The sequence below is a fragment of the Pseudomonas sp. CP-1 genome (assembly GCF_021213715.1).
Classification (GTDB): domain Bacteria; phylum Pseudomonadota; class Gammaproteobacteria; order Pseudomonadales; family Pseudomonadaceae; genus Pseudomonas; species Pseudomonas aeruginosa.
The window spans coordinates 281,601-507,569 of record NZ_JAJQKY010000002.1 but is presented as its reverse complement, the minus strand read 5'-3'; the positions used below and the strand labels follow the sequence as shown (position 1 = coordinate 507,569).

Sequence of the window (225,969 nt, the reverse complement as noted above, 5' to 3'; positions counted from 1 at the left end):
CTTCGGGCGATGCGGTCATGCCCTTGTCGCCCTTCTTCCAGTTGGCCGGGCAGACTTCGCCGTGCTCCTCATGGAACTGCAGGGCATCGACCAGACGCAGCAGCTCGTCCATGTTGCGGCCCAGCGGCAGGTCGTTGACGATCTGCGAGCGCACAACGCCTTCCTTGTCGATCAGGAACGCGCCACGGAAGGCCACGCCGCCGTCGGACTCGACGTCATAGGCCTTGGCGATCTCGTGCTTGGTGTCGGCCGCCAGGGTGTACTTGACGGCGCCGATGCCGCCCTTGTCCACCGGGGTGTTGCGCCAGGCGTTGTGGGTGAAGTGGGAGTCGATGGAAACGCCGATCACCTCGACGTTGCGCGCCTGGAATTCCGGGATGCGGTGGTCCAGGGCGATCAGCTCGGACGGGCAGACGAAGGTGAAGTCCAGCGGATAGAAGAACACCAGGCCGTACTTGCCCTTGATGGCCTCGGACAGGGTGAAGCTCTCGACGATCTCGCCATTGCCCAGTACCGCGGCAACGTTGAAGTCAGGCGCTTTCTTACCTACGAGTACGCTCATTCCATGTCTCCTTTAAGCGGAAGGTTGAAGGACGGCACCGCAGCCTGCCGGCTCCTCGCGAAGCCTCGATGGCACGGGCGCCGTTCCCCAGGAAACAACCATCATACACCCCGCCCCAGCCGGCGCTAAGTCTTTGTCCGACAAAGCCATTTGTCGGGGGGCGAAAAAAACCCGACTAAAACGCTCCAGGGAACTTTGACAATCATTCTCATTATTATTAGTATCTTTTCCAACTCAACTTCCCAGTAGCCAGATCGCCATGTACGTCTGCCTCTGCCAAGGTGTTACCGACAACCAGATCCGCGATGCCATCTACGAAGGCTGCTGCAGCTATCGTGAGGTTCGCGAAGCCACCGGCGTCGGTACCCAGTGCGGCAAGTGCGCATGCCTGGCCAAGCAGGTGGTACGCGAAACCCTCAACGACCTGCAGAGTGCCCAGCCGGTACCGGCGTTCGGGACTACGGCGTTCGTCGCTGCCTGAAAAATATTTTTTATCCCTCTTTCAGAAGAACCGGGCCTGGCGCCCGGTTTTTTTATGCCTTCAATTCAATGACTTAGCGGCAGAACGCGGAAAGAAAACATTCGTATTCATATTCTTTTTCCCTTATATTTCAATAACTTAGGTTTGACACCCTGCTTCGTCGCGGCCAAACTTGGCGAATCACACCCACTACGACGGCAGGATTCGGCATGAAAGGCGACAAGAAAGTCATCCAGCACCTCAACAAGATCCTCGGCAACGAGCTGATCGCGATCAACCAGTACTTCCTCCACTCGCGCATGTGGAACGACTGGGGCCTGAAGCGCCTCGGCGCCCACGAGTACCACGAGTCGATCGACGAGATGAAGCATGCCGACAAGCTCATCGAGCGCATCCTCTTCCTCGAAGGCCTGCCCAACCTGCAGGACCTCGGCAAGCTGCTGATCGGCGAGAACACCCAGGAAATGCTGCAGTGCGACCTGAACCTGGAGCTGAAGGCGACCAAGGACCTGCGCGAAGCCATCGTGCATTGCGAGCAGGTGCACGACTACGTCAGCCGCGACCTGCTGAAGGACATCCTGGAGTCGGAAGAAGAGCACATCGACTACCTGGAGACCCAACTGGGCCTGATCCAGAAAGTCGGCCTGGAGAACTACCTGCAGTCGCACATGCACGAAGACGACTGATCGGGAACCACGACGAAGCGCCGGCGGCCTGCCCCGTCGGCGCTTTTTTCTTGCCCGCCAGAAAGCCTCAGGCGCTGCGCGGCCTGCGCCGGACCAGATCGGCGCGCAGGGCCAGCAACAGGCAAAGACCGACCAGTACCAGCAATGCCCAGCGCAGGCCGATCTCGTGGGCCAGCAGGCCGATCAGCGGCGGTCCCATCAGCAGTCCGCCATACCCCACGGTAGAGACGGCGGCGACCCCGATCACCGGATCGATGCCCGGCTGGTTGCCAGCAGCGCTGATCACGATCGGCACCATCACCGACAGCCCCAGGCCAACCACCCCGAAACCGGCGATGCTCAGCGCCGGCCAGGGGCTGAACAGCGCTACCAGCATGCCCAGCGTGGCCAGCGAGCCCAGGCCGCGCAGCAATGGCGCATCGTCGATGCGTCCGCGCAGGCGGTCGCCGAACAGGCGCCCCACCACCATCGCCGCGGAAAACGCCGCGAAGCCCAGCGCCGCCACCCGCTCGGAAGCATCCAGAACGCTGTGCAGGAACAGCGCGCTCCAGTCAGCCACGCCGCCCTCGGAAACGAACGCGCAGAGAATCAGCAGGCCCAGGCCGAGCAAGGCCCGCGGCGGCAAGGTGAAGCCGCCGCCCTTGCGCGCGCCCGCCTTGCTCGGGTCCGGCGGAAGCAACGCGCGTACGAAGAATGGCAGGCTCAGCAGGCCGAGTGCGGTGAGAATGAGGAAATGCCAGAACGGCGTCAGTCCGGCCAGGGCCGCGGCGCTCAACGCACCGACCAGGCAGCCGAGGCTGTACATGCCATGCAGCATGGACATGCAGGGCTTGCCGAGCAGGCGCTCGACATCCACCGCCTGGATGTTCATCGCCACGTCCATCCCGGCGAAGCTCACGCCCAGCACGTAGAAGGCCAGGGCCAGTTGCCACCAGCCCTGGCTCAGGCCGAGCAGCGGAAACACCAGCAGCATGATCAGGCAACCGCCGATCACTACGCTGCGGCTGCCGATGCGCTGGACCAGGAAACCGCTCAACGGGAACGCCGTGAGCGCGCCGACCCCGACGCCGAGCAGGGCCTGGCCGAGCGCGCGCTCGTCCAGCTGGGTCTGCTCCTTGAGCGCCGGGATGCGTCCCATCAGGTTGCCGATGACCAGCCCGGCCATGGCGAAGAAATAGATGCAAGCCAGGCGACCCTGGCGAGGATTGACTTCCGACATGGAGGCTCCCGGTTTCCTTGCTGGTTTCTCCGGACAAAAAAGAAACCCCGCACAAGGCGGGGCTCTTCGTCGGATGCGCGGATCAGGCGTTGGCTTTGGCCGCCGCGTCCTTGACCAGGGTCTGCAGTTCGCCCTTCTCGAACATCTCGGCGAGGATGTCGCTGCCGCCGACCAGTTCGCCATTGACCCACAGCTGCGGGAAGGTCGGCCAGTTCGCGTACTTCGGCAGGTTGGCGCGGATTTCCGGGTTCTGCAGGATGTCGACGTAGGCGAACTTCTCGCCACAGGCCATCAGCACCTGGGCCGCGCGCGAGGAGAAACCGCACTGCGGGGCGTTCGGCGAACCCTTCATGTACAGCAGGATGGGGTTGTTGGCGATCTGCTCTTTAATGGTTTCGATGATGTCCATGGCTTACCTCAACAGGAACGTTTCGACACGGTAACTCGGCAAATAATGACCGGTATTGTATCGGAAAGCCTAGCGCGACGCTCGGCTTTACTCTCGCGTTCCGTCGACCCGCTCAGGCCGCTTCCACCTCCACCGGCAGGCCGTTGAGCGCGGCGTTGCCCGACAGCAGGTCGAGATGACGCTCGTCGGTCAGGTCGTTGGCGCTGGCGCCGGCCTGGGCGCGGGCGATCGCCAGTTGCACGCCGGGCCGCGCGTGGCCCCAGCCGTGCGGCAGGCTGACCACCCCGGGCATCATCTCGCTGCTCGCCGCCACCTCCACCTCGACGCTGCCGACCCGCGAGCGCACCCGCACCCGCTGCCCGTCGACCAGGCCGCGACCCTCCAGGTCGCGCGGGTGCATCAGCAACTGGTGACGCGGCTTGCCCTTCACCAGGCGATGGTAGTTGTGCATCCAGGAATTGTTGCTGCGCACGTGGCGTCGTCCGATCAGCAGCAACTGGTCGGACGCAGGCAGTGGCTGTGCGGCGAAGCGTTGCAGGTCGTCGACGAACAGCGGCGGCGCGGCCTGGATGCGCTGGCCGACGGTCTTCAGGCGCGGCGCCAGGTTCGGCCGCAGCGGCCCGAGGTCGATGCCGTGGGGATGTTCGCGCAGAGTGGCCAGGCTCAGCCTGTGCTCGGAACGGTCGCCGTAGGCACCAGCGCGCAGGCCCAGGTCGATCATCTGCTGCGGTTCCAGGGTCGGTTTCAGCTCCAGGCCGTTGCGCGCGGCGAAGGCCCGCGCCAGGCCGACGAAGATCTCCCAGTCGTGCAGCGCACCCTCGGGACGCGGCAGCACAGCCTCGTTGAAACGGGTCACGTTACGCACGGCGAAGACGTTGAAGGTGGTGTCGTAGTGATCGTGCTCCAGCGGCGCGGTGGGCGGCAGGATGAGATCGGCGTAGCGGGTCGTCTCGTTGATGTAGAGGTCGATGCTGAGCATGAACTCCAGGCCGTCCAGGGCCTGTTCGAGCCGCCTCCCGTTGGGCGTGGACAGCACCGGGTTGCCGGCTACCGTGACCAGCGCGCGCACCTGCCCCTCGCCTTCGCCGAGGATTTCTTCCGCCAATGCCGCCACCGGCAGTTCGCCGCCATATTCCGGCAGCCCCGAGACGCGGCTGCGCCAACGGTCGAAGTGGCCACCCGAGGTACTCGCCACCAGGTCCAGGGCCGGCGAGGTGCACAGCGCGCCACCGACCCGGTCGAGGTTGCCAGTGACCAGGTTGATCAGTTGCACCAGCCACTGGCAGAGCGTGCCGAAGGCCTGGGTGGAAACGCCCATCCGGCCATAGCAGACCGCCCGTTCGGCGGCGGCGAAATCCCGCGCCAGTTGGCGAATGCTTTCGGCCGGCACGCCACAGCGCACGCTCATGGACTCGGCGTCGAAGACCGCGACCGCCTCGCGCACCCGCTCCAGCCCGTCGACCGGCAGCGGCGTGGGGCGACCGAGGTGCTCCTCGAACAGGGTGTTGAGTATCCCGAGCAACAGCGCCGCATCCTGGCCGGGACGAATGAACAGGTGCCGGTCGGCGATAGCCGCGGTCTCGCTGCGCCGGGGATCGACCACCACCAGCCGGCCGCCGCGGGCCTTCAGCACCTTCAGGCGCTTCTCCACGTCCGGCACGGTCATGATGCTGCCGTTGGACGCCAGCGGGTTGCCGCCGAGCACCAGCATGAAGTCGGTGTGGTCGATGTCGGGGATCGGGATCAACAAACCATGGCCGTACATCTGCTGGCTGACCAGGTGATGCGGCAACTGGTCGACGGAAGTCGCGGAGAAGCGGTTGCGCGTTTTCAGCAGGCCGAGGAAGTAGTTGCTATGGGTCATCAGGCCGTAGTTGTGCACGCTCGGATTGCCCTGGTAGACCGCCACCGCATCGTTGCCATGGCGCTCGCGGATCTCGCCGAGGCGGCTGGCCACCAGCGCGAAGGCCTCGTCCCAGCCGATCGGCTGCCACTCGCTGCCGACCCGGCGCAACGGCTGGCGCAGGCGGTCGGGGTCGTCCTGGATGTCCTGCAGGGCCACCGCCTTGGGACAGACATGGCCGCGGCTGAAGCTGTCCTGCGGGTCGCCCTTGATCGAGCGGATCCGCGGCACGCCGCCCTCGTCGCTCTCGGTCTCGATGGCGAGACCGCAGATGGCCTCGCAGAGATGGCACGCACGGTAGTGGAGGGTCTTGCTCATGGCTCGCCTCTTCATTGTCGTCGCCGGCCGCCGCGGCCCGGCGCGTACGCGAGGACCAGACGACCGGTCTAGTCGTCGAATCGGCACTATGCGGCGCCTTCCGCCGCCGCGCCAGCAGCGTCAGTCGGCTGAATCGCCAGGCATCAGGCTGGCCGATGGGCGCGGTAGAGGGGAGGCGTGCCGTTTGTCCGGCTGTCAACTATCCACCTGGGAATTCCGGCGCGGCGAAAGCCGGTGCTAAACCTTGTCTCTTCGAGTCCGCCCCTGTCCGACAAGACCAATAAAGCGTGGAGACCGCATGACCGACGCCCGCCCCTTCCGCCCTCGCCCCACCTCGTTGTCAGCCGCCCTGCTGCTGGGCGCCTGGATCGCCCAGCCGGCCACGGCCGCCTATGTCGAAACCGGTCGGCCCGGCGATCCGGCCAGTTGGCGCTCCGCCGAATACCAGCAGGACTGGGGCCTGGAACGGATGCGGGCCGACCAGGCCTATGCCGCCGGCATCGACGGCCAGGGCGTGAAGATCGGCGAGATGGACTCCGGTTTCGACCCGAGCCATCCGGATACCCCCGCCTCGCGCTACCAGCCGGTGACGGCCAGCGGCACCTATGTCGACGGCACGCCGTTCAGCGTCAGCGGCGCGATGAACGGCAACAACGACTCCCACGGCACCCACGTCGGCGGCACCCTCGGTGCCTCGCGCGACGGCGTCGGCATGCACGGGGTGGCCTACGCGGCACAGGTGTACGTCGCCAACACCAACCAGAACGACAGCTTCCTGTTCGGCCCGACGCCCGACCCGAACTATTTCAAGGCCGCCTACCAGGCGCTGGCCGACGCCGGGGTGCGGGCGATCAACAACAGTTGGGGCAGCCAGCCCAAGGACGTCAGCTACGAGACCCTCGACGGCCTGCACGCCGCCTATGCCCAGCACTACGGGCGCTCCACCTGGCTGGACGCCGCCGCCGGCGTCTCCCGCCAGGGCGTGATCAACGTCTTCAGCGCCGGCAACAGCGGCTACGCCAACGCCAGCGTGCGCTCCGCCCTGCCCTACTTCCAGCCGGACCTGGAAGGCCACTGGCTGGCCGTGTCCGGCCTCGACCAGCAGAACGGCCAGCGCTACAACCGCTGCGGCATCGCCAAGTACTGGTGCATCACCACGCCCGGCCGCCTGATCAACAGCACCATGCCCGGCGGCGGCTATGCCAACAAGTCCGGTACCTCGATGGCCGCGCCCCACGCCACCGGCGCGCTGGCCCTGGTCATGCAGCGCTATCCGTACCTGAACAACGAGCAGGCGCTGCAGGTTCTGCTGACCACCGCCACCCAGCTCGACGGCACGCCGACCGGCGCCCCCACCGACACCGTCGGCTGGGGCGTGCCGGATCTCGGTCGGGCGATGCATGGGCCTGGACAATTGCTCGGCAGCTTCGAGGCCAACCTCCCGGCCGGCCTGCGCGACGAATGGAGCAACCCGATTTCCGATAGCGCCCTGCTCCAGCGCCAGGCCGAGGACGCCGCCGAGCACGCGGCCTGGCAGCGGACGCTGAAGGACAAGGGCTGGGAAAACGGCCTGCCGGCCGGCGCCAGCCAGCAGGAACGCACCGACTATGCCATCGGCATGGCCCGCGACCAGGCCGCCGCCCAGCGCCAGTACCAGGGCAGCCTGGTCAAGGCCGGTGCCGGCAGCCTGGTCCTGAGCGGCGACAGCACCTATCGCGGGCCGACCCTGGTCGATGGCGGGCTGCTCAGCGTCGACGGTTCGCTGCTGTCCGCCGTCGAAGTCAATGCCGGCGGCACCCTCGGCGGCAGCGGCAGGATCGGCGGCCTGCTGGCGCGCTCCGGCGGCACGGTGGCCGCGGGCAACTCCATCGGCACCCTGGAGGTCGCCGGGGACCTGCGCTTCGAATCCGGCTCGACCTACGCGGTGGAGCTTTCGGAAAGCGCCAGCGACCGGATCGTCGCCAGCGGCAAGGCGAGCATCGCGGGCGGCAATGTCACCCTGGCCATGGAAAACAACCCCGACCTGCTCAGCCAGTCCCAGGTCGAGAGCCTGGTCGGCCGCCGCTACGACATCCTCGACGCCGCCGGCGGCATCGACGGGCGCTTCGACGCGGTATTGCCGAACTACCTGTTCCTCGGCGGCACCCTGGACTACGCGGCCAACGCCATCCGCCTGGATATCGGACGCAACGGCACGGCCCTCGCCAGCGTCGCGCAGACGCCCAACCAGGCGGCGGTCGCTGGTGCCGTGGAAGCGCTCGGCGCCGGCAACCCGGTCTACGAAAGCCTGCTCCTGTCGGAAAACGCCGCAACCGCCCAACGGGCCTTCCAGCAATTGTCCGGGGAAATCTACCCGGCGCTCGCCGGCCTGTTGCTCAACGACAGCCGCTATCTGCGCGACAGCGTCGGCGAACGCCTGCGCCAGGCCAGCGACGGCGAGGCCGGCGGGGAGGCTCCCGAAGGCTGGTTCAAGGCGCTCGGCTCCTGGGGCAAGAGCGCCGATGGCAGCCACGGCAGCGAAGGCTACCGGCATTCGGTCGGCGGCTTCCTGCTCGGCGTCGACAGCCAGGTCGCCAGCGACACGCGCCTCGGCCTGGTGGCCGGCTACAGCAACAGCTCGCTGAACATGGACAGTAGCCTGCAATCCTCCGCCAGCATCGACAGCTACCACCTCGGCGCCTACCTCGGCCGGCAATTGCAGCAATGGCGCCTGAGCCTCGGCGCGGCGCACGCCTGGCACCGCGCCGAGGTCAAGCGCGACCTGCAATACGGCGCCGTGGCCGGCAAGCAGAAGGCCAAGCTCGACGCACAGAGCAGCCAGTTGTTCGCCGAGGCCGCCTACGCGTTGGGCTGGCGCAGCCTGGAGCTGGAACCCTTCGCCGGGCTGGCCTACGTGCACGTCGCCAGCGATGACTTCCGCGAACGCGGTAGTGCCGCGGCCCTGGAGGGTGGCGACGACAACCTGGACGCCGCCTTCACCACCCTGGGCCTGCGCGCGAAACGGCATTTCGAGCTGGATGCCGAACGCCGCCTGGCGCTCTCCGGCACCCTCGGCTGGCGCCACAACCTGAGCGACACCACCCCGCAACGCCACCTGGCGTTCGCCAGCGGCAGCCAGCCATTCAGCGTGGAAAGCGTGGCCCTGTCCCGCGACGCCGCGCTGCTCGGCGTCGACGCCAGCCTCGCGGTGAATCGCGAAGTGAGCGTGCGGCTGGGCTACAACGGCCTGCTGGGCAGCCGCGAGAAGGACCATGGCGTCGGACTGGTCGTCGACTGGCGTTTCTGACTTCGGTTACGAGGGCATGCCGTCCGTTGGATGGGTTCCGGCGGGCGGCAAGGGGAAAAAGCCACTTCATTGCCCTCGGTCACGAAACCGCTGCAAATATGAGAAAAAGACCTAACTAAAGGATTCATGCGAAATGCATAGCGCTATACTGTCCATCCAGCGCTGTACTATCCCTTCCAGCGCTGATCGCGACCCGGTGCCCGCACCACCGTGCCGCACGAGCCCCGGAGATCCGCACCTCCGGGGCTCACCTTTTGCTCCTCTCGCGCCCTCCTTCCCCGGCTGAGCCCCTGCCCCTGCAAATCCGCGACGAATGGCCGCAATCCGGCAATCCGATGAACGAGCGGCCGAACGGCGGGCGCCCAGGCTGCCTGCGCACAGTCGCGGAACGGGTCAGGCCTGGCGGAAGAAGATCATGCCGAACAGCACCGCCAGGGCGCTGAGGAACGACAACCCGGTTTGCCCCAGGACCACCAGGATCGCGGCCGCCGCCGTGCTCAGCGCATGCCAGCCCCAGAGCAGGCACGACAGGTTGAGGACGATGCCGGCCAGGGCCAGGTGACGCTTGCGGCTGCGCCTGAGCAGGCCGGCCAGGCCCAGCACCAGGCCGCAGGTCGATACCGCGAAGACCGCCAGCAAGGCGGCGAACAGGCCGAGCAGATGGTTCTCGTCGCTGAGGTCGATCCGCTCGCCGAGCGCCAGCGCCATCACCGCCAGCGCGATGGCGACCCCGGCCAGGGCGAGGAACAGCGACAGGCCGCCCAGCCGCGATTGGCGCAATGGCCGTGCCGGCGGCGCGGCGGCGAGTGTTTCTCCCGTGTGCATGTTCGACCTCCCTGGTCCGAAACCCGCCTCCTCCATGAAGGCATCCGGGCGCGCACAGCATAAAGCGTCGCCCCGCCCAACCGATAGATCGACGAGGCGGGACTTTGGCGGCGGGACAACCGCGAAGACCCGGAAAAACCCGTAACCCGCGCCTTCCAAGCCCCTCCTTGTGTTTCCGCGACATTTCCTTATAAGATCGCGCCTTCCCCTATTTTCCCGCACGTTGCGGTCCCGCCGCAGGTCCAGTCCCGTTTTCTCTCGCGAAAGCCGGCCAGTGCCTCGGCCAGCAGTAAAAATAAAAGGTAGTCAGCGATGAGCGTACGGCACTTTCTCTCGTTTATGGATTACAGCCCCGAAGAGCTGATCGGTCTGATCCGCCGCGGCAGCGAGCTGAAGGACCTGCGCAACCGAGGCGTGCTCTACGAGCCGCTGAAGAGCCGGGTCCTGGGCATGGTCTTCGAGAAGGCTTCGACCCGTACCCGCCTGTCCTTCGAAGCCGGGATGATCCAGCTCGGCGGCCAGGCGATCTTCCTCTCCCCGCGCGACACCCAGCTCGGCCGCGGCGAGCCGATCGGCGACAGCGCCCGGGTCATGTCGCGGATGCTCGACGGCGTGATGATCCGCACCTTCGCCCACGCCACCCTGACGGAATTCGCCGCGCACTCGAAGGTGCCGGTGATCAACGGCCTGTCCGACGACCTGCACCCCTGCCAGTTGCTCGCCGACATGCAGACCTTCCACGAGCACCGCGGCAGCATCCAGGGCAAGACCGTGGCCTGGATCGGCGACGGCAACAACATGTGCAACAGCTATATAGAAGCGGCGCTGAAGTTCGACTTCCAGCTGCGCGTGGCCTGCCCCGAGGGCTACGAGCCGAAGGCCGAGTTCGTCGCCCTTGCCGGCGACCGCCTGCGCGTCGTCCGCGACCCGCGCGAGGCGGTGGCCGGCGCGCACCTGGTGAGCACCGACGTGTGGGCCTCGATGGGCCAGGAAGACGAAGCCGCCGCGCGCATCGCCCTGTTCCGTCCCTACCAGGTGAACGCCGCGTTGCTCGATGGGGCCGTCGACGATGTACTATTCATGCACTGCCTGCCGGCCCACCGCGGCGAGGAAATCAGCGAAGAGTTGCTGGACGACCCGCGCTCGGTAGCCTGGGACCAGGCAGAGAACCGTCTGCACGCGCAGAAGGCCCTCCTCGAATTGCTGATCGAACACGCCCATTACGCCTGAGCCCATGAGCCACGACCTGCTGCTGAACCTGAAAGATCTCGCCTGCGGCTACGCCTCGCAGAAAGTGGTGCAGGACCTCGACCTGCACCTCAATGCCGGAGACATCGGCTGCCTGCTGGGTCCTTCGGGATGCGGCAAGACCACCACCCTGCGCGCCATCGCCGGCTTCGAGCCGGTGCTGGCCGGGCAGATCGAGCTGGGCGGCGAAGTCATCTCGCGTCCCGGCTTCACCCTGGCGCCGGAGAAACGCCGGATCGGCATGGTGTTCCAGGACTACGCGCTGTTCCCGCATCTCAGCGTGGCCGACAATGTCGGCTTCGGCATCCGCAAGCATCCACAACGCGAGCGCCTGGTGCGCGAGCTTCTGGAGCTGGTCAAGCTCGACCACCTCGCCGCGCGCCACCCCCACGAACTCTCCGGCGGCCAGCAACAACGGGTGGCCCTGGCCCGCGCGCTGGCGCCCGAACCGCTGTTGCTGCTGCTCGACGAACCCTTCTCCAACCTCGACGTGGAACTGCGCCGCAGCCTCAGCCAGGAGGTTCGCGAGATCCTCAAGGCACGCGGCACCAGCGCGATCCTGGTGACCCACGACCAGGAAGAAGCCTTCGCCGTCTGCGACCACATCGGCGTGTTCAAGGAAGGTCACCTGGAACAGTGGGACACCCCCTACAACCTCTACCACGAGCCGCTGACGCCCTTCGTCGCCAGCTTCGTCGGCCAGGGCTACTTCATTCGCGGCCAGTTGCTCAGCCCCGATACGGTGCAGACCGAACTCGGCGTGATCCGCGGCAATCGCGCCTACAGCCTGCCTTCCGGCAGCGCGGTAGACGTCCTGCTGCGCCCGGACGACCTGGTGCACGCGCCGCAGGGCGAGCTGAAGGCGCGGATCGTCGGCAAGACCTTCCTCGGCGCCGCCACCCTGTACCGCCTGCAATTACCCACCGGTACCCAGCTGGAATCGATCTTCCCCAGCCATGCCGACCACCAGCCGGGCGATGACGTCGGTATCCGCGTCGCCGCCGACCACCTGGTGGTGTTCGCCGCCCGGGGCAGCGTCGCCGCGCACCTCGCTCCCGTCCAGGCCTGATACCTCGGCGCCGCTCGGTCGGCGGCGCCTTTCCCTATCGACCGCATAGGTGGAGCCGGACGTCTCCAGCCCCTACAATCGCCCGACGATTCGAGGAGCCTGAACGATGCTGATGGTGATTTCCCCCGCCAAGACCCTGGACTACGAGACCCCGCCGGTCACCCACCGCTTCACCCAGCCGCAATACCTGGACCACGCCCAGGAACTGATCCAGCAACTGCGCCAGCTCACCCCGCTGCAGATCAGCGAACTGATGAAGCTTTCCGACAAGCTCGCCGGCCTGAATGCCGCTCGCTACGCCAGCTGGCATCCGGAGTTCACCCCGGAGAACGCCAAGCAGGCGTTGCTCGCCTTCAAGGGCGATGTCTACACCGGCCTCAACGCGGAAGACTTCGGCGAGGACGATTTCGCCTTCGCCCAGGATCACCTGCGCATGCTCTCCGGTCTCTACGGCGTGCTGCGCCCGCTCGACCTCATGCAGCCCTATCGACTGGAAATGGGCACCCGCCTGGCCAACGCCCGTGGCAAGGATCTCTACGCCTTCTGGGGCGAGCGTATCACCCAGTGGCTGAACGAAGCGCTGGCCGCCCAGGGCGACGATGTGCTGCTCAACCTGGCTTCCAACGAGTACTTCGGCGCGGTGAAGCGCAAGGCGCTGCAAGCGCGGGTCATCGACACCGAGTTCAAGGACCTGAAGAACGGCCAGTACAAGATCATCAGCTTCTACGCCAAGAAGGCTCGCGGCATGATGGCTCGCTACGTGATCCGCGAGCGCCTGCGCGACCCGGCCGGGCTGAAGGACTTCAACGCCCACGGCTATTACTTCAGCGCCGAGCAGTCCGGCCCGGATCAGCTGGTATTCCTCAGGGACGCCCCGCAAGACTGACCTCCCCCGGCCCGCCGCCCTGGCGGGCCGCTCCTCTTTCGGCACGCCGACGCCTCCTGGCGCTGGAGCGTTCGTCCCTCCGAGGCTCTGCTGCGCCGTCTTTCTCCCCGGAAAAGCCCTTGTGGCGAATAGGCCTACTCAACCGTTCGTCTGCAAGTCATGCGGAACTGCATCACATTTTTTCACACCCAGCCCACCTGCTTTTTCCCAATTCGAGGCGGAAATGCCATCTCCGGCGTAATCCATTGGCCATTACCAGCCTCCCGCCATCACATGCAAATTACGATTGCAAAGTGCATGGGTCGAAGATTAAGGAATCCTTAAGGTTTGCTTAAGGCGGTAAAAGCGGCTTCTGTTTCATTCCGGTGACGCGGAACTTTCAGGCGCCATGCATTCTGCAACTAGTGGCCATTGGCAGGCATTTAACGGAAAGGCCATCAAGTTGGTATCAAGTGATATCAAACGGATATTTCCAAATATTTCGCGAGCGGGACAAACGGCCGGAACTTCCCTCGCAGAGAAAACATCCTATCACCGCGATGCCTATCGATAGTTATGGGCAGAGCAACTTGAAACCGTCTCGAATAATCGGACCCCGCTCCGAGGGACAAACTCAACCTGTTGAAATTAAAGGCCTTTAGAAACTTGAATTCTATGGACCGAACTAAAACGAAGCATCCAAGGTCGGGTTATGCACCGTTATTGAAACCCACCTGAAACATTAAAGGGCATGAACTTATAACTTGCCCTATTAGAGTGCCGAATAACTAAGCACTCTTTTCGAAACTGCCTGAAGGCGGATCAAGGGCTCTGGATCGGGGCTCGTAGTAACGGCTCGCCAGATAGGGAAGTGGCCATACGGCCACCTCATTAACGGCGCGACAAACAATCGAGGTGAATGCGATGCGAATCAGCATCTTTGGTTTGGGCTATGTCGGTGCAGTATGTGCTGGCTGCCTGTCGGCACGCGGTCATGAAGTCATTGGTGTGGATGTCTCCAGCACCAAGATCGACCTGATCAACCAGGGCAAGTCGCCCATCGTCGAACCGGGCCTGGAAGCGTTGTTGCAGCAAGGCCGGCAGACCGGACGGCTGTCGGGCACCACCGACTTCAAGAAGGCCGTGCTGGACTCCGACGTATCGTTCATCTGCGTCGGCACGCCGAGCAAGAAGAACGGCGACCTGGACCTGGGCTATATCGAGACCGTCTGCCGCGAGATCGGCTTCGCCATCCGCGAGAAGTCCGAACGCCACACCGTGGTGGTGCGCAGCACCGTGCTGCCGGGCACCGTCAACAACGTGGTGATCCCGCTGATCGAGGACTGCTCGGGCAAGAAGGCCGGGGTCGACTTCGGCGTCGGCACCAACCCCGAGTTCCTCCGCGAGAGCACCGCGATCAAGGACTACGACTTCCCGCCGATGACCGTGATCGGCGAACTGGACAAGCAGACCGGCGACCTTCTCGAGGAAATCTACCGCGAGCTGGACGCGCCGATCATCCGCAAGACCGTCGAGGTCGCCGAGATGATCAAGTACACCTGCAACGTCTGGCACGCCGCCAAGGTCACCTTCGCCAACGAGATCGGCAACATCGCCAAGGCGGTCGGCGTCGACGGCCGCGAGGTGATGGACGTGATCTGCCAGGACCACAAGCTCAACCTGTCGCGCTACTACATGCGTCCCGGCTTCGCCTTCGGCGGCTCCTGCCTGCCCAAGGATGTACGCGCCCTCACCTATCGCGCCAGCCAGCTGGACGTCGAGCACCCGATGCTCGGTTCGCTGATGCGCAGCAACTCCAACCAGGTGCAGAAGGCCTTCGACCTCATCACCAGCCACGACACCCGCAAGGTCGGCCTGCTCGGCCTGTCGTTCAAGGCCGGCACCGACGACCTGCGCGAAAGCCCGCTGGTGGAGCTGGCCGAGATGCTCATCGGCAAGGGCTACGAGCTGCGCATCTTCGACCGCAATGTCGAATACGCGCGTGTCCACGGGGCCAACAAGGAATACATCGAGTCGAAGATCCCGCACGTCTCCTCGCTGCTGGTCTCCGACCTCGACGAAGTGGTGGCGAGTTCCGACGTGCTGGTGCTGGGCAATGGCGACGAGCTGTTCGTCGACCTGGTGAACAAGACCCCGAGCGGCAAGAAGCTGGTCGACCTGGTGGGCTTCATGCCGCACACCACCACTGCCCAGGCCGAGGGCATCTGCTGGTAGCGGGCCGCCCCCTGGCCCCGTGAGCCGGTAAAGAACCTCTTTATCGCCCTCGGACCGAAGGCCGTCTCCGCGGCGTGCGCCATAACAACAACAAGCGCACGCCGGCGTCGAGGCCAAGGTCCCCAGCCCGATGGAACTGATGATGGAAACTTACAAACGTGGCCTCGCCGAAGCCACCGGCTGGCTGGTGTTCCTCAGCCTGCTGATGGTGCTCGCGCTGGCAGTGCCGAAGACCGTGTTCGACGCCGACTCCAAGGATTTCATCCTGCTTATCGGCGCCGTCGGCATCTGGCGCTACTCCATGGGCGGCGTGCACTTCCTGCGCGGCATGCTGTTCCTCCACGTGGTCTACCCGTACTACCGCCGGCGCGTGCGCCAGTTGGGCAGCGCGGCCGACCCGTCGCACGTGTTCCTGATGGTCACCAGTTTCCGCATCGACGCCCTGACCACCGCCATGGTCTATCGCTCGGTGATCCGCGAAGCCATCGACAGCGGCTACCCGACCACCGTGGTCTGCTCCATCGTCGAGATGTCCGACGAGGTCCTGGTCCGTTCTCTGTGGGAGAAGATGAACCCGCCGGACCGGGTCAGCCTCGACTTCGTGCGGATTCCCGGCACCGGCAAGCGCGACGGCCTGGCCTATGGCTTCCGCGCGATTTCCCGGCACCTGCCGGACGACGACGCGGTGGTCGCGGTGATCGACGGCGACACCGTGCTCGACCACGGCGTGGTGAAGAAGACCGTGCCCTGGTTCAAGCTCTTCCCCAACGTCGGCGGCCTCACCACCAACGAATTCTGCGAAGTGCAGGGCGGCTACGTGATGAGCGAGTGGCACAAGCTGCGCTTCGCCCAGCGCCACATCAACATGTGCTCGATGGCCCTGTCCAAGCGCGTGCTGACCATGACCGGACGGATGTCGGTGTTCCGCGCCCGGGTGGTGACCAACCCCGAGTTCATCACCGACGTCGAGAACGACCACCTGGAGCACTGGCGCCTGGGTCGCTTCAAGTTCCTCACCGGCGACGACAAGTCCAGCTGGTTCAGCCTGATGCGCCTGGGCTACGACACCTTCTACGTGCCCGACGCGGCGATCAACACGGTCGAGCACCCGCCGGAGAAGAGCTTCATCAAGGCCAGCCGCAAGCTGATGTACCGCTGGTACGGCAACAACCTGCGGCAGAACTCGCGCGCGCTCAAGCTCGGCGCGCGGCGCCTGGGCTGGTTCACCATGCTGGTGCTGTTCGACCAGCGCGTCTCGATGTGGACCAGCCTGCTCGGCCTGGTGGTGGCGATCCTCGCCAGCCTCAAGTACAGCATCGCCTTCCTGCTGGTGTACCTGCTCTGGATCGGCCTCACCCGCCTGGTGCTGACCCTGCTCCTCTCGCTCTCCGGGCACCGCATCGGCCCGGCCTATCCGCTGATCCTCTATTACAACCAGATCGTCGGCGCGCTGGTGAAGATCTACGTGTTCTTCCGCCTCGACCGGCAGTCCTGGACCCGCCAGCCGACCAAGCTGGAGCGCGGCCTGGCCAGCTTCCAGCGCTGGTTCAACGCCTGGTCGTCGCGGGCCATGACCTTCTCTGCCGCCAGCATCTTCGTCGCCGTGCTGCTGACCATCGTATGACCACCGAATCGACTACGGACAACGCCAGGGCCGCGGCCCGCGCGCAAATCGACCCAGATTGGACCGAACAGGACCCGACACCATGAATACAGCCGTCAACGTCAACGTCGTGCACGAATCCGAAGCCCAGCGCCAGTTCGCCCGGGTCAAGCTGCCGGCGCGCATCCGCTACATCGGCGCCAACCGCGAAGGCGTCGACGCACGCCTGCTGGATCTCTCCGCCGGCGGCTTCGCCTTCACCGCGAGCGGCGCGCCGATCCAGCCCGGTGACCTGTACAAGGGCAAGCTGCTGTTCCAGGTCGACAGCATCAGCTTTTCCCTCGAAGTGGAGTTCCAGGTGCGCTCGGTGGACCCCGCCAGCCGCCGGGTCGGCTGCGAGTTCCAGAACCTCAAGCCGCGCGAGGTGGCGGCCCTGCGCTACCTGATCACCTCCTACCTGGCCGGCGAGGTGATCGGCGTCGGCGACATGCTCAATACCCTCCAGCGCGAGAACTTCACCAAGGCCCGCAAGCAGGGCGGCGGCAACGGCGGGATGGGTTTCTTCGGCCGGGTCCGGGCGGTGACCCTGAGCACCGCGATCTTCGTCGTCGGAGTCGGCGCCTTCGCCTTCATCCTCAACCAGATGTACAACCTGTACTTCGTCACCCATGCCGATTCCGGCGTGGTCAGCGTCCCCAACCAGCAGATCACCATGCCCCGCGAGGGCACCGTGCAGAGCCTTCTCGGGCCCAACGCGGAAGTCGCCAAAGGCGCGCCGATCGCCACCTTCTCGGCCAACCTGCTGGACATGCTCAAGGGCAACCTGACCGAGGAGCAGCTCAACCCGGGCAACATCGAGAAGCTCTTCGGCCACCAGATGAAAGGGACCCTGACCAGCCCCTGCGACTGCCGCGTGGTCCAGCAACTGGTAGCCGACGGGCAATACGCCAACAAGGGCCAGGTGATCTTCACCCTCGCGCCGCGCGACAGCGTGGCCAGCATCGAGGCGCGCTTCCCCTACCGCAACGCCGCCGAGCTGGCGCCGGGCACCCGGGTGAACTTCCAGGTCGCCGGCGACGGCGTCAACCGCAGCGGCCGCATCGTCAACACCGCGCCGGTGGACGGCGACCTGTCCTCGGAAATCCGCGTGCAGATCCAGCCCGACCAGCCGCTCGACGCCCAGTACGCCGGCCGCCCGGCCGAGGTCAGCATCGGCGGCCTGCCCGGCCGCACCCTGCTGAACAAGGCCGTGACCCTGGCCACCGCTCGCTGACCGGTACCCGACCATGAAGATGCCCATCCTCCCTCCCCTGCCCCTGGCGTCCCGGCACCTGCTGCTGGCCTCGGCCATCGCCCTGGCCGCCGGCTGCGCCGGGCTGCCCGACCAGCGCCTGGCCCAGGAGGCCCTGGAGCGCGGCGACCTCGCCACCGCCCAGAGCAACTACCAGGCCCTGGCCGCGATGGGTTACGCAGACGCCCAGGTCGGCCTCGCCGACATGCAGGTCGCCAGCGGCGACAGCGCCCAGCAGGCCAAGGCCGAAAAGCTCTACCGCGAGGCCGCGCAGACCTCGCCGCGGGCCCGCGCGCGCCTTGGCAAGTGGCTGGCGGCCAAGCCCGGCGCCAGCGACGCCGAGCACCGCGAGGCCGAGCGCCTGCTCAGCCAGGCCTTCGAACAGGGCGAGGACAGTGCCCTGGTGCCGCTCATCGTGCTCTACCTGCAATACCCGCAGTCCTGGCCGGAAATCGACCCGCAGCAGCGCATCGACCAGTGGCGCGCGCGCGGACTGCCACAGGCCGACCTGGCGCAGATCATCCTCTACCGCACCCAGGGCACCTACGCCCAGCACCTGGGCGAGATCGAGCAGGTCTGCCAGCGCTGGCTGCGGCGCATGGACGTGTGCTGGTACGAACTGGCCACGGTCTACCAGATGCAGGGCAACGCGGCAAAGCAGAAGGCCCTGCTCGAACAGCTGCGCGCCGCCTACAAGGGCGGCGGGGTGCCCGGCGAGCGAGTCGACTCGGTGGCCGGGGTGCTCGCCGACGGCGAACTCGGCCAACCCGACCCGCAGACCGCCCAGGCGCTGCTGGAAGAGATCGCGCCGAGCTACCCCGCGGCCTGGGTCAGCCTGGCCAAGCTGCTCTACGACTATCCCGACCAGGGCGACCTGGAAAAGATGCTCGGCTACCTGAAGAACGCCCAGGACGCCGCCCAGCCACGCGCCGAATTGCTCCTCGGGCGCCTCTACTACGACGGCAAGTGGGCGCCGCAGGACCCGCGCAAGGCCGAGCGGCACCTGCTCAAGGCCGCCGCCAGCGAACCCCAGGCCAACTACTACCTGGGGCAGATCTACCGCCGCGGCTTCCTCGGCAAGGTCTATCCGCAGAAGGCCGTCGACCACCTGATCCTCGCCGCCCGCGCCGGCCAGGCCAGCGCCGACATGGCCCTGGCCCAGCTCTGGTCGCAGGGCCGCGGCATCCAGCCGAACCGGGTCAACGCCTACGTCTTCGGCCAGCTCGCCGTGCAGCAGCAGGTACCGCAGGCCAGCGACCTGCTCGGGCAGATCGAAGCGCAACTGCCGCCGGCCGAACGCAGCCAGGCGCAGCAATTGCTCAAGCGCGAACAACAGAGCCGCGGCAACAACTGGCAGGCCACCGTCAGCCTGCTGCAGAGCCAGGACTCGCCGATCAACGAAGAAGAGCCAGAAAGCCTATGAACAGCTCCCGTTCCGTCAACCCGCGGCCGTCCTTCGCGCCGCGCGCCCTGTCCCTGGCCATCGCCCTGCTGCTCGGCGCGCCGGCGTTCGCCGCCAACAGCGGCGAGGCGCCGAAGAACTTCGGCCTGGACGTGAAGATCACCGGCGAATCGGAAAACGATCGCGACCTCGGCACCGCTCCCGGCGGCACCCTCAACGACATCGGTATCGACCTGCGGCCCTGGGCCTTCGGCCAGTGGGGCGACTGGAGCGCCTACTTCATGGGCCAGGCGGTGGCCGCCACCGACACCATCGAGACCGACACCCTGCAATCGGACACCGACGACGGCAACAACAGCCGCAACGACGGTCGCGAGCCGGACAAGAGCTACCTCGCCGCACGCGAATTCTGGGTCGACTACGCCGGCCTCACCGCCTACCCCGGCGAGCACCTGCGCTTCGGCCGCCAGCGCCTGCGGGAAGACAGCGGCCAGTGGCAGGACACCAACATCGAGGCGCTGAACTGGAGCTTCGAGACCACCCTGCTCAACGCCCATGCCGGGGTCGCCCAGCGTTTCAGCGAATACCGCACCGACCTCGACGAACTGGCCCCGGAGGACAAGGACCGCACCCATGTGTTCGGCGACATCTCCACCCAGTGGGCGCCGCACCACCGCATCGGCGTGCGCATCCACCACGCCGACGACAGCGGCCACCTGCGCCGCCCCGGCGAGGAAGTCGACAACCTCGACAAGACCTATACCGGCCAGCTCACCTGGCTCGGCATCGAGGCTACCGGCGATGCCTACAACTATCGTTCGAGCATGCCGCTGAACTACTGGGCCAGCGCCACCTGGCTGACCGGCGACCGCGACAACCTGACCACCACCACGGTCGACGACCGGCGCATCGCCACCGGCAAGCAGAGCGGCGACGTCAATGCCTTCGGCGTCGACCTCGGCCTGCGCTGGAACATCGACGAGCAATGGAAGGCCGGCGTCGGCTACGCCCGCGGCAGCGGCGGTGGCAAGGACGGCGAGGAGCAGTTCCAGCAGACCGGGCTGGAGAGCAATCGCTCCAACTTCACCGGCACCCGCTCGCGCGTGCACCGCTTCGGCGAAGCCTTCCGCGGCGAACTGAGCAACCTCCAGGCAGCCACCCTGTTCGGCTCCTGGCAACTGCGCGAGGACTACGACGCGAGCCTGGTCTACCACAAGTTCTGGCGCGTCGACGACGACTCCGACATCGGCACCAGCGGCATCAACGCCGCCCTGCAACCGGGCGAGAAGGACATCGGCCAGGAACTCGACCTGGTGGTGACCAAGTACTTCAAGCAAGGCCTGCTGCCGGCCTCGATGAGCCAGTACGTCGACGAGCCCTCGGCGCTGATCCGCTTCCGCGGCGGCCTGTTCAAGCCGGGCGACGCCTACGGGCCGGGCACCGACTCGACCATGCACCGCGCCTTCGTCGACTTCATCTGGCGCTTCTGAGCCCCGCGAGGAAACCGGACATGCCCGACATTTCCCTTTCGATCCCCCGCCGCCGGCTCCCGCGCCTGCGCCCGCTGGCCGCGGCAGTGCTCGGCGCGGTGCTGCTGCACGGCCAGGCGTGGGCGGCGCAGCCGGTGGAGAAACCGCAGCCGGTCCCGGCGCAGGCCGGCAACGAGCCGGGCCTGACCCAGGGCCTGAAGGAAACCGGCAACTACACGGTGACCACCGCGCCGGCCGAACCGTTGCACCTGGACCCGCCGAAACTGCCCGACCTCTCCGGCTACACCGCCGCCGCGGTGGAAGCCAAGATCGTGCGCAAGCCGGGTGGCCGCGCCAGCGTGCAGCGCATGGTCCAGCAGCAGCCGCTGAAGGAGTTCACCGGTGGCAGCAACCGCCTCGCCGAATGGGTCAAGCGCCAGCGCCAGATGCCCCAGGCGATCTTCATCGAAGGCGGCTACGTGAACCTCGCCCAGCTCGCCGGCAAGCTTCCCGCCAGCGCGCTGGAACAGGTCGAGCCGGGGGTGTTCGTCGCCCGCCTGCCTATCGTGGTCAGCCAGGGCGCGACCCTCGACATCGACAAGCAGGTCAAGGAACTGCGCCTGTCCCAGGAGCGCGGCGCGTTCCTGGTCAACGACGGCATGCTGTTCGTCCGCGACAGCAAGGTCACCGGCTGGAGCGAATCGAAGAAGGAGCCGGCCTGGTTCAAGACGCCCAACGAGTTCCGTCCGTTCCTGATCTCCTGGGGCGGCGCCGAGGTGTACCTGAGCAACAGCACCTTCACCAGCTTCGGCTACAACGCCTCCAAGGCCTACGGCATCTCCATCTCGCAGTACAGCCCGGGCATGGACAAGCAGATGAAGCGCCCGCGCCCCAAGGGCTGGGTGATCGACTCGACCATCGTCGACAGCTGGTACGGCTTCTATTGCTACGAGGCCGACGACCTGGTGGTGAAGGGCAACACCTACCGCGACAACATCGTCTACGGCATCGACCCGCACGACCGTTCGCACCGCCTGATCATCGCCGACAACACCGTCCACGGGACCAGGAAGAAGCACGGCATCATCGTCTCGCGGGAAGTCAACGACAGCTTCATCTTCAACAACCGCAGCTACGAGAACAAGCTTTCCGGGATCGTCCTCGACCGTAACAGCGAGGGCAACCTGGTGGCCTACAACGAGGTCTACCGCAACCATTCCGACGGCATCACCCTCTACGAGAGCGGCGACAACCTGCTCTGGGGCAACCAGGTCCTGGCCAACCGCCGCCACGGCATCCGCGTGCGCAACAGCGTGAACATCCGCCTCTACGAGAACCTCGCGGCGGGCAACCAGCTGATCGGCGTGTACGGCCACATCAAGGACCTCACCAACACCGACCGCAACATCGCCCTCGACCCGTTCGACACCAAGGTCTCGCTGATCGTGGTCGGCGGCAAGCTCGCCGGCAACGGCTCCGGCCCGCTCTCGGTGGATTCGCCGCTGAGCCTCGAACTGTACCGGGTGGCGATGCTCGCCCCGACCAAATCCTCCGGCATCAGCCTGCCCGGCGTTCTCGGCGAGAAGCAGGACCAGATCCTCGACCTGCTGGTGCGCCAGGACAAGGCGGTGCTGATCGACCCCGTGGAAAGCCAGGCCGAACTCCAGGACTGAGGACCCAGACGCATGAAAACCCGCACTTCCCGACTGTTCCGCCTGAGCGCCCTGGCCGCCGGCCTCTGCCTGGCCCAGGCAGCCCTCGCCGCCGACCCCGGCGCGGCGCCGAGCTACCAGGCGCTGCCGGCCGGCAACCTGTGCCCGGCCGCCGCCGACGACTCGCGCTACAACACCAAGTACCTGGGCTTCTTCACCCACCTGGTGCAGGCCCAGGACGACTGGCTGTTCCGCACCACCTACGACCTGCGTACCGACTTCGGCACCAGCGCCGAAGGCTGGCGCGAACTCCGCGCACTGCGCGACGAACTCAAGCGCAAGGGCATCGAGCTGGTGGTGGTCTACCAGCCGACCCGCGGCCTGGTGAACCGCGAGAAGCTCAGTCCGGCGGAAAAGGCCGGCTTCGACTACGAGCTGGCGAAGAAGAACTACCTGGCGACCATCGCCCGCTTCCGCCAGGCCGGCATCTGGACCCCGGACTTCTCGCCGCTGTTCGACGAGAAGGAGGAGCACGCCTACTACTTCAAGGGCGACCACCACTGGACTCCCCATGGCGCCCGGCGCAGCGCGAAGATCGTGGCCGAGACGCTGAAGCAGGTGCCCGGCTTCGAGGCGATCCCCAAGAAGCAGTTCGAAAGCAAGCGCGTCGGTCTGCTGTCCAAGCTCGGCACCTTCCACAAGGCCGCCGCGCAGCTCTGCGGCAACAGCTACGCCACCCAGTACGTCGACCGTTTCGAGACCGAGCCGGTGGGCGCCAGCGACAGCGGCGACCTGTTCGGCGACGGCGGCAACCCGCAGATCGCCCTGGTCGGCACCTCCAACAGCGGCCCGGCCTACAACTTCGCCGGCTTCCTGGAGGAGTTCAGCGGCGCCGACATCCTCAACAACGCGGTGTCCGGCGGCGGCTTCGACAGTTCGCTGCTGGCGTACATGACCAGCGAGGAATTCCACAAGAACCCGCCGAAGATCCTCATCTGGGAATTCGCCACCCACTACGACATGGCGCAGAAGAGCTTCTACCGCCAGGCCATGCCGCTGGTGGACAACGGCTGCTCCGGCCGGAAGACCGTGCTCAGCCGCAAGGTCAAGCTGCGCCAGGGCCGCAACGAGGTGCTGCTGAACAGCGCCGCGCTACCGATCCGCAGCGGCAGCTACGTCGCCGACGTGACCTACAGCGACCCTTCGGTACACGAGTTGAAGAACACCATCTGGTACATGAACGGCCGCCGCGAGCAGTTGAAGATCGAGCAGTCGAAAGCCGTCGATACCGGCGGCCGCTACGTCTTCCAGCTGCGCAACGACAGCGACTGGGCCGACCAGCAGTTCCTTTCCCTGGAAATCGAAGCGCCGGAGGACATGCCCCAGGGCCTGGAGGTCCAGGCCAGCATCTGCCAGGCGGCGCCCGCCAAGGCCAGCCAGTCGGTGGCCGGGAGGTAAACGATGAAAACGTCCCACCTGATCCGTATCGCCCTGCCCGGCGCCCTCGCCGCGGCATTGCTCGCCAGCCAGGTCAGCCAGGCCGCCGACCTGGTACCCCCGCCCGGCTACTACGCGGCGGTCGGCGAGCGCAAGGGCAGCGCCGGCAGTTGCCCCGCGGTGCCGCCGCCGTATACCGGCAGCCTGGTCTTCACCAGCAAGTACGAAGGCTCCGATTCGGCGCGGGCGACCCTCAACGTCAAGGCGGAGAAGACCTTCCGCTCGCAGATCAAGGACATCACCGACATGGAGCGCGGCGCCACCAAGCTGGTCACCCAGTACATGCGCAGCGGCCGCGACGGCGACCTGGCCTGCGCACTGAACTGGATGAGCGCCTGGGCCCGCGCCGGCGCCCTGCAGAGCGACGACTTCAACCACACCGGCAAGTCCATGCGCAAATGGGCGCTGGGCAGCCTCTCCGGCGCCTACATGCGCCTGAAGTTCTCCAGCTCGCGGCCGCTCGCGGCCCACGCCGAGCAGAGCCGGGAAATCGAGGACTGGTTCGCCCGGCTCGGCACCCAGGTAGTCCGCGACTGGAGCGGCCTGCCGCTGAAGAAGATCAACAACCATTCCTACTGGGCGGCCTGGTCGGTGATGTCCACCGCGGTGGTGACCAACCGCCGCGACCTCTTCGACTGGGCGGTGAGCGAGTTCAAGGTCGCCGCCAACCAGGTCGACGAGCAGGGCTTCCTGCCCAACGAACTCAAGCGCCGCCAGCGCGCCCTCGCCTACCACAACTATGCGCTGCCGCCGCTGGCGATGATCGCCGCGTTCGCCCAGGTCAACGGCGTCGACCTGCGCCAGGAGAACCACGGCGCCCTGCAGCGCCTGGCCGAGCGGGTGATGAAGGGAGTCGACGACGAGGAAACCTTCGAGGAGAAGACCGGCGAGGACCAGGACATGACCGACCTCAAGGTCGACAACAAGTACGCCTGGCTGGAGCCCTACTGCGCCCTCTACCGCTGCGAGCCGAAGATGCTCGAGGCGAAGAAGGACCGCGAGCCGTTCAACAGTTTCCGCCTCGGCGGCGAAGTGACGCGGGTGTTCAGCCGCGAAGGGGGAAGTTGAGGGCGTGGCGGGAAGCGGGCGCACAGGCCGGGGGCCACGCGCCCCTCTACCCCGCTCGCCGACCAGGCGTCCCAACAGGCGCCACACCCCGACCCATGCGCGACAGACGCGGGCGGGCGCAACACCTTAGGCAACACCACGGGGAGGAAAACGGCGGGTCGTCCCGCCTTTCCTCGAGCGCTCCAGGGCGCGGAAAGGCAGGGCCGACCTGAATGGTTGACGCTCTAGAGAGAGAGACGGCATGGTCTTTTCTTCAAACGTGTTCCTGTTCCTGTTCCTGCCGGTCTTTCTCGGCCTGTACTACCTGAGCGGCGAACGTTACCGGAACCTGCTGCTGCTGATCGCCAGCTACCTGTTCTACGCCTGGTGGCGGGTGGACTTCCTCCTGCTGTTCGCCGGGGTCACCGTCTTCAACTACTGGATCGGCCTGCGCATCGGCGCCGCCGGCGTACGCACCAGGGCCGCGCAACGCTGGCTGATCCTCGGCGTGGTGGTCGACCTCTGCGTGCTCGGGTACTTCAAGTACGCCAACTTCGGCGTCGACAGCCTCAACGAGATCATCACCTCGTTCGGCATGCAGCCGTTCGTGCTGACCCACATCCTGCTGCCGATCGGCATCTCCTTCTACACCTTCGAGTCGATCAGCTACATCATCGACGTCTACCGCGGCGATACCCCGGCGACCCACAACCTGATCGACTTCGCCGCCTTCGTCGCGATCTTCCCGCACCTGATCGCCGGCCCGGTGCTGCGCTTCAAGGACCTGGTCGACCAGTTCAACCACCGCACCCACACTGTCGACAAGTTCGCCGAAGGCTGCACCCGCTTCATGCAGGGCTTCGTCAAGAAGGTGTTCATCGCCGACACCCTGGCCGCCCTCGCCGACCACTGCTTCGCCCTGCAGAACCCGACCACCGGCGACGCCTGGCTCGGCGCCCTGGCCTACACCGCGCAGCTCTACTTCGACTTCTCCGGCTACAGCGACATGGCCATCGGCCTCGGCCTGATGATGGGCTTCCGCTTCATGGAGAACTTCAACCAGCCCTACATCAGCCAGTCGATCACCGAGTTCTGGCGGCGCTGGCACATCAGCCTGTCGACCTGGCTGCGCGACTACCTCTACATCAGCCTGGGCGGCAACCGCGGCAGCACCTTCCAGACCTACCGCAACCTGTTCCTGACCATGCTCCTCGGCGGCCTGTGGCACGGCGCCAACTTCACCTACATCATCTGGGGCGCCTGGCACGGCATGTGGCTGGCGATCGAGCGGGCCCTCGGAGTGAACGCCGCGCCGCGCGTGCTCAACCCGTTGAAGTGGGCGTTCACCTTCCTCCTGGTGGTGATCGGCTGGGTGATCTTCCGCGCCGAGAACCTGCAGGTCGCCTGGCGCATGTACGAAGCCATGTTCAGCTTCGGCACCTGGCAGCTCTCCGAACTGAACCGCGCCAGCCTCACCGGCCTGCAGGTCGGCACCCTGGTCCTGGCCTACCTGGTGCTGGCGTTCTTCGGCCTGCGCCAGTTCTACAACCAGCCATTGCAGACCAAGGCGCCCAAAGCCGCGGCGAACAGCGACGAAGTGGCCGCCGACGGCCCGGCCAGTGCCCAGCCGCGCGCCCCGCGCGAGGCCGCCGGCGACCCGGCGGCGATCGCCTACTCGCCGAGCGGCGCGCTGGTCTACCAGCCGAGCTGGCTCAGCCAGTTGCCCGTCCTGGCCACCCGCCTGGCGCTGCTCCTGCTGTTCGCCGCCTCGGTGCTGAAGCTCTCCGCGCAGAGCTACTCGCCATTCCTCTACTTCCAGTTCTGAGCGAGGCCCACGCCATGACACAGAGCATTTCCCGCCCCCTGCAATACGCCTATATCGCCGCCTTCGGCGGGCTGCTGCTGGGGCTCGCCGGATGGTCGCTGAAGAGCGTGCCGGGCTTCTCCGCCGCGGCCGATACGCCACTGCTCAACGGCAAGCTGGCGCACGCCTTCGAAGCCCACTACGACAAGGAATTCCCGATCAAGCGCCTGGGCACCAACCTCTGGGCCGCACTCGACTACACGCTGTTCCACGAAGGCCGCCCCGGCGTGGTGATCGGCAAGGACGGCTGGCTGTTCACCGACGAAGAGTTCAAGCCGGCACCGAGCGGTCAGCAACTGGAAGACAACTGGGCACTGGTACGCGGCGTGCAGCGGGAGCTGAACCGGCGCGGCGTCAAGCTGGTGCTCGCGGTGATCCCGGCCAAGGCCCGCCTGTATCCCGAGCACATCGGCCGCGAGCAGCCGGCCGCGCTGCACGACAGTCTCTACCAGGACTTCCTGGCCCGCGCCCGCGCCGCCGGCATCGACAGTCCCGACCTGCTCGGCAGCCTGCGCCAGGCCAAGGACAACGGCGCGGTATTCCTGCGCACCGACACCCACTGGTCGCCGCTCGGCGCGGAAACCGTGGCCCAGCGCCTCGGCGCGGAGATCCGCGAGACGCACCTGCTGGATGTGCCGGCGCAGAACTTCGTCACCCGCGTCGGCGAAGAACGCACGCACAAGGGCGACCTGCTCAGCTTCCTGCCGCTCGACCCGCTGTTCGACGAACTGCTGCCACGTCCGGAGCAGTTGCAGCAACGCACCACCGAAGCCGCGCCGGCACTGCCGGGCGACCAGCAGTCCGGCGCGGGCGACGACCTCTTCGGCGATAGCCAGCAACCGCGCCTGGCGCTGGTCGGCACCAGCTACAGCGCCAACCCCAGGTGGAACTTCGAGGGCGCGCTGAAACAGGCGCTGTCCGCCGACCTGATCAATTACGCGAAGGAAGGCAAGGGCCCCCTCGAACCGATGCTGGAACTGCTGCAGGACGAAGGCTTCCGCAAGGACCCGCCGCAACTGCTGGTCTGGGAGTTTCCCGAGCGCTACCTGCCGATGGCCAGCGACCTCAGCCAGTTCGACGCCGACTGGGTCGCCCAGCTGAAGGCCAGCGGCGGCCGCGACGAGCGCCTGGCCGCCAGCCGCAACGATTGAACGAACACAGCCAAGGCTGTTTACCCACGGGGCCGAACGCCCCGCTGAAGAAGAAGCAACGGAGGAATACCCATGAACCCGATGACCCGCCGCCACACCTGGACCCGCCTGGCCTGCGCACTTTCCCTCGGCGTCGCCGCATTCGCCGCGCAGGCCGACGAGGGCGCCCTGTACGGGCCCCAGGCACCCAAGGGCTCGGCCTTCGTCCGCGCCTACAACGCCGGCAACAGCGAACTCGACGTGTCGGTCGGCAGCACCAGCCTGAACGACGTCGCGCCGCTCGGCTCCAGCGACTTCAAGTTCCTCCCCCCCGGCAGCTACACCGCCCAGGTCGGCCAGCAGAGCCTACCGGTCAAGCTCGACCCGGACAGCTACTACACCCTGGTCAGCCAGCCCGGCGGCAATCCGCAGCTGGTGGCCGAGCCGCCGTTCAAGAACAAGCAGAAGGCGCTGGTGCGGGTGCAGAACCTCAGCGGCTCGAAGCTGACCCTGAAGACCGCCGACGGCAAGACCGACGTGGTCAAGGACGTCGGCCCGCAAAGCCACGGCGACCGCGAGATCAACCCGGTGAAGGTGAACCTGGCGCTGTTCGACGGCAGCAAGAAGGTCAGCGACCTGAAGCCGGTCACCCTGGCCCGCGGCGAGGTGGTCTGCCTGTACGTCACCGGCAGCGGCGGCAAGCTCGCGCCGGTCTGGGTCAAGCGCCCGGTGAAGGCGGACTGAGACCGACCGGGAGGGGCTCGCCCCTCCCGGCATTCCACACAACAAGACCGGCCCGACACCGGCGCACCAACCGTCAGCGCTCCCGCAGAAGGAGCGCACTGGAGAGGTCACCCGGGGCTCCGTGGAGCCCGGTAACGAGATATCCCGCCGCGCGGCGGGATCCCTAGACAGACGCATCGCTTCAAGGAGAAACAACATGATCCCAGTAATCCTTTCCGGTGGCAGCGGCTCGCGACTCTGGCCTCTTTCCCGCAAGCAGTACCCCAAGCAGTTCCTCGCCCTTACCGGCGACGACACCCTGTTCCAGCAGACCATCAAGCGCCTGGCCTTCGACGGCATGCAGGCGCCGCTGCTGGTGTGCAACAAGGAGCACCGCTTCATCGTCCAGGAACAGCTGGAGGCGCAGAACCTGGCGAGCCAGGCGATCCTCCTCGAACCCTTCGGCCGCAACACGGCGCCGGCGGTGGCCATCGCCGCGATGAAACTGGTCGCCGAAGGCCGCGACGAACTGCTGCTGATCCTTCCCGCCGACCACGTGATCGAGGACCAGCGCGCCTTCCAGCAGGCCCTGGCGCTGGCCACCAACGCCGCCGAAAAGGGCGAGATGGTGCTCTTCGGCATTCCCGCCAGCCGCCCCGAGACCGGCTACGGCTACATCCGCGCGAGCGCCGATGCGCAACTGCCGGAAGGCGTCAGCCGGGTGCAGAGCTTCGTCGAGAAGCCCGACGAAGCCCGCGCCCGCGAGTTCGTCGCCGCCGGCGGCTACTACTGGAACAGCGGCATGTTCCTGTTCCGCGCCAGCCGCTACCTGGAAGAACTGAAGAAGCACGACGCCGACATCTACGACACCTGCCTGCTGGCCCTGGAGCGCAGCCAGCACGACGGCGACCTGGTGAACATCGACGCCGCCACCTTCGAATGCTGCCCGGACAACTCCATCGACTACGCGGTGATGGAGAAGACCTCGCGCGCCTGCGTGGTGCCGCTGTCCGCCGGCTGGAACGATGTCGGCAGCTGGTCGTCGATCTGGGACGTGCACGCCAAGGACGCCAACGGCAACGTCACCAAGGGCGACGTGCTGGTCCACGACAGCCACAACTGCCTGGTGCACGGCAACGGCAAGCTGGTCTCGGTGATCGGCCTGGAGGACATCGTGGTGGTGGAAACCAAGGACGCCATGATGATCGCCCACAAGGACCGGGTGCAGGACGTCAAGCACGTGGTCAAGGACCTCGACGCCCAGGGCCGTAGCGAGACCCAGAACCACTGCGAGGTCTACCGCCCGTGGGGCTCCTACGACTCGGTGGACATGGGCGGCCGCTTCCAGGTCAAGCACATCACCGTGAAGCCCGGCGCGCGCCTCTCGCTGCAGATGCACCACCACCGCGCCGAGCACTGGATCGTGGTTTCCGGGACCGCCCAGGTGACCTGCGACGACAAGACCTTCCTGCTCACCGAGAACCAGTCGACCTACATCCCGATCGCCTCCGTGCACCGCCTGGCCAACCCCGGCAAGATCCCGCTGGAGATCATCGAGGTGCAGTCCGGCAGCTACCTCGGCGAGGACGACATCGAGCGCCTGGAAGACGTCTACGGGCGCACCGCAGAACCGGCCCTGCACGTGGTCGCCGGCAGCCGCTGAAGCGTCGACCCGGCCCCCTGGCGGAGCGATCCGCCAGGGGGTTGTTTTTTTCCGACAACCTACGGGATTGACTTTCCCTGGCCCTCCCCATGTTTCCATGAAGTTTCCGGAATATTCACGGGGAGCGGACATCAAGTATTAATGAACCCTTAAAGAAACAGGACTCGGGTTATTAATAAAGGCCACTCAGAAAACACCCGAGATCCATTCCAACCAACCCTGCAAGCCCCTGAAAACGAGGCTTCCGGCTTTATCCTCCAGTTTCTTCGAGTTCGTTCAGTCTTCATTCAGCCGTTGTTAAGCGAGTCTTAACAAACGTTCAGGCAGCATTCAGCGACATATAAATAACCTCTTCGTACCGCCCTCCCAGTACCGAGGCTTCATTACATGTCACTGGACTTTCTGCCATTCTCCCGGCCAAGCATCGGCGAGGACGAAATCGCCGCCGTGGAGCAGGTCCTGCGTTCCGGCTGGATCACCACCGGGCCGAAGAACCAGGAGCTCGAACAGCGCTTCGCCGAACGCCTCGGCTGCCGCCACGCGGTGGCGCTATCCTCGGCCACCGGCGCCCTGCACGTCACCCTGCTGGCGCTGGGCATCGGCCCCGGCGACGAAGTGATCACGCCGTCGCTGACCTGGGTCTCCACCGCCAACGTCATCACCCTGCTCGGCGCCACCCCGGTGTTCGTCGACGTCGACCGCGACACCCTGATGTGTTCGGCGCAGGCAGTGGAAGCCGCCATCGGCCCGCGCACCCGCGCCATCGTGCCGGTGCACTACGCCGGCTCCACCCTGGAACTCGAAGGCCTGCGCACGGTCGCCGGGCGCCACGGCATCGCCCTGGTCGAGGACGCCGCCCACGCGGTCGGCAGCGAATACCGCGGGCGCCCGGTAGGCTCCCGCGGCACGGCGATCTTTTCCTTCCACGCGATCAAGAACCTGACCTGCGCCGAAGGCGCGATGTTCGTCAGCGACGACAGCGCCCTCGCCGAACGGGTCCGCCGCCTCAAGTTCCACGGCCTCGGGGTCGATGCCTACGACCGCCTGAGCCATGGACGCAAGCCGCAGGCGGAAGTGATCGAGCCCGGTTTCAAATACAACCTGGCCGACCTCAACGCCGCCCTCGCGCTGGTCCAGCTCAAGCGCCTGGACGCGCTCAACGCGCGCCGCCAGGCCCTCGCCGAACGCTACCTGGAGCGCCTCGCCGGGCTACCGCTGGCGCCGCTCGGCCTGCCCGCGCACGAGCAGCGCCACGCCTGGCACCTGTTCATCCTGCGCATCGACGCCGAGGCCTGCGGCCTGGGCCGCGACGCCTTCATGGAAGCCCTGAAGGCGCGCGGCATCGGTAGCGGCATCCATTTCATCGCCAGTCACCTGCACCACTACTACCGCCAGCGCCAGCCGCGCCTGAGCCTGCCCAACAGCGAGTGGAACTCGGCCCGCCTGTGCTCCATCCCGCTGTTCCCCGACATGCGCGACGACGACATCGAGCGCGTCGCGCGCGCCATCGAGGATATCCTGGAGAAACGTCGATGAAGCCCTATCCGATCGACCTGGTCTCGGTGGTCATCCCGGTCTACAACGAGGAAGCCAGCCTGCCCGAACTGCTGCGCCGCACCGAGGCCGCCTGCCTGGAGCTGGGCCGCGCCTTCGAGATCGTGCTGGTCGACGACGGCAGCCGCGACCGCTCCGCGGAACTCTTGCAGGCCGCCGCCGAACGCGACGGCAGCGCAGTGGTGGCGGTGATCCTCAACCGCAACTACGGCCAGCACGCGGCGATCCTCGCCGGCTTCGAACAGTCCCGTGGCGACCTGGTGATCACCCTCGATGCCGACCTGCAGAACCCGCCGGAGGAAATCCCGCGCCTGGTGGAGCGCGCCGCGCAGGGCTACGACGTGGTCGGCAGCATCCGCGCCGAGCGCCAGGACTCGGCCTGGCGGCGCTGGCCTTCGCGCCTGGTGAACCTGGCGGTGCAGCGCTCCACCGGGGTCGCCATGCACGACTACGGCTGCATGCTGCGCGCCTACCGGCGCAGCATCGTCGAAGCGATGCTGGCCTGCCGCGAACGCAGTACCTTCATCCCGATCCTGGCCAACGGCTTCGCCCGGCATACCTGCGAGATCCGCGTCGCCCACGCCGAGCGCGCCCACGGCGAATCGAAATACAGCGCGATGCGCCTGCTCAACCTGATGTTCGACCTGGTCACCTGCATGACCACCACGCCGCTGCGCCTGCTCAGCCTGGTCGGCGGCGGCATGGCCCTGGCCGGCTTCCTCTTCGCCCTGTTTCTCCTCGTGCTGCGCCTGGCCTTCGGCGCCGCCTGGGCCGGCAACGGCCTGTTCGTGCTGTTCGCCGTGCTGTTCATGTTCAGCGGCGTGCAGTTGCTCGGCATGGGCCTGCTCGGCGAGTACCTCGGGCGCATGTACAGCGACGTGCGCGCGCGGCCGCGCTTCTTCATCGAGCGCGTGGTCCGCGCCACGCCCTCCGCGCTTCCCTCGGCCCTGCAGCGGGCCGGTTTCACCTCTTCATCCAGCGAGCCTTCCACGCCATGACCTCGAAAGCCGTCGTCTTCGCCTACCACGACATCGGTTGCACCGGTATCGAAGCCCTGCTCAATGCCGGCTACGAGATCGCCGCCGTCTTCACCCATGCCGACGACCCACGGGAAAACACCTTCTACGCCTCGGTCGCGCGCCTCTGCGCCGAGCGCGGCATTCCGCTGCACGCGCCCGAGGACGTGAACCATCCGCTGTGGCTGGAGCGCATCCGCCAACTGCGCCCGGACTTCCTGTTCTCCTTCTACTACCGCCGCCTGCTCGGCGCCGAGCTGCTCGCCTGCGCCGCCCGCGGCGCCTACAACCTGCACGGTTCGCTGCTGCCGCGCTACCGCGGACGCGCCCCGGCGAACTGGGTGCTGGTCAACGGCGAAACGCAGACCGGGGTGACCCTGCATCGCATGATCGAGCGCGCCGACGCCGGGCCGATCCTTGCCCAGCAGGCCGTCGCCATCGACCCCGAGGACACCGCCCTGAGCCTGCACGGCAAGCTGCGCAAGGCCGCCGGCGCCCTGCTGCGCGACAGCCTGCCGCTGCTCGCCCTCGGCGTGCTGCCGGAAGTCGAGCAGGACGAGAGCCAGGCCAGCCACTTCGGCCGGCGCACCCCGGCGGACGGCCTGCTCGACTGGCACAGGCCGGCACGGCAGTTGTACGACCTGGTGCGCGCGGTGACCCAGCCCTACCCCGGCGCCTTCTGCCAGGTCGGCGAACAGAAGCTGATCGTCTGGAGCGCCGAGGTGGTCGCCGGCAATCACGGCCGCGAGCCGGGCAGCGTACTGTCCTGCGACCCGCTGCGGATCGCCTGCGGCGAGGACTCGCTGGTGCTGCGCTTCGGCCAGCGCGGCGAGCGTGGCCTGTACCTGGCCGGCACGCAACTGGCCACCGAGCTGGGCCTGGTCGAGGGCGCGCGCCTGCGTGGCGCGGCGTCCGGCCCGCAGCGCCGCACGCGGGTGCTGATCCTCGGGGTCAACGGCTTCATCGGCAACCACCTGTCCGAACGCCTGCTGCGCGACGGACGCTACGAGGTCCACGGCATGGACATCGGCTCCGACGCCATCGAACGGCTCAAGGCCGACCCGCATTTCCACTTCGTCGAAGGCGACATCGGCATCCATTCGGAGTGGCTCGAATACCATGTGAAGAAATGCGACGTGGTCCTGCCGCTGGTGGCCATCGCCACGCCCATCGAGTACACGCGCAACCCGCTGCGGGTGTTCGAACTGGACTTCGAGGAAAACCTGCGGATCGTCCGCTACTGCGTGAAATACGGCAAACGCGTGGTGTTCCCTTCCACCTCCGAGGTCTACGGCATGTGCCAGGACCCGGACTTCGACGAAGACCGCTCGAACCTGGTGGTCGGGCCGATCAACAAGCAGCGCTGGATCTACTCGGTGTCCAAGCAGTTGCTCGACCGGGTGATCTGGGCCTACGGCCAGCAGGGCCTGCGCTTCACCCTGTTCCGTCCGTTCAACTGGATGGGCCCGCGCCTGGACCGCCTGGATTCGGCGCGGATCGGCAGCTCGCGGGCGATCACCCAGCTTATCCTGCACCTGGTCGAAGGCACGCCGATCCGCCTGGTCGACGGCGGCGCGCAGAAGCGCTGCTTCACCGACGTCGACGACGGCATCGAGGCCCTCGCGCGGATCATCGACAACCGCGACGGCCGCTGCGACGGGCAGATCGTCAACATCGGCAACCCGGACAACGAGGCGAGCATCCGCCAGCTCGGCGAGGAACTGCTGCGCCAGTTCGAGGCCCACCCGCTGCGCGCGCAGTTCCCGCCCTTCGCCGGCTTCCGCGAGGTGGAGAGCCGCAGCTTCTACGGCGACGGCTACCAGGACGTGGCCCACCGCAAGCCGAGCATCGACAACGCCCGGCGCCTGCTCGACTGGCAGCCCACCATCGAACTGCGCGAGACCATCGGCAAGACCCTCGACTTCTTCCTCCACGAAGCGCTCCGCGAGCGCGAGGCACAGGCGTGATCCAGGCCGGCCTGCGCATCGACGTCGACACCTTCCGCGGCACCCGCGACGGGGTGCCGCGGCTGCTCGAGCTGCTCGACGAAGCCGGGCTGAAGGCGACCTTCTTCTTCAGCGTCGGCCCGGACAACATGGGCCGCCACCTCTGGCGCCTGGCGCGCCCGGCGTTCTTCTGGAAGATGCTCCGCTCGCGCGCCGCCAGCCTGTATGGCTGGGACATCCTGCTGGCCGGCACCGCCTGGCCGGGCAAGCCGATCGGCCGCGAACTCGGCCCGCTGATGCGGCGGACCCAGGCCGCCGGCCACGAGGTCGGCCTGCACGCCTGGGACCACCATGCCTGGCAGACCCACGCCGGCGTCTGGAGCGTGCAGCAGCTCGGCGAGCAGATCCGCCGCGGCAGCGATTGCCTGGCGGACATCCTCGGCCAGCCGGTGCGTTGTTCCGCCGCCGCCGGCTGGCGCGCCGACGGCCGGGTGGTCGAGGCCAAGCAGCCCTTCGGCTTCCGCTACAACAGCGACTGCCGCGGACGCGGCGCGTTCCGCCCGCGCCTGGCCGACGGCAGCCCCGGCATCCCGCAGGTGCCGGTGAACCTGCCGACCTTCGACGAGGTGGTCGGTCCCGGCCTGCCGCGCGAGGCCTACAACGACTTCATCCTGGAACGCTTCGCCGCTGGCCGCGACAACGTCTACACCATCCACGCCGAGGTCGAGGGGCTGCTCCTCGCCCCGGCGTTCCGCGAACTGCTGCGGCGCGCCGAACGGCGTGGCATCCGCTTCCGCCCGTTGGGCGAACTGCTGCCGGACGATCCGCGCAGCCTGCCGCTGGCCGAACTGGTGCGCGGCCGCCTGGCCGGCCGCGAGGGCTGGCTGGGAGTGCGCCAGCCATGAGCCGCCGCCAGACCTGGTCGCTGCTGCTGATCGCCTTCGGCCTGTTCTACCTGGTTCCATTGAGCAACCATGGCCTGTGGATTCCCGACGAGACCCGCTACGCGCAGATCAGCCAGGCGATGCTGCTGGGCGGCGACTGGGTGTCGCCGCACTTCCTCGGCCTGCGCTACTTCGAGAAGCCGGTCGCCGGCTACTGGATGATCGCCCTCGGCCAGGCGGTCTTCGGCGAAAACCTGTTCGGCGTGCGCATCGCCTCGGTCGTCGCCACCGCCCTCAGCGTCCTGCTCGCCTACCTGCTGGCCCGCCGCCTGTGGCGCGACCCGCGCACCAGCCTGGCGTGCGCGCTGCTCTACGCCAGCTTCGGCTTGATCGCCGGGCAGTCCGGCTATGCCAACCTCGACCCGCAATTCACCTTCTGGGTCAACCTGAGCCTGGTGGCGCTGTGGCATGCCCTCGACGCGGGGAGCCGCCGCGCGCGCCTGCTCGGCTGGATCCTGCTCGGCCTCGCCTGCGGCATGGGCTTCCTGACCAAGGGCTTCCTCGCCTGGCTGCTGCCGGTGCTGGTCGCCCTGCCCTACATGCTCTGGCAGCGGCGCTGGCGCGAGCTGCTTGGCTACGGCGCGCTGGCGGTGCTGGCGGCGCTGCTCGTCTGCCTGCCCTGGGCGCTCGCCGTGCATGCGCGGGAAGCGGACTACTGGCGGTTCTTCTTCTGGCACGAACACATCCGCCGCTTCGCCGGCGAAGACGCCCAGCACTCTCGCCCGTGGTGGTTCTACCTGCCGTTGCTGGCGGTCGCCTGCCTGCCCTGGAGCGGCCTGCTGCCGAGCGCGCTGCGCCAGGCCTGGCACGAGCGGCGCCAGGCGCCGGTGGTCTTCCTGGCGCTATGGCTGCTGTTGCCGCTGGCGTTCTTCAGCCTGAGCCGGGGCAAGCTGCCGACCTACATCATGCCCTGCCTGCTGCCGCTGGCGCTGCTCATGGGCCACGCCCTGGTGCAGCGGCTGCGCCAGGGGAACAGCGTCGCGCTGCGCGGCAACGGGCTGCTCAACCTGGGCCTGGCGCTCCTCGCGCTGGCGGCCCTGGCCTACCTGCAACTGCGCAAGCCGGTGTACCAGGAAGAACCCTTCGAGCTGTTCCTGGTCCTGCTGGTGATCGGCGCCTGGGCCGCCGCCGGCCTCGCCCAGTGGCGCTACCCGCTACGCGCCTGGGCCGCGCCGCTGCTGGCGAGCTGGGTACTGATCGCACTGCTGCCGGCGGCGATGCCCAACCATGTGGTGCAGAACAAGACCCCCGACCTGTTCGTCGCCGAACACCTCGACGAACTGACCGGCGCCCGCCATCTGCTGAGCAACGACCTCGGCGCCGCCTCGGCCCTCGCCTGGCGCCTGCGTCGTAGCGACGTGACGCTCTACGACACGCGCGGCGAGCTGAAGTACGGCCTCTCCTACCCCGAGCACAGCCAGCGCAGCGTGCCCTTGGCAGACATCCGCCAGTGGCTCTGGCGGGCACGCCAGGACGGCTCGGTTGCCGTGCTGCTGCGGATCAACAGCGCCAGCGACCGCTACCAGCTGGCGCTGTTGCCGGGCGACGGCGAACGCTACCGGAACGGCAACCTGGTCCTGGCGATCCTGCCGCAGGTGCGCCCATGAGTGCCGCGCTGCTGCTCGCCACCCTGCTCATGACCGGCCTCGGCCAGGTTGCGCAGAAGCTCACCGTGGAGCACTGGCGCCTGGTCGCCGCCGACGGCTGGACGGCGCGCCTGCGCAGTCCGTGGCCGTGGCTGGCGCTGCTCGCCCTCGGGCTCGGCCTGCTCTGCTGGCTGCTGCTCCTGCAACGGGTGGAAGTCGGCAGCGCCTATCCGATGCTGGCGCTGAACTTCGTCCTGGTCACCCTGGCGGCACGCTTCGTCTTCGATGAGCCGGTGGATCGCCGCCACCTCGCCGGCCTGTTGCTGATCGTCGCCGGCGTGGCCCTGCTCGGGAGGAGCGCATGAACGCGCTACGCGGCTGGCTGGCGGCCCTGGGCAGCGTGCTGCTGGCCAGCGCCGCCCAGCTCGGCATGCGCTGGGGCATGAGCCGCCTGCCGCTGCCGGAAGCCTGGGCCGGGCAAACGCCGGAGCGCGCCGCGCTGCTCGCGGTAGCCCTGGCGGTGGCGGCCTACGCCGCCTCCCTGCTGTGCTGGCTGGCCGCCCTGCGCCACCTGCCGCTGGGCCGCGCCTACAGCCTGTTGAGCGCCAGCTACGCGCTGGTCTACCTGCTGGCGGCGAGCCTGCCGGCGTTCGATGAAACCTTCAGTACCAGCAAGACCCTGGGCGTAGGCCTGGTGGTGCTCGGCGTGTTGACCGTCAACGCCCGCCGCACCGCTGCCGCGCCCGCGCATCATCCGTCGAGGAAAGCACCATGAAGATCAGCGTATTCGGCAGTGGCTATGTAGGACTGGTGCAGGCCGCCGTCCTCGCCGAAGTGGGCCACGATGTACTGTGCATGGACATCGACCGGAACAAGGTCGAACGCCTCGCGCAGGGCCTCGCCAGCATCTACGAACCCGGGCTCGACGCCTTGCTGCGCGAAGGCCTGGACAGCGGCCGCCTGCGTTTCAGCAGCGATGCGCGCCTCGCCGTGGAACACGGCCGGGTGCAGTTCATCGCGGTCGGCACCCCGCCTGGCGAGGACGGCGCGGCCGATCTCGGCGCGGTCTTCGCGGTGGCCGATGCCATCGCCGAGCATCGCCGCAAGCCCGTCATCGTGGTGGAGAAATCGACCGTCCCGGTAGGCACCGGCGACCGCCTGCGCGCGCACATCGAGCGGCGCCTGGAAGCCGACGGACGCGAACTGGAATTCGAGATCGTCTCCAACCCGGAATTCCTCAAGGAAGGCTCCGCCGTCGCCGACTGCCGACGCCCGGACCGCATCGTGGTCGGCTGCGACAACGAAGAGGTGCGCCAGGTGATGCGCGAACTCTACGAGCCGTTCAACCGCAACCACGACCGCATGCTGTTCATGGGCCTGCGCAGCGCCGAACTGACCAAGTACGCGGCGAACGGCATGCTGGCGACCAAGATCAGCTTCATCAACCAGATCGCCGAACTGGCCGAACACCTCGGCGCCGACATCGAGGCGGTGCGCCAGGGCATCGGCGCCGACCCGCGGATCGGCTACCACTTCATCTACCCCGGCTGCGGCTACGGCGGCTCCTGCTTCCCCAAGGACATGCGCGCGCTGATCCACAGCGCCGAGCAGGCGCATTGCTCCAGCGACCTGTTGCAGGCGGTGGAAGCGATCAACCGGCGGCAGAAGCACAAGCTGTTCGAACGCATCCGGGTGTTCTACGACGGCGACCTGCGCGGCAAGACCTTCGCCCTCTGGGGCCTGGCCTTCAAGCCGAACACCGACGACATGCGCGACGCGCCCAGCCGCGAACTGATGGAAGCGCTCTGGCGCCACGGCGCGCAGGTGCGCGCCTACGATCCCGAAGCCATGCAGGAAACCCAGCGGCTCTATGGCCACGACGAACGCCTGAGCCTGATGGGCACCCCCGAGGCGACCCTGGGAGGCGCCGATGCGCTGGTCATCTGCACCGAGTGGCAGCAATTCAAGGCACCGGATTTCGAGCTGCTCAAGGAGCGCCTGAAGGCCCCGGTGATCTTCGACGGGCGCAACCTCTACGACCCCGAGCGCATGGCCCGCCACGGCTTCCACTACTACCCGATGGGACGCGGGCAGTCCTGCTCGTTGCCGATCAACGAGGCCAGCCTCGCACAGGAAGATGGCCTGCGCCTGTTGCGCCAGGCCTGAGGCCGCCCCAGGTCGGATCGACCGCTGGGGCGAATAACCGCTGCGGTTATCCGCTGGTTCGCCGGAGTATCGGCGGATAACGCCTGCGGCGTTATTCGCCCTACCCCCTGCCACGTCGCTCAGGTGGCGTAGGGCGCATGGCCGCCTCGCGGCTATCCGCCAGCCGCCGGTTCCCGCGAGGACGAGGTCCCCAGCGCCAGCCCCGGCTCGGCGCCGCGCTTGAGCACGGCGTAGAGCAGCCCGGTAAGCAGGCTGCCGGCGACGATCGCCAGCAGGTACGCCAGGGCGTGGTTGATCGCGTTGGGCACCAGCATCACGAACAACCCGCCGTGAGGCGCCTGCAACTTGCAGCCGAAATACATCGACAGGGCGCCGGTCAGCGCGCCGCCGGCGATGCTCGCCGGGATCACCCGCAGCGGGTCCTTGGCGGCGAACGGGATGGCGCCTTCGGAGATGAAGCACAGCCCCAGCACCGAGGCTGCCTTGCCGGCCTGCCGCTCGCTCTCGGCGAACTTGCGCCGCGCCAGCAGGGTCGCCAGGCCCATGCCGATCGGCGGCACCATGCCCGCCGCCATCACCGCCGCCATCGGCGCGTAGCTGTGCGACGAGAGCAGGCCGACGGAAAAGGCGTAGGCGGCCTTGTTGACCGGTCCGCCGAGGTCGACGCACATCATCCCGCCGAGCAGCAGGCCGAGGAGGATGGCATTGGAGGTGCCCATGCCGTCGAGGAACCCGGTCAGGGCCGCGAGCATCCCGGCCACCGGCTTGCCGACCACGTAGAGCATCAGCAGGCCGGTGACCAGGCTGGCCAGCAACGGGATGACCAGGATCGGCTTCAGCGCTTCCAGGCTCGCCGGCAGCCTCAGCCCGTGGCTGATGGCCCGCGCCGCATAGCCGGCGATGAAGCCGGCGACTATCCCGCCGATGAACCCGGCGCCGAGGGTCCCGGCGAGCAGGCCGCCGAGCATGCCCGGCGCCAGGCCCGGGCGGTCGGCGATGGAATAGGCGATGTAGCCGGCGAGCATCGGCACCATCAGGACGAAAGCCGTGTCGCCGACCGTCCTCAGCACCGCCGCCAGGCTGCCCGGCTGCTTGTAGGCATCGATGCCGAAGGCCAGCGACAGGGCGATCAGCAGGCCGCCCGCGACCACCATCGGCAACATGAACGACACCCCGGTCAGCAGGTGCTTGTACACCCCGCGCTTCTCGTCCCTGGCAACCACCGCGCTGGCTGCGCCCGCGCTCTCGACCTGCCCTTCCGCCAGCGCCCGCTCGAGCGTCGCGCGGGCCTGCTTGAGGGCCACGCCGGTGCCGCAACGGTAGATCTTCTTGCCGGCGAAACGGGCCGTGTCCACGTCGATGTCGGCGGCCAGCAGGACCACGTCGGCGGCGGCGATGTCCGCCGGGTCGAGCGGGTTGCGCGCGCCGACCGAGCCCTGGGTCTCGACCTGCAACGCGAAGCCCAGTTGCCCCGCCGCGAGCTGCAACGCCTCGGCGGCCATGAAGGTGTGCGCCACGCCGGTCGGACAGGCGGTCACCGCGACGATCCGCGGTGCCGCTCCGGCCTCCGGCGCAACCAGGCCGGCCTCGTCCCCGGCGACCTCCACGCTCGCCAGGGCGGCGGCCCGCTGGAGGAAGGCGCGCGGATCGGCCAGCGCCTCGGCGGGACGCGCGCGATACACCGGCTTGCCGACGAAACGCGCCGCCGCCAGCGGCTCGACGCCGACCAGCAGGACCCAGTCGGCTTCGGCGATCTGTTCGGCGCTCAGTTCGCCCTCGGGCCTCGACCCGGCATTCGCCTCGACGCAGGTTTCCCAGCCCAGGCGCTCGGCGGCGCCCCGCAGCAGGCGCGCGGCGAGCACGCTGGTGACCTGTCCGCCAGGGCAGGCGGTGACGATCGCTAGTTTCATCTCAGGCCTCCTCGACCAATGGCTGCACCACGACGCCCGCTTCGATCCGCGCCAGGCGCTGCGGATCGCCGATGCCGAACTCGAACTGGGTCACCGCCAGGCTGGCGATGGCGGTGGCCTGACGCAGCACCCGCTCGGCCGGCCAGCCGCTGGCCAGGCCGTGCAGCATGCCGGCCAGCAGGGAATCGCCGGCGCCCACCGTGCTGGCCACTTCCACCGCCGGCGGCCGCGCCTGCCAGGCACCCTCGGCGGCGAACCAGTTGACCCCCGCGGCGCCCTGGGAAATCACCACCTGGCCTACCCCGTCATGGCGCAGGCGTTCGGCCGCCTGGCGCTGTGCGACCAGGTCATCCATCGGCGCCGAGCAGAGATCGGCCAGTTCCTCGACGTTCGGCTTGATCATCCACGGCGCAGCCTTCACACCTTCGCGCAGGGCCGCGCCACTGCTGTCGAAGGCGACCTTCAGGCCGAGGCGCCGCAAGCGCCGCAGCAGTTCGCCCAGCCATTCCGGCTCGACCCCGCGCGGCAGGCTGCCGGCGACCACCGCCAGCTCGTGCTCCCCGGCAAGCCGGTCGAGGCGTTCGAGCAACGCCGCCTGGGCTCGCTCGTCGGCCTCCGGGCCCGGCCCGTTGAGGTCGCTGACGCGCCCGCCGCGCTCGGCCAGCTTGATGTTGCTGCGGGTTTCGCCCGGCACCCGGACGAACGCATCGGCGAAGCCACGACGCTGGAACATGGCGGTGAACGGCGGCTGGTTGTCTTCGCCGAGGAAGCCGCTGACCGTCAACCGATGGCCGAGGTCGGCAAGCACCTGGGCGACGTTCAGGCCCTTGCCGGCGGCCTGGGTCAGCACCGCCTCGCTGCGGTTAACCGCCCCCAGTTCCAGCTGGCGCAGGCGCACGGTGAGGTCCAGCGCCGGGTTCAGGGTAATCGTCAGGATCCGCGCCATTACTGCACCTCCGCTTCCACCAGGGCCCGGACCTCGGCGGCGCTCGCCAGGCCCAGGGCTTTGCGGGCCAGGCCGCGCGCAGCGACCAGCTGCAGTTCGCGCACGCCGGCCTTGACCAGGGCGATGCTGCGCGCCGAGACGCTCAGCTCGTCCACTCCCAGGCCGACCAGCAGCGGCAACGCCAGCGGGTCGGCCGCCAGTTCGCCGCAGACGCCGACCCACTTGCCCTCGGCGTGGGCGGCGCGGACGGTCATGTCGATCAGTTGCAGCACCGCCGGATGCAGGCCGTCGGCCTGGGCCGAAAGACTCGGGTGGCCGCGATCGATAGCCAGGGTGTACTGGGTCAGGTCGTTGGTGCCGACGCTGAAGAAGTCCACCTCGCGGGCCAGCACCGGCGCGAGCAACGCCGCCGAGGGCACCTCGACCATGATCCCCAGTTGCAGGTCGGCCAGCGGGATTTCCTCGCGCAGGCGCAGCGCCAAGTCACGCGCCTGGCGCCATTCGTCGAGGCTGCCGACCATCGGGAACATCACCCGCAGCGGCCGCTCCCCGGCAGCGCGGAACAGCGCGCGCAACTGGGTCTCGAGGATCTGCGGTCGCTGCAGGGTCAAGCGGATACCGCGCAGGCCCAGATAGGGATTCTCTTCGTGGGGAATCGGCCAGTACGGCAGCGGCTTGTCCCCGCCGACATCCAGGGTCCGCGCCACCAGCGGACGTCCGTCGAGGGCGTCGAGCACCCGACGGTATTCCGCTTCCTGGGTCGCCAGGTCCGGCGCGCGGGCGTTGTTCATGAAGACGAACTCGGTGCGCAGCAGGCCGACGCCCTCGGCGCCCAGCTCCACCGCGCGCGCCGCGCCGGCGGTGTCGCCAAGGTTGGCGCAGACTTCCACCGCGTGGCCGTCGCGGGTCCGCGCAGGCTCCAGCCGCTGCGCGTCGGCGCGGGCCTGGCGCTGCTGGCGGGCGTCGCGCTCGGCGGCGGCCTGCTGCAACTGTTCGGTGCTCGGCACCACCTGCAGCCAGCCGTGCTCGCCATCCAGCAGCAGCGCCGTACCCGGCTCCAGGCCGAGCACCGCCGCGCCGGCGCCGACCAATGCCGGAATGCCGAGGGCGCGGGCGATGATCGCGCTGTGCGAGGTGGCGCCGCCGCGCGCCGTGAGGATGCCGGCGACCCGCTGGGCGTCGAGGCGGGCGACATCGGAGGGGCCGACCTCGTCCATCACCAGGATGTACGGCTGCTCCGGCTCGCGCGGCGCCTCCACCCCGCAGAGCCTGGCCAGCACCCGCCGGCCGAGGTCGCGGAGGTCGGCGGCGCGCTCGGCGAGCAGCGCGTCGTGCAGCGCCTCCTGCTGCGCCGCGCTGTCTTCCACCACCCGACTCCAGGCCGCTTCGGCGCTTTCGCCGCGATTCAGGCGCAGTTGCACCTGCTCGGCCAGTTCCGGATCGTCGAGCATCTCGCGGTGGGTGACGAAAATCTCGCGGATCGCCTTCACCGTGCTGCGTTCGACCAGGCCGACGATCTCCTCGTCCACCGCCCGCTTGGCCCGCAGCAGGCGCTCGCGCTCATGGGCCGGCGACTCGCCACGCGGCTGGAACTCGAAGCGCTGCGCCACCTGGACATGCGCCGGACCACTGGCGATGCCCGGCGACGCGGCGATCGCCTGCAGGCGCTCGCCGGCGCGCAGCGGCGCCGGCCGGGCAACCTCTTCCGCCTCGCCGACGGCATCGGGCAAGGCCTCCTCCGCCAGCGCTTCGACCTCCTCGCCGAGCCCCTCGCGCACCGCGGCCAGCAAGGCTGGCAGCGCGTCCTCGGCGATCGCCGGCTCGGCGCTGAACTCCAGCGTCTGGCCGCGTCGCGCGCCGAGGGCGAGCAGCTTGCTCAGGCTCTTCGCCGAGACGGGGGCCGCCTCGCTGTCGGCCAGGCGCACCCGGATCTCGCCGGCGAAGCCCTTGGCCAGCTGCGCCAGCGCCTGCGCCGGGCGGGCATGCAGGCCATGCGGGTTGGCCAGGACCACTCGCGCGCTGGGCCAGTCCGGCGGCAGCTCGCCACCGAGCGCCGCGAGTACGCTGCGGCTGCTGGTGGCGCGCACCAGTTCGGCGCCACGCCCTTCCAGCAACAGGTCGCACAGGCGTTCGAGGAGCGCCTGGTGCGCTTCGCCCAGGCTGGCCAGGCAGAACAGCCCGGTGACCGGTTGCCCCTGGTGCTGCAACGGTTGCGCCGGAGTGACGAAGGCCAGCCCGGGGCGCTTCACCAATTGTTCGCTGTGCAACCAGCACAGCCCGTCGCCCAGCGGCAACGGTTCGGTCTGCTGGAGCACGGCGGCGAAGCCGTTCTCCACGCAGCCGGCCTTCTTCAACAGGCGCGCGCCGAGCCAGGCCAGTTCGTCGAGGTCCTCGGCGTTCTGGCCGAGGCCGACCAGTTGTGCGTCGAGCGCCAGTTCCTGCGGCGCGCCCTGCAACAGGCCGAGGACTTCCTCGGCGCTGGCGGCCGCGCTCAGCGCCGGTCCCAGGTCGGCCTCGCCGAGGGCGCGGGTGAGCAATTGCAGGAGTTGCAGGTGTTCGTCGGACTTCGCTGCGATGCCGATGGCCAGGTAGACCTGCTGGCCATCGCCCCAGTCCACTCCCTCGGGGAATTGCAGCAGGCGCACACCGGTGCTGAAGACCAGCTCGCGGGTATCCGGGGTCCCATGGGGTATGGCGATGCCCTGGCCGAGGTAGGTGGAGCCTTGTGCCTCGCGCGCCTTCAGGCCCTCGGCATAGCCGGGCGCGGCCAGGCCGTCGGCGACCAGCGCCGCGCCGAGCAGGCGCAGGGCTTCGGCCTTGTCCGCGGCGCGCTGGCCCATGCGGATCTGCCGGGTATCGAGTTCGAGCATGGAAACCTCCTCAGGAGCGAACGGCTCCCCGTCTCACGTCCGGATCGTCCCGCCGCGCCGAGGCGCGGGCGCGGGATGTGCCGGCGGTAGCGGAAAGCGGCTCGCGGGAGCCTTCCGTACAGCCTGGGGCGGTGATCCGCTTGTTGTCATTGACCTGCCATAGCGTAGGCGGCGCCGCGTTCGGGCTGCGCGAGGCAGCCTGGGGCAGGGGGCGCCGGCTTCGCCGGAATCTTTTGCTGAATCGATTCACTTAATTAAATTGGCACGTTACCCGATAATGATTGATCCTTGAAGCCCAACTTGTCGTCGCCTCCAGTAGAGATCGGTTTGAAACTCAGTGATATCGCCCGCCTGGCCGGGGTCTCGGTGACCACCGCCAGCTACGTCATCAATGGCAAGGCCGCCCAGCGGCGCATCAGCGCCGCCACCGTCGAGCGCGTGCTTGCCGTGGTCGAGGAACACGGCTACCAGCCGGACCAGCAGGCCGCCGGCCTGCGCCGCGGGCAGACCCGCACCCTCGGCTTCATCCTCCCGGACCTGGAAAACCCCAGCTACGCCCGCCTCGCCAAGCAACTCGAACAAGGCGCCCGGGCGCGCGGCTACCAGTTGCTGATCGCCTGCTCCGACGACGAGCCGGAGACCGAGCGCCAGGTGGTCAACCTGTTCCGCGCGCGCCGCTGCGACGCGCTGATCGTCGCCAGTTGCCTGCCGGCCGGGGATGATACCCATGCCCGGCTGGTCGCCGAAGGCCTGCCGGTGGTGGCCATCGACCGCCAGCTCGACCCGCAGCGCTTCGCCTCGGTGATCAGCGACGACCAGGACGCCGCGCGCCGCCTCACCGAAACCCTGTTGCAACCGGCGCCGCGCCATATCGCCCTGCTCGGCGCGCGGGCGGACCTGATCATCAGCCACGACCGCGCCGCCGGCTTCCGCCAGGCGCTGAAGGACTTCCGCGGCGAGGTCATCGTCGAGCATGCCGAGGTGTTCAGCCGCGAGTGCGGACGCCGCCTGATGGAGCAATTGCTCGAGCGCCTGGGCTACCTGCCCGACGCCCTGGTGACCACTGCCTATGTACTCCTCGAAGGCGTCTTCGATGTGTTCCAGGCGCGCGCCGACGGTTGGCCCGAAGGCTTGCGGGTGGCGACCTTCGGCGACACCCAGTTGCTCGACTTCGTGCCGCTGAAGGTCAACTCGATCTACCAGCAGCACGCGCTGATCGCCGCCAACGCCCTCGAACTGGCGCTCCGCGCGGTCGAGGAGAACGACTACCGGCCGGGCCTGCACGCCGTCCCCCGGCAACTCAAGCTGCGCGACTGAGCCGGCCGCCATGCGCCTGGTCGACACCCACAACCACCTCGACTTCCCGGACTTCGACGCCGACCGCGCCGCGCTGCTGCAACGCAGCCGCGCGCTGGGGGTCGAGCGCCAGGTGGTGCTCGGCGTCTACCGCGAGAACTGGCAACGGGTCTGGGACCTGGCGCAGGCCGAGGATGGCCTGTACGCGGCGCTCGGCCTGCACCCCGTCTACCTGGCGCGGCACCGCCCGCAGCACCTGGACGACCTGCGCCAGTGGCTGCAACGCCTGCGCGGCGAGACGAAGCTCTGCGCGGTCGGCGAGATCGGCCTGGACTACTACCTGGAACACCTCGACCGCGACGCCCAGCAGGCGCTGTTCGAGGCCCAACTGCGGCTGGCCGCGGAATTCCGCCTGCCGGCGCTGATCCACGTGCGCCGCGCCCACGCGGCGACCATCGCCACCCTCAAGCGCATCCGACTGGAGCGCCGTGGCATCATCCATGCCTTCGCCGGCAGCCGCGAGGAAGCCCGCGAGTACCTCAAGCTCGGCTTCCGCCTCGGCCTCGGCGGCGCGCCGACCTGGCCGCAGGCCAACCGCCTGCGCAAGGTGGCGGCGGAGCTGCCGGCCGACGCCATCGTGCTGGAAACCGATGCGCCGGACATGGCGCCCTCGATGTATCCCGGCCAGCGCAACAGTCCGGAGCACCTGCCGGACATCTGCCGCGCCCTCGCCGAGCTGCGCGGGGTCGACGCCGAGGAACTGGCGGCGAGCAGCAGCCGCAACGCCGCCGAGCTGTTCGGCTGGGACTGATCAAGCGTCGCGCAGGACTTCCGGCGCCAGTTGCGGGTACGTCTCGCGCAACGCCTCCAGGCAGGCCGAAAGCTGCGCCGCTTCCTCCGGCAGGCGCCGGGCGAAGTCGCTCCAGCCTTGCAGACGCAATCGCCGGGGCATCGGCACCAGGCCGCTGATGGCGTCCCAGAAGGCATCCCAGTTGCATCCGTACCACGGCGGCAACGCCAGGGCCTCGCGCAGGCGTTCGTGCAAGCGCGCGGCGCTGTCCACGTCCGCCAGCTCGATGGCCAGGCTCGCCGCCCGGTTCAGTTCCTCGTCCATGGAGCCTCCGCCAGCAATGCGTCGCAACGCTCGCGCACGAACGCGCGCAAGAGGGTCACCGGGCGGGTCAACTGGGCGCGGTGGGTACACAAGAGGTTCATCGGCGTCGCCTCGCCCTGCCACTCCGGCAGCAGCAGGCGCAGGCGCCCGGCGCGCACGTCCTCGGCCACGTCCAGCCAGGACTTGTAGACCAGCCCCTTGCCGGCCAGGGCCCAGCGCCGCACCACGTCGGCGTCGTCGCAGACCCGGTCGCCGGCGACCGTCAGGCTCAGGCTGCGGCGGCCCCGCTGGAACGCCCAGCGGTCGTGTACCCGGCCGCCGAGTTGGTAGAGCAGGCAATTGTGCTCGCGCAGGTCGTCCGGCTGGCGCGGCTCGCCGCGCTCCGCCAGGTAGCCCGGCGCGGCGCAGAGCACTCGCCGGTTGTCCGGCGCCAGCGGCAGGGCGACCAGGCTGGAGTCGGCCGGTGCGCCGTAGCGGATCGCCACGTCCACCGGTTGCCGGTAGAGATCGGTCACCCGGTCGCCGAGCAGCAGGCGCAGGCTCAGTTGCGGATAGCGCGCCTGGAACTCGTCGAGCCAGGGCAGCAGCAGGTTGCGGCCGAAGTCGGAGGGCGCGGAAAGCTGCAGTACCCCGGCGATCTGGTCCTTGCCGCCCTGCAGCAACCGGCGCCCCTCCTCCAGGCTGCGCAACGAGGCGCGGGCATGCAGGAGGAACGCGTCGCCCTCGGGAGTCAGGCGCAGGCTGCGGGTGGAGCGGGCGAACAGGCGTACCTCCAGCTCGCTTTCCAGGCGCTTCAGCGCCGCGCTGGCCACCGCCGGGGAAATCTCCAACTGGCGCGCGGCGGCGGACAACGAGCCGCTGTCGCTGGTGTGGACGAACACCTGGAGGTCGTCGTAACGCAGCATTTTCAAGATTCCTTTGAAAGAGTCTTCCCTGATAGCCTGTTTTTCAGCGATTTGAAATAGCCCATCCTGACTCCGCCCCATCGAAGGAACCCACCATGAGCACACCCCTCACCCTGATCGCCACCATCACCGCCGCCCCCGGCCACGCCGAGGCCCTGGAACGCGAATTGCGCGCCCTGGTCGCCCCGTCGCGCGCCGAGGCTGGTTGCCTGCAGTACGACCTGCACCAGGACCGCCACGACTCCCACCTGTTCTACATGATCGAGCAGTGGCGCGACGACGCCGCCCTGGAGCGCCACCAGAACACCGAACACTTCCTGCGCTTCAGCCGCGGCAACGAAGCCCTGCTGCAGAACGTGAAGATCGACCAACTCTATCGCCTCGCCTGAGGCCCGTTTCCCGGAGCCCCCATGAAAGCTGTCGGTTACTACCAGTCCCTGCCCATCGACCATCCCGATGCCCTGCTCGACCTCGAACTGCCCGAGCCCACGCCGGGCCCACGCGACCTGCTGGTGGAGGTCCGCGCCATCTCGGTCAACCCGGTGGATACCAAGGTCCGCCAGCGCGCCCAGCCGGAAGCCGGCCAGGCCAAGGTGCTGGGCTGGGATGCGGCGGGCGTGGTGCGCGCGGTCGGCAGCGAGGTCAGCCTGTTCCGTCCTGGCGACCGGGTCTGGTACGCCGGGGACATCACCCGCCCCGGCAGCAACAGCGAGCGGCATCGGGTCGACGAGCGCATTGCCGGGCACCTGCCGAAAAGCCTCGACTTCGCCCAGGCCGCGGCCCTGCCGCTGACCACCATCACCGCCTGGGAACTGCTCTTCGAGCGCTTGCAGATCGCCGAAGGCAAGGCCGACCAGGGCCAGAGCCTGCTGGTGGTCGGCGCCGCCGGCGGGGTCGGTTCGATCCTGGTCCAACTGGCCCGGCAACTGACCGGCCTGAACGTGATCGGCACCGCTTCGCGCGCAGAGACCCAGGCCTGGGTCCGCGACCTCGGCGCGCACCATGTGATCGACCACGGCAAGCCGCTGGCCGAAGAGCTGAAGCGGATCGGTGTCGCCGAGGTCAGCCACGTCGCCAGCCTGACCCACACCGACCAGCACCTCGAACAGATCGTCGCCGCGCTGCGCCCGCAAGGCCGCCTGGCGCTGATCGACGACCCGGCGTCGCTGGACATCGGCAAGCTGAAGCAGAAGAGCCTGTCGCTGCACTGGGAGTTCATGTACACCCGCTCGATGTTCCAGACCGACGACATGATCGAGCAGCACCGGCTGCTGGAGCGGGTCGCCGGGCTGATCGACGAAGGCGTGTTGAAGACCACCGTCGGCGAGCATTTCGGCCGCATCGACGCGGCCAACCTGCGCCGCGCCCACGCGCTGCTGGAGAGCGGCCGGGCCAAGGGCAAGATCGTTCTCGAAGGGTTCTGAACGGCAGGACCACGGGGCGCGGCGTTTTCCACCCTACCGCCGTGCCCCTGGCCTTTGCTATCCCGCCTTGCGCACCCTCAGCGCAGTCTCGATCTCGCCAAGGATCGTCGGGTCGTCGATGGTCGATGGCGCCGCGTAGTCCTCGCCATCGGCGATCTTGCGCAGCACCGCGCGGAGGATCTTCCCGGAGCGGGTCTTCGGCAGCCGCTTGACCACCACCACCCGCTGGAAGCAGGCCAGCGCGCCGATCTGTTCGCGGACCAGCGCCACCAGCTCGCGCTGCAGTTGCTCGGCGGCGATCCCGGCATCGTCCTTGAGCACCACCAGGCCCAGCGGCACGTGGCCCTTGAGTTCGTCCCGCACGCCGATCACCGCGCACTCGGCAACCGCCTGGTGCTGCGCCACGCGTTCCTCCATCTCGCCGGTGGAGAGGCGATGCCCGGAAACGTTTATCACGTCGTCGGTGCGCCCCATGATGTAGACGAAGCCGTCCTCGTCGAGATAACCGCCGTCGCCGGTGTGGTAGTAGCCGGGATAGTTGCCCAGGTAGGCCTGCAGGTAGCGCGGGTGGTCGCCCCAGAGGGTCTGCGCGCAGCCCGGCGGCAACGGCAGGGCGATGACGATTGCGCCCTGGCGGTTCGCTCCCAGCGGCCGGCCTTCGTCGTCCAGCACCTGCACGTGGTAGCCGGGCACCGCGCGGTTGGTCGAACCGGCCCGCAGGTCGTGGCCGGCGATCCCGATGCAGGGCGCGGTCACCGGCCAGCCGGTCTCGGTCTGCCACCAATGGTCGTGGACCGGCCGCCCGGTGTGCTCCTCCAGCCAGTGCTGGGTGCTGCTGTCGAGCTTCTCGCCGGCCAGGAACAGGTGGCGCAGCGAACTTAGGTCGTAGCGCTTCACCCGTTCGCCATGCGGGTCTTCCTTGCGGATCGCGCGGATCGCCGTCGGCGCGCAGAACAGGCTGTTCACCCTGTGCTCTTCGATCACCCGCCAGTAGGCGCCGGCGTCCGGCGTACGCACCGGCTTGCCTTCGTAGAACACTGTGGTACAGCCGCACATCAGCGGGCCGTAGACGATCAGCGAGTGGCCGACCACCCAGCCGACGTCGGAGATCCCCCACCAGACGTCGCCGGCCTGCATGCCGTAGATAGTGCGGACCGCGTAGCGCACCGCCACCGCGTGGCCACCGTTGTCGCGGACGATGCCCTTGGGCTTACCGGTGGTGCCCGAGGTGTACATGATGTACAGCGGATCGCCGCTGGCCACCGGCAGCGGATCGGCCGGCTCGGCGGCGGCGAGGCAGTCCTGCCAGTCCAGGTCGCGGCCCGGGTGCAGGCGCGCGAGCGCCTGCGGGCGTTGCCAGACCATGACGTGGGCAGGCTGGTGGATCGCCAGTTCGAGGGCCTTGTCCACCAGCGGCTTGTATTCGATCACCCGGTCGAACTCCAGCCCGCAGGAAGCGGTGAGCACCAGCTTCGGCGTGGCGTCGTCGATGCGCAGGGCCAGTTCGTAGGGAGCGAAGCCACCGAACACCACCGAATGCACCGCGCCCAGGCGCGCGCAAGCGAGCATCGCCATGGCCGCCTGCGGCACCATCGGCATGTAGATGATCACCCGGTCGCCCTTGCCGACCCCGAGGGCCCGCAGGGCGCCGGCCAGGCGCGCCACTTCGTCGCGCAGCCGCAGGTAGCTGTAGCGGTCCTGGGTGCCGGTCACCGGCGAGTCGTAGATCAGCGCGGTCTGTTCGCCGCGCCCCTCCTCGATCTGCCGGTCGAGGGCCAGGTAGGCGCTGTTCAGGCGGCCATCGGCGAACCAGCGATGGGTGCCGTCGGGCAGGCTTTCGAGGATATTCGCGGGCGCCTGGTACCAGGCCAGGGAACGGGCCTGTTCGGCCCAGAACGCGGCCGGCTCGGCGATCGAGCGGGCGTGCTGCTGCAGGTACGTCATGTTCCAGCCCTCTGATTGTTCTTATTAGGGATGAAGCAGTGAGTGAGCCTTGGAGTATGGGCGGGCGCCGGGCACCCGCCATCAACCTTTGGTCGTAGGGGTCAGTCCTTGCCGCGGTAGAGCTTCTGGATGCTGGAGAAGTCCAGCCCGTCGTGCTCGGCATCGGCCTGGGCGTGCAGGCTGAACAGGTTGCGCGCCAGCGCGCCGAGTGGCGTCGAGGCCTGCACCGCCTGGGCGTTGGCCAGCGCCAGGCCGAGGTCCTTGTTCATCAGGCGCACCTGGAAACCGCCGGCATAGCCGTTGCTCGCCGGCGCCTGCGGCATCACCCCGGGCCAGGGGTTGTAGAGGTTCAGCGCCCAGTTGCCGCCGGAACTCTGCTTCATCACCTCGGACAGCACCGCCGGATCGAGGCCGTTCTTCACCCCCAGCGCCAGGGCCTCGGCGGTGCCGGCCATGAGGATGCCGAGGAGCATGTTGTTGCAGATCTTCGCCACCTGGCCGGCGCCGTGATCGCCGGCGTGGAAGATGTTCCGGCCCATGTTCTCGAGGATCGGCCGGGCCCGCGCGAAGCCTTCGGCGGGGCCGCCGACGATGAAGCTCAGGGTGCCGGCGCGGGCGCCGCCGACGCCGCCGGAAACCGGCGCGTCGAGCAGGGTCAGGCCCTTCGCCGCGGCGGCCTCGGCGACCTTGCGCGCGGTCTCCGGGGCGATGGTCGAGCAGTCGATCAGCAGGGGCTTGCCGGCGACCCGCGCGAGCAGGCCGTCGTCGCCGAGATACAGGCTTTCCACGTGCTGCCCGGCCGGCAGCATGCTGATCACCACTTCGGCGCCTTCGCAGCACTGCAAGGCGCTATCGGCGCCCTGCGCGCCCTGCTCGACCAGGCTCAGCACGGCCTTGGGCTGCAAGTCGAAGACATTCACCCGGTGGCCGGCCTTGAGCAGGTTGGCGGCCATCGGCCCACCCATGTTGCCCAGGCCGAGGAATGCGATGTCGGTCATCGGTCCGTCTCCCTTTCAGCGCATCTGGATCGAGAAGTTGGTCCCGGCCACGCTATCGCTGTCGAACCAGCGCGCGGTCACGGTCTTGGTCTCGGTGTAGAAGCGCACGCCCTGCTTGCCGTAGGCGTGCAGGTCGCCGTAGAACGAGCCCTTCCAACCGGTGAAGGAGAAGAACGGCAGCGGTACCGGAATCGGGATGTTGATGCCGACCTGGCCGACCTCGATGTGGTGCTGGAAGGTCCGCGCCGCGGCGCCGGAGCTGGTGAAGATCGAGGTGCCGTTGCCGTAGGGGCTTTCGTTGATCAGGCGGATCGCCTGCTCCAGGCTGTCGACCTCGGCCAGGCAGAGCACCGGGCCGAACACCTCTTCGCGGTAGATCGCCATGTCCGGGCGCACCCCGGCGAACAGCGTCGGGCCGACCCAGTTGCCGTCCGGGTATCCCTCGACCTTGTAGCCGCGGCCATCCAGCAGCAGTTGCGCGCCCTCCTCCACGCCCTGGCCGATCAGGCGCTCGATGCGCGCCTTGGCCTGCGGGTTGATCACCGGGCCGTAGCTGGCGCCGCTGTCGTCCCATGGGCCGGGGCGGACCTTGGCCAGCGCGTCGCGGATTTCCGGAATCCACTCGCGGGCGGCCCCCACCAGCACCGCCACCGAGATCGCCATGCAGCGCTGCCCGGCCGCGCCCACCGAGGCACCGACCAGGTTGCTGATGACCTGTGCCTTGTCCGCGTCGGGCATGATCACCATGTGGTTCTTCGCCCCGGCGAAGCTCTGCACGCGCTTATTGTGCGCGGTGCCGGTGTGGTAGACGTACTGGCCGACGGCGACCGAGCCGACGAAGGACACCGCCTTCACCTGCGGGTGCTTGAGCAACTGGTCGACCTGTTCCTTGCCGCCATGCACCACCTGCAGCACGCCCTTCGGCGCACCGGCCTCGAGGAACAGCTCGGCGAGCCGCACGCTGGTCAGCGGCACCTGCTCGGAAGGCTTGAGGATGAAGGCGTTGCCGCAGGCGATGGCCAGCGGGAACATCCACAGCGGGATCATCGCCGGGAAGTTGAACGGGGTGATGCCAACGCACACGCCCAGCGGCTGGGTGATGCTGTAGGTGTCGATGTTGCGGGCGACGTTCTCCACCGTCTCGCCCATCAGCAGCGAGGGCACGTTGCAGGCGTGCTCGACCACCTCGATACCGCGCCAGACGTCGCCCTTGGCGTCCTCGAAAGTCTTGCCCAGCTCGCTGGAGACGATCTTCGCCAGTTCGTCGTGGTGTTCCTTGAGCAGCGCCTGGTAACGCAGCATCACCCGCGCACGCTCGGAAACCGGGGTTTCCTTCCAGCTGGCGAAGGTTTCGCGGGCACTGGCCACCGCCTGCTCGACCTGCTCCGCGCTGGCGCAGGCGATCTCCGCCAGGGTGCTGTTGTCGAGGGGATTGCTGACCGGGATGCGCTGGGCGCCGAGACCTTCGACGAAGGCTCCCGCGATGAGGTGGCGGACTGGGACTGACATGAACCCTCCTGCACCGGCCAGGCCGGCTTTTATTGTTGTGGCGGACTGGTACGAGGTCGATTCGGACCTCGCTTTGGCCAAGAAGCTATCACTGGGCGGAAGGTCGCGAGATCGACTAAATTGTGTTGTTGATGGACTATATTGCGGAGCCGGCTACCGACATGTCGCACACCTCCGACTGGCCCCTGCCGGCCGACAGCCTGCGCTTGCCGATCCCGGCGGCGCTGCTGGAGAAACTGGCGGTCCACCCGCTCAGCCGCGACCTCTACCCCACCTCCCTGGGCCACTACCGGCGCGCCCGCGACCACCGCATGAGCCGCGAGCGCCATGACGAGCACCTGCTGATCTATTGCAGCGAAGGCCAGGGCCTGTTGCGCGTGCGCGAGGGCGAGGCCTGGCGCGAATACCGGGTCGGCAGCGGCGACCTGCTCTGGCTGCCGCCGGGCATGGCCCACGACTACGCCGCCGACGACCGCCAACCCTGGACCATCTTTTGGACCCACCTGCGCGGCGACAGCGCCACCTGGCTGCAACACAGCGCCGGCTACCGCGACACCCCGCTGCGCCATTGGGGCCTGCAACACGCCCTGCTCGGCGGCTTCGAGCAACTGCTGGAGGTGCGCCACAGCGGCTACCGCTTCCAGCACTTCCTGCTCGCCGCCAGCCGCCTGCGCAGCCTGCTCTGCCAGCTACCGCTGCTGCGCCCGCTGCGCGAGGGCAGCCTGGACCTCGACGGGCTGCACGCCTACATGCGTGAACACCTGCATGCGCGCCTCGAACTGGAACGCCTGGCGGCCTTCTGCAACCTGTCGAAGTTCCATTTCGTCAGTCGCTACAAGGCGATCACCGGCCGTACGCCTATCCAGCACTTCCTGCACCTGAAGATCGAGTACGCCTGCCAGTTGCTGGACAGCAGCGACCAGAGCGTGGCCCGGGTCGGCCAGGCGGTCGGCTACGACGACAGCTACTACTTCTCGCGCCTGTTCAGCAAGGTCATGGGTTTGTCGCCGAGCGCCTACCGACAGCGGGTAAGGCAGGGCGAGGGAGGAGCCTGAAGCGCTCTGCGGCGGGGCTGTAAACGAAGCGGCGACCAGTTGTCGGCAAACTGATCCCGGTCAGTGTTTTCCGGGCCGACAGGACTAGACTGAAGCTCCCTTTCCAGCCCCGATGGATGAATCGCCATGAACATCCTCGTCCGCCCGTCGCAAACCCCGAAAGGCCAATGCTGGCAAGTCTGCCTCGACCAGCAGGCCGTCAACTTCCGTAGCGAAAGCGAGGCCCGGCGTTTCGTCGACCGCCTCGAGGCGCGCCTGCGCGCGCCCCATGTGCTGCCCGAACTGAAACAGCGAACGGCCTGATCCGCGCTCAGGCGGCCTGGCGCTCCAGGCGCCCGGTCTGCCAGGCGAGCAGGGTCGCGACCGCGCCGCAGACGGCGATCACCAGAGTCATGGGGATCGCCGTGCCGTCGTGGAGCACGCCGACCAGCGCCGAAGCGCCCGCCGCCACGCTGAACTGCAGGCTGCCCATCAGCGCCGAGGCGCTGCCGGCGTGCTGTCCCTGTCCGGCCATGGCGCAGGCGGAAGCGTTGGGAATGATGCAGCCGAGGCTGGCCACGCATCCGAACAGCGGAACCAGCAGCGGCCACAGCGTGGCCGGTTGCAGCGAAGCGATGCCCAGCAGGGCCAGGCCGCACGCCAGGTAGCCCCAGATGATCCGCCGCAGCCAGAACGCCGGCCCGCGATAGCGCAGCAGCCGCGCGTTGACCTGTGCCATGACGATGAAGCCCGCGGCATTGCTGCCGAACAGCCAGCCATAGTGCTCGGCGGGAATCCCGTAGAGCTGGATGAACACGTAGGGCGAACCGGCGATGTAGGCGAACATCCCGGCCATCGCCACCCCGCCGGAAAGGCCATAGGCGAGGAACAGGCGGTCGGCGAACAGCCGCCGGTACTGCCCCAGCGCGCCGGACAGCGGCGGTCGCTCGCCGTCGGCCGGGATGGTTTCCGGCAGCCACAACGCCACGCCGAGGCCGGCTAGGGCGGCGAACAGGGTCAGGCAGACGAAGATCGATTGCCAGCCCTGCCAGTCCAGCAGCAGGCCGCCGGCCACGGGGGCGAGGATCGGCGCCAGGCCCATCACCAGCATCAACTGGGAAAACGCCTTGGCGGCGCCGATCGGATCGCACAGGTCGCGCACCACTGCCCGCGAGATGACCATCCCGGCGCAGCCGCCGAGAGCCTGGACGAAGCGCGCGGCGATCAGCCACTCCAGGGTCGGCGCCAGGGCGCAGGCGGCCGAGGCCAGGGTGAAGATACTCACCCCCACCAGCAGCGGCAGGCGCCGGCCATAGCGGTCGGCCACCGGGCCGTAGAGCAACTGGCCGATGGACAGGCCGGCGAAGTAGGCGGCCAGGCTCAGCTGGACGTGCTCGACGTCGGTGGCGAAGGCCTTGGCCAGGGTCGGGAAGCTCGGCAGGTAGAAGTCGATGGCCAGTGGCCCGAAGGCGCTCAGGGCTCCCAGTATCAGCAGGATGCGCAGGTTCATGGATCGCTCGGCACGGGGCGCGTCGGTGGCAGGCAAGGCACTTCCCTGCGGCTCCCGGCAAGCGGGACGACGACGCCTATCATTGAATCGTCTGTGAGGGCGGGCGGCTCCAGGCCTGAAGGCCGGTACTGGCGGGAAGATGCTACGGACAGCCGGGGAGTCGCCGAAAAAGCAGCGCGCAGCATAACACCGAAGACGCCCGCCGATCATGGCCGGAGACCGTGGAACCGCGGAATCCACGGCTCATGAATGAGCAGCATTAGACAAAGGTGGTGTCGAAATACTTCGAGTCCGCCCGAGCGCGGCTAAAATCGGTACACTCCCCGCCCCGTTGCCGAGACCGATTCGACTACCCAGCACAGCATGCGACGCACAAAGGAAGATTCTGAAAAAACCCGTACGGCCATCCTCCTGGCCGCCGAGGAACTGTTCCTGGAAAAGGGCGTGTCCCATACCAGCCTGGAACAGATCGCCAGGGCCGCCGGGGTGACCCGTGGAGCCGTCTACTGGCACTTCCAGAACAAGGCCCACCTGTTCAACGAGATGCTCAACCAGGTACGCCTGCCGCCGGAGCAACTCACCGAGCGCCTGTCCGGCTGCGATGGCAGCGACCCGCTGCGCTCGCTCTACGACCTCTGCCTGGAGGCCGTGCAATCGTTGCTGACGCAGGAGAAGAAGCGCCGCATCCTGACCATCCTGATGCAACGTTGCGAATTCACCGAGGAACTGCGCGAGGCGCAGGAACGCAACAACGCCTTCGTGCAGATGTTCATCGAACTCTGCGAGCAGTTGTTCGCCCGCGACGAATGCCGTGTGCGGCTGCATCCGGGCATGACCCCGAGGATCGCCTCGCGCGCCTTGCACGCGCTGATCCTGGGCCTGTTCAACGACTGGTTGCGCGACCCGCGCCTGTTCGATCCGGATACGGACGCGGAACACCTGCTGGAGCCGATGTTCCGTGGCCTGGTGCGCGACTGGGGTCAGGCCAGCTCGGCGCCGTAGCCCTCCTCACGGATCGCCTCGAGTACCTGGGCGCTGTCGAGCCGGCTGGCGACCCGGACTTCGCCGGCGCCAAGATCCACCTGGACGTCCGCCGCCGAATCCTTCGCCTGCACCGCATGGGTGATCGCCCGTACGCAGTGGCCGCAGGTCATGCCCTGAACCTTGAAGACTTGCATGGTATTGCCTCCTGTTGGTCATCGATGGGGCGATTTTCAACCTTGACATGGTGTCAAGGTCAATCCTCGAAATATCCGGTAACCGACAAAGCGTCAAGAACGGGTAAAGGCGGAGTAAAGAGGCTTAAACCCTACAAAGCACATGGTTAACATGTTCACCTTGTTCTTCACGAGGTAGAACCATGTCCATCCGCCGCTATTCCCCGTCACAGATCGCCCTGCACTGGCTCAGCGCCGTCGCGGTCCTGCTGATCATCGCCCTGCCCTACGGCGCCGACTTCTTCGCCGGCCTGCTCGGCGGCAAGGGCAACGTCTTCACCCTGCACAAGTCGCTGGGCGTGGCGGTACTCCTGCTGACCCTGACACGCCTGGCGCTGCGCCGCGTCCAGGGTGTCCCGGATACCCTGGAGGGGAACCCGGACTGGCAGCGCGCGGCCGCCAAGGCCGGGCATTTCCTGCTGTACGCGGTGCTGATCGTCATGCCGCTCTCCGGCATGCTCGCCGGCAAGCGTCCGCTGGACCTGTTCTGGCTGGTGCAGATCGGCCCGTTCGACCTGCCGGAAGCCTTCAAGGCGTTCGCCGGCGGCACCCACGTCACCGTCCAGTACCTGCTTTTCGCGCTGATCCTCGGCCACGCCGCCGCAGCCATCTGGCACCACCGCGTGCAGAAGGACGACGTACTGCGCGCCATGCTGCCGCAACGCGGCGCCTGACCCCAGCGACGGACGGGCACGCGGATGCCCGTCCCGACTTGTCCCGGGCCCCGGCTTCGGCCAAGCTTTTCCTTACGCCCCCCGCCGCCGAGGCCCGCCATGTTCCCCATCCTTCGCCCGCTGCTCCATACCGCTGCCCTGGCCTGCGCCCTCCCGGCGCTCGCCGCGGACCCGCAACCGGCCAGCGGCGGCTGGGCGCAACCCGACCCGGCGCCGATCGGCTATGCGGTGCTGAACGTTTCCCGCGAGCGGGTCGAGTCCGGCACTGCCTGCGATGTCGGCCTGTACGTCCACGACGAACTGGTCGGCAACCTGCAACCGGGCGCCAGCCTGGCCCTGAACCTGCAACCCGGCGCGGTGGACGTGCGTCTTGCGCCGAACGGTCCTGGCGACGCCTGCCGGAACGGCATGACCATCCTCGCCGGACAGACCCTGACCCTGCGCCCCGGGGAGATCCGCAACCTGCGCATTACCCTCGGTGCGGGCGGGCTCTACCTGGCGCCGGTGGCGGATGGGTACTGAGGGGTAGCGACTTGCCGTGGAGCATTGGCCATGACTCAGGGCACGAAGGTGGCGTTTCGGCACCGGGTGCACGGGGACTGCCTGGCGGGCCGTGAATGCGTGACTGGCCCCCAGCTCCCGTCGCTGCCTGCACGGCACTAAGGGGGGAAGCTGTTGCTTAGCGCTTGAGCGGGCGTCGTGCTTGCCTTGGCATCTTGTTTCGCCTTTCCAGGCGAGTTCCTTCTGCAAGCGTCCAAAAGACTCGCCCACCACTCGGAGGGCAAGCCAGGAGCCCGATCCGTAGGGCGAATAACCGCTTGCGGTTATCCGCCGGCTCTCCGGGGCATCGGCGGATACCGCCTGTGGCGGTATTCGCCCTACGGGACGTTCGAGCGGGCTTCATGTTTGCTGCTCAAGCTGCTTGTCGTGCTTGCCTTGGCCTCTTGTTTCGCCTTTCCAGGCGAGTTCCTTCTGCAAGCGTCCAAAAGACTCGCCCACCACTCGGAGGGCAAGCCAGGAGCCCAATCCGTAGGGCGAATGACCGCTTGCGGTTATCCGCCGGCTCTCCGGGGCATCGGCGGATACCGCCTGTGGCGGTATTCGCCCTACGGGACGTTCGAGCGGGCTTCATGTTTGCTGCTCAAGCTGCTTGTCGTGCTTGCCTTGGCCTCTTGTTTCGCCTTTCCAGGCGAGTTCCTTCTGCAAGCGTCCACAAGACTCGCCCTGCCACTCGGAGGGCATGCCAGGAGCCCAATCCGTAGGGCGAATGACCGCTTGCGGTTATCCGCCGGCTCTCCGGGGCATCGGCGGATACCGCCTGTGGCGGTATTCGCCCTACGGGACGTTCGAGCGGGCTTCATGTTTGCTGCTCAAGCTGCTTGTCGTGCTTGCCTTGGCCTCTTGTTTCGCCTTTCCAGGCGAGTTCCTTCTGCAAGCGTCCACAAGACTCGCCCTGCCACTCGGAGGGCATGCCAGGAGCCCGATCCGTAGGGCGAATAACCGCTTGCGGTTATCCGCCGGCTCTCCGGGGCATCGGCGGATACCGCCTGTGGCGGTATTCGCCCTACGGGACTATATCGCTCGCGATTTCTTAGCTACACGGCAGTGAGGGGGGGCGCTGTTGCTTAGCGCTTGAGCGGGCGTCATGTTTGGTGGTCAAGCTGTTTTCTGTGCCTGCCTTGGCCTCTTGTTTCGCCTTCCCAGGCGAGTTCCTTTTGCAAGCGTCCAAAAGGAACCAAAAGACTCGCCCCGGCATCCGGCCCCAGCCGCTTCTCGGCTGGGGTGCCCTCGCTGCATCGTTGCTTCCGGCGGCACGCCGCCACGGTCCTTCGTGGACCGAGGCGGCTCTCGCGGCATCCTGCCACTCGTCCCCCTCCGCAACGATTCCGCTCGGCCTCCTGACGGGGCGGGTTTGCCGCCCCACCACTTGGAGGGCAAGCCTCACTTCGTGCATGCCAGGAACCCGATCCGTAGGGCGGATAACCGCAAGCGGTTATTCACTCTACGGATCAGGGCTTCGGTATGTGGAAGTCTGGCATGCACGAGGTCATCCCCCCTCCTGAAGCGCCCTCAGCCCAATCGAATCCTTCCGCTCGCCACCAGCACCGCATGCCCGGCGATACTCACCCGCTCGCCCTCCAACCGGCACCACAGCTCGCCGCCGCGCGCCGAGCACTGCTGGGCGGTCAGCGACAGTTTGTTCAAGCGCTGGGCCCAGTAGGGAATCAGGCTGCAATGCGCGGAGCCGGTGACCGGGTCTTCGTCGACGCCCATCGCCGGAGCGAAGAAGCGCGAGACGAAATCCTTCTGCATGCCCCGCGCGGTGACGATCACTCCACGCCAGGGCAGCCGCGCCAGGGCCGCGAAGTCGGGACGACAGGCGCGCACCGCCTCTTCGGACTCGAGCAGTACCAGCAGCTTGTCGGTGGAGCCCAGCACGTCCACCGGCGGCAGGCCCAGGGCCTGCTCCAGCTCGACGGTGCTACCGACCTCGCTCGGATACTGCGCGGGGAAATCCAGGACCAGCCGCTCGTCCTCGCGGTTGACCCGCAGCGCACCGGAGCGCGAGATGAATTCCAGGCGCTCGCCCGGCTCGTCATAGACCTCGAACAGTACGTGGGCCGCAGCCAGTGTGGCGTGGCCGCAGAGCGCCACCTCGACGCTCGGGGTGAACCAGCGGATCCGCCAGGCCTCTCCTTCACGAACGACGAAGGCGGTCTCGGAGAGGTTGTGCTCGGTCGCGATCATCTGCATCAGCTCGTCCGCCAGCCAGGCGCCGAGGCGATAGACCACGGCGGGATTGCCGCTGAACGGGCGGGAAGAAAACGCGTCGACCTGGTGGAACTCGAGCTGCATGGCAGACCTCCTGGGAACGATCGCCACAGCATGCCGCCGCAGGCTCCGGGATGGGCGATACAGTGCGATCTTTTCCGATCGTAACAGTGGGACTTCGCCCTGCCTTCGACCCATTGCCCGAGCGGGCGTTTGCGGCGACCTGCCGGCGTTGTGAAGCCGCCGGCAAAAACGCCGCCTTTTTCCGCGAAACGCCGCTCAGGCCTCGCTGCGCACCCGTCGCACCGCGTTCTGCCAGCCGGCGTAGAGTTCGCCGCGGCGCTCCTCGGCCATGTGCGCGGCGAAGCGGCGCTGCAGGTGCCAGTGGCTGGCGATGTCGTCCAGGTCGCGATAGAAGCCTGCCTTCAGCCCGGCCATGTAGGCCACGCCGAGGGCGGTGGTCTCGGTGACTTCCGGGCGCTCCACGGTGACACCAAGGATGTCGGTGAGGAATTGCATCACCCAGTTGTTCACCACCATCCCGCCGTCCACCCGCAGCGCGCTGGGCGGCGTGCCGTCCTGGCGCATCGCTTCGAGCAGGTCGCGGGTCTGGTAGCAGACCGATTGCAGACCGGCGGTGACGATCTCCTTGATTCCGGTGTCGCGGGTCAGGCCGAAGATCGCGCCGCGCGCCTTCGGGTCCCAGTAGGGCGCGCCGAGGCCGGTAAAGGCCGGCACCAGGTAGACGCCGTTGGAGTCGCCGGCCTGGATCGCCAGGGCTTCGCTCTCGTGGGCGTGGTCGATCAGCTTGATGCCGTCGCGCAGCCATTGCACCGCGGCGCCGGCGACGAAGATGCTGCCCTCCACCGCGTAGCTGACCTTGCCGTCCAGACGGTAGCCAACCGTGGTGAGCAGGCGGTTCTTCGAGGTCACCGGCTGCTCGCCAGTGTTCTGGATCATGAAGCAGCCGGTGCCGTAGGTGCTCTTCACCATGCCCGGCTGGAAGCAGGCCTGGCCGATCAGCGCGGCCTGCTGGTCGCCGGCCATGCCCAGCACCGGGATCGCCGCGCCAAGCAGCGACGGCTCGCTGACGCCGAACTCCGCCGCGCAGTCGAGTACCTCCGGCAGCAGGCTGCGCGGGATCTCGAACAGCGCCAGCAATTCCTCGTCCCAGTCCTGGCTGTGGATGTTGAACAGCAGGGTGCGCGAAGCGTTGGTCGCGTCGGTGCGATGGGAGCGGCCGCCGGTCAGGCGCCAGAGCAGGAAGCAGTCGACGGTGCCGAAGCGCAGCTCGCCGCGTTCGGCGCGCTGGCGGGCGCCGGGCACGTTGTCGAGGATCCAGCGCAGCTTGGTGGCGGAGAAATACGGATCGATCAGCAGCCCGGTGCGCGCGCTGACGTTCGCCTCGTGGCCGGCGGCCTTGAGTTCGGCACAGTAGTCGGCGGTACGACGATCCTGCCAGACGATGGCCGGGTGGATCAGGTCGCCGCTGGCGGCGTCCCAGACCAGCGTGGTCTCGCGCTGGTTGGTGATGCCGATGGCGGCGATGTCGCCCGCGCGCAAGCCCTTGCGAGCGAGCGCGTCGCGACAGACCTGGAGGGTGGTCAGCCAGATTTCCTCGCCGTCGTGCTCCACCCAGCCGTCCTTCGGGAAGTACTGCTTGAATTCCTGCTGGCAGCTCGCCACCGGCAAGCCCTGGGCACTGAACACGATGGCGCGGGAGCTGGTGGTGCCCTGGTCGATGGCGAGGAGATAGTGGGACATGGAAAACCTGACAGATTGAAAAGTAAGACGAATGCCGACCGCTAGGCCGGCGGGAGATTAGCGGCTCATTCGCGGCCGATGGCGGCGAACGAACCCTGGGTCAACTGGGCCAGCACCTCGGCCGCCAGCTCCACTTCCAGCCCGCGCCGTCCTGCGCTGACATGGATGCTCGGGTACTGCCGCGCGCTTTCATCGATGAAGGTACGCAGGCGCTTCTTCTGCCCCAGCGGGCTGATCCCGCCCACCAGGTAGCCGGTAGCCCGCTGCGCCGCCTGCGGATCGGCCATGTCGGCCTTCTTCGCCCCCGCCGCATGGGCCAGGGCCTTCAGGTCGAGACTGCCGATCACCGGCACCACCGCCACCAGCAACTCGCCCTTCTCCGTGGCGGCGAGCAGCGTCTTGAACACCCGCTGCGGGTCCAGGCCGAGCTTTTCCGCGGCCTCCAGGCCATAGGAAGGTGCCTTGGGGTCGTGGCTGTAGCTGAGCACCTTGTGCGCGGCGCGGGCCTTTTTCAGCAGGTCGATGGCAGGGGTCATGGTCACTCCCGGAGAAGAACGTTGGCTGAAAATCGGCGCCTACCTTAAGCCATCGCCGCCCCTGCTGCACGGGCGCCGATGCCGCGGCCCGCGTGCCTCGGTAGCGATATTCGATTGGCCGCGAAAACGAAACCGGAGGGTCGTTTTTCGGACAAACGTTCATCTTCGCGCTTTGACAGCATTCCTTTGTGAATATATTTTTTCGAAACTGAACAATTTTCACGGCTGCCCGCCATAATTACAAGAACAGACAAGAGAGGCCCCATGACCACCGCCGCCCCGACCCCGTCCCTGTTCGGCCAATGCCTGGCCGAGTTCCTCGGCACCGCCCTCCTCATCTTCTTCGGCACCGGTTGCGTCGCGGCCCTGAAGGTCGCCGGCGCCAGCTTCGGCCTGTGGGAGATCAGCATCATCTGGGGGATCGGCGTGAGCATGGCGATCTACCTCAGCGCCGGCGTCTCCGGCGCCCACCTGAACCCGGCGGTGAGCATCGCGCTGTGGCTGTTCGCCGGCTTCGAGGGGCGCAAGCTGCCGTTCTACATCACCGCCCAGGTGGCCGGTGCGTTCTGCGCCGCAGCGCTGGTCTACACCCTCTACAGCAGCCTGTTCATCGAGTTCGAACAGGCGCAGAACATCGTCCGCGGCAGCCAGGACAGCCTGGCCCTGGCCTCGGTGTTCTCCACCTATCCGCACCCGGCGCTGTCGGTCGGCCAGGCGTTCCTCGTCGAAGTGGTGATCACGGCCATCCTCATGGCGGTGATCATGGCCCTTACCGACGACGGCAACGGCCTGCCGCGCGGTCCGTTGGCGCCGCTGCTGATCGGCCTGCTGATCGCCGTGATCGGTAGCGCCATGGGCCCGCTGACCGGTTTCGCGATGAACCCGGCGCGCGACTTCGGCCCCAAGCTGATGACCTACCTGGCCGGCTGGGGGCCCATCGCCTTCACCGGCGGCCGCGAGATTCCCTATTTCCTGGTACCGATCTTCGCCCCGATCCTCGGTGCCTGCCTCGGCGCCGGCGGCTATCGTGTACTGATCGCGCGCCATCTGCCGAGCGCCGCGGCGCCCGCCGAAGCCGAGCCAGAGAAGGTTCGCGCTTCCTGACCGCCCGCTCTTTCCTGCCATAGCCACAAGGCCACAGCCATGACCGACAAGCACAACAAGAAATACGTCGTCGCCCTGGACCAGGGCACCACCAGCTCCCGCGCCATCGTCTTCGACCGCGATGCCAACGTGGTCAGCCAGGCCCAGCGCGAGTTCGCCCAGTTCTATCCGCAGGCCGGCTGGGTCGAGCACGACCCGATGGAAATCTGGGCCACGCAGAGTTCGACCCTGGTCGAGGCCCTCGCCCAGGCCAGCATCGAGCACGACCAGGTGGCCGCCATCGGTATCACCAACCAGCGCGAGACCACGGTGGTCTGGGACCGTCACAGCGGTCGGCCGATCCACAACGCCATCGTCTGGCAGTGCCGGCGCAGCGCGGCGATCTGCGCGCAGCTCAAGCGCGACGGGCTGGAAGACTACATCCGCGAAACCACCGGGCTGGTCACCGATCCGTACTTCTCCGGGACCAAGCTGAAGTGGATCCTCGACAACGTCGAAGGCGCCCGCGAACGCGCGCGCAACGGCGACCTGTTGTTCGGCACCATCGACACCTGGCTGATCTGGAAGCTCACCGAAGGCAAGGTCCACGTCACCGACTACACCAATGCCTCGCGGACCATGCTGTTCAACATCCACAGCCTCGACTGGGACGCACGGATGCTCGAGGTGCTCGACATTCCCCGCTCGATGCTGCCCGAGGTGCGCAACTCTTCGGAGGTCTACGGCAACGCCCGGATCGGCGGGGTCGGCGGCGGCGAGCTGCCGATCGCCGGGATCGCCGGCGACCAGCAGGCCGCCCTGTTCGGCCAGATGTGCGTGGAACCGGGCCAGGCGAAGAACACCTACGGCACCGGCTGCTTCCTGCTGATGCACACCGGCGACAAGGCGGTGAAGTCCACCCATGGCCTGCTCACCACCATCGCCTGCGGCCCGCGCGGCGAGGTCGGCTACGCCCTGGAGGGCGCGGTGTTCAACGGCGGCTCCACGGTGCAGTGGTTGCGCGACGAACTGAAGGTGATCAACGACTCCTTCGATTCCGAATACTTCGCCACCAAGGTCAAGGACAGCAACGGCGTCTACCTGGTACCGGCCTTCACCGGACTCGGCGCGCCCTATTGGGACCCCTATGCGCGCGGCGCGGTGTTCGGCCTGACCCGTGGAGTCAAGGCCGACCACCTGATCCGCGCTACCCTGGAATCCATCGCCTACCAGACCCGCGACGTGCTCGACGCCATGCAGCGCGATGCCGGCGAACGCCTGCGCGCCCTGCGCGTCGACGGCGGGGCGGTGGCCAACAACTTCCTCATGCAGTTCCAGGCCGACATCCTCGGCACCCGCGTGGAACGTCCGGTGATGCGCGAGACCACCGCCCTCGGCGCCGCCTACCTGGCCGGCCTGGCTTGCGGCTTCTGGAGCAGCCTCGACGAGCTGAAGAGCAAGGCGGTGATCGAGCGGGTGTTCGAGCCGGAGTGCGACGAGCCCCGGCGCGAAAAGCTCTATGCCGGCTGGAAGAAAGCGGTGGAGCGCACTCGCGGCTGGGACGACGGCGAACTGTGACGAGCTGGCGCCATTCGTACGCCGCGATGCGGCGAATGGCGTGTTCCCGCGCGCCGCTCTGGCATGCCCTGGGTAACGTTTGCGCGCGGCGGCCGGGTGCCGCCGCGGCGCCCTCTACGACTCATGCACGGCTGACAACGGCCCCCCGCGTGCGGCATTCTTGGCGACTTTCCAGGGTCCCGGCCCGGCAGCACGAGAACAACCCATGAACCTGCCCCCCCGACAGCAAAGCATCATCGAGGAGGTCCGCGAGCGCGGTTACCTGAGCATCGAGGAGATGGCGCAGATGTTCGCGGTCACCCCGCAGACCATCCGCCGCGACATCAACCAGCTCGCCGAACAGGGACTGCTGCGCCGCTACCACGGCGGTGCGGCCTACGATTCGAGCATCGAGAACACCGCCTACACCATGCGCGCCGACCAGATGCGCGACGAGAAGCAGCGCATCGCCGAAGCCGTGGCCAGCCTGGTGCCGGACAACGCCTCGCTGTTCATCAACATCGGCACCACCACCGAGGCCATCGCCCGCGCCCTGCTCAACCACCGCAATCTGAAGATCATCACCAACAACCTGCACGTGGCCGCCACCCTCAGCGCCAAGGAAGACTTCGAAGTGCTGGTCGCCGGCGGCACCGTACGCAGCGACGGCGGCATCGTCGGCCAGGCCGCGGTGGATTTCATCCAGCAGTTCCGCGTCGACTTCGCCCTGGTCGGCATCAGCGGCATCGACGAGGATGGCAGCCTGCTCGACTTCGACTACCAGGAAGTGCGCGTATCCCAGGCGATCATCGACAACGCGCGGCAAGTGTTCCTGGCCGCCGACTCGAGCAAGTTCGGGCGCAACGCGGTGGTCCGCCTGGGACCGATCTCGCTGGTCAACCGGGTCATCAGCGACAGCCCGCCGCCCGCCGCCATCGCCCGCCTGATGGCACAGCACAAGGTTCACCTGGACCTGGTCTGAGGCATTTCCCTGCCACGGCGCCGTTCGGCGCCGTGAATGTTCGTTTCAGAAAAGCCACCTGCCGCCCCCTGCCCATGCGCCACGACCCTCGGCGGCCGCTTTCCCGCACGCGGAAGAGGGGCTGTTCCAGCGCGGACGGGCAAACCGGTAGCGCCCGGGCAACCCTTCGAAATTGAAAAAGCCTGATGCATCGGGCTGGTCAATAACTGCGCAATCGACTAAGCTATTTTCGAATTCGAACAAAACTACGTTCACTTTCGACTTCAGGGCCTTTCACATGAGTCAAGCGCACACCCCCTCCGCTCCACTCGCCGAAGTCTACGATGTCGCCGTGGTCGGCGGTGGCATCAACGGTGTAGGGATCGCCGCCGACGCAGCCGGGCGCGGCCTGTCCGTGTTCCTTTGCGAACAGCACGACCTGGCCCAGCACACCTCCTCGGCCAGCAGCAAGCTGATCCACGGCGGCCTGCGCTACCTCGAACACTACGAATTCCGCCTGGTCCGCGAAGCCCTGGCCGAGCGCGAGGTCCTGCTGGCCAAGGCGCCGCACATCGTCAAGCCGCTGCGCTTCGTCCTGCCGCACCGTCCGCACCTGCGCCCGGCCTGGATGATCCGCGCCGGCCTGTTCCTCTACGATCACCTCGGCAAGCGCGAGAAGCTGCCCGCCTCGCGCGGCCTGCGCTTCACCGGCAGCAGCCCGCTGAAGGCCGAGATCCGCCGTGGCTTCGAGTACTCCGACTGCGCGGTGGACGATGCGCGCCTGGTGGTGCTCAACGCAATCTCCGCCCGCGAGCACGGCGCCCACGTCCATACCCGCACCCGCTGCGTCAGCGCCCGTCGCAGCAAGGGACTCTGGCACCTGCACCTGGAGCGCAGCGACGGCAGCCTGTATTCGATCCGCGCCCGCGCCCTGGTGAACGCCGCCGGCCCCTGGGTGGCGCGCTTCATCCAGGACGACCTGAAACAGAAGTCGCCCTACGGTATCCGCCTGATCCAGGGCAGCCACATCATCGTGCCGAAGCTGTACGAAGGCGAGCACGCCTACATCCTGCAGAACGAAGACCGCCGCATCGTCTTCGCCATCCCCTATCTGGACCGTTTCACCATGATCGGCACCACCGATCGCGAGTACCAGGGCGACCCGGCCAAGGTGGCGATCAGCGAAGAGGAAACCGCCTACCTGCTGCAAGTGGTGAACGCCCACTTCAAGCAGCAACTCGCGGCCGCCGACATCCTGCACAGCTTCGCCGGCGTGCGTCCGCTGTGCGACGACGAGTCCGACGAGCCTTCGGCGATCACCCGCGACTACACCCTGTCGCTCTCCGCCGGCAACGGCGAGCCGCCGCTGCTCTCGGTGTTCGGCGGCAAGCTGACCACCTACCGCAAGCTGGCCGAATCGGCGCTGGCGCAGCTCCAGCCGTTCTTCGCCAATCTCGGCCCGGCCTGGACCGCCAAGGCACCGCTGCCGGGCGGCGAGCAGATGCAGAGCGTCGAGGCGCTCACCGAGCAACTGGCCAACCGCTACGCCTGGCTCGACCGCGAACTGGCGCTGCGCTGGGCGCGCACCTACGGCACCCGGGTGTGGCGCCTGCTGGACGGGGTCAATGGCGAAGCCGATCTTGGCGAGCACCTGGGCGGCGGCCTGTATGCCCGCGAAGTGGACTACCTGTGCAAGCACGAGTGGGCCCAGGACGCCGAGGACATCCTCTGGCGCCGCAGCAAGCTCGGTCTGTTCCTCTCGCCGAGCCAGCAGGTGCGCCTCGGCCAGTACCTGCAGAGCGAGCATCCGCATCGCCCGCGGGTGCATGCGGCCTGATCGCCAGCCAGAAACGTCGAGGCCCGCTTTTGCGGGCCTCGTTCGTTATGGAAGGGTACGGGACGATCCGGGCATAATGCGCGACGCCACCAAGCCGGTGGCGCCGCCGCAGTCGAGAATCCCGTGGACCTGATGTTCAAGGCGCTGATCGGCGCCGCCGTGGTCGTGCTCCTCGCCGTCCTGTCGAAGACCCGCAACTACTACATCGCCGGCCTGGTGCCGCTGTTTCCCACCTTCGCCCTGATTGCCCACTACATCGTCGGCAAGGGCCGTTCGCTGGACGACCTGAAGACCACCATCGTCTTCGGCATGTGGTCGATCATCCCCTACTTCGTCTATCTCGCCGCGCTCTACCTGCTGGTCGAGCGCTTCCGCCTGGAGACCTCGCTGGCCCTGGCGGCGCTGGCCTGGCTGGTGGCGGCAAGCGTGCTGGTGGGCCTCTGGGTACGCCTGCACGCCTGAGACCGCGAGCGCGGCTTCAGAGCTGGACGACGCTGGCCTGCCGATGGGCCTTCAGGTAAGGCACCACCGCCGCCAGCAACGGCTCCTTGAAGGCTTCCTGGAAGCGATGGGCGAGACCGGGGATCAGCTTCAGCTCCGAGCCACGGATATGCGCCGCCACGTGCACGCCGTGCATCACCGGCAGCAGCGGATCGGCGGTGCCATGGATCACCAGGGTCGGCACCTGCAGACGGTTCAGCAGCGGCACCCGGCTGGGTTCGGCGAGGATCGCCAGCAATTGCCGCTGCACGCCTTCCGGGTTGAACGCGCGGTCGTAGGAACGTGCGGCCTGCAACAGGAGCTGCTGGCGATCGTCGCGCACTTCCGGACTGCCCAGCGCCGCCAGCAGGTCGGCCTGCTGCTCGACCGCCTGCTCGCGGCTGGCCGCCTCGCGCCGCGCCAGCAGGCGCAGCAGCGACTCGCTGGGTGCCGGCAGGCCTTCGGCGCCGGAGCTGGTCATCACCAGGGTCAGGCTGAGCAGGCGCTGCGGCGCCATGTCGGCGATGTGCTGGGCGATCATCCCGCCCATGCTGGCGCCGAGCACATGGGCCTGGGGGATATCCAGCGCATCGAGCAGATGCAGGGCATCGCCGGCCATGTCGGTGAGGGTATAGGGCGCGCTGACCGGCAGGCCGAGGCGATAACGCACCACTTCGTAGGTCAGCCGCGAGCTGGGCACCGGCACGTTCCAGGCCGACAGGCCGACGTCGCGGTTGTCGTAGCGGATCACCCGGAAGCCTTGCTCGCACAGGGCGCTGACCACCTCGTCCGGCCAGTGGATCAGTTGCCCACCCAGGCCCATCACCAGCAGCAGGGCCGGATCGCTGTCGCGGCCGATGCTCTGGTAGGCCAGGCGCACGTCGCCCAGTTCGACCGTCTCGGTAGGTACGCGTGCGTCGCAACGCGCCGCCGCAAAGGAGGAGAGGCTGCACAACAAGGCGGCCAGGAAGATGAAAGCACGCATGAAGAAAACCCAGAACGCAAAACCCCAGTGGAGCGCGATTCTGATTAAATTTCGTCCAGCGCGCTGCCACAGTAGCGTGACAGTTTGATGAATGCCGCCAGGCGGTCGTGGCGTTGTGGCTCTGCGGCGTTGCGCCGCTGCTCCGGGCCGCCGTCCCGTGTGCCGGGCTATTCTCCCCGTCGCTCCACGATCGCGCGCTCTGCGGGATCGAGGCCATCGCTTGTCGACAGCCCCTGGCGTATGAGACAAACTCAACGAATCCGCACCGCTATCAAGTTTTGCTCATACAGAGGCCGCCATGCTCGAACTTCGCCACCTCAAGACCCTGCACGCGCTGCGCGAAGCCGACAGCCTGGTGGAAGCCGCCGAGCGCCTGCACCTTACCCAGTCGGCGCTGTCGCACCAGTTCAAGGAACTGGAAGAGCGCCTGGGCATGCAGTTGTTCGTGCGCAAGACCAAGCCGGTACGCTTCACCAGCGCCGGGCTGCGCCTGCTGCAACTGGCCGACTCGCTGCTGCCCCAACTGCGCACCGCCGAGCGCGACCTGGCGCGGCTCGCCGGCGGTACCGCCGGACGCCTGCACATGGCCATCGAATGCCACAGTTGCTTCCAGTGGCTGATGCCGACCATCGACCAGTTCCGCGACGCCTGGCCGGAAGTCGAACTGGACCTGGCCTCGGGCTTCTCCTTCGCGCCGCTGCCGGCCCTGGCCCGCGGCGACCTCGACCTGGTGGTGACCGCCGACCCGGTCGAGTTGCCCGGCATCACCTACGTGCCACTGTTCACCTACGAAGCGCTGCTGGCGGTGGCCAACCAGCATGCCCTGGCTGGTCGACCGTACGTCGTCCCGGAGGACCTGGAGCGGGAAACCCTGATCACCTATCCGGTGGAACGCGATCGTCTCGACGTCTTCACCCGCTTCCTCGACCCCGCCGATGTGGAGCCGGCGCAGGTGCGCATAGCCGAGCTGACCGTGATGATGATGCAGCTGGTGGCCTCCGGTCGCGGCGTCTGCTGCCTGCCGAACTGGGCCCTGCACGAGTACAGCTCGCGCGGCTACGTGACGGCCCGGCGCCTCGGTGAAAAGGGCCTGTACTGCACGCTCTTCGCCGCCATCCGCACGGACATGTTCGATGCGCCATTCATGCGCGACTTCCTGCTCACCGCCAAGGACACCTCCTTCGCCACCCTCGAAGGGGTCAGCGCCGCCAAGGGCTGAGCGGCTCAGAACAGCGGCAGCTCATAGGTCAGGTACAGGCGGTTCTCGTCGATGTCGCGGCTGAAGGCCGAACGGTAGGTAGCGTTGCGCCAGACCAGCCCCAGTCCCTTCAGCGGACCGCCCTGCAACACGTAGCGCAGGTCGCTGTCGCGTTCCCACTCGCGACTGCCGTCGGCGCCCTTCGGTTTCGCGCCATGGCCGCTGAAATAGCGCGTCATCAGGCTCAGGCCGGGCACCCCGAGCGGCGCGAAGTCGCAGTCGTAGCGCAGTTGCCAGGAGGACTCGCCAGCCTCGGCGAAGTCGTTGTACTGGCCGAAATTGACCAGGTACGGATCGGTCCCCTCCAGGTAGGGGAAGCCGTGGTCGCCACTCATCCGCTGGTAGCCCAGGCCGAAGGCCTGGCCGTTGCGCAGGCGGTAGGTGAGCGACCCGCTGAAGGAACGGTTGTCGATGCGCCCGCCGCGAGCGCCGCCGGTATCCCGGCTGAGCGCCAGGCGCAAGTCGCTCTCCAGGCTATCCGCGGCGACGCCGATGCGCCCCTTGAGACCGAGGAAATGCTGGGCGTAGACCTGCTCCAGTTCGCCATAGTGGTAGCTGCCGGTCCAGTCCGGGGTGATACGGTAGTCCAGGCCAGCCAGGTCGAAACGGTCCGCCTGCGCCGCGCCGGCGAAACGCCGGTTGCGGTTGAACAGCGCCAGGTCGCTGGTGCCCGCCTCGTTGCGCTGGCTGACCTCGGTCAGCCGTCCCAGGTTCAGGCTCAGTCCGCTCAGTTCGCCGGAAGTCAGCAGCGCGCCCTGGAACACCTGGGGGAATAGCCGCCCGTAGTTGGGCTGGATGGTCGGTAGCTTCGGCACCAGGCCGCCGACCTTCAGCTCGCTGCGCGACAGGCGCAGCTTGGCGGTCGCGTCCAGCCGCGCGTAGTCGCCCGCCGCGCTGCCATCGTCGCGAAGCGGAAGCAGGCCGGTGCCGCTACGCCCCGCGCCGGAATCGAGCCGGACGCCGAGCTTGCCCAGCAGGTCGAGACCCACGCCGAGGGTGCCCTCGGTATAGCCCGAGCGGTAGTCGAAGAGAAAGCCCTGGGCCCACTCCTCGCTTTTCGCACGCCCCACGCCATCGCGGAAGTCGCGGTTCATGTAGAAGTTGCGCAAGGCCAGGCTGGCCCGCGAGTCTTCGAGGAAGCCCTCGGCCAGGGCGGGAACGCTATCGCCGGCAAGGATCGGCAGCAGGAAAAACGCGCATTTCTTGTTGTTGTTCATACGCACTCCGGACGGGCGCCTGGGCGCCTCTTTTTCTAGGGGGAACGGTGTCTCATCGGCAGCGCTCGATCACCATCGCCACGCCCTGGCCGAGCCCGACGCACAGGCTGACCACCGCGTAGCGCCGCTCGATGCGTTGCAGCCCGCGGGCGGCGGTGAGCACCAGGCGCGCACCGGAGGCGCCGAGCGGATGGCCGAGGGCGATGGCGCCGCCATGGGGATTGACCCGCGGGTCCTCGTAGTCCAGGCCGAGCAACTTCAGGCAGGCCAGGACTTGCGGCGCGAAGGCTTCGTTGATCTCGATCAGGCCGACCTCGTCCAGGTCGATGCCGGCGCGTTGCAGCGCGCGGAGGATCGCCTGCTGCGGGCCGATGCCCATCAACCGGGGCTCGACGCCGACGCTGGCGCTGGCGAGGATCCGCGCCAGCGGCCGGATGCCCTCGCGCTCGCCGATCGCGCGATCGCCCAGCAGCACTACCGCCGCCCCGTCGTTGATCCCCGAGGCATTGCCGGCGGTCACTACCCCGCCGGCGAACAACGCCGGCAAGCGCGCCAGGGCCGCCAGGTCGGCCTGCGGCCGCGGATGCTCGTCGCGCTCCACCAGCCGCGTCTCGCCCTTGCGTCCGGCACGCACCTCCACCGGAAGGATCTCGCCGAGGAAAAAGCCCTCCTCCAGCGCAGCCTGGTAGCGCGCCTGGGAAGAAGCGGCGAAACGGTCGGCGTCCTCGCGGGCGATGCCGAAGGCGCGGGCCACGTTGTCGCCGGTCTCCGGCATGCTGTCGTTGCCATAGCGCTCGACCAGCCTGGGGTTGGCGAAGCGCGCGCCGATGGTGCTGTCGAAGACCTCCAGCGTGCGGCTGAAGGCGCTCTCCGCCTTGGCCATGACGAACGGCGCCCGGGACATGCTTTCGGCGCCGCCGGCCAGGTACAGCCGGCCCTCGCCGCAACTGATCGCGCGCGCCGCGTCGATCACCGCCGACAGTCCGCTGGCACACAAGCGGTTGACCGTCTGCCCGGGCAGCCGCGCCGGCAGGCCGGCTGCGAGCAGCGCGTTGCGCGCCAGGTTGCGGCTGTCTTCGCCGGCCTGGTTGGTGCAACCGAGGATCACATCCTCCAGGTCGTCGACGGCGAACCCGGAGGTTTCCGCGAGACGCGCCAGCAGCAGGCCGGCCAGGTCGTCCGGACGCACCGTCGAGAGTGCACCGGCATGCCGGCCGAAAGGCGTACGCAGGCCGGCGTAGATATAGGCATCGAGCATGGTGTGTTTCTCCGCGAAGGGATCAGGAGGCCAACGGGCTGTCCGGCTGGCGCAGGGAAAGGCCCAGTTGGGCGCGCCGGCGCAGCCAGGGGCTGGGGCGATAGCGCGGGTCGCCGCTGAGCGCATGCAGGCGTTCGAGGATGCGCAGCACGCGCCCGGCACCCATTCGGTCGCCCCACTCCAGCGGCCCCAGCGGATAGCCGAGACCGAGGCGCACCGCCAGGTCGATGTGCTCCACCGAAGCGATACCCTGCTGGGCGATGTCACAGGCGAGATTGACGATCGAGGCGAGGGTGCGCTGGACGATGAACCCGGCGCTGTCGCGAATCAGCGTGACGCCCACGCCGTCCCGTGCGAACAGGGTGCGAGCGGCCTGCTGCAGCTCCGCTCGGGTCGCCGGGCAGGCCATCAGGCAGCGGTGTCGCTCCAGGTCCGACAGCACGTCGATGGCCAGGCTGCGCGTCGGATCGACGGCGAACCGCCGCGCTGCGGCGCTGACGTCGGCGCCCAGTGGCGCAAGCAGGCACAACGCCGCCCCGGAAGGACGCTCGCCGCTCTCCACCTCGGCGCCCAGACGTTGTAGCAACGTCAGCAATGGCGCGCGGTCATGTTCGTCGTCGACGCCCAGCCACACCGGCGGCAACGCCGCGCCTGGCGCAACCGCCGGGGCGGCGGCGGGCACCTGCCCAGCGCCGTCGTAGCGGTAGAAGCCCTGGCCGCTCTTGCGCCCCAGGCGGCCGGCGGCGAGCATCTCGCGCAGCAAGGGATGCGGACGATAACGCGGCTCTTCGTAGTACTGCCGGTAGATCGACTCCATCACCGGCAGGCTGACGTCCAACCCGACCAGGTCGAACAACTCGAACGGGCCCATGCGGAAGCCGGCGCCCTCGCGCAGGACTTCGTCGATCGCCGCCACCGGCGCCACGCCCTCGCCGAGGATACGCAGCGCCTCGGTGCCGAAGGCCCGTCCGGCATGGTTGACGATGAAGCCGGGGCTGTCCGTGGCACGCACCGACTGGTGGCCGAAGGTCGCCACCAGGGCGCACAGTCGCTCGGCGATGCCGGTGCGGGTGGCGAGACCGTCGATCACCTCCACCAGACGCATCAGCGGCACCGGATTGAAGAAGTGCAGACCGGCGACCCGGCCGGGATCGCGACAGGCCGAGGCGATCGCGGTAACCGACAGCGAGGAGGTATTGCTGGCGAGGATCGCTTCGTCGCCGACCACCTCTTCCAATTGGCGGAACAACGCCTGCTTGGCCTCCAGGTTCTCGACGATCGCCTCGATCACCAACTGGCAGCCGCGTAGGACCCGCAAGTCCTCGACCACCCGCAGATTGCCCATCGCGCGCGCGGCAGCCTCCGCCTCCAGCCGGCCCCGCTCCACCTGCCGGGCAAGGACCGTGGCGATCTGCTCGCGTGCTTGCAGTGCCGCACCCTGGCGGCTGTCGTAGAGCAGCACCGACAGCCCGGCACAGGCAGCGAGCTGGGCGATGCCCTGGCCCATGGCACCGGTACCGACGATACCGATGAGAACGATCGGTGGCTCGCTCATTTTCCCAGGTACTCCGCTGTGCGTTTTTCCAGGAAGGCACGCATGCCCTCCTTCTGGTCGTGGCTGTCGAACAGCAACTGGAAGGCCTTGCGCTCCAGCGCCAGGGCCTGGTCCAGCGGCAGGTCGGCGCCGGCCAGGACCACTTCCTTGATCTGCGCCAGCGCCAGCGGCGGCAGGCCGGCGATCTGGCGAGCCAGTTCGAGGGCGCGATCCAATGCCTGGCCATCCGCCGCCACCTCGCTGACCAACCCTATGGCCAGGGCCTCCGGCGCCCGTACCGTGCAACCGGTAAACAGCATGCGCAGCGCCTGGAACTTGCCCACCGCTCGCACCAGGCGCTGGGTGCCGCCGGCGCCGGGCATCACGCCGACACGGATTTCCGGCTGGGCGAAGCGCGCCGAGGCACCGGCGACGATCAGGTCGCAGTGCATCGCCAACTCGCAGCCTCCGCCCAGGGCATAGCCCTCCACGGCGGCGATCAGCGGCTTGCGGCAGGCGGCGAGGGCCTGCCAATGGCGCTCCACCCCGCGCTGCTGGATCTCCAGCGCGGACGCCTCCGCCAGTTCGTTGAGATCGGCGCCGGCGGCGAACGCCGTGCCATTTCCGGTGAGGACGATGACCCGGGTATCGGCGCACTCGTCGAGGCGCCGTACGTGCTCCGCCAGAGCCTCGCGCAGGCGCATGTTCAGGGCGTTGAGCACTGCCGGGCGGTTCAGTCGCAACAGGGCCACGCCCTGCTCCGGCCGCTCCAGCAGCACGAGTTCGGGGCTCACCGCCCCAGGGGAGGAATCCATGGCCATCTCCAATTGCCCGGGGATTGAGTTGCACGGCGCAGGCCGTGCCGTGCGGGGTTTCAGGCGCGGACGATGCCGCGCCGGACCAGCGCGTCGATCGCCTCGGCGCTCAATCCCAGTTCCGCCAGGACTTCCCGAGTGTCTCCGCCCAGCACCGGCGGCGCGGCGCGGTAGCTGGCCGGGGTGCGCGAAAGCTTCACCGGAGAGGCGATGCCGCGATAGCCCTCGAGTTCGACGACCATCCCGCGATGGCGGGTGTGCGGGTGTTCCACCACCCGATCCACCGTGGCGATGGCTCCGCAGGGCACGCCGAGACGGATCAGCCGCTCGGCCAGCTCGCGACCGTCGTGGGCCGCCAGGTAATCCTCCAGGGCGCGCTTCAGCGCCTCGCGGTTGACCGAGCGCTTGCCGTTGTCGGCGAAGCGCGGGTCCCCCGGCAGTTCATCGGCTCCCAGGTACTCGCACAGGCGGGCGAACTGGCGGTCGTTGCCGACGGCGAGGAAGATCGGCTCGGTACCGGTGCGGTAGCTGTCGTAGGGCGCGATGTTCGGATGGGCGTTGCCGCTACGCCGGGGCGTACGTCCGGAAGCGAAGTAGTTCGGCAGGTGCGGGTGCAGCAGGGAAATACCGCAGTCGTACAGGGCGATGTCCACCGACTGCCCGCGCCCGCTGACCTGGCGCTCGTGGAGGGCGAGGAGGATGCCGGCCATGGCGTTCAGCCCGGTGACCATGTCGACGATCGGCAGGCCGATGCGCAACGCGTCGCCGCCGGCCTCGCCGTTCACGCTCATCAGTCCGGCCATCGCCTGGATCGCCGCGTCGTAGCCGGGCAGGCCGCCGAGCGGGCCGTCGGCGCCGAAGCCCGATACCGCGCAGTGGACCAGCCGCGGGAAGCGCTGGCGAAGCACCTCCTCGTAGCCGATCCCCCAGCGCGCCAGGGTGCCGGGCTTGAAGTTCTCCAGCAGTACGTCAGCGTCCTCCAGCAAGCGCAGCAGCAGCTCGATGCCCTCCGCCGTCGCCAGGTCGACGGCGATGCCCTTCTTGTTGCGGTTCACGCCCTTGAAGTAGGACGCCGTGTCGCCCTCGAAGGGTGGCCCCCAGCCACGGGTCTCGTCGCCGCCGAGGGGTTCCAGCTTGATCACCTCGGCGCCGTGGTCGGCCAGCGCCTGGGAGCAGTAGGGTCCGCCGAGGACCCGGCTGAGATCGATGATTTTCAGGCCACGCAGGGCGCCCGTCTGATTGGTCATGGCGACTCTCTGGTTGTTGTGAGCGGGAATGCGGGCAGTCAGGCCGGCAGCAATTGCATGGCTTCGGCCTGGCTCAGCGGCACCTCGCCGACCACCCTGGCCAGCAGTTCGGCCTGGTCGGTCCAGCCCTCCAGGCGCAGCGGGTCGCGCGGCAGCAGCTTGTGCCGGGCGACCAGGAAGGCCAGGGCCAGGCGGCGCTGGTCGGGTGCCTGGCGGCTGGCCTCCCAGGCCATGAAGATCGCCGTGCACAGGTGATAGAGGGCGCTGCCGGCCTGGCGCACCTGCTCATCCTGGCGGCGCTCGGCGACGTCGGCCATGGTCGCGACCACTCGCACCAGCAGTTCGTCGAAGAGGTCGCGGGCGTCCCCTGGCAGGTCGCTGTCATCCAGCAGCCGGCGCAGGTGGCGCTGCAAGGGTTCGAGCGCCTGTTCGCGGCTCGCCGCACGGGCGACGTCCAGCGCCACGATGTTGCTGGTACCCTCCCAGATCGACCCCAGGTGGGCGTCGCGCACCAGGCGCGGGTCGCTCCACTCCTCGATGTAGCCGACCCCGCCGCGCACCTCCATGGCGTCGCCGGTGACCCGTCGCGCATCGCGGCAGGCGCGGAACTTGATCAGCGGAGTGAGGATCCGCACGCATTTCTGCGCCTCGACCTCGCCGCCATCGGCGCGCGGCAGCAGCGTGGCGATCTGCATGAACATCGAACGCGCCTGTTCGGTGGGCAGCATCATCTTCAGCAACTGCTTCTGCATCAGCGGCATGTCGATCAGGTGCTTGCCGAAGGCGTGCCGATGGCGGGCGACGAACAGCGCCTCGCTCAGCGCCCGGCGCATCAGCCCGGCGGCGCGCACGCCGTTGGACAGGCGCGACATGTTGACCATGTCGGCCATCTGCTGGAAGCCGCGGCCGATCTCGCCGATCAGGTAGGCGCTGGCGCCTTCCAGGCGGACTTCGCCGCTGGCCATGGAGCGGCTGCCCAGCTTGTCCTTCAGGCGGACGATGCGATAGGCGTTGCGCGTGCCGTCCTCGCGGACCTTCGGCAACAGGAACAGGGTCACGCCCTTCATTCCTTCCGGCGCGCCTTCGGGCCGGGCCAGGACCATCGCCAGGTCGGCGTCCGGGTTGGAGCAGAACCACTTGTCGCCGTAGAGCTTCCACTCGCCGCCCTGCTCCCGCGCCACGGTACGGGTCCGCGCCACGTCGGAGCCGGCGGCCTGCTCGGTCATGAACATGGCGCCCTGGAACAGCTCGTCGAAATCCCGCGAGGCGAGGGACGGCAGATAGCGCTCAACCAGTTCCGGCGCGCCGAACCTGCGCAGGGTGCGGGTCAGCGAGTCGGTCATGCTGACCGGGCAGCAAAGGCCGAACTCGGCCTGTACGAACAGGTGGGTGAGCGCATACTTCACCAGCGGCGGCGGGCCGTCCGGGCGATGGCTCATGGAAGCCAGGCCGAGTTCGGCATAGGCCACCCGTTCGAGGGCGACGTAGTCCGGATGCTTGCGAATGCTCTGCAAATCCTCGCCGCGGCGGGTGCGCGGCGCCAGCACCGGCGGGTTCTTGTCCGCCGCCAGCGCCAGCACGTCCAGCTCGCCGCCGGCACGGGCGCCGAGCCGTTCGAGGAGCGGCCGCCATTCGGCGAGCAACGCCGGCGGCAGGTATACCTCCAGCAGCCGCTCCAGGGCCGGATCGCAGGTGTAGAGATTCAGCCCACGGCTGTCGGGGATGTTCAGCGTATCTTCGCGAAGTACTTCGGGCATGGCGGTCATGGCGCGGCTCCTGCTTGTCTTGCGCCGAGACTAGGCGAGTGGTTCGATAAGCATCCAATACAAAAAAAATCATCGACGATAAGAAAAACAGATCGTAGAACCAGGTGCCTGCCATGGATCTCAGACAGCTTCGCTACTTCATCGCGGTCGCCGAGGAACTGCATTTCGGTCGCGCCGCGGCTCGCCTGTTCATCTCCCAGCCGGCGCTGAGCTTCGACATCAAGAAGCTGGAGGAACAGCTCGGAACCCAATTGCTGCTGCGCAACAACAAGTCGGTGAAGCTCACCGGCGCCGGCCAGGTCCTGCTGGTGGAAGCGCGCAACCTGCTGCTGCAGGCAGAGAAGGTGAAACGCCTGACCCAGCTATCCGCCGAGGGCGACGTCGGCCAGCTGCGCGTCGGCTTCGTCAACTCCATGCTCTACCGCGGCCTGCCCAGGGCCATGTCCCGCTTCGAACGGGAGCACCCGAACATGGAGGTGGTGCTCGGCGAAATGAACAGCGCGGAGCAGGCCCAGGCGTTGCAGCGCGGGCAGATCGACCTGGGCTTCGTGCACTGGGGCAGGCTGCCGGCGGAAATCGTCTCCGAACCCTTGATCAGCGACCCGTTCCTCTGCTGCCTGCCCGCCGGGCACCGCCTGGCAGGCCAGGCGCGTCTGGACCTCGCCGAACTGCGCGACGAAGACTTCATCCTCTTCCCGCGCCATGTCTCCCCGCACTACCACGACCTGATCATCGCCCGCTGCGTGGACGCCGGCTTCAGCCCGCGCATCCGCCACGAGGCGCGCCTGTGGCAGACCGTCGCCGCCATGGTCGGTCTCGGCATGGGCGTCGCGCTGATCCCGGAGACCCTCTGCCTGGCCTGGCGGAACGAGGTGCGCTACCTGGAGATCGAGCCGGCCGGCGCGCGTTCGGAGATCCACGCGATCCTTCCGGCCAGCGAACCTTCCCGGGCGGCGCAGGCGTTCCTGGCGACGCTGAAGAGCGGCCTGGACGACGCCTGAGCGAGGGCTGACGGAAAACGTCGATATGGAATCCCTTATCGAGCCATAAGATTAAAAGACTATTGATTTGCGGGGGTGCCACCTAGACTCCGAGGCACCCGGGTCAACACCGACGCACGCTCTCCATCCACGGAAACCAGCGTTTCCGCCCCGCCTTTCAGCGAAGGGCGGTAGGGAGCGGCGTGTCGGCGAGAACAACAATAAACAGGACTCGACCCATGCCGCGCACGCCCTCTCCCGAAGACGCCGACCTGCACAAGAAGGCCCGCAGGGCCGGTATCGCCTCCTTCATCGGCACCACCATCGAGTGGTACGACTTCTACATCTACGGCCTGGCCGCCGCCCTGGTGTTCGGCAAGGTATTCTTCCCCGCCGACATGGATCCGGGCCTGGCCACCCTGCTGTCCTTCGTCACCCTCTGGTCGGGCTTCATCGCTCGCCCGCTGGGCGGGATCATCTTCGGCCATCTCGGCGACCGCATCGGCCGCAAGACCACCCTGGTGATCACCCTGATCATGATGGGCATCGCCACGACCTGCATCGGCCTGTTGCCGGTCTATACGCAGATCGGCATCTGGGCGCCGATCTCCCTGGTGGCGCTGCGTATCGTCCAGGGCATCGCGGTCGGCGGCGAGTGGGGCGGCGCGATCCTGATCGCCAGCGAAAGCGCGCCCAAGGGCAAGGGCATCCTGTACGCCGCCTTCGCCCAGCAGGGCTCGCCCACCGGCAACCTGCTGGCGACCCTGGCGTTCTTCGCCCTCAGCGCCCTGCCCGCCTCGGACTTCATTCTCTGGGGCTGGCGCGCGCCGTTCCTGCTCTCCGCAGTGCTGGTCATCGTCGGCATGGTGATCCGCCTGAAGCTGGAGGAGTCGGAAGACATGAAGCGCGTGCTGGCGCAGAAGCGCACGGTGAAGCTGCCGCTCGCCGAGGTGCTGGGCAAGCACTGGAAGATCGTCCTGCTCGGCGCCGGCGTGCTGCCGATCATCCACGTCACCTACTTCAAGAGCACCTTCGCCCTCTCCTGGGCGACCAAGACCCTCGGCTACAGCCAGGGCACCTTCCTCAGCATCATCGTGGTCGCGCTGGTGGTGCAGTTCCTCAGCCAGCCGCTGGGGGCGCTGCTCACTTCGCGCATCGACATGCGCAAGGCGGCATGCCTGATGGTGCTGCCGGAGTTCATCCTGATGCCGGCGATGTTCTTCGCCGTGGAAACCAAGGTCTACTGGATCGCCGCGGTCGGCATGTGCCTGGCCACGGTGCCGCACGCGATGTTCTACGGCGCGGTGGGCGGTATCCTCGCCCGAGCCTTCCCGGCGCGGGTGCGCTACACCGGCCTGTCGCTGGCCTACCAGCTCTGCTCGCTGCTGGTCGGCGGCGGTACGCCGGTACTGGCCCAGTGGATTCTCAACAGTACCGGCAGCATCGTCGGCGTGGCCCTGGCCTCGGCCTGCTACGCGCTGGTCTCGCTGGCCTGTACCCTGGCCCTGTTGCGGATCACCGGGTTCCACGCCAGCGACCTGTCGACCGCCGAGCGCGCCGACGCCGAGGACTTGCAGCGGCCCGCAGCGGTCGAGCGGGAACCGGTGTTGCGCGCCCCCGCCCGGCTACTGGGCGGCGATCCCGGCTAGCCGGCACCGTCCATGCGCCGCTCGTGCTCCAGCAACCAGCGCTTGCGCCACAGGCCACCGCCATAACCGGTCAGGGAACCGTCCGAACCGATGACGCGGTGGCAGGGAATCACGATGGCGATCTGGTTGGCTCCGTTGGCGCGGGCCACGGCGCGCACCGACGACGGCGAGCCGATGGACCTGGCCAGCCCGGCGTAGCTCTGCGTGCTGCCGCACGGTACCTCGCGCAGCGCCTGCCAGACCGTGCGGGTGAAGGCCGAGGCGTTCAGCGCCAAGGGGGTCTGGAAGCGCACTGGAGTACCGCCGAAGTAGTCGGCGAGTTCCGCCTCGATCCTGTCGATGGAGGCGAAACGGCCGAAACCGATGCTCGATCCGCTGCTCTTCTGCAGGCGTTTCAGCTCCCCGCTCAACGCCGGGCGGTCGAAGAATTCCAGCAGGTGCAGGGCCTGCGCATCGGCCACCGCGAGCATGGCGCCGAGCGGGGTCTGCAGCCAGTCCGCCTTGAGCAGCTCGCGCCCGCGCAACTGCGACGGCGTCTCGCCCAGCAGCCGCGCGAAGGCGCTACGGAAGCCGCTGTCGGAGTCGAAGCTGGCATCCAGTTGCGCGTCGATCACCCGCGCGCCCGAGGACAGCCGCTCGGCGACCTGGCCAAGACGGCGCAGGCGAGCCATTTCCAGAAAGGTCACGCCGAACTCGCGCTTGAAAGCACGGCGCACGGTGGACGGGTCATAGCCCAGCGCCGCCAGGTCGTCTTCGAACCAGCGCCGCTGCGGTTGCCGACCGAGGCGCTGGAGCAGGTCGCTGACCAGCGGCCCCTGCGTGCCGAGCCGTTCCAGCGGCCGGCAACGCAGGCAGGGCCGGAAGCCGGCCTCGACGCAGCCCTTGATCGAATCGAAGAACAGGGTGTTCTCGCGCTTCGGCTTGCGCGCCGGGCAGGTCAGGCGGCAGAACACCCCGGTGCTCTTCACCCCGACGAAGGCGAAGCCATCGTAGGCGGGGTCGCGCGCCAACAGCGCGGCATACAGGGTGTCGTCATCGGGAAGGGGAAGGAACAACGCTGCGTCGGACATGGCCGGCTCCGGAATCAGGGAGGCGATGGATAGCCACTCTAGGCCAGGAGCCTGCGCCTTGCCGCCGCGAAACGGGCGTCGATTCTTTCTCAGCCCTCCTCGAAACGCATCTCCGGCGGCGGCTCGCGGAAACCGTGGGTGATCGCCGCCAGGTACACCGCGCCCAGCGCCAGCCAGCAGAGGCCGAGGATGATCGCCAGATGGTCGAGGCTGGCCATCAGCCACAGGTCGGCGACCAGGCCGATGCCAGGGAATACCAGGAACAACAGGGTTTCCCGTGGACCGCGGCGCTCGGCGCCAAGGTAGTAGTGGAAGACCACCGACAGGTTGACCAGGCTGAAGGCGAGGAAGGCGCCGAAGTTGATGAACGACGTGGAGGTGGTCACGTCCATCTGTAGCGCCAGCAAGGCCACCACACCGCACAGGACGATGCTGTTCACCGGCGTCTCGAAGCGCTTGCCGAGACGCCCGAAGAACGGCCGCGGAAGGACGCCGTCGCGGCCCATGGCGAAGAGCAGGCGCGAGGCGCTGGCCTGGGCCGAGAGGCCGGAGGTGAACTGGCCGACGATCAGGCCGACCAGGAAGAAGGTCACGAACAGGTCGCCACCGATGTTGCGGGCGATCTCGTAGGCCGCCGAGTCCGCGCTGTCGAAGGCGAACGACGGGTGCGCCAGTTGCACGAAGTACGAGGTGACGATGAAGATCAACCCGCCCAGCAGGGTGATCAGCAGGATCGCCCGCGGGATGTTGCGCCGCGGGTCGCGGGTTTCCTCGGTCAGGGTACTGACCGCGTCGAAACCGAGGAACGAGTAGCAGGCGATCGCCGCACCGCTCATCACCAGCGGCACCTGCAGGTCGCCACCGAGCAACGGTTGCAGCGACCATAGCGGCTTGCCCGGGTCGCCCAGCACGTAGTGCACGCAGAGCGCGACGAAGGCGCCGAGGACCAGGAACTGCACCAGCATCAGCAGGCCATTGACGTTCTTCGCCAGGCGCAGACCGACGATGTTGATCGTCGTGGTCACGCCGATGAACGCCAGCACCCAGACCGCGTTGGGTACCGCGGGAAAGGCCGAGTGCAGGTAGGCGGCACCGATCAGCCAGATCGCCATCGGCAGGAACAGGTAGTCGAGCAGCACCGCCCAGCCGGCGATGAAGCCGAGCCGGGAATCGATGGCCTTGCGCACGTAGGTATAGGCCGAGCCGGCCACCGGGAAGGCCGCGGCCATGCGCCCGTAGCTGAGGGCGGTGAAGAGCATCGCCAGGGAAGCGGCGATGTAGGCGGCGGGAACGTGTCCCTGGGTGGTCTCGGCGAGGATGCCGAAAGTCCCGAGGACGATGATGGGGGTCATGTAGGCGATGCCGAACAGCACCACGGAACCCAGCGACAGGGTGCGCTTGAGTCTGGCCATTACTGCTTACTCCGGAATTATCGTTTGTTATGGCAGTGGCCCGCAGCCGGCCGGGCCGCGGGGCGCAGGGGCCTCCCCTCACCCGGGAGACCGGCGGACGCTCGGGCGCCCATCGTTGTGCTACGGCTTTCCGGGCCGATCCTCGCCCGCTCGCTGGCGGGCGGAGGACGACGCGACGCTCCTGTCGCGCCGCGGTGAATCAGGGAATCAGCAGCTCGCGCAGGCCGTCCGGGTGCTCGCGGCGCTCGCCGGGCAGGACCAGGCGACGCTCTTCGAGGTAACGGTAATCCCGACGCGCATCCTGCAACCGGCCGAGGTCCAGTTCGACGATCTGCCGGCATTCTTCGCGCCCGGCCTCGCAGAGCAACTGGCCATAGGGATCGACCACCGCGCTGCCGCCGGCGAAGACCAGCCCGCCGTCGCCATGCCCGACGCGGTTGACCATCACCGCGTAGGCCTGGTTTTCCATGGCGCGGGCCATGATCGCAGTGCGATGGGTCGGGCCATAGGGGTCCATGTTGCCATTGGTCACGATGATCAGTTCCGCACCCAGTTGGCCGAGGGCCCGCGCGCTTTCCGGGAACTCGATGTCGAAGCACACCAGCAGGCCGACCCGGATGCCGTTCCACAGGGCGGTGGCGTAGCGGTCGCCAGGCGTGAAGATGCCGCGGTCGGAGGCCCACAGGTGGGTCTTGCGGTATTTCAGGGCGATGCCGTCGGGAGCGATCAGCAGGGTGGTGTTGTAATAGCGGCCGGCGTCCGCCTCGGCGATGCCGATCGCCACCGAAACGTTACATTCACGGGCGACGCGCTGCACCGCGCTGACCGTCGGGCCGTCGAGCGGCTCGGCGAGGGCGGCGATGTTGTCTTCGCTGGGGAAGCCGGTCAGGTGGGTTTCCGGGAACACCACCAGTTCGGTGTCCGCCGCACAGTCGGCGATGGCCGCCAGGGCGCGTTCCAGGTTGTGCGCGGTGTCGCCATCGCGACCGGCGATCTGGACGAGTTCGACTTTCATCGGAATTCCTTGTTGTTCTCGGCGCTGTTCGGCACGCGCGCTGTTCGTATGCAGGGGTCGGCACAGTATGCTTGGCGTTCCCCGCGCCGATAATTACGTCCGAGGGTTAACCCAACAGGGGTAGAAGATGAGTTTCACCTTGCAGGACATCGCCTGGCACCGCTCCGTCGGGCAACTGGTCGAGGCGCTGGATGCGCCGGACTTCTGGATTCGCCTGGTACGCCTGCTCGAACAGTACGTTCCGTTCGACAGCTGGGTGGCCCTGCTGTTCAGCCAGGGCCGGCCACAGGTGTTCGCCGAATGCCCGGGCGCCGACGGCGGGCCGGATCCGCTGTTCCAGGACTACCTGCGAGGCCTCTACCTGCTCGACCCGTTCTACATCGCCAGCCGCGAGAACCCGTGCAGCGGCCTGTTCCGTCTGGCCGACGTGGCACCGGAATGCTTCGAGCAGACCGATTACTACCAGCGTTACTTCCGCCTCAACGTGGTGGCCGATGAAATCCAGATCAACGTCCAGCTCTCCGGCGAACGCACCCTCTGCCTGTCGCTCGGCTCGCGGCGCCGCTTCACCCCCGAGCAACTCGCCGTGCTCGGTCTGGTGCGGCCCTGGGTGGCCGGGCTGATGCGCCAGCGCCTGGCCTTCGAGGACGAAGTGTTGAACAGCCCCGCGGCGCCGGAGCCGGGCTGGCAGGGTTCGCTGGAGAAGGTCGCGGAGCAGATGGGCACGCCGCTGACGGCGCGCGAACTGGAGGTCGGCAGGCTGATGCTCAGCGGCTGCTCGAGCAAGGAGATCGCCCGCAAGCTGGCGATCTCGGCGGAAACCGTGAAGGTCCACCGCAAGCACATGTACGGCAAGCTCGGCATCAAGTCGCAGTCCGAGCTGTTCGGCCTGTTCCTCCAGGCCCAGGGCTGACGGGACGGGCGACCGTCCCGTCGCCGCTCAGCGGCGCTTGATCTTCGGCTTCGGCCGGCCCTGCACGCACTTGAAGCGCGGATTCGACTTGCAGATCACGTAGAGCCGGCCACGGCGCTTCACCACCTGGCAATCGCGATGGCGCAGCTTGGCCTGTTTCAGCGAGGCGAGGACTTTCATCAGGCCCCCTTGCCGCCGACGAAGCCGGCGAAACGCTTGTTGAACCCGGCCACGCGGCCTTCGCTCTTGGTCTTGCGCTGTTCGCCGGTGTAGACCGGGTGCGAGGCGCTGGAAACGTCCAGCGTCACGTAGGGATAGGTCTTGCCGTCGGTATGGGTATGGGTCTTGTCGGTCTCCGCGGTGGAGCCGATCAGGAAGTACACGTCGGCCGAGGTGTCATGGAACAGGACGGGACGGTATTCGGGATGGATGCCGGGTTTCATGGGGATGCCTCCTACATAATGTTATATAGTTACATATTACTCCGATAAGAATAATTCGCAACTCCGGAAAGAGTTCCCGGCGACCATTCGGCCGCTCGACCATCCAGACACAATTATTAGCTTGCTTTCTATCCCCGTTTGTTTCCCATAATCAGCGCTTGGTTAGCGCGGGGGGAACCCGTCGTAGACGCCTCGAAGAAGGTGACTACCATTTTGAACCGAAGCCTGAAGATTGGAGACATGATGAATCTGTCGCTACTCAGTCGCTATGCGTTTTTCGCCTGTATCGCCCTGTTCACCTTGCTCAGCCTGCCGTTCCTCGGCAGCACCGAATGGCTCTGGCCGTTCACCCTGCTGGGCGTGGCCCTGAGCCTGCTCGGCCTGTTCGACCTGATCCAGACGCCCCACGCGGTGCGCCGCAACTATCCGATCCTGGGCAACATCCGCTATCTGGTGGAAGGCATCCGCCCGGAGATCCGCCAGTACCTGCTGGAAGCCGACGGCGACGCCCTGCCCTTCTCCCGCGCCCAGCGCTCGCTGGTCTACTCGCGGGCGAAGAACGAAAGCTCGGAGAAGCCCTTCGGCACCCTGATCGACGTGTACACCGCAGGCTACGAATTCATCAGCCACTCGATGCGTCCGGCGCCGCTCAGCGATCCCTGCGAGTTCCGCGTCGACATCGGCGGGCCACAATGCAGCAAGCCGTACTCCGCTTCGCTGTTCAACGTCTCGGCGATGAGTTTCGGCGCCCTCAGCGCCAACGCCATTCGCTCGCTGAACCGTGGCGCGCAGATGGGCAACTTCTACCACGACACCGGCGAGGGCAGCATCAGCCCCTATCACCGCGAGAACGGCGGCGACCTGGTCTGGGAACTGGGCAGCGGCTACTTCGGGTGCCGCACCCGCGATGGCAAGTTCGACCCCGAGCGCTTCGCCGCCCAGGCCCTCGACCCGCAGGTGAAGATGATCGAGATCAAGCTCAGCCAGGGCGCCAAGCCGGGACACGGCGGTATCCTGCCCAAGCACAAGGTCACCCCCGAGATCGCCGCCACCCGTGGCGTGCCGATGGGTGAGGATTGCGTTTCGCCGTCGCGCCACAGCGCCTTCTCCACGCCGATCGAGCTGATGCAGTTCATCGCCCAGCTGCGCGAACTGTCCGGCGGCAAGCCGGTCGGCTTCAAGTTCTGCCTGGGCCATCCATGGGAGTTCATGGGCATCGCCAAGGCCATGCTGGAGACCGGCATCCTCCCCGACTTCATCGTCGTCGACGGTAAGGAAGGCGGCACCGGCGCGGCGCCGCTGGAGTTCACCGACCATATCGGCGTGCCGCTGCGCGAAGGCCTGCTGTTCGTCCACAACACCCTGGTCGGCCTCAACCTGCGCGACAAGATCAAGGTCGGCGCCAGCGGCAAGATCGTCAGCGCCTTCGATATCGCCAGCGTCCTGGCCACCGGCGCGGATTGGGCCAACTCGGCGCGCGGCTTCATGTTCGCCATCGGCTGCATCCAGTCGCAGAGCTGCCATACCAACAAGTGCCCGACCGGCGTCGCCACCCAGGACCCGCTGCGCCAGCGCGCGCTGGTGGTGCCGGACAAGGCCGAGCGGGTGCACAACTTCCATCGCAACACCCTCAAGGGCCTGGCCGAGATGCTCGCCGCGGCGGGCCTGGAACATCCCTCGCAGCTCGAAGCCAAGCACCTGGTGCGACGCATCACCGACACCGAGATCCGCCTGTTCTCGCAGCTGCACTACTTCCTCAAGCCGGGCGAACTGCTTTCCGGCAAGATCGAGGGCGAGTTCTACGAGCGCATGTGGAACATGGCGCGGGCCGACAGCTTCGACGCGGCGGCCTGAGCCGCCGCCCTCGCACGCAAGAAAAAGCCGGAGGCATCGCTGCCTCCGGCTTTTTCATGTCCGCGTAGATCAGCCCAGCAGGATGGTCGCCCAGGTCACGGTGATCACGGTGAGGGCCACGAACTGCGCGGCGCTGCCCATGTCCTTGGCATTCTTCGACAGAGGGTGGCGTTCCAGCGAGACGCGGTCGACGGTGGCCTCGATCGCCGAGTTGAGCAGTTCGACGATCAGCGCCAGCAGGCACGCCGCGATCATCAGCGCGCGTTCGCCGCGACTGACGTCGAGGAGGAAGGCCACCGGGATCAGCACCACGTTGAGCAGCACCAGTTGGCGGAAGGCGGCTTCACCGCGGAAGGCGGCGAGGAAACCTGCGAGGGAATAGCCGGTGGCGTTGAGGATACGCTTGAGGCCGGTCTGGCCTTTGAAGGGGGAAGGCGACACGTCGGGTTCTCATCGATTCGGAAGGCCGGCAGTCTAGCCGCCGGCTGGTCAAAAAAGCGTTAAGCCGTCTCTCAATGAGAAGCGGGAACCGTCTCCATTTGTTGCAGCAGCAGCGCGGCCTGGGTCCGGGTGCGCACGTTGAGCTTGCGGAAGATCGCCGTGACGTGGGCCTTCACCGTCGCCTCGGAAACGTTCAGGTCGTAGGCGATCTGCTTGTTCAGCAACCCTTCGCAGACCATGGTGAGTACCCTGAACTGTTGCGGGGTGAGGCTGGCGAGCCCGGCGCTGGCGGCCTTGGCCTCCTCGCTGAGGGCTTCGGCGGCGGCATCCTGCGGCGGCCACCAGGTGTCCCCGTCGAGCACCGCGCGCACCGCCTGCTGCAGGGTTTCCAGCGGACTGGACTTGGGTATGAAGCCACTGGCGCCGAACTCGCGGGAGCGCTGCACCACCGCGGCCTCCTCCTGTGCCGAGATCATCACCACCGGCACCTGCGGGTATTGCCCGCGCAACAGCACCAGGCCGGAGAAGCCATAGGCCCCCGGCATGTTGAGGTCCAGCAGGACCAGATCCCAATCGGCCTTCTCGTTCAGCCGCGCTTCCAGTTCGGCGATGCTGGCGGCTTCCACCAGGCGCACGTCGGGACCCAGCCCGAGGGTGAGGGCCTGGTGCAAAGCGCTGCGAAACAGGGGGTGATCGTCGGCGATCAGGATCTCGTAAGAAGCCATGACATGTCCTAGTTTGTTCGGCCCAGCCGAGGCGGCGCTCAGGATGCCGACCGAGGGCGGACCGGTCAAGCCGAATGAGGGATACCTCGTACACCGCGTTCGTCTTTTCAAACACCCCGGCTTGCTGGCAGAGTGGCGGACCCTCCCCGCCCCGTCGAGCGAGCCATGCGAAGCCAAGCCCTGCGTGCCGATGTCCTGATGCTGATCACCGCCATGATCTGGGGGGTGTCGTTCGTCGCCCAGCGCCTGGGGATGGACGCCATCGGGCCGTTCCTCTATACCGGCCTGCGCTTCGTCCTCGGTGCCCTGGTGCTGGTGCCACTGCTGATGCTGCGCTCGCGACGCGACGGCGCGCAACCCTTCAATCGCGGACAGTTGCTCGCCGGTGTGATCCTCGGCGTCGCCCTGACCACCGGGATCAACCTGCAGCAGGTCGGCCTGCTGTTCACCAGCGTGACCAACTCCGGCTTCATCACCGGGCTCTACGTGATCGTCGTGCCGTTGCTCGGCCTGCTGTTCGGCCAGCGCACCGGCGCGGGCACCTGGCTGGGGGCGTCGCTGGCGGTGCTCGGCATGGCCCTGCTGAGCATCGGCCCAGGCTTCCAGGTCGCCTCCGGCGACTGGCTGCAACTGGCCGGCGCGGTGGTCTGGGGCGCGCACGTCCTGCTGGTAGGCCTGTTCGCCAGCCGCTACGACCCGATCCGCCTGGCCTTCCTGCAGTTCGCCACCTGCGCGGCGGTCAGCCTGCTGCTGGCACTGGTCTTCGAGGAAATCCACTGGGACGCCATCGTCCAGGCCGGTCCCGCCCTGCTATACGGCGGCCTGCTCGGCGTCGGCACCGGCTTCACCCTGCAGGTGGTGGCGCAGAAGCACGCCATCGCTTCCCATGCGGCGATCATTCTGTCCCTGGAAGCGGTGTTCGCCGCCATCGCCGGCGCCCTGTTCCTCGCCGAGACCCTGCACCTGCGCGGCTATTTCGGTTGCGCGCTGATGCTGGCGGGCATGCTGGTGGCGCAGTTGTGGCCGCGCAAGCTCGCCGCCGAAGCGCGCCCGGCCTGACGCTCAGCCACGGAACGGCGCCAGGGCACGGTGCGCCGGGCTGGCCTCGTCCAGCGGAATGTGCCGCTTGGCGCCCAGGTAGCGCTCGCTGAACACCTCCAGGTAGGCGCCGAGCGCCTCGCCCGCAGCCTCGTCGCCAGCAAGCTCCAGGCACAGCGCCGCCACTTCGGCGGTGCACAGGTGCTCGCCACGGGTCGAGCGACGCAGGCGATAGCGCGAGAGCTGCTCGGGCAGCAGGCTGAGCACCGGGAACGGCTCCAGGTAAGGACTCTTGCGGAACATCTTGCGCGCCTCGGTCCAGGTCGCGTCGAGCAGGATGAACAGCGGTCGCTTGCCTTCCGCCAGCGGGGCGACCTCGTTCACCACCCGCTCCGCCGCCACGTATTCGCCGGGGAACACCAGGTATGGCTGCCACTGCGGGTCGGCCAGCAACTCCAGCAAGCGCGGGTCGACCTCGGTGCGCGACCAGCCGAAGGCGAAGGTGTCGGCCACGGTATCGGCGATCAGCCAGCCGGTGTTGGTCGGTTTCAGCGCCTCGATGTCGTGCATGACCAGGCACATGCCTGCGCGCGCCTCGACCCGCGGCCGCCAGGCGCACATGCAATAGCTCGGCAGCAGCCGACAGCCTTCGCAGCGCGGCATGCGCGAACCGCGCGCGACGAAGGGTTTCAGGCTGCGCGCCAGGCGCTCCTGGCGCAAGCGGGAAACGGCATGGCTCATCGGGCAGGCTCCCGATACGGAAAGGACGGGCGAAGGAACATCGAAGACTCGAGGAAACGGGCTGGAAAGCGACCGCGAAATTCTATCAGAGCCCGCGTGGCTCCTGCTTTGTCGGACAACTTCCGAGGCCGCGAAAAAAAATTCTTCACAGGGGCCTCAGACGTCTAGTTAGAGCGGGATGCGATCCCTATAATCCGCCCCCTTTTTCGACACCGGGCAGCCGGCTCCGCCCGCTGACCTTACTGCCTCTCCAGACGAGTGACGCCCCCCTTGCTCGAGATCCGCAACGTGACCCGCCGCTTCGGCGACTTCACCGCCGTCGACAATGTCAGCCTGACGATCAACACCGGCGAATTCTTCACCCTCCTCGGCCCTTCCGGGTGCGGCAAGACCACCCTCCTGCGCATGCTCGCCGGCTTCGACCAGCCGGACAGCGGCGAGATCCGCCTCAACGGCCAGGACCTCGCCGGCGTCGAGCCGGAGAAGCGCCCGGTGCATACGGTGTTCCAGAGCTACGCGCTGTTCCCGCACATGAGCGTGGCGCAGAACATCGCCTTCCCGCTGAAGATGGCCGGAGTGGCGAAGAGCGAGATCGACGCCCGCGTCGAACAGGCCCTGAAGGACGTGCGCCTGGCGGACAAGGGCGGGCGCATGCCGACACAGCTTTCCGGCGGCCAGCGCCAGCGCGTGGCGATCGCCCGCGCGCTGGTCAACCGGCCGCGCCTGCTGCTGCTCGACGAACCGCTGTCGGCGCTGGACGCCAAGCTGCGCGAAGAAATGCAGATCGAACTGATCAACCTGCAGAAGGACGTCGGCATCACCTTCGTCTATGTCACCCACGATCAGGGCGAAGCCCTGGCGCTGTCGCACCGCATCGCGGTGATGAACCAGGGCCGGGTGGAGCAGCTGGACGCCCCGGAAACCATCTACAGCTTCCCGCGCAGTCGTTTCGTCGCCGACTTCATCGGCCAGTGCAACCTGCTCGACGCCACAGTCGAGGCGGTCGACGGCGAACGCGTGCGCATCGATCTCCGGGGCCTGGGCGAGGTCCAGGCGCTGAAATCCTTCGACGCCCAGCCCGGCGAGGCCTGCGTGCTGACCCTGCGGCCGGAGAAGATCCGCCTGGCGCAGAGCGTCACCGCCGACAGCGACGAGGTGCACTTCCGCGGCCGCGTCGCCGAACTGCTCTACCTGGGCGACGTGACCCTGTACATCGTCGAGCTGGAGAACGGCGAGCGCCTGGAAACCCTGCTGCCCAACGCCACGCCCGGCCGGGCCAAGTTCTTCGAGGTGGGCGACGCGGTGGAAGCCGCCTGGCGCTTCGATGCCGGCCACCTGGTCAGGGCCTGAGACGATGAGAAAGAACCTCGGCAAGTGGCTGCTGGTCTGGCCGCCGCAAGCGTATCTGCTGTTCTTCTTCCTGGTTCCGGCGCTGATCATGCTGTTCGCCTCGTTCCGCTTTCCCGGCGACTACGGCGGCCTGGCGCCCTGGATGTACAGCGAGGACGGGCAGACCGTCTACGACCTCAGCGTGGAGAACTACACCCGGCTCACCGAGAGCTGGGTGTACCTGCAACTGTTCGTCAAATCCTTCGGCTACGCCCTGGTCACCACCCTGGCCTGCCTGCTGCTCGCCTACCCGGTGGCGACCACCCTCGCCCGGGCCCCGGCGAAGTGGCGCAACCTGCTGATCCTGCTGGTGATCCTGCCGTTCTGGAGCAACCTGCTGGTACGCGTCTACGCCTGGATGATCATCCTCTCGCCGTCCGGTGCCCTGACCCGCGGGATCAACGCCGCGCTGGACCTGTTCGGCGCGCAGCCGATCAGCCTGATGTTCACCCCGTTCGCGGTGATCCTGTGCATGGTCTACGTGCACCTGCCGTTCATGATCCTGCCGCTCTACGCCAACCTGGAGAAACACGACCCGGCCCTGCTCGACGCCGCCCAGGACCTCGGCGCCGGTCGTTGGCAACGCTTCTGGCGGGTGACCTTCCCGCTCTCGCTGCCGGGCGTGGCCGCCGGCGCGGCACTGGTATTCATCCCGGTGCTGGGAATGTTCGCCATCCCCGACCTGGTCGGCGGTACCGACGGCATCATGATCGGCAACCTGATCAAGAGCCAGTTCCTCGACTCCCGCGACTGGCCGTTCGGCAGCGCGCTGTCGATCGCCCTGACCGGCTGCATCCTGCTGCTGGTCGCCCTCGGCATGGGCGCCGCGCGCGCCCGCAAGGGAGGCGCCCATGCGTAGGCCCTACCTGCTCTGGAGCGCCACCGCGCTGGTGTACCTGTTCCTCTACGTACCGCTGGTGATCGTGGTGCTGTACTCCTTCAACGACTCGCGACTGAACGCCGAGTGGGTCGGCTTCACCCTGGACTGGTACCGCAAGCTGTTCGGCAACCGCGACATGCTCCAGGCCGCCGCCAACTCGCTGGTCATCGCGCTGGTTTCGGCCAGCGTGGCGACCCTGCTCGGTACCCTCGCCGGGGTCGCCCTGCATCGCTTCAAGCTGCGCGTGCTGCCCCTGCTGGTGCTGACCCCGATCGCCATTCCGGAACTCCTGATGGGGGTCTCGCTGGTGATCTTCTTCATCGGCCTGAACATGAGCCTGGGCATGCTCTCGGTGACCCTCGCGCACATCACCTTCTCGGTCGGCTTCGTCGCCCTGGTGGTGCAGGCGCGCATGTCGGGCATGGACGAAAGCCTCACCGAGGCGGCCCGCGACCTCGGAGCCACGCCCTGGCAGAGCTTCCGCCTGGTGACCCTGCCGCTGATCATGCCGGGCATCGTCGCCGGCGCGCTGATGGCCTTCACCCTGTCCATCGACGACTTCGTGATCACCTTCTTCACCGCCGGCGGCGGCTTCGCCACCCTGCCGACGCAGATCTACACCATGATCAAGATCGCCGTGACGCCCGAAGTGAACGCCGTCTCCACCCTGCTGATGCTGCTCACCCTGGTGCTGATCGTGATCGCCTCGAAACTCTCCCCCAGCGCCATCAAGGGCCATTGATCCGCCGAAACCCGCGGGCCTCCCGGAGAGGCCCGCGGCCTTGCCCTGCTCCGGTTTCCGGAGCCCTGCCACCCCGTAACAAGGAACCATGATGAAAAAGCTGTTGCTCGTCGCAACCCTCATGGCAGGAGCCGCCCAGGCCACCGCCGCCGAGAAGCTGTATCTGTTCAACTGGAACGACTACATCGCCGAGGACACGCTGAAACGCTTCGAGCAGCAATGTGGCTGCGAGCTGGTGCAGGAGTTCTATTCCGGCACCGAGGAAATGATGGCCAAGCTGGCCGCCGGGGCCAGCGGCTACGACGTGATCATCCCGACCCAGAACGCGGTCGAGGCGCTGATCCGCAAGGGCGACCTGCTGGAGCTGGACAAGAGTCGCCTGGCGAACCTGAGCAACGAGGCCGCGGGCTACCTCGACAAGGATTTCGACAAGGGCAACCGCTATTCCCTGCCCTACGCCTTCACCACCACCCTGGTCGGCTACAACAAGACCGAGCTGGACAAACTGGGCATCGACCCCGCCGACTGGTCGGTAATCTTCGACCCGGCGGTCCTGGAGAAGATCAAGGGCAGGGTCACGGTGATGGACGACCCGCAGGAACTGTTCGGCGCCGCCCTGAAGTACCTCGGTCACTCCGCCAACGACACCGACCCGCAGCACTGGAAGGAAGCCCAGGCGCTGATCCTCGCGGCCAAGCCGTACTGGGCCGCGTTCAACTCGTCGAGCTATATCAAGGAGCTGACCCTGGGCAACATCTGGGTCGCCCATGGCTACTCCAGCGACATGTACCAGGCCAGGGCCGACGCGGAGGCTGCCGGCCGCGCCTTCAAGGTCGACTTCGCCCTGCCCCGCCAAGGTGCGGTGCTGGCCATCGACAACATGGTGATCCACAAGGGCTCGAAGAACCCTGACCTGGCCTACCGCTTCATCGACTTCATGCTCGACGGTCGGAACGCTTCCGAGCTGACCAACCAGATCGGTACCGGCACGCCCAACGCCGCCGCCCTGCCCTTCATCAAGCCGGAAATCAAGACGCTCGCCGCCCTGTTCCCGGACGCCACCACCCAGGCCAGGCTGGAGCCGCTGAAGGACCTGAACTCGCGCCAGCGGCGCGCCCTGAACAAGCTCTGGACCGAGATCAAGCTGCGCTGATCCGCACCGCTATCGACGAAAGGGCGACCCTCGGTCGCCCTTTTGCGTTTCCGTGCCCCGCCCCGAACGCGGTAACATGGCGCCCATTCGCCACCGTCCGTCCCGGGAATGGGCCGACGGAAACAATTCGCCCCCTCCATCGGTCGAATCCGCTTATTGCCCCAGGAGATCTTCGATGTCGCGCTTCATGGCCCTTGCCCTTTGTTTCGTCCTGCCCACCGCCGCCCATGCCGCCTCGCTCAAGGATTTCGAACTGAGCAAGATGCTGGAGAAAGTGGCCAAGGAAAGCAGCGTAGGCACTCCCCGCGCCATCAACGAAGACATCCTCGACCAGGGCTACACCGTCGAAGGCAACCAGTTGATCAATCACCTCAGCGTACGCGCCAGCCACGCCGAGCGCATGCGCTCCAACCCGGACAGCGTGCGCAGCCAGCTCGGCGATAGCGTGTGCAGCAACACCGGCTATCGCCAGTTGCTCGCCCGCGGCGCGATCCTCACCTACAGCTTCACCGAGTACAAGACCAACCAGCCGGTCGCCACCGAACGCTTCGATGCCGGCAGCTGCCGCATCCAGGGCAAGAAGTAAGCGCGCCGCGCGGTCGCCATGCTGGACAAGCAGCATCTGCTGAAGATCGCCAGAACGCCGATGCCGTTCGGCAAGTACCAGGGACGGATGCTGGTCGACCTGCCGGAGGAGTACCTGCTGTGGTTCTACAAGAAAGGCTTCCCGCCTGGTGAACTCGAGCGGCTGATGCAGTTGACCCTGGAACTGAAGATCGACGGGCTGGACGGGCTGCTCAAGCCGCTTCGTCCCCCCCGCTCCGTAGGCGAATGACGTCGCCGACGCTATCCGCCGATACCCTGCCCACACCCTGCCTTCGCCAGACACCCGCCCCCGTTCGGCAGGGCGAATAACGCCACAGACGTTATCCGCCGATACGCAGCCGAACTCAGCGCAACAACGCCGGATCGCCCTTGCCGGCCACCGCCGCCGCCTCCTCCGGAGTCAGCAGCGCGGTGCGCGGCACCTCCATCAAGCGGGCGCAAGCCGCCAGCACGTTGCCCCAGCAGGCGCGGTTGGCGAACTGCATGCCCGCCTCGTCGAGGGTGCCGCCGCGGTTGCGATAGCCGAGTACCGAGGTGCGCCGGGCATCCGGCAGGATCGGCCAAAGATGACCGCGCGCCACTTCCGCGCGCATATGGGTGAGTAGCACGCGGCGCTCATGGCTATCCGGGAACAGTCGTTCCACCAACGCCTCGTCGGCCACCGCCTCGACCTCCCAGCGATCGCGAGGCGCGCGGAAGCGTCCCGGCTCCTGCAGGTAGACCAGCCGGTAGGCCTGCCCGGCCTCGGCCAGACGCTGCGCGGCGCGGCGCATCTGTTCGAGCTGGTAGCTGCCGTTGGCGATCAGCAGCAGCGGATCGGAGCCGCAGCGCTCCTCGACCAGGATCGCGCCGTCGCGGGCCAGGCGCTCGGCCTGGACGGCGTCGAACACCATCGGCCGGTCGCGCTTGGGGATCACCAGGCAGGCCAGTTGCCCCCGGCTGCGGTAGATCGTCGGTAGCAGCGCCAGGGCGCTGTTGTGATCGGCCGGGAAGAGCACCCGGACCATGTCGCTCATCTCGCCAAGCAGGGCCTCGCAGAAGGTGGTGTCCTGGTGCGACTGCTGGTTCTTGCCGTTCTCCCAGGTATGCGAAGTAGCGACCAGCGGCCAGCCCAGCCAGCCGGCCGGACGCCCGACTTCCTTCTGCTGGCGGGCGAAGATCAGGGTCTGGCGCACCGCGCCGAGCATCTTCACGCAGAACGCCTCGTAGCTGGCAACCAGGTTGAGTCCGCCCTGGTTGGCCAGGCAGGCGGACACCACCGCCTCCTCGTTGAGCGCGGTGATGACCCGACCGCTCACCGATTCCAGTTCGCTCTCCGGCTCGCTGACCCGATGCTTGAGCGCCTTGAGCACGCCGCCGAGGCGGTTGCTGGCCAATTCGTCGGGATTGCCGACCCGGGCGCGCAGGTCGGGGTTGGCCTCCACCAGTTCGGTATAGAAGCGGTCCAGCGCGGCCATCGGCGAGCAGGCGTCGTCGCGATAGCGAAGCGGCGGGATGATCGGTTCGATGGGATGGCGCAGGGCCAGCGGGTTGTCCCGTTCGAGGGGACGCTCGCCGCGCTGCTCGGCGAACAGCCGGCGGGCCAATTCGAGAGCCTCAGGCTCGACCCAGAGTTCGTTTGCATGCTGGTTGAACAGTTGCCGGGCCTGTTCGTCGTTATGCGGATTGCCCGGCAGCGGCAGGTTGTGCGCGGCGTTGCTGCCGGCGCCATAGAAGCCGAAGCCCTTGACCGTCTCGGCGATGCCGTAGGGAATCGGCAGCGGGTAGCGGAGGATGCCGCTGTTCTTCTCCTGCACGCGCCGCTCCAGGCGCTGTTCCATCTCCCAGAGCGTACAGACGAAGGCGGCCGGGTCGCGCCCATCGAAGCTGATCGGATCGAAGCCGCAGCGGCGCAGATGCAGCTTGAAGCCCTCCAGCCCCTCATGGGTGCCCAGTTCGGTGCGCTGCTCGATGCGCCGGCCATTGGCGATCATCACCGGCAGCGCCGCCCCGCAATCCTCGGCTCGCCACCAGCGCGGAATCCAGTCGCTGCCGCGCTGTTCCTCGGCGGCACCATCGGAGAGGAACGCCACCAGGGTCTCGCCGGGCAGCGGCATGTGCGCATACTGCAATTCGGCGAAGCCGAGGTAGCCGCCCTCGGCGATACCGCCGGCGGTATGCGGATTCACGTGGCTGCCCAGTGGCGCCGCCGGTGCGCCGTTGGGGGCCTGGGCGTAGCCGTAGAAGTCCTGCAGCAAGCGGTTCAGCCCTTCCTCGCCGTCGGCATAGGCGCGCTCCTGCTCCGGGTGCAGGTTGCCGGTGAGGACGTTCAGCGCGTCGATGGCGGCCACGCAATGGCCCTGGCCCATCAGCCAGGCGCGAGTCTTGCCGGTCAGGACGTTGAGTGCCAGATAGCCGGCGTAGGCCGGGACCATGTTCAGGGCTCCGCCGGTGTGGCCCTCGGGCTGTGTCTTGAAATCCTCGGCCTGCAACGGCTGGCCGTCCAGGCGGATGCGCCGGGCGTAGGTCATGTGCACGACGATGCGCAGGGCGCTGGCGGTCAGCCGGTCGAGGGCGCGGAACAGCTGGTAGACGCTGGCCAGGTCCGGTTGCAGCCCGGCTTGGACCAATTGATGAGCGGTGCGGAACACGGCGGCGCGGGTCTCTGCGCTATGCTGGAGCGGACCATGGCCTTGCAGCCACGCGGCAAACGCCGGCTCGGCCGCCGCATGGGCAAGCAACTCGTCCTGACTGGGCAGAATCTGACTCATGGTGGGTAGCCTCCCTAGTGGTGCCTTGCAGTCTAGGCAGCACACGGCAAAGGGCGCTGACCTGCATCAAGCTCCCCGCCCCCGATTCGTTCACCCTGGCCCTGTACGAAGGTTCCATGGCATTCCACGATCCCCGAAAGGTATCGGGGTGTCGACAGAGCTCTGACGGAGGAGGCTCGATGGCATCACTGACGTTTCTAGGCGCCGCCCAGGAGGTCACTGGCTCCTGTTATCTGCTGGAAACCCTCGATGGCGTAAAGGTCCTGCTCGAATGCGGCATGCGCCAGGGGCGTCGCGAAGCCGACAACGGCAACCGCGCGCCCTTCCCCTTCGATCCCGCGAGCATCGACGCGGTGGTCATCTCCCACGCCCACCTGGACCACAGCGGCCTGCTGCCGCGCCTGGCGGCCGAGGGCTTCAAGGGCCCGATCTTCGCCACCGAGGCCACCTGCGAACTGCTGGAACTCATGCTGCTGGACTCCGCGCACATCCAGGAAAAGGACGCCGAGTGGGAGAACCGCTGGCGCAACCGGATCGGCAAGCCGAGCATCAAGCCGCTGTATACCCAGGCCGACACCGAACGCGCGCTCAAGCTGCGCCGGCCGATCAGCCTCGGCAGCACAGTGGCGGTCGCTCGCGGCGTGCGGGTGACCTTTCACAACGCCGGGCACATCCTCGGCTCGTCGATCGTCGAAGTGCAATTCCACGACCAGGTGCAACCGCGCCGCCTGGTGTTTTCCGGCGACCTCGGCAACACCTGCTCGCCGTTGATGCGCGCGCCCTCGCCGCTGAGCCGGGCCGACGTGGTGATGCTCGAATCCACCTACGGCGATCGCGATCACCGCGACAGCAACGACACCCTGGAGGAACTGGCGGCGATTCTCGACCAGGCGCATCGCGACGGCGGCAACGTGCTGATCCCGTCGTTCGCCGTCGGTCGCACCCAGGACCTGCTCTACTACCTCGGCCGCTTCTACCAGGAGGGCCGCCTGCCGCAACAGGCGGTATTCCTCGACAGCCCGATGGCCGCCCGTGCCAATGGCATCTACCTGCGCCACAGCAACGAGTTCGACGACCGCGACCGCGAGTACATTCGCGGCACCGGCACCACCCGCCTGGAGGAATGGCTGCCGGTGCTGCGCGTCACCCGCAGCGCCGACGAGTCGATGGCGATCAACCGGATCAAGAGCGGCGCGGTCATCATCGCCGGCAGCGGCATGTGCACCGGCGGCCGTATCGTCCATCACTTCAAGCACAACCTCTGGCGCCCGGAATGCCATGTGGTATTCCCCGGCTTCCAGGCGCGCGGCACCCTGGGCCGCAACATCGTCGACGGCGCCAGCGCGGTTCGCGTGTTCCACCAGCGCATCGCGGTCAAGGCGCAGATCCATACCCTCGGCGGCTTCTCCGCCCACGCCGGGCAATCGCAGCTGCTCGACTGGGTCGGTCACTTCGCCCACCGTCCAGCGCTATACCTGATACATGGCGAGCGGGAAAAGATGGAAGCGCTGCAAGGCGCGATCCGCGAGCGTCTCGACTGGGATGCCGAGATACCGGAGCCCGGCGAACGCATAGAGATCTGAGCCGCCGTCCGCAACTGTCACGCAGTCCGTGGCAGTATGCGGATGACCGCCTGTCCAGGGTGGTTGTAGAAGGAGTATGCGAATGCCCTACGAAGCCGATGACTATCTTTCCCGGCACTTCCAGACCAGCGGCACCGACCTGGCGCGGAAGGTCGACGAACTGGCGGCCCTTGCGGCTCCCGGCGACAGCCCCAATCTCGCGCTCTACCGCGAGATGCTCTTCACCGTGACGCGCATGGCCCAGGCCGACCGCAACCGCTGGGACGCCAAGATCATGCTGCAGACCCTGCGCGAGATGGAGCATGCCTTCAGCGTCCTCGAGCAGTTCAAGCGGCGACGCAAGGTCACCGTGTTCGGCTCGGCGCGCACGCCGGTCGAACATCCGGTCTATGCCCTGGCGCGCAAGCTGGGCGAGGAACTGGCCCGCTACGACCTGATGGTGATCACCGGCGCCGGCGGCGGCATCATGGCCGCCGCCCACGAAGGCGCCGGGCTGGAGAACAGCCTGGGCTTCAACATCACCCTGCCCTTCGAGCAGCACGCCAACCATACGGTGGACGGCAGCGGCAACCTGCTGTCGTTCCACTTCTTCTTCCTGCGCAAGCTGTTCTTCGTCAAGGAAGCCGACGCCCTGGTGCTCTGCCCCGGCGGCTTCGGCACCCTAGACGAGGCACTGGAAGTGCTGACCCTGGTACAGACCGGCAAGAGCCCGCTGGTGCCGATCGTGCTGCTCGACCAGCCGGGCGGCCGCTACTGGGAACACGCCCTGGAGTTCATGCAGGAACAGTTGCTGGAGAATCACTATATCCTGCCGGCCGACATGCGCCTGATGCGCCTGGTGCATTCGGCCGAAGACGCGGTGAAGGAAATCGCCCAGTTCTATCGCAACTTCCACTCCAGCCGCTGGCTGAAAGGCACTTTCGTTATTCGCCTGAACCACGCCCTGAACGAAGCCGCGCTGGCGCACCTGCACGAACACTTCGCCAGCCTCTGCCTGAGCGGCGGCTTCCAGCAGCAGGCCTACAGCGAGCAGGAACAGGACGAACCGGAGTTCCGCAACCTGACCCGCCTCGCCTTCGTGTTCAACGGGCGCGACCAGGGGCGGCTGCGGGAATTGCTGGACTACATCAACCTGCCGGAAAACTGGGACTGAAGCTGCCGCTCCGGCACGCGCTCAATCGTCGCTGCGGCCGTTCAACAGGCGGCTGATCGACTCCATGGAGTAACCCCGGTACGCCAGGAAGCGGCCCTGCTGGGCCTTTTCCCTGGCGTCCTGCGGCAGGCGGGCGAACTTGCGGCGCCAGACCTCACGCAATTGCGCACTCCAGTCGACCTCGCAGGCACCCAGCGCCCTTTCGATATCGGCGCGCGGCAGACCGCGTTGCGCCAGTTCCTCACGGATGCGCAACGGCCCATGGCCGCCGCGGGCGCGACTGGCGATGAAGCTTTCGAGATAGCGGGATTCGTCGAGCAGACCTTCCTCGGCCAGGCGGTCGAGGGCGGGATCGATCAACTCGGCAGACGCGCCACGCTGGCGCAACTTGCGGGAAAGCTCGGCGCGCCCGTGCTCACGGCGCGCCAGCAGATCCATGGCCGCCCGCCGCACGGCGACGGGCGTATCGAGCACGATCGCCATTGGCCTCAATCGGCTTCGGCGTCAGCCACTTCTTCGGCGTCGGCCTTCACCGGGCCGCTCTTGGCCAGCAACTGGTCGCGAATGGTCTTCTCCAGTACCGAACCGATTTCCGGATTGTCTTCCAGGTACTTGGCGGCGTTCGCCTTGCCCTGGCCGATCTTACTGCCCTGGTAGCTGTACCAGGCGCCGGACTTCTCGACCAGGCCCAATTGCACGCCCAGGTCGATGATCTCGCCGGTACGGTAGATGCCCTTGCCGTAGAGGATCTGGAACTCGGCCTGGCGGAACGGCGGGGAAACCTTGTTCTTCACCACCTTGACGCGGGTTTCGCTACCCACCACCTCGTCGCCTTCCTTCACCGCACCGGTACGACGGATGTCCAGGCGGACCGAGGCGTAGAACTTCAGTGCGTTACCGCCGGTGGTGGTTTCCGGGTTGCCGAACATGACGCCGATCTTCATGCGGATCTGGTTGATGAAGATGACCAGGCAGTTGGCGTTCTTGATATTGCCGGTGATCTTGCGCAGCGCCTGGGACATCAGGCGTGCCTGCAGGCCGACGTGGGCGTCGCCCATCTCGCCTTCGATCTCGGCCTTGGGTACCAGCGCGGCCACGGAGTCGACGATGATCACGTCGACCGCGTTGGAGCGCACCAGCATGTCGGTGATTTCCAGGGCCTGCTCGCCGGTGTCCGGCTGGGAGACCAGCAGGTCGTCGACGTTGACGCCCAGCTTGCCGGCATAGTCGGGATCGAGCGCGTGCTCGGCGTCGACGAAGGCACAGGTGGCGCCCTGTTTCTGGGCCTCGGCGATCACCGAGAGGGTCAGGGTGGTCTTGCCCGAGGATTCCGGACCGTAGATCTCGACGATCCGGCCCTTGGGCAGGCCGCCGATGCCGAGGGCGATGTCCAGGCCCAGGGAGCCGGTGGAGATGGCCGGGATCGCCTGGCGCTCATGGTCGCCCATGCGCATGACCGCGCCTTTGCCGAATTGGCGTTCGATCTGTCCCAGGGCCGCGGCCAGGGCGCGCTTCTTGTTCTCGTCCATTGAAGTCCTCGCGAAGTCAGGGCGGCCGGACGGCCACGAACAACTGTATAAGTAGACAGTATTATTCCACAGGGCAAGTCGCTCGCCTACCCCCGACGGGAAGAATGTTCCGAACGGTTGCCCGCAGGCGCGGCTAGCCCGGGTTCTCGCCGTTGCTCATGCGCAGCAGGCCGGTCAGCGCGGTCGCCACCGTCTGCCGGCGCACGGCGTCGCGGTCGCCGTTGAACTGGCAGCGCTCACTGACCAGCCGCTCGCCGTCGGCCCAGGCCAGCCAGACCGTGCCTACCGGCTTTTCCGGCGAGCCGCCGTCGGGCCCGGCGACACCGCTCACCGCCACCGCGAAACGCGCCCCGCTGTGCCGCTGGGCGCCGCGCACCATGGCCTCGACCACTTCCCGGCTGACCGCGCCGACTGCCGGGAACAGCGACTCGGGCACCTCCAGCTGGAGGGTCTTCTGGCGGTTCGAGTAGGTCACGTAGCCAGCCTCGAACCAGCCCGAACTCCCCGGGATGCGGGTGATCGCCTCGGCGATGCCGCCACCGGTGCAGGATTCCGCCGTGCTGACCTGCTCGCCCAGGTAACGAAGGCTTTCGCCGAGGCGGGCGGCCAGTGCGGTCAGGTCGGACTCCATCAGGGTCATCACTGTTCTCCAGGGTAGAAACGGAAAGGGACTACCCTACACCATCGGCTTTTCCATTCAGAAGCAGCTTTCGGACAAGCGCAACCGCGCGAAGGCAGCGAATGCGCGAACATGCGTGTTCCATCACCGTCCAAGGAAAGGCACCCCATGAACATCGCGCCACTCAAGGTCTCTCTGCTCTCCCTCGCCCTGCTCCTCTCCCCCGTAGCCAGCCTCCCCGCCCATGCGGCCTGCACCGCCAACCTGGCCCTGCAACCCGCCAGCAGCCTGCCCGCGCTCGGCGGGCGCCTGGTCTACCACAGCTATATGGAGTACGGGGACGGCTCCTCGAACCTCTACCTGCACGACTTCAAGAGCAAGAGCACCCGCCAGCTCAACCAGCCCGGCTGGAACATCGAGGACCCGATGAATGCGCATTTCTCCCCGGACGGCCGCTACCTGACCTTCATGGGCCGCCAGAATGGCGCCTGGCACGTGTTCGCCTGGGCCATCGGCGGTACCCAGGCGCCGAGCAACCTGACCGCGGCCATCGGCGGTCGCAACGAGGATCCGAAGTTCTCCTTCGACGGCCGCCAGGTCGTGCTCAAGCACGAGGGCGACATCCGCCTCGCCACCCTGGTCTTCAATGGCGATGGCAGCGTCGGCGTGAGCGCCTGGAAAGCCGTGACCGGCGACGGCTGGAGCACCGAGGAGTCGATGCCGTTCCTCACCCCCTCAGGCAAGTACGTGGTCTACGCGACAGGAGCCGGCGACAGCCTGCGGGTGGTGCGCAGGAACCTGGAGAACGGCCAGGTCAGCGCCCTCGCCACCCCGGCCGCGGGGGGCCGCGACTATTACCCGGTGGTACGCGACTATACCGCCTACTTCCTCTCGCGCACCCAGCCGGCCGGCAACGACCAGTTGGCCATGGTCGTACCCAACAGCCCGCCCGGCACCCCGGCGATCCTGCCGCTCAACCACTGCCAGGGCGACAATTCCGACGCCGCGCCGGTGAACGAGGACTACCTGATCTTCTCCAGCACTTCGTTCGACCCGACCTACAGCCTGCTCCTCGGCGACATCACCGCGGCGCGGGTCTGGCGTCTCGACCCGGCGCAGATCAACCTGCCCGACGGTCGGCAGAAGCTCGGCGCCAGCTATACCGCGGCACGCTGAAAGCAGCCCGCACAGGCGCGGACCTGAGGGTCCGCGCCGGTTCCGAACGGACCCGACACAGGCCGGTGAATCGGGTTAACATTGCCCTCTTTTGCACCGTCCAAAGCCCGCTTCCGAAGGCCCGTATGACCGACCTCTCTCAGCACACGCCAATGATGCAGCAGTACTTCAAACTGAAGCATCAGCACCCCGACCAATTGATGTTCTATCGCATGGGCGACTTCTACGAGCTGTTCTACGAGGACGCGAAGAAGGCCGCCAAGCTGCTCGACATCACCCTGACCGCGCGCGGCCAGTCCGGCGGCAAGGCGATCCCGATGGCAGGCATTCCCTTCCATTCGGCGGAGGGCTACCTGGCCAAGCTGGTCAAGCTCGGCGAGTCGGTGGCGATCTGCGAGCAGATCGGCGACCCGGCCACCAGCAAGGGGCCGGTGGAGCGCCAGGTGGTGCGGATCATCACCCCCGGCACGGTGAGCGACGAGGCGCTGCTCGACGAACGCCGCGACAACCTGCTGGCGGCGATCCTCGGCGACGAGCGCCTGTTCGGCCTCGCCGTGCTGGACATCACCAGCGGCCGCTTCAGCGTCCAGGAGATAAAAGGCTGGGAAACCCTGCTGGCCGAACTGGAGCGCCTCAACCCGGCCGAGCTGCTGATTCCCGACGACTGGCCACAGGGCCTGCCGGCGGAGAAGCGCCGCGGCGTACGTCGCCGCGCGCCGTGGGACTTCGATCGCGACTCGGCGCACAAGAGCCTCTGCCAGCAATTCGGCACCCAGGACCTGAAAGGCTTCGGCTGCCAGAACCTGACCCTGGCCATCGGCGCCGCCGGCTGCCTGCTCGCCTACGCCAAGGAAACCCAGCGTACCGCCCTGCCGCACCTGCGCAGCCTGCGCCACGACCGCCTCGATGACACGGTGATCCTCGACGGCGCCAGCCGCCGCAACCTGGAGCTGGATATCAACCTCAGCGGTGGCCGCGAGAACACCCTGCAATCGGTGGTCGACCGCTGCCAGACCGCCATGGCCAGCCGCCTGATGAGCCGCTGGCTGAACCGTCCGCTGCGTGACCGCGCGGTACTGGAAGCCCGCCAGGAGTCCATCGCCTGCCTGCTGGAACGCTACCGCTTCGAGAACCTGCAACCGCAGCTCAAGGAAATCGGCGACCTCGAACGCATCCTCGCCCGCATCGGCCTGCGCAACGCCCGCCCTCGCGACCTGGCGCGCCTGCGCGACGCGCTGGCGGCGCTGCCGGACCTGCAGAACGCCATGACCGAACTGGAAGCGCCGCACCTGCAGGCGCTGGCCACCACCATCGGCACCTATCCCGAACTCGCCGAACTGCTGGCCAAGGCGATCATCGACAACCCGCCAGCGGTGATCCGCGACGGTGGCGTGATCAAGACCGGCTATGACGCCGAGCTGGACGAGCTGCAGGCGCTGAGCGAAAACGCCGGGCAATTCCTGATGGACCTGGAAGCGCGCGAGAAGGCCCGCACCGGCCTGCCCAACCTGAAGGTCGGCTACAACCGCATCCATGGCTACTTCATCGAGCTGCCCCGGGTACAGGCCGAACAGGCGCCGGCCGACTACATCCGCCGGCAGACCCTGAAAGGCGCCGAGCGCTTCATCACGCCGGAACTGAAGGCCTTCGAGGACAAGGCGCTGTCGGCCCAGAGCCGCGCCCTGGCCCGCGAGAAGGCGCTCTACGAAGAGCTGCTGGAACGCCTGATCGGCCATCTCGCTCCGCTCCAGGACAGCGCCTCGGCGCTGGCGGAACTGGACGTGCTGGCGAATCTCGCCGAACGCGCGCTGAACCTCGACCTGAATCGCCCACGGTTCGTCGAACACACCTGCCTGCACATCGAGCAGGGCCGCCATCCGGTGGTCGAGCAGGTGCTGGAGACACCGTTCGTGGCCAACGACCTGGCGCTGGATGCCGACACCCGGATGCTGGTGATCACCGGTCCGAACATGGGCGGTAAATCCACCTACATGCGGCAAACCGCGCTGATCGTGCTGCTTGCGCACATCGGCAGCTTCGTTCCGGCTGCGCGCTGCGAGCTGTCCCTGGTGGACCGCATCTTCACCCGCATCGGCTCGTCCGACGACCTTGCCGGCGGCCGCTCGACCTTCATGGTGGAGATGAGCGAAACCGCCAACATCCTGCACAACGCCACTGACAAGAGCCTGGTGCTGATGGATGAGGTCGGCCGCGGCACCAGCACCTTCGACGGCCTGTCGCTGGCCTGGGCAGCGGCCGAGGACCTGGCCCGGACTCGCGCCTTCACCCTGTTCGCCACCCACTACTTCGAGCTGACCGTACTGCCGGAAAGCCAGCCCGCGGTAGCCAACGTGCACCTGAACGCGACCGAGCACAATGAACGCATCGTGTTCCTGCACCATGTACTGCCGGGACCGGCGAGCCAGAGCTACGGCCTCGCGGTGGCCCAGTTGGCCGGCGTGCCGACTCCGGTAATCCAGCGCGCCCGCGAACACCTCAAGCGCCTGGAAACCACCAGCCTGCCGCACGAGATGCCGAGCCAGCAGAGCGGCAAGCCCGCCTCGCCGATGCAGAGCGACCTGTTCGCCAGCCTGCCGCACCCGGTGATCGATGAATTGTCGAGGATCAATCCCGACGATATCAGCCCGCGGCAAGCTCTCGATCTGTTATATGCATGGAAGATGCGGGTCTGACGGACTACCGCACAAGCTGCTAGAATCGCGCGCGCTTAGCCGCCCGCCTGAGGAGAGAACTAGAAAATGACCTTCGTCGTCACCGACAACTGCATCAAGTGCAAATACACCGACTGCGTGGAAGTCTGCCCGGTAGACTGCTTCTACGAAGGACCCAACTTCCTGGTCATCCATCCGGACGAGTGCATCGACTGCGCCCTGTGCGAGCCCGAATGTCCGGCCCAGGCGATTTTCTCCGAAGACGAAGTGCCGGAGAACATGCAGGAATTCATCGAGCTGAACAGCGAGCTGGCGGAAGTCTGGCCGAACATCACCGAGAAGAAGGATGCCCTGCCCGACGCCGAGGAATGGGACGGCGTCGCCGGCAAGCTCCAGCATCTGGAGCGCTGATACGCCAAGGCCCGCAAACAGCGGGCCTTTTCTTTGGCGACGAGTAAAACGGCAGGCAAAAAAAAGGGGCGGGGTATTACCCCGCCCACTCTTCAGTCCCTCGTCATCGTCCTGATGAATCGCCTCCCTGGCGACGTCCCTTCCCCGATCCTTCGGGGTTGCGTGTTCCCTGTACGCAGGAGTGATATTAGCGATTCCCTGTGCTCCCGCAACCTGCCAGAAAACCCAGCGAAGCTTCTTCGGCAGTCATTTTAGAAAAATATATTCCTTTATTTTCAATAAGTTACTTAAATTCACCGAGCGTTTTTGGCAAACCTCCCGGGCATTTATCTACTTAGGCTCACACGCCGTGTAAGTTAATGCTTACAAGAGCAGACACAAAAAACCCGGCGAACGCCGGGTCTTCAGTGGGTCTAAGGTTTTCCGTCACTGGAACAGCGCGTCACTCGACAGGCCGTTCTTCTCCAAGATCTCCCGCAGGCGCTTCAGCGCCTCGACCTGGATCTGACGAACCCGCTCGCGGGTCAGGCCGATTTCCTGACCGACCTCTTCCAGCGTGCTGCTTTCGTGCCCGCGCAAGCCGAAGCGGCGAATCACCACCTCACGCTGCTTGTCGGTGAGTTCCGTCAGCCACTGGTCGATGCTTTCGCTGAGATCGTCATCCTGCAGCAGCTCGCACGGATCGGTGGGGCGATCGTCGGTGAGCGTATCCAGCAGGGTCTTGTCCGAGTCCGGACCAAGAGAGACGTCTACCGAAGTCACCCGTTCGTTCAGGCCGAGCATGCGCTTGACCTCGGCGACCGGCTTCTCCAGCAGGTTGGCGATTTCTTCGGGTGAAGGTTCGTGGTCGAGCTTGTGGGTCAGTTCCCGCGCCGCACGCAGGTAGACGTTGAGCTCCTTGACCACATGGATCGGCAAGCGAATGGTCCGGGTCTGGTTCATGATGGCCCGTTCGATGGTCTGGCGGATCCACCAGGTGGCGTAGGTCGAGAACCGGAATCCGCGCTCCGGATCGAACTTCTCCACGGCGCGGATCAGGCCTAGGTTGCCTTCCTCGATCAGGTCGAGCAGGGACAGTCCGCGATTGACATAGCGCCGGGCGATCTTCACCACCAACCGCAGGTTGCTCTCGATCATCCGCTTCCGACCAGCGGGATCGCCCTTCTGCGCCAGACGAGCGAAGTGGACTTCCTCTTCGGGCGTCAACAGGGGCGAGAAACCGATTTCGTTGAGATACAGCTGCGTTGCGTCCAACGCGCGCGTGTAGTCGATGTGCTTGTGTTGTTTGGAAGAGAAGGAAGTGGTGGCTTTTGGAGTTGCCCGGGGAGAAGGCTGCTCGTCGGCAGACGACTCGTCCAGCATGATGCCGGGCTCCAGGAGGAGCACTTCATCATCGTGGTCAAACTCCGGCCCTTCTTTTTTGAGTGCCATGTCGTTATCCCTTGCATGAGTTCGACTCAAGCCCGGGCGATTCCTTTCCCGCTGGACACGCCCGGACCCGCTCACCTACATGATGTGGGCGGGCGAACTCCCGGTCAGCGACGTGGCAAATATTGCAGTGGATCGACAGGCTTACCCTGGCGGCGAATCTCGAAGTGCAGCTTCACCCGATCGGTTCCTGTGGAGCCCATCTCGGCAATCGATTGCCCTACCTTGACCTGTTGCCCTTCCCGCACCAGCAGCCTGCGGTTGTGACCGTAGGCACTCACGTAGGTCTCGTTGTGTTTGATGATGACCAACTCGCCGTAGCCCCGCAAACCACTACCGGCGTATACAACGGTCCCACCAGACGCAGCCAGGACAGGCTGGCCCAATTGACCGGCTATATCAATCCCTTTATTCAAACTTCCGTTTGAGGCAAAACGGCCGATCAGAGTACCGCTCGCAGGCCATGCCCAACCGCCCACCGCAGGCCCCGCAACGACGGGAGTCGCGCCGCTGCTGGGTGGGGTCGTGGTCGAGGCCGGAGCCGGTGCGGGCTTGGCAGGTACCGACGTACTAACAGCGGGTGGAACCGGGGCAGGCTTGGTCGCCACGGACGGAGCGACGACCGGCGTGTTTTTCGCGACGGACGGTTGCGCCGGTGCCCGCCCACCAAATTGGATAGCTTGACCGACCTGGATGGTATAGGGCGGCGCGATGCCATTGCGCGCGGCCAGGGCTTTCCAGTCCCAGCCGAAGCGAAAGGCAATGGAATACAGGGTGTCGCCGCGGCGCACGATGTACTGCCCGCTGGTGACCGGCGTACGCCGCGCAGCGGCAGGCGCGGAACCGTTGCGATCGACGACCTTGACCCCGCCGGGAGGCGACGACGAACAGGCGGCGAGAAGGGAACAGACGACGGCCCCGAGCAACAGGTGGCAGCCACCGTAGAGCCGAGTCCATTGCCGCAGGGTCGCTGCTAGCCTCAATCCTTCCCCCTTATCCATCTTCTTCGCTTTCGTTCAATCGGGCCGGCGACGCCGGCCGCCGGCTCAGGCGATCGGGCCGTTGAGCAGCGGGACGAAACGTACCGAGTCGAGTACCTGGCGGCTGAACCCGTCCTCGGTGCGGACGATCAGCATCAGTTGCTGGACCTCGCCGCCACCGACCGGGATCACCAGACGGCCCCCCGGCGCCAACTGGTCCAGCAACGACTGCGGGACTTCCGTGGCCGCCGCGGTGACGATGATTCCATTGTAGGGAGCCAACGCCGACCAGCCCTCCCAGCCATCGCCCCAACGAAAGACAACATTACGCAGGTTTAGCTCCGCAAGACGCTCCTTGGCCTTGTCCTGCAACGCCTGGATCCGCTCGACGGAGAAGACCCGCTCGACCAGTTGGGCCAGCACCGCGGTCTGGTAGCCGGACCCGGTACCGATCTCCATGACCTTGTCCAGCGGGCCGGCCGCCAGCAGCAACTCGGTCATCCGCGCCACCATGAACGGCTGGGAAATGGTCTGGTTGTGGCCGATCGGCAGGGCAGTGTCTTCGTAGGCGCGATGCGAGAGCGCCTCGTCGACGAACAGATGACGCGGCGTGCGGCGGATCACCTCGAGCACGTGGGCGTTGGACAGACCTTCTTCGTACAGGCGCTGGATCAGGCGCTCTCGGGTACGCTGGGAGGTCATGCCGATACCCCGGCGATGCAGGTCTTCGGACATCACGTCAGTCCTCCCAGCCACTCGTCGAGGCCGCCGAAGGCTTCGTGGAAGGTACGGTCCAGCTGCAACGGAGTGATCGACACGTAGCCTTGCATGACCGCGTGGAAATCCGTCCCCGGCCCGCCATCCTCGGCATCGCCGGCCGCGGCGATCCAGTAGCCTTCCTTGCCGCGCGGATTGACCACCTTCACCGGTGCGGCGGCACGGGCGCGGTGCCCGAGGCGGGTCAGCTGGATACCGCGTACGCGATCCAGCGGCAGGTTCGGGATATTGACGTTGAGCACGGTACGCGGCGGCACGGCCAGGCGCTCGTGGGCGGAGACCAGCAGGCGGGCGAAGTGCATGGCGGTGGGCAGGTTGTCCGTCAACCGCGAGACCAGCGAGAAGGCGAAGGCCGGCCCCTTCAGGAAGCGCCCTTCGATGGCCGCCGCCACGGTACCGGAATAGAGGACGTCATCGCCGAGGTTGGCGCCCAGGTTGATACCCGAGACCACCATGTCCGGCAATTCCTCCAGCAAGCCGTTCAGGCCCAGGTGCACGCAGTCGGTCGGCGTGCCGTTGAGGCTGATGAATCCGTTGTCCAGGCGCTGCGGGTGCAGCGGGCGGTCCAGCGTCAGGGAACTGCTGGCGCCGCTCTTGTCCTGGTCGGGGGCGATCACTACGCAATCGGCATGATCCGCCAGCGCGTCGTAAAGCGCGGCGATACCGGGTGCGGTCACCCCGTCGTCGTTGGCAATCAGTATGCGCATGGGTTTTCCGTCTGCCCTGTCGGTACCAGGTCGAGGATTTCACGCACCACTACGGTGGCGAAACAACCGGCCGGCAGGACGAATTCCAGTTGCAGAACATCAGGTTCGGGATAATGCCACGCCAGCCCCTGGATGGGGAGCCGCAGGATGCGCCGTTCGTGCGCCATGCCCGCCTTCGCCAGCCAGCGGCAGAGCGCCGGCTCGCTCCCGGCCAGGGCCAGCTCGCGGTCGAGGACGCCGGCGCCGCTCGGCGGATCGCCCTCGCCCCAGAGCGGTCCGGTGGGGTGCAGGTCGAGGGCGGCCAGACGGGCATCGCGGCATTCTTCCTCGCCAGCGAGGAAAAAGCTGCGGCTGTCGGTGAAGGCCAGCAGGTCGCCAACCGCTGCCCGGTTCCAGCTACCCTCCGCGACCCGCTCGGCGAGCAGGCGGTTGAACAGGTAGCTGCGCCCGGCGGAAAGGAAGCGCGAACGCAGGTTGCGGTTCGCCGGCAGCAGGTCCTGTTCCGCGCAACTGCGCGCGTCGACCAGGTTGCCGCCGCCGTGGCCGAAGCGTTGCAGGCCGAAATAGTTGGGCACGCCGTCCGCGGCGATACGTTCCAAGCGCGCGTCGAGAAGGGCACGCTCCGCCCGCAGCCCGGTCAGACGCAGGGTGAAGCCGTTGGCGGCATGCGCGCCTCGCTGCAACTTGCGCGAATGACGGGTGCGGCGAAGAATCCGCAGGTCCGCGCCCTCGGCTGCGCCCAGGTCGGGATCGGCCTTGCCCGGCAGGTGCAGGCTGAACCATTGCCGGGTCAGGGCCTGGCGGTCCTTCAACCCGGCGTAGCTGACGTTCTTCTGCTGCACGCCGGCGGCGCGGCCGAGGCGACGGGCCGCCTCCTCGGTGTTCAATCCGCGCTTTTCCACCCACAACCAGAGGTGCTCGCCTTCACCGCTGAGGGGAATGTCCAGCACCTCGTCGACCTGGAAGTCCTCGGCCACGGCCTTGAGCACCGCCTCGCCGCAGGCTGCCCCATGGGCGCGCGGCCCGAGCAGGTCGAGTTCGCCGAGAACGCTCATCGGGCCATCAGCAAAGCGACCGCATGTACAGCAATGCCCTCTTCGCGTCCGGTGAAACCTAGCCGCTCGGTAGTGGTGGCCTTGACGTTGACCTGGTCGACCGCGACGCCGAGGTCCTCGGCGATCGACCCGCGCATGGTTTCGATGTGCGGCGCCATCTTCGGTGCCTGGGCGACGATGGTGGCGTCGACGTTGCCGACCTTCCAGCCCTTCTCGGCGACGATGGCGACCACGTGTCGCAGCAGCGCGCGACTGTCGGCGCCCTTGAACCGCGGGTCGGTGTCCGGGAAGTGCTTGCCGATGTCGCCCAGCGCCGCCGCGCCGAGCAGCGCATCGGACAAGGCGTGCAGCAGCACGTCGCCGTCGGAGTGGGCGACCAGCCCATGTTTGTGGGGAATGCGCACGCCGCCGAGGGTGATGAAGTCGCCCTCGCCGAAGCGATGCACGTCGTAGCCATGGCCAATTCGCATGAAAAAACGCCCTGGTTGGAATCAGGGCGTGATTCTACCCCGGATCGGGGCAGGCTTCAGGTATCGCGGATCAACCGTTGAGAACCTGGGCATGGTGGCGCAGGTGATCCTCGATGAAACTGGCGATGAAGTAGTAGCTGTGGTCGTAGCCTGGTTGCAGACGCAGCTCCAGCGGGTGGCCGGCCTTGTCCGCCGCATTGCGCAGCGCTTCCGGCTTGAGCTGGACGGCGAGGAAGTCGTCGCGCTCGCCCTGGTCGACCAGGATCGGCAAGCGTTCGGACGCACCCTCGAGCAACGCACAGGCATCCCACTCGCGCCAGGCCGCCGGGTCCTCGCCCAGGTAGCGAGAGAATGCCTTCTGGCCCCAGGGGCAATCGCTCGGATGGCAGATCGGCGCGAAGGCCGACAGCGACAGGTAGCGCCCCGGGTTGCGCAGCGCGCAGACCAGCGCGCCATGCCCACCCATCGAGTGCCCGCTGATGCCGCGCCGCCGGGACACCGGGAAATGCGCCTCGATCAGCGCCGGCAACTCGTGCACCACGTAGTCGTGCATGCGGTAGTGCGCGGCCCAGGGCTCCTGCGTGGCGTTCAGGTAGAAGCCTGCGCCCAGGCCGAAGTCCCAGGCGCCGTCGGGATCGCCGGGGACACCGCTGCCGCGCGGGCTGGTATCCGGCGCCACCAGTACCAATCCCAGTTCGGCGGCGACCCGCTGGGCACCGGCCTTCTGCATGAAGTTCTCGTCGGTACAGGTCAGCCCGGACAGCCAGTACAGGGCCGGCAGCGCCGCCTCCGGCTCGGCCTGGGGCGGCAGGTAGATGGCGAAGACCATCTCGCAGTTCAGGGTCCGGGAAAAATGACGGTAACGCTGGTGCCAGCCGCCGAAGGACTTCTGGCTGCCGATCAGTTCGAGGGAATCCTTCACGTGACCTCCGTGAAACGGTCGTGGCGAGCCGCAGGGCCCGCCGCGACGGCTTGTCAGTAATGAATGACGGTGCGGATGCTCTTGCCTTCGTGCATCAGCTCGAAGGCCTCGTTGATGTCCTCCAGCCCCATGGTGTGGGTGATGAAGGTATCCAGCGGGATCTCGCCCTTCTGCGCCTTCTCGACATAGCTCGGCAACTCGCTGCGCCCGCGCACCCCGCCGAACGCCGAACCGCGCCAGACGCGGCCGGTGACCAGTTGGAACGGCCGGGTGCTGATTTCCTGGCCGGCGCCGGCGACACCGATGATCACCGACTCGCCCCAGCCCTTGTGGCAGCATTCCAGCGCGGCGCGCATCAACTGCACGTTGCCGACGCACTCGAAGGAGTAGTCGACGCCGCCATCGGTCAGTTCGACGATGACGTCCTGGATCGGCTTGTCGTAGTCCTTCGGATTGATGAAGTCGGTGGCGCCCAGCTCCCTGGCGATGTCGAACTTGCCCGGGTTGATGTCGACCGCGATGATGCGCGCGGCCTTGGCCATCTTCGCCCCGATGATCGCCGCCAGGCCGATACCGCCCAGGCCGAAGATGGCAACGGTAGCGCCCTCTTCCACCTTGGCGGTATTCAGCACGGCGCCGATCCCGGTGGTGACGCCGCAACCAAGCAGGCAGACCTTCTCCAGCGGCGCGTCCTTGGGAATCTTCGCCAGGGAGATTTCCGGCAGCACGGTGTATTCGGAGAAGGTCGAGCAGCCCATGTAGTGGAAGACCGGCTCGCCCTTGTAGGAGAAACGGCTGGTGCCGTCGGGCATCAGGCCCTTGCCCTGGGTGGCGCGCACGGCCTGGCAGAGGTTGGTCTTGCCGGACAGGCAGAATTTGCACTTGCCGCACTCGGCGGTGTACAGCGGGATGACATGGTCGCCCACCTGCAGGGAGGTCACGCCCTCGCCCACCGCTTCGACGATGCCGCCACCTTCGTGGCCCAGAATGCACGGGAACACCCCCTCGGAATCCTGGCCGGACAGGGTGTACGCGTCGGTATGGCAGACGCCGGTGGCGACGATGCGCACCAGTACCTCGCCCTTCTGCGGCGGCGCCACATCCACCTCGACGATTTCCAACGGCTTGTTGGGGGCGAAGGCGACGGCGGCACGGGACTTGATCATCTGGGAACTCCTGAACGATGGAAGCCGGCGGGCCGCTAAGCGACCCACTGAAACGGAAAGTGTAGAAAACCGCGTTTCAAGGAATAATCAGGCAATAATCAAAACATTATTGCCATACAGGGACAATCCAGATGAATCGCTGGGAAGGACTCGACGAATTCGTCGCTGTCGCCGAAACCGGGCAGTTCACCGCGGCAGCCGAACGCATGGGCGTTTCCTCGTCGCACATCAGCCGCCAGGTCGCCCGCCTGGAGGAGCGCCTGCAGACCCGCCTGCTCTACCGCAGCACCCGGCGAGTGTCGCTGAGCGAAGCCGGACAGACCTTCCTGCAACATTGCCAGCGCCTGCAGGACGCCCGCGACGAAGCCCTGCGCGCGGTCAGCGACCTCTCCGCGGAGCCCAAGGGCCTGCTGCGCATGACCTGCGCGGTGGCCTACGGCGAACGTTTCATCGTCCCGCTGGTGAATGCCTTCATGGCCGACTATCCGCAACTGCGGGTCGACATCGAGCTGTCCAACCGCCAACTGGACCTGCTCCACGAGGGCTTCGACCTGGCCATCCGCCTCGGCCGCCTGAGCGATTCGCGATTGGTCGCCACACGGTTGGCGCCACGCCTCATGTACCTCTGCGCCACCCCGGAATACCTGCGCCGCCACGGTACTCCGCAGTCGCCGACGGAACTCGGCCAGTTCAATTGCCTGATCGGCAGCAGCGACCTGTGGAGCTTCCTCGAGGACGGCCGGGAAACCCAGCACCGGGTCCAGGGCAACTGGCGCTGCAACAGCGGCCAGGCGGTGCTCGACGCCGCCCTGCGCGGCTTCGGCCTGTGCCAGTTGCCTGACTACTATGTGATCGAGCATCTGCGCAGCGGCCGCCTGGTCTCCCTGCTGGAAGGCCACCAGCCGCCGAATACCGCGGTATGGGCGCTGTACCCGCAGCAGCGGCACCTGTCGCCGAAAGTCCGGCAACTGGTGGACTATCTCAAGGAAGGCCTGGCGCAATCCCATCCGGGACTCGCCGGGGAGAAAAACCTGCGCTGAAGCAGTAAGGCGTTTCGCCGCTGCGATAGACTTGGCGGTTTCCCGCTCCACCCGCTATCGATTCAAGGAAGTCGCATGTCTGCCCTCAATGCGTTTCGCCAACGCTACCTGGTGAGGTTCTGGTCGCCGCTGCCGGCGCTGGTCGCCCTCGGCGTCGCCTCCGCCTACTACTTCGCGCTCACCGGCACCTTCTGGGCGGTGACCGGCGAATTCACCCGCTGGGGCGGCCACGTGCTGTCCTGGTTCGGCTACCAGCCACAGGACTGGAGCTACTTCAGGCTGATCGGCCTTCAAGGCACGCCGCTGGACCGGATCGACGGAGTGATGATCATCGGCATGTTCCTCGGCGCCCTGTGCTGCGCCCTCTGGGCCGGCAACGTCAGCCTGCGCTGGCCGACCAGCAAACGCCGCCTGCTGCAGGGCCTGGTCGGCGGTATCGTCGCCGGCTTCGGCGCGCGCCTGGCGATGGGCTGCAACCTGGCGGCGTTCTTCACCGGTATCCCGATGTTTTCCCTGCACGCCTGGGCCTTCATGTTCGCCACCGTCGGCGGCGCCTGGATCGGCGTGAAGATCAGCCTGCTGCCGTTCCTGCGCACGCCGCTGAAAGTCGGCGCCACGGCCAGCGCCCTGCCCGACGCCGAAAGCCTGGCCCGACGCACACGCCTGCAGGCCCGCCTGGGCCTGGCGGTGCTGGCGCTCGCCGCGCTGTTCGCCGCCTGGCGCTTCGAGGTATCGCTGGTGCTGGGCATGGCCTGCCTGTTCGGCCTGCTGTTCGGCGGCCTGATCGAGCGCGCGCAGATCTGCTTCACCAGCGCCGCACGGGACCTCTGGACCACCGGCCGGACCCGCGCCGCCTTCGGCATCCTGCTCGGCATGGCGGCCGCCTGCATCGGTACCTTCGCCGCGATCCGCCTGGGCGTCGCGCCGAAGATCTTCTGGATGGGCCCGAATGCGATCATCGGCGGCATTCTCTTCGGCATCGGCATCGTCCTCGCCGGCGGTTGCGAGACCGGCTGGATGTACCGTTCGATGGAAGGCCAGGTGCACTTCTGGGTGGTCGGCATCGGCAACGTCATCGGCGGAACCCTGGTGGCGGTCTTTTGGGACCAGTTGGGTACCCGCCTAGCCCTGCCCTATCCCAAGCTCGACCTGCTGGAAAGCTTCGGGCCCGGCAACGGCCTGCTGTTGACCTTCGCCGGCCTGGCCCTGTGCCTGCTGCTGGTGCAACTGAACGCCTCCCGATTCACCCGACCGCGGAAACCGAACCATGAGCCAGACCGACAAACCGACCCTGTCGCTTGACCTGCGCGGCGAACATTGCCCGTACAACGCCATCGCCACCCTGGAAACCCTGGCGACCATGCAGCCGGGCGAACGCCTGGAAGTGGTCACCGACTGCTCGCAATCGGTCCACGGGATTCCCGAAGATACCCAGCGCCAGGGCTACAAATGCCTGGCGGTGGAGCAGCATGGCGCGCTGTTCCGCTTCCTCATAGAGGTGCCGCTGGAAAGCTGAACGAGCGAGCCTGCAACGACAAGAAAGCTGACCCGAGGGTCGGCTTTCTTGTGCCAGGGTTCAGTGCGGAAAACTGCGCTGCAGGCGCAGCAGGTCTTCCGGGGTGGTGATCTTCAGGTTGTCGGCGCGCCCTTCCACCAGTTTCGGCGCATAGCCGGCCCACTCCATCGCCGAAGCCTCGTCGGTGATCGCCACGCCGGCCACCAGCGCATCGGCCAGTGCCCGGTGCAGGGCGCCGAGGCGGAACATCTGCGGCGTATAGGCCAGCCAGACCACCGAGCGGTCGATGGTTTCGCTGACCCGGCCGTCGCGGTCGGAGCGCTTGAGGGTGTCCCTCGCCGGCACCGCCAGCAGCCCGCCGACCGGATCTTCGGCGAGTTCTTCGAGCAGGCGGTCGAGGTCGCCGCGGGTCAGGTTCGGCCGCGCGGCGTCATGCACCAGCACCCAGTCGTCGGCCTGTGCCCCCAACTCCAGCAGGCGCAGCAAGCCGTTCAACACCGAGCCGGCGCGCTCGGCGCCCCCGGCGGCGCGCTGCACATGCCGGCTGGCGGCGCAGTCCAGCCCGGACCAGTAGGGATCGTCCTCGGCCAGGCAGACCACCAGGCCCCTGAGCATCGGGTGTTCGAGGAAACAATCGAGGGTGCGCTCGATCACGGTGCGACCGGCAAGATCGAGATATTGCTTCGGGCGGTCGGCGCGCATGCGCGAACCCACGCCGGCGGCGGGGATCACCGTCCAGAAGGCGGGAAGGTCGGAAGTCGTCATCGGGAGAAGGGTCGTCAGCTCACTTGGCGAGCTGGTAGAGGGTTTCGCCGTCCTTGACCATGCCGAGCTCGTGCCGCGCACGCTCCTCGACGGTCTCGGTGCCTTTCTTCAGCTCGGCGACTTCGGCTTCGAGAATCCGGTTGCGCTCCAGCAGGCGCTCGTTCTCGCCATGCTGGTCGGCGATCTGCTTCTGCAGGTCGCGCACCTGCGCCAGGCTGCCATCGCCGACCCACAGGCGATATTGCAGGCCCGCCAGCGCCAGGATCAGCACCACGAACAGCCAGTAGGGGCTACGTAACCTCAAGCCTCGAACTCCTTGAGAAGAAAAGGGGTGGCTCTTGCCACCCCTTCACCGTACCAGACTAGGCTCAGCCGCGGAATTCCGCGCGACCACGGTACGGCGCCTTGGCGCCCAGTTGCTCTTCGATGCGCAGCAACTGGTTGTACTTGGACACGCGGTCGGAGCGGCACAGCGAACCGGTCTTGATCTGACCGGCGGCGGTACCCACGGCCAGGTCGGCGATGGTCGAGTCCTCGGTTTCGCCGGAGCGGTGCGAGATCACCGCGGTATAGCCGGCGGCCTTGGCCATCTGGATGGCCTCCAGGGTCTCGGTGAGCGAACCGATCTGGTTGAACTTGATCAGGATCGAATTGCCGATGCCCTTCTCGATGCCTTCCTTGAGGATCTTGGTGTTGGTCACGAACAGGTCGTCGCCGACCAGTTGGACCTTGGCGCCGATCTTGTCGGTCAGGCCTTTCCAGCCGGCCCAGTCGGACTCGTCCATGCCGTCCTCGATGGAGATGATCGGGTAGCGCTGGGTCAGGCCGGCCAGGTAGTCGGCGAAACCAGCGGCGTCGAATACCTTGCCTTCGCCTTCCAGGTCGTACTTGCCGTCCTTGAAGAATTCGCTGGAGGCGCAGTCCAGGGCCAGGGTCACGTCGTCGCCCAGCTTGTAGCCGGCCTTCTCGACGGCCTCGGCGATGGCGGCCAGGGCGCCTTCGTTGGACGACAGGTTCGGCGCGAAGCCGCCTTCGTCACCGACGGCGGTGTTCAGGCCACGGGCCTTCAGCACGGCCTTGAGGTGATGGAAGATCTCGGCGCCCATGCGCAGCGCCTCGGCGAAGTTCTTCGCACCGACCGGCTGGACCATGAATTCCTGGATATCGACGTTGTTGTCCGCATGCTCGCCGCCGTTGATGATGTTCATCATCGGCACCGGCATGGAGTACTGGCCGGGAGTGCCGTTGAGGTCAGCGATGTGCGCGTACAGCGGTACGCCCTTGGCCTGTGCGGCGGCCTTGGCGGCAGCCAGGGACACCGCGAGGATCGCGTTGGCGCCCAGCTTGGCCTTGTTCTCGGTGCCGTCCAGCTCGATCATCGCGTGGTCGAGGGCTTTCTGGTCGGCCGCGTCCTTGCCCAGCAGCAGGTCGCGGATCGGGCCGTTGATGTTGGCCACGGCTTTCAGCACGCCCTTGCCCAGGTAACGGCTCTTGTCGCCATCGCGCAGCTCGAGGGCCTCGCGGGAACCGGTGGAAGCACCGGAAGGCGCGCAGGCGCTGCCGACGATGCCGTTGTCCAGGATCACGTCCGCTTCAACGGTAGGGTTGCCGCGGGAGTCCAGGACCTCACGGCCCTTGATGTCGACGATCTTTGCCATTCTTGTTAACACTCCGAAGTGAATGAACGGGGCGGTCTGAGGAGACTAGGCAGTCTCGATTGCAGGAAAGCTCTTGATCAGCTCGTCCAGTTGCTTGAGCTGGGACAGGAAGGCTTCGAGTTTGTTCAGGCGCAGCGCGCACGGACCGTCGCACTTGGCGTGCTCGGGGTCCGGATGGGCCTCGAGGAACAGCCCGGCGAGCTTCTGGCTGAGCCCGGCCTTGGCCAGGTCGGTGACCTGGGCGCGCCGGCCGCCGGCGGAGTCCGCGCGACCGCCGGGCATCTGCAGGGCGTGGGTGACGTCGAAGAATACCGGGTACTCGAACTGCTTCATGATGCCGAAGCCGAGCATGTCGACCACCAGGTTGTTGTATCCGAAGGAGGAGCCGCGCTCGCAGAGGATCAGGCGGTCGTTACCGGCTTCCTCGCACTTGGTCAGGATGTGCTTCATCTCCTGGGGCGCGAGGAACTGGGCCTTCTTGATATTGATCACCGCGTTGGTCCTGGCCATCGCCACCACCAGGTCGGTCTGCCGCGAGAGGAAGGCCGGCAGCTGGATGATGTCGCAGACCTCGGCCACCGGCTGGGCCTGGAACGGCTCGTGGACATCGGTGATGACCGGCACCTTGAAGGTCTTCTTGATCTCTTCGAAGATCTTCATTCCCTCTTCCAGGCCCGGGCCACGGAACGAGTGGATCGAGGAACGGTTGGCCTTGTCGAAGCTGGCCTTGAACACATAGGGGATACCGAGTTTCTCGGTAACCCGTACGTATTCTTCGCAGACCTGCATGGCCAGGTCGCGCGACTCCAGCACGTTCATGCCGCCGAACAGCACGAACGGCAGGTCGTTGCCGATCTGGATATCGCCGACGCGAACGATCTTCTGTGCCATGCTCAGGCCTTCCCGGAATATTTCAGCGCGGCGTTGACGAAACCGCTGAACAGCGGGTGGCCATCACGCGGTGTGGAGGTGAATTCCGGGTGGAACTGGCAGGCGACGAACCACGGATGCTCCGGGGCCTCGACCACTTCCACCAGGGCGCCGTCGCCGGAGCGGCCGGAAATCTTCAGGCCGGCCTGTTCCAGTTGCGGCAGCAGGTTGTTGTTCACTTCGTAGCGATGGCGATGGCGCTCGACGATCACGTCCTTGGCATAGCAGTCGTGCACCAGGGTGCCGGTCTGCAGCTGGCACTCCTGGGCGCCCAGGCGCATGGTGCCGCCCAGGTCGGAAGCTTCGGTGCGGATCTCGGTGGCGCCGGTCGCGTCCTGCCATTCGGTGATCAGGCCGACCACCGGATGGCCGCTGGACTTGTCGAACTCGGTGGAGTTGGCGTCGCTCCAGCCGAGCACGTTGCGGGCGTATTCGATGACCGCGACCTGCATGCCCAGGCAGATGCCCAGGTAGGGGATCTTGTTCTCGCGGGCGTACTGCACGGTGCTGATCTTGCCTTCCACGCCGCGAAGGCCGAAGCCGCCCGGGACCAGGATGGCGTCGACGCCTTCCAGCAGGCTGGTGCCCTGCTGCTCGATGTCTTCGGAGTCGATGTAGCGCAGGTTGACCTTGGTGCGGCTCTGGATGCCGGCGTGGGTCATCGCCTCGATCAGCGACTTGTACGCGTCCAGCAGTTCCATGTACTTGCCGACCATGGCGATGGTGACTTCACGCTCGGGGTTGAGCTTGGCATCGACCACGCGGTCCCATTCGGACAGGTCGGCCTGCCCGCACTCCAGGCCGAAGCGCTCGACGACGATGTCGTCCAGGCCCTGGGCATGCAGCACCGACGGGATGCGGTAGATGGTGTCGACGTCTTCCAGGGCGATCACCGCGCGCTCCTCGACGTTGGTGAAGAGCGCGATCTTGCGCCGCGAGGAGACGTCGATCGGGTGGTCGGAACGGCAGACCAGCACGTCCGGTTGCAGGCCGATGGAGCGCAGCTCCTTGACCGAGTGCTGGGTCGGCTTGGTCTTGGTCTCGCCGGCGGTGGCGATGTACGGGACCAGGGTCAGGTGCATCAGCATCGCGCGCTTGGCGCCGATCTCGACGCGCAGTTGGCGGATCGCCTCGAGGAACGGCTGCGACTCGATGTCGCCGACGGTGCCACCGATCTCCACCAGGGCGACGTCGGCATCGCCGGCGCCCTTGATGATGCGCCGCTTGATCTCGTCGGTGATGTGCGGGATCACCTGCACGGTGGCGCCCAGGTAGTCGCCGCGGCGTTCCTTGCGCAACACGTCCATGTAGACGCGGCCGGTGGTGAAGTTGTTGTTCTGGGTCATGGTGGTACGAACGAAGCGCTCGTAATGGCCCAGGTCCAGGTCGGTCTCGGCGCCGTCCTGGGTCACGAAGACCTCACCGTGCTGGAACGGGCTCATGGTGCCCGGGTCCACGTTGATGTAAGGGTCCAGCTTGAGCATCGTGATCTTCAGGCCACGCGCTTCCAAGATCGCAGCCAGAGAAGCCGAAGCGATGCCTTTCCCCAATGAAGAAACAACACCACCCGTGACGAAGATGTAGCGCGTCATGAAAAACCCTAGAAGTCAGCGTTTAGGCGGGATCAACCGCCGGGGATTCGGAGAAGGGAGGCCAGCTCCCGCCACGGACAAATCCGTGGGCAAAGCAAACTCCTGCTGATTCCGGAGGGAATCGGCGGGAGCAGTACAAGACGGGAGCGTAGTCTACTGGAAACGGCTTACTAGCTCAAACCCGGGTCGTTCGTCGGCGGGCTCCAGGACAGTCGCCAGCCCCCCTCGCGGGGACTGTCCAGGCCAGGAATGTTGGCCACCGCGAGCAGTTCGTCGGCTCGGAAGAGCAGCGGCAAACGACCGCGCAGGAAGCTCGGTACGCCCGCTTCGTTGAGCAATCGCTTGAGGTCGCGGCGACCGCGCCCGGCCAGGGCCAGCACCTCCCCACCCCGCCGGTAGTCGACGCGCAACGGTCCCGCCGGAATCTCGCCGAGCAACGCCAGCCGGCCATTGCCGGGAAGAAGCAATGGATGAGCGGGACGCTCCCAGACGAACGGTCCCGCCGCTGCACGCCAGTCCGCCGGCAACCACCAGATCCGCCCCGCGCCGCGACGCAACTCGCCGCTCTCCAGGCGCCAGATCGGGTCGGCATCGTCGCCGGCATCGCGCAACGACTCCCAGCCGGCCCAGTGGTCGCTGTCCGGCAACCGCGTCAGCTGTCCCAGCCAGGCCCGCAGCAGGTTGCGCTGGCGCGCAGCGCTGAGGCGGCGCAGAGGCTCCAGGGCGATCCGGGGCAGATCCAGCCAGTCCGGCCAATCCAGTTCCGAGGGTTGGCGGCAGGCCCGGAGGTCGATGGCGGCCAGTTCAGCCAGCAGGTCTTCGGCCTCGCGCAGATGCGCCGCGCAGCGCGCCATGCCGGCGACGGCCTGCGGCCAGTGGGAGGCGAGACGCGGCATGATCTCCCGGCGCAGATAGTTGCGCGAGAAGCGCGGATCCTGGTTGGAAGGATCCTCCACCCAGTCCAGCCGGTGCGCCTGCGCATAGGCTTCCAGTTCGGCGCGGGAAACCCCGAGCAAGGGGCGGCACAGGCGGCCGCCGCCCAGCGACCGGCTCGCCGGCATCGCCGCCAGGCCGCGCAGGCCCGCTCCACGCAACAGGCGGAACAGCAAGGTCTCGGCCTGGTCGTCGAGGTGCTGCGCGGTGAGCAGCACCTGTCCCTCGCCCAGGTTCGCCTGGAATGCGCGATAGCGGGCGTCGCGCGCCGCCTGCTCGATGCTGCCGCCAACGGCGACCTGCACCCGCTCGACCCGCAGCGGGATACCCAGCGACCGGCAGACCGCCTGGCAGTGCGCCGGCCAACCGTCCGCCGCAGCCTGCAAGCCATGGTGGACATGCAGCGCCGACAGCGCCGGCAAGGCTTCGCTCCGGGCCAGTTGGGCGAGCAGATGCAGCAACACCGTGGAATCCAGCCCGCCGGAAAACGCCACGCACCAGCCCCCCGCTTCGCGCCAGGGCGCCAGGGCCTGTAACAGACGGGATTCGAGCGGCACCGCCGGCATGCTTGCGCTCCTCATGCGACAAGCCCGGCGAATGCCGGGCTTGTCGATCGTACCAGTGCGCCGGATGGTTTACGGCGCGCCGTAGCTCATCAGGCGGTCGTAACGACGCTCCAGCAACTCACCCATTTCCAGGCCCTGGAGCATCTTCAGTTGCGCCAGCAGTTCGCCACGGATCGATTCGGCCATGCTCGCCGGATCGCGATGGGCGCCGCCCAGCGGTTCGTCGATGACCTTGTCGACGATGCCCAGGCCTTTCAGGCGCTCGGCGGTGATGCCCATGGCCTCGGCGGCTTCCGGCGCCTTCTCGGCGGTCTTCCAGAGGATGGAGGCGCAGCCTTCCGGCGAGATCACCGAGTAGGTGGAGTATTGCAGCATGTTCAACTGGTCGCAGACGCCGATGGCCAGCGCGCCGCCGGAACCGCCCTCGCCGATCACGGTGGCGATGATCGGCGTCTTCAGTCGCGCCATCACCCGCAGGTTCCAGGCGATCGCCTCGCTCTGGCCGCGTTCCTCGGCATCGATCCCCGGGTAGGCGCCGGGCGTGTCGATGAAGGTCAGGATCGGCATCTTGAAGCGTTCGGCCATTTCCATCAGGCGGCAGGCCTTGCGATAGCCTTCCGGACGCGGCATGCCGAAGTTGCGCCGGACCTTCTCACGGACTTCGCGGCCCTTCTGGTGGCCGATGACCATCACCGGGGAACCGTCGAGGCGGGCAACGCCACCGACGATCGCCGGGTCGTCGGCGAAATGCCGGTCGCCGTGCAGTTCCTCGAAATCGCTGAACAGGTAGCCGATGTAGTCGAGGGTATAGGGACGCTTGGGATGGCGCGCGAGCTGGGCGATCTGCCAACTGGACAGATTGCCGAAGATGTTTTCGGTGAGCGCCTTGCTCTTGTCCTGCAGACGCGAGATTTCGTCGCTGATGTTCAGCGCATTGTCGTTGCCCACCAGGCGCAGCTCTTCGATCTTGGCTTGCAGGTCGGCGATCGGCTGTTCGAAATCAAGAAAGTTCGGGTTCATAGGCTTCCGTCGTGCGCAGATTCTAGTGGGCCGTTTCCGTTTGGCGCCCTACCTTACGGGATCGGGCGCCAGGGGTCGAGCCGGGAGCAAGGGCGATCCGCGTTTTCCCGCCGCAGAGCGCGGAACAACGGCGTTATCGCCCATCGCGATTAACGATAATTGAGGAAGACGTTGTCGCGCCCGAACTGGTCACGCAATGCCTGGATCAGATCGTCCGCCGGATCCACCCGCCAGCTCTCGCCGAACTGCAGCAGGGCCTTGGCGTCGGCGCTGGTGTAGTCCAGGGTGATCGGGCAGGAACCGCGATGGCGGTTGAACAGCTCGCCCAGCCAGCGCAGGCGATCGCCCTTCAACAGGTCGGCGTGCAGCTTCATCCGCAGGCTCTCCGCCAGGCCGGTACGCGCCTCCTCCAGGCTCATCACGCGCTTGGCGCGCAGGCGCAGTCCGCCGGAGAAGTCGTCCTGGCTGACCTCGCCCTCGACCACCACCAGCGCGTCGGTCTGCAGCAGCGACTGGGCCGCGGCGAAGGCTTCGGAGAACAGCGAGGCCTCGATCCGTCCGGAGCGGTCGTCGAGGGTGACGAAGCCCATCTTGTCGCCCTTCTTGTTCTTCATCACCCGCAGGTTGACGATCAGCCCGGCCACCGTCTGGGTATCGCGCGCCGGCTTCAGCTCGACGATGCGCTGGCGGGCGAAGCGCCGCACCTCGCCTTCGTACTCGTCGATCGGATGGCCGGTCAGGTACAGGCCGAGGGTGTCCTTCTCGCCCTTCAGGCGTTCCTTGAGGGTCAGCTCCTTGACCTTGCGGTGGTTGGCGTAGACATCCGCCTCCGGCTCGGCGAAGACTCCGCCGAACAGGTCCATGTGCCCGCTGTCGTGGCTGCGCGCGGTCTGCTCCGCGGCCTGGATCGCTTCCTCCATCGCCGCCAGCAGCACGGCGCGGTTGAGGTCGACGGTAGCCTGGTAGGCCTTTAGCTCGTCGTGGTAGTGCGGCCCCAGGCGATCCAGCGCACCGGCGCGGATCAGCGCTTCCAGGGTGCGTTTGTTGATGCGCTTGAGGTCGACGCGGTCGCAGAAGTCGAACAGGGTGTTGAACGGCCCGCCTTCGGCGCGGCATTCGGTGATCGCCTCCACCGGCCCCTCGCCGACGCCCTTGATCGCACCCAGGCCATAGACGATCCGGCCATCGTCGTCGACGGTGAAGCGGAACTCGGAGTTGTTCACGTCCGGCGCCACGATGCGCAGCTTCATGTGCCGGCATTCTTCGATCAGCGTCACCACCTTGTCGGTGTTCTGCATATCCGCGGTGAGTACCGCGGCCATGAACGGCGCCGGGAAGTGGGTCTTCAGCCAGGCGGTCTGGTAGGAGACCAGGCCGTAGGCTGCCGAGTGCGACTTGTTGAAGCCGTAGCCGGCGAACTTTTCCACCAGGTCGAAGATGTTGCCCGCGAGATCGGCATCGATGCCGTTGTTCTTGCAACCCTCGATGAAACCGCCGCGCTGCTTGGCCATTTCCTCGGGCTTCTTCTTGCCCATCGCCCGGCGCAGCATGTCCGCGCCACCGAGGGTATAGCCGGCCATGACCTGGGCGATCTGCATCACCTGTTCCTGGTACAGGATGATGCCGTAGGTGGGCTTGAGCACCGGCTCCAGGCCGGCGTACTGGTAATCGGGGTGCGGATAGGACAGCTCGGCGCGACCGTGCTTGCGGTTGATGAAGTCGTCCACCATGCCCGACTGCAGAGGACCCGGGCGGAACAGCGCCACCAGTGCGATGAGGTCTTCCAGGCAGTCCGGCTTGAGCTTCTTGATCAGCTCCTTCATGCCACGCGATTCGAGCTGGAACACCGCAGTGGTCTCGGCCTTCTGCAGCAGCGAATAGGTCGGCTTGTCGTCCAGCGGGATGAAGTCGATGTTCACCGGCTCCAGGCCCTTCTTGGCCTGCTCGCGGTTGATGATCTCCATCGCCCACTTGATGATGGTCAGGGTCCGCAGGCCGAGGAAGTCGAACTTCACCAGGCCGGCCGCCTCCACGTCGTCCTTGTCGAACTGGGTCACCAGTCCGCCGCCTTCCTCGTCGCAGGCGATCGGCGAGAAGTCGGTCAGCTTGGTCGGCGCGATCACCACGCCACCGGCGTGCTTGCCGGTACCGCGAGTGATGCCTTCCAGCTTGAGGGCCATCTCCCAGATCTCGGCGGCTTCCTCGTCGCTCTTGAGGAAGTCGCGGAGCATTTCTTCCTGCTCGTAGGCCTTATCCAGGGTCATGCCGACTTCGAACGGAATCATCTTCGACAGCCGGTCGGCGAGACCGTAGGACTTGCCCTGGACCCGCGCCACGTCGCGTACCACCGCCTTCGCCGCCATGGTGCCGAAGGTGATGATCTGGCTCACCGCGTTGCGCCCGTAGGCGTCGGCCACGTAGTCGATCACCCGGTCGCGGCCCTCCATGCAGAAGTCGACGTCGAAGTCGGGCATGGAGATCCGTTCCGGGTTGAGGAAACGTTCGAACAGCAGGTCATAGGCCAGCGGATCGAGGTCGGTGATCTTCAGCACGTAGGCCACCAGCGAGCCGGCGCCCGAGCCCCGCCCGGGGCCTACCGGTACGCCGTTGTTCTTCGCCCACTTGATGAAGTCCATCACGATGAGGAAGTAACCGGGGAAACCCATCTGGATGATGATGTCGAGTTCGAAGTTCAGGCGATCGACATAGACCTGGCGCTTGGCCTCGTAGTCCGGGGTGTCCTTCGGCAACAGCACCTCCAGGCGCTCCTCGAGACCTTCGAAGGAGGCGTGCCGCAGGTAGTCGTCGATGCCCATGCCATTGGGCGTGGGGAAGTCCGGCAGGAAGTACTTGCCCAGTTGCACCTCGATGTTGCAGCGCTTGGCGATCTCGACGGTGTTTTCCAACGCTTCCGGCAGGTCGCTGAACAGCTCGGCCATTTCCGCCGGCGACTTCAGGTATTGCTGGTCCGAATAGGTACGCGGCCGCCGCGGATCGTCGAGGGTCCGCCCCTCGCCGATGCAGACGCGGGTCTCGTGGGCCTCGAAGTCTTCCTGCTTGATGAAGCGCACGTCGTTGGTCGCCACCAGCGGCGCGTTACAGCGTGACGCCAGAGCCACCGCCGCGTGGAGGTGCTCCTCGTCGTTGACCCGGCTGGTACGTTGCACTTCGACGTAGAAGCGCTCGGGGAACACCTCCATCCACTCGCGCAACAGCGCCTCGGCCTTGGCCTCCTCGCCGTCGAGCAGCGCGTGGCCGATCTCGCCTTCCTTGGCCGCGGACAGCGCGATCAGGCCTTCCGCCGCCTCCTTGACCCAGTCGCGCTCGATGATGATCTCGCCGTTGCGCTGGCCTTCGCTCCAGCCGCGGGAAATCAGCTCGGTGAGGTTGCGATAGCCCTTCGCGTTCATCGCCAGCAGGCTCAGGCGGCTGAGCGGGCCATCTTCCTCGCGGCTGGCGAGCCAGATGTCGGCCCCGCAGATCGGCTTGATGCCGGCGCCCATGGCGGTCTTGTAAAACTTCACCAGCGAGCACATGTTGCTCTGGTCGGTGACCGCCACCGCCGGCATGCCCAGCCCCGCCACCGCCTTGGCCAGGGGCTTGACCCGGACCAGGCCGTCGACCAGGGAGAATTCGGTATGCAGACGCAGGTGAACGAAGGATACGGTCATGAAGGCCCCGGAGCAGAAATAACGCAAAAACGACAAGGCCCGGATTGTACCGGGCCCGGTGGCAAAGCTACAGGTTCAAGAGCGGACGATGCGCCTCCGCTGCGCCGAGAAACGTCGCCCGCCCCGCGCTCAGGCGCGGCGATCGTCCCAGATGCCCGGTTCGAGCTTCTGCTGGACTTCGGGGAACTGGCTGGCGTCGAAGGTCGGCAGCTTGCCGGCCTTGCGCTGGGCGTTGTAGTCCTTGGCCAGCTTGATCGCGAGGTTGGACAGCAGCAGGATGGCGATCAGGTTGGTGATCGCCATCAGGCCCATCGACACGTCGGCGAGGTTCCAGACGAACGGCAGCGAAGCCAGCGCGCCGAACATCACCATCGCCAGCACGATCAGGCGGAAGATCAACAGGCCCGCCAGGTGGTTGTGCTCGAGGAATACCAGGCAGTTCTCGGCATAGAAGTAGTTGGCGACGATCGAGGTGAAGGCGAAGAACAGGATGATCACCGCCAGGAAGTAGCGGCCCCAGTCGCCGACCTGGCTGGTCAGGGCATTCTGCACCAGCATGATGCCCTCGCCTTCCTGCGGTCCGGCCAGCAGGATGATGGCGGCGGAAGCGGTGCAGATCAGCAGGGTATCGATGAACACGCCGGCCATCTGCACGTAGCCCTGGGACGCCGGGTGCGGCGGATAGGGCGTGGCCGAGGCGGCGGCGTTGGGCGCCGAGCCCATGCCTGCTTCGTTGGAGAACAGGCCGCGCTTGAAGCCGTTGAGGATCGCCGCGCCGATGCCGCCGGCGGCGGCCTCGTGCCAGCCGAAGGCACTCTTCACCACCATCGCCAGGACGCCCGGCAGTTCGCTGAGGTTGAACAGGATGATGCCCACCGCCAGCAGCAGGTAGGCCACCGCCATGAAGGGTACCGCCAGTTCGGAGAAGCGCGCGATGGAGCGCAGGCCGCCGAAGATGATCAACGCGGTGAGGATCACCACGGCGATGCCGCTGATCCAGGTCGGCACGCCGAAGGCGCCCTGCATGGCACCGGTGATGGTATTGGCCTGTACCGAGTTGAAGACGAAACCGAAGGCGATGATCAGGAAGATCGAGAACAGGATGCCCATCCAGCGCGCGCCCAGGCCCTTCTCCATGTAGTAGGCCGGGCCACCACGGAACTGGCCCTTGTCGTCGCGAATCTTGAACAACTGGGCCAGGGTCGCCTCGACGAAGCCGGTCGCCATCCCCACCAGGGCGATCGCCCACATCCAGAACACTGCGCCGGGACCGCCGAGCGTGATCGCTACCGCCACGCCGGCGACGTTGCCGGTACCGACCCGCGCCGCCAGAGAGGTGCAGAGCGCCTGGAACGAGGAGATTCCCGAGTCGTCCGACTGGCGGCTGCCCTTGAGCACGCTGAAGGTATGGCCGAAGTGGCGGAACTGGATCAATCCCAGGCGCACAGTGAAGTACAGGCCGCAACCGACCAGCAGCCAGATGAGGATCTTGCCCCAGATAAGGCCGTTGAGCAGGTCGACGACCTGAGTGGCGAATTCTTGCATGGATAACTCCCCTGTTCCGCTTATGGCGGATTGTTGTCAGCCGACCTCCCGGGTAGAAGGCCGCGTGTTTCGGACACACACGGAATGACGTGCGAGCCGAAGGAAATTTCGCTGTGAATGGTACCTGGCAGGAAGGGGCAGGACTTTCCGCTATTGACGCCGCTCACCGCTTGTCACCAGGCGACGGATACGGTCAGTCACGCGACATCCGCTCAATTATTGAACAGGGACATCCAGCAATTCGCGAACCGGAGCAAACGAGCGTCGATGGATCGGCGTCGGGCCGAGACGGGAAAGCGCCTCGAGATGGACCGCGGTCGGATAGCCCTTGTGCCCGGCCATGCCATAGCCCGGATAGACCCGGTCCAGCTCGACCATTTCCCGGTCGCGACTGACCTTGGCCAGGATCGACGCCGCGGCGATCGCCGGTACCTGGCTGTCGCCCTTGACCACCGGCGCGCTGGGCACCGCCAGTTTCGGACAGCGATTGCCGTCGATCAGGGCCAGCCGCGGAGTCACGCTGAGGCCTTCGACCGCGCGCTGCATGGCGAGCATGGTGGCATGCAGAATGTTCAGCCGGTCGATCTCCTCGACCTCGGCGCGGGCGATGCACCAGGCCAGGGCCTTCTCGCGGATCTCTTCGAACAGCGCCTCGCGGCGGGCTTCGCTGAGCTTCTTCGAGTCGTTCAGGCCGAGGATCGGGCGGCTCGGGTCGAGAATCACCGCGGCGGTGACCACCGGACCGCACAACGGACCGCGACCAACCTCGTCGACGCCCGCGACCAGATCCTCCACCAGATTGAAATCCAGGCCCAGTTGCATCAGCGGCGCTCCACCAGTTGCAGGACGGCTTCCGCCGCCTGTGCCGAAGCATCCTGGCGCAAGGCCCGATGGATGGCATCGAAGAATTCCACCTGCTGCGAGCCGTCGTCCAGCAGCGGCGAGAGGGTTGCGGCCAGCGCTTGCGGGGTGGCGGAGTCCTGGATCAGTTCCGGCACCAACAGGCGCCCGGCCAGCAGGTTCGGCAGGGAGATGTAAGGGCTTTTCACCAGGCGCTTGAGAATCCGGTACGTCAGCCCGGCGACCCGATAAGCCACCACCATGGGCCGCTTGTAGAGCAGCGCCTCGAGGGTCGCGGTACCGGAGGCGATCAGCACCGCATCGCAGGCGGCCAACGCTTCATGGGAAGCGCCGTCGAGCAGCGTCAGCGGCAGAGGCTCGCGGCCCTGGAGCATCTGCTCGATCTGTTCGCGCCGTGCAGCGCTGGCGCAGGGCAGCACGAAACGCAGGCCCGGCCGTTCGACGAGCAGGCGCTGGGCGGTGTCGAGGAACAACGCGCCGAGCTTGCCGACCTCGCCGCCGCGACTGCCCGGCATCAGCGCCACCACCTGTCCGTCCGCCGGCAATCCGAGCCGCGCGCGGGCCGCAGCGCGATCCGCCTGCAGGGGAATGGTGTTGGCCAGGGGGTGGCCGACGAAACGCACGGGCACCCCATGCTCTTCGTAGAAACGTGCTTCGAAGGGGAACAATGCCAGCATCAGGTCGCAGGCTTCGCGAATCTTCAGCACCCGCTTCTGCCGCCAGGCCCACACCGAAGGGCTGACGTAATGCACGGTGCGCAGGCCAGCCTGGCGCAGCTTGTGTTCGACGCCGAGGGTGAAGTCGGGAGCGTCGATGCCGATCATCACATCCGGGCGGGCCTCGATGAGCGTGCGGATCAGGCGCTTGCGCCGTCGCAACAATTCCGGCAGCCGGCCCAGTACTTCGACCAGGCCCATCACCGACAGGCGCTCCATGGGGAAATAGCTGGACAGCCCTTCGGCCTCCATGCGCGGCCCACCGACGCCGATGAACTCGATATCCGGGTGCCGCGCCCGCAGCGCCTGCATCAGTCCGGACCCGAGGATGTCGCCGGAGGCCTCGCCGGCGACCAGGGCTACGCGTAATCCGTCAGCCATGGCTCAGCGGGTGATGCCGCGGGTTGCGCTCTGGATGGAATCACGGAACACCGCGACCTCGGGGAACTGGGCAGCGCTTTCGGCCAGCTCGGCCAGGGCTTCCTCGACGGTATGTCCCTGGCGATAGACCACCTTGTAGGCACGCCGCAGGGCATGGATGGCCTCGCTGCTGAAGCCGCGCCGACGCATGCCTTCGAAGTTCATGCTGCGGGCTTCGGCCGGGTTGCCGAAGACCGTCACGTAGGCCGGGACGTCCTTGCCGATGGCGCTGCCCATGCCGGAAAAGCTGTGCGCGCCGATCCGGCAGTACTGGTGCACCAGGGTGTAGCCGGACAGGATCGCCCAGTCGTCCACGTGGACATGCCCGGCCAGCGCCGTGTTGTTCACCAGGATGCAATGGTTGCCGATCACGCTGTCATGGCCGATGTGCGCATAGGCCATGATCAGGTTGTGGTCGCCAATGGTGGTTTCCGCGCGATCCTGGACGGTTCCGCGATGGATGGTCACGCCTTCGCGGATCACGTTGTGGTCACCGATCACCAGGCGCGTCGGCTCGCCCTTGTATTTCAGGTCGGGAGTATCCTCGCCGACGCTGGAAAACTGGTAGATGCGGTTGTGCTTGCCGATCTTCGTGGGGCCCTTGAGCACCACGTGCGGACCGATCACCGTCCCTTCACCGATCTCCACTTCCGCCCCGACGATGGACCACGGGCCCACCTGGACGTCAGCCGCCAGCCTGGCGCTCGGATCGATGATGGCGCGAGGATCGATCAAACTCATAGTTTGCGTTCCGCACAGATGATTTCAGCCGAGCATACCGGCTTGTCGTCGACGGTAGCGTGGCAGTCGAATTTCCAGATGCTGCGCTTCACGCTGATGAACTTGGCGTGCAGTTGCAGTTGGTCGCCCGGCAGGACCGGCTGGCGGAAGCGCAGCTTGTCCGAACCGACGAAGTAGTAAAGGGTGCCGTCGGCGGGCTTCACGTCGAGCATCTTGAAACCGAGGATACCGGCCGCCTGGGCCATCGCCTCGATGATCAGCACGCCCGGCATGATCGGGTGCTCGGGGAAATGTCCGTTGAAGAACGGCTCATTGATACTGACATTCTTGTAGGCGCGAATGCGCTTGCCCTCGATGTCCAGCTCTACCACCCGATCCACCAGCAGGAAAGGATAGCGATGAGGCAGGTATTCGCGAATCTCGTTGATGTCCATCATGTTAGGGGGAGCCTGTTCAGAAAAGGGTGACGCAAAAAACGTCAATTACGCATCAGATGAAGCGTCACCGCTTGAGGTCACGGCAGCCAGGCGTTTTTCCAGCTGCTGAAGTCGACGCGCCATGTCGTCCAGTTGACGAATGCGCGCGGCGCTTTTTTTCCATTCGGCCGCCGGTTGCATGGCGGTACCGGAGGAATACGATCCCGGCTCGGTGATCGAGCGGGTCACCATGGTCATGCCGGTCACGAAAACGTTGTCGCAGATCTCGATATGGCCGACCAGGCCAACGCCGCCGGCGAGCATGCAATGCCTGCCGATCTTGGCGCTGCCGGAAATGCCGACGCAAGCGGCCATGGCGGTATGATCGCCGATCTGCACGTTGTGCGCGATCATGATCTGGTTGTCCAGCTTCACACCGTTGCCGATCAGCGTATCGGACAGTGCTCCACGGTCGATGGTGGTGTTCGCGCCGATCTCGACGTCGTCGCCGATGGTCACCCCGCCGATCTGGGCGATCTTCTGCCAGACGCCCTTCTCGTTGGCGAAACCGAAGCCTTCGCCGCCGATCACCGCGCCCGACTGGATGCTCACCCGCGCGCCGATGGTGACGTCGTGGTAGAGCGTGACCCGCGGCGCCAGCCAGCCGCCTTCGCCGATCACGCTACGGGCGCCGATTACGCAGTGCGCGCCGATGCTGACGCCAGCGCCGATGCGGGCGCCGCTCTCGATCACCGCATAGGCGCCGACGCTGGCGCTCGGATCGACCTCGGCGTCCGCCGCGACGATGGCGGTGGGATGGATACCGGCGGCCGCCTTCGGTTTGCGATCGAACAGGTGCGACAGGCTGGCATAGGCCAGGTAGGGATTGGCCACCACCAGCGCGGTACCGGAGAACCCGTCGGCGTCGGCAGCCGTCAGCAGGACGGCGCCGGCACGGCTTTCGGGCAGGTACTTGCGATACTGCGGGTTGGCCAGGAAGCTCAGCTGAGCCGGTCCGGCCTCCTGCAAGGTCGCCAGGCCCTGGATCGGCAGGTCCGCGTCGCCACGGAGTTCCGCGCCGACATGCGCGGCCAGCTGGCCCAGGGTGTAGGACAAGGTGCTCATCATCAACGCAGCTGGTTCATCCGCTCGATCACCTGGCGGGTGATGTCGTATTGCGGCTTGACGTCGACCACGGCGCCACGCTCGATGACCATGTCGTAGCCGCCTTTCTTGATGGTTTCCTCGACGGCCTGGTCCAGCTTCGGCTTGAGCTTCTTCAGCATGTCGCGGTCGGCGGCGGCCTTCGACTCGTTCAGTTCCTTGGACTGGAACTGGAAGTCACGGGCCTTCTGCTTGAAGTCCAGCTCGGCCTTCTCGCGGTCGCCCTGGGACATCTTGCTGCCGTTGGAAACCAGCTTGTCCTGCAGCGCCTTGGCGTCGCGTTCGAGGTTCTTCAGCTTGTTCAGCTGGGGGCCGAACTTCTTCTCGGCATCCACGGCGTATTGCTTGGCGGCATCGGACTCGAGCAGCGCCATCTGGTAGTTGAGCACCGCGATCTTCATTTCAGCGAACGCCGAAGGAGCCGCCATGATGGCTGCGGTGATCAGGACGAACTGGGTGAACTTACGCACGATGCACTCCTGCACAAAGCATGGTTTCGTTACTCGGTACTACGTACAAATCAGAAGGTCTGGCCCAGGGAGAACTGGAAGACCTGGGTTTCCGCGTTGTCCGGCTTCTTGATCGGCGTCGCCAGGCTGAAGCTCAGCGGGCCCAGCGCGGTGATCCAGGTCAGGCCGACGCCCACGGAACTGGCGAGGTTGTCGGTCTTGATGCCGTCGCAGTTGGTGGTGGTCTTGGTCGGGCAGTCGGTATCGAAGGTGCTACCCACGTCCCAGAACAGCACGGTACGCAACTGGCGCTGGTCCTTGACGAACGGCAGCGGGAACAGCAGCTCGGCGCCGCCGGTGATCAGGATGTTACCACCGAAGGCTTCGGGATCCTGGTCCGGGTCGGTGTAGCGACCACGCTCATCAGGCCCAGGAATGATCTTCCCATCCTTGTAAGCCCTAGAGGGGGTACTACGAGGCCCCAGCGTGCTGTCCTTGAAGCCCCGCACCGAGTTGAAGCCGCCGGCGTAGTAGTTCTCGTAGAACGGCAGGCGCTCGGTGGATCCGTAGCCATCGCCATAGCCCAGCTCGGTGTGGAAGCGCATGGTGTAGTTGTCGGTCAGCGGGGCGAAGACCTGCCCGCGGTAGTCGATCTTGTAGAACGACAGGTCGCTGCCCGGCAGGGTGGTTTCCAGGGTCAGGCTCTGCGAGTGACCACGGGTGGCCAGCACGCCCTTGTTCAGGGTCGATTCGGACCAGCCGATGGAAGCCTTGAAGTTGGTGAAGTTGTCGCCTTCCTTGTCGAGGAAGTCGTAGATCTCGTCCACGGTGTAGCGGCCGGTGTCGATCTGGTCGCGCTGCACGCTCAGCCCATAGGTCAGGCGCGAGGTCTCGCTGATCGGGTAGCCGATGCTCATGCCGGCGCCCAGGCTGTTCACCGAGTAGCTGGCGACGTCGACGTCGAGTTCGTCGTAGTCGGTCTTCCGGTAGAAGGCGTTGTAGCCAAGGCTGACGCCGTCGACGGTCCAGTAGGGGTCGACGAAGCCGAAGTTGTAGCGGGTCTGGTATTCGCTGCGGGTCAGGCCGATGCTGACCTTGTTGCCGGTACCCAGGAAGTTGTTCTGGCTGATCGAGCCGCCGAGTATCAGGCCGGCGCTCTGGGCGAAGCCGACGCTGGCGGTGATCGAGCCGGAGGGTTGCTCTTCGACGCTGTAGTTGACGTCGACCTGGTCGTCGGTGCCGGGAACCGCCGGGGTCTCGACGTTGACTTCCTTGAAGTAGCCAAGGCGCTCCAGGCGGGCCTTGGACTGGTCGATCAGGTAGGTGGAGGCCCAGCCGCCTTCCATCTGGCGCATTTCGCGGCGCAGCACTTCGTCTTCGGTCTTGGTGTTGCCGCGGAAGTTGATGCGGTTGACGTAGGCGCGCTTGCCCGGGTCGACGACGAAGGTCACCGAGACGGTCTTGTCGTCGTCATGGGCTTCCGGCACGCCGTTGACGTTGGCGAAGGTGTAGCCCTCGTTGCCCAGGCGACGGGTGATCAGGTCGGAGGTGGTGGTCATCACCTTGCGCGAGAACACCTGGCCCTTCTGTACCAGCAGCAGGCGCTTCACTTCCTCTTCCGGCACCTTCAGGTCGCCGGTCAGCTTCACGTCGCGGATGGTGTACTTCTCACCCTCGTTGATGTTGACGGTGATGTAGACGTGCTTCTTGTCCGGCGTGATGGATACCTGGGTGGAGGCGATATCCATGTTGATGTAGCCGCGGTCCAGGTAATAGGAGCGCAGGCGCTCGAGGTCGCCGGAGAGCTTTTCGCGGGCGTACTTGTCGTCGTTCTTGAAGAACGACAGCCAGTTGGTGGTCTTCAGTTCGAACAGGTCGGTCAGGTCTTCTTCGGAGAAGACGGTGTTGCCCACCACGTTGATGTGGGAAATCGCGGCGACCGTGCCTTCGTTGATGTTGATCTTCAGCGCGACGCGGTTGCGCGGCTGCGGGATCACTTCCGCGTTGATCTCGGCCGAGTAGCGGCCCTGGGCCACGTACTGGCGTTGCAGCTCGTTGCGCACGCCTTCGAGGGTGGCGCGCTGGAAGATCTCGCCCTCGGCCAGGCCGGACTGTTTCAGGCCCTTGAGCAGGTCTTCCTTGGAAATCGCCTTGTTGCCCTCGATCTCGATGCTGGAGATCGACGGGCGCTCGACTACAGTGACTACCAGCACGTTGCCATCGCGGCCGAGCTGGATGTCCTGGAAGAAACCGGTCTTGAACAGGGAGCGGGTGGCCTGGACCAGGGCCTGGTCGTCGATGGTCTCGCCGACGTTCAGCGGCAGGGCGGCGAACACGCTACCGGCGGACACGCGCTGCAGGCCATTGACCCGGATATCGGAAACAGTGAAGGACTCGGCGTGAACCTCGGCGATCATCAGCGCTGACAGCAGCGCGGGTAGCAGAAAGCGTTTCATGGAGTCCTTTTTTTCCAACTGACAAATAGAGAATCTGCCGCAAAGGGCGGCAGATTCGAATTCAACATGACTACAGACGACTCAGATCGTTGACCAGAGCGAGCAACATCACGCCAACGACCAGACTGATGCCGATCTGCATCCCCCAAGCCTGTACCCGTTCGGATAATGGGCGCCCGCGCACCCACTCAACCAGATAGAACAGCAGATGCCCGCCATCGAGGACAGGGATCGGCAGCAGGTTGAGAACCCCCAAGCTAATGCTCAGATAGGCCAGGAAATTGAGAAAATCCCCCACGCCAGACTGGGCTGAAGCGCCCGCCACTTTAGCAATGGTTATCGGCCCGCTCAAGTTTTTTACCGAGAGCTCGCCGAGCAACATTTTCTTTATGGAGTCGAGCGTTAGCAGGCTCATGGTCCAGGTTCGGGAAAGCGCCTGACCCACCGCCTCCAGCGGTCCGTAGCTCACTTCGCGGAGCATTTCCGCCGGCCATTCGGTACCGGCGACCCCCGCCCCCATGTAGCCGCTCCGGGCCTTGCCCTCGCCGCGCACCGCCAGCTCTAGGGCAACATCCAGCACTTCGCCGTCGCGCAGTACCTTGAGCTGGACGCGCTGCCCGGGACGGGCACGGACGCTGTCCACCACCTGCTGCCAGTCGTCGACGGCGATGCCATCGATGCTCTGCAAGCGGTCGCCGAGCTTCAGCCCGGCGGCCTGCGCCGGCCCCTTGGGGTCGAGTTCGGCCAGCACCGGCGGCAAGGCCGGCCGCCAGGGCCGGATGCCCAGCGAGGCGATGGGATCGGGATTGTCCTCGCCCTTCAGCCAGCCATCCAGACGCACCTGGTGGGTGGAATCGACATTCGAGCCCTTTTCCTGCACCCGCACTTCCAGCGTACCGCTCTCGCCGAGACGGCGAACCAGCTGCAGGTTGACCCCGCTCCAGCCGGTGACGGGCTCGCCGTCCACCGCCAGCAGTTCCTGCCCGGCCTCCAGGCCGGCCTGGGCGGCCAGGCTCTCCGGCGCCACGGAACCGATGACCGGGCGCACCTGCTGGCTACCGAGCAGGGCGACGACCCAGAAGAACAGAATCGCCAGTAGGAAATTGGCGATGGGACCAGCCGCGACGATGGCGATCCGCTGACGGACCGTCTTGCGATTGAAGGACTGTTCGAGCAGATGGGCCGGTACTTCCGCCTCGCGCTCGTCGAGCATCTTGACGTAGCCGCCCAGCGGAATGGCCGCCACCACGAACTCGGTGCCGTGCCGGTCGTGCCAGCGCACCAGCGGCGTGCCGAAGCCGACGGAGAAGCGCAGGACCTTCACCCCGCAGCGTCGCGCGACCCAGAAGTGGCCGAATTCGTGGAACGTCACCAGCACGCCCAGGGCCACCAGGGTACCGACGATCATGTAAAGCGCACTCATCTCCTACCTCCAGGCCGTCCGAAGACTAGCCGGCGTGTCGGGTCAACCATTGCCCGGCGACCGAACGCGCGCGGCGATCGGCGGCCAGGACCTGATCGAGCGATTCGACTGCGGTCACCGCCTCGCGGTTCAGCACATCCTCGATGATAACCGCGATGTCGCTGAAGCGGATGTGCCGCTCGAGAAATGCGGCCACGGCCACCTCGTTCGCGGCATTCAGCATGGCCGGGGCGCTGCCGCCGGTTTCCGCGGCCTGGCTCGCCAGGCGCAGGCAGGGGAAGCGCTGCTCGTCGGGGCGCTGGAAATCCAGGCGACCGACGGCGAACATGTCCAGCGGCGAAACGCCGGAATCGATTCGCTCCGGCCAGGCCATGGCATAGGAAATCGGCGTGCGCATGTCCGGATTGCCGAGCTGGGCGATCACCGAACCGTCGACGTAGTCCACCATCGAGTGGATCACGCTCTGCGGGTGGATCACCACCTCGACCTGGCTCGGCTGGGCGTCGAACAGCCAGCACGCCTCGATCAGTTCGAGCCCCTTGTTCATCATGCTGGCGGAGTCGACGGAAATCTTCCGCCCCATCGACCAGTTCGGGTGCGCACAAGCCTGCTCCGGCGTCACCGAAGCGAGTTGCTCCAGCGGCGTCTCGCGGAACGGGCCGCCGGAGGCGGTCAGGAGGATCCGGCGCACGCCGACCCGCTCCAGGCCATCGGCATAATTGCGCGGCAGCGACTGGAAGATCGCGTTGTGCTCGCTGTCGATCGGCAGGAGCACCGCGCCGCTGCGCTTGACCGCCTGCATGAACAGCGCGCCGGACATCACCAGCGCTTCCTTGTTGGCCAGCAGTACGCGCTTGCCGGCCTCGACGGCCGCCAGGGTCGACGGCAGCCCGGCGGCGCCGACGATGGCCGCCATTACCATGTCCACTTCGGGCGCGCTGGCCACTTCGCACAACGCCTGCTCGCCGAACAGCACCCGGGTGCGAATACCCGCCGCGGCGAGCGAGCCCTGCAAGGCGATCGCCGCGGCCTGCTCCGGCACCACCGCATAGACGGGGCGGTGCCTGAGGCACAGCGCCTCGAGTTCGGCCAGGCGGCTGAAGCCGGTCAGGGCGAAGGCTTCGTAACGATCGGGATGACGCTGGACGACGTCCAGGGTGCTCAGGCCGATCGAGCCGGTCGCGCCGAGCACGCTGATCCGCTGCGGCCGGCTCATGGCGCACCCCAGCCGGCGGCCCAGAGCAGCGCCGCGAACACCGGGATGGCGGCCGTCAGGCTGTCGATGCGATCCAGCACGCCACCGTGGCCGGGCAGCAGGTTGCTGCTGTCCTTGATTCCGGACTGGCGCTTGAACATGCTTTCGGTGAGGTCGCCGACGATCGAGACGAACACCACCAGCGCCGCGCCGAGCAGGGCCAGGAGCAGCGCGCCGAGGGACCAGCCGCGGTAGAGGCCGACCGCCAGGGTGATCGCCAGGCTGGCCGCCAGGCCGCCGTAAACGCCTTCCCAGCTCTTGCCGGGGCTGACCCGCGGCGCCAGCTTGCGCTTGCCGAAGGCCTTGCCGGAGAAGTAGGCGCCGATATCCGCGCCCCAGACCAGCACCATCACGGCGATGATCAGGCCATTGGCCAACGGCCACTGCTTGAGCAGGACCAGCCCCTGCCAGGCCGGCAACAGGATCAGCAGGCCCATGCCCAGGCGGCGCCAGCGGCCGCCCCAGTAGCCGACGCTTTCCGGGTAGGTGAGCACCAGCACGGTGGCCAGCGTCCACCAGACCAGCGCCAGCAGCAGCACGGCTCCGGCAAGCTGCGGCAGATGGTAGAGAGCGACCATCAGTACGGCGACCGTCGCCGCGTAGGCAACGCGGCCGAACTGCTGTTCATAGCCGGCCAGGCGCGCCCATTCCCAGGCCCCCAGGCTCACCACCGCGCCGATGAACAGGGCGAAGAACGCCCCTTCGAGAAGGAAAAAACCACCCAGCGCGATGGGCAGGAGCACCAGCGCCGTGATGATCCGTTGTTTCAGCATGACGGACGGGCCTCGGCCTCGACTTGCTCGCTGGTCTTGCCGAAGCGGCGCTGGCGCTTGGAGAAATCCGCCAGGGCAGCCCGCATCGCCGCGTGCTTGAAGTCGGGCCAGAACAGGTCGGAGAAATACAGCTCGGCATAGGCCAGCTGCCAGAGGAGGAAATTGCTGATGCGATGCTCGCCGCCGGTGCGGATGCACAGGTCGGGCAGCGGCTGGTCGCCGGTCACCAGGCAGCCCTGGAGCAGCTCGGCGGAGATATCGTCCGCCGCCAGGTGCCCGCCCTGGACCTCGCGCGCCAGGCGCTGTGCGGCCTGGACGATGTCCCACTGGCCGCCGTAGTTGGCGGCGACCTGGAGGAGGAAACGGGTATTGCTGGCAGTGGCGGCTTCCGCTTCGCGCATGGCCGCCTGCAACTCCGGATGGAAACGCGTGCGATCGCCGATGATGCGCAGGCGGATGCCGTTCTCGTCGAGCTTGCGCACCTCGCGGCGCAGGGCCACGAGAAACAGCTCCATCAGCGCGCTGACTTCGTCCGCCGGACGCTGCCAGTTCTCGCTGGAGAACGCGAACAGGGTGAGGACCTCGACCCCTGCCTCGGCGCAGACCTCGATCACCGCCCTGACGGCATCGACACCGGCCTTGTGGCCGGCGACGCCGGGCAGAAGACGCTTCTTCGCCCAGCGATTGTTACCGTCCATGATAATGGCCACGTGGCGTGGCACGCACACATCCTTCCGGGTCTTTTCCATGACGTCAGCCCGGCCTCAGACAGCCATGAGGTCCGCTTCTTTGGCTTCCAGTGCCTTCTCGATCTCACCGATGAACTTGTCGGTCAGCTTCTGCACGTCGTCGCCGGCGCGGCGCTCTTCGTCCTCGCTGATTTCCTTTTCCTTCTGCAGGTCCTTCAACTGGGCCAGCGCATCGCGACGGATGTTGCGCACGGAAACCCGCGCCTGCTCGGCCTCGGCACGCGCCTGCTTGGTGTAGCCCTTGCGGGTCTCCTCGGTCAGGGCCGGCATCGGTACGCGGATGGTGGTGCCGGCGGTGGCCGGGTTGAGCCCCAGGTCGGAGGTCATGATGGCCTTCTCGACCGCCTGGATCATGCTCTTGTCGAACACGGCCAGGGCCAGGGTACGGGAGTCTTCCACGGTGACGTTGGCGACCTGGCGCAGCGGCGTATCGGCCCCGTAATAGGAAACCATCACGCTATCCAGGATGCTCGGATGCGCGCGACCGGTGCGAATCTTCGCGAAGGCATGGCCCAGCGCTTCCAGGGTCTTGCCCATGCGCTCCTGCGCTTCCTTCTTGATCTCGTTGATCATTCTCAACCCTCCTCGATCAGGGTGCCTTCGGCACCACCAACAACAATATTCAGCAATGCGCCCGGCTTGTTCATGTTGAACACCCGCAGCGGCATGTTCTGGTCACGGCACAGGCAGATGGCGGTCAGGTCCATCACGCCGAGCTTGCGGTCGAGCACTTCATCATAGGTCAGGCGCTCGAACTTCTCGGCATTCGGGTCCTTGAACGGGTCGGCAGTGTACACGCCATCGACCTTGGTAGCCTTAAGGACCACGTCGGCGTCGATCTCGATGGCGCGCAGGCAAGCCGCCGAGTCGGTGGTGAAGAACGGGTTGCCGGTACCGGCGGAGAAGATCACCACCTCGCCACCGCCGAGGTGGCGCATGGCCTTGCGGCGGTCGTAGTGGTCGGTCACGCCGACCATGGAGATCGCCGACATCACCAGCGCGGGGATGTTCGAGCGCTCCAGCGCATCGCGCATCGCCAGGCCGTTCATCACGGTGGCCAGCATCCCCATGTGGTCGCCGGTCACCCGGTCCATGCCGGCCGCGGACAGGGCCGCTCCGCGGAACAGGTTGCCGCCGCCGATGACCAGGCCGACCTGCACGCCGATCCCGACCAACTGGCCGATTTCCAGCGCCATGCGGTCCAGCACCTTGGGATCGATGCCGAACTCCTCCGAGCCCATCAGGGCTTCGCCGCTCAACTTTAGAAGAATGCGTTTATAGCGAGGTTGACGAGCGCTCAGTTGCTGAGCCATGACCTTTTCTCCTGCGGCGATAAAAATACGTGACGGCCGGGCCGTCGTGGGCGGAGACGACTTTGCGCCTGCGTTGCGTGCGAGCCCGCCGAGCGGGCCGGCAACGCGGAAGCTGCCCCGAACGCTTCCCCATTTGACGAAGAGGCCGCACGCATCAGCGGGCAGCCTCTTCCGGGGCGACAGTCGAAACCGTCTTTGTTACTGCTTGGTGGCGGCTACTTGAGCGGCAACTTCGGCAGCGAAGTCCACTTCGGCCTTCTCGATGCCTTCGCCCACTTCGTAACGAACGAAGGAAACGATTTCGGCGCCGGCCTGCTTGGCCAGGTCGCCGACCTTCACTTCCGGGTTCTTCACGAAAGGCTGCTCGACCAGGCTCGCTTCGGCGAGGAACTTGCTGATGCGGCCCTTGACCATGTTCTCGACGATGTTCTCCGGCTTGCCGGCGATCTTGTCGGCGTTCAGCGCCAGGAAGATTTCCTTCTCTTTCGCGATCGCTTCTTCGGAAACTTCCGAAGCGCTCAGGAACTGCGGGTTGCTGGCAGCGACATGCATGGCGATGTCCTTGGCCAGTTCCGGGTTGCCGCCTTTCAGGTTGACCACGACACCGATGCGGTGGCCGTGCAGGTAGGCGCCGACCACGTCGCCCTCGACGCGGGTCAGGCGGCGGATGTTGACGTTCTCGCCGGTCTTGGCGACCAGGGCCAGACGAGCTTCCTCACGTGCTTCGACCAGCGGAGCGGCGTCGGTCAGCTTCTCGTTGAAGGCCTTTTCCAGGCTCTCGGCGACGAAGCCCTTGAAGTCGTCCTGGAGGGCCAGGAAGTCGGTCTGGGAGTTGACTTCGATGATCACGGCGGCCTTGTTGTCGGCAGCGATCTTGACGGCGATCGAGCCTTCGGCGGCAATGTTGCCGGCTTTCTTGGCAGCCTTGATCGCACCGGCAGCGCGCATGTCGTCGATGGCCTTCTCGATGTCGCCGCCAGCGGCGGTCAGCGCCTTCTTGCACTCCATCATGCCCAAGCCGGTACGCTCGCGCAGTTCTTTAACCATGGCTGCAGTAATTTCTGCCATTTCGAAATCCTCTTGAGTGGTAGCTCTCAAAAAACCTTTGTGCCCGGCCTGCCGGGCAGAAACTCAAAGGTGGCAAAAAGGGGGCCTAGCCCCCTTCCTGCGCACCGTCGGACGTCTGAACGTCCCGGAATCAGCCTTCGGCGGATTCGGCCGGCGCTTCCTCGACGAACTCGTCGGCGCTGGTGGCAGCGCCCTGCTTGCCGCGGATTACCGCTTCGGCCATCGAGTTCAGGTAGAGTTGCACGGCGCGGATGGCATCATCGTTACCGGGAATTACATAGTCGACGCCTTCCGGGCTGCTGTTGGTATCGACAACGCCGATGACCGGGATGCCCAGCTTGTTGGCTTCGGTGATGGCGATGCGCTCGTGGTCGACGTCGATCACGAACAGAGCGTCCGGCAGGCCGCCCATGTCCTTGATGCCGCCCAGGCTGCGCTCGAGCTTCTCGAGGTCACGGCTGCGCATCAGGGCTTCTTTCTTGGTCAGCTTGTCGAAGGTGCCGTCCTGGGACTGGGTTTCCAGGTCGCGCAGGCGCTTGATCGACTGACGGATGGTCTTGTAGTTGGTGAGCATGCCGCCCAGCCAGCGATGGTCGACGTACGGCATGCCGCAACGAGCGGCTTCCTCGCGAACGATCTTGCCGGCGGAACGCTTGGTGCCGACGAACAGGATCTTGTTCTTGCCAGCGGCCAGGCGCTCAACGAAGGTCAGGGCCTCGTTGAACATCGGCAGGGTCTTTTCGAGGTTGATGATATGGATCTTGTTGCGCGCGCCGAAAATGAACTTGCCCATTTTCGGGTTCCAGTAACGGGTCTGGTGGCCGAAGTGCACACCGGCCTTCAGCATATCGCGCATGTTGACTTGGGACATGATAGTTCCTCGATAAGTCGGGTTAGGCCTCCACGCATCCCAATGACCAACCCTTGCGGGCACCCAGGCCATCGTGTCGATGCATGTGTGGGTTTGTGCTCCGGAAAAGGCCGCAGCCTCGGAGCGGGGCGCTTTATACCATAACCGTGGACGCAGTGAAACCCGCCGCGGATGGCCGGGCGGGAGTAGATCGGTCGGTCAGGTCTGCTAGAATCGCGTATTCCTTATTATTCATGCGTGCTTGCACGCCCGAAGAGAATTCGCATGACCGTCACCATCAAGACGCCCGACGATATCGAGAAGATGCGCATCGCCGGCCGCCTGGCCGCCGAAGTGCTGGAAATGATCGGCGAACACATCAAGCCCGGCGTGACCACCGAGGAGCTGGATCGCATCTGCCACGACTATATCGTCAACGAGCAGAAGGCGATTCCCGCCCCGCTGAACTACAAGGGCTTTCCCAAGTCGATCTGCACCTCGATCAACCATGTGGTCTGCCATGGCATCCCCAACGAGAAGCCGCTGAAGGAAGGCGACATCCTCAACGTCGACATCACCGTCATCAAGGACGGCTACCACGGCGACACCAGCAAGATGTTCCTGGTCGGCAAGACCCCGGAATGGGCCGACCGCCTCTGCCAGATCACCCAGGAATGCATGTACAAGGGCATTTCCGTGGTGCGTCCGGGCGCGCACCTGGGCGATATCGGCGAAATCATCCAGAAGCACGCGGAAAAGAACGGCTTCTCGGTGGTCCGCGAATACTGCGGCCATGGCATCGGCAAGGTGTTCCACGAGGAGCCGCAGGTCCTCCACTACGGTCGTGCGGGTACCGGCATCGAGCTGAAGGAAGGCATGATCTTCACCATCGAGCCGATGATCAACCAGGGCCGCCCGGAGACCCGCCTGCTCGGCGACGGCTGGACCGCGATCACCAAGGACCGCAAGCTGTCCGCGCAATGGGAGCACACCGTGCTGGTCACCGCCGATGGCTACGAGATCCTCACCCTGCGCAACGACGAAACCTTCCCGCGCACCTCGGCCGCCTGATCCGGCCCGGCTTTTGCTGCCAGCCGTGCGCCTCGACGCCCCGCCCCATTCCGGCGGGGCCGACGCCCCGATTCGGCGCAGCGCGCGCACCAAGACAGCGCAAAAACGCACCAGGACGGGGCGCTCGCGTATCGAACCCAACCGCTAGCAGATAAAGGAAGGCCGCATGCCGCAGGTGGATCCCGAATTGTTCGATCGCGGGCAGTTCCAGGCGGAACTGGCCTTGAAGTCCAGCCCGATCGCCGCCTTCAAGAAGGCCATCCGGCAATTCCGCGAAGTGCTCGACAACCGTTTCAACAGCGGCCGCGACATCCGCCGCCTGATCGAAGATCGCGCCTGGTGCGTCGACCAGATCCTGCAACAGGCCTGGCAGCGCTTCGACTGGGGAGACGACGCCGACATCGCCCTGGTCGCCGTGGGCGGCTACGGCCGCGGCGAACTCCACCCCTACTCCGACGTCGACCTGCTGATCCTCCTCGACAGCGAGGACCAGGAGAGCTTCCGCGAACCGATCGAAGGCTTCCTCACCCTGCTCTGGGACATCGGCCTGGAAGTCGGCCAGAGCGTGCGCTCGGTGCAGCAGTGCGCGGAGGAAGCACGCGCCGACCTGACGGTGATCACCACCCTCATGGAGTGCCGCACCATCTGCGGCCCTGACAGCCTGCGCCAGCGCATGCTGCAGGTTACCGGCAGCGCGCACATGTGGCCGAGCAAGGAGTTCTTCCTGGCCAAACGCCACGAACAGCAGCGCCGCCACGCCAAGTACAACGACACCGAGTACAACCTCGAGCCCAACGTCAAGGGCTCCCCCGGCGGCCTGCGCGACATCCAGACCATCCTCTGGATGGCCCGCCGCCAGTTCGGCAGCCTCAACCTGCACGCCCTGGTGCGCGAAGGCTTCCTGGTGGAAAGCGAGTGCAGCATGCTGGCTTCCAGCCAGGAGTTCCTCTGGCGGGTCCGCTATGCCCTGCACATGCTCGCCGGGCGCGCCGAGGATCGCCTGCTGTTCGATCACCAGCGCAGCATCGCCCGTCTGTTCGGCTACGAAGACAACGACGTCAAGCTGGCGGTCGAACGCTTCATGCAGAAGTACTACCGGGTGGTGATGGCGATCTCCGAGCTGAACGACCTGATCATCCAGCACTTCGAGGAAGTCATCCTGCCCTGCGAGCAGCCGGTGCAGATCCAACCGCTGAACAGTCGCTTCCAGTTGCGCGACGGCTACATCGAGGTGACGCACCCGAACGTCTTCAAGCGCACCCCGTTCGCCCTCCTGGAAATCTTCGTGCTGATGGCACAGCACCCGGAAATCAAGGGCGTGCGCGCCGACACCATTCGCCTGCTGCGCGACAGCCGACACCTGATCGACGACGAGTTCCGCCACGACATCCGCAACACCAGCCTGTTCATCGAGCTGTTCAAGAGCAGCCAGGGTATCCACCGCAACCTGCGGCGGATGAACCGCTACGGCATCCTCGGCCGCTACCTGCCGGAGTTCGGCCATATCATCGGGCAGATGCAGCACGACCTGTTCCATATCTATACGGTGGACGCCCACACCCTCAACCTGATCAAGCACCTGCGCAAGCTGAATCGGCCGGAGATGGCCGAGAAATATCCGCTGGCGAGCAAGATCATCGATCGTCTGCCCAAGCCGGAACTGATCTACATCGCCGGTCTCTACCATGACATCGCCAAGGGCCGTGGCGGCGACCACTCGGAACTCGGTGCGGTGGACGCCGAGGCCTTCTGCCAGAGCCACCAGTTGCCGCTCTGGGACACCCAACTGGTGTCCTGGCTGGTGCAGAACCACCTGGTGATGTCGACCACCGCGCAACGCAAGGACCTCTCCGACCCGCAGGTGATCTTCGATTTCGCCCAACTGGTCGGCGACCAGACCCACCTCGACTACCTGTACGTGCTCACCGTGGCCGACATCAACGCCACCAACCCGACGCTCTGGAACTCCTGGCGCGCCAGCCTGCTCCGGCAGCTCTACACCGAGACCAAGCGCGCCCTGCGCCGCGGCCTGGAGAACCCGGTGGACCGCGAGGAGCAGATCCGCCAGACGCAGACCGCGGCCCTCGACCAACTGGTACGCAACGGCATCGACCAGGACGATGCCGAGCAGTTATGGAGCCAGCTCGGCGACGACTACTTCCTGCGCCACACCGCCGGCGACGTGGCCTGGCACACCGAGGCGATCCTCCAGCACCCGGACGACGGCACGCCGCTGGTGCTGATCAAGGAAACCACCCAGCGCGAGTTCGAGAGCGGTTCGCAGATCTTCATCTACGCCGCCGACCAGCACGATTTCTTCGCGGTCACCGTGGCCGCCATGGACCAGCTCAACCTGAGCATCCAGGACGCGCGGATCATCACCTCCACCAGCCAGTTCACCCTCGATACCTATATCGTGCTCGACGCCGACGGCGACTCCATCGGCAACAACCCGGAGCGCATCGCCGAGATCCGCGAGGGGCTTATCGACGCATTGAAGAACCCCGACGACTACCCGACCATCATCCAGCGCCGGGTGCCGCGCCAGCTCAAGCACTTCGCCTTCGCCCCGCAGGTGACCATCTCCACCGACGCGCTGCGCCAGGTCTCGGTGCTCGAAGTCATCGCCCCCGACCGCCCCGGCCTGCTGGCGCGGATCGGCGGCATCTTCCTGGATTTCGACCTGTCGGTGCAGAACGCCAAGATCGCCACCCTCGGCGAGCGCGTGGAGGACGTCTTCTACATCACCGATGCGCGCAACCAGCCGCTCGCCGACCCCGACCTGTGCAAACGCCTGCAGGCCGCCCTGGTCGAGCAGCTGTCACAAGACAACGGACGGGACACCCTGCCTACCCGGATAAACTTCTGAGAAGCCTTGCCAACGCCATGAATACCGCACTCGACAACCTGCAGCCCTACCCCTTCGAGAAGCTCCGCGCCCTGCTCGGCGGCGCCCGGCCGCCCGCGACGCTGAAGCCGATCGCACTGTCCATCGGCGAGCCCAAGCACCGCTCGCCGAGCTTCGTCGCCGAAACCCTGGCGGAGAACCTGGACCAGCTCGCGGTCTACCCGACCACCCTCGGCCTGCCGGCCCTGCGCGAAGCCATCGCGCGCTGGTGCGAGCGGCGCTTCTCGGTACCGGCCGGCTGGCTGGATGCGGCGCGCCACGTACTGCCGGTGAACGGTACCCGCGAGGCGCTGTTCGCCTTCACCCAGACCGTGGTCCGCCGCAGCGAGCCCGGCGAGGCGCCCGGCCTGGTGGTCAGCCCGAACCCGTTCTACCAGATCTACGAAGGCGCGGCGCTGCTCGCCGGAGCCGTGCCGCACTACCTGCCCTGCCGCGAGGAAAACGGCTTCAACCCCGATTTCGACGCGGTCGACGAGGCGACCTGGCAGCGCTGCCAGATTCTCTTCCTCTGCTCGCCAGGCAACCCCACCGGGGCCCTGGTACCGCTGGAGACCCTGAAGAAGCTGATCGCCCTGGCCGACCGCTACGACTTCGTGATCGCCGCCGACGAGTGCTACAGCGAACTCTACTTCGACGAAAACGCCCCGCCGCCCGGCCTGCTCAACGCTTGCGCCGAGCTGGGCCGCACGGACTTCAGCCGCTGCGTGGTGTTCCACAGCCTGTCCAAGCGCTCCAACCTGCCCGGCCTGCGCTCGGGCTTCGTCGCCGGCGACGCGGAGATCCTGAAGAAATTCCTCCTCTACCGCACCTACCACGGCTGCGCCATGCCGGTGCAGACCCAGTTGGCGAGCATCGCCGCCTGGAACGACGAGGTCCATGTGCGCGCCAACCGCAGCCTCTACCGCGAGAAATTCGACGCCGTGCTGGCGATCCTCGACGGCGTGCTCGACGTACAGCGCCCGGACGGCAGTTTCTACCTGTGGGCACGCACCCCGGTGGACGACACCGTATTCACCCGCGAACTGTTCGAGCAGCAGCACGTGACGGTGGTGCCGGGTTCCTACCTGTCGCGCGAGGTGGACGGCGAGAACCCCGGCGCCAACCGCGTGCGCATGGCCCTGGTGGCACCACTGGCCGAGTGCGTCGAAGCCGCCGAGCGCATCCGCGACTACCTGCGGGCGCGCTGAAGCCTGCGCGGAGAAACGAAAAGGGATCGCCGCGGCGATCCCTTTTCGTTCACACCCAGCGGGCGAAGCGATTGGTCAGCCAGCTTTCCTGCTGGTCCAGCTCGCGCAGGATATCGCCCAGGGTCTCGTCGTCGATCTCGTTGTTACGCCGCTGCCGGTACAGTTCCAGGCGCTGCGCGCGCAACGCCTTCAGGCGCAAGGCCTTGTCGGCGATCTCCAGGGCTTGGGCCTGGTCGCGGGCCTCATCGGTGGTCGGTGCGGTATCCAGCGACTGGCGGTATTCGGCCATGATCTGCGCACGCGCCTCGGCGACCCGCGAAGTATTCGCCGCATCGTTGCCTTCCACCTGCGGCAGTTCCTCGCTCTCCAGGGCCCGGATCGCCGCCTCCGCGGTCTTGCGCCAGGCCTCGCGCCGCTCGCGCTCGTGGGCGCCATTGTTGCTCGCCGGCAGCCCGCGCAGCAGCAGCGGCAGGCCGATGGTCGCGCCGATCAGGGAAATCAGGATCACGCTGGTGGCGATGAAGATGATCAGGTCGCGCTGCGGGAAGGCGCTGCCATCCATCAGGCTCATCGGTACCGACAGCACCGCCGCCAGGGTCACCGCACCACGCACGCCGCTCAATGCACTGAGGGCGGAGAGACGGCGCAGGGAGATGCCGCTCAGCCCGGGCGGGCTCTTGCCGCGCCAGCGGTCGATGCGCAGCGACAACTTCCAGTAGCCATAGACCCAGCCGTAGCGGATCAGCATCAGCACGGCGGTGATCGCCGCCACATAGGCCAGCAGCAGCGAGGAACGCCAGAGCAGGTCGCCGTGGTGGTTGGCCACCGACTTCATGATGTCCGGCAACTGCAGGCCGAGCAGCAGGAACACCACGCCGTTGAAGGCGAACTCCAGCATCGACCAGACGCTGCGGTTGAGCAGGCGCGTGGAAGTCTGCCGCGGCAGCAGGTCGACCCAGCTCTGCATCATGCCGGCCGCCACCGCCGAGAGAATCCCGGAGACGCCCAGGTGTTCCGCCACCATATAGGAGGCGAACGGCAGCAACAGCATCAGTACCACGTGGGTCGCCGGGTCGTCCCAGCCACGGGAGATCATCCAGGCGCGGATGCGGCCCAGCGACCAGCTGAGGAACACCCCGATGGCCAGGCCGCCGACCGCGACCAGGAGGAAGTTGAGGCTGGCGTCCACCAGCGAGAACACGCCGGTCATCGCCGCGGCGATGGCGAACTTGAATGCCACCAGGCCAGAGGCATCGTTCATCAGCGCCTCGCCCTCCAGCAGGTGCATCAGGCGCTTGGGCAGCCGCCCCTGGGTGATCGCCGAGACCGCCAGGGCGTCCGTGGGCGACAGCACGGCGGCGAGGGCGAAGGAAGCCGCCAGGGGAATTTCCGGGATCAGCAGATGGATGAAATAGCCGGCGCCGACCACGGTGAAGAACACCAGGCCGAACGCCATCATCAGGATCGGCCAGCGCATCCGCCAGACTTCCCGCTTGGGAATGCGCCAGCCATCGACGAACAGCAGCGGCGGAATGAACAGGAAGAGGAACAGCTCCGGGTCGAGGGCAATGTGCAGCCCGAGGGACGGCAAGGCCAGCAGGGCCCCGGCGGCGATCTGGATCAGCGGTAGCGGCAAGGGCAGCAACTGGGCGGCCAGGCGGGTGGCGCCGACGACCAGCAGCAGGGTCAGAACGGTGTACACGGTTTGCATGAGGGCGGGGATCTCCGGCTTCGTCCCTGGACGATGCGACTGCGCCGATTGCACCATCGCGATCGGTAGGCAGCTATCCGACATTCGCACAATCCGTACGGTCTTTCCTAGCCCCGCCGCTCTACCCCGCGCGTCCGCCCCCTCCGCGGCGACGACCGGGGCGCCCGGCCAAGGTTCCCGCACTAGTACATCCGAGCTATTTCATAGCGGTGCGAGACGCTCCTACACTCCCCTTCAGTCCAGGCCCGCCGTAGCGTCGGCCAGGACGACGCCCCGAAGGAGTACGGGGTGCAGCGCCCACTCAGACAAAGGAATGCCGCCATGACAAGCAAGGGACTTACTTCCGCACTGCTGCTCGCCTCAATGTTCGCCGCCACCTCCGGCTGCCTCCAGCAGAACGCACTGACCCAGGGCTACCGCACCACCCAGCCCGGGCAACCCGGTCAGGCCCAGGTCGCCTCCGCCAACACCCCTTGCACCCCCAGCGCCACCAATGACCTGATCGCTACCGGTCGCAGCCTGCTGGACATCACCACCAACCTGATCAAGACCCGCAACCAGATGAGCGACGGCGGCAGCATCATGCGCGACGTCGACGACGTGCAGAAGGTCGGCAAGGGCCATGCCGTGCTGGACAGCGTCGAGAGCATGACCGGCGGTCCGCAGCAGCCCTGCGGCTAAGCACACCACGACGATTCATCCCGGACAGCGAGCCCCCGCACGCTGTTCTCCCCCTGAGCCTCGCCTACCCGGCGGGGCTTTTTTTGTCCTGCGCCAAACAGCCGCCGCCCCGCATCAAGGAACTCGCCCATCACCCGGCCATGCAGACCAGGCCGCTTCGAGTCCCGTTCGTCACCTGTGCAAGGCGTCTGGAACGCGGCTATTGTCCGACGATCGAAGTGATGGCAATGTAGAATTACACCTTTGGATGTAGTCGTTTCGGGTAGGTCGCGAGATGGAACGAGCTTTTTCCCCTACCGCGGAATCGCGGAGCAGCGGCCCATGAGGCGCGCCGAGATGCTGTTGCTGAAGAGCCTGGCGGAAACACTGATGGCCGACCGGGACAACCGCCACGACGACTTGCAGGCGACCATGCGGCTGGCGCACCTGAGTTCGCCGGAGATGATCCTGTACATGGTCAACCGGGTGCTCGAGCTCGAAGAGAGCATCGAGCGGATCGCCGCGGTTCTCCAGAAACTCTCTGCGGACGAGCCGATGCCCCTAGAGGAAACGCCGCCCGAACCAGCCTTCGAACCGTCCCTGCAGTCCCGCGCCACCGAGACCGCGGAAACCTAGCGGCGGGCAGGCCGCTACACCAGCACCTGGCGAGTGCTGGCGATCAGCGCATGGACCTGTCGCTCCACCTGCTCCGCCACCGGCACTTCGGGCCCCCGCCCCTCCGGGCAGGGCAGGTTCGGCGTGGTGCCGAACAGCCGGCAGATCAGCGGACGTTCCTCATAGGCCTCGCAGCCGTTCGGTCCGAGATGGACGCAGTTCCACTCGGCCAGGGCGGCGTCGTGTTCGGCCTCGCTCTTCAGCGGCAGGCGGGCCATCTCTTCCGACGAGGCGGTAACCGGCCCGCAGCAATCGTGGCAGCCGGGCTTGCAGGCGAAGCCCGGTATCTGCAGGCGTAATTGGTCTATCTGGCGACCGATGCAACTCATGGGAAATCTCCTCGGCGGGGGAAGGATTGTACAGCGCGGACCGGAGCATTCCGAAAGTACCGGTAAGGATGCTCTCCAGCGAGCCGAATCGACCTGTTCAACCTGCGCTCTCTCCGTTCCCGGCCAGGGAAACAGCCCGGCTCCCTGTCCGCCCGCCCGTCCACGGCTATCTGCCGTCACGCCGCTCCCGAGCGCGGTAGCCCCGAGACCGCACAGGGGCGGAACGACGTGGCATAATCCGGCGGGAATTTTAGAGGAATATTGGAGGGGTTTTGGAGGAGCCAAAACCCCAAAGGAAAAACAATGACCTACGTTCTCTACGGCATCAAAGCCTGCGACACCATGAAGAAGGCTCGGACCTGGCTCGACGAGCACAAGGTCGCCTACGACTTCCACGACTACAAGGCCGTCGGCATCGACCGCGAACACCTGCGGCGCTGGTGCGCGGAGCACGGCTGGCAGACCGTCCTCAACCGCGCCGGCACTACCTTCCGCAAGCTCGACGAAGCGCAGAAGGCCGATCTCGACGAAGCCAAGGCGATCGAGCTGATGCTGGCCCAGCCGTCGATGATCAAGCGCCCGGTGCTGGAACTGGGCAGCAGGACGCTGGTCGGCTTCAAGCCCGACGCCTACGCCGCCGCGCTGGCCTGAACGGGAGGCCGCATGAGCATCGCCTGGGCCCTGTTCGTACCCGCCTGCTTCGCCCTCAACCTGGCGCCGGGGCCGAACAACCTGCTGTCGCTGAACAACGCCGCGCGGCACGGTTTCGCCACCGCCTCGCTGGCCGGCGGCGGGCGCCTGCTGGCATTCGCCGGCATGCTCGCCCTGGCCGCCTCCGGGCTGGCGCTGGTGCTGCACACCTCGGCCTGGCTGTTCCTGGCGATCAAGCTGCTCGGCGCTGCCTACCTGTTGTGGCTTGCGGTGCAATTGTGGCGGGCCGATGCGCAGCCACTGGCGAACGAAGCCAGCCCGGCGCGTCCCAGCCTCTGGCGCCTGGGGCGCCAGGAGTTCCTGGTGGCGGCGGGCAACCCGAAAGCGATCCTGATCTTCACCGCCTTCCTGCCGCAGTTCGTCGATCCCGGCCAACCGCTGGGCGCCCAGTTCGCCCAGCTCGGCGCGGCATTCCTGCTGCTCGAATGGCTGGCCATCGCTCTTTATTCCTATGCCGGGCTCCACCTCGGCCGGCTGCTCGCCGGCCAGCGGGCCCGGCGTCTGTTCAACCGCGGTTGCGCCGCGCTGCTCGGCAGCGCGGGGCTGGGCCTGCTGCTCAGCCGCCGTCCGGCCTGACCGTTCCACTCCGTTTCGAGGAAACCCACATGTCGCAATCCCTGTTCAGCCTGGCCTTCGGCGTCGGCACCCAGAACCGCCAGGAAGCCTGGCTGGAAGTGTTCTACGCGCTGCCGCTGCTCAAGCCTTCGAGCGAAATCGTCGCTGCCGTCGCACCGATTCTTGGCTACGCAGCCGGCAACCAGGCGCTGACCTTCACTTCGCAGCAGGCCTACCAGCTGGCCGACGCCCTGAAGGGTATCGACGCCGCTCAGTCGGCCCTGCTCTCGCGCCTGGCGGAAAGCCAGAAGCCGCTGGTCGCCACCCTGTTGGCGGAAGACGCCGCGCCGTCCTCCACCCCGGAGGCCTACCTCAAGCTGCACCTGCTCTCCCACCGCCTGGTCAAACCGCACGCTGTGAACCTGAGCGGCATCTTCCCGCTCCTGCCGAACGTGGCCTGGACCAACATCGGCGCGGTGGACCTGGCCGAACTGGCCGAACTGCAACTGGAAGCGCGACTAAAGGGCAAGCTGCTGGAAGTCTTCTCCGTCGACAAGTTCCCGAAGATGACCGACTACGTGGTCCCGGCCGGCGTACGCATCGCCGACACCGCCCGCGTGCGCCTGGGCGCCTACATCGGTGAAGGCACCACGGTGATGCACGAAGGTTTCGTCAACTTCAACGCCGGCACCGAAGGCCCGGGCATGATCGAAGGCCGCGTATCCGCCGGCGTGTTCGTCGGCAAGGGGTCGGACCTGGGCGGCGGCTGCTCGACCATGGGCACCCTTTCCGGTGGCGGCAACATCGTCATCAGCGTCGGCGAAGGCTGCCTGATCGGCGCCAACGCTGGCATCGGCATCCCGCTGGGCGATCGCAACATCGTCGAGGCCGGCCTGTACATCACCGCCGGCACCAAGGTCGCCCTGCTCGACGAGCAGAACGCTCTGGTGAAAGTGGTCAAGGCCCGCGACCTGGCCGGTCAGCCCGACCTGCTGTTCCGCCGCAACTCGCAGAACGGTGCGGTGGAGTGCAAGACCAACAAGACCGCCATCGAGCTGAACGAAGCGCTGCACGCGCACAACTGAGCCCAGCTCGCCTCCCCGCTCGCCCGACGGCGCTCGCCAGCGCCGCCGGGTGCGCTACCCTTTCCCCTGTAACCGTCCTCGCACAGTGTCCGCCATGTCCCTGCCGTCTCCCTGGCGCGCCGACTTTCCGGCCTTTTCCGCCTTCGCCGCGGAAGGCCTGACCTACCTCGACAGCGCCGCCACCACCCAGAAGCCACAGGCCGTACTCGACGCCCTGAACGGCTACTACCTTGGCGGCGCCGCCAACGTCCACCGCGCCCAACATGTCCCCGGCGAGCGCGCCACCCGGGCCTTCGAAGCCGCGCGCAGCCGCGTCGCCCACTGGCTGCACGCCGGCAGCCCGGCCGAGGTGCTGTTCACCCGCGGCACCACAGAGGCGATCAACCTGGTGGCCTATGGCCTGGAGCGGCATTTCCGTCCTGGCGACGAACTGCTGGTCAGCGCCCTGGAACACCATGCCAACCTGCTTCCCTGGCAGCAGTTGGCCCTGCGCCGCGGCCTGGTCCTGCGCGTGTTGCCGCTGGACGAGCGCGGGGTGATCGACCTGGAGCAGGCCCGCCATATCATCGGCGAGCGTACCCGCCTGCTGGCGATCAGCCAGTTGTCCAACGTTCTCGGCACCTGGCAACCAGTGGTGGAGTTGATCCAGCTGGCCCGCGAGCGCGGTGCCTGGACCCTGGTGGACGGCGCCCAGGGCAGCGTCCACGGACGCCACGACCTGCCGGGCCTGGGCTGCGACTTCTACGCATTCTCCGGCCACAAGCTCTACGGCCCCGACGGCATCGGCGTGCTCTGGGGTCGCCCACAGGCCCTGGAGCAACTGGCGCACTGGCAGTTCGGCGGCGAGATGGTACGCCACACCGGCTTCCACGAAGCCAGCTTCCATGCCGCTCCGCTCGGCTTCGAGGCGGGCACCCCGGCGGTTTCCGCGGCGATCGGCCTGGGCGCGACCATCGACTGGCTGGCCACCCTGGACGAAGCCGAAGTCGCCGCCCACGAAGGCGCCCTCCACGCCCGCCTGCTCGCCGGCCTGCTGGCGCGCGACGGCGTCAGCCTGCTCGGCGAACCGCAGGCGGCGCTGGCCAGCTTCTGCGTCGACGGCGTGCACGTCGCCGATCTCGCCCACCTGCTCGGCGAACAGGGCATCGCGGTGCGCGCCGGCCACCATTGCGCGATGCCGCTGCTGCAACGCCTCGAGGTACCCGGCGCCCTGCGTGTCTCGCTGGGCTTGTACAACGATGCCGACGACCTGGAGCGCTTCTTCCTGGCTCTCGACCGCTCACTGGAGTTGCTGCGATGAACCCGGTTCTCCCCGAACAGGCCCAGGAGGCACTGGACGCCTTCGGTCACACCGCCAGTTGGGAACAGCGTGCGCGTCTGCTGCTGCAATGGGGCGAGCGCCTGGCGCCGCTCGCGGAACACGAACGCCAGGAAGAGCATCGCGTGCACGGTTGCGAAAGCCTGGTCTGGCTGCTCGGCGAGCAGCGCGACGGCCACTGGCGCTTCCGTGCCGACAGCGACGCGCGCCTGATCCGCGGCCTGCTGGCGGTGCTGCTGGCACGGGTCGACGGCATCGAGACCCGCGAACTGGCGCGCCTGGACCTCAACGACTGGTTCACCTGCCTGGGTCTTTCCCGCCAACTGTCGCCCTCGCGCAGCAACGGCCTGAACGCCGTGCTGCAACGCATGCGCGAACTGGCCGGCCAGACCGCCGGCTGAGCCCGCTCAGCGCGCCAGCAGCTCCGGCAGGTGCCGGGCCAGGGCGCGGTAGCGGTCCTCTTCGATCCGATAGGCCCAGTCAGGATGGGCGGCGACCTCGCCCTCGGCGAAGCCCTCGACGCTCTTCGGCAACAACCAGTATTGCTCGCCCTGGCGCCGAATCTCGCCATCCAGGCGCGCGCCGGAAAACGTCCGCAGGCTGAACGCCAGGAGCAATGGCGCCTGCCTGAATCCCACCTGCGCCAGCGGCGCTACATCGGCGAAACGCAGGTCGGCGAACAGCGTCGCCGCGCCGTTGGCCGCTGCCTCATAGGCCAGCTTGCGCCCTGTGGGCAATTGCCGAACCTGCAGGTTCGGCTGCCCGGCGTCGTCGCGATAGAGATCCAGACGCTCGCCCTTCGGATAGCGCAGTTGCAGTTCGCGCACCCGGGCGAAGGGCAGCGTGGCGATCCGCCGGTCGAGCCACTCCAGCTCGTTGTTCGGCAACGGCAGGCGCTTGTCGATCAGCCAGGCCTGCGGGTCGCCCAGTCGTCGTACGAAGCTACCGCCATGCTGCGCATCCTTGCCGACCAGCAGCACCAGAGGCTCGCCGGACTGCCGCTGCAGGCTCAGGCGTAGCGCCTGCCCCTCGCCACGCTCCGCCAGGCCAAGCAGCGCGTGGTTCTTCGGGTTGGCGCTCTTCGCCTCGACCTTGCGCGCCTCTGCCAGTGCCTTGAGCAGCGCCGACAAGCGTAGCCGATCGGCCGGATAGCCGGCCTTGGCCGGCAGGACCCACGCGCCCGCACGCCGCTCGACCCGGATATCCGGCGAACCGTCGGCAAACTGCACGTGCAGGCCACTCAGCGTCGCGCTGTCCAGTTCCGGCAGCCAGCGCTCTGCCACCGGCAAGGCAGGTACCTCGGCTGCGCGCTCGCGCTGCAGCCAGGCGAAGGTTCCGGCCAGCGCCGCCACCAGCGCCAGCAGGACGATCAGCGTATTGCGCCGCATGCGTCAATGCCCTCCCCGGGCCATGCGCCGGCGCCGCCAGAGCCAGCCGAGCAGCACGCCGACCGTGAGCAACGAGGGAACCAGGGCGATATTGACCAGCTTCAGGGTGCGGCCCAGTGCGTCGATATCGGCGTTCAACTGGTACTGCACCTCGCGTAGTTCCTTACGGATGCGCAGCTTCTCCTGCATGTACTGGCGCACCGTGGCCTGCTGTTCGGGCGTCAGTTCGACGGCCTTCTCCGGGTCGGCACCCTGCTGTAGAGCGGCGAGTTGCTGCTCGGTATCGGCGAGGCGCTGCTTGAGCTGCTCCTCCTTCTGCCGGAAGCTCGTCTCGGCCTCGCGCTGCAGGCGCTCGACCACCACGAACGGCCGGCTGAACCGGCCGCGGGAGCGCACGCTGATCAGCGCGTCGGTGCCCGACAGGTTGTCCAGCGCGTTGACCACCAGCGCGCCGTTGTCGGCCCAGGGCTGCGGCACGCGCTGGCCGAAGAAGTCCTGCACCTGGACCCACATGCGATCGCTGAGCAGGTCGGTATCGGCCACGACGATGACATTGATGTTGCGCGCCTCCTTCAGGCCTTCGCGATGCCCCTCGATGCCCTCCGCGAAGGCACTCTTCGCCGGCCCCTGGATACGGGCGGCGAGAGTATACCGCCGGCCGCTCGGGCGCAGCTCGCGCATCAGATCGCCGGGGTCACGCAGCAGGCCGAAGCGCGAGGCATCGAACGGCATCGCCTGGGCCGAGCTTTGCAGCAAAGGCGTGAAGCTGGTGCTCGCTCCGGGGAGCCTTTCGAGGATGCCGGGCGTCGCCAGGGTCAGGCTTTCCAGGCCGGCAGTGGCGATGTCGTCCTGATCCAGCGCCTCGCGCGGCAAGCTGAGCCAGGCCGGATGCCGGGTCGGACGCTGGTCCCGGCCAAGACTGATGGACATCGCATAGGCGCCGTCGCCGAGTACCTTGCCCGGCAGCAGGCGCAGCCCCCAGGCCTCGAACAGCGGCGCGAGGTCGGACGACTTGTCGCCATCCAGCGTAGCGGCGAAATCGCTGCCGCTGTCGGCCTCGCTGAAGGGGTCGACGAACGCCAGCAGCTTGCCCCCGCGCAGGACGAACTGGTCGATGGCGTATAGCGTCTGCTCGGGTAACTGCTTGGGATGCACCAGCAGCAGCACCGAGACCTCCGGCGGGATTTCCGTGGCATCGCTCTTGAGGCTGCGCAGGTCGAATTGCTGGCGGATTTCCTCCATGACCATCCACGGCGATGTCGGCTGCCGGCTGGCCATGTCGAAGCCGCCATTGAGCGGCAGCGACGACATCAGGCCGACCACCGGCCGCTGCGGCTGGGCCAGGGTCTGCACCAGGCGGCTGATGTCGTATTCGAGGAACTCCTCCTGATCGAGCGGGAAGAAGGGTATGACCTGGACTCCGTCCAGGGCGTTGCTGCCGGCCAGGCCGAAGTACAGGTTGTCGCCGCCCTGCTGCAGGGGAATTCCTTGCAGGCCGAACTCGGTGGCCTTGTCCTCGTTCTCGGAGAACGGCTCGGGATCGATCACCTGCAGGCGAATCCTGCCGTTCGCCTCGCGCTCGTAGGCGCGCAGCAGTTCCTCGACGCGCCTGGCGTAGTTGCGCAGCGGCACCAGTTCCCGGGCACCGCTATCCGAATAGAAGAAGTACAGGTTGATCGGCTCGTCGAGGCCGGCCAGGATCCGCTTGGTGCCGGGGCTGATGGTGTAGAGCTTCTGCTCGGTCAGGTCGAGCCGCGCGCCGCTGAACAGCAGGCCGGAGACCATGTTGAAGGCCAGGAACGCCAGCGCGATCAGCAACAGCCCGGCGCCAGAGGACAACACGCGTTTCATCGACTCCCCCTCATTCGGCTTTCTTCAGCTCGACCGCCACCGCCGTGGCGGCCAGCCAGGCGACGATCAGGCTGACGAAATACAGCAGGTCGCGCAGGTCGATGACGCCCTTGCTGACGGCATCGAAGCGGGTCAGCAGGCTCAGCGAGGCCACCGCATCGAGCAACCACTGCGGCGCCCACTGGCTGAACGCATCGAGCACCAGCGGAAAGCCGCTGAGCATGAACAGGAAGCAGGCGGCCACGGCGAGGATGAAAGCGATCACCTGGTTCTTCGCCAGGGCCGACATGCACGAACCGATGGCCAGGTAGCCGCCGGCCAGCAGCCAACTGCCCAGATAGCCGGCGAGAATCGCACCGTTGTCCGGCTCGCCCAGGTAGTTCACCGTGAGCACCATGGGGAAGGTCAGCAGCAGCGCGATTCCGGCGAACGCCCAGGCGGCCAGGAACTTGCCGGCCACGGCTTCGAAGCGGGTCAGCGGCAGGGTCATCAGCAGCTCGATCGAGCCGGACTTGCGCTCCTCCGCCCACAGGCGCATGGCCAGCGCGGGAACCAGGAACAGGTAGAGCCAGGGATGGAAGGCGAAGAAGGAGGCCAGGTCGGCCTGGTTGCGTTCGTAGAAGTTGCCCAGGTAGAAGGTGAACACGCCCGCCAGGACCAGGAAGATCATGATGAACACATAGGCCAGCGGCGTGGCGAAATAACTCGCCAGCTCGCGCTTGAAGATCACCGGCAGTTGCTTCATGCCTCCGTCCCCCGGGTCAGGTTGCGGAATACCTCGTCGAGCCGGCCGCGCTCCACGTCCAGTTCGCGGATCCGCCAGCCGCGCTCGGCGACCAGCCCGCTGACCTGGGGAAAGATCACCGCGCCCGGCTGCGCCAGGACGGTCAGGCTGCCTTCGGCGGGGTTCTCCTCGATGCCCGCCACGCCCGGCAGCACCGCCAGCGCCACGGTATCCAGGGGGTCGTCGCTGTAGAGCGTCACCGCCTGGTGGTAGCGCGAGCGGCTGGCCAGCTCCAGCGGCGTGCTGTCCGCCAGCAGCCGCCCGCCGCCGATCACCAGGGCGCGGCTGCACAGCGCCGAGACTTCCTCGAGGATATGGGTGGAGATGATCACGATGCGCTCCTGCGCGAGGCCGCGGATCAGTTCGCGGACCTGGTGCTTCTGGTTCGGATCGAGCCCGTCGGTGGGCTCGTCGAGCACCAGCGCCCGCGGTTCGTGGAGGATCGCCTGGGCCAGGCCGACACGCCGGCGGAAGCCCTTGGAGAGGGTTTCGATGGTCTGCCGGCGCACCTCGTCCAGTTCCAGCAGCCCCAGTGTCCGGGCGACCCGCTCGCGCTTGCCGGCGCCACGGTAGCCACGGATCTCGGCGATGAAATCGAGGAAGCCCTGCACGGTCATTTCCGCGTAGCAGGGCGAACCTTCCGGGAGGTAGCCGATCAGCCGCTGCGCCTGCAGCGTGCGGCTGCGGATGTCGAAGCCGAAAATGCTCGCGGTGCCGGCGCTGGGCGCCAGGAAGCCGGTGAGCATCTTCATGGTGGTGGACTTGCCGGCGCCGTTCGGACCGAGGAAGCCCAGTACCTCCCCCGTCGCCACCTGGAAGGACAGGTCGTCCACCGCCACCCGCGAGCCGAAGCGTTTGCCGAGGTTTCTTGTTTCGATCATGGTCCCCTACCTGTTCCGGCGGCCGCCGCCATGTCCGGCCAGGGCCGCGAAAAACGCGCAGGGACTATAGCCGAAGCGCCCCGCCGCCTGGCAATACGGGGCATCGGGAGAACCTTGGCAAAACGTGACAGAACCCGAACGCTTGCCGAAGGTTCTACATTCGCAACCTGTTCGCCGCCGTTCGCCGTAGGACGCGTTGCGTTCTTTTGCGGCCCTCCGGGGATTGCGGCAAACTAGCCGCGCCCGTCACGCCGGGTCCCGATCAACTGCCAGTAGACACCGTATGCCCCGCTACCCGTTCCGCCGCTTTGGTTTTGGCGCCTTGCGCCGCCTGCTGTACCTCTGGGTACGCTCGGAAACCATCAACCAATCGGCCTTCACCCTGAAGATCGACCGCAGCAAGCCGGTGCTCTACGTGCTGCAACAGCCTTCGGTCAGCGATCTCGCGGTAGTGGATACCGAATGCCGCAAGGCCGGGCTGCCGCGTCCGGTGATGCCGGTAGCGGTAGGCGACGCCATCGAGCCGGCGGCATTCTTCTACCTGACGCCCGAACCCGACTGGCTGGGCCGCCAGGACAAGCGCGGCGCCTCGCCGACCCTGGTGCGCATGCTCGCCGCGGTCGGCCAGAACGGTCTCGACGACGCGCAGATCATTCCGGTCAGCGTGTTCTGGGGACAATCGCCGGACAGCGAATCGAGCCCCTGGAAGCTGCTGTTCGCCGACAACTGGGCGGTCACCGGGCGCCTGCGCAAGCTGGCGCGCATCCTGATTCTCGGACGCAAGACCCGCGTGCAGTTCTCCGCGCCGATCCACCTGCGCGAGCTGGTGGAACAGGGCAAGGGCCACGAACGCACGCTGCGCATGGTCAACCGTATCCTCCGGGTGCACTTCCGCAACCTGAAGACCGCGGTAATCGGTCCCGACCTGTCGCACCGCCGCAACCTGGTCAAGGGCCTGCTGCGCGCGCCGCTGGTACGCCAGGCGATCAACGAGGAATGCGAGAGCGAACGGATATCCCAGGAGAAGGCCGAAGGCATCGCGCTGCGCTACGCCAATGAAATCGCCTCGGACTTCTCCTATCCGGTGATCCGCTTCCTCGAAGTCATCCTCAGCTGGTTCTGGAACAAGCTGTACGAAGGGGTCAAGGTCAACCACATCGAGCGGGTGCAGGACGTGGCCCAGGGCAACGAGATCGTCTACGTGCCCTGCCACCGCAGCCACATCGACTACCTGCTGCTCTCCTACCTGCTGTTCCGCAACGGCCTGACCCCGCCGCACATCGCCGCCGGGATCAACCTGAACATGCCGGTGATCGGCTCGATCCTGCGCCGCGGCGGGGCCTTCTTCATGCGCCGCAGCTTCAAGGGCAACCAGCTCTACACCGCGGTGTTCAACGAGTACCTGCACACCCTGTTCTCCCGCGGCTTCTCCACCGAGTACTTCGTCGAGGGCGGTCGTTCGCGCACCGGGCGCATGCTCCACCCACGCACCGGCATGCTCGCCATCACCCTGCGCAGCTTCCTCCGAGACTCGCGCCGGCCGATCGTCTTCGTGCCGGTCTACATCGGCTACGAGCGCGTGCTGGAAGGCCGCACCTACCTCGGCGAACTGCGCGGCGCGACCAAGAAGAAGGAGTCGATCTTCGACCTGTTCAAGGTGGTCGGCGCTCTGAAGCAGCGTTTTGGCCAGGTCTGGGTGAACTTCGGTGAGCCGATCCATCTCGACCAGTTCCTCGACCGCCACCAGCCCGACTGGCAGGACCAGGACCTCGGCCCGGAATACCGCCCCGACTGGCTGCCGCAGACCACCAACCTGCTGGCCAAGGACGTCGCCCGCCACCTCAACGACGCGGCGGCGATCAACCCGGTCAACCTGGTCGCCCTGGCGCTGCTCTCCACCAGCCGCCAGGCCCTCGACGAAAGCGCCCTGGCGCGAATCCTCGACCTCTACCTGGCGCTGCTGCGCAAGGTGCCCTACTCGCCCAGCGCGACCCTGCCGGACGGCGACGGCCAGGCCCTGATCGAATACGTGAAGAGCATGAACCTGCTGGCCGAGCAGAAGGACGCGCTGGGCCGCATCCTCTATCTCGACGAACAGAACGCGGTGCTGGCGACCTACTACCGCAACAACGTCCTCCACGTCTTCGCCCTGCCGGCGCTGATCGCCAGCTTCTTCCAGAGCAACTCGCGGATCAGCCGCGAACAGTTGCTGCGCTTCGCCCGCGCGCTCTATCCCTACCTGCAGGCGGAACTGTTCATCCGCTGGAGCCTGGACGAACTCGACGCGGTGATCGACCAGTGGCTGGCGGCCCTGGTGGAGCAGGGCCTGCTGCGCCAGGAGAACGACACCTTCATCCGCCCGGCGCCAAGCTCGCGGCAATACGTGCTGCTGATCCTCCTCGCTCGTTCGGTGACCCAGACCCTGCAGCGCTTCTACATGGCCATCGCCCTGCTGCTCAACGCCGGGCAGAACGCCCTGACCGCCGAGGAACTGGAGAACCTCTGCACCGTGATGGCCCAGCGCCTGTCGATCCTGCATGGCCTGAACGCCCCGGAGTTCTTCGACAAGAGCCTGTTCCGCCACTTCATCCAGACCCTTCTCGACCTGCGTGTGCTGCGCAAGGACGAGGCCGGCAAACTGAGCTACCACGAACTGCTCGGCGAACTGGCCGAAGGCGCCGCCAAGCGCGTGCTGCCGGCGGAGATCCGCCTGTCGATCCGCCAGGTGGCGCTGGAGCGTCCCGCCGAGGAAGCCGCCGCCGAAAGCAACGACGCAGCCGCCAACTGAGACCCGGCGCCCGCCCTGCGAGGGGCGGGCGCCGCTCCGCTGAAATATCCTGCGACCTTTCCCTGTTCCGGCCCGGCAACCTATGCTGGTTTCCCGGGTCAGAGGCCCGCTCGTTTTTTGTTCCGTCTGAAAGGAGGCTCCCATGAAAAAACTGCCATTGCTGCTCGCCGCCAGCGTCCTCGCCGGCTGCGGTACCCAGCAATCGACTTCGAACGCCAGCTTCGATGGTGAGGTCTTCTACCGCGAGCGTATCGCCCTGCCGCCCTCGGCGCGCCTGAGCGTGAGCCTGGAAGACGTGTCCCTGGCCGACGCCCCTTCGGTGCAGTTGGCCAGCCAGACCCGCGAGATCACCAGCCAGGTGCCGCTGGCGTTCCACCTGGAGTACGACCCGAAGCAGGTCAAGCCGGGCCACAGCTATGCGGTGAGCGCGCGCATCGAGCTGAACGGCCAGTTGCTGTTCATCAACACCACCCGCCACTCGGTGAAACTCGACGGCAGCGACCCGCAGCCCTATCGCGTGCAGGTCGAATCGGCGCGCTGAAGCACACCGCGGCATGCCGCCGGTACGAACCGGCGGTTCCCTCCAGTACACTCCACCTCCTATTCGCTACCGGTTGCCGATCCACCTCACGACGAGCGGCCGGATACCCCGTACGTTCCACATCAAGGACGCTGTCATGTTCCGACTCACTGCCCTCTGCGCCGGCCTGCTACTCTCGGCCAACGCCCTCGCCCTGTCCCTCGCCGACCTGTCGCAGAACGACGCCTCCAGCGGCCTGAAGGACGCCCTGACCCAGGGCGCGCAGATCGCCGTCCGCCAGCTTGGCCAGCCGGGCGGCTTCAACAACAACCCGGACGTGCGCATCGAACTGCCCGGCAAGCTGGGGAAGGCGGCGAAGCTGATGAAGCAGTTCGGCATGGGCGCCCAGGTCGACCAGCTCGAGGCGAGCATGAACCGCGCCGCCGAGGCTGCCGTGCCGCAGGCCCAGGGCCTGCTGGTGGAGGCGGTGAAGAAGATGACCGTGGCCGACGCCAAGGGCATCCTCAAGGGCGGTGACGACGCCGCCACCGAATACCTGGACAAGTCCAGCCGCGAACAGCTGCGCGCGAAGTTCCTGCCGATCGTCAAGCAGGCCACCGACGAGGTCGGCCTGGTCAAGCAGTACAACGCCTTCGCCAGCCAGGCGGCGACCCTTGGGGTGGTCGATGCGAAGAGCGCCAACGTCGAGGGCTATGTCACCGAGCAGGCCCTCGACGGGCTCTTCGAGATGATCGCCAGGCAGGAGAAGAGCATCCGCCAGAACCCGGCGGCTGCCGCCACCGGCCTGGCCAAGAAGGTCTTCGGCGCGGCCAGGTGAGTCGACGGACGGGGCGCGATCGCCCCGTCCCCTTCTCCCGTCAGGCCCGCGCCTCGTCCTTCTTCACGCGGAACCAGGCGGCATAGAGCGCCGGCAGGAACAGCAGGGTGAGCACGGTGGCGACGATCAGCCCGCCCATGATCGCCACCGCCATCGGCCCGAAGAACACGCTGCGCGACAGCGGGATCATCGCCAGCACCGCCGCCAGCGCGGTCAGCACGATGGGCCTGAAACGCCGCACGGTAGCCTCGATGATGGCGTGCCAGCGATCCAGTCCATGGCTGATGTCCTGTTCGATCTGGTCCACCAGGATCACCGAGTTGCGCATGATCATGCCGGCCAGGGCGATGGTCCCGAGCATCGCCACGAAGCCAAACGGCTGGCGGAACAGCAGCAGGAACAGAGTCACGCCGATCAGGCCCAGCGGTGCGGTGAGGAATACCATCGCCATCCGCGAGAAGCTGCGCAACTGCACCATCAGCAGGCTCAACACCACCACGATGAACAGCGGCACGCCGGCGTTCACCGAACTCTGGCCCTTCGCCGCGTCCTCCACCGTGCCGCCCACCTCCAGCAGGTAGCCGTCCGGCAGCTCGGCGCGGATCGGTTCCAGGGTCGGGGCGATCTGCGCGACCAGGGTCGCCGGCAGCGAATCGTCGTAGATATCGGCGCGCACGGTGACCGTCGGCAGGCGGTTGCGGTGCCAGATGATGCCCTCTTCGAAGCCGTATTCGAGCGTAGCGATCTGCGACAGCGCCACGCTCCGGCCATTCTCGGTCGGCACCGCCAGGCTCGGCAGCAACGACAGGTCACGACGCTCCTGCTCGGTGCCGCGCAGGAGGATCTCGATCAGCTCGTTGTCTTCGCGGAAGAAGCTCACGTGCGAGCCGGTCAGCGCGCTCTGCAGGAACTGCGACAGGCTGGCGGTGCTCACCCCCAGGGCACGGGCGCGCTCCTGGTCGATGCTCAGGTACACCACCTTGCTCGGCTCTTCCCAATCCAGGTGCACATTCACCACGTGCGGGTTCTCGCGCATCTTGTCGGCGACCTTGCGCGCCAGTTCGCGAACCTGCGGGATGTCCTCGCCGGAAACCCGGAACTGCACCGGATAGCCCACCGGCGGCCCGTTCTCCAGGCGACTGATGCGGCTGCGCAGGTGCGGGAAGTCCTCGTTCATCCGCTCGATCAGCCACTTGCGCAGCGCCTCGCGGCTCTCCAGGTCCTTGGCCAGCACCACCACCTGGGCGAAGCTGGCCGCCGGCAATTGCTGGTCCAGCGGCAGGTAGAAGCGGGGCGAGCCAGTGCCGACGTAGGCCACGTAGTTGTCGATGCCGTCATGGCCCTGCAGCATTTTTTCCAGGCGCTGGACTTCCTCGCCGGTAGAGCGCAGTGAGGCGCCCTCCGCCAGCTTGATGTCCAGCAGCAGCTCCAGACGCGCCGAGGGCGGGAAGAACTGCTGCGGCACCAGGCGGAACAGCAGCAGCGCGCCGACGAAGGCGGCGAGGGTCAGGACGATCACCGTCTTGCGGTAGCGCACGCACCACTCCACCAGACGCCGGAAGCGCTGGTAGAAGGCCGTAGCATAGGGATCGTAGCCATCGGCGCTGCCGCCGTGCTTCTGCGCGTGCAACCTGGCCAGGTCCGGCAGCAGCTTGGCCCCCAGGTAGGGAACGAAGACCACCGCGGCGAACCAGGAGACCACCAGGGCGATGGTCACCACCTGGAACAGCGAGCGGGTGTATTCGCCGGTGCCGGACTGCGCGGTGGCGATCGGCAGGAAGCCGGCGGCGGTGATCAGGGTGCCGGTGAGCATCGGGAAGGCGGTACTGGTCCAGGCGAAGGCGGCCGCCTTGAGACGGTCGTAGCCCTGCTCCATCTTCACCGCCATCATCTCCACCGCGATGATCGCGTCGTCCACCAGCAATCCCAGCGCCAGCACCAGGGCGCCGAGGGAGATCTTGTGCAGGCCGATGCCGAAGTAATGCATGGCGGCGAAGGTCATCGCCAGCACCAGCGGGATCGACAGCGCCACCACCAGGCCGGTGCGCAGGCCGAGGGAGAAGAAGCTCACCAGCAGGACGATCACCAGCGCCTCGGCCAGCACCCGGATGAACTCGCCGACCCCGGTACGTACCGCCGCCGGCTGGTCGGACACCTTGCGCAGTTCCAGTCCGGCCGGCAGCGACTGCTGCAGGCGGGCGAACTCGGTTTCCAGGGCCTTGCCCAGCACCAGGATGTCGCCGCCCGGCTTCATCGCTACCGCCAGGCCGATGGCGTCCTCGCCCATGAAGCGCATGCGCGGCGCCGGCGGATCGTTGAAGCCGCGGCGAACCTCGGCCACGTCGCCGATGCGGAAGGTGCGGTCGCCGACGCGGATGGGGAAGTCGCGGATCTCCTCCACCGAATCGAAACGCCCGGAAACGCGCAACTGCACGCGGTCGCTGGCGGTCTCGAAGAACCCGGAGGAGGCCACCGCGTTCTGTTCCTCCAGCGCCTTCTGTACCGCCGCCAGGGGCAGGCCGAGGGTGGCCAGCTTGGTGTTGGACAGGTCGATCCAGATCTTCTCGTCCTGCAGGCCGATCAGCTCGACCTTGCCGACGTTCCTGATCCGCTGCAATTGCAGTTGCAGGCGGTCGGCATAGTCCTTCATCACCGCATAGTCGAAGCCCTTGCCGGTGAGCGCATAGATGTTGCCGTAGGTGGTGCCGAACTCGTCGTTGAAGAACGGGCCCTGGATGCTTTGCGGCAAGGTGGCGCGAATGTCGCTGATCTTCTTGCGGATCTGGTACCAGAGTTCGGGGATCTCGCTGGAATGGATGTCCTCGCGGGCCATGAAGGTCACCTGCGAGACGCCGGGGCGGGAGAAGGACACGATGCGATCGTAGTCGCCGGTTTCCATCAGCTTCTTCTCGATACGCTCGGTGACCTGCCGGGCCACCTCTTCGGCGCTGGCACCCGGCCAGTTGGTCTGCACCACCATGGCCTTGAAGGTGAACGGCGGGTCTTCGCTCTGCCCCAGCTTGCTGTAGGACAGCGCGCCAACCGCGCCAAGCAGGATCATCAGGTACAGGACGATCTGGCGATTCTGCAACGCCCAGGCGGAAAGGTTGAAGGACATGCGACTACTCCTTGGCCGCCAGTTTCACCGTGCGGTTGGCCCGGTCGATCGGACGCACCTGCTGCCCTTCGCGAAGCACCTGGACCCCGGTGGCCACCACCCAGTCGCCAGCCTTCAGGCCTTCGAGCACCGGCACACGGTCCTCGGCATAGGGACCGGTGCGCACCGGCTGCCGGCGCAGGGTCGAGCTGCCCGGTTCGACCACCCAGACGAACGCCTGGCCGGCCTCTGCGGTCAGCGCCGACAAGGGAACCGATAACGGCACCGCCTCGGCGGCGGCGACGTAGACCCGCGCGCTCTGGCCCAGTTCGGCCGGAGTCGCGCGGTCGTCGAAGGCCACCCGGGCGGCGAAGGTACGCGATTGCGGATCGGCCGCGGGCGAAAGCTCGCGGATATGCCCGGCAAAGCGTCTGTCGCGTTGCGACCAGAGTTCGACCGACACCGGCTGGCCGATGCGGAAACGTTCGAAGCTGTGTTCCGGCAGGCCGATCAGCACCTCGCGCTCGCCGTCGGCGGCCAGGCTGAAGACCGTCTGCCCGGCCGCCACCACCTGGCCCACCTCGACGCGCCGGCTGGCGATCACACCATCCTGGGGCGAGCGCAGCACGGCGTAGCCGGCCTGGTTGTCGGCGACGTTGAATTCGGCGCGGATCTGCTTCAACCGCGCCTCGCCGGCGCGGTAGCTGTTCTGGATGTTCTCGAACTGGGAATGGCTGACCAGGTTGCGGTCGAGCAAGGTGCGGTAGCGCCGGTACTCGGCGCGCACGGTCTGCAGGTTGGCCTCGGCGGCACTGACCTGGGCCCGCGCCGCCTCCAGTTGCAGGCGCACGTCCTGGGGATCGAGTTCGGCCAGGGGCTGGTCCTTCTTCACCCGCTCGCCGACTTCCACCAGCCGGCGGATGACCTTGCCGCCGATGCGGAAGGCCAGCTCAGGCTCGTGGCGGGCGCGGATCTCGCCGGGAAAGGCCTGGCTCACCTCCCCCGCCGGCTGGGGCTGGACGACGATCGCCGGACGCGCCGCGGCTGGCGGCGGCGTGCCGTTGCCGCAGGCGGCGAGGAACAGGGAGGAAAGCAGGGACAGGGCGACGAGCGGGATATGGCGGTACATGTGACACCTTCCGCAAACTGCGTTCGAGTTCTTATACTGGGCGGTATAGTAAAAATACAGAACCCATCAGTCCAGTATTTCAATTGTATAAGCGCATGTCAGAACCCACCTCCTCCGTCGGTCCCGGCCGGCCCAAGGACCCGGCCAAACGGGAAGCCATTCTCGAGGCGGCCAAGCGCCTGTTCCTCTGCAACGGCTACGACGGCAGCAGCATGGAAGCCATCGCCTCGGAAGCCGGCGTTTCCAAGCTCACCGTCTACAGCCACTTCACCGACAAGGAAACCCTGTTCAGCGAAGCGGTGAAGGCCAAGTGCGCCGAGCAGCTTCCCGCCCTGTACTTCCAGCTGGCCGAAGGCGCGCCGCTGGAAAAGGTCCTGCTGAATATCGCCCGCGGCTTCCACCGGCTGATCAACAGCCACGAGGCGATCGCCCTGACCCGCCTGATGGCCGCGCAGGCCGGGCAGAACCCCAAGCTTTCCGAGCTGTTCTTCGAGGCCGGGCCGAAGCAGGTGATCGACGAGATGGAACGCCTCCTCGAGCAGGCCCGCCGCAGCGGCAAGCTGGCGTTCCCGGACGCGCGCCACGCCGCCGAACACTTCTTCATGCTGGTCAAGGGCTGCGCCAATTACCGCCTGTTGATCGGCTGCGCCGAACCGCTGGACGAGGCCGAAGGCGAGCGGCACGTGGAAGAGGTGGTGGCGCTGTTCCTGCGCGCCTTCGCCGCGGGCGGCTGACGCGGCTCAGGCGCGACGGCGGAAACGCACCCGCGCTCGCTGCGGACGCAGTGAAAACCAGCCGCGCGGCGCCAGGTCGCCGTCGTGCATGATGTCCCAGTGCTCGACCCAGTAGGCCAGCGCCGCCGCCAGATCGATCATCGCCATCGCGGTGCCGGGGCAGGCGCGGTCACCGAGGCCGAAGGGGAAGTAGGCGCCACGCGGCCAGCGCGCCGGTTCGAGGAAGCGCTCGGGACGGAACTCCAGCGGCGCCTCGAACCAACGGGGATCGCGCTGGGTGATCCAGCTCGAGACCATGGTCACGTCGCCGCGCTTCAGCCGCTGGCCGAACACCTCGATGTCCGCCGTCACCTGCCGCGGCGCCAGGCCGTAGGCCGGCGGGTACAGGCGCAGGCACTCCTGCAGGACCGCCCTGAGCAGCGCGCAATCGCGCAGGTCGGCGACCGAGCGGATCGCCGTCCAATTCACTCCCGCCAGCTCGGCGCGTAGCCGCGCGAGCAACTCGGGACGCTGGGCCAGCAGCAACAGGCTCCAGGTCAGGGTCACGCCGGTGGACTGGTGGGACGCCATGAGCAGGGTGCAGAGTTCATCGCGTAGGTCCGCCAGCGGCCGCGGCGAGCGCTCCGCCACCTCGCCCACCGCCTCGCGCAACTGGCCCAGCGCCCAGCGCTTGCGCGGACACAGTTTGCTCGGGAACCAGTGGCCCAGCGGCAGGCCGGTGCTCATTTCCAGCAATGCCACCCGCGACAGCAGGCGCACCGCCTTGGCGATCCGATAGGCCGACGGTTGCAGGTCGACGTCGAACAGCGCGTGACCGCTGAGGGTGACGCTGAACGCAGCCATTTCCAGGTCGAGGTCGTATTCGCGCCCCTCCTCCACCCGCTCGCTCCACTCCGCGGCCAGGCGGCGAACCTCGCTGGCCGGCGGCGGCGCCAGGTGCGGCCGTACCTCCTTGCGCCGGGCCTGGGCGGGGGCGCCCTCACGCATCATGAAGCTGCGCCCGTTCCACTGTTTCAGCATGCACAGCGCCGGCTGCCAGCGTTGCAGGTCATCGCGGCGATCGACCATCAATTCCTGCACCGCCTGCGGATGGAACAGGCACCAGAGGCGCTGCGGGCCCATGCGGGCGACCGCGAGGTCCGGCTGCGCGACGTGCATCTTCTGCAACCAGGCCAGCGGATCGCGCTGCATCTCCAGCCAGTGGCGGGCGCCGGCACGCCCGTCGTTGGCCCAGGGCAGGTGCGCCAGGCGCCGGCGAATCGGACAATCGATGGTCTGCTGCATACTCGCCGCCTCCCTGCGGTGTCGACACTCAGCCCTTGCCCAGGGCCTTCTTCGGGTAGATGTCGTAGCGGCTGGACTTGCCTTCCAGGCTATAGCCGGGCTTGGGCCCTTCGATGATCGGCGCCTTGCGCGGGCGCTTCACCACCACCCGGTGGCTGGCCAGGGCCAGGGCCGCCTGCAACAGCGCCGGAGCGTCGAGATCGTCGCCCACCAGCGGCCGGAACAGACGCATTTCCTTCTTCACCAATGCGCTCTTGTCGCGATGGGGAAACATCGGGTCGAGGTAGACCACCTGCGGCGCCTCGCCGTCCCAGGCGCGCATCAGGTCCGCCGAATTGCCGCCGAGCAGACGCATCCGCGCGGCGATCGGCGCCACGTCGGGATCGCGCCGGGCGCGCTCCAGGCCATCCTCGAGCAGGGCGGCGATCAGCGGCTGGCGCTCGACCAGGGTCACCTCGCAACCCAGGCTGGCGAGGACGAACCCATCTCGGCCCAGGCCGGCCGTGGCATCCAGGACGCGTGGGCGGATGCCTGGCTGGACGCCGACCGCCTTGGCGATCATCTGCCCGCTGCCGCCGCCGAACTTGCGCCGGTGGGCGCTGGCGCCTTCGACGAAATCGACCCGCACCGGACCGGGGGAGTCCGCCCCCAGTTGCAAGACCTGCAAGCCCTGCTCGCCGACCTGCACGGCGAACTCCGCCTCGTCGTCCGCCGCCAACGGCAGGCCGAGCCGCTCCGCCCAGCGCCGCGCAACCTCGGCGCAATCGGCGGACAGGGCTTGGACATGCAGGCGAGGAGCGGTGGAATCGGTCATGGTCGGGCAATCGTCGTGGAAAGCGCGGATTTTGCCAGAGTTGGCCCGCGCGCGCTCACCGGCAGACCTTCCATAGGCCCATGTCGAGATGGAAGTGATCCCGGTGGGCGGCATTGTAGTCGGGCCCCAGCACCGCATTGAAACTGGCGCAGGCGCCGTCCCGCACGCGGCGCAGGAAGCGCCCGTCGGCGCCCTGGTCGGCCCAGTCCGTGGCCAGGCGGATTCGCCTCCCGCCGGCCAGGCGGAAGCCGCTGATGTCCAGGGCATTGGCCGAAGCATGCTGGCTGCGCCGGCCGTTCTCGCGGTTGTAGACGTTGCGGCAGGCGAAGCTGCCGATATGCTCGACCCGCGTCAGCGGCTGGCCATAGATATCCAGGGCTGCCGGTTGCAGCACGTGGCGCTCGAACAATGCATAGCTCACTGCCAACGGGCAACTGGCGAGGAAGCTGCTGCTCAACTCCAATGCCGCCCCACGCACGCGCAGGCTGTTGCTCAACGGGCAGGTAGCCGATGGCGGATCGTCGGCGACCCGCTGGTAGCGCAGTTGCGAGGTGGCCAGGGCGGCGTCGCAGAGGCTCCGGTCGTCGGCCAGCCGCCATAGCTTGTAGCGGGTCAGCAGGTTCGGCGGTTCGCGCACGTCCAGCGGCAGCCAGGGATTCCAGCGCGCCGGCAGATCGAGCCACTGGTTGCGCAGGGCGCCGACGGCCCCCGCCAGCAGCAGCAATGGCAGCAACCAGGCCAGGCGGCGCACGGGTTCAGCGGAACAGGTCGTTGATACGGTCGAAAGGCATCGCCGCACGGGTCGCTTCCAGGTCGCGCCGCGCCAGCGCCTGCGCCGCCTCATGGAAAGCGCCGAAGGCGACCCGGGCAAGGTTCGAGCCCAGGCTCACGCGCTTGACGCCGAGGGCTTCCAGCTCGTCCAGCGACAGCTCCAGGCGCGGCGAACCGACCAGTACGTTGACCGGCTTCGGTGCCACCGCTTCGAGCACCGCGACGATCTGTTCGCGGCGGTTCAAGCCAGGCGCGTAGAGCACATCGGCGCCGGCATCGGCATAGGCGCGCAGGCGCCGCAGGGTGTCGTCGAGATCCTCGCGACCATGCAGGAAATTCTCCGCGCGGGCGCAGAGGGTGAATGGGAATGGCAACGCACGGGCCGCCTCGACCGCGGCAGCGACCCGCTCCAGCGCGGCGGAGAACTCATAGATGGGCTGTCCGGCGCGCCCGCTGGCATCCTCGATGGAACCACCGACCAGGCCGGCCTCGGCGGCCAGGCGGATGGTCGTGGCGCAGTCTTGCGGAGCATCGCCGTAGCCGTTTTCCAGGTCGGCGGCGACCGGCAGATCGGTGGCGGCGACGATCGCCCGGGCGTTTTCCAGCGCCTCGGTCCGGCTCACCGCGCCTTCCGCATCGCGCCGGCCCAGGGAGAACGCCAGGCCGGCGCTGGTAGTGGCAAGGGCGTCGAAGCCGAGGCTGGCGAGCATCTTCGCCGAACCGGCATCCCAGGGATTGGGCAGGACCAGCATACCGGGCCCCTGGTGCAGGTCGCGGAAACGTTCGGCGCGTTGGCGTTGGCTGGTCATGGCGGCGGGCTCCGTGGCGGGGAAAGGACTCCCTAGCCTAGGCGCAGGCCGGCGGAGCGTCGAGCACCGCGCTCAGAGCAGGCCCAGTTGCTCCACTTCCGGGACCGGGATCGGCTCGGGTAGCGCCGGCAAGCCTGGCAGGCGCTGGCCCAGCAGCGCATGGAAACGCTGGGCCTGCTGGGCCGCCAGGTGATTGTCGGGGGTATGCAGGAATACGTATGGAGTCAGGCCGGCCTCGATCCAGTCGGCCACCTTGTCGACCCAGGGCAAAAGGAACACCTCGTTGGCCGGCAGGTCGGGACCGCCGATGAAACGCACCTGTGGCGTATCGCTGAAGGCCGCCGGACGGATCGGCAGGCGCGGCTTCTTCGACTGGGCGTGGAGCACCGCCGGATCGTCCGAACGGCAACTGAACAGCGCCCGCGAATCCAGGCAGATGCGCTCCACGCCACGCTCGCGCAGGTGGCGGTTGAGCAGGCGCTCGTCCTCGCCTTTGTCGAAGAACGCCGGGTGGCGTACTTCCACGGCAATCCGTCGCGGACTCAGCTCATCGAGGAAATACAGCAGTTCGCCCAGGCGCTGCGGGGTGAACGCCGCCGACAGTTGCAGCCACAGCGGGCTGACCCTTTCGCCAAGCGGCGCCAGCAGTTCGAGGAAGTCGTCGGCGGCCCCGAGCCGTTCGCGCAGGTCGCCTTCGTGACTGATATCGCGGGGAAACTTGGCACAGAAGCGGAACCCCGCCGGCATCGTCTCGGCCCAGCGCCGCACGGTTTCCGCCGAAGGCCGGGCATAGAAGGTGGTATTGCCCTCGACCGCGTTGAAGATGCCGCCGTAGTGTCCGAGGTAGTCGGCGGAACGCAATTCGCGCGGATAGAAGCTGCCGCGCCAGGCCGCCTCGTTCCAGGATGGACAACCGAGGAAATAAGGAAGGGAAACCACGGGAGCGCGCGGAGCCGCTCAGGCGTAGAGGTCGAGGCCGAGGACATCCTCGGCGCCGGCGTCGATGTTGAGGCTGGCGGTGGAGTTGTAGCTGGCCAGGGCCATCGCCGCATGGCTGCTTACCGGGCGCTGGAACGCCAGCAGGTCGCGGGCGCTCACCGGCAGGCTGTCGCCGCCCGCCGAACTGGCCTGGACCTTGCGCGCCTGCGGCGCCTGCTCGAAGCCCTGGCTGCCGGAAACCGGCGCCGGCTGCTCGCGCCGCGCCTCGACATCGCGCTGCACGTCGCGATACGGCGTGACCGCCGAGCCCGGTCGGGCGCTGCGCTCCAGCGGCAACGAAGAGGAAGAAAGTCCGTCGATACGCATGATCAAAACCCGGGGAAGTCTCCACACTCTAGCCAGCCCCGAAAGGCTTGGCAATTACCGCTGCGCGGCATTTTCAGGGCGCTTTTTTCGGCGTCGCCACGTTGTCGCGCAGGTACACCGGCAGCGCCTGTTCCGCCTCCACGCCTTCGCCGCGCGCCCAGGCGAAGCCGGCCAGGTTGAGCAAGTCCTCGGCATGCGGCAGCAGGCTCGCGTCCAGCGCGGCCGGGCGCTGCGGCATGCGCTCGACGTAGCCCCAGCCGGTGCCGGCGCCGAACCAATCCGCGGCAGCGGCGTCCCACGGTACGGCGACCCGCTCGGGCGGCAGTACCGCTTCGCTGCCGGCCAGGCGCATCTCGCCCTGTTGCAACTGGTAGCAACCCCAGTAGACCTCGTCCATCCGCGCGTCGATGGCCGCGGCGACCCGCTCCGCACCCTGCTCGCGGTAGGCCCGCTGGGCCAGGATCGCCAGGTCGGAGACCGCCAGTACCGGGCGCTGCAGGGCGAAGGCCAGACCCTGGACCACGCCGATGGCGATGCGCACGCCGGTGAAGGCGCCCGGACCGCGCCCGAAAGCGATGGCGTCCACTGCGGACAGAGCGACGCCGGCCTCGTCGAGCAGGTCGCGGACCATCGGCAGCAGGCGCTGGGCGTGCAGGCGCGGGATCACCTCGTAGTGACTGAGCGCCCGCCCCTCGTGGAGCAGGGCGACGGAGCAGGCTTCGGTGGAGGTATCCAGGGCCAACAGAGTGGACATCGACGGTTCCGCGTGGTGAAAAAGACGCCGATTGTACCAGCCTTCTCCGCCCCGGAAACGCCGACGGCCCGCAAGCGGGCCGTCGGTGCTACAGCGCTGCGGATCAGCTCAGGGCCGAAAGCACTTTCGCGGTGATCTGCTCGACCGAGCCGACGCCGGCGATGCTGTGGTATTTCGGGGTGCCTTCGGCGGCCGACAGCTTCTGGTAGAAGTCGACCAGCGGCTTGGTCTGCGAATGGTAGACCGACAGGCGGTGACGCACGGTCTCTTCCTTGTCGTCCTCGCGCTGGATCAGCTCTTCGCCGGTAACGTCGTCCTTGCCGGCGACCTTCGGCGGGTTGTGCTCGGTGTGGTACACGCGGCCGGAGGCCGGGTGCACGCGACGACCGGCGATACGCGACACGATCTCCTCGTCGTCGACGGCGATCTCGACCACGTGGTCGATGGTCACGCCGGCGTCCTTCAGCGCTTCGGCTTGCGGGATGGTCCGCGGGAAGCCGTCGAACAGGAAGCCCTTGGCGCAATCGGCCTCGGTGATGCGTTCCTTGATCAGGGCGATGATGATGTCGTCGGATACCAGGCCGCCGCTGTCCATCACGCCTTTCACCTGCTGGCCGAGCGGGCTGCCGGCCTTGACTGCGGCGCGCAGCATGTCGCCGGTGGAGATCTGCGGAATGCCGAACTTCTCGGTGATGAACCGTGCCTGGGTGCCTTTGCCGGCACCGGGTGCCCCGAGCAGAATCACACGCATCGATATGCTCCTTAGAATTAGTAAGCGAAAGTCTGGATCCGCCTCGTGGGGCCAATCTCGTATTTGCAGGAAACGGCACTGTATGGCGCCGAAAAGGCTGTCCAAGATACACAGCGCCCCCCCACCGCACAAGACACCGAAAGTCGCCCCCCCGCCTTCCCTCATCCGGTGTTGCGCAGTCCGGCGGCGACCCCCGCGACCGTCACCAGCAGCGCCTGCTCCAGGCCGCCGCAGGCGTCGCCCCGGCAGCGCCGCGAACGGGCCAGAAGCTCAGCCTGGAGCAGGTGCAGCGGGTCTAGATAGCTGTTGCGCACGCTGATCGACTCGCGGGTCTCGCTGGCGTGGGCGAGCAGCAGCGACTGCCCGGTCAGTCCCAGCACCACGCGCACCGCCTGCGACAATAGGTCGCGTAAACGACGCCCCAGCGGACGCAGCTCGAGCGGCACTAGACGTTCGTCGTAGAGCCGCGCGATATCCGCGTCGGCCTTGGCCAGGACCATTTCCAGCATGTCGATGCGGGTGGTGAAGAACGGCCATTGCTCGCGCATCTGCCCGAGCAGCGCGCCCTCGCCACGCTCGATGGCGTTCAGCAAGGCGGTCTCCCAGCCAAGCCATGCCGGCAGCATCAGGCGCGTCTGGGTCCAGGCGAAGATCCAGGGAATCGCCCGCAGGCTCTCCACCCCGCCTTCGCGGCGCTTGGCCGGGCGGCTGCCCAGCGGCAGACGGCCCAGTTCCTGCTCGGGCGTGGCCAGGCGGAAATACTCGACGAACTGCGGATCGTCGCGCACCACCCTGCGGTAGGCCAGCAGCGCGTCCTTCGCCAGGCGGTCCATCTGCGCGCGCCAGGCCGGCTCGGGAGCCGGCGGCGGCATCAGGGTCGCCTCCAGCACTGCGGCGAGGTAGAGATTGAGGTTCTGTTCGGCGATGTCCGGCAAGCCGAACTTGAAGCGGATCATCTCGCCCTGTTCGGTGACCCGGAAGCGCCCGGCCACCGAACCCGGTGGCTGCGACAGGATCGCCGCGTGGGCCGGCCCGCCGCCGCGGCCGACGGTGCCGCCGCGGCCATGGAAGAGCAGCAGCTCGACCTCGTGCTGGCGGCAGATCTCCACCAGTTTCTCCTGCGCCCGGTACTGCGCCCAGGCCGCCGTGAGAGTACCGGCGTCCTTGGCCGAATCGGAGTAGCCGATCATCACTTCCTGCACCCCGGAGAGCCGCGAACGGTAGCCCGGCAGCGTCAGCAGGCGCTCCATGCAGGGGCCGGCGTTGTCCAGGTCGTCGAGGGTCTCGAACAGCGGCACCACGCGCATCGGCCAGTCGACGCCGCTTTCCTTGAGCAGCAGTTGCACCGCCAGCACGTCGGACGGCTGGCCGGCCATCGAGATCACGTAGGAACCCAGCGACGCCGGTGGTGCGGCGGCGATCGCCCGGCAGGTGGCGAGCACCTCGGCGGTATCCGCCGAAGGCTGGTAGTGCGCCGGCAGCAGGGGGCGGCGGCTGTTCAGTTCCTCGAGAAGGAATTCCAGGCGGGTCTTCTCGTCCCACTCGTCGTAGCTGCCCAGCTCCAGGTACTCGGTGATCTCGCTCAGCGCGGCGGCATGGCGGCTCGAGTCCTGGCGCACGTCCAGGCGCACCAGGAACAGGCCGAAGGTGGCGGCGCGGCGCAGGCAGTCGAGCAACGCGCCGTCGGCAATCACGCCCATGCCGCAGGCGTGCAGCGACTCGTGGCACAGTTGCAGCGGCTCGACCAGGTCGCGGTTGTGCTCCAGGACGCCCTCCGCGGCCGGCACCTCGCCGGCCAGGGCCTGGTGGGTCCAGTTGCGGGTCACGCGCAGGCGCTCGCGCAATTGCTTGAGCAGGGCGCGATAGGGCTCGGCGCTATCGCCGACCCGCGCCAGCAGCTGCGGCGAGGCCTGCTGCATGGACAGCTCGGCGGCCAGTCGGTCGATATCGCGCAGGTACAGGTCGGCGGCCATCCAGCGCGCCAGCAGCAGGACCTCGCGGGTCACGCTGGCGGTGACGTTGGGATTGCCGTCGCGGTCGCCCCCCATCCAGGACGCGAAGCGCAGCGGCGCGGCGGTCAACGGCAGGCGTTCGCCGGTGCTGCGCAGGAGTACCTCGTCGACGTGCCGAAGGACGTTCGGCAAGGCCTGCCAGAGAGAATGCTCGATCACCGCGAAGCCCCATTTCGCCTCGTCCACAGGGGTCGGCCGGACCTTGCGGATCTCGTCGGTATGCCAGGCCTCGGCCACCAGCCGCTGCAGGCGCTGCTGGATGCGACTGCGCTCCTCCGGCAGCAGGTCGGCATGGTCCTTGGCCGCCAGCTGCGCGGTGATCGCATCGTATTTCTGGATCAGCGTGCGCCGCGCCACCTCGGTGGGATGGGCGGTCAGCACCAGTTCGATCTCCAGCCCGGCGAGCTGGCGAGCCAGTTGCCCGGGGGCATGCCCGGCGTCCTTGAGACGCCCCAGCAGCTCTTCCAGCACCAGGTTCTCGAAGGGTTCCGGCTCGTTCGGCCGGCGCCGGCGGATACGGTGGTATTGCTCGGCGATATTGGCCAGGTTGAGGAACTGGTTGAAGGCCCGCGCCACCGGCAGCAGTTCGTCTTCCTCGAGCCCGTCGAGGGTGGCGGTGAGCTGCTGGGCGCCCTCCGCGGAACCGCGGCGGGCAGCCTTGGCGCCCTTGCGGATCAGCTCGATCTTGTCGAGGAACCGCGGGCCGTACTGCTCGCGGATGGTGTCGCCGAGCAATTCGCCCAGTTGGTGGACGTCCTCGCGCAGGCGCGCATCGATTTCCGGCATGACCTGTCTCCACTGCGGGTGGGAAACCAGCTTGGCTCAGGCGCCCCCGCGCTTACAAGCCCGCAGGGTGCCAGTACGGCGCCGCCGGGCCGGAAGCGAGGCTGCCGGCGCCGATCGGGTCTAGTCTGAAGGAAGTGCCCGCACCGAGGCACGGCCCCACGAGGGCACCCCAGCACGCCCGCCACGACCGGGCTGAAGAGGTCAGCATGAAGATCCGTGAGCTTGTCCGCCATTGGGAACACACCGCCAAGGGCCGCATGGCCCGCAACCACTACAGCATCCCGCTGGACGTCGAAAGCGCCGCGCGCCTCGCCGCGCTGCACGAGATGTATCCGCGGCGCAGCGTCGAGGAACTACTGGGCGAGCTGGTCGGCGCCGCCCTGGAAGAACTGGAGGCGAGCTTCCCCTACGTGAAGGGGAGTCAGGTGGTGGCCACCGACGAACAGGGCGATCCGCTCTATGAGGATGTCGGCCCTACCCCACGCTTCCTGTCGCTCTCGCGCAAGTACCTGCACGAACTGGTCGCGCAACAGGACACCTCCAGTCACTGAGCGCGACTTCAGCCATGCCGGCGGTGCACGCCGGGAACGTGCATGTGCCCGGCCTCGGCGCATTCCTCGGGGATAGGCGACAGCGGCGCGGGCTGCTCCAGTTCGCGGAGGATGCCGCAGGCCTGGCTGTTGCCGGCGACCGTACAGCGTGAGCCGAGATCCTGCAGTTGCTCGCGCAATGCCTGGAGTTCGGCGATGCGCACCTCGACGTGATGCAGGTGCTCGTCGATCAGCCGGTTGGCGGTGCCGCAATCCGCCTCGGGACGGTCGCGCAACGCCAGCAGGGTACGGATTTCCTCCTGGGTCATGTCCAGCGAGCGGCAGTGACGGATGAACGACAGGCGCTCGACATGCGCCAGGGTGTATTGCCGATAGTTGCCTTCGCTACGCGCGGGCTCGGGCAACAGGCCTTCGCGCTCGTAGTAACGGATGGTCTCCACCGGGCAACCGGTTCTCTTCGCCAGCTCACCGATCTTCATGCCAACCCTCCTCCAATCGCCGACGCGGCTACCCGAATTGGCAGTACCGCTTGACTCTGTAGTTGCTACAGGGTGTGCAATCGCACCCAACACGTCAAACGGGAATTGTTTCCATGAGCCACGAACACGCCGACACTTGCTGTCACGGTCACGGACATGATCATGGGCACCGCCACGCGCCTCGCCCGGCGGTGGCCGCCATCGGAACCCTGGCCGGCAACGCCGAGTTGCGCTGGAGCGACCTACGCATCGAAGCGATGGACTGCCCGACCGAGGAACGCCTGATCCGCGACGCCCTCGGTCGCCAGCCGGCAGTGGAGTCGCTGGAATTCAACCTGATGCAGCGCCTGCTGCGCGTCCAGCATCGCTTCGACAGCGTCGAGCCGCTGCAGAAGCTGATCGCCGGCCTCGGCATGCAAGCGGTGCCGCTGGATGCCGGCGAAAATACCGACGGCCCCTCGCAAGCGCCGGCGAAACCCTGGTGGCCGCTGGCCCTGGCCGGCGCGATGGCGCTGGCCTCGGAGATCGTCGAATGGTTCGGCCTGGCGCCGGACTGGGTGGTCGCCGGCCTCGCCCTGCTGGCCATCCTCGGCGCCGGCCTGCCGACCTACCGCAAGGGCTGGATCGCCCTGAAGAACCGCAACCTGAACATCAACGCCCTGATGAGCATCGCCGTGACCGGCGCCGTGCTCATCGGCCAGTGGCCGGAAGCGGCGATGGTCAGCGTGCTGTTCGCCATCGCCGAGCTGATCGAGGCGAAGTCCCTGGATCGCGCGCGCAACGCCATCCGCGGCCTGCTGCAACTGGCTCCGGAACAGGCCACGGTACTGGTCGGCGGCGAATGGAAGGAGCTGCCGGCCAAGCAAGTGGAACTGGAAGCCACCGTGCGCGTGAAGCCCGGCGAACGCATCGCCCTCGACGGCGAGGTGACCAGCGGCCGCTCCAGCGTCAACCAGGCGCCGATCACCGGCGAAAGCCTGCCGGTGGAGAAGGAGGTCGGCGAGCCGGTGTTCGCCGGCAGCATCAACGGCGAGGGCGCGCTGGAGTACCGCGTCACCCGCCGCGCCGACGACAGCACCCTGGCCCGGATCATCCACGCCGTGGAGGAAGCCCAGGGTTCCCGCGCACCGACCCAGCGTTTCGTCGACAGTTTCGCCCGCGTCTACACCCCGGTGGTATTCCTCATCGCCCTCGCCACCGCGGTGCTGCCGCCGCTGCTGTTCGGCGGCGCCTGGCTGGACTGGATCTACCGCGCCCTGGTGCTGCTGGTGATCGCCTGTCCCTGCGCGCTGGTGATCTCCACCCCGGTGACCATCGTCAGCGGCCTTTCCGCCGCGGCGCGCCTGGGCATCCTGATCAAGGGCGGGGTGTTCCTCGAACTCGGGCGCAAGCTGTCCTGGGTCGCCCTCGACAAGACCGGCACCATCACCCATGGCAAACCGCAACAGACCGACTACCTGCCGATCGCGGAGGCTGACGGGACGGATGCGCGCCTGCTCGCCGCCAGCCTGGCCGCGCGTTCCGACCACCCGGTATCGCGCGCCGTGGCCAACGCAGCGGAAGAGGACGGCCTTGCCCTGGGCGTGGTCGAGGACCTCGCCGCCCTGCCGGGACGAGGCGTCAGCGGACGCATCGACGGCGTCCTCTACCACCTCGGCAACCATCGCCTGGTGGAGGAACTGGGCCTCTGCTCGCCGGCCCTGGAAGAGCGCCTGGACGCCCTGGAGCGCCAGGGCAAGACGGTCATCGCGCTGTGCGATCCGCAGCGCGTGCGGGCCCTCTTCGCCGTCGCCGACGGGGTCAAGGACAGCAGCCGCGAGGCGATCCGCGAGCTGCACGCGCTGGACGTGAAGACCCTGATGCTCACCGGCGACAACCCGCACACCGCAGCCGCCATCGCTGCCCAGGTAGGCATCGACGCAGCTCGCGGCAACCTCCTGCCGGAGGACAAGCTGCGTGAAGTGGAAGCGCGCCAGGCCGACGGCTCGCGGGTCGGCATGGTCGGCGACGGGATCAACGACGCGCCGGCCCTGGCCCGCGCCGACATCGGCTTCGCCATGGGCGCGGCGGGCACCGACACGGCCATCGAGACCGCCGGCGTCGCGCTGATGGACGACGACTTGCGCAAGTTGCCGCAATTCGTCCGGCTGTCGCGCACCACCCACGCGATCCTGGTCCAGAACATCACCCTGGCCCTGGGCATCAAGGCGGTGTTCCTCGCCCTTACCCTGGCCGGCGAAGGCACCCTGTGGATGGCGGTATTCGCCGACATGGGCGCCAGCCTGCTGGTGGTGTTCAACGGTCTGCGACTGTTGCGCAAGCGTTTCTGAAAGGCCCCACTGGCCTCCTCCAGCCCCACTCAGGTGGGGCTTTTTTCTGCCCGAGTGTTCCGTCCTGGAGCGCTGCGGCAGTTGTGCGTTTCGTGGACTAGAGCCCTGTAGGACGGGCTTTAGTATGCAGAGGTGGCGTTCTGCGACCACGCCGGAAGCCGACTGTTCAGTCAGAAAATTTCAGATTTTTTTTTGAACCCCTGAACCAGCGGGGGAGTCACTAAAAGTACATGGCCAATCGCCAAGCCCCTGAAACAGAGGCCTGGCAGAGGCTTGCTCAGTGAGCAGGAAGAAAAGACCGGAGGGCCGGAAACGCGCCCACGGTAATGGCCAGAGATGAAAGCCAAGGAATCAGCATCCCTGTCAGAGGAAATTTCCCATGGAGCAAAAAGCGATGAGCAAGCAACACACCGGTTCCCTGCGTGGCCTCAAGCTGGCCCTGCTGGCCGTAGGCAGCAGCCTGGTCCTGGCCGGCTGCGCCGGCAACCCGCCGACCGAGCAGTTCGCCGTGACCGAGTCCGCGGTGAATAACGCGGTAAGCGCCGGCGGCCCGGAATATGCCCCGGTCGAGATGAAGTCCGCCCAGGACAAGCTGAGCCAGGCGCGCATCGCCATGAACGACAAGGAATACGACCAGGCCAAGCGCCTGGCGCAGCAGGCCGAGTGGGACGCCCGGGTCGCCGAGCGCAAGACCCAGGCCGCCAAGGCGCAGAAAGCCGTGAAGGATGCCCAGCAGGGCGTCATGGAACTGCGTGAGGAAGGCATGCGCGATACGCAGCACTAAGCCGGATTCCGCCCTTCTTTCGTCGATTCGTGATTAAGGATGACCCCTATGCGTAAGTACATTGCCCTCCCCGCCGTATCCCTGCTGGCCCTGGCGCTGGCCGCCTGCTCCACGCCGCCGAACGCCAACCTGGAACAGGCCCGCAGCAACTTCTCCGCGCTGCAGTCGCAGCCCGACGCGACCAAGGTCGCGGCCCTGGAAACCAAGGACGCCGGCGACTGGCTGGCCAAGGCCGACAAGGCCTACCAGGATGGCGAAGACCAGCGCGACGTGGACCAACTGGCCTACCTGACCAACCAGCGCATCGAACTGGCCAAGCAGACCATCGTCCTGCGCAATGCCGAGGCGCAGTTGCAGAACGCCTCCGCCCAGCGCGCCCAGGCCCGCCTCGACGCGCGCACCGCGCAACTGGACAAGCTGCGTAGCCAGCTGAATGCCAAGCAGACCTCGCGCGGCACCATGGTGACCTTCGGCGACGTTCTGTTCGATCTCGACAAGTCCGACCTGAAGCCCGGCGCCATGCGCAACATCCAGCAACTGGCCGAGTTCCTCCAGCAGAACCCGGAGCGCCAGGTGATCGTAGAGGGCTACACCGATAGCACCGGTTCCGCCAACTACAACCAGCGCCTGTCCGAGCGTCGTGCCGACTCGGTGCGCATGGCCCTGCTCAGCCGCGGCATCAGCCCGGAACGCGTAGCCACCCGTGGCTACGGCAAGGAATATCCGGTCGCCAGCAACGGCACCAGCTCCGGCCGTGCCATGAACCGTCGGGTGGAAGTCACCATTTCCAACGACGCCAAGCCGGTCGCGCCACGCTCCTCCGTCAGCGGCTGATAGGCCCTACGGAAGCCAAAAGCCCCGCCATCCGGCGGGGCTTTTTCATGGGCGGGGCCCGAGCTTTCCAGGTATCAGCGGGCCACAGGCCGCTCGCCGAGCAAGCGCTGGTAGCGCTCGGCCATCGAGCTATCGAAGGCAACCAGGACGATTTCCTCCAGGCTGCTGTGCGCCGGGCGTTGCCGGCAGACCTCTTCGACGGCGATGGCCGCGGCCTGCTCCAAGGGATAGCCGTAGATGCCGCAGCTGATGGCGGGGAACGCGACGCTGGCCGCCCCGGCCTGCTCGGCCAGCGCCAGGCTGCGCCGGTAGCAGCTGGCCAGCAGCTCCGCTTCGCCGTTGTCGCCGCCGCGCCAGACCGGGCCGACGGTGTGGATCACGTGGGCCGCCGGCAGACGGAACCCGCGGGTGATCTTCGCCTCGCCGGTCTTGCAACCGTGCAGCAGGCGGCAGGCCGCCACCAGCTCGGCACCGGCGGCGCGGTGGATGGCGCCGTCGACCCCGCCCCCACCGAGCAGCGAGGAGTTCGCCGCGTTGACGATGGCATCCACCGCAAGACGGGTGATGTCCCCCTGCCAGACGCGGACCTCGGTCATTTCACTTCCTGCGGGACTTCCTGTCCGGCGCAGCGCACGGCGTGCTTCCTGTTGTCCACCAGCACGCCGGAAAGGCCCTTCTGCTCGGTGTCGAACAGCACCAGGACGCCATCGATGCACTGCGCGACCTGCTTGGCCGGCTCCAGGGACAGCTTCACATCTTCGCCGGGCAGGCTCTTCAGCATGGTGAAATCGGCCAGCAACAGGGCGTCCTGCGGCTTGGCGAAATGCAGGTAGCCGTAGTACCAGAGCACGCCTACGGTGACGAAGATGGTACCGATGCCGGTCAGGATGCAGGGGAGTACGTTACGGTCGCTCATGGATTGCCTTCGGGTTTCGCGGATTCGCGGTTCGGGATTTCGGCCAGCCGGCGCAGGCCGGTGAAGCCATGGGGATCGTCGAGGAAGCGCAGCATCACTTCCTGCCAGGTCGCTTCGGCGAAGGTCTGCACGTGGCCGCCTCGGGTTAGTTGCAGGACCTTCGGCGGCCGCGCCTGGCGGTACAGGGCGATGCCGTTCTCGAGGGGCACAATGGTATCGTCGATACTGTGAAAGAACAGCATGGGTGCGCCAGAAAGCCGCGCCACCGAATGGATGGCGCTGTCGTCGTCGGGCACCAGCCAGGACAGCGGCACCTGCAGCGGCCAGGTCAGCCAGGAACCGTCCAGCATGTGCCGGGCGATGCCGCGGTAGCTCGCCGGTACCCCGTCGAACACCAGCGCCTTGAACTGGCCCTGGCGCTGCGGATGCTCGACCAGGTAGTGGATCGCCAGCGCGCCGCCGAGACTCTGCCCCAGCAGCACGCGCTCGGTGCCCTTCACCTCCGGCGCCTGGTCGAGCCAGGCGAACGCCGCGTCGATGTCGCGGTAGACCTCCGGCAGTCCCGGCTGGCCCTCCGACTGGCCGTAGCCGCGATAGTCGAGCATCAGCACCTGGTAGCCCTCGGCGGGCAGCCACCAGGTGCCGCCGAGGTGCCAGGACAGGTTGCCACCGTTGCCGTGCAGGTAGAGCACGGTGCCTTTCACCGGCACGCCTTTCTTCGCCGGCAGCCACCAGGCGCGCAGGCGCACGCCGTCGGCGGTGGTCAGGGTGACGTCGCGGTACTCCAGCCCGGCGCGCGCCGGGGTGATCTGCACCACCGGCTCGGGATAGAACAGCAGCGAACTGCAACCACCGAGGAACAGCGCGCCGAGTACCAGCAGCGGGATCAGCAGGCGCTTCATCCGTTGTTGGTCCTTACCTCTTCGCGGGCGCGAAAGGTGGCGTCGTAGATGCGCCCGGCCAGGCGCGAGAACGGCAGGCTCTGCAGCCAGACGGTGCCGCTTCCCTTGAGGGTGGTCAGCAGCAATCCTTCGCCGCCGAACAGCATGCTCTTCAGGCCGCCGGCCAGTTGCACGTCGTAGTCGATGCCATCGGTGAAGGCCACCAGGCAACCGGTGTCGACCCGCAGCGTCTCGCCATTCAACTGGCGGCGGATCAGCGTGCCGCCGGCGTGGACGAAGACCAGGCCATCGCCCTCGAGCTTCTGCAGGATGAAGCCCTCGCCGCCGAAGAAACCGGCGCCCAGGCGCTTGGCGAAGGCGATGCCGACCCGGGTGCCATAGGCCGCGCAGAGGAACGAGTCCTTCTGGCAGAACAGGCGCCCGCCGACATCGTCCAGGTCCACCGCCACCACGCTGCCCGGATAGGGCGCGGCAAAGGCCACGTGCTGCTTGCCCTGGCCTTCGTTGGTGAAGTGGGTCATGAACACCGACTCGCCACCGAGCTTGCGCTTGCCGGCGCTCCACAGCTTGCCCAGCAGGCTGCCGTCGGAGCCGTCGCCCATCCGCGCGGTGAAGCGGATGTCGCCGGTCATGTAGTTCATCGCCCCGGCCTCGGCGATCACGGTTTCCCCGGGATCGAGTTCGATCTCCACGGTCTGCATGGATTCGCCGAGGATGCGGTAGTCGAGTTCGTGGCTGGCCATCGCCGTTCTCCTTGCTTGCCGGCCGACCGCCCGCGCGCACCGGGAAGGACCGGCACGGCGGGGGAACGGTCAGAGGATGTTCGCGTAGTCCGCTTCGATGCGGTCCAGGCTGAGGTGGTTGAGGAAGTTCGAGAAGCACATCCAGGCCGACAGCGCGTTGAGGTCGCGGAACTGCGGCGGCAGGTACTTCGGCGGCGCCACCAGGCCCTCGTCCACCAGTTGGCGCAGGGTGCGCATGTCTTCCAGGGTGGTCTTGCCGCAGAACAGCAGGGGGATCTGTTCGAGCTTGCCCTTGCGCACGGCGAGCTGGATGTAGTTGTAGATGAGGATGAAGCCCTTCAGGTAGGACAGGTCCTTGGTGAACGGCAGGCCATCCGGGGTCGAGCCGCGGAAGACCCGGCTGGCGTTCTGGTAGCTGTCCTCCAGGCTGTAGCCCTGCTCGAGATAGAAGTGGAACACGTCGAGGAAATCGGCGCCCTCCTCGGCCATGTGGATCGCCCGGGTGCGATTGGTCAGCTTGCGCAGGCGGGTCGGGTAGGAGGCGAAGGCGATCACCTCCATCAGGATCGCCAGGCCTTCCTGGGTCACGGTGGAGGACGGCGGCCCCTTGGCGAGGAAGGTGCAGATCGGCTGGCTCAGGCCGTTCAGGGTGGTGCCGACGTGCACCAGGCCCTCGTGGACCTCCAGCGCGCGCACGTCGCGCTCGTTGAACAGGGCGTCGGCGCGCACCTTGATGTAGTCGGCGCCGGCCGCCGCGTCGGCGACGATGCCGTCGGACTCGAACACGCGGATGGTGCCCTCCTCCTCGCCGAACACGGTGTTCAGCCGCGCCTGGAGGATCGGCACGACCTCCTTGGCGGTCAGGGTCTTGGGTTCGTCCTTGAGATCGCCGCGGTCGGCGATGTTGTTCAGGTAGTCGGAGAGCATCAGGCCGAGGTCGGCCAGGGTCGGATCGCCGGCATGGAAGGCGTCCGAGGCCGAGCCGTAGAGTTCCTGGGAGATCAGCCCGAGGTCCGGGGTGCCGCGCGCCTCGAGCATGCGAATGACCATTCGGTATTCCTTGCACATCCGCCGCATGATCTGCCCGACCGGGTTGAACTGGCCCAACTGGCGGGTGATGTCGCGCTCGATGTTCTGGAATTCCTGCTTCTTGGCGCTGGCGTCGAAGGCCAGCGGGCGGCTGTCGTAGTAGCCGCGGTCGACCTTCGGCGCATGCTTGCCGCGGCCCTTGAGGAAGTCCTGGCGGATCCCGTCGTCCCATTTGATCGCATCCAGCACGCGGATCGGCGTCTGCGCCTCGACGATGCGATCGGACAGGGAGCGGATGATCTTCTGGTAGTCGTTCTGCGCCTTGCGCTGGCTCATCGGCAATCTCATTGGGTGACCCGCTGGAAGCGGGCGGCCTCGACGAACACGTCGGAATTGGCGGGATCGTTCAGGTAGGCGAAGACCTTCTCCAACGGGCTGCGCACCAGCGCGCCCTTGCCCTGCTCGCTGTCAACGGTCTCGCCGTCGAGCTGGCCGGCGCCGAGGTCCTCGACGATGCGCTCGACGTCGAGGTTGTAGATCACCAGCTCGTCACCGTCGGTGATCTCGAAGCCGGCGATGATGAAGTTGCCGCCCAGGCTCTTCGGCAGGCCGGCCGACAGGTACCAGCGCTTGCCCTGGTGGGAGACGGTGAAGCCGTAGTCTTCCAGGCTCTCGGTATTGTCCTTGCTGTCCACGTAGCTGAGCGCACGGTAGACATTGCTGCCGGAACGGGTGATCTCCAGGAATTGTTCTTCCTTCCACTCGTTCTCGCGGCTCCAGGTCCCGAGCAGATGGCTCGGCGCCGCCTCGCGCGGCGGTATCGGCTCCTTGAAGGTGACCAGGCAACCGCCCAACAGCAGGAAACTCAGGACCACCAGGCAACGCCAGGCTTTCATCACACGCTCCTTAGGAACCCTCCGCAACCTGCGACCGGCTGGCCGAGGGAAGGTTCGGGTATGAAAAACCCCGCCATGGCGGGGTTGACGCTCAGGTCACAGGCCCATGACCAGATTCAGGTACCGTCTGAGTATGGCGCGCATTTCGTCCACGGCCAGTTGCTCGACCCCGTCCACGAGGCCCTGATATTCCATCTGCAGAATAATCGACGTCAACACCTTGGCGTCCTGCTCGGGCTGCCCGGAACCGAGCACCTGGAAGAAATGCACGGCGCCGAGGGAGAGAATCCGCTGGTGGGCATCGGCCAGTTCGCGCAGGCGCGGGTTGAGCAACGCCTCCTGGCGGAAGGCCTGTTCGGCCAGCAGGTGCTCGCGGCGCTCGGTGAGTTGGACCTGGACATACTGCACGGCCAGCTCGACGATCCGTTCCACCAGCGAGCCACGGGCGCCGGGGTCGTCGGCCAGCACCGCGGCCATCTCCTGGAGGTCGCCCTCCACGCTGCTCCAGAACGCCGATAGCGCCTCTGCGTTGCGCTCGACGAAGAGGGCGAAGGTGTCAGTGATGAGATCGTCGATGTCCTTGAAGTAGTAGGTGGTGGCCGACAACGGCACCTGGGCCTCGGCGGCCACCGCGCGGTGGCGCACGGCCCGTACGCCGTCGCGGACGATCAGGCGCATGGCGGCATCGAGAATCGCCTGGCGCCGCTGCTCGCTGCCCTGGCGGCTGGCCTTGCGGCCCTGGTAACGAACGCTTTCGGCTACCGCGCTGGCGGCCTGCGCGGCGCTGTCTCTGGGAGCTACTCGGGACACGGTGTTTCCTCCGCTCGCGGACGATGGGGCATTGTTCGGACTTTTTCGCGTGGAATCAATCGGCCGCTATCGGGGAAGCTCCGATCCCACCCGCACCTTCCGTGGTCAGCCGGCGGATCGGCGGCTATCGACCCCTGGCCCGGCGGCCGGGACGCCGCGCGGCCATGAAAAAACCGCCCGAAGGCGGCTTTTCCATGGACTGTTGCGGCACTCAGGCCTGCGGGCGCATGTGCGGGAACAGGATCACGTCGCGGATCGACGGCGAGTTGGTCAGCAGCATCACCAGACGGTCGATGCCGATGCCTTCGCCGGCGGTCGGCGGCATGCCGTATTCCAGGGCATTGATGAAGTCGGCGTCGTAGTGCATCGCCTCGTCGTCGCCGGCGTCCTTCTCCTTGACCTGCAACATGAAGCGCTCGGCCTGGTCCTCGGCGTCGTTCAGCTCGGAATAGGCATTGGCGATCTCGCGGCCGCCGATGAACAGCTCGAAGCGGTCGGTGACGCTCGGGTCTTCGTCGTTGCGGCGGGCCAGCGGCGAGACCTCGAAGGGGTAGCGGGTGATGAAGTGCGGCTGCTCCAGCTTGTGCTCCACCAGTTCCTCGAAAATCATCACCTGCAGCTTGCCCAGGCCTTCGTGGCCGAGGACCTTGGCGCCGGCCTTCTTGGCGATGGCCCGCGCCTTCTCGACGTCGTTGAGGTCGGCGGCGCTGATCTCCGGGTTGTACTTGAGGATCGAATCGAACACCGACAGGCGCACGAACGGCTCGCCGAAGTGGAAGACCTTGTCGCCGTACGGCACGTCGGTGGTACCGAGCACCGCCTGGGCCAGTTCGCGGAACAGTTCCTCGGTCAGGTCCATGTTGTCTTCGTAATCGGCGTAGGCCTGGTAGAACTCGAGCATGGTGAACTCGGGGTTGTGCCGGGTCGAGACGCCTTCGTTACGGAAGTTGCGGTTGATCTCGAAGACCTTCTCGAAACCGCCGACCACCAGGCGCTTGAGGTACAGCTCCGGGGCGATGCGCAGGAACATGGCCATGTCCAGCGCGTTGTGATGGGTCTCGAACGGCTTGGCCGCGGCACCGCCGGGGATGGTCTGCAGCATCGGGGTCTCCACTTCGAGGAAACCGCGCTCGCTGAGGAAACGGCGGATGTGGGCGATGACCTGGGAGCGCACGCGGAAGGTGTGGCGGGTTTCCTCGTTGACCATCAGGTCGACGTAGCGCTGGCGGTAGCGCTGCTCGGTGTCGGTCAGGCCATGGTGCTTGTCCGGCAGCGGACGCAGCGACTTGGTCAGCAGGCGCACGCTGGTCATGTCGACGTACAGGTCGCCCTTGCCCGAGCGGGCCAGCACGCCTTCGGCGCCGATGATGTCGCCCAGGTCCCAGGTCTTGATCTCGGCCAGGGTTTCTTCCGGCAGGGTCTTGCGGTTGACGTAGACCTGCAGGCGCTCGCTGCTGTCCTGGAGGACGATGAAGGAACCGCGGTTGAGCATGATCCGACCGGCCACCTTGACCGGGATCGCTGCGGCTTCCAGCTCTTCCTTGGTCTTGTCGGCGTACTGTTTCTGCAGGTCCGCGAAGTAGGCGTCGCGGCGGAAGTCGTTGGGGAAGGCGATGGCCCGGGCTTCGCGCACGGCGGCAAGTTTTTCCTTGCGCTGGGCGATCAGCTTGTTTTCTTCCTGTTGCAGTTCGTGCTGGTCGAGTTGTTGGTCGCTCATGGTCTTGGTGGTTCCTGGTTAGGCTCTCTTGCCTGTGGAAACGGATTGCAACAGGGGCGAAAAGCGTAGCGAACGCCGGCCAGGCAAGGCGGGAAATGGCGAGGACACGGAGTTCACGATCGTAAAAAACGAGCAGTCCGAACCATTTTCCAACGCGGCCTGGCCAGGCGCAGCAGCTTTACAGCCCCTGTTTGAGGCTGGCTTCGAGGTATTCGTCTAGATCGCCGTCGAGCACCTTGTCGCAGTCGCTGCGCTCGATACCGGTACGCAGGTCCTTGATCCGCGACTGGTCGAGCACGTAGGAGCGGATCTGGTGGCCCCAGCCGATGTCGGACTTGGAGTCCTCCAGGGCCTGGGACGCAGCGGTACGCTTCTGCATTTCCAGCTCGTACAACTTGGCCCGCAGCATCTTCATCGCGGTGTCCTTGTTGGCGTGCTGGGAGCGTTCGTTCTGGCACGCCACCACGGTATTGGTCGGCACGTGGGTGATCCGCACCGCCGAATCGGTGGTGTTCACGTGCTGACCGCCCGCGCCGGAGGAGCGGTAGGTATCGATGCGCAGGTCGGCCGGGTTGATCTCGATCTCGATGTTGTCGTCGATTTCCGGCGATACGAACACCGCGGTGAACGAGGTGTGACGACGGTTGCCGGAGTCGAACGGACTCTTGCGCACCAGGCGGTGCACGCCGATCTCGGTGCGCAGCCAGCCGAAGGCGTACTCGCCCTTGATGTGCACGGTGGCGCCCTTGATGCCGGCGACCTCGCCCTCGGACAGCTCGATGATAGTGGCGTCGAAGCCGTGCTTGTCGGCCCAGCGCAGGTACATGCGCAGCAGCATGTTGGCCCAGTCCTGGGCCTCGGTGCCGCCGGAGCCGGCCTGGATGTCCAGGTAGGCGTTGTTCGGGTCCATCTCGCCGCTGAACATGCGGCGGAATTCCAGCTTCTCGAGGATCTCGCGCAGACGCTCGACTTCGTTGGCAACGTCGTCGACGGCGCCCTCGTCGTCTTCCTCGACCGCCATGTCCAGCAGGTCGCGGGAATCGGCCAGGCCGCTGGTCAGGTCGTCCAGGGTTTCCACCACCTGCGCCAGCTGGGCGCGCTCGCGGCCGAGGTTCTGGGCGTATTCGGGGTTGTTCCAGACGTTGGGGTCTTCGAGCTCGCGGTTTACTTCGACCAGGCGATCATGCTTCTGATCGTAGTCAAAGATACCCCCGAATGGTCTGGGTGCGCTCGGAGAGGTCCTTGATGCTGTTGAGGATCGGGTTGATTTCCATGGCTGGCGCTCACTCGCGGGAAAACGTCGAAAAGCTGCGAAGTATACTGCACTTGCGCCCTGCGGGCAGTACGCCGGCCTCTATTTAATGCCGGCCGGCGACGCATGGCCGCCGCGCGCCGCTCAGCCCGCCGGGGCTGGCGGCACCGGCTGTTCCATCAGGCCAACCTGGTTGCGGCCATTGTTCTTGGCCTGGTAGAGCGCCTGGTCGGCCATCTCGATGAGAACCCGGAAGGTCTGTCCGCCGCCGCCCGGCACCAGGGTGCTGACGCCGATGCTGACGGTCAGGTACGAGCCCGGGCGTGGCTGGTCGTGGCTGATCTGCAGGCTCTCCACCGTACGCCGGACCTTTTCCGCCAGCAGCCGCGCGCCGCCCGGCGAGGTGCCCGGCAGGACCATGGCGAACTCCTCGCCGCCATAGCGCGCCGCCAGGTCCGAGGAGCGACTGCAGCCCTCGCGGATGGCCCCGGCGACCTGGCGCAGGGCCTCGTCGCCGGCGACGTGGCCGAAGGTGTCGTTGTAGCTCTTGAAATAGTCCACGTCGATCATCAGCAGCGACAGTTGCGACTGCTCGCGCAGCGAGCGGCGCCACTCCATCTCCAGGTATTCGTCGAAGTGACGACGGTTGGAGAGCCCGGTCAGGCCGTCGGAGTTCATCAGCCGCTGCAGCACCAGGTTGGTCTCCAGCAACTGCTGCTGGCTCTCGCGCAGCGCCCGATAGGCCTCGTCGCGTTGCTGCAGGGCGATGTACGAACGCGAGTGGTAGCGGATCCGCGCCACCAGCTCGATGGCGTCCGGCAGCTTGACCAGGTAGTCGTTGGCGCCGGCGGCGAACGCCGCGCTCTTCACCGTCGGCTCTTCCTTGGTCGACAGGACGATGATCGGGATGTCGCGGGTCGCCGGGTTGCCGCGGTAGGCGGCGAGCAGCGTGAGGCCGTCGACGCCGGGCATCACCAGGTCCTGGAGGATCACCGTCGGCTTGATCTGGTTGGCCACCGCCACCGCCTGCTGCGGATCGGAACAGAAGTGGAAGTCGATGCCCGCCTCGCTCGCCAGCGAGCGACGCACAGCCTCTCCGATCATGGCCTGATCATCGACAAGCAGTACCATGACCGCGCCGTCCAGAGGGGCGCCCAGGTCGGTCTTGCTCTCATGAGGGTTGTGCATGTTTCTCTCCGGGACCGGGGCCCCTCGTATCAAATTGAATGCTGTTCCACGCACCGCCACGGCGGGCGCCGGCGCCTACCCTGGCGCCTGACCGGACTCGCGCCCGGCTAATCGAATACCTCCGCCAGGCGCGGGGCGATCTTTTCCAGGGAAAGGATCTGCACCGCGGCATCGATCGCCGCCGCGGCCTTCGGCATCCCGTAGACCGCGCAACTGGCCTGGTCCTGGGCGATGGTGAGGAAGCCGCGCTCGCGCATCTGCTTGAGGCCCTGGGCGCCGTCGCGGCCCATGCCGGTCAGCAGCACGCCCACGGCGTCGCCACGCCAGTAGTTCGCCACGCTCTCGAAAAACACGTCGATGGACGGCCGGTAGACGAAAGAACGCGGTTCGGCGGTGTACACCAGCGAACCGTTGCGCAACAGGCGGATGTGATTGTTGGTCCCCGCCAGCAGGATCTGCCCCGGTATCGGCGGCTCGCCATCGCGCGCCAGGCGCACCGGCAGCTTCGATTCGCTGGCCAGCCATTCGGCCATGCCGGCGGCGAAGACCTCGTCGACATGCTGCACCAGCACCACCGCGGCATTGAAACTGGCCGGCAGTTGCTTGAGCAACACCGCGAGCGACGCCGGACCGCCAGCCGAGGCGCCGATCGCCACCAGACGCTGGCGCGCCCCGCCGGCCTTCGGCGGCACCACCTGGACCTTGCCACGGTTATCGCGCTGGCCGATCAGCCAGCCGACGTTCTGAATCTTGCGCAACAACGGCGCCGCCGCCGTTTGCGGGTTGCCGATGCCCAGCGCCGGCGTGTTCACCGCATCGAGCGCCCCATATCCCATCGCTTCGAAAACCCGGTGCACATTCTGCTCGATATCGACGGTAACAATCACGATCGCGCAAGGACTTTCCGCCATGATCCGACGAGTTGCCTCGACGCCGTCCATCACCGGCATGAGCAGGTCCATCAGCACCACGTCGGGCGTATCGGCGGCGCACTGGGTCACCGCCTCGGCACCGTTGCTGGCGACCCAGACGATCTGGTGCTGCGGCTCGAAGGCCAGCGCGCGGCGCAGCGCCTCGACGGCCAACGGCATGTCATTGACGATTCCGATCCTCAACCCTGTGCTTCTCCGATCAGGACGACGACGGCATCCAGCAAGGCCTCATCGTGGAAACTGGCCTTCGCCAGATAATAGTCGGCGCCGGCGTCGAGACCGCGCCGACGGTCCTCCTCACGATCCTTGTAGGACACCACCATCACCGGCAGCGACTGCAGGCGGCTGTCGCGACGCACCAGGGTGACCAGTTCGATACCGTCCATGCGCGGCATGTCGATATCGGTGATGAGCAGGTCGAAATGCTCCGAGCGCAGGGCGTTCCAGCCGTCCATGCCATCCACCGCCACTGCCACGTCGTAGCCGCGGCCGAGCAGGAGCTTGCGTTCCAGCTCACGCACCGTGAGCGAGTCGTCGACCACCAGGATGCGCTTGCGTTGCGCCCCACCGGCCTGCCGCCGGCTGCGATCGATGCGCTCCAGGCGGCCGCTGCTGAGCAGCTTGCCGACCGAATGCAGGAGGTCCTCGACGTCCAGGATCAGCACCGGCGAACCGTCGTCCAGCAAGGCGCCGGCGGAAACGTCGCGCACCTTGCCCAGGCGCGGATCGAGAGGCATCACCACCAGGGTACGCTCGCCGACGAAACGCTCCACGGCGACGCCGTAGACCGCATCGCGGTCGCGCACCACCACTACCGGGATGGCCCCTTCGGTGCGGCTGCTCTCGGGCCGCTGCAGCAGTTGCGCAGCCGAGACCAGGCCGACATGGCGACCCTCGTACCAGAAGTGCTGGCGACCTTCGAGCTGGACGATCTCCTCCGCTTCCAGCTCGCACATGCGCTCGATATGCGCCAGCGGGAAGGCGTAGGCCTCCTCGCCGATCTCCACCACCAGGCTGCGCACCACGGACAGGGTCAGCGGCACCTCGACGTGGAACAGCGTGCCCTGCCCCTGGCGTTGCTCCATGCGCACGCCGCCACGCAACTGGCGGACCATGTGCTGCACGGCGTCCAGTCCGACGCCGCGACCGGACACCTCGGTGACCTGCTCGCGCATGCTGAAGCCGGGCAGGAAGAGAAACGCCAGGAGTTCCTCCTCGCTCAATTGCGCCGCGGTCTCGGCGGTGGCGAACTGGCGATTGAGCACGGTCTCGCGCAGGCGCTGCAGATCGATGCCGCCGCCGTCGTCGCTCAGTTCCAGGACCAGCATGCCGGCGTGGTGGCGGGCGCGGATGGTGATCCTGCCCTCGGCCGGCTTGCCGGCGGCGAGGCGGGTTTCCGGCGCCTCGATACCGTGATCGACGGCATTGCGCAGCAGGTGGGTGAGCGGCGCTTCGAGTTTTTCCAGGACATCCCGGTCGACCTGGGTGCTTTCGCCCTCGACCAGCAGGCGCACCTGCTTGCCCAGCGAGCGGCCCAGGTCGCGAACCATCCGCGCCTGGCCGCTAAGGACGTCGGCGAACGGTCGCATCCGCGAGGCCAGCGCCGCGTCGTAGAGCACCTGGGCGCGCTGGCCGCCCTGCCAGGCGAACTCGTCGAGATCGGCGATGTGCTGCACCAGCATCTGCTGGCATTCGCCGATCAGTTGCCGCGCCTCGCCGAGCATGGCCTGGGCCTGCGGGTCGAGGGCGGTTTCCTGGACCGTCTCGCGTACCACGTCGAGCGCGCGGCTGGCGCTGGACTGCAGGCGACGCAGGCGTTGCAGGGAATCAGCCAGCGGCTTGATGCGCTGGAACTCCACCAGCGACTTGCTGGAGATATCCAGCAGCCGGTCCAGGCGCTCGGCGGTGACCCGCAGGACCCGGCTGCGGCGCTCCTCGGCCTGTTCGCCGCCCGCCTGCCCGGCGGGCTCTTCGTCGTTGTCGTCGCTGGCGGCCGCTGACGCCGCTGGCGGCGCCTCAGGGGCCGCTTCCGGCAGGCCGGGAGTCGTCGCCGGCAGCTCCGCGCGGGCCAGCGGCAGGCCGCTGCGCACCAGGCCTTCGAGGCGCTGCACCAGGCCGTCGATCTCTTCCCGCCCGGCGCCTTCGGCCCAGCCTGCGTCGCCGGCGGGCGGGGTGCCGATACGCAGCAACAGGTCGCAGCCCTGGAGCAACGCATCGATATGTTCCGATTGCAGGAGCAGGCGTCCGTCCTGCGCCTCCACCAGGCAATCCTCCATGACGTGCGCCACGCGCACGCCGGCGTCCAGCCCGACGATCCGCGCCGCGCCTTTCAGCGAGTGCGCGGCGCGCATGCAGGCTTCCAGTTGGTCGGCCTGGGTCGGGCTGCGCTCCAGCGCCATCAGGCCGGCGTTGAGCACCTGGGTCTGGGCCTCCGCCTCGAGCCGGAACAGCTCGAGCAGCGACGCGTCTCTCATCTGGTCCGGGGTCATGCCAGGCTCCGCGCTACGGCTTGCAGGAGAGGGCCTTCGTCGAGCAGGGTGATGCTCCGCTCACGCCATTGCAGCACGCCGGCCACGTGCCGGCGCGAGGCCTGGCCGTCGGCGTGGTTGGGCGGCAGTATCCGCGCCAGCGGAATCGCATGGATGCCGTCGACTTCCTCCACCGGCGCCACCACCGGACCGCCGGCGGCGGAAATGATCAGCATGCGCGGAACCACCCGGCGCTCGCTGACCGGCGCGGCGCCGGGTTCGAGATCCAGCAGTTCGCCGAGGGAAAGACAGGCGACCAGCGCGCCGCGCACGTTGGTCACCCCTTGCAGGGCGCGCGAGCGCTGGTGCGGCAGGGAATGGATAGGATTCATCGGCGCCACTTCCACCAGGCTGCCGGTGGCCAGGCCGAACCACTCTTCGCCCAGGCGGAACACCAGGATCGAGCGCGTCTCGCCGAGGTCGCTCTGTTCGCGCGGGCTGTCCATCGTTTCGACGCTGTCGAGCTGGTCCTGGCGCAGGGCGATGCGGTCCAGCAGGTAGGTCGCCGCGGCGGCATAGACCTCGCAGTTGCGGCAGTGGACATGCTCGGCCAGGCGTTCGCAGGACTTGTCGCCGTGCACGCCGATGCGGTTCCAGCAGTCGTCCACCTGCTGGGTATCGAGCAAAGTCAGGCTCGCCTCAACCATCTTTGTTCACTCCACGGGCCGCGCGTTGCTGCAGGCGCCGGGCGCCGGCATGGTCGCCGCGGGCGGCGAGCAGCGCCGCCAGGTGCGCCAGCGCCTCGGCGTGCTGCGGCTCCAGGTACAGGGCCTTGCGATAGAAATCCTGGGCTTCCTGCTCCTGCCCGGCGACATCGCTGAGCAGCCCGAGCCAGTAGAACACCGTGGCCGACGGCCCACGCGCGGCCAGTTGGCGCTCGCAGGCGGCGCGCGCCTCGCGATGCTGGCCGGCATCCGCCAAGCGGGCAATTTCGTCGAACTCGCCGACGGGACTGGCGAGGGGCTGGCCGCTGGCTGGCGGAACCAGGCTGGACAGGCGTTGGCGCGGTTTCGCCGGTGGCGGCGGCGAAGGCCGAACACTCGCACGCTCCGCGGCGGCGGCAACGACCGGGCGCGCTCCGTCGCTTTCCGCCTTGGGCCGCACGCCGCGCGGCGCCTCGCTGGTCCGGCGGAACACGAAAGACAGCGGCACGCCGATCGGCTGCATGCCGTGCTGGCTGAGTAGGCTCGCCTCGGCCGGACCGATGAACATCGCGCCGTCCGGCCGCAACAGGCGCTTGAGCACCTCGACCACCTCGCTCTGGGTCGGGCGGTCGAAATAGATCAGCAGGTTGCGGCAGAACACGAAATCGTAGGGTGCCTCGCCGGCCAGCAGCCCGGGATCGAGCAGGTTGCCGCAGCGGAAGGACACCTTGCGGCGAACCTGCTCGGCCAACTGGTAGCCATCGGCGACCTCGCTGAAATGGCGGTCGCGAAACCCCAATTCGTCACCGCGGAAGGAATTCCTGCCGTACACCCCGAGGCTGGCGCGCTCGATCACCCGAGCGCTGACGTCCAGGGCGTCGACCTCGAACAGGTACTCGGAGAGCCCGGCATCGAGCAAGGCCATGACGATGGAATACGGCTCCTCGCCGGTGGAACAGGGCAGGCTGAGGATCCTTAGCGCGCGTCCGCCGCCCAGGCTCGGCAGGCGCTCGAAGGCCAGCCTGGCGAGGGTGGTGAACGACTCCGGGTAGCGGAAGAACCAGGTCTCCGGCACCACCACCGCTTCGATCAGCGCCTGCACCTCGCCCGGCGAGCCGTTCAGGCGCATCCAGTATTCGTCCTCGTCGTGCAGCGCGAGGCCGCTCATGCGCTGGCGTACCGCGCGCTCGATCACCGCGCTGCCCACCGAGCTGGCATCCAGGCCGATCCTGCTCTTGAGCAGGCGTTCGAAGCGATCGTTCATGCCGCCCCCTCGCCGCACTCCGGCGGGAACAGCAGGGCGCGCACTTCGTCGGGCAGCAATGCCTCGACCCGCACCCATTGCACCAGTCCCCGTGGTCCTTCATAGACCGGGCCGAGATAGCGGGCCCCGCCGTTGTCCAGGCCATAGTCGCGGAACGCCGACGGTTCGCAGCGCAGGGTATCGGTGGCCTGTTCGAGGATCAGTCCGAGCCAGACCGGCTCTCGGTCCTGGCGAGCGCGGTATTCGACCAGCACGATGCGCGTGCTGGTGCGGGCCAGCGCCGCGCGGCCGAAGGCCATTGCGCAGAGGTCGAGCACCGGGACCAGGACGCCGCGATGGGAGAACACCCCGGCGACCCATTCCGGCGCCTCCGGAATGCGCTTCAGGCGCAGCAGCGGCAGCACTTCGACCACTTCGCGGGCATCCAGGGCATAGCGGTCGCCTTCCATGCGGAACAGCAGGAACAGCTTGCTGGTGCGTCGATGATCGCCGGTGGAGCGGGACACGGTCACAGCCTCAGACTTTGAAGCGGGATACGCCGTTGCGCAGCCCGTTCGCCACCAGGTTCAGCTCATCGATGGCGAAGCTGGCCTGGCGCAGCGACTCCACGGTCTGCCCGGTGGCCTCGCCCAGTTGCACCAGCGCCTGGTTGATCTGCTCGGCACCGGTCGCCTGGGCCTGCATGCCCTCGTTGACCATCTGCACCCGCGGCGCCAGCGCCTGCACCTGCTGGATGATCTGCGACAGTTGCTCGCCGACCTGGCCGACCTCGGCGATACCGCGGCGGACCTCCTCGGAGAACTTGTCCATGCCCATCACCCCGGCCGATACCGCCGACTGGATCTCGCGCACCATCTGCTCGATATCGTAGGTGGCGACCGCGGTCTGGTCCGCCAGCCGGCGCACCTCGGTGGCCACCACGGCGAACCCGCGGCCGTATTCGCCGGCCTTCTCCGCCTCGATGGCGGCGTTCAGCGAGAGCAGGTTGGTCTGGTCGGCGACCTTGACGATGGTGGTGACCACCTGGTTGATGTTGCCGGCCTTCTCGTTGAGGATCGCCAGCTTGGCGTTGACCAGGTCGGCCGCGCCCATCACGTGGTGCATGGTTTCCTCCATGCGCGCCAGGCCCAACTGGCCGGAACCGGCCAGGGTCGAAGTCTGCTCGGCGGCGCCGGAGACTTCGCTCATGGTCCGCACCAGGTCGCGCGAGGTGGCGGCGATCTCGCGAGAAGTGGCGCCGATCTCCGTGGTGGTCGCAGCGGTTTCGGTGGCGGTGGCCTGCTGCTGCTTGGAGGTCGCGGCGATCTCGGTGACCGAGGTGGTGACCTGCACCGAAGAACGCTGGGCCTGCGACACCAGGCCCTTGAGTTCCTCGGCCATGCCATTGAAACCGGTCTCGATGGCGCCGAACTCGTCGCGGCGGCCAAGGTTCAGGCGCGCGGTGAGGTCGCCGCCGGCCATCAGGTCGAGGCTGCGGACGATCTTCTGGATCGGCTGGGTGATCGCCCGCAACAGCAGGAACCCGCAGATGCCGGCTACCACCACCGCCAGCAACAGGGTCACCAGCATGCTCAGTTCGGCGTCGTCCACCGCGTTGACGATGTTCTCCGAGGCGCGATCGGCGATGTCCTTGTTCAGCTCGATCAGCTCGTTGAGGTACTTGCGACCGTCGCGCCAGTGCTCGGTCAACGGGCCGGCGACGAGCTTGCCGGCTTCTTCGAAGCGTTTCTCGCGATACAGCTCGAGCACCTTGTCGTGCTGCTCCAGGTAGGCCTTGCGCACACCCAGGAAACCGGCGAGCAGTTCGTGGTCGCGGGCCTCGTCCGGGTTCATGGTCTTCTGGTAGGAGGCGATCTGCTGGTCCAGGCGCTCCTCGCTGGCAAGGATGCTGTCGGCCTCGGCCTTGCTCAGCTCGTGGTCGTCGGTGACGCCGAACAGTTCCTGGGTCTGCAGGTAGTTGTCGGTCCACGAACTGCGTACCAGGGTGATGAAGTACATCCCCGGCATGGCGTCGTCCTGGACACGGTAGGCGCCCTTTTCCACCGTCAACATCTTCACGTACGCAGTAGCGGCCATCAGCAGCATGATCGCGATGATCACGGCGAAACTTGCCAGGATTCGCTGGCGAACAGTCCAGTTCTTCACATTTTTCCCCAAGACTCGAGTCCGGATTCGTTCCTGCCGCCACAACGGCCCGTCAATCGCGCGGACTGTATAGGCCGTCCCCGGCACCGGCAAGCAGCGCCATAGGGTTTTCCCGCTATTGTAGGCGCTGGAAAGGCGTTTTTTGACGCCAGAAGTGTGGCAGAAAGACAAAGAAAGAAAACTGGCAAGCCAGACTTTTCTGAGAAGACAGGCACATCACGGAGGGAATGTGCGCCCCGTCCCCATGCCGGGAACGGGGCGCGATGTCACCGGTGGATATCGGTATGGCGGGTTTCGCGGAGGAACAGCAGGGCGCAGACCAGGCTGCCGCCGGTGATCAGCACCGGATACCAGAGGCCGTAGAAGATGTCGCCGGTGTACACCACCAGGGCGAACGAGACCGTGGGCAGGAAGCCGCCGAACCAGCCGTTGCCGATGTGGTACGGCAGGGACAGCGAGGAATAGCGGATGCGGGTCGGGAACAGTTCGACCATCAGCGCCGCCAGCGGGCCGTAGCAGAGGGTGGAGATCAGCACCAGGGCGAAGATGATGGCGATCACCATCGGCTTGTTCACCTGGCTACCATCGGCCTGCTGCGGGTAGCCTGCCGCCTTCACCGCGGCCGCCATCGCTTCGGCGTCGAAGCCGGCGATCTCGGTCTCGCCGACCCGTATCCTGACGTCGCTGCCGGCGGGCGCCGCCACCGTCGAGTAGGGCAGGCCGGCCTTGACCAGGAAGGTCTTGACCTTGTCGCAGGGGCTGTCGAAGGTCGCCTTGCCCACCGGGTCGAACTGGAAGGTGCAGGTCGCTGGGTCGGCCACCACGCTGATCGGCGACTGCCGGCTGGCCTGGTCGATGGCCGGATTGGCGTAGTGGGTCAAGCCCTTGAACAGCGGGAAGTAGAACAGCGTGGCGAGCAGCAGGCCGGCCAGCAGCACCGGCTTGCGGCCGATGCGGTCGGACAGCCAGCCGGCGACGATGAAGAACGGCGCGCCAAGCACCAGGGCGACGATCAGCAGACCGTTGGCGGTGCCGCCATCGACCTTGAGCACCTGGGTGAGGAAGAACAGCACGTAGAACTGCGCCGTGTAGAAGGTCACCGCCTGGCCGGCATTGATGCTGAACAGCGCGGTCAGCACCACCTTCAGGTTGCCCCACTGGGTGAAGGACTCGCGCAGCGGCGCCTTGCTGACCTTGCCCTCGGCCTTCATCTTGAGGAACGCCGGCGACTCGCGCATGGACAGGCGGATCCAGGTGGAGATGCCCAGCAGGACGATGGACAGCAGGAATGGCAGGCGCCAGCCCCAGGTCTCGAACTCGTCGCCGGTCAACTGGCGGCAAGCCAGGATCACCAGCAGCGAGAGCAACAGGCCGAGGGTCGCGGTGGACTGGATCCAGCTGGTGTAGCTACCGCGCTTGTTCACCGGGGCGTGCTCGGCGACGTAGATCGCCGCGCCGCCGTACTCGCCGCCCAGGGCCAGGCCCTGGAGCATGCGCAAGGTGACCAGGATGATCGGCGCGGCGACACCGATCGAGGCATAGGTGGGCAGCAGGCCGACGGCGAAGGTCGACAGCCCCATCAGCAGGATGGTCACCAGGAAGGTGTACTTGCGCCCGATCATGTCGCCCAGGCGGCCGAACACCAGCGCGCCGAAGGGCCGCACCAGGAAGCCGGCGGCGAAGGCCATCAAGGCGAAGATGAAGGCGGTGGTGTCGTTGACGCCGGCGAAGAACTGCTTGCTGATCACCGCCGCCAGGGCGCCGTAGAGGAAGAAGTCGTACCACTCGAAGACCGTGCCCAGCGAGGAGGCGAAGATCACCTTGCGCTCCTCCTGGGGCGTGGTCGCAGGCACTGTGTAGGAAGGGGTCGTTGCGTACTCGGTCATTGCGGCTCTCCCGCCCCTTGTGGGGGCTCTTATTGTTGTCTGCCATTTCCGTTTTCAGCGTCGACCGCTGCGGCGCCGGGCGCCACGCGATACGGGGTGTAGCGATCCTCAGGCCTCCACCGCCTCCTTGCCGCCGGTAGCCATGGCGCTTTCGACGACCTGCGGCGCGGCCTCGCGGCGGCGCTCGGCGAGAATCATCTGCGCCGCCTTCTCGGCGATCACCAGCACCGGCGAACAGGTGTTGCCGGAGGTCAGGCTGGGCATGATCGAGGCATCGGCGATACGCAGGCCGGGGATTCCGTGCACCCTCAATTGCGCATCCACCACCGCTTGCGGCCCCTGGCCCATGCGGCAGGTGCCGGCAGGGTGGAAGATGGTGGTGCCGATCTCCGCCGCGGCGCGCTGCAGATCCTCTTCGCTGCGGTATTCCGGGCCGGGCTTGTACTCCTGCGGACGGAAGGCGGCCAGCGCCGGCGCGGCGGCGATGCGGCGGGTCAGGCGTATGGCGTCGGCAGCGACCTTCAGGTCGCGCGGATCGCTCAGGTAGTTGGGCTGGATCGACGGCGCCTCGCCCGGGTCGAGCGAGCGGATGCGCACCGTTCCCCGGCTGTGCGGACGCAGGTCGCAGACCGACGCGGTGAACGCCGGGAAGGCATGCAGCGGCTCGCCGAAGCGATCCAGCGAGAGCGGCTGGACGTGGTATTCGAGGTTGGCCGAGGGCTGCTGCGGATCGGAGCGGGCGAAGGCGCCCAGTTGGCTCGGCGCCATCGACAACGGCCCGCTGCGGCTCGCCAGGTAGCGCAGGCCCATGCCCAGCTTGCCCCATAGGCTGCCGGCGATCTGGTTGAGGGTGGGAACGCCGTCGACCTTGTAGATCATGCGCAGTTGCAGGTGATCCTGGAGGTTACCGCCGACCCCGGGCAACTCGTGGACGACCCCGGCACCGAGCCGCTCCAGCAGGTCCCGCGGGCCGATCCCGGAGCGTTGCAGCAGGCACGGCGAACCGATCGCGCCAGCGCTCAGGACGATCTCGCGGCGCGCCTCGAAGCGCTGCTCGCGGCCCTGCCAACGGACCGACAGGGCCCTGGCGCGGCCGTCCTCGAGGAGCACCCGCTGGACTTCGGCATGGGTCAGAACCGTCAGGTTGGCGCGCTGGGCGATGCCGCGCAGGAAGCCTTTCGAGGCATTCCAGCGCACCCCGCCGCGCTGGTTGACCTGGAAGTAGCCGCAGCCTTCGTTGTCGCCACCGTTGAAATCCTCGACGCTGGCGATTCCGGTCTGCGCCGCCGCCTGCTGGAAGGCATCGAGCAGCTTCCAGGAGAGCCGCTGGCGTTCTACCCGCCATTCGCCGCCGGCGCCGTGCATTTCGCTGGTCCCGGCGAAATGGTCCTCCATCCTGCGGAACAGCGGCAGCAGCTCTCTCCAGCTCCAGCCCGGATTGCCTTCGGCCACCCACTGGTCGTAGTCGCGGGCCTGGCCACGCATGTAGATCATGCCATTGATCGAGGAGCATCCTCCGAGCACCTTGCCGCGCGGGTACTTCAGGGAACGACCGTTGAGCCCGGGGACCTCGTCGGTGTCGAAGCACCAGTCGGTACGCGGGTTGCCGATGCAGTAGAGGTAGCCGACGGGAATGTGGATCCAGGGATAGTTATCCGGACCGCCGGCTTCCAGCAGCAGGACACGGTTGGCAGGGTCGGCGGAAAGCCGGTTGGCCAGCAGGCAGCCGGCAGGTCCGGCGCCGACGATGAGGTAGTCGTAGGTATCCAGTACCTCGGGCATGGCGAGCCTCGTCTTGTCGTTCTTGTGATGGGCCGTCGGACCTGCGGATGACCGGCAAGTCTCGAACGGCTTGAGGCTAGTCGTTCATTCGCGATAAAAAAACAAACGTTTCGGGGCAGCTATTGTTCGTTTTCTAACAGCCCCCCCCCCTCGGCCCGGCAGAAGGCGCTCCCCATGTTCGACTGGAATGACCTGCGTTTCTTCCTCGAGTTGCAGCGCAGCGGCCGCCTGCTGACCGCCGCCAAGCGTCTCGGCACCACTCACGCCACGGTGGCCCGGCACATCGAGAACATCGAGCGTGACCTCGGCACCCAACTGTTCGCCCAGCACACCGGCGGCTACCAGTTGACTCCGGCCGGCCAGGCGCTGCTCAAGCACGCCGAGGCGATGGAGAACACCGCGCTGCTCGCCCAGGAAGAAATGAGCCAGAGCATCTCGCCGCTGGGGCAGATCCGCATCGGCGTCACCGAAGGCCTCGGCAGCGTCTTCCTCGCTCCGCGCCTGGCGCAATTGATGCGCCACTACCCGGGCCTGGAGGTCGAGCTGGTCTCGGTGCCGCGCTTCGTCAGCATCACCAACCGCGAAGCGGACATCGCCATCTCCCTCGACCGGCCGAGCGCCGACCTGGTGATCACCCGCCTGCTGACCCGCTATCGCCTGGCGTTGTTCGCCAGCCCCGCCTACCTGGAACAGGCGCCGCCGCTACGCGACCGCGACGACCTCGGCAGGCACCAGTGGATCGGCTACGTCGACGACCTGCTGTTCAGCCAGGAACTGATGTTCCACCACAGTTTCTGCCGCCACCCGCAGGTCGTGTTCCGCAGCACCAGCGTGGTAGCCCAGCAGCAGGCGGCGCAGGCCGGCATCGGCCTGGCGATCCTGCCGCACTTCATGGGTAGCCGCGATCCGTTGCTGGTACCGGTGCTGCCCGAGGAAAGCATCCAGCGCGAGTACTGGATGAGCACCCGGCGGGAGCTGCACCGCTCGGTGCGCCTGCGGGTGGTCTGGGACTTCCTGCTGGAGCTGTGCCAGCGCGAGCGGGAGGTTCTGCTCGGCCCTTCGGCGACGCCGCCGCCATGATGGCGGCGGTTATCTGCGGAACGACGCTCCGCCGTCTCAGGCCAGGCGCTGCAGCGCCTGTCTGGCCTGGTTCTCCAGCTCCAGCTTGAACGAGGGTTCCAGGCGCAGCTGCCGCGCCAGCTCCTCGAGGTAGGAGCGCTCCATGAAGCTTTCCTCGTCGACCATCAGCAGGCTGGCCAGGTACATCTCCGCGGCGATCTCCGGGGTGCTCGCGGCACGGGCGATCTCGGCCGGGTCCAGCGGCTTGTTCAACTCGCGCTCCAGCCAGCCCTGCACCTCGCGGTCGCTGGTCAGCTTGGCCACCTCGCCTTCGATCATCTGCCGTTCGCGCTCGTCGATGTGGCCGTCGGCCTTGGCCGCACCGACGATGGCCTGGAGGATCGCGTGGCTATGCACTTCGGCCTGGGCTTCCGGCAGGCGGTCGACGGTCTGCGGCTGCGCCTGCGGCGCGGCGCCGTTCTGTTGCTGCTGCCAGTTGTTGTAGGCCTTGTAGGCGATCACCCCGAGCGCGGCGAGGCCGCCGTAGGTGATCGCCTTGCCACCGAACTTGCGCGCCTTCTTGTTTCCCAGCAGCAGGCCGATGGCGCCGGCCGCCAGGGCTCCGCCGCCGGCGCCGGAAAGCAGGCTGCCGAGCTGTCCGCCGCCGCTGGCGCCGGGCTTGCCGCCGGTCTTGTTCTGCAACATTTCCTGCCCGGACTTGAGCAATTGGTCGAGCAAACCACGGGTATTCATGAGGAACCTCCAGGACGTTCGGTAACAACCGGATTCGACCGACTCTAGCCCTTCGCGTCCGCGCTGCCCGCCGGGAGTTTGCTTCGAGATATTGCCGGCCTCCCCGGACACCGTGGCAAAGCGCGACGCATGTCACATTTCTCCAGATAGAGGCCTAGTGCCAGCAGAAAGCCCTTCGACGTGCCGGCATGGCCCTCTAAACTCCGCGCCCGCCCGCGACTGCGGGTCGGCGTCCGACGCCAGCCGCTCCGCGCGCATTCGCAACAGCAATCTGTGAACATGGCTCCCCCGAGCCACCCACTGCCTCGCAAAGGACTTCCCATGACCATCTCCCGCCGCGACTTCCTGAACGGCGTAGCCCTGACCATCGCCGCAGGCCTGACCCCCGCCGAGATCCTCCGCGCCGCCCCCGGCGGCCGCTACTATCCGCCCGCGCTCACCGGCCTGCGCGGTAGCCATCCAGGCGCCTTCGAAGTCGCACACCAGATGGGCTGGGAGAAGAAGACCTTCGATGTCGACCACCTGCCGATCGAAGAGGAATACGACCTGGTGGTGGTCGGCGGCGGCATCAGCGGCCTCGCCGCCGCCTGGTTCTATCGCGAACGGCACCCCGCGGCGCGCATCCTCGTCATCGAGAACCACGACGACTTCGGCGGCCATGCCAAGCGCAACGAATTCCAGGCCGGCGGGCGGACCATCCTCGGCTACGGCGGCAGCGAGTCGCTGCAATCGCCGAACGCCCTCTACAGCGAAGACGCCAAACACCTGCTGAAACGCCTGGGCGTCGAACTCAAGCGCTTCGAGACAGCCTTCGACACCGACTTCTACCCCGGCCTGGGCCTGTCCCGCGCGGTGTTCTTCGACAAGGCCAGCTTCGGCGTGGACAAGCTGGTCAGCGGCGACCCGACGCCGATGGTTGCCGACGAGGTCCCCCGCGATCGTCTCAATGCCCGCTCCTGGCGCGCCTTCATCGGCGACTTCCCGCTGAGCCGCGAAGACCGGGAGGCGCTCATCGCGCTGTACGAATCACCTCGCGACTATCTTGCCGGCAAGAGCGTGGAAGAAAAGGAAACCTACCTGGCGAAGACCAGCTACCGCGACTACCTGCTCAAGAACGTCGGGCTCTCGGAAACCTCGGTGAAGTACTTCCAGGGCCGCAGCAACGACTTCTCTGCCCTCGGCGCCGACGCCCTGCCGGCGGCCGACGCATACGCCGCCGGCTTCCCCGGCTTCGACGCCCTCGGCCTGCCGCAACCCAGCGAGGAGGCCCAGGCGGAAATGGACGAGCCGTACATCTACCATTTCCCCGACGGCAACGCCTCGCTGGCTCGGCTCATGGTGCGCGACCTGATCCCCGCGGTGGCGCCGGGCCGAGGCATGGAGGACATCGTCATGGCCCGCTTCGACTACTCGAAGCTGGACCTCGTCGGGCACCCGGTGCGCCTGCGCCTGAACAGCACCGCCGTCAGCGTGCGCAACCGCGCCGGCGGCGTCGATGTCGGCTACAGCCGCGCCGGCCGCCTGCACCGGGTACGCGGCAAGCACTGTGTGATGGCCTGCTACAACATGATGGTGCCCTACCTGCTGCGCGACCTCTCCGAGGAGCAGGCCCACGCGCTGAGCCAGAACGTCAAGTTCCCGCTGGTGTACACCAAGGTATTGCTGCGCAACTGGCAGGCCTGGAAGACCCTCGGCATCCACGAGATCTACGCGCCGACCCTGCCCTACTCGCGGATCAAGCTGGACTTCCCGGTCGACCTCGGCAGCTACCGGCACCCGCGCGACCCGCGGCAGCCGATCGGCGTGCACATGGTCTACGTGCCGACCACCCCGAACGCCGGCATGGACGCCCGCACCCAGGCTCGCGTAGGCCGCAGCAAGCTCTACGCGATGAGCTTCGAGCAACTGGAAAAGGACATCCGCGACCAGCTCCAGGCCATGCTCGGCCCGGCCGGCTTCGACCACCGTCGCGACATCACCGGCATCACCGTGAACCGCTGGTCGCACGGCTACTCCTACTTCATGAATACCCTCTACGACGACGAGGCGGAAAGCGAAGCGCTGATGGAACTGGCGCGAAGCAAGGTCGGCAATGTCACCATCGCCAACTCGGATGCGGCCTGGGATGCCTACGCCCATGCCGCCATCGACCAGGCGGTGCGGGCAGTCCGCGAACTGGGTTGAAGGACGGCGACGGCAGCGGAACCCGCGCTGCCGTCGCGCCCTTCCGATGTCCAGCAAGACTGACAGAAATGTACTGACAGCGATTTCAACCCCTACTCCACGAAAGCCGTTCAACGACCCTATGTTTCTCGGCCTACCCTCGAAATAACCTAGGGAAAACACATAGGAAATTTCCTACTAGCATTCAGAAAAGTCCTGATTAAACCGACAGACACCATCGCTAGAATTCGAGCCCGTCCGGAGCTGCCTCCTGGCGGATTATCCGCCTGCCGGCGTTGCCGGTAGCCGCCGCGGAAACCTCCACCTCGATCGGGTTCGATTTCATGAAAACACGCGTCATCCTCGTCGACGACCACGCCCTCACCCTGATCGGCATGCGCTATCTGCTGAGTGCGTACGACGACCTGCGGATCGTCGCCCAGGCCCAGGACGCCGACGGCTTGCTGGCGCAGCTCGAAGCGCACCCCTGCGACCTGCTGATCACCGACCTGATGATGCCCGGCAGCCGGCAGGCCGACGGCTTGCGCCTGGTGCAGAAGGTCCGGCGGCGCTATCCGGACCTGCCGATCATCGTCGTCACCATGCTCGGCAACCCGGCACTCGTTTCATCCCTGCTCAAGCTGGGCATTCACGGCCTGGTGAGCAAACGCGGCATGCTCGACGATCTGCCCAAGGCGATCCGCCACGCCGGCCGTCGACCATTCATCTCGGGCTCCATCGCACACCTGCTGGAAGTGGGCGAAGCCGAGCACGGCAAGCCGCTGGCCAGCCTCGAACAACTCACCCCGCGCGAAGTGGAAGTGCTGCGCCTGTACGGCAGCGGCCTGGCGGTCGGGGAAATCGCCATCCGACTGTGCCGCAGCAAGCAGACCATCAGCGCGCAAAAGAGCAGCGCCATGCGCAAGCTTGGCCTGGACAGCAATGCCGGACTTTTTCTCTACATCCGGGAAAACGGCCTGGCCTGAACAGCGCGACCGCGATATGTCCGCCTCGCCAGCCCGCGTCGCAAGGTCCGCGCAGCCGCTAGAATGTCCCGCAGCGCCGGGCGCCTTCCGTGCCCGCCTCCGCCAAAGGACTCTTTCGACATGGACCGTAACCGCCGCCTCTCCGCCCGACTCTGCCTCCTGCTGCTGGGACTCGCCAGCCAGGCCGAAGCCCGCGAACCGCAGCCCTGCGCGTCCCGACTGCTTGACGCCGTAGCCAGGCAGGTCGGCCACGATGGCTGGATAGCCCCTTCGTACGAATCTTCCGGTCCGTTCCTCGCCGTGGCCTGCAAGCCCTGGCCGGACGACCCCGCGCAGACGGTGATCGCCATGGCCTACCTGGATCCGGGCGACACCGCCGTGGAAGGCGAACGCCAGCCGCATCTGCTATTGGCCAAGGCCGACAGCCGCAGCGGCAAGCTGCTCGAACGCTACGACAGCGACTTCGAAGAAGACGCATCCGTCGCCGTCGGCAGCGACAGCCTCTGGCTGGACACCGCGCGCTACCGCCTGAGCCCGACGGTGCGCGCCTTCGGCGTGGTGTTCCATAGCGTGGCGCGTGGCGCCAGTTGTCCGGAAGCCGGCTTCGACAACCTGCTGACCCTGGTGGTGCCGACCGGCGACGGCAAGCTGCGGTCGGTGCTCAATACCTACCTGGACCAGTGGAGGACGCTGAAAGGCTCGGTCTGCTCCGCCGAGCCCGGGTTCGAACAGGAAGTCTCGCACCTGACCCTGGAACTCGGCCGTGGACGCTCCAACGGCTTTGCCGACCTGGTCGTCACCTCGCGGGTCAGCGACGGCGAAACGGAGAACGGCAAAACCTTGCGCACGGTGAAGCGCACGCTGCGCTACGACGGCGAGCGCTACCCGTTCGAGGAGTATTCGGACTTCTGGCATCGCCAGTGAGGGAAGGCCGTGGTCACCAGCCACGGCGAAACAGCGGAACCGCGCGCCCGCCGCAAGGGGCGGACGCGCGCAGGGAACTCAGCTCTCGCTGGTTTCCTCGCTCTCTTCGGCGGGCACCGGCTCCTGCTCCGGCTCGCCTTCGTCGCCCTGCTCGTCGTCCGACTGGCAATACGGCGTCGGGTCCTGCGGCCAGATCGCCTTGCCATTGCCGTCGAGCAACTGTTCGGCGCCGCAATCGGTGGTGGCCACGGTGAAGCGCGGCTTGCCGTTCAGGTCGTACAGTGCGCGCAGGGTTTCCGTCGCCTCGTCGCCAGTACCGCTGACTTCGTAGCCCAGGATGTAGCCCTGCTGCGGATTCACCTCCAGCTTCTGCCAGAGCGCCGGAACCAGCGTGCGTCCCTGGCGATCGAGCAACACGGTGCGGGCAGCGTTGTCCATACCGTCGAGACCTTCCAGGAAACGACCGTCATACGCAGACTGGATGCTGATCAGTTCGCCCGGCTCCAGCAGCATCTTGCCGCTGCGGTCCATCAGGCCCACCACCGGCACCTGGCTTTCCGAACCCATGAAGCTGACAGTCTTCTGCGGCCCGCCCTTCTTCGCCACGACGAACAGGTCGTTGCCCAGCGCGCCGATCTGCGCATAACCCGGCTTCACCCACTCGCTGCCTTCGTCAAGGTTGAAGATGCCGAAGTCGGCGCTGAACAGGCCGGTGCTCACGCCGACGGCAGCCAGCCCGGGCACGTCGACGGTGTAGCCAAGCGCGGTGAGGCCGGCGCTGTCGGCCGAATCGTACTGCGGCTGCACCTTCCAGGCGCCGCTGCGATCGATCAGGCCGTACTTGCCCGACGAGCCATCTTCCATGCGCTGCTGAGCCAGCCCGCCCTGCTTGCCGAAGGCGCCGCAACCGGCGAACTGGGCGGCGATCGCCACCTTGCCCTGGTAGTCGAGGTAGCCACAGGGGCTGTCGTACTTCTCGCGGAACGCCACCAGGCCGTTGGCCGGGGTGCCCAGGTAATCGTAGCTCTTGCCGTCACCGACCACGTCGCCCTTGGCATCCACCAGTTGGGAGCCCTTGCCGATGACGCTGGCGCTCATCACGCCGTCGTGGAGGTCGCCCAGGCTCTCGTAGGCCACGGCCTTCTGTTCGCCGGTAGCGAGGTTGATGATCCACTTCTCCTCGCCACGCTCGGCGCTGATCAAGCCGCCGTGTTCGGCGACGCTGCCGTTGACCAGGGTGGTGTCGTAGAGCGCCTCGGTGAGCTGCTTGCCCTTGGCATCGAGGATGCCGCGCTTGCCATCGATCTCGTAGATGATGAATTCGTTGGCACTGTTGGGGTAGATGTCGTCGAAACGCGGCGCCTGGACTTCCTTGCCCTGGCCGTCGACCACGCCGTACTTGCCGTCGCGGACGAAGCCATAGAGGTCGGGGGTGAGCAGCGACAGGGCTTCGCCGATATCGTCGCGCAACACCTTGCCGTCCTTCGCCTGGATCAGGTTCCAGCGCTCCTCGCGCGCCGCCATCAGGGTGCCCTGGTAGGCGCTGGCGACGATATTGTCGTAGTCGTTGTCGAACGGCACGAGCAGCTTGGCGTCCTGGTCGATCACCGCGCACTGGCCGTTGAGGCATAGCGGGATGCTCAGTGCAGCCATGCTCGGTGCGGCCGGTTGCGGCGCGACCGCCGCAGGCTTCGGCGCATCGTCGCCCTGGTTGCAGGCGCTGAGGAGCAAGGTGGAAACGGAGACGGCGAGGGTGTTGCGGCCGATACGCGACAGTCTTTGCATGCGGATATGTTCTCGTATGATCCCTGAGATATGTGTCCAGCCGCGATGCGCGCGACATCGCGGAACGCGGTAGCCTTCCCGGCGGAAAGGCGCGGGCATGATGCCCGTGCCGCGGACCGCCTGGCAATGCCCTGGTCCGCCGGCTCGGCGACAGGCGGCGCGCTTGCTGGCAGAATCGCGGCTTTCCGCAAACCGCGCAGGTACCGCCCCATGAACGACCGACTGCAGATCGAAGACCTCCTCCTGGGCGACGGCAAGGAGGTGGTGAAGGGTGCGCTGATCACCACCCAGTACAAGGGCACCCTGGAAGACGGCACGCTGTTCGACTCCTCCTACGAGCGCGGCCGGCCATTCCAGTGCGTGATCGGCACCGGACGAGTGATCAAGGGTTGGGACCAGGGCCTGATGGGCATGAAGGTCGGCGGCAAGCGACGGCTGTTCGTCCCTTCCCACCTGGCCTACGGCGAACGGCAAGTCGGCGCGCACATCAAGCCCCACTCCAACCTGCTGTTCGAGATCGAACTGCTGGAAGTGCTCACCCGCGACGACTGAGCCGAGGGACGGCGGCGGCCTCTGGCCGCCATGCGCAGGACGAATAGTCGCTCGACTATCCGCCCTGCACGAAGCCGGTTTCTCTTCTAATCCGCAGGGCGAGCCGCGGAACCCGTGGCAATGGCGCGAGGCAGGCCGTCCAGCGCACGCAGCAGGCAGAACCCCAGGACGGCCCCCGCCGCGCCCGCGACCAGCATCAGGCCGATCGCGCCCGACCAGTCGAAACGGCTGACGATCAGGCCGATCAGCAAGGGGCCGATCACCTGCCCCAGGTAGTTGCCCTGCATTACCCAGCCGATGGCCAGTGGCGTCAGCGAAGGCGTGGGCGAGGCCAGCGGCGCGGTCGCCAGCACGGTGGTGGGAAGCATGCCGGCGACCGCCGAGAAGACGAACCCCAGCGCAATCGCCAGGAGCCCCGGCGTCGCGGCATTGAAAAACGCCGCACCGGTGACTCCCATCAGGATCGCGGTGCTCGCCAGCAAGGCGCCGGGACGTATGCCGCGGGAAAGGATGAAGCCCGCCGCGACATTGCCCAGGGCGTTCGCCGCGACGATGGCCGCGCCGATGAGTCCCGCAGTCTCCAGGGCGACGCCCAGGCGCTGCATGAGGAACACGGGGAGGAACGTCATCAGGGCGAAGAACTGCAGGTTGTAGGTGGTGAAGCCGAGCGCCAGCAGGGTGATCGCCGGAGACTTGAGCAACGTGCCAAGACCGGCCGGCCTCACGCCTGCCGCCCTGCGCCCATCGTCGCCAGGGACGCTGAGCGGCAGCAGCAGCGCCGCGACCAGTACCAGTAGTGCGCTCAGTTGCCAGTCGGCGCGCCAGTCCGCGAGCAGCGGCCCGAACAGCATCGAGAGGGCGATTCCGCCTGCCATGAAGGTGCTCCACAGACCGAACACCACGCTGCGCCGCGTCTCGCTGGTGATCCTGTGCAACACGGCGGGCGCCGCCACCACCACGATGAGGAAACCGAGCCCCTCGACGAAGCGAGTGGCGAGCAACCAGGCGAAGTCCTGCATCGACGCACCGAGCAGGCTCGCTCCGCCGAGAATCGCCAGTCCGCCGGTCAGCAGCCGGCGATCTCCCCAGCGACGCACCAGAAGGCCGGCGGCGATGCCGCCGAATACGCCGACGAACGGAAAGGCGGACATGATCCAGCTCAGCGCGGCGAGGTCGCCGCCGAAGCTCCGTTGCAGCGACGGCAGGGCGATGGTCGCCTTGCCGACATGCAGGGCGGCGGCGATGCCGGCGAAGATCACATTGGCAACTGCCAGCCATCGCGGGCTGGCCTGGGGGTGCGGACGAGCGGGAGTGGACGGGCTATCCATCGTTGCCTCCGGGCATGGAGTGGCGCCCGGCAAAAGTCGCCAGACGCTCTGCGCGGATTCTGATAGCTCAAGTTAACTTGAGGTAAAGAGCCCAGGAATCAAACGATGTGTTCCATCGCCCGCACCAATGGCAATCCGGCACGCCCGCTCAGTAGAAGTGCTCGCCGTAGAGGTCCCAGGCATTGCGCCGGGCTGCCCGGCGCAGCTGCTCGGTGTAATCCCGCCGACCGACGGCGGATCGTCCCGAGGTGGCAGCGACAGCTTCGGTCTCGGTGCGGGACGGTTTGTTGCGCGGAGTGTTCAGGGACATGGCGGCGTCACCAGTTCATCCCCGTCGCCGGCCCGCTCAGCAGCGCCTTCGCCATGCCGCGGGCGGACGCCAGGTCCGGCGCCACGCTCACCGGCGGGCCGTAGACAGCCTGCAGCACCGGCGCCAGCTGCTGCAGGTCGGCGAGGTTGTCCGGCTGGCCGTTGGCACTGAGCAGGATGCCCCGGCAATGCTCGGCGAAGCGCTGGCGATTTTCCTTGAGCCACAACACCAGGCGCTTGCGCGCTTGCTGGTCGCCTTCAGCTTCTTCCTGCGGGAGTGGCGGATAGACCAGGGCGAAATCGCACTCGACGGCCAGCAGCGCTTCGACCTCCTCCAACCAGCGCTCGACATCGGCCAGCTCGCGGGGCATCTCGCGGACCTGGACCAGGGGAAAGGCATCGATATCCAACAGGCTCTTAGCGGGGGCATTCATGGGGGGGACTCCTGCGGGGAGGCAAGGCGGAGGAATAAGCGGAAGTGCTTGCCAAAACAGTACTGTACGATACAGTTCTTAAATGACCAGCGTCAACCCTAACGAGAAACGCTCTCAGCAAACCGCCTGGAGGCTTGAACGGACCGTCCCGACGGCCCACCATGCGCACCTTCCGACCGCACCCCGCGAGGCCCGATACCGCCCATGAACGATGCGTCCCCCCGTCTGACCGAACGCGGCAGGCAACGCCGCCGCGCCATGCTCGACGCCGCCACCCAGGCCTTTCTCGAACACGGTTTCGAAGGCACCACCCTGGACATGGTGATTGAACGAGCCGGTGGTTCACGGGGAACCCTGTACAGCTCCTTCGGCGGCAAGGAAGGCCTGTTCGCCGCGGTGATCGCCCACATGATCGAGGAAATCTTCGACGACAGCGCCGATCAGCCGCGCCCCGCCGCCACGCTGAGCGCCACCCTCGAGCATTTCGGCCGGCGCTTTCTCACCAGCCTGCTCGATCCCCGCTGCCAGAGCCTCTATCGCCTGGTGGTGGCGGAATCTCCGCGGTTTCCGGCAATCGGCAAGTCCTTCTACGAGCAGGGGCCGCAGCAGAGCTACCTGCTGCTCAGCGAGCGACTGGCAGCGGTCGCCCCCCACATGGACGAGGAAACGCTCTACGCGGTGGCCTGCCAGTTTCTCGAGATGCTCAAGGCCGACCTGTTCCTCAAGGCCCTCAGCGTGGCCGACTTCCAGCCGACCATGGCGCTGCTGGAAACCCGCCTCAAGCTGTCGGTGGACATCATCGCCTGCTACCTGGAACACCTGTCGCAGCGCCCCGCGCAGGGCTGAGCGACGCGCCGTTCAGGCGGAGGGCGACAGCGCCTGGCCCGGCAGATCGGTGAGGTGGATCTCGGTGACCAGGGGTTCCTGGCGCGGCAGGGTGCGCTCGAGCAGGGGCGAGAAGCGCGACAGCGCGCCGATCAGGTCCCACTGGGTCTCCAGGGCGGCCCCCAGCTCCGAGAGTTCGTTCAGGACCCGGTGACCGACCCGTTGCAGGCGTGGCTCTTCGCTCTGGCTGAGTTCCACCGAAAGGTGCGCCAGCATGGTGGTCATGTTGTTCATGTTGCGTGTCGCCAGGACCAGGATATTGGCCAGCAGGGCGACATCGCTGTCAGGCAGGGAGGCGTGGGGAGAACCGGCGTTGGCGTGCATGCGAGCATCCTTTCTCGAAGTGCGGTCCGGAGCGAACGTCGCGGGAGAATAGCATCATATTGCCATTACGCAATATCTCCCGCGAAACGCTCAGGATGATTTCCTGATGCCAGGCAGACCGCCAAGGGCGGCAAAGGTTTCCATCAGGTGGACCGCCGGCGCCTCGCCGCGCCGACGGCCCCGACGGCTCACTGCATTTCCAGGGATTTGCGCGGCGGCGTGCTGCGATGAGCGGCTCGCAGGTACTGCGGCGGCCAGGGCATCTGCTCGTTGCGCAGTTCGTCGGCGGCGTGCAACGGCCAGTACGGATCGCGCAGCAGTTCACGGGCAAGCAGGATCAGGTCGGCCTGGCCGGTGCGCAGGATATGCTCGGCCTGCACCGGCTCGGTGATCATGCCCACCGTGCCGCTGGCGATGCCGGCCTCCTTCTTCACCCGTTCGGCGAACTCGGTCTGGTAGCCCGGTCCTACCGGGATTTCCGCATTCGCCGCGGTACCGCCGGAAGACACGTCGATCAGGTCCACGCCCAGGTCCTTCAGGCGCCGGGCCAGTTCCACGGTCTCGTCGGGGTTCCAGCCATCCTCCACCCAGTCGGTGGCGGACAGCCGCACGAATAATGGCAACTCTTCCGGCCAGGCCTTGCGCACCGCGGCGGTGACCTGCAGAAGCAGGCGGATTCGGTTCTCGAAGCAGCCGCCGTACTGGTCGCGACGCTGGTTCGACAGCGGCGAGAGGAACTGATGCAACAGGTAGCCGTGGGCCGCATGCACCTCCGCGACCTTGAAGCCGGCAGCCAGGGAGCGCTCGGCGGCGCGTACGAAGGCCTGCACCAGCGCCTCGATCTGCGCCTCGCTCAGGGCCTCGGGGGTCGTGTGCTGGGGATCGAACGGGATCGCCGACGGCGCCACCGGTATCCAGCCGCCGTCGCCGATCGGCACGCTGCCGTGCTTGCCCAGCCACGGCCGCCAGGTACTCGCCTTGCGCCCGGCGTGGGCCAGCTGAACCCCGGCGACCGCGCCCTGGGACTCAATGAAACGGGTGATGCGATGCAACGGCTCGACATGCGCGTCGCTCCAGATGCCGAGGTCGTCGGCGGTGATGCGCCCCTCGGGCAACACCGCGGTGGCTTCGACGATCACCAGGCCGGCGCCGCCCACCGCGCGGCTGCCCAGGTGCACGAGATGCCAGTCGTTGGCCAGGCCCTCCTGCGCCGAATACTGGCACATGGGCGATACGGCGATGCGGTTGGGCAAGGTGATTTGACGCAGGCTAAGAGGCTCGAACAGCAGACTCATGGCAGGACTCCCGGTCGGTCTTGGAATAAATGCTCACCCCTGAACTTTAGACCGGGTTCGCGGAGGCCAGCGGCCCAAGCGACATAAAGCAGCCGTCCTCCTGGCGGAAGACGGCTTGAGCGGCCCCGGCCGGCATTCCTTCCTGGAGTGCCGGCCGGGGCCACCGAGCTTACAACGCGCTCGGGCAGGTCACGCCGACGGTGCTGAACGCCCGGGTGACGTCAGCCGCCGAGTAGTTGCGGTTCTGCGCCGAGCTAATCACTCCACAGGCACCGCTGTTGTAGTTGCTGGTGGCGGTCCAGTAGTAGCGGTTGGCGTCGACGAACACCTCGAAGGCCTTGCGGGTATCCCAGCCCGGCGAGTTGGCCAGCAGGTAGAACGCACGGTTGTACACGCCGCTGGAGTGGTGCACGTCGATACCGTTGTAGTACTGCGAGGCGTTGTCGATGGATCGCCCGTCGCGGCTGGGCTGGTCCATGTAGCGCAACGCACCGCTGCCCTTCTTGATGTCGTAGCCGATCAGGAAGTCGTTCTTGCCGCGCATGTAGAACTCGGCGGCCTCGCCGGCCATGTCGGAGAACGCCTCGTTCATTCCGCCGGATTGCCCGCGGTAGATCAGCCCGGAGTTCTGCTCGGTGAAGCCGTGGCTGACCTCGTGGGCCGCCACGTCCAGCGACACCAGCGGATAGAACATGGTGGCGCCGTCGCCGAAGAGCATCGCCGTGCCGTCCCAGTAGGCGTTCTCCACGCTGCGCCCGTAGTGCACCTTCATGTACAGCTTGTGGGTCAGCGGGCTGGTGCCGAACCAGTCCCGGTACAGGTTGAACACCACGCCGCCGAAGAAATGCGCGTCGTTCAGCGGCGAATAGGCGCCGTTGACCTGCTTGTAGGTGTTGGTCGGGCAGGCGAAGCGGAACGGCGTGGTCTTGCTGTCGTTGGTGCTGCCGTTCATATCGACGGTGATGACGTTGCCGTCGTCCATCTCGCAGCGGTCGTTGACGATCAGCGGACCGTAGTCGCTACCGTAGGTGTACTTGCCGATCTTCTGGTTGCCACCGGGGCCGCCCGCCTCGGCGTGGGCCAGGCCTTCCCACTGATCGAGCACTTCACCGGTCTTGGCGTCGATGACGAAATGCGGCCGCGACAGTCCCTCGCCGGGAATCAGGTAGGACACGTTGTAGACCAGTTGGGCGATGTTGTTCTCGCCCAGGCGGATCACCAGTTCCACTTTGTCATTCTCGGTCTTGCGGCCCTGGGCCTTCAGGCTCTTGGCCTGGGCCAGCACCTGCTCGGCGGATACCGCCGCGGTGGTGCTGCCCGGCAGGTCGGCGGCGATGTTGGCGACGAAATGGCCGCTGCGCCGCGCCGCCACGCTCTTGCCGGGACCCTTGACTTCGGTGATGGCTTCGCCGACCACCCGTACGCCGTTGTGGAATTGCTCGTAGCGGGTGACCTGCTTGCCGTTGGGCAGGGTCGTGCTGCGGATCGCTTTCAGTTCGTCGGCACCGCCGGCGCCGACCGCGGCTTGCAAGGTGACCGGGCCGGGCGCGCCCTGGGCAGCCTTGCTGGGGAGTTTGGACACGTCGATCAGGTCGGCGGCAAAAGCGGCCGGCGAAACACCCATGATCGCAACGAACAACAGGTCAAGCGTAGAAACCTTCTTCATCTTGTTCAGTTCTCCTGGTTTTTTCAGGCCGAAGTACTCGGCCGACGCTTACCGCCGCCTTGTGGGCTGATCGGAACAGCCGTATCAGTCCTTCGGGTAGAAGGAACTGCACTCCCCTGGCTCGGTCCCGTTTTCGACGGTGCTTTCGTGTACCAAAAAGAACCCGCGGCCAAACCTGCCAGAACTGGCAGGTAGCCTTGATTTCGCCGGAAATCTGTATGTTTTCGCTGGAATAGCTAGCAGAAAAGCAGGTGGCAGCTAGGTTGCCCCCAGCCCCGGGACGCGCTCAGCGAGGGGCCATGTGGACGATCATCAGTTGCACGCTTTCCTGGCCGCGGAATTCGTTGACGTCGAGCTTGTAGGCCAGCTCGGCCCAGCGCACGGTAGGGTTGGGCCACTGCTCGCGGTCGATGTTGAAGGCAATGCCATCCAGTTGCAGCGAGCCGCATTCGCTTTTCAGCACCAGCTTCAGGTGACGCTCGCCGACGATCCGCTGCTGCACCAGCTGGAACACCCCGTGGAACATCGGCTCGGGAAAGTGCTGGCCCCAGGGACCGGCCTGGCGCAACGCACGCGCCAGCTCCAGGTGGAATTCCTGGATGCTCAACTGGCCATCGGAGAGCAGGCGCCCGGCCAGGTCCTCCTCGGCCAGTTGGCGGCGTACTTCGGCATCGAAGGCGGCGGAGAAAGCGCCGAAGTTTTCCTGCGGCAACGATAGTCCGGCAGCCATCGCGTGGCCGCCGAACTTGCTGATCAGCCCGGGATGACGGGCGGCTACCGCGTCCAGCGCGTCGCGGATGTGGAAGCCGGGAATCGACCGTGCCGAGCCTTTCAGGCTGCCGTCGCCGGCATCGGCGAAGGCGATGGTCGGCCGGTGGTAACGCTCCTTCAGGCGCGAGGCGAGGATTCCGATCACGCCCTGGTGCCAGTCGGCGTCGAACAGGCACAAGCCGAACGGCAGTTGCTCCAGGCTCAGCTCCTTGAGCTGCGCCAGCGCCTCGCGCTGCATACCCTGCTCGATGGCCTTGCGGTCCTGGTTCAACTGGTCGAGCTGCACCGCCATGTCGCGGGCCAGCGCTTCGTCGTCGCAGAGCAGGCATTCGATGCCGAGAGACATGTCGTCGAGCCGACCCGCCGCGTTCAGGCGCGGACCGAGGATGAAACCCAGGTCGGTGGAGGTGATCCGTACCGGAGGCCGCCCGGCCACCTCCAGCAGCGCGCGCAAGCCCGGCCGGGCGCGGCCGGCGCGGATGCGCGCGAGGCCCTGGTGGACCAGGATGCGGTTGTTGGCATCGAGCGGCACCACATCGGCGACGCTGCCCAGCGCCACCAGGTCGAGCAGCTCGGCGAGGTTCGGTTCCTTCAGCCCGCGCCGGGCGAACCAGTCCAGCTCGCGCAGGCGCGCCCGCAACGCCAGCATCACATAGAAGATCACCCCGACCCCGGCCATGGCCTTGCTGGGGAATTCGCAGCCCGGCTGGTTGGGGTTGATGATCGCATCCGCCGCCGGCAGTTCCGGGCCAGGCAGGTGGTGGTCGGTGACCAGCACCTTGAGCCCCGCGGCTTTCGCCGCCTGGACGCCGTCCACGCTGGAGATGCCGTTGTCCACCGTCACCAGCAGGTCGGGACGCTTCTCCAGGGCCACGCCGACGATCTCCGGGGTCAGGCCGTAGCCGTACTCGAAGCGGTTCGGCACCAGGTAATCGACCCAGGCCGCGCCGAGCATGCGCAGGGCCAGCACGCCGACGCTGCTGGCGGTGGCGCCGTCGGCGTCGAAGTCGCCGACGATGAGAATCCGCTGGCCGCCCTCCAGGGCATCCACCAGCAGCGCCACGCCCTCCTCGATGCCTTTCAGCCGCTGGAAGGGAATCAGCCGCGCCAGGCCCTTGTCCAGCTCCTCGGCGCAACGCACGCCACGAGCTGCGTACAGGCGTGCCAGCAATGGCGGAAGGTCGCCGAGATCGGGCAGGGTTTCGGGCAGGGGGCGGGGTTCGATACGCATCAGGTCACTCGTTCGGCTCGACGGAAGGAAACGGCGGCGGCGATCAACGCTCGCCCTGCAGCCATTCCAGCTGCAACTCGTGCTGGCCGTTCTCGTCGGTGACGAACAGGGTGCCCTCGCTGATCATCACGGTCCAGTTGATCGAACGCGGCAGGTCGCGGGACAGGCTCTCCAGGGGTTCCTGGGGCACTGCCGCGACGTTGATGTTCTTCAGGCTGCGCACGCTGTCCAGCACCTTGGTCTGCCAGACCCGCAGGTTGCCATAGGCGAGCAGGCTGAAGCGCTCGCAGCGACGCGAGCACCAGGTGATGCGCTCGGCGTCCGGCTGGCCGACTTCGATCCAGTGCAGGACCCGGCCGTCCAGGCTCTTTTCCCAGAGCGCCGGTTCGTCCACGTCCGACAGGCCACGCCCGAAGGCGATCTGCTCGCCGTACCACAGCACGTAGGCCAGCAAGCGCACGGCCAGGCGCTCCTCGGTCTCGGAGGGGTGCCGGGCCACGGTCAGGCGCAACGTCTCGTAGACCCCGCGGTCCAGGTCGGTGAGGGAAATATCGGCTTTATAGGGCGTGGATTGCAGGGCCATGGGAATACCGGCGTGGGAAGCGAAAGGGCGCAAGTCTAACCTGAAACCCGCCCGCGTGCGGTCCGCCGGCCGACCGCCTGCCCTGCCTTTCTCGCGTCGCTGCCGCTCAGCGCGGGGCGTAGCGGCCCCAGAGTTCCTCGAATTCGCGCCGATAGGCGCCGATCAGCACGGCGTCGTCGGTTACCAGCAGGTTCTCTTCGTTGTTGACGCTGGCGCTGCGGGTCCAGTTGAAACTGCCGTTGAGCAGCCAGGCGCCATCCACCAGGGCGAACTTGTGGTGCATGTGGAAGGGACTGTCGTCGATTCGCAGCGGCACGCCGGCCTCGCGCAGCGCATGGATGTCGCTGCCTTCGTCGAACTGCTTGTCATCGTCGCTGATGATCCGCACCGGAACACCGCGCCGATGGCAGGCCAGGATTTCCGCACTGAGCTGGTCGTCGGAGATGGTGAACACGCAGATGTCCAGGCTCTGCCTGGCCTGCCGGCACAGTTCGCGGATCTTCCGCCGACACTCCTCACCGGGACTGAAATAGGCGCTGGCGCGGCTGCGCGGCGCCGCCGCGGTAACCTCCAGGGTGCGCACCACCTGCTCCAGCCACTTCAGGGCGGCTATCCGTTCGCCCTGCTCCTCCACGAGGACCAGCTCACGCACCAGGTCGAAGGCACGGTTGCGCAGGAAACGCACCTGGTCGGGCGCCAGCTCGCTGCCCAGTTGGCGCAGTTCGTCCCGTTCCTCGTTGCTCAGCTTCAGGTCGGCCAGGCTGTCGCGCAGCTGGCGGTCCAATCCGTCGAAGTCCATTTCCCGCTCCTCGTGTCCTCAGGGTTGATCGTTCTCCAGCGGCCTCTGCTCGCCGCCCAGCAACCGGCCCAGTTCGTCGAGGCGGCTGGATATCTCGTTGATGCGGTTGTGCGTGCGCAGGTCGACGTCGATCTTGCGGTCCATCACCTTGATCAGCGGCAGGAAACTGTCCTGCAGGCAGGCGGCAAGGCTCTCCAGCACCTGCTGCACGCCCGGCTGCGCAGGCGCCGTCACCTCGACGTTCAGCGCCGGCGCGCCCTGGCCGAGTTGGCGCAATCCAGCCAGCAACTCGTCCCAGGGCGCCGGTTGTACCGGCTGGGGTTCGTGAGCCAGGCCACGGACGCTTTCCACCAGATCGTTGAGCTGCGCCACCAGCCGTCCGCCGACGTCGGCGTCGCTGCCGCCCATGGACTTGTTGCGCAGGAAGTCACGCTTGATCTGCGCCCAGCGCTCGGCCTGCTCGGGGCTCTGGTTGCCGCGCAGTTCGGCGAGCTTCAGCAGGTTCTCCTCGGCTCCGGTGGTCAGCAGTTGCGACTCGCCCTGGTAGTGGTCGGCGATCAGTTGCAGCAGCTCGGCATCGTTCAT

The 225,969-nt window shown here is 66.9% G+C and carries 201 protein-coding genes (2 of these 201 running past the window's edge); 84 read left to right on the top strand and 117 right to left on the bottom strand.

Going from position 1 to position 225,969, the window contains the following annotated elements; all coding sequences use genetic code 11:
* On the bottom strand, positions 1-562 hold the 5' portion of the coding sequence (locus LT948_RS06175) for a peroxiredoxin (RefSeq protein ID WP_003092073.1). Its footprint begins 41 nt before the window's first position; only the first 562 of its 603 coding nucleotides appear in the window; the start codon lies at positions 560-562; its stop codon lies beyond the left edge, outside the window.
* Between the two features lie 259 nt (positions 563-821).
* Between LT948_RS06175 and LT948_RS06170 the strand changes: the two genes are divergently transcribed.
* Together LT948_RS06170 and bfrB are read left to right on the top strand one after the other, a co-directional pair.
* Positions 822-1,043, top strand: a complete 222-nt coding sequence (locus LT948_RS06170; protein ID WP_003092075.1) for a bacterioferritin-associated ferredoxin — start codon at positions 822-824, stop codon at positions 1,041-1,043.
* A gap of 209 nt (positions 1,044-1,252) precedes the next feature.
* A complete protein-coding gene (bfrB, locus tag LT948_RS06165) occupies positions 1,253-1,729 on the top strand; it encodes a bacterioferritin BfrB (protein ID WP_003092078.1) in 477 nt (158 codons plus the stop codon).
* A gap of 67 nt (positions 1,730-1,796) precedes the next feature.
* On the opposite strand, the gene LT948_RS06160 is transcribed toward bfrB, so the two are convergent.
* The 3 genes from LT948_RS06160 to LT948_RS06150 form a co-directional block, all read right to left on the bottom strand.
* Positions 1,797-2,948, bottom strand: coding sequence for an MFS transporter (locus LT948_RS06160; protein WP_003104266.1), 1,152 nt, complete (start codon positions 2,946-2,948; stop codon positions 1,797-1,799).
* Positions 2,949-3,030: 82 nt separating this feature from the next.
* Positions 3,031-3,357, bottom strand: a complete 327-nt coding sequence (gene grxD / locus LT948_RS06155; protein WP_003092082.1) for a Grx4 family monothiol glutaredoxin — start codon at positions 3,355-3,357, stop codon at positions 3,031-3,033.
* A gap of 112 nt (positions 3,358-3,469) precedes the next feature.
* Complete coding sequence (locus LT948_RS06150; RefSeq protein WP_103119309.1) at positions 3,470-5,578, bottom strand: molybdopterin oxidoreductase family protein; 2,109 nt, start codon at positions 5,576-5,578, stop codon at positions 3,470-3,472.
* Between the two features lie 298 nt (positions 5,579-5,876).
* Between LT948_RS06150 and eprS the strand changes: the two genes are divergently transcribed.
* Positions 5,877-8,864 (top strand): autotransporter serine peptidase EprS, encoded by a 2,988-nt coding sequence (gene eprS / locus LT948_RS06145; protein WP_033995643.1) that lies wholly within the window; start codon positions 5,877-5,879, stop codon positions 8,862-8,864.
* Between the two features lie 393 nt (positions 8,865-9,257).
* On the opposite strand, the gene LT948_RS06140 is transcribed toward eprS, so the two are convergent.
* Complete coding sequence (locus tag LT948_RS06140) at positions 9,258-9,689, bottom strand: hypothetical protein (protein WP_009313597.1); 432 nt, start codon at positions 9,687-9,689, stop codon at positions 9,258-9,260.
* A gap of 312 nt (positions 9,690-10,001) precedes the next feature.
* Between LT948_RS06140 and argF the strand changes: the two genes are divergently transcribed.
* From argF to LT948_RS06025, 23 genes are all read left to right on the top strand, one after another.
* Positions 10,002-10,919, top strand: a complete 918-nt coding sequence (argF, locus tag LT948_RS06135; RefSeq protein WP_033995642.1) for an ornithine carbamoyltransferase — start codon at positions 10,002-10,004, stop codon at positions 10,917-10,919.
* 4 nt (positions 10,920-10,923) lie between these two features.
* Positions 10,924-12,006 carry an ABC transporter ATP-binding protein gene (locus LT948_RS06130; RefSeq protein ID WP_003092092.1) on the top strand — a complete coding sequence of 361 codons (1,083 nt, stop codon included), beginning with the start codon at positions 10,924-10,926 and terminating at the stop codon, positions 12,004-12,006.
* Positions 12,007-12,112: 106 nt separating this feature from the next.
* Positions 12,113-12,892 (top strand): peroxide stress protein YaaA, encoded by a 780-nt coding sequence (yaaA, locus tag LT948_RS06125; RefSeq protein WP_021265141.1) that lies wholly within the window; start codon positions 12,113-12,115, stop codon positions 12,890-12,892.
* A 903-nt stretch (positions 12,893-13,795) separates the two neighbouring features.
* Positions 13,796-15,106 carry a GDP-mannose 6-dehydrogenase gene (gene algD / locus LT948_RS06120; RefSeq protein ID WP_003110461.1) on the top strand — a complete coding sequence of 437 codons (1,311 nt, stop codon included), beginning with the start codon at positions 13,796-13,798 and terminating at the stop codon, positions 15,104-15,106.
* A 139-nt stretch (positions 15,107-15,245) separates the two neighbouring features.
* A complete protein-coding gene (alg8, locus tag LT948_RS06115; RefSeq protein WP_003119545.1) occupies positions 15,246-16,730 on the top strand; it encodes a mannuronan synthase in 1,485 nt (494 codons plus the stop codon).
* Positions 16,731-16,812: 82 nt separating this feature from the next.
* Positions 16,813-17,982 carry an alginate biosynthesis protein Alg44 gene (alg44, locus tag LT948_RS06110; protein WP_003092101.1) on the top strand — a complete coding sequence of 390 codons (1,170 nt, stop codon included), beginning with the start codon at positions 16,813-16,815 and terminating at the stop codon, positions 17,980-17,982.
* Between the two features lie 13 nt (positions 17,983-17,995).
* Complete coding sequence (algK, locus tag LT948_RS06105) at positions 17,996-19,423, top strand: alginate biosynthesis TPR repeat lipoprotein AlgK (protein WP_073656919.1); 1,428 nt, start codon at positions 17,996-17,998, stop codon at positions 19,421-19,423.
* Complete coding sequence (algE, locus tag LT948_RS06100) at positions 19,420-20,892, top strand: outer membrane porin AlgE (protein ID WP_003092105.1); 1,473 nt, start codon at positions 19,420-19,422, stop codon at positions 20,890-20,892. Before algK ends, algE begins: the two co-directional genes overlap by 4 nt.
* Positions 20,893-20,912: 20 nt before the next feature.
* On the top strand, positions 20,913-22,544 hold the full coding sequence (algG, locus tag LT948_RS06095) for a mannuronan 5-epimerase AlgG (RefSeq protein WP_003110465.1): 1,632 nt from the start codon (positions 20,913-20,915) through the stop codon (positions 22,542-22,544).
* A gap of 12 nt (positions 22,545-22,556) precedes the next feature.
* A complete protein-coding gene (gene algX, locus LT948_RS06090) occupies positions 22,557-23,981 on the top strand; it encodes an alginate biosynthesis protein AlgX (RefSeq protein ID WP_017002249.1) in 1,425 nt (474 codons plus the stop codon).
* Between the two features lie 3 nt (positions 23,982-23,984).
* Positions 23,985-25,088 (top strand): alginate biosynthesis protein AlgL, encoded by a 1,104-nt coding sequence (gene algL / locus LT948_RS06085; protein WP_003092108.1) that lies wholly within the window; start codon positions 23,985-23,987, stop codon positions 25,086-25,088.
* 241 nt (positions 25,089-25,329) lie between these two features.
* Positions 25,330-26,892 (top strand): MBOAT family O-acyltransferase, encoded by a 1,563-nt coding sequence (locus LT948_RS06080; RefSeq protein ID WP_022579708.1) that lies wholly within the window; start codon positions 25,330-25,332, stop codon positions 26,890-26,892.
* A 14-nt stretch (positions 26,893-26,906) separates the two neighbouring features.
* Positions 26,907-28,082 (top strand): alginate O-acetyltransferase, encoded by a 1,176-nt coding sequence (algJ, locus tag LT948_RS06075; protein WP_033991466.1) that lies wholly within the window; start codon positions 26,907-26,909, stop codon positions 28,080-28,082.
* A 72-nt stretch (positions 28,083-28,154) separates the two neighbouring features.
* Positions 28,155-28,805 carry an alginate O-acetyltransferase AlgF gene (gene algF / locus LT948_RS06070; protein WP_033995635.1) on the top strand — a complete coding sequence of 217 codons (651 nt, stop codon included), beginning with the start codon at positions 28,155-28,157 and terminating at the stop codon, positions 28,803-28,805.
* A gap of 196 nt (positions 28,806-29,001) precedes the next feature.
* Complete coding sequence (locus LT948_RS06065) at positions 29,002-30,447, top strand: mannose-1-phosphate guanylyltransferase/mannose-6-phosphate isomerase (protein WP_019484508.1); 1,446 nt, start codon at positions 29,002-29,004, stop codon at positions 30,445-30,447.
* A gap of 387 nt (positions 30,448-30,834) precedes the next feature.
* Positions 30,835-31,983, top strand: coding sequence for a UDP-4-amino-4-deoxy-L-arabinose aminotransferase (gene arnB / locus LT948_RS06060; RefSeq protein WP_073656920.1), 1,149 nt, complete (start codon positions 30,835-30,837; stop codon positions 31,981-31,983).
* The gene (arnC, locus tag LT948_RS06055) at positions 31,980-32,999 is read left to right on the top strand and encodes an undecaprenyl-phosphate 4-deoxy-4-formamido-L-arabinose transferase (RefSeq protein ID WP_003112880.1); all 1,020 of its coding nucleotides are present in this window, start codon (positions 31,980-31,982) and stop codon (positions 32,997-32,999) included. The genes arnB and arnC overlap by 4 nt, the downstream gene beginning before the upstream one ends.
* Positions 32,996-34,984: a bifunctional UDP-4-amino-4-deoxy-L-arabinose formyltransferase/UDP-glucuronic acid oxidase ArnA gene (gene arnA, locus LT948_RS06050; protein WP_003092116.1), complete on the top strand. Its 1,989-nt coding sequence runs from the start codon at positions 32,996-32,998 to the stop codon at positions 34,982-34,984. Before arnC ends, arnA begins: the two co-directional genes overlap by 4 nt.
* On the top strand, positions 34,981-35,868 hold the full coding sequence (gene arnD / locus LT948_RS06045; protein ID WP_003112878.1) for a 4-deoxy-4-formamido-L-arabinose-phosphoundecaprenol deformylase: 888 nt from the start codon (positions 34,981-34,983) through the stop codon (positions 35,866-35,868). Before arnA ends, arnD begins: the two co-directional genes overlap by 4 nt.
* The gene (gene arnT, locus LT948_RS06040) at positions 35,865-37,514 is read left to right on the top strand and encodes a lipid IV(A) 4-amino-4-deoxy-L-arabinosyltransferase (protein WP_033995631.1); all 1,650 of its coding nucleotides are present in this window, start codon (positions 35,865-35,867) and stop codon (positions 37,512-37,514) included. The genes arnD and arnT overlap by 4 nt, the downstream gene beginning before the upstream one ends.
* Positions 37,511-37,858, top strand: a complete 348-nt coding sequence (locus LT948_RS06035) for an EamA family transporter (protein ID WP_003112876.1) — start codon at positions 37,511-37,513, stop codon at positions 37,856-37,858. Before arnT ends, LT948_RS06035 begins: the two co-directional genes overlap by 4 nt.
* On the top strand, positions 37,855-38,268 hold the full coding sequence (gene arnF, locus LT948_RS06030; protein ID WP_003110472.1) for a 4-amino-4-deoxy-L-arabinose-phosphoundecaprenol flippase subunit ArnF: 414 nt from the start codon (positions 37,855-37,857) through the stop codon (positions 38,266-38,268). Before LT948_RS06035 ends, arnF begins: the two co-directional genes overlap by 4 nt.
* On the top strand, positions 38,265-39,659 hold the full coding sequence (locus LT948_RS06025) for a UDP-glucose 6-dehydrogenase (RefSeq protein WP_023095285.1): 1,395 nt from the start codon (positions 38,265-38,267) through the stop codon (positions 39,657-39,659). The genes arnF and LT948_RS06025 overlap by 4 nt, the downstream gene beginning before the upstream one ends.
* A 152-nt stretch (positions 39,660-39,811) precedes the next feature.
* On the opposite strand, the gene LT948_RS06020 is transcribed toward LT948_RS06025, so the two are convergent.
* From LT948_RS06020 to ptsP, 3 genes are read right to left on the bottom strand one after another with little or no spacing between them, the layout of a single operon-like run.
* Positions 39,812-41,569, bottom strand: a complete 1,758-nt coding sequence (locus tag LT948_RS06020) for a PTS fructose-like transporter subunit IIB (protein ID WP_003107161.1) — start codon at positions 41,567-41,569, stop codon at positions 39,812-39,814.
* A 1-nt stretch (position 41,570) separates the two neighbouring features.
* On the bottom strand, positions 41,571-42,515 hold the full coding sequence (gene pfkB / locus LT948_RS06015) for a 1-phosphofructokinase (protein ID WP_003112874.1): 945 nt from the start codon (positions 42,513-42,515) through the stop codon (positions 41,571-41,573).
* On the bottom strand, positions 42,515-45,385 hold the full coding sequence (ptsP, locus tag LT948_RS06010; RefSeq protein WP_033995629.1) for a phosphoenolpyruvate--protein phosphotransferase: 2,871 nt from the start codon (positions 45,383-45,385) through the stop codon (positions 42,515-42,517). The genes pfkB and ptsP overlap by 1 nt, the downstream gene beginning before the upstream one ends.
* 327 nt (positions 45,386-45,712) lie before the next feature.
* On the opposite strand from ptsP, the gene cra reads away from it, so the two are divergent.
* Together cra and LT948_RS06000 are read left to right on the top strand one after the other, a co-directional pair.
* Entirely contained in the window at positions 45,713-46,702 is a 990-nt protein-coding gene (cra, locus tag LT948_RS06005; protein ID WP_003104372.1) for a catabolite repressor/activator, read from the top strand.
* Between the two features lie 10 nt (positions 46,703-46,712).
* Positions 46,713-47,492 (top strand): TatD family hydrolase, encoded by a 780-nt coding sequence (locus tag LT948_RS06000; RefSeq protein ID WP_016254276.1) that lies wholly within the window; start codon positions 46,713-46,715, stop codon positions 47,490-47,492.
* Here LT948_RS06000 and LT948_RS05995 read toward each other — a convergent pair whose 3' ends face one another.
* Positions 47,493-47,795, bottom strand: coding sequence for a barstar family protein (locus LT948_RS05995; RefSeq protein WP_003111769.1), 303 nt, complete (start codon positions 47,793-47,795; stop codon positions 47,493-47,495).
* Positions 47,780-48,700, bottom strand: a complete 921-nt coding sequence (locus LT948_RS05990) for a LysR family transcriptional regulator (protein WP_015502509.1) — start codon at positions 48,698-48,700, stop codon at positions 47,780-47,782. The genes LT948_RS05995 and LT948_RS05990 overlap by 16 nt, the downstream gene beginning before the upstream one ends.
* Before the next feature lie 95 nt (positions 48,701-48,795).
* On the opposite strand from LT948_RS05990, the gene LT948_RS05985 reads away from it, so the two are divergent.
* Together LT948_RS05985 and LT948_RS05980 are read left to right on the top strand one after the other, a co-directional pair.
* Positions 48,796-49,089, top strand: coding sequence for a putative quinol monooxygenase (locus LT948_RS05985; protein WP_003104358.1), 294 nt, complete (start codon positions 48,796-48,798; stop codon positions 49,087-49,089).
* 21 nt (positions 49,090-49,110) lie between these two features.
* Positions 49,111-50,124 carry a zinc-binding alcohol dehydrogenase family protein gene (locus LT948_RS05980; protein WP_003130023.1) on the top strand — a complete coding sequence of 338 codons (1,014 nt, stop codon included), beginning with the start codon at positions 49,111-49,113 and terminating at the stop codon, positions 50,122-50,124.
* Positions 50,125-50,181: 57 nt separating this feature from the next.
* Here LT948_RS05980 and LT948_RS05975 read toward each other — a convergent pair whose 3' ends face one another.
* The 3 genes from LT948_RS05975 to mmsA all read right to left on the bottom strand — a co-directional run bounded on the left by LT948_RS05975 (position 50,182) and on the right by mmsA (position 54,575).
* Positions 50,182-52,068, bottom strand: coding sequence for a propionyl-CoA synthetase (locus LT948_RS05975; protein ID WP_003111766.1), 1,887 nt, complete (start codon positions 52,066-52,068; stop codon positions 50,182-50,184).
* Between the two features lie 101 nt (positions 52,069-52,169).
* Positions 52,170-53,066, bottom strand: coding sequence for a 3-hydroxyisobutyrate dehydrogenase (gene mmsB, locus LT948_RS05970; protein WP_009877528.1), 897 nt, complete (start codon positions 53,064-53,066; stop codon positions 52,170-52,172).
* A 15-nt stretch (positions 53,067-53,081) separates the two neighbouring features.
* On the bottom strand, positions 53,082-54,575 hold the full coding sequence (gene mmsA, locus LT948_RS05965; RefSeq protein WP_003104350.1) for a CoA-acylating methylmalonate-semialdehyde dehydrogenase: 1,494 nt from the start codon (positions 54,573-54,575) through the stop codon (positions 53,082-53,084).
* Positions 54,576-54,706: 131 nt separating this feature from the next.
* On the opposite strand from mmsA, the gene mmsR reads away from it, so the two are divergent.
* A complete protein-coding gene (gene mmsR, locus LT948_RS05960; protein WP_003122160.1) occupies positions 54,707-55,630 on the top strand; it encodes an MmsAB operon transcriptional regulator MmsR in 924 nt (307 codons plus the stop codon).
* A gap of 126 nt (positions 55,631-55,756) precedes the next feature.
* Positions 55,757-55,933 (top strand): hypothetical protein, encoded by a 177-nt coding sequence (locus tag LT948_RS05955; protein WP_003104346.1) that lies wholly within the window; start codon positions 55,757-55,759, stop codon positions 55,931-55,933.
* A gap of 7 nt (positions 55,934-55,940) precedes the next feature.
* Here LT948_RS05955 and LT948_RS05950 read toward each other — a convergent pair whose 3' ends face one another.
* A complete protein-coding gene (locus tag LT948_RS05950; protein ID WP_023092592.1) occupies positions 55,941-57,119 on the bottom strand; it encodes a multidrug effflux MFS transporter in 1,179 nt (392 codons plus the stop codon).
* Positions 57,120-57,482: 363 nt separating this feature from the next.
* Here LT948_RS05950 and nalD point away from each other — a divergent pair, with 363 nt between their 5' ends.
* Complete coding sequence (nalD, locus tag LT948_RS05945; RefSeq protein ID WP_003092152.1) at positions 57,483-58,121, top strand: efflux system transcriptional repressor NalD; 639 nt, start codon at positions 57,483-57,485, stop codon at positions 58,119-58,121.
* Here nalD and LT948_RS05940 read toward each other — a convergent pair.
* Positions 58,100-58,297, bottom strand: coding sequence for a heavy-metal-associated domain-containing protein (locus LT948_RS05940; RefSeq protein WP_003111818.1), 198 nt, complete (start codon positions 58,295-58,297; stop codon positions 58,100-58,102). The genes nalD and LT948_RS05940 overlap by 22 nt on opposite strands.
* Positions 58,298-58,479: 182 nt before the next feature.
* Between LT948_RS05940 and LT948_RS05935 the strand changes: the two genes are divergently transcribed.
* Together LT948_RS05935 and LT948_RS05930 are read left to right on the top strand one after the other, a co-directional pair.
* Complete coding sequence (locus tag LT948_RS05935; RefSeq protein WP_003092155.1) at positions 58,480-59,010, top strand: cytochrome b; 531 nt, start codon at positions 58,480-58,482, stop codon at positions 59,008-59,010.
* Positions 59,011-59,109: 99 nt separating this feature from the next.
* On the top strand, positions 59,110-59,532 hold the full coding sequence (locus LT948_RS05930) for a hypothetical protein (protein WP_023092591.1): 423 nt from the start codon (positions 59,110-59,112) through the stop codon (positions 59,530-59,532).
* Positions 59,533-61,080: 1,548 nt separating this feature from the next.
* Here LT948_RS05930 and LT948_RS05925 read toward each other — a convergent pair.
* From LT948_RS05925 to ybaK, 3 genes are all read right to left on the bottom strand, one after another.
* Entirely contained in the window at positions 61,081-61,866 is a 786-nt protein-coding gene (locus tag LT948_RS05925; protein ID WP_003138056.1) for a PhzF family phenazine biosynthesis protein, read from the bottom strand.
* A gap of 195 nt (positions 61,867-62,061) precedes the next feature.
* Positions 62,062-63,546 carry a glycerol kinase GlpK gene (gene glpK, locus LT948_RS05920; RefSeq protein ID WP_033995628.1) on the bottom strand — a complete coding sequence of 495 codons (1,485 nt, stop codon included), beginning with the start codon at positions 63,544-63,546 and terminating at the stop codon, positions 62,062-62,064.
* Positions 63,547-63,611: 65 nt separating this feature from the next.
* Positions 63,612-64,082, bottom strand: coding sequence for a Cys-tRNA(Pro) deacylase (ybaK, locus tag LT948_RS05915; protein WP_003098459.1), 471 nt, complete (start codon positions 64,080-64,082; stop codon positions 63,612-63,614).
* A gap of 264 nt (positions 64,083-64,346) precedes the next feature.
* Between ybaK and glpF the strand changes: the two genes are divergently transcribed.
* The 5 genes from glpF (at position 64,347) to LT948_RS05890 (ending at position 69,982) form a co-directional block, all read left to right on the top strand.
* Entirely contained in the window at positions 64,347-65,186 is an 840-nt protein-coding gene (glpF, locus tag LT948_RS05910; protein WP_003143282.1) for a glycerol uptake facilitator protein GlpF, read from the top strand.
* Positions 65,187-65,225: 39 nt separating this feature from the next.
* Positions 65,226-66,743: a glycerol kinase GlpK gene (gene glpK / locus LT948_RS05905; RefSeq protein WP_003092168.1), complete on the top strand. Its 1,518-nt coding sequence runs from the start codon at positions 65,226-65,228 to the stop codon at positions 66,741-66,743.
* Between the two features lie 205 nt (positions 66,744-66,948).
* A complete protein-coding gene (locus LT948_RS05900; protein ID WP_003092173.1) occupies positions 66,949-67,704 on the top strand; it encodes a DeoR/GlpR family transcriptional regulator in 756 nt (251 codons plus the stop codon).
* A 277-nt stretch (positions 67,705-67,981) separates the two neighbouring features.
* Positions 67,982-69,520 (top strand): glycerol-3-phosphate dehydrogenase, encoded by a 1,539-nt coding sequence (glpD, locus tag LT948_RS05895; protein WP_003109717.1) that lies wholly within the window; start codon positions 67,982-67,984, stop codon positions 69,518-69,520.
* A 132-nt stretch (positions 69,521-69,652) separates the two neighbouring features.
* Entirely contained in the window at positions 69,653-69,982 is a 330-nt protein-coding gene (locus LT948_RS05890; RefSeq protein ID WP_003119370.1) for a GlpM family protein, read from the top strand.
* Between the two features lie 16 nt (positions 69,983-69,998).
* Here the strand turns inward: LT948_RS05890 and LT948_RS05885 are convergent, their stop codons facing one another.
* Positions 69,999-70,985, bottom strand: a complete 987-nt coding sequence (locus LT948_RS05885) for an alpha/beta fold hydrolase (RefSeq protein WP_003098462.1) — start codon at positions 70,983-70,985, stop codon at positions 69,999-70,001.
* A gap of 298 nt (positions 70,986-71,283) precedes the next feature.
* On the opposite strand from LT948_RS05885, the gene metR reads away from it, so the two are divergent.
* On the top strand, positions 71,284-72,204 hold the full coding sequence (metR, locus tag LT948_RS05880) for a transcriptional regulator MetR (RefSeq protein ID WP_003092181.1): 921 nt from the start codon (positions 71,284-71,286) through the stop codon (positions 72,202-72,204).
* 5 nt (positions 72,205-72,209) lie between these two features.
* Here metR and LT948_RS05875 read toward each other — a convergent pair whose 3' ends face one another.
* Genes LT948_RS05875 through LT948_RS05850 form a run of 6 tightly spaced genes read right to left on the bottom strand, consistent with a single transcriptional unit; the run spans position 72,210 to position 80,080 of the window.
* Positions 72,210-73,460 (bottom strand): OprD family porin, encoded by a 1,251-nt coding sequence (locus tag LT948_RS05875; RefSeq protein ID WP_023092587.1) that lies wholly within the window; start codon positions 73,458-73,460, stop codon positions 72,210-72,212.
* Positions 73,461-73,512: 52 nt separating this feature from the next.
* Positions 73,513-74,718, bottom strand: a complete 1,206-nt coding sequence (locus LT948_RS05870) for a 3-oxoadipyl-CoA thiolase (RefSeq protein WP_003109714.1) — start codon at positions 74,716-74,718, stop codon at positions 73,513-73,515.
* 22 nt (positions 74,719-74,740) lie between these two features.
* Positions 74,741-76,273 (bottom strand): 3-hydroxyacyl-CoA dehydrogenase, encoded by a 1,533-nt coding sequence (locus LT948_RS05865; protein WP_023092585.1) that lies wholly within the window; start codon positions 76,271-76,273, stop codon positions 74,741-74,743.
* Positions 76,270-77,067, bottom strand: coding sequence for an enoyl-CoA hydratase (locus LT948_RS05860; RefSeq protein WP_023092584.1), 798 nt, complete (start codon positions 77,065-77,067; stop codon positions 76,270-76,272). The genes LT948_RS05865 and LT948_RS05860 overlap by 4 nt, the downstream gene beginning before the upstream one ends.
* Before the next feature lie 59 nt (positions 77,068-77,126).
* Entirely contained in the window at positions 77,127-78,314 is a 1,188-nt protein-coding gene (locus tag LT948_RS05855) for a CaiB/BaiF CoA transferase family protein (protein WP_023092583.1), read from the bottom strand.
* 38 nt (positions 78,315-78,352) lie between these two features.
* Complete coding sequence (locus LT948_RS05850) at positions 78,353-80,080, bottom strand: acyl-CoA dehydrogenase family protein (protein WP_023092582.1); 1,728 nt, start codon at positions 80,078-80,080, stop codon at positions 78,353-78,355.
* Between the two features lie 113 nt (positions 80,081-80,193).
* On the opposite strand from LT948_RS05850, the gene LT948_RS05845 reads away from it, so the two are divergent.
* Both LT948_RS05845 and LT948_RS05840 read left to right on the top strand, forming a co-directional pair.
* Positions 80,194-81,081, top strand: coding sequence for a LysR substrate-binding domain-containing protein (locus LT948_RS05845; protein ID WP_003092195.1), 888 nt, complete (start codon positions 80,194-80,196; stop codon positions 81,079-81,081).
* A gap of 218 nt (positions 81,082-81,299) precedes the next feature.
* On the top strand, positions 81,300-82,709 hold the full coding sequence (locus tag LT948_RS05840) for an MFS transporter (protein WP_003098472.1): 1,410 nt from the start codon (positions 81,300-81,302) through the stop codon (positions 82,707-82,709).
* Here LT948_RS05840 and LT948_RS05835 read toward each other — a convergent pair.
* From LT948_RS05835 to LT948_RS05825, 3 genes are all read right to left on the bottom strand, one after another.
* A complete protein-coding gene (locus LT948_RS05835; protein WP_023092581.1) occupies positions 82,706-83,779 on the bottom strand; it encodes a bifunctional transcriptional activator/DNA repair enzyme AdaA in 1,074 nt (357 codons plus the stop codon). The two genes, LT948_RS05840 and LT948_RS05835, sit on opposite strands and share 4 nt — an antisense overlap.
* Before the next feature lie 89 nt (positions 83,780-83,868).
* Positions 83,869-85,191, bottom strand: a complete 1,323-nt coding sequence (locus tag LT948_RS05830) for an APC family permease (protein WP_003109706.1) — start codon at positions 85,189-85,191, stop codon at positions 83,869-83,871.
* Between the two features lie 199 nt (positions 85,192-85,390).
* Complete coding sequence (locus tag LT948_RS05825; protein WP_073656922.1) at positions 85,391-86,206, bottom strand: carbon-nitrogen hydrolase family protein; 816 nt, start codon at positions 86,204-86,206, stop codon at positions 85,391-85,393.
* A gap of 127 nt (positions 86,207-86,333) precedes the next feature.
* Between LT948_RS05825 and LT948_RS05820 the strand changes: the two genes are divergently transcribed.
* A complete protein-coding gene (locus LT948_RS05820) occupies positions 86,334-87,119 on the top strand; it encodes a helix-turn-helix transcriptional regulator (protein ID WP_003092207.1) in 786 nt (261 codons plus the stop codon).
* Positions 87,120-87,146: 27 nt separating this feature from the next.
* Here the strand turns inward: LT948_RS05820 and ykgO are convergent, their stop codons facing one another.
* The gene (ykgO, locus tag LT948_RS05815) at positions 87,147-87,299 is read right to left on the bottom strand and encodes a type B 50S ribosomal protein L36 (RefSeq protein WP_003092209.1); all 153 of its coding nucleotides are present in this window, start codon (positions 87,297-87,299) and stop codon (positions 87,147-87,149) included.
* A complete protein-coding gene (locus LT948_RS05810) occupies positions 87,299-87,562 on the bottom strand; it encodes a type B 50S ribosomal protein L31 (RefSeq protein WP_003092213.1) in 264 nt (87 codons plus the stop codon). The genes ykgO and LT948_RS05810 overlap by 1 nt, the downstream gene beginning before the upstream one ends.
* Positions 87,563-87,805: 243 nt before the next feature.
* Between LT948_RS05810 and LT948_RS05805 the strand changes: the two genes are divergently transcribed.
* The gene (locus LT948_RS05805) at positions 87,806-89,416 is read left to right on the top strand and encodes an FMN-binding glutamate synthase family protein (protein ID WP_023092578.1); all 1,611 of its coding nucleotides are present in this window, start codon (positions 87,806-87,808) and stop codon (positions 89,414-89,416) included.
* 69 nt (positions 89,417-89,485) lie between these two features.
* Here the strand turns inward: LT948_RS05805 and LT948_RS05800 are convergent, their stop codons facing one another.
* Both LT948_RS05800 and erdR read right to left on the bottom strand, forming a co-directional pair.
* The gene (locus LT948_RS05800) at positions 89,486-89,857 is read right to left on the bottom strand and encodes a diacylglycerol kinase (RefSeq protein ID WP_023092577.1); all 372 of its coding nucleotides are present in this window, start codon (positions 89,855-89,857) and stop codon (positions 89,486-89,488) included.
* A 71-nt stretch (positions 89,858-89,928) separates the two neighbouring features.
* Positions 89,929-90,582, bottom strand: a complete 654-nt coding sequence (erdR, locus tag LT948_RS05795) for a response regulator transcription factor ErdR (RefSeq protein WP_003092229.1) — start codon at positions 90,580-90,582, stop codon at positions 89,929-89,931.
* Positions 90,583-90,714: 132 nt separating this feature from the next.
* On the opposite strand from erdR, the gene LT948_RS05790 reads away from it, so the two are divergent.
* The gene (locus LT948_RS05790) at positions 90,715-91,641 is read left to right on the top strand and encodes a DMT family transporter (protein WP_003119360.1); all 927 of its coding nucleotides are present in this window, start codon (positions 90,715-90,717) and stop codon (positions 91,639-91,641) included.
* A gap of 3 nt (positions 91,642-91,644) precedes the next feature.
* Here the strand turns inward: LT948_RS05790 and LT948_RS05785 are convergent, their stop codons facing one another.
* Positions 91,645-92,361, bottom strand: a complete 717-nt coding sequence (locus LT948_RS05785; RefSeq protein ID WP_003109705.1) for a tRNA-uridine aminocarboxypropyltransferase — start codon at positions 92,359-92,361, stop codon at positions 91,645-91,647.
* Positions 92,362-92,619: 258 nt separating this feature from the next.
* On the opposite strand from LT948_RS05785, the gene LT948_RS05780 reads away from it, so the two are divergent.
* From LT948_RS05780 to LT948_RS05755, 6 genes are all read left to right on the top strand, one after another.
* Entirely contained in the window at positions 92,620-93,711 is a 1,092-nt protein-coding gene (locus LT948_RS05780; RefSeq protein WP_003119359.1) for an ABC transporter ATP-binding protein, read from the top strand.
* A gap of 4 nt (positions 93,712-93,715) precedes the next feature.
* Positions 93,716-94,609, top strand: a complete 894-nt coding sequence (locus LT948_RS05775) for an ABC transporter permease (RefSeq protein WP_003092241.1) — start codon at positions 93,716-93,718, stop codon at positions 94,607-94,609.
* On the top strand, positions 94,602-95,372 hold the full coding sequence (locus LT948_RS05770) for an ABC transporter permease (protein WP_003092244.1): 771 nt from the start codon (positions 94,602-94,604) through the stop codon (positions 95,370-95,372). Before LT948_RS05775 ends, LT948_RS05770 begins: the two co-directional genes overlap by 8 nt.
* 88 nt (positions 95,373-95,460) lie before the next feature.
* On the top strand, positions 95,461-96,525 hold the full coding sequence (locus LT948_RS05765; RefSeq protein WP_003113877.1) for a polyamine ABC transporter substrate-binding protein: 1,065 nt from the start codon (positions 95,461-95,463) through the stop codon (positions 96,523-96,525).
* Positions 96,526-96,700: 175 nt separating this feature from the next.
* Positions 96,701-97,111 (top strand): quorum-sensing-regulated virulence factor family protein, encoded by a 411-nt coding sequence (locus tag LT948_RS05760; protein ID WP_003092248.1) that lies wholly within the window; start codon positions 96,701-96,703, stop codon positions 97,109-97,111.
* An 18-nt stretch (positions 97,112-97,129) separates the two neighbouring features.
* Positions 97,130-97,360, top strand: a complete 231-nt coding sequence (locus LT948_RS05755) for a DUF3820 family protein (RefSeq protein ID WP_073656923.1) — start codon at positions 97,130-97,132, stop codon at positions 97,358-97,360.
* Positions 97,361-97,475: 115 nt separating this feature from the next.
* Here the strand turns inward: LT948_RS05755 and LT948_RS05750 are convergent, their stop codons facing one another.
* Complete coding sequence (locus tag LT948_RS05750) at positions 97,476-99,881, bottom strand: phosphoketolase family protein (protein WP_003113876.1); 2,406 nt, start codon at positions 99,879-99,881, stop codon at positions 97,476-97,478.
* A gap of 179 nt (positions 99,882-100,060) precedes the next feature.
* Between LT948_RS05750 and LT948_RS05745 the strand changes: the two genes are divergently transcribed.
* Together LT948_RS05745 and LT948_RS05740 are read left to right on the top strand one after the other, a co-directional pair.
* Positions 100,061-101,464: an MBL fold metallo-hydrolase RNA specificity domain-containing protein gene (locus LT948_RS05745; protein WP_003098484.1), complete on the top strand. Its 1,404-nt coding sequence runs from the start codon at positions 100,061-100,063 to the stop codon at positions 101,462-101,464.
* 82 nt (positions 101,465-101,546) lie between these two features.
* Entirely contained in the window at positions 101,547-102,617 is a 1,071-nt protein-coding gene (locus LT948_RS05740; protein WP_003092255.1) for an LOG family protein, read from the top strand.
* A gap of 21 nt (positions 102,618-102,638) precedes the next feature.
* On the opposite strand, the gene recX is transcribed toward LT948_RS05740, so the two are convergent.
* The 3 genes from recX to LT948_RS05725 form a co-directional block, all read right to left on the bottom strand.
* A complete protein-coding gene (gene recX, locus LT948_RS05735; protein ID WP_003109699.1) occupies positions 102,639-103,100 on the bottom strand; it encodes a recombination regulator RecX in 462 nt (153 codons plus the stop codon).
* Positions 103,101-103,105: 5 nt separating this feature from the next.
* Positions 103,106-104,146, bottom strand: coding sequence for a recombinase RecA (gene recA / locus LT948_RS05730; protein ID WP_003092260.1), 1,041 nt, complete (start codon positions 104,144-104,146; stop codon positions 103,106-103,108).
* 133 nt (positions 104,147-104,279) lie between these two features.
* Positions 104,280-104,786 carry a CinA family protein gene (locus tag LT948_RS05725; protein ID WP_003092262.1) on the bottom strand — a complete coding sequence of 169 codons (507 nt, stop codon included), beginning with the start codon at positions 104,784-104,786 and terminating at the stop codon, positions 104,280-104,282.
* Between the two features lie 147 nt (positions 104,787-104,933).
* On the opposite strand from LT948_RS05725, the gene LT948_RS05720 reads away from it, so the two are divergent.
* From LT948_RS05720 to fdxA, 3 genes are all read left to right on the top strand, one after another.
* Complete coding sequence (locus LT948_RS05720; RefSeq protein WP_021265158.1) at positions 104,934-105,941, top strand: TolB family protein; 1,008 nt, start codon at positions 104,934-104,936, stop codon at positions 105,939-105,941.
* Positions 105,942-106,066: 125 nt separating this feature from the next.
* On the top strand, positions 106,067-108,634 hold the full coding sequence (gene mutS, locus LT948_RS05715; protein WP_003122151.1) for a DNA mismatch repair protein MutS: 2,568 nt from the start codon (positions 106,067-106,069) through the stop codon (positions 108,632-108,634).
* A 66-nt stretch (positions 108,635-108,700) separates the two neighbouring features.
* Positions 108,701-109,024 carry a ferredoxin FdxA gene (fdxA, locus tag LT948_RS05710; protein ID WP_003092272.1) on the top strand — a complete coding sequence of 108 codons (324 nt, stop codon included), beginning with the start codon at positions 108,701-108,703 and terminating at the stop codon, positions 109,022-109,024.
* Between the two features lie 426 nt (positions 109,025-109,450).
* On the opposite strand, the gene rpoS is transcribed toward fdxA, so the two are convergent.
* From rpoS to LT948_RS05670, 8 genes are all read right to left on the bottom strand, one after another.
* Complete coding sequence (rpoS, locus tag LT948_RS05705) at positions 109,451-110,455, bottom strand: RNA polymerase sigma factor RpoS (RefSeq protein WP_003113871.1); 1,005 nt, start codon at positions 110,453-110,455, stop codon at positions 109,451-109,453.
* A gap of 104 nt (positions 110,456-110,559) precedes the next feature.
* Complete coding sequence (locus LT948_RS05700) at positions 110,560-111,453, bottom strand: peptidoglycan DD-metalloendopeptidase family protein (RefSeq protein WP_023092574.1); 894 nt, start codon at positions 111,451-111,453, stop codon at positions 110,560-110,562.
* Between the two features lie 45 nt (positions 111,454-111,498).
* A complete protein-coding gene (locus tag LT948_RS05695) occupies positions 111,499-112,134 on the bottom strand; it encodes a protein-L-isoaspartate(D-aspartate) O-methyltransferase (RefSeq protein WP_003098558.1) in 636 nt (211 codons plus the stop codon).
* Positions 112,135-112,166: 32 nt separating this feature from the next.
* Positions 112,167-112,916: a 5'/3'-nucleotidase SurE gene (gene surE / locus LT948_RS05690; protein ID WP_003092341.1), complete on the bottom strand. Its 750-nt coding sequence runs from the start codon at positions 112,914-112,916 to the stop codon at positions 112,167-112,169.
* On the bottom strand, positions 112,904-113,971 hold the full coding sequence (truD, locus tag LT948_RS05685; RefSeq protein ID WP_003092343.1) for a tRNA pseudouridine(13) synthase TruD: 1,068 nt from the start codon (positions 113,969-113,971) through the stop codon (positions 112,904-112,906). The genes surE and truD overlap by 13 nt, the downstream gene beginning before the upstream one ends.
* Entirely contained in the window at positions 113,968-114,441 is a 474-nt protein-coding gene (gene ispF / locus LT948_RS05680) for a 2-C-methyl-D-erythritol 2,4-cyclodiphosphate synthase (protein WP_003092346.1), read from the bottom strand. The genes truD and ispF overlap by 4 nt, the downstream gene beginning before the upstream one ends.
* 70 nt (positions 114,442-114,511) lie before the next feature.
* Positions 114,512-115,363, bottom strand: a complete 852-nt coding sequence (fghA, locus tag LT948_RS05675; RefSeq protein ID WP_003092349.1) for an S-formylglutathione hydrolase — start codon at positions 115,361-115,363, stop codon at positions 114,512-114,514.
* A 53-nt stretch (positions 115,364-115,416) separates the two neighbouring features.
* Complete coding sequence (locus tag LT948_RS05670; protein WP_003092351.1) at positions 115,417-116,529, bottom strand: S-(hydroxymethyl)glutathione dehydrogenase/class III alcohol dehydrogenase; 1,113 nt, start codon at positions 116,527-116,529, stop codon at positions 115,417-115,419.
* Positions 116,530-116,660: 131 nt separating this feature from the next.
* On the opposite strand from LT948_RS05670, the gene gfnR reads away from it, so the two are divergent.
* From gfnR to yedF, 3 genes are all read left to right on the top strand, one after another.
* Positions 116,661-117,569 carry a glutathione-dependent formaldehyde neutralization regulator gene (gene gfnR / locus LT948_RS05665; protein ID WP_003092354.1) on the top strand — a complete coding sequence of 303 codons (909 nt, stop codon included), beginning with the start codon at positions 116,661-116,663 and terminating at the stop codon, positions 117,567-117,569.
* A 75-nt stretch (positions 117,570-117,644) separates the two neighbouring features.
* Positions 117,645-118,871 (top strand): selenium metabolism membrane protein YedE/FdhT, encoded by a 1,227-nt coding sequence (yedE, locus tag LT948_RS05660; RefSeq protein ID WP_023111456.1) that lies wholly within the window; start codon positions 117,645-117,647, stop codon positions 118,869-118,871.
* Positions 118,837-119,085 carry a sulfurtransferase-like selenium metabolism protein YedF gene (yedF, locus tag LT948_RS05655; RefSeq protein ID WP_003092358.1) on the top strand — a complete coding sequence of 83 codons (249 nt, stop codon included), beginning with the start codon at positions 118,837-118,839 and terminating at the stop codon, positions 119,083-119,085. The genes yedE and yedF overlap by 35 nt, the downstream gene beginning before the upstream one ends.
* Positions 119,086-119,145: 60 nt before the next feature.
* On the opposite strand, the gene ispD is transcribed toward yedF, so the two are convergent.
* The 24 genes from ispD to rpsB form a co-directional block, all read right to left on the bottom strand.
* Positions 119,146-119,850: a 2-C-methyl-D-erythritol 4-phosphate cytidylyltransferase gene (gene ispD, locus LT948_RS05650; protein ID WP_023097297.1), complete on the bottom strand. Its 705-nt coding sequence runs from the start codon at positions 119,848-119,850 to the stop codon at positions 119,146-119,148.
* Between the two features lie 19 nt (positions 119,851-119,869).
* Positions 119,870-120,154, bottom strand: a complete 285-nt coding sequence (gene ftsB / locus LT948_RS05645; protein ID WP_003098569.1) for a cell division protein FtsB — start codon at positions 120,152-120,154, stop codon at positions 119,870-119,872.
* 64 nt (positions 120,155-120,218) lie between these two features.
* A complete protein-coding gene (eno, locus tag LT948_RS05640; RefSeq protein WP_232197072.1) occupies positions 120,219-121,508 on the bottom strand; it encodes a phosphopyruvate hydratase in 1,290 nt (429 codons plus the stop codon).
* A 45-nt stretch (positions 121,509-121,553) separates the two neighbouring features.
* Positions 121,554-122,399 carry a 3-deoxy-8-phosphooctulonate synthase gene (gene kdsA, locus LT948_RS05635; protein WP_003092365.1) on the bottom strand — a complete coding sequence of 282 codons (846 nt, stop codon included), beginning with the start codon at positions 122,397-122,399 and terminating at the stop codon, positions 121,554-121,556.
* 2 nt (positions 122,400-122,401) lie between these two features.
* A complete protein-coding gene (locus LT948_RS05630; RefSeq protein WP_003092366.1) occupies positions 122,402-124,030 on the bottom strand; it encodes a CTP synthase in 1,629 nt (542 codons plus the stop codon).
* 170 nt (positions 124,031-124,200) lie between these two features.
* A complete protein-coding gene (gene tilS / locus LT948_RS05625; RefSeq protein WP_023092573.1) occupies positions 124,201-125,529 on the bottom strand; it encodes a tRNA lysidine(34) synthetase TilS in 1,329 nt (442 codons plus the stop codon).
* A gap of 69 nt (positions 125,530-125,598) precedes the next feature.
* Entirely contained in the window at positions 125,599-126,549 is a 951-nt protein-coding gene (gene accA / locus LT948_RS05620; RefSeq protein WP_003109333.1) for an acetyl-CoA carboxylase carboxyl transferase subunit alpha, read from the bottom strand.
* A gap of 149 nt (positions 126,550-126,698) precedes the next feature.
* Positions 126,699-130,220, bottom strand: a complete 3,522-nt coding sequence (gene dnaE, locus LT948_RS05615; protein WP_003098578.1) for a DNA polymerase III subunit alpha — start codon at positions 130,218-130,220, stop codon at positions 126,699-126,701.
* Between the two features lie 129 nt (positions 130,221-130,349).
* Entirely contained in the window at positions 130,350-131,765 is a 1,416-nt protein-coding gene (locus tag LT948_RS05610; RefSeq protein WP_003092370.1) for an alanine/glycine:cation symporter family protein, read from the bottom strand.
* 216 nt (positions 131,766-131,981) lie between these two features.
* Positions 131,982-132,587 carry a ribonuclease HII gene (rnhB, locus tag LT948_RS05605; protein ID WP_003092371.1) on the bottom strand — a complete coding sequence of 202 codons (606 nt, stop codon included), beginning with the start codon at positions 132,585-132,587 and terminating at the stop codon, positions 131,982-131,984.
* Complete coding sequence (gene lpxB, locus LT948_RS05600) at positions 132,587-133,723, bottom strand: lipid-A-disaccharide synthase (protein ID WP_019371538.1); 1,137 nt, start codon at positions 133,721-133,723, stop codon at positions 132,587-132,589. Before lpxB ends, rnhB begins: the two co-directional genes overlap by 1 nt.
* Positions 133,724-133,726: 3 nt before the next feature.
* Positions 133,727-134,503: an acyl-ACP--UDP-N-acetylglucosamine O-acyltransferase gene (gene lpxA / locus LT948_RS05595; protein ID WP_003092373.1), complete on the bottom strand. Its 777-nt coding sequence runs from the start codon at positions 134,501-134,503 to the stop codon at positions 133,727-133,729.
* Positions 134,500-134,940, bottom strand: coding sequence for a 3-hydroxyacyl-ACP dehydratase FabZ (gene fabZ, locus LT948_RS05590; protein WP_003092375.1), 441 nt, complete (start codon positions 134,938-134,940; stop codon positions 134,500-134,502). The genes lpxA and fabZ overlap by 4 nt, the downstream gene beginning before the upstream one ends.
* Before the next feature lie 45 nt (positions 134,941-134,985).
* Positions 134,986-136,047 carry a UDP-3-O-(3-hydroxymyristoyl)glucosamine N-acyltransferase gene (gene lpxD, locus LT948_RS05585; RefSeq protein WP_003092378.1) on the bottom strand — a complete coding sequence of 354 codons (1,062 nt, stop codon included), beginning with the start codon at positions 136,045-136,047 and terminating at the stop codon, positions 134,986-134,988.
* A complete protein-coding gene (locus LT948_RS05580; RefSeq protein WP_003098586.1) occupies positions 136,047-136,553 on the bottom strand; it encodes an OmpH family outer membrane protein in 507 nt (168 codons plus the stop codon). The genes lpxD and LT948_RS05580 overlap by 1 nt, the downstream gene beginning before the upstream one ends.
* Positions 136,554-136,603: 50 nt before the next feature.
* Positions 136,604-138,988 carry an outer membrane protein assembly factor BamA gene (bamA, locus tag LT948_RS05575; protein ID WP_003098590.1) on the bottom strand — a complete coding sequence of 795 codons (2,385 nt, stop codon included), beginning with the start codon at positions 138,986-138,988 and terminating at the stop codon, positions 136,604-136,606.
* Positions 138,989-139,058: 70 nt separating this feature from the next.
* Positions 139,059-140,411, bottom strand: a complete 1,353-nt coding sequence (gene rseP, locus LT948_RS05570) for a sigma E protease regulator RseP (RefSeq protein ID WP_009313536.1) — start codon at positions 140,409-140,411, stop codon at positions 139,059-139,061.
* 25 nt (positions 140,412-140,436) lie between these two features.
* Positions 140,437-141,627 carry a 1-deoxy-D-xylulose-5-phosphate reductoisomerase gene (ispC, locus tag LT948_RS05565; protein ID WP_003113864.1) on the bottom strand — a complete coding sequence of 397 codons (1,191 nt, stop codon included), beginning with the start codon at positions 141,625-141,627 and terminating at the stop codon, positions 140,437-140,439.
* The gene (gene cdsA, locus LT948_RS05560; RefSeq protein ID WP_003092388.1) at positions 141,624-142,439 is read right to left on the bottom strand and encodes a phosphatidate cytidylyltransferase; all 816 of its coding nucleotides are present in this window, start codon (positions 142,437-142,439) and stop codon (positions 141,624-141,626) included. The genes ispC and cdsA overlap by 4 nt, the downstream gene beginning before the upstream one ends.
* Entirely contained in the window at positions 142,433-143,188 is a 756-nt protein-coding gene (gene uppS, locus LT948_RS05555) for a polyprenyl diphosphate synthase (protein ID WP_003129937.1), read from the bottom strand. Before uppS ends, cdsA begins: the two co-directional genes overlap by 7 nt.
* A 15-nt stretch (positions 143,189-143,203) precedes the next feature.
* Positions 143,204-143,761, bottom strand: a complete 558-nt coding sequence (gene frr / locus LT948_RS05550; RefSeq protein ID WP_003092390.1) for a ribosome recycling factor — start codon at positions 143,759-143,761, stop codon at positions 143,204-143,206.
* 2 nt (positions 143,762-143,763) lie between these two features.
* Positions 143,764-144,501 carry a UMP kinase gene (gene pyrH, locus LT948_RS05545; protein ID WP_003092391.1) on the bottom strand — a complete coding sequence of 246 codons (738 nt, stop codon included), beginning with the start codon at positions 144,499-144,501 and terminating at the stop codon, positions 143,764-143,766.
* 198 nt (positions 144,502-144,699) lie between these two features.
* Entirely contained in the window at positions 144,700-145,569 is an 870-nt protein-coding gene (tsf, locus tag LT948_RS05540) for a translation elongation factor Ts (RefSeq protein WP_003092393.1), read from the bottom strand.
* Between the two features lie 130 nt (positions 145,570-145,699).
* A complete protein-coding gene (rpsB, locus tag LT948_RS05535; RefSeq protein ID WP_003092394.1) occupies positions 145,700-146,440 on the bottom strand; it encodes a 30S ribosomal protein S2 in 741 nt (246 codons plus the stop codon).
* A gap of 264 nt (positions 146,441-146,704) precedes the next feature.
* Here rpsB and map point away from each other — a divergent pair, with 264 nt between their 5' ends.
* The 3 genes from map to dapC all read left to right on the top strand — a co-directional run bounded on the left by map (position 146,705) and on the right by dapC (position 151,585).
* Entirely contained in the window at positions 146,705-147,490 is a 786-nt protein-coding gene (gene map, locus LT948_RS05530; RefSeq protein WP_003092395.1) for a type I methionyl aminopeptidase, read from the top strand.
* Between the two features lie 166 nt (positions 147,491-147,656).
* Complete coding sequence (locus LT948_RS05525; RefSeq protein ID WP_003113862.1) at positions 147,657-150,359, top strand: [protein-PII] uridylyltransferase; 2,703 nt, start codon at positions 147,657-147,659, stop codon at positions 150,357-150,359.
* Positions 150,360-150,376: 17 nt separating this feature from the next.
* Positions 150,377-151,585 (top strand): succinyldiaminopimelate transaminase, encoded by a 1,209-nt coding sequence (dapC, locus tag LT948_RS05520; protein ID WP_003092403.1) that lies wholly within the window; start codon positions 150,377-150,379, stop codon positions 151,583-151,585.
* Positions 151,586-151,634: 49 nt separating this feature from the next.
* On the opposite strand, the gene LT948_RS05515 is transcribed toward dapC, so the two are convergent.
* Positions 151,635-153,380, bottom strand: coding sequence for a Na+/H+ antiporter (locus LT948_RS05515; RefSeq protein ID WP_003109341.1), 1,746 nt, complete (start codon positions 153,378-153,380; stop codon positions 151,635-151,637).
* A gap of 237 nt (positions 153,381-153,617) precedes the next feature.
* Between LT948_RS05515 and LT948_RS05510 the strand changes: the two genes are divergently transcribed.
* Both LT948_RS05510 and LT948_RS05505 read left to right on the top strand, forming a co-directional pair.
* The gene (locus tag LT948_RS05510; protein WP_003092416.1) at positions 153,618-153,977 is read left to right on the top strand and encodes a hypothetical protein; all 360 of its coding nucleotides are present in this window, start codon (positions 153,618-153,620) and stop codon (positions 153,975-153,977) included.
* Positions 153,978-154,298: 321 nt separating this feature from the next.
* Positions 154,299-154,592: a hypothetical protein gene (locus LT948_RS05505; RefSeq protein ID WP_003138008.1), complete on the top strand. Its 294-nt coding sequence runs from the start codon at positions 154,299-154,301 to the stop codon at positions 154,590-154,592.
* Positions 154,593-154,606: 14 nt separating this feature from the next.
* Here the strand turns inward: LT948_RS05505 and LT948_RS05500 are convergent, their stop codons facing one another.
* Positions 154,607-154,960, bottom strand: coding sequence for a YkgJ family cysteine cluster protein (locus LT948_RS05500; RefSeq protein WP_003092421.1), 354 nt, complete (start codon positions 154,958-154,960; stop codon positions 154,607-154,609).
* A 303-nt stretch (positions 154,961-155,263) separates the two neighbouring features.
* Here LT948_RS05500 and LT948_RS05495 point away from each other — a divergent pair, with 303 nt between their 5' ends.
* The 5 genes from LT948_RS05495 (at position 155,264) to LT948_RS05475 (ending at position 159,030) form a co-directional block, all read left to right on the top strand.
* On the top strand, positions 155,264-155,611 hold the full coding sequence (locus LT948_RS05495; protein WP_003109343.1) for an ArsC family reductase: 348 nt from the start codon (positions 155,264-155,266) through the stop codon (positions 155,609-155,611).
* 12 nt (positions 155,612-155,623) lie between these two features.
* Positions 155,624-156,247 (top strand): LysE family translocator, encoded by a 624-nt coding sequence (locus LT948_RS05490; protein ID WP_003109344.1) that lies wholly within the window; start codon positions 155,624-155,626, stop codon positions 156,245-156,247.
* Between the two features lie 29 nt (positions 156,248-156,276).
* Complete coding sequence (gene dapD, locus LT948_RS05485) at positions 156,277-157,311, top strand: 2,3,4,5-tetrahydropyridine-2,6-dicarboxylate N-succinyltransferase (protein WP_003092431.1); 1,035 nt, start codon at positions 156,277-156,279, stop codon at positions 157,309-157,311.
* 94 nt (positions 157,312-157,405) lie between these two features.
* Positions 157,406-158,611 carry a cysteine desulfurase gene (locus tag LT948_RS05480; protein ID WP_022579720.1) on the top strand — a complete coding sequence of 402 codons (1,206 nt, stop codon included), beginning with the start codon at positions 157,406-157,408 and terminating at the stop codon, positions 158,609-158,611.
* Positions 158,608-159,030, top strand: a complete 423-nt coding sequence (locus tag LT948_RS05475; RefSeq protein ID WP_003092439.1) for a SufE family protein — start codon at positions 158,608-158,610, stop codon at positions 159,028-159,030. The genes LT948_RS05480 and LT948_RS05475 overlap by 4 nt, the downstream gene beginning before the upstream one ends.
* Positions 159,031-159,036: 6 nt before the next feature.
* Here LT948_RS05475 and LT948_RS05470 read toward each other — a convergent pair whose 3' ends face one another.
* Genes LT948_RS05470 through LT948_RS05455 form a run of 4 tightly spaced genes read right to left on the bottom strand, consistent with a single transcriptional unit; the run spans position 159,037 to position 163,533 of the window.
* Positions 159,037-160,017, bottom strand: a complete 981-nt coding sequence (locus LT948_RS05470) for a DUF4340 domain-containing protein (protein WP_073656924.1) — start codon at positions 160,015-160,017, stop codon at positions 159,037-159,039.
* Positions 160,018-160,020: 3 nt separating this feature from the next.
* A complete protein-coding gene (locus LT948_RS05465; protein WP_073656925.1) occupies positions 160,021-161,868 on the bottom strand; it encodes a GldG family protein in 1,848 nt (615 codons plus the stop codon).
* Positions 161,869-161,878: 10 nt separating this feature from the next.
* Complete coding sequence (locus LT948_RS05460; RefSeq protein WP_073656926.1) at positions 161,879-162,613, bottom strand: ABC transporter permease; 735 nt, start codon at positions 162,611-162,613, stop codon at positions 161,879-161,881.
* A complete protein-coding gene (locus LT948_RS05455) occupies positions 162,610-163,533 on the bottom strand; it encodes an ABC transporter ATP-binding protein (protein WP_003109350.1) in 924 nt (307 codons plus the stop codon). The genes LT948_RS05460 and LT948_RS05455 overlap by 4 nt, the downstream gene beginning before the upstream one ends.
* Positions 163,534-163,816: 283 nt before the next feature.
* On the opposite strand from LT948_RS05455, the gene plsB reads away from it, so the two are divergent.
* From plsB to LT948_RS05440, 3 genes are all read left to right on the top strand, one after another.
* Positions 163,817-166,321 carry a glycerol-3-phosphate 1-O-acyltransferase PlsB gene (gene plsB / locus LT948_RS05450; RefSeq protein ID WP_003092456.1) on the top strand — a complete coding sequence of 835 codons (2,505 nt, stop codon included), beginning with the start codon at positions 163,817-163,819 and terminating at the stop codon, positions 166,319-166,321.
* Positions 166,322-166,463: 142 nt separating this feature from the next.
* Positions 166,464-166,862: a YbaY family lipoprotein gene (locus LT948_RS05445; protein WP_073656928.1), complete on the top strand. Its 399-nt coding sequence runs from the start codon at positions 166,464-166,466 to the stop codon at positions 166,860-166,862.
* 136 nt (positions 166,863-166,998) lie between these two features.
* Positions 166,999-167,679, top strand: a complete 681-nt coding sequence (locus LT948_RS05440; RefSeq protein WP_003098644.1) for a DUF4197 domain-containing protein — start codon at positions 166,999-167,001, stop codon at positions 167,677-167,679.
* Between the two features lie 40 nt (positions 167,680-167,719).
* On the opposite strand, the gene mexK is transcribed toward LT948_RS05440, so the two are convergent.
* Both mexK and mexJ read right to left on the bottom strand, forming a co-directional pair.
* Entirely contained in the window at positions 167,720-170,797 is a 3,078-nt protein-coding gene (gene mexK, locus LT948_RS05435) for a multidrug efflux RND transporter permease subunit MexK (RefSeq protein ID WP_003117477.1), read from the bottom strand.
* A gap of 4 nt (positions 170,798-170,801) precedes the next feature.
* A complete protein-coding gene (gene mexJ, locus LT948_RS05430) occupies positions 170,802-171,905 on the bottom strand; it encodes a multidrug efflux RND transporter periplasmic adaptor subunit MexJ (protein ID WP_003129909.1) in 1,104 nt (367 codons plus the stop codon).
* A 95-nt stretch (positions 171,906-172,000) separates the two neighbouring features.
* Between mexJ and mexL the strand changes: the two genes are divergently transcribed.
* Positions 172,001-172,639 carry an efflux system transcriptional repressor MexL gene (mexL, locus tag LT948_RS05425; RefSeq protein ID WP_003098648.1) on the top strand — a complete coding sequence of 213 codons (639 nt, stop codon included), beginning with the start codon at positions 172,001-172,003 and terminating at the stop codon, positions 172,637-172,639.
* Positions 172,640-172,645: 6 nt separating this feature from the next.
* Here mexL and LT948_RS05420 read toward each other — a convergent pair whose 3' ends face one another.
* The 9 genes from LT948_RS05420 to ppc form a co-directional block, all read right to left on the bottom strand.
* The gene (locus LT948_RS05420) at positions 172,646-173,923 is read right to left on the bottom strand and encodes a cytochrome P450 (RefSeq protein ID WP_003137978.1); all 1,278 of its coding nucleotides are present in this window, start codon (positions 173,921-173,923) and stop codon (positions 172,646-172,648) included.
* Between the two features lie 28 nt (positions 173,924-173,951).
* On the bottom strand, positions 173,952-174,737 hold the full coding sequence (locus LT948_RS05415) for a class I SAM-dependent methyltransferase (RefSeq protein ID WP_031692484.1): 786 nt from the start codon (positions 174,735-174,737) through the stop codon (positions 173,952-173,954).
* A gap of 55 nt (positions 174,738-174,792) precedes the next feature.
* Positions 174,793-175,488, bottom strand: a complete 696-nt coding sequence (locus tag LT948_RS05410; protein ID WP_019484555.1) for an extensin-like domain-containing protein — start codon at positions 175,486-175,488, stop codon at positions 174,793-174,795.
* A 4-nt stretch (positions 175,489-175,492) separates the two neighbouring features.
* Positions 175,493-176,317, bottom strand: a complete 825-nt coding sequence (locus LT948_RS05405) for an isocitrate lyase/PEP mutase family protein (RefSeq protein WP_003129903.1) — start codon at positions 176,315-176,317, stop codon at positions 175,493-175,495.
* A gap of 72 nt (positions 176,318-176,389) precedes the next feature.
* Positions 176,390-177,256, bottom strand: a complete 867-nt coding sequence (locus LT948_RS05400) for a DUF72 domain-containing protein (RefSeq protein ID WP_033995617.1) — start codon at positions 177,254-177,256, stop codon at positions 176,390-176,392.
* An 18-nt stretch (positions 177,257-177,274) separates the two neighbouring features.
* Positions 177,275-177,622 (bottom strand): hypothetical protein, encoded by a 348-nt coding sequence (locus tag LT948_RS05395; protein WP_103119311.1) that lies wholly within the window; start codon positions 177,620-177,622, stop codon positions 177,275-177,277.
* A 73-nt stretch (positions 177,623-177,695) separates the two neighbouring features.
* Entirely contained in the window at positions 177,696-178,376 is a 681-nt protein-coding gene (tsaB, locus tag LT948_RS05390; RefSeq protein ID WP_023092567.1) for a tRNA (adenosine(37)-N6)-threonylcarbamoyltransferase complex dimerization subunit type 1 TsaB, read from the bottom strand.
* A 103-nt stretch (positions 178,377-178,479) separates the two neighbouring features.
* Positions 178,480-179,127 carry an adenylate kinase gene (adk, locus tag LT948_RS05385; RefSeq protein ID WP_003092485.1) on the bottom strand — a complete coding sequence of 216 codons (648 nt, stop codon included), beginning with the start codon at positions 179,125-179,127 and terminating at the stop codon, positions 178,480-178,482.
* A 161-nt stretch (positions 179,128-179,288) separates the two neighbouring features.
* Complete coding sequence (gene ppc, locus LT948_RS05380) at positions 179,289-181,925, bottom strand: phosphoenolpyruvate carboxylase (RefSeq protein WP_023092566.1); 2,637 nt, start codon at positions 181,923-181,925, stop codon at positions 179,289-179,291.
* A gap of 206 nt (positions 181,926-182,131) precedes the next feature.
* On the opposite strand from ppc, the gene LT948_RS05375 reads away from it, so the two are divergent.
* On the top strand, positions 182,132-182,476 hold the full coding sequence (locus LT948_RS05375) for a hypothetical protein (protein WP_003092488.1): 345 nt from the start codon (positions 182,132-182,134) through the stop codon (positions 182,474-182,476).
* A gap of 8 nt (positions 182,477-182,484) precedes the next feature.
* On the opposite strand, the gene cadR is transcribed toward LT948_RS05375, so the two are convergent.
* A complete protein-coding gene (gene cadR / locus LT948_RS05370; protein WP_003092490.1) occupies positions 182,485-182,955 on the bottom strand; it encodes a Cd(II)/Pb(II)-responsive transcriptional regulator in 471 nt (156 codons plus the stop codon).
* A 113-nt stretch (positions 182,956-183,068) separates the two neighbouring features.
* Between cadR and LT948_RS05365 the strand changes: the two genes are divergently transcribed.
* The 3 genes from LT948_RS05365 to LT948_RS05355 all read left to right on the top strand — a co-directional run bounded on the left by LT948_RS05365 (position 183,069) and on the right by LT948_RS05355 (position 186,903).
* Positions 183,069-185,285: a heavy metal translocating P-type ATPase gene (locus LT948_RS05365; protein WP_003117471.1), complete on the top strand. Its 2,217-nt coding sequence runs from the start codon at positions 183,069-183,071 to the stop codon at positions 185,283-185,285.
* A gap of 379 nt (positions 185,286-185,664) precedes the next feature.
* Positions 185,665-186,069 carry a DUF4398 domain-containing protein gene (locus LT948_RS05360; RefSeq protein WP_003092495.1) on the top strand — a complete coding sequence of 135 codons (405 nt, stop codon included), beginning with the start codon at positions 185,665-185,667 and terminating at the stop codon, positions 186,067-186,069.
* A 48-nt stretch (positions 186,070-186,117) separates the two neighbouring features.
* The gene (locus LT948_RS05355; protein WP_003092499.1) at positions 186,118-186,903 is read left to right on the top strand and encodes an OmpA family protein; all 786 of its coding nucleotides are present in this window, start codon (positions 186,118-186,120) and stop codon (positions 186,901-186,903) included.
* A gap of 74 nt (positions 186,904-186,977) precedes the next feature.
* Here the strand turns inward: LT948_RS05355 and LT948_RS05350 are convergent, their stop codons facing one another.
* The 18 genes from LT948_RS05350 to LT948_RS05265 form a co-directional block, all read right to left on the bottom strand.
* Positions 186,978-187,499 (bottom strand): O-acetyl-ADP-ribose deacetylase, encoded by a 522-nt coding sequence (locus tag LT948_RS05350; protein WP_003092502.1) that lies wholly within the window; start codon positions 187,497-187,499, stop codon positions 186,978-186,980.
* Positions 187,496-187,819 carry a hypothetical protein gene (locus LT948_RS05345; protein WP_003092509.1) on the bottom strand — a complete coding sequence of 108 codons (324 nt, stop codon included), beginning with the start codon at positions 187,817-187,819 and terminating at the stop codon, positions 187,496-187,498. Before LT948_RS05345 ends, LT948_RS05350 begins: the two co-directional genes overlap by 4 nt.
* Complete coding sequence (locus LT948_RS05340; protein ID WP_003122133.1) at positions 187,816-188,721, bottom strand: alpha/beta hydrolase; 906 nt, start codon at positions 188,719-188,721, stop codon at positions 187,816-187,818. Before LT948_RS05340 ends, LT948_RS05345 begins: the two co-directional genes overlap by 4 nt.
* Positions 188,718-189,464, bottom strand: a complete 747-nt coding sequence (locus tag LT948_RS05335) for a TIGR00266 family protein (protein ID WP_003092512.1) — start codon at positions 189,462-189,464, stop codon at positions 188,718-188,720. Before LT948_RS05335 ends, LT948_RS05340 begins: the two co-directional genes overlap by 4 nt.
* Before the next feature lie 69 nt (positions 189,465-189,533).
* The gene (locus LT948_RS05330) at positions 189,534-190,829 is read right to left on the bottom strand and encodes a flavohemoglobin expression-modulating QEGLA motif protein (RefSeq protein WP_033995613.1); all 1,296 of its coding nucleotides are present in this window, start codon (positions 190,827-190,829) and stop codon (positions 189,534-189,536) included.
* Positions 190,830-190,837: 8 nt separating this feature from the next.
* Positions 190,838-191,389 carry a hypothetical protein gene (locus LT948_RS05325; protein WP_023092563.1) on the bottom strand — a complete coding sequence of 184 codons (552 nt, stop codon included), beginning with the start codon at positions 191,387-191,389 and terminating at the stop codon, positions 190,838-190,840.
* Between the two features lie 96 nt (positions 191,390-191,485).
* Positions 191,486-192,199, bottom strand: coding sequence for a TetR/AcrR family transcriptional regulator (locus tag LT948_RS05320; protein WP_003092520.1), 714 nt, complete (start codon positions 192,197-192,199; stop codon positions 191,486-191,488).
* Positions 192,200-192,410: 211 nt separating this feature from the next.
* Positions 192,411-193,916, bottom strand: a complete 1,506-nt coding sequence (gene lysS, locus LT948_RS05315; protein WP_003092523.1) for a lysine--tRNA ligase — start codon at positions 193,914-193,916, stop codon at positions 192,411-192,413.
* A gap of 178 nt (positions 193,917-194,094) precedes the next feature.
* A protein-coding gene (gene prfB / locus LT948_RS05310) for a peptide chain release factor 2 (RefSeq protein WP_010895661.1) occupies positions 194,095-195,190 on the bottom strand; the annotation gives its coding sequence in 2 pieces (ribosomal slippage) (positions 194,095-195,117 and positions 195,119-195,190; 1,095 coding nt in all).
* A gap of 122 nt (positions 195,191-195,312) precedes the next feature.
* Entirely contained in the window at positions 195,313-196,356 is a 1,044-nt protein-coding gene (gene wspR, locus LT948_RS05305; protein ID WP_003092531.1) for a Wsp signal transduction system regulator diguanylate cyclase WspR, read from the bottom strand.
* 107 nt (positions 196,357-196,463) lie between these two features.
* Complete coding sequence (wspF, locus tag LT948_RS05300; RefSeq protein ID WP_003092534.1) at positions 196,464-197,471, bottom strand: Wsp signal transduction system protein-glutamate methylesterase WspF; 1,008 nt, start codon at positions 197,469-197,471, stop codon at positions 196,464-196,466.
* Positions 197,468-199,777: a Wsp signal transduction system sensor histidine kinase WspE gene (gene wspE, locus LT948_RS05295; protein WP_003129896.1), complete on the bottom strand. Its 2,310-nt coding sequence runs from the start codon at positions 199,775-199,777 to the stop codon at positions 197,468-197,470. The genes wspF and wspE overlap by 4 nt, the downstream gene beginning before the upstream one ends.
* Positions 199,774-200,463: a chemotaxis protein CheW gene (locus LT948_RS05290; protein ID WP_023125408.1), complete on the bottom strand. Its 690-nt coding sequence runs from the start codon at positions 200,461-200,463 to the stop codon at positions 199,774-199,776. The genes wspE and LT948_RS05290 overlap by 4 nt, the downstream gene beginning before the upstream one ends.
* A complete protein-coding gene (locus LT948_RS05285) occupies positions 200,456-201,724 on the bottom strand; it encodes a CheR family methyltransferase (protein WP_031638780.1) in 1,269 nt (422 codons plus the stop codon). Before LT948_RS05285 ends, LT948_RS05290 begins: the two co-directional genes overlap by 8 nt.
* Positions 201,721-202,236 (bottom strand): chemotaxis protein CheW, encoded by a 516-nt coding sequence (locus LT948_RS05280; RefSeq protein ID WP_003137965.1) that lies wholly within the window; start codon positions 202,234-202,236, stop codon positions 201,721-201,723. The genes LT948_RS05285 and LT948_RS05280 overlap by 4 nt, the downstream gene beginning before the upstream one ends.
* 4 nt (positions 202,237-202,240) lie before the next feature.
* A complete protein-coding gene (gene wspA, locus LT948_RS05275) occupies positions 202,241-203,869 on the bottom strand; it encodes a Wsp signal transduction system chemoreceptor WspA (protein ID WP_003092544.1) in 1,629 nt (542 codons plus the stop codon).
* A gap of 266 nt (positions 203,870-204,135) precedes the next feature.
* Entirely contained in the window at positions 204,136-205,755 is a 1,620-nt protein-coding gene (locus tag LT948_RS05270) for an MFS transporter (protein ID WP_019485699.1), read from the bottom strand.
* A 108-nt stretch (positions 205,756-205,863) separates the two neighbouring features.
* Positions 205,864-207,537, bottom strand: a complete 1,674-nt coding sequence (locus LT948_RS05265) for a GMC family oxidoreductase (protein ID WP_003137963.1) — start codon at positions 207,535-207,537, stop codon at positions 205,864-205,866.
* A gap of 174 nt (positions 207,538-207,711) precedes the next feature.
* Between LT948_RS05265 and LT948_RS05260 the strand changes: the two genes are divergently transcribed.
* Complete coding sequence (locus LT948_RS05260) at positions 207,712-208,617, top strand: LysR family transcriptional regulator (RefSeq protein ID WP_003092552.1); 906 nt, start codon at positions 207,712-207,714, stop codon at positions 208,615-208,617.
* 36 nt (positions 208,618-208,653) lie between these two features.
* On the opposite strand, the gene LT948_RS05255 is transcribed toward LT948_RS05260, so the two are convergent.
* Positions 208,654-209,349 (bottom strand): tellurite resistance TerB family protein, encoded by a 696-nt coding sequence (locus LT948_RS05255; RefSeq protein WP_003092554.1) that lies wholly within the window; start codon positions 209,347-209,349, stop codon positions 208,654-208,656.
* Between the two features lie 321 nt (positions 209,350-209,670).
* Between LT948_RS05255 and LT948_RS05250 the strand changes: the two genes are divergently transcribed.
* The 3 genes from LT948_RS05250 to LT948_RS05240 all read left to right on the top strand — a co-directional run bounded on the left by LT948_RS05250 (position 209,671) and on the right by LT948_RS05240 (position 213,422).
* Positions 209,671-211,533, top strand: a complete 1,863-nt coding sequence (locus LT948_RS05250) for an NAD(P)/FAD-dependent oxidoreductase (RefSeq protein WP_073656930.1) — start codon at positions 209,671-209,673, stop codon at positions 211,531-211,533.
* Between the two features lie 323 nt (positions 211,534-211,856).
* Positions 211,857-212,498, top strand: coding sequence for a two-component system response regulator TtsR (ttsR, locus tag LT948_RS05245; protein ID WP_023099281.1), 642 nt, complete (start codon positions 211,857-211,859; stop codon positions 212,496-212,498).
* 120 nt (positions 212,499-212,618) lie between these two features.
* Positions 212,619-213,422 (top strand): hypothetical protein, encoded by an 804-nt coding sequence (locus LT948_RS05240; RefSeq protein WP_073656931.1) that lies wholly within the window; start codon positions 212,619-212,621, stop codon positions 213,420-213,422.
* A gap of 78 nt (positions 213,423-213,500) precedes the next feature.
* On the opposite strand, the gene LT948_RS05235 is transcribed toward LT948_RS05240, so the two are convergent.
* Positions 213,501-215,207: a WG repeat-containing protein gene (locus LT948_RS05235; RefSeq protein WP_073656932.1), complete on the bottom strand. Its 1,707-nt coding sequence runs from the start codon at positions 215,205-215,207 to the stop codon at positions 213,501-213,503.
* A 210-nt stretch (positions 215,208-215,417) separates the two neighbouring features.
* Between LT948_RS05235 and LT948_RS05230 the strand changes: the two genes are divergently transcribed.
* Complete coding sequence (locus LT948_RS05230) at positions 215,418-215,759, top strand: FKBP-type peptidyl-prolyl cis-trans isomerase (protein WP_003092567.1); 342 nt, start codon at positions 215,418-215,420, stop codon at positions 215,757-215,759.
* Between the two features lie 86 nt (positions 215,760-215,845).
* On the opposite strand, the gene LT948_RS05225 is transcribed toward LT948_RS05230, so the two are convergent.
* The 3 genes from LT948_RS05225 to LT948_RS05215 all read right to left on the bottom strand — a co-directional run bounded on the left by LT948_RS05225 (position 215,846) and on the right by LT948_RS05215 (position 217,830).
* Positions 215,846-217,087, bottom strand: coding sequence for an MFS transporter (locus LT948_RS05225; protein ID WP_033938342.1), 1,242 nt, complete (start codon positions 217,085-217,087; stop codon positions 215,846-215,848).
* Between the two features lie 148 nt (positions 217,088-217,235).
* The gene (armR, locus tag LT948_RS05220; protein ID WP_003109634.1) at positions 217,236-217,397 is read right to left on the bottom strand and encodes a MexR antirepressor ArmR; all 162 of its coding nucleotides are present in this window, start codon (positions 217,395-217,397) and stop codon (positions 217,236-217,238) included.
* 7 nt (positions 217,398-217,404) lie between these two features.
* Positions 217,405-217,830, bottom strand: coding sequence for a hypothetical protein (locus tag LT948_RS05215; protein WP_003092574.1), 426 nt, complete (start codon positions 217,828-217,830; stop codon positions 217,405-217,407).
* 204 nt (positions 217,831-218,034) lie between these two features.
* Between LT948_RS05215 and nalC the strand changes: the two genes are divergently transcribed.
* Positions 218,035-218,676, top strand: coding sequence for an efflux system transcriptional repressor NalC (nalC, locus tag LT948_RS05210; protein ID WP_003109635.1), 642 nt, complete (start codon positions 218,035-218,037; stop codon positions 218,674-218,676).
* Between the two features lie 12 nt (positions 218,677-218,688).
* On the opposite strand, the gene LT948_RS05205 is transcribed toward nalC, so the two are convergent.
* From LT948_RS05205 to LT948_RS05175, 7 genes are all read right to left on the bottom strand, one after another.
* Positions 218,689-219,039 (bottom strand): hypothetical protein, encoded by a 351-nt coding sequence (locus LT948_RS05205; protein WP_033995611.1) that lies wholly within the window; start codon positions 219,037-219,039, stop codon positions 218,689-218,691.
* A gap of 188 nt (positions 219,040-219,227) precedes the next feature.
* The gene (locus tag LT948_RS05200; protein ID WP_003092581.1) at positions 219,228-220,334 is read right to left on the bottom strand and encodes an NADH:flavin oxidoreductase/NADH oxidase; all 1,107 of its coding nucleotides are present in this window, start codon (positions 220,332-220,334) and stop codon (positions 219,228-219,230) included.
* A 169-nt stretch (positions 220,335-220,503) separates the two neighbouring features.
* Entirely contained in the window at positions 220,504-222,000 is a 1,497-nt protein-coding gene (gene lasB / locus LT948_RS05195) for a M4 family elastase LasB (protein WP_003092588.1), read from the bottom strand.
* Positions 222,001-222,286: 286 nt separating this feature from the next.
* Positions 222,287-224,002: a single-stranded-DNA-specific exonuclease RecJ gene (gene recJ, locus LT948_RS05190; RefSeq protein WP_003092592.1), complete on the bottom strand. Its 1,716-nt coding sequence runs from the start codon at positions 224,000-224,002 to the stop codon at positions 222,287-222,289.
* A gap of 43 nt (positions 224,003-224,045) precedes the next feature.
* Positions 224,046-224,585 (bottom strand): YaeQ family protein, encoded by a 540-nt coding sequence (locus tag LT948_RS05185; RefSeq protein ID WP_003092594.1) that lies wholly within the window; start codon positions 224,583-224,585, stop codon positions 224,046-224,048.
* 106 nt (positions 224,586-224,691) lie between these two features.
* Positions 224,692-225,384, bottom strand: a complete 693-nt coding sequence (locus LT948_RS05180; protein WP_003092598.1) for a phospholipase D-like domain-containing protein — start codon at positions 225,382-225,384, stop codon at positions 224,692-224,694.
* 18 nt (positions 225,385-225,402) lie between these two features.
* A protein-coding gene (locus tag LT948_RS05175; RefSeq protein ID WP_073656933.1) for a DNA repair ATPase crosses the window boundary here: on the bottom strand, positions 225,403-225,969 show its end. It continues 4,674 nt past the right edge of the window; the window shows 567 of its 5,241 coding nt (coding positions 4,675-5,241); its start codon lies off the right edge, out of view; its stop codon occupies positions 225,403-225,405.

What these genes read in the sequence shown, in the direction of transcription:
- LT948_RS05270 (WP_019485699.1), bottom strand. Translation starts at nt 205,755, where the DNA reads ATGACCGAGTACGCAACGACCCCTTCCTACACAGTGCCTGCGACCACG.
- lysS (WP_003092523.1), bottom strand. Translation starts at nt 193,916, where the DNA reads ATGAGCGACCAACAACTCGACCAGCACGAACTGCAACAGGAAGAAAAC.
- LT948_RS05830 (WP_003109706.1), bottom strand. Translation starts at nt 85,191, where the DNA reads ATGGCCAGACTCAAGCGCACCCTGTCGCTGGGTTCCGTGGTGCTGTTC.
- algE (WP_003092105.1), top strand. Translation starts at nt 19,420, where the DNA reads ATGAACAGCTCCCGTTCCGTCAACCCGCGGCCGTCCTTCGCGCCGCGC.
- plsB (WP_003092456.1), top strand. Translation starts at nt 163,817, where the DNA reads ATGCCCCGCTACCCGTTCCGCCGCTTTGGTTTTGGCGCCTTGCGCCGC.
- LT948_RS05740 (WP_003092255.1), top strand. Translation starts at nt 101,547, where the DNA reads ATGCCCTACGAAGCCGATGACTATCTTTCCCGGCACTTCCAGACCAGC.
- kdsA (WP_003092365.1), bottom strand. Translation starts at nt 122,399, where the DNA reads ATGGCACAGAAGATCGTTCGCGTCGGCGATATCCAGATCGGCAACGAC.
- LT948_RS05500 (WP_003092421.1), bottom strand. Translation starts at nt 154,960, where the DNA reads ATGAGTTGCATCGGTCGCCAGATAGACCAATTACGCCTGCAGATACCG.
- fdxA (WP_003092272.1), top strand. Translation starts at nt 108,701, where the DNA reads ATGACCTTCGTCGTCACCGACAACTGCATCAAGTGCAAATACACCGAC.
- glpK (WP_033995628.1), bottom strand. Translation starts at nt 63,546, where the DNA reads ATGTCCCACTATCTCCTCGCCATCGACCAGGGCACCACCAGCTCCCGC.
- ppc (WP_023092566.1), bottom strand. Translation starts at nt 181,925, where the DNA reads ATGCCGGAAATCGATGCGCGCCTGCGCGAGGACGTCCACCAACTGGGC.
- LT948_RS05850 (WP_023092582.1), bottom strand. Translation starts at nt 80,080, where the DNA reads ATGACCGCCATGCCCGAAGTACTTCGCGAAGATACGCTGAACATCCCC.
- arnF (WP_003110472.1), top strand. Translation starts at nt 37,855, where the DNA reads ATGAACGCGCTACGCGGCTGGCTGGCGGCCCTGGGCAGCGTGCTGCTG.
- LT948_RS05340 (WP_003122133.1), bottom strand. Translation starts at nt 188,721, where the DNA reads ATGAAGCGCCTGCTGATCCCGCTGCTGGTACTCGGCGCGCTGTTCCTC.
- LT948_RS05515 (WP_003109341.1), bottom strand. Translation starts at nt 153,380, where the DNA reads ATGTCGGATAGCTGCCTACCGATCGCGATGGTGCAATCGGCGCAGTCG.
- LT948_RS05325 (WP_023092563.1), bottom strand. Translation starts at nt 191,389, where the DNA reads ATGAAAGCCTGGCGTTGCCTGGTGGTCCTGAGTTTCCTGCTGTTGGGC.
- LT948_RS05975 (WP_003111766.1), bottom strand. Translation starts at nt 52,068, where the DNA reads ATGACGTACCTGCAGCAGCACGCCCGCTCGATCGCCGAGCCGGCCGCG.
- wspR (WP_003092531.1), bottom strand. Translation starts at nt 196,356, where the DNA reads ATGCACAACCCTCATGAGAGCAAGACCGACCTGGGCGCCCCTCTGGAC.
- LT948_RS05375 (WP_003092488.1), top strand. Translation starts at nt 182,132, where the DNA reads ATGAAGATCCGTGAGCTTGTCCGCCATTGGGAACACACCGCCAAGGGC.
- LT948_RS05215 (WP_003092574.1), bottom strand. Translation starts at nt 217,830, where the DNA reads ATGAATGCCCCCGCTAAGAGCCTGTTGGATATCGATGCCTTTCCCCTG.
- uppS (WP_003129937.1), bottom strand. Translation starts at nt 143,188, where the DNA reads ATGGAAAAGACCCGGAAGGATGTGTGCGTGCCACGCCACGTGGCCATT.
- LT948_RS05260 (WP_003092552.1), top strand. Translation starts at nt 207,712, where the DNA reads ATGTTCGACTGGAATGACCTGCGTTTCTTCCTCGAGTTGCAGCGCAGC.
- tilS (WP_023092573.1), bottom strand. Translation starts at nt 125,529, where the DNA reads ATGCCGGCGGTGCCGCTCGAATCCCGTCTGTTACAGGCCCTGGCGCCC.
- LT948_RS05630 (WP_003092366.1), bottom strand. Translation starts at nt 124,030, where the DNA reads ATGACGCGCTACATCTTCGTCACGGGTGGTGTTGTTTCTTCATTGGGG.
- LT948_RS05235 (WP_073656932.1), bottom strand. Translation starts at nt 215,207, where the DNA reads ATGCAAAGACTGTCGCGTATCGGCCGCAACACCCTCGCCGTCTCCGTT.
- lpxD (WP_003092378.1), bottom strand. Translation starts at nt 136,047, where the DNA reads ATGATGAGCACCTTGTCCTACACCCTGGGCCAGCTGGCCGCGCATGTC.
- LT948_RS05855 (WP_023092583.1), bottom strand. Translation starts at nt 78,314, where the DNA reads ATGACCAATCAGACGGGCGCCCTGCGTGGCCTGAAAATCATCGATCTC.
- LT948_RS05460 (WP_073656926.1), bottom strand. Translation starts at nt 162,613, where the DNA reads ATGAAGCAACTGCCGGTGATCTTCAAGCGCGAGCTGGCGAGTTATTTC.
- armR (WP_003109634.1), bottom strand. Translation starts at nt 217,397, where the DNA reads ATGTCCCTGAACACTCCGCGCAACAAACCGTCCCGCACCGAGACCGAA.
- recA (WP_003092260.1), bottom strand. Translation starts at nt 104,146, where the DNA reads ATGGACGAGAACAAGAAGCGCGCCCTGGCCGCGGCCCTGGGACAGATC.
- LT948_RS05775 (WP_003092241.1), top strand. Translation starts at nt 93,716, where the DNA reads ATGAGAAAGAACCTCGGCAAGTGGCTGCTGGTCTGGCCGCCGCAAGCG.
- arnC (WP_003112880.1), top strand. Translation starts at nt 31,980, where the DNA reads ATGAAGCCCTATCCGATCGACCTGGTCTCGGTGGTCATCCCGGTCTAC.
- grxD (WP_003092082.1), bottom strand. Translation starts at nt 3,357, where the DNA reads ATGGACATCATCGAAACCATTAAAGAGCAGATCGCCAACAACCCCATC.
- LT948_RS05285 (WP_031638780.1), bottom strand. Translation starts at nt 201,724, where the DNA reads ATGAACGATCGCTTCGAACGCCTGCTCAAGAGCAGGATCGGCCTGGAT.
- ybaK (WP_003098459.1), bottom strand. Translation starts at nt 64,082, where the DNA reads ATGACCCCTGCCATCGACCTGCTGAAAAAGGCCCGCGCCGCGCACAAG.
- LT948_RS05525 (WP_003113862.1), top strand. Translation starts at nt 147,657, where the DNA reads ATGCCGCAGGTGGATCCCGAATTGTTCGATCGCGGGCAGTTCCAGGCG.
- ispF (WP_003092346.1), bottom strand. Translation starts at nt 114,441, where the DNA reads ATGCGAATTGGCCATGGCTACGACGTGCATCGCTTCGGCGAGGGCGAC.
- accA (WP_003109333.1), bottom strand. Translation starts at nt 126,549, where the DNA reads ATGAACCCGAACTTTCTTGATTTCGAACAGCCGATCGCCGACCTGCAA.
- LT948_RS05495 (WP_003109343.1), top strand. Translation starts at nt 155,264, where the DNA reads ATGACCTACGTTCTCTACGGCATCAAAGCCTGCGACACCATGAAGAAG.
- algX (WP_017002249.1), top strand. Translation starts at nt 22,557, where the DNA reads ATGAAAACCCGCACTTCCCGACTGTTCCGCCTGAGCGCCCTGGCCGCC.
- LT948_RS06020 (WP_003107161.1), bottom strand. Translation starts at nt 41,569, where the DNA reads ATGAAACTAGCGATCGTCACCGCCTGCCCTGGCGGACAGGTCACCAGC.
- LT948_RS05810 (WP_003092213.1), bottom strand. Translation starts at nt 87,562, where the DNA reads ATGAAACCCGGCATCCATCCCGAATACCGTCCCGTCCTGTTCCATGAC.
- LT948_RS05420 (WP_003137978.1), bottom strand. Translation starts at nt 173,923, where the DNA reads ATGCAGCAGACCATCGATTGTCCGATTCGCCGGCGCCTGGCGCACCTG.
- LT948_RS05745 (WP_003098484.1), top strand. Translation starts at nt 100,061, where the DNA reads ATGGCATCACTGACGTTTCTAGGCGCCGCCCAGGAGGTCACTGGCTCC.
- LT948_RS05180 (WP_003092598.1), bottom strand. Translation starts at nt 225,384, where the DNA reads ATGGACTTCGACGGATTGGACCGCCAGCTGCGCGACAGCCTGGCCGAC.
- lasB (WP_003092588.1), bottom strand. Translation starts at nt 222,000, where the DNA reads ATGAAGAAGGTTTCTACGCTTGACCTGTTGTTCGTTGCGATCATGGGT.
- pyrH (WP_003092391.1), bottom strand. Translation starts at nt 144,501, where the DNA reads ATGGCTCAGCAACTGAGCGCTCGTCAACCTCGCTATAAACGCATTCTT.
- LT948_RS05610 (WP_003092370.1), bottom strand. Translation starts at nt 131,765, where the DNA reads ATGCAAGAATTCGCCACTCAGGTCGTCGACCTGCTCAACGGCCTTATC.
- mutS (WP_003122151.1), top strand. Translation starts at nt 106,067, where the DNA reads ATGACCGACCTCTCTCAGCACACGCCAATGATGCAGCAGTACTTCAAA.
- LT948_RS05670 (WP_003092351.1), bottom strand. Translation starts at nt 116,529, where the DNA reads ATGATCAAGTCCCGTGCCGCCGTCGCCTTCGCCCCCAACAAGCCGTTG.
- LT948_RS05480 (WP_022579720.1), top strand. Translation starts at nt 157,406, where the DNA reads ATGTCCCTGCCGTCTCCCTGGCGCGCCGACTTTCCGGCCTTTTCCGCC.
- ttsR (WP_023099281.1), top strand. Translation starts at nt 211,857, where the DNA reads ATGAAAACACGCGTCATCCTCGTCGACGACCACGCCCTCACCCTGATC.
- mexJ (WP_003129909.1), bottom strand. Translation starts at nt 171,905, where the DNA reads ATGTACCGCCATATCCCGCTCGTCGCCCTGTCCCTGCTTTCCTCCCTG.
- mexK (WP_003117477.1), bottom strand. Translation starts at nt 170,797, where the DNA reads ATGTCCTTCAACCTTTCCGCCTGGGCGTTGCAGAATCGCCAGATCGTC.
- yedF (WP_003092358.1), top strand. Translation starts at nt 118,837, where the DNA reads ATGAGCCAGACCGACAAACCGACCCTGTCGCTTGACCTGCGCGGCGAA.
- LT948_RS05465 (WP_073656925.1), bottom strand. Translation starts at nt 161,868, where the DNA reads ATGAAACGCGTGTTGTCCTCTGGCGCCGGGCTGTTGCTGATCGCGCTG.
- yedE (WP_023111456.1), top strand. Translation starts at nt 117,645, where the DNA reads ATGTCTGCCCTCAATGCGTTTCGCCAACGCTACCTGGTGAGGTTCTGG.
- LT948_RS05955 (WP_003104346.1), top strand. Translation starts at nt 55,757, where the DNA reads ATGAACATCCTCGTCCGCCCGTCGCAAACCCCGAAAGGCCAATGCTGG.
- recJ (WP_003092592.1), bottom strand. Translation starts at nt 224,002, where the DNA reads ATGCGTATCGAACCCCGCCCCCTGCCCGAAACCCTGCCCGATCTCGGC.
- LT948_RS05365 (WP_003117471.1), top strand. Translation starts at nt 183,069, where the DNA reads ATGAGCCACGAACACGCCGACACTTGCTGTCACGGTCACGGACATGAT.
- LT948_RS05935 (WP_003092155.1), top strand. Translation starts at nt 58,480, where the DNA reads ATGTCCATCCGCCGCTATTCCCCGTCACAGATCGCCCTGCACTGGCTC.
- algL (WP_003092108.1), top strand. Translation starts at nt 23,985, where the DNA reads ATGAAAACGTCCCACCTGATCCGTATCGCCCTGCCCGGCGCCCTCGCC.
- mmsB (WP_009877528.1), bottom strand. Translation starts at nt 53,066, where the DNA reads ATGACCGACATCGCATTCCTCGGCCTGGGCAACATGGGTGGGCCGATG.
- ykgO (WP_003092209.1), bottom strand. Translation starts at nt 87,299, where the DNA reads ATGAAAGTCCTCGCCTCGCTGAAACAGGCCAAGCTGCGCCATCGCGAT.
- LT948_RS05475 (WP_003092439.1), top strand. Translation starts at nt 158,608, where the DNA reads ATGAACCCGGTTCTCCCCGAACAGGCCCAGGAGGCACTGGACGCCTTC.
- LT948_RS05720 (WP_021265158.1), top strand. Translation starts at nt 104,934, where the DNA reads ATGAACATCGCGCCACTCAAGGTCTCTCTGCTCTCCCTCGCCCTGCTC.
- dapC (WP_003092403.1), top strand. Translation starts at nt 150,377, where the DNA reads ATGAATACCGCACTCGACAACCTGCAGCCCTACCCCTTCGAGAAGCTC.
- LT948_RS06000 (WP_016254276.1), top strand. Translation starts at nt 46,713, where the DNA reads ATGCGCCTGGTCGACACCCACAACCACCTCGACTTCCCGGACTTCGAC.
- lpxB (WP_019371538.1), bottom strand. Translation starts at nt 133,723, where the DNA reads ATGGCTGACGGATTACGCGTAGCCCTGGTCGCCGGCGAGGCCTCCGGC.
- mexL (WP_003098648.1), top strand. Translation starts at nt 172,001, where the DNA reads ATGTCAGAACCCACCTCCTCCGTCGGTCCCGGCCGGCCCAAGGACCCG.
- glpD (WP_003109717.1), top strand. Translation starts at nt 67,982, where the DNA reads ATGAGTCAAGCGCACACCCCCTCCGCTCCACTCGCCGAAGTCTACGAT.
- LT948_RS05700 (WP_023092574.1), bottom strand. Translation starts at nt 111,453, where the DNA reads ATGGATAAGGGGGAAGGATTGAGGCTAGCAGCGACCCTGCGGCAATGG.
- LT948_RS05255 (WP_003092554.1), bottom strand. Translation starts at nt 209,349, where the DNA reads ATGAATACCCGTGGTTTGCTCGACCAATTGCTCAAGTCCGGGCAGGAA.
- LT948_RS05205 (WP_033995611.1), bottom strand. Translation starts at nt 219,039, where the DNA reads ATGCACGCCAACGCCGGTTCTCCCCACGCCTCCCTGCCTGACAGCGAT.
- recX (WP_003109699.1), bottom strand. Translation starts at nt 103,100, where the DNA reads ATGGCGATCGTGCTCGATACGCCCGTCGCCGTGCGGCGGGCGGCCATG.
- LT948_RS05290 (WP_023125408.1), bottom strand. Translation starts at nt 200,463, where the DNA reads ATGGTTGAGGCGAGCCTGACTTTGCTCGATACCCAGCAGGTGGACGAC.
- LT948_RS05930 (WP_023092591.1), top strand. Translation starts at nt 59,110, where the DNA reads ATGTTCCCCATCCTTCGCCCGCTGCTCCATACCGCTGCCCTGGCCTGC.
- rseP (WP_009313536.1), bottom strand. Translation starts at nt 140,411, where the DNA reads ATGAGTGCGCTTTACATGATCGTCGGTACCCTGGTGGCCCTGGGCGTG.
- glpK (WP_003092168.1), top strand. Translation starts at nt 65,226, where the DNA reads ATGACCGACAAGCACAACAAGAAATACGTCGTCGCCCTGGACCAGGGC.
- eprS (WP_033995643.1), top strand. Translation starts at nt 5,877, where the DNA reads ATGACCGACGCCCGCCCCTTCCGCCCTCGCCCCACCTCGTTGTCAGCC.
- LT948_RS05825 (WP_073656922.1), bottom strand. Translation starts at nt 86,206, where the DNA reads ATGAAAGTCGAACTCGTCCAGATCGCCGGTCGCGATGGCGACACCGCG.
- LT948_RS05345 (WP_003092509.1), bottom strand. Translation starts at nt 187,819, where the DNA reads ATGAGCGACCGTAACGTACTCCCCTGCATCCTGACCGGCATCGGTACC.
- LT948_RS05760 (WP_003092248.1), top strand. Translation starts at nt 96,701, where the DNA reads ATGTCGCGCTTCATGGCCCTTGCCCTTTGTTTCGTCCTGCCCACCGCC.
- algK (WP_073656919.1), top strand. Translation starts at nt 17,996, where the DNA reads ATGAAGATGCCCATCCTCCCTCCCCTGCCCCTGGCGTCCCGGCACCTG.
- LT948_RS06130 (WP_003092092.1), top strand. Translation starts at nt 10,924, where the DNA reads ATGAGCCACGACCTGCTGCTGAACCTGAAAGATCTCGCCTGCGGCTAC.
- wspE (WP_003129896.1), bottom strand. Translation starts at nt 199,777, where the DNA reads ATGACCCCGGACCAGATGAGAGACGCGTCGCTGCTCGAGCTGTTCCGG.
- rpsB (WP_003092394.1), bottom strand. Translation starts at nt 146,440, where the DNA reads ATGTCCCAAGTCAACATGCGCGATATGCTGAAGGCCGGTGTGCACTTC.
- LT948_RS05200 (WP_003092581.1), bottom strand. Translation starts at nt 220,334, where the DNA reads ATGAGTCTGCTGTTCGAGCCTCTTAGCCTGCGTCAAATCACCTTGCCC.
- LT948_RS05360 (WP_003092495.1), top strand. Translation starts at nt 185,665, where the DNA reads ATGGAGCAAAAAGCGATGAGCAAGCAACACACCGGTTCCCTGCGTGGC.
- algF (WP_033995635.1), top strand. Translation starts at nt 28,155, where the DNA reads ATGAACCCGATGACCCGCCGCCACACCTGGACCCGCCTGGCCTGCGCA.
- algD (WP_003110461.1), top strand. Translation starts at nt 13,796, where the DNA reads ATGCGAATCAGCATCTTTGGTTTGGGCTATGTCGGTGCAGTATGTGCT.
- LT948_RS05395 (WP_103119311.1), bottom strand. Translation starts at nt 177,622, where the DNA reads ATGCGTATCGACGGACTTTCTTCCTCTTCGTTGCCGCTGGAGCGCAGC.
- gfnR (WP_003092354.1), top strand. Translation starts at nt 116,661, where the DNA reads ATGAATCGCTGGGAAGGACTCGACGAATTCGTCGCTGTCGCCGAAACC.
- LT948_RS05510 (WP_003092416.1), top strand. Translation starts at nt 153,618, where the DNA reads ATGACAAGCAAGGGACTTACTTCCGCACTGCTGCTCGCCTCAATGTTC.
- tsaB (WP_023092567.1), bottom strand. Translation starts at nt 178,376, where the DNA reads ATGTCCACTCTGTTGGCCCTGGATACCTCCACCGAAGCCTGCTCCGTC.
- rnhB (WP_003092371.1), bottom strand. Translation starts at nt 132,587, where the DNA reads ATGCAACTGGGCCTGGATTTCAATCTGGTGGAGGATCTGGTCGCGGGC.
- nalD (WP_003092152.1), top strand. Translation starts at nt 57,483, where the DNA reads ATGCGACGCACAAAGGAAGATTCTGAAAAAACCCGTACGGCCATCCTC.
- map (WP_003092395.1), top strand. Translation starts at nt 146,705, where the DNA reads ATGACCGTCACCATCAAGACGCCCGACGATATCGAGAAGATGCGCATC.
- LT948_RS05330 (WP_033995613.1), bottom strand. Translation starts at nt 190,829, where the DNA reads ATGAGCCAGCGCAAGGCGCAGAACGACTACCAGAAGATCATCCGCTCC.
- LT948_RS05355 (WP_003092499.1), top strand. Translation starts at nt 186,118, where the DNA reads ATGCGTAAGTACATTGCCCTCCCCGCCGTATCCCTGCTGGCCCTGGCG.
- LT948_RS05405 (WP_003129903.1), bottom strand. Translation starts at nt 176,317, where the DNA reads ATGACCAGCCAACGCCAACGCGCCGAACGTTTCCGCGACCTGCACCAG.
- LT948_RS05415 (WP_031692484.1), bottom strand. Translation starts at nt 174,737, where the DNA reads ATGACCGATTCCACCGCTCCTCGCCTGCATGTCCAAGCCCTGTCCGCC.
- algJ (WP_033991466.1), top strand. Translation starts at nt 26,907, where the DNA reads ATGACACAGAGCATTTCCCGCCCCCTGCAATACGCCTATATCGCCGCC.
- LT948_RS05865 (WP_023092585.1), bottom strand. Translation starts at nt 76,273, where the DNA reads ATGAGCGAGCCACCGATCGTTCTCATCGGTATCGTCGGTACCGGTGCC.
- LT948_RS05770 (WP_003092244.1), top strand. Translation starts at nt 94,602, where the DNA reads ATGCGTAGGCCCTACCTGCTCTGGAGCGCCACCGCGCTGGTGTACCTG.
- LT948_RS05470 (WP_073656924.1), bottom strand. Translation starts at nt 160,017, where the DNA reads ATGCGGCGCAATACGCTGATCGTCCTGCTGGCGCTGGTGGCGGCGCTG.
- alg8 (WP_003119545.1), top strand. Translation starts at nt 15,246, where the DNA reads ATGATGGAAACTTACAAACGTGGCCTCGCCGAAGCCACCGGCTGGCTG.
- LT948_RS05870 (WP_003109714.1), bottom strand. Translation starts at nt 74,718, where the DNA reads ATGCTCGATGCCTATATCTACGCCGGCCTGCGTACGCCTTTCGGCCGG.
- LT948_RS05900 (WP_003092173.1), top strand. Translation starts at nt 66,949, where the DNA reads ATGAACCTGCCCCCCCGACAGCAAAGCATCATCGAGGAGGTCCGCGAG.
- LT948_RS05455 (WP_003109350.1), bottom strand. Translation starts at nt 163,533, where the DNA reads ATGATCGAAACAAGAAACCTCGGCAAACGCTTCGGCTCGCGGGTGGCG.
- LT948_RS05820 (WP_003092207.1), top strand. Translation starts at nt 86,334, where the DNA reads ATGAGTTTCACCTTGCAGGACATCGCCTGGCACCGCTCCGTCGGGCAA.
- bamA (WP_003098590.1), bottom strand. Translation starts at nt 138,988, where the DNA reads ATGAAACGCTTTCTGCTACCCGCGCTGCTGTCAGCGCTGATGATCGCC.
- LT948_RS06080 (WP_022579708.1), top strand. Translation starts at nt 25,330, where the DNA reads ATGGTCTTTTCTTCAAACGTGTTCCTGTTCCTGTTCCTGCCGGTCTTT.
- erdR (WP_003092229.1), bottom strand. Translation starts at nt 90,582, where the DNA reads ATGGCTTCTTACGAGATCCTGATCGCCGACGATCACCCCCTGTTTCGC.
- rpoS (WP_003113871.1), bottom strand. Translation starts at nt 110,455, where the DNA reads ATGGCACTCAAAAAAGAAGGGCCGGAGTTTGACCACGATGATGAAGTG.
- algG (WP_003110465.1), top strand. Translation starts at nt 20,913, where the DNA reads ATGCCCGACATTTCCCTTTCGATCCCCCGCCGCCGGCTCCCGCGCCTG.
- adk (WP_003092485.1), bottom strand. Translation starts at nt 179,127, where the DNA reads ATGCGTGTGATTCTGCTCGGGGCACCCGGTGCCGGCAAAGGCACCCAG.
- dnaE (WP_003098578.1), bottom strand. Translation starts at nt 130,220, where the DNA reads ATGACCGTATCCTTCGTTCACCTGCGTCTGCATACCGAATTCTCCCTG.
- LT948_RS06140 (WP_009313597.1), bottom strand. Translation starts at nt 9,689, where the DNA reads ATGCACACGGGAGAAACACTCGCCGCCGCGCCGCCGGCACGGCCATTG.
- LT948_RS06025 (WP_023095285.1), top strand. Translation starts at nt 38,265, where the DNA reads ATGAAGATCAGCGTATTCGGCAGTGGCTATGTAGGACTGGTGCAGGCC.
- LT948_RS05755 (WP_073656923.1), top strand. Translation starts at nt 97,130, where the DNA reads ATGCTGGACAAGCAGCATCTGCTGAAGATCGCCAGAACGCCGATGCCG.
- LT948_RS05940 (WP_003111818.1), bottom strand. Translation starts at nt 58,297, where the DNA reads ATGCAAGTCTTCAAGGTTCAGGGCATGACCTGCGGCCACTGCGTACGG.
- metR (WP_003092181.1), top strand. Translation starts at nt 71,284, where the DNA reads ATGCTCGAACTTCGCCACCTCAAGACCCTGCACGCGCTGCGCGAAGCC.
- LT948_RS05950 (WP_023092592.1), bottom strand. Translation starts at nt 57,119, where the DNA reads ATGAACCTGCGCATCCTGCTGATACTGGGAGCCCTGAGCGCCTTCGGG.
- LT948_RS05845 (WP_003092195.1), top strand. Translation starts at nt 80,194, where the DNA reads ATGGATCTCAGACAGCTTCGCTACTTCATCGCGGTCGCCGAGGAACTG.
- LT948_RS05750 (WP_003113876.1), bottom strand. Translation starts at nt 99,881, where the DNA reads ATGAGTCAGATTCTGCCCAGTCAGGACGAGTTGCTTGCCCATGCGGCG.
- LT948_RS05785 (WP_003109705.1), bottom strand. Translation starts at nt 92,361, where the DNA reads ATGAGCCATGCCGTTTCCCGCTTGCGCCAGGAGCGCCTGGCGCGCAGC.
- mmsR (WP_003122160.1), top strand. Translation starts at nt 54,707, where the DNA reads ATGGACTATATTGCGGAGCCGGCTACCGACATGTCGCACACCTCCGAC.
- mmsA (WP_003104350.1), bottom strand. Translation starts at nt 54,575, where the DNA reads ATGTCAGTCCCAGTCCGCCACCTCATCGCGGGAGCCTTCGTCGAAGGT.
- LT948_RS05890 (WP_003119370.1), top strand. Translation starts at nt 69,653, where the DNA reads ATGTTCAAGGCGCTGATCGGCGCCGCCGTGGTCGTGCTCCTCGCCGTC.
- LT948_RS05885 (WP_003098462.1), bottom strand. Translation starts at nt 70,985, where the DNA reads ATGCGTGCTTTCATCTTCCTGGCCGCCTTGTTGTGCAGCCTCTCCTCC.
- LT948_RS05350 (WP_003092502.1), bottom strand. Translation starts at nt 187,499, where the DNA reads ATGACCGAGGTCCGCGTCTGGCAGGGGGACATCACCCGTCTTGCGGTG.
- LT948_RS06170 (WP_003092075.1), top strand. Translation starts at nt 822, where the DNA reads ATGTACGTCTGCCTCTGCCAAGGTGTTACCGACAACCAGATCCGCGAT.
- LT948_RS05990 (WP_015502509.1), bottom strand. Translation starts at nt 48,700, where the DNA reads ATGCTGCGTTACGACGACCTCCAGGTGTTCGTCCACACCAGCGACAGC.
- bfrB (WP_003092078.1), top strand. Translation starts at nt 1,253, where the DNA reads ATGAAAGGCGACAAGAAAGTCATCCAGCACCTCAACAAGATCCTCGGC.
- LT948_RS05185 (WP_003092594.1), bottom strand. Translation starts at nt 224,585, where the DNA reads ATGGCCCTGCAATCCACGCCCTATAAAGCCGATATTTCCCTCACCGAC.
- LT948_RS06065 (WP_019484508.1), top strand. Translation starts at nt 29,002, where the DNA reads ATGATCCCAGTAATCCTTTCCGGTGGCAGCGGCTCGCGACTCTGGCCT.
- arnT (WP_033995631.1), top strand. Translation starts at nt 35,865, where the DNA reads ATGAGCCGCCGCCAGACCTGGTCGCTGCTGCTGATCGCCTTCGGCCTG.
- LT948_RS05985 (WP_003104358.1), top strand. Translation starts at nt 48,796, where the DNA reads ATGAGCACACCCCTCACCCTGATCGCCACCATCACCGCCGCCCCCGGC.
- LT948_RS06150 (WP_103119309.1), bottom strand. Translation starts at nt 5,578, where the DNA reads ATGAGCAAGACCCTCCACTACCGTGCGTGCCATCTCTGCGAGGCCATC.
- frr (WP_003092390.1), bottom strand. Translation starts at nt 143,761, where the DNA reads ATGATCAACGAGATCAAGAAGGAAGCGCAGGAGCGCATGGGCAAGACC.
- surE (WP_003092341.1), bottom strand. Translation starts at nt 112,916, where the DNA reads ATGCGCATACTGATTGCCAACGACGACGGGGTGACCGCACCCGGTATC.
- eno (WP_232197072.1), bottom strand. Translation starts at nt 121,508, where the DNA reads ATGGCAAAGATCGTCGACATCAAGGGCCGTGAGGTCCTGGACTCCCGC.
- glpF (WP_003143282.1), top strand. Translation starts at nt 64,347, where the DNA reads ATGACCACCGCCGCCCCGACCCCGTCCCTGTTCGGCCAATGCCTGGCC.
- nalC (WP_003109635.1), top strand. Translation starts at nt 218,035, where the DNA reads ATGAACGATGCGTCCCCCCGTCTGACCGAACGCGGCAGGCAACGCCGC.
- alg44 (WP_003092101.1), top strand. Translation starts at nt 16,813, where the DNA reads ATGAATACAGCCGTCAACGTCAACGTCGTGCACGAATCCGAAGCCCAG.
- LT948_RS05875 (WP_023092587.1), bottom strand. Translation starts at nt 73,460, where the DNA reads ATGAACAACAACAAGAAATGCGCGTTTTTCCTGCTGCCGATCCTTGCC.
- LT948_RS05695 (WP_003098558.1), bottom strand. Translation starts at nt 112,134, where the DNA reads ATGACCTCCCAGCGTACCCGAGAGCGCCTGATCCAGCGCCTGTACGAA.
- LT948_RS05505 (WP_003138008.1), top strand. Translation starts at nt 154,299, where the DNA reads ATGAGGCGCGCCGAGATGCTGTTGCTGAAGAGCCTGGCGGAAACACTG.
- LT948_RS06160 (WP_003104266.1), bottom strand. Translation starts at nt 2,948, where the DNA reads ATGTCGGAAGTCAATCCTCGCCAGGGTCGCCTGGCTTGCATCTATTTC.
- LT948_RS05225 (WP_033938342.1), bottom strand. Translation starts at nt 217,087, where the DNA reads ATGGATAGCCCGTCCACTCCCGCTCGTCCGCACCCCCAGGCCAGCCCG.
- LT948_RS05805 (WP_023092578.1), top strand. Translation starts at nt 87,806, where the DNA reads ATGAATCTGTCGCTACTCAGTCGCTATGCGTTTTTCGCCTGTATCGCC.
- LT948_RS05240 (WP_073656931.1), top strand. Translation starts at nt 212,619, where the DNA reads ATGGACCGTAACCGCCGCCTCTCCGCCCGACTCTGCCTCCTGCTGCTG.
- cdsA (WP_003092388.1), bottom strand. Translation starts at nt 142,439, where the DNA reads ATGCTGAAACAACGGATCATCACGGCGCTGGTGCTCCTGCCCATCGCG.
- LT948_RS05925 (WP_003138056.1), bottom strand. Translation starts at nt 61,866, where the DNA reads ATGCAGCTCGAGTTCCACCAGGTCGACGCGTTTTCTTCCCGCCCGTTC.
- dapD (WP_003092431.1), top strand. Translation starts at nt 156,277, where the DNA reads ATGTCGCAATCCCTGTTCAGCCTGGCCTTCGGCGTCGGCACCCAGAAC.
- LT948_RS05440 (WP_003098644.1), top strand. Translation starts at nt 166,999, where the DNA reads ATGTTCCGACTCACTGCCCTCTGCGCCGGCCTGCTACTCTCGGCCAAC.
- ptsP (WP_033995629.1), bottom strand. Translation starts at nt 45,385, where the DNA reads ATGCTCGAACTCGATACCCGGCAGATCCGCATGGGCCAGCGCGCCGCG.
- LT948_RS06035 (WP_003112876.1), top strand. Translation starts at nt 37,511, where the DNA reads ATGAGTGCCGCGCTGCTGCTCGCCACCCTGCTCATGACCGGCCTCGGC.
- LT948_RS05725 (WP_003092262.1), bottom strand. Translation starts at nt 104,786, where the DNA reads ATGACCCTGATGGAGTCCGACCTGACCGCACTGGCCGCCCGCCTCGGC.
- LT948_RS05335 (WP_003092512.1), bottom strand. Translation starts at nt 189,464, where the DNA reads ATGGCCAGCCACGAACTCGACTACCGCATCCTCGGCGAATCCATGCAG.
- LT948_RS05840 (WP_003098472.1), top strand. Translation starts at nt 81,300, where the DNA reads ATGCCGCGCACGCCCTCTCCCGAAGACGCCGACCTGCACAAGAAGGCC.
- LT948_RS05860 (WP_023092584.1), bottom strand. Translation starts at nt 77,067, where the DNA reads ATGGATTCCTCCCCTGGGGCGGTGAGCCCCGAACTCGTGCTGCTGGAG.
- arnB (WP_073656920.1), top strand. Translation starts at nt 30,835, where the DNA reads ATGTCACTGGACTTTCTGCCATTCTCCCGGCCAAGCATCGGCGAGGAC.
- cadR (WP_003092490.1), bottom strand. Translation starts at nt 182,955, where the DNA reads ATGAAGATCGGTGAGCTGGCGAAGAGAACCGGTTGCCCGGTGGAGACC.
- ispD (WP_023097297.1), bottom strand. Translation starts at nt 119,850, where the DNA reads ATGACGACTTCCGACCTTCCCGCCTTCTGGACGGTGATCCCCGCCGCC.
- LT948_RS05490 (WP_003109344.1), top strand. Translation starts at nt 155,624, where the DNA reads ATGAGCATCGCCTGGGCCCTGTTCGTACCCGCCTGCTTCGCCCTCAAC.
- arnA (WP_003092116.1), top strand. Translation starts at nt 32,996, where the DNA reads ATGACCTCGAAAGCCGTCGTCTTCGCCTACCACGACATCGGTTGCACC.
- argF (WP_033995642.1), top strand. Translation starts at nt 10,002, where the DNA reads ATGAGCGTACGGCACTTTCTCTCGTTTATGGATTACAGCCCCGAAGAG.
- yaaA (WP_021265141.1), top strand. Translation starts at nt 12,113, where the DNA reads ATGCTGATGGTGATTTCCCCCGCCAAGACCCTGGACTACGAGACCCCG.
- LT948_RS05445 (WP_073656928.1), top strand. Translation starts at nt 166,464, where the DNA reads ATGAAAAAACTGCCATTGCTGCTCGCCGCCAGCGTCCTCGCCGGCTGC.
- LT948_RS05250 (WP_073656930.1), top strand. Translation starts at nt 209,671, where the DNA reads ATGACCATCTCCCGCCGCGACTTCCTGAACGGCGTAGCCCTGACCATC.
- LT948_RS05265 (WP_003137963.1), bottom strand. Translation starts at nt 207,537, where the DNA reads ATGCCCGAGGTACTGGATACCTACGACTACCTCATCGTCGGCGCCGGA.
- LT948_RS05835 (WP_023092581.1), bottom strand. Translation starts at nt 83,779, where the DNA reads ATGTCCGACGCAGCGTTGTTCCTTCCCCTTCCCGATGACGACACCCTG.
- fabZ (WP_003092375.1), bottom strand. Translation starts at nt 134,940, where the DNA reads ATGATGGACATCAACGAGATTCGCGAATACCTGCCTCATCGCTATCCT.
- ispC (WP_003113864.1), bottom strand. Translation starts at nt 141,627, where the DNA reads ATGAGCCGGCCGCAGCGGATCAGCGTGCTCGGCGCGACCGGCTCGATC.
- lpxA (WP_003092373.1), bottom strand. Translation starts at nt 134,503, where the DNA reads ATGAGTTTGATCGATCCTCGCGCCATCATCGATCCGAGCGCCAGGCTG.
- LT948_RS05230 (WP_003092567.1), top strand. Translation starts at nt 215,418, where the DNA reads ATGAACGACCGACTGCAGATCGAAGACCTCCTCCTGGGCGACGGCAAG.
- LT948_RS05995 (WP_003111769.1), bottom strand. Translation starts at nt 47,795, where the DNA reads ATGGACGAGGAACTGAACCGGGCGGCGAGCCTGGCCATCGAGCTGGCG.
- LT948_RS05765 (WP_003113877.1), top strand. Translation starts at nt 95,461, where the DNA reads ATGATGAAAAAGCTGTTGCTCGTCGCAACCCTCATGGCAGGAGCCGCC.
- tsf (WP_003092393.1), bottom strand. Translation starts at nt 145,569, where the DNA reads ATGGCAGAAATTACTGCAGCCATGGTTAAAGAACTGCGCGAGCGTACC.
- truD (WP_003092343.1), bottom strand. Translation starts at nt 113,971, where the DNA reads ATGAGCGTTCTCGGCGAACTCGACCTGCTCGGGCCGCGCGCCCATGGG.
- pfkB (WP_003112874.1), bottom strand. Translation starts at nt 42,515, where the DNA reads ATGGCGCGGATCCTGACGATTACCCTGAACCCGGCGCTGGACCTCACC.
- LT948_RS05980 (WP_003130023.1), top strand. Translation starts at nt 49,111, where the DNA reads ATGAAAGCTGTCGGTTACTACCAGTCCCTGCCCATCGACCATCCCGAT.